Consider the following 215,903-nt stretch of genomic DNA (forward strand, 5'->3'; position numbering starts at 1 on the left):
GCGCAATGCCGTCATCGACGAGCTGCGCCGCCTGCAGGATGAAATGCCCAAGGATGCGCCGGGCGAGCTCGATGCCTTGCTCGACGTCCACCTGCTGCTTTTGCAGGACGAGGCCCTGGCCGCCGCCATCAAGCACTGGATATCCGATCGCCTCTACAACGCCGAATGGGCGCTGACCACGCAGCTGGAGGTCGTCTCGCGCCAGTTCGACGAGATGGAGGACGAATACCTGCGCGAGCGCAAGGCGGACCTCGAGCAGGTGGTCGAGCGCATCCTGCGCCATATGAAGGGCATGGCCAGCCCCGTGCCCGCACCGGCCGAGCTGTTGGCAGTCGAGGCAACGGGGGAGAGCACGCCGCCGCAGCAGCCGCTGCTGCTCGATGGCGCCACCGAGGCGCCGCTGGTTCTGGTGGCGCAGGACCTGTCGCCAGTGGACATGCTGCAGTTCAAGAGCCGGTTGTTTGCCGGCTTCATCACGGCCGTGGGTGGCCGCACTTCGCACACGGCCATCGTGGCGCGCAGCATGGACATTCCTGCCGTGGTCGGCGCCCGGGCTGCGGGGCAACTGATCCGCCAGGACGACTGGATCATCATCGACGGCAATGCAGGGGTCGTCATCGTCGATCCCTCACCCATCATCCTGGCCGAATATGGCTTTCGCCAGCGCCAGAACGAGCTCGAGCGCGAGCGCCTCTCGCGCCTGCGCCACACGCCTGCGCTGACGCTGGACGGAGAGCGTATCGAGCTGCTGGCCAACATCGAGCAGCCCGGCGACGGGCCTGCGGCCGTGCATGCGGGCGCGGTGGGCGTGGGGCTGTTCCGCACGGAATTCCTGTTCATGGGGCGTGGCGGCAACCTGCCCGGCGAGGAAGAGCAATACCGGGCCTACCGCGAAGCCGTGGATGGAATGCAGGGCATGCCCGTGACCATTCGCACGCTGGACGTGGGCGCCGACAAGCCGCTGGACAAGGCCCAGCCCAAGGACTACTACCTGAACCCCGCGCTGGGTCTGCGCGCCATCCGCTGGAGCCTGGCCGATCCGGCCATGTTCCGCACCCAGCTGCGCGCCATCCTGCGTGCTGCCGCGCATGGGCAGATCCATCTGCTGTTCCCCATGCTGGCCCACCAAAGCGAGATCGAGCAGACCCTGGCCCAGGTGAGGTTGGCGCAAAGCGAGCTTGACGCGCGCGGCGTGGCGCACGGCCCGGTCAAGCTGGGCGCCATGATCGAGGTGCCTGCGGCAGCGCTGATCGTGCGCACCTTCCTGCGCTATTTCGACTTCCTGTCCATCGGCACCAACGACCTGATCCAGTACACGCTGGCCATCGACCGCGCCGACGAGACCGTGGCCCATCTCTACGATCCCCTGCATCCCGCCGTGCTCAAGCTGGTGGCGGATGTGATCGCCGAAGGAAGGGAGCAAGGCAAGAGCGTCTGTGTCTGCGGGGAGACCGCCGGCGATGTGGCCATGACGCGCCTGCTGCTGGGCCTGGGCCTGCGCAGCTTTTCCATGCATCCGGCGCAGATCCTGGTCGTCAAGCAGGAAATCTTGCGTGCCGACACACGCAAGCTGGCCGCCTGGGCGCAGGAAGTCCTTCGTTCGGACAGCCCGGCAGCGCTGCTGAGCCCATGACTTCGGTCAAGTGAAGACGCGAGGCAAAAAAATCACAACTTCAGTTGCGATTGATTCTCATTCGATGTTATGATCCGCTCCAATGCAGCAAGAAGCTCTCTGGTGGGGAATTCGAGCTGCAAGCTTTTTCAGTTTCATCGTGGGGCGACTCGCCAGGCCTGTTCAGCCTGCAGCAAGTCGGTTTGCCAGCCAGCGGTCTGCCGGTTAGCCAGGCTTTTTTTCTACGTGGAACGGGAAAGCACGATTGCATTCAATTCAAGCAGGGCATGCACGTTGGCCCTGCTTTTTTATTGCCTTCAACTGCGTCGGCATCAGTTGTTTTCCGGCTCAGGATGGCCTCGTACGACAAAGCGCCGCGAAAACCCCAGGGGGCGCGTGACGGCGCGCGGATCGCCAAGAAATGGCAGCCGGAATCCAGGTTCCTGCAGGATTTCGACACTCCAGTCCGTATTTCCCATGAATCGAAATCGCACCAGCGATCGTTCGTCCGATGGCAGCAACGAGAAGCTGCCCGTGGAATACATGCTGCCTATCACGGCCTTGTCGAGTGCCTGCAAATTCTCGTCGAGCAGCGTGATCCGCAGCATCTCCTCCATGGGCGTGTCATCGGTGGTGAACAGAAGGTAGAGGTCGTTCCATTGAAAGGCTGCCTCGAGAATGGTGCCGTCCACCAGAAAGGGCGTTGCATTCCCGTTGAGCACCAGGCGGCTTTGCGGTACCTGCCCTGCAGGATGGGATGCGGCGGGCTGCAGTGACAACTGCCGGTCGGAGAGGATGCGCATCTGTTGTCCTGAAGTGTCACCAGAGGAATTCGACGCCTATGGCAGCCAGTGCCCCGCCGACAAATGCGCCGACCACCACGCAAGCAGGTGCCCCGGGCCCGCAGGCCAGCCCGGCCAGGGCACCACCTGCCATGCCTCCACCGATCCCGGCACCTGTGACGGCCAATTCCTTGCCGGCGGCCTCCACCTTGTTGTCTGCGTTGGCGATGGTGTAGACCGATACCGCAATGGAGAAGACCAGGAGGCCGCGTCCTGCCCGGGAGAGCGTGCGCATTCTCTGGGTGATGGCGGCATTGGACTTGCCGGCGGATTTGACGATTTCGCCATACACGGCGTTTTGCTGGGCCGCCGTGAGGCGATCGAACCGCACGTTGGGGCCGTGCAATTGCTGGGCCTTGCGGGCAATCAGCTCATTGAGCGTCTTGCCCTCGCTCTTGATGCGTTGCGCCATGGCTCTGCCCACGGGGGTGCTGCGGCCTCGGATGATCTCCATGATGACATTGCGCGCCTCCTGGGCCTGTTGTGCAGCCTGTCCCCAGGTGATGCGACCGCTCGTGGCCTGCAACTGAAGCTCGTTGGCCATGGCCTGAATCTGTCGGGCATAGGCCAGGCGTGCAGATGAGTCCAGCGAGAGATGCACCCCGGCATTGGCAACCTCTGCTTTCAGTGCCTGTATGGCGGCATCGAATGCTGCACGGTCCTTTTGCTCGTCATTGGCCATATGCACTTATCCCTTTGTCAATGGAGCGGCGCCCGAACGCCCGAAATCCGGGATTTCATGTCGTTGAGCCGCATTCCTGGGTCGTTCGGATTTTTTGAATGCAGAAAGCATTCGGAAAATCGGCATCATAAAGAGATCGGGAAATTCATCAACCGAGATGCCGGTGACACATGGCATCGATTGTTTGTTGCTGAATGTGTATTCAGGTCAAAACCGGCGCCTGAATGGCATGCCTCCAGACATGAAAAAGGGGATGGCCTGCAAAGGCCATCCCCGAAGTGCGTGAAGAAGGCCGCCCTGCAGGCAGGCGGCCATCGCCGGCTCAGACGCCGGCGGCGTGTGCCTGCTGGTCCGCGTGGTAGCTCGAGCGCACCATGGCGCCCACGGCTGCATGCGTGAAGCCCATCTTGTACGCCTCTTCCTCGAACATCTTGAAGGTGTCGGGGTGCACGTAGCGACGCACCGGCAGGTGGCTGTTGCTGGGTGCCAGGTATTGGCCGATGGTCAGCATGTCGATGTCATGCGCACGCATGTCGCGCATGACCTGCAGGATTTCCTCATCGGTCTCGCCCAGGCCGACCATGATGCCGCTCTTGGTCGGAACCTTGGGGTGCAAGGCCTTGAACTTCTTGAGCAGGTTCAGCGAGAACTGGTAGTCCGAGCCGGGACGCGCTTCCTTGTACAGGCGCGGTGCGGTCTCCAGGTTGTGGTTCATCACATCGGGAGGCGCGGCCTTGAGGATTTCCAGCGCACGGTCGTCGCGGCCACGGAAGTCGGGCACCAGGATCTCGATCTGGGTCAGCGGCGAGAGCTCGCGGATGTTCTTGATGCACTCGACGAAGTGGCCCGAGCCACCATCGCGCAGGTCGTCGCGATCCACGCTGGTGATGACCACGTATTTCAGGCGCAGCTCGGCAATCGTCTTGGCGAGGTTGAGCGGTTCGTTGGTGTCCAGCGGGTCGGGACGGCCGTGGCCCACATCGCAGAACGGGCAGCGGCGCGTGCACTTGTCTCCCATGATCATGAAGGTGGCCGTGCCCTTGCCAAAGCACTCGCCGATGTTGGGGCAGGAGGCTTCCTCGCAGACCGTGTGCAGCTTGTTGGCGCGCAGGATGTCCTTGATCTCGTAGAAGCGCGTGGTGGGGCTGCCCGCCTTGACGCGAATCCACTCGGGCTTCTTGAGTGCTTCGCCATGCTCGACCTTGATCGGGATGCGCGAAAGCTTCGCTGCCGCCTTCTGCTTGGCCAGCGGGTTGTACTCGGCTTGTGACTGCGCTTCGCGCACGACGGTGTTGGTGGTCATGGTTCTGGATTCAGGGGGCTAGGCGGCGCTGCAACTGTCGTCCCAGCACGCGCGCGGCTTCGTCCCAGGTTGTCTGAACGCCGATTGTAGAAAGGTCCACCGTTTGCAGCCCTGCGTAGCCGCAAGGGTTGATCCGGCCGTAGGGTTCCAGGTCCATGGCGGCGTTCAATGCAACGCCGTGATAGGTGCAATGCCGGCTGACCTTGATGCCCAGGGCTGCAATCTTGCCAAGCCCCGAAAAATCGGGTTGGGGCGCGGGCGAGCCGGGTGCGCGCAGTTGCGGGCGCTGGGGCAGCATGGCATGGCTGCGAGGGTCGTCGAGGCGCACGTAGATGCCGGGGGCGCCTTCCACGCGGTGGCCGGTGATGCCGAAATGCTCCAGCGTGCGGATGACCGCATCCTCGATGCGGAACACGTATTCCTTGACGAAGTAGCCCAGGCGCTGCAGGTCCAGCAAGGGATAGGCGACCACCTGGCCCGGGCCGTGGTAGGTGACCTGTCCGCCGCGGTTGGTGGCCACCACGGGAATGTCGCCAGGGCTCAGCAAGTGGTCACTTTTGCCGGCGAGGCCTTGTGTGAAATGTGCGGAGTGCTCGCATATCCACAGCTCGTCGCGCGTGCCGGCGTCGCGTTGGCTGGTGAAGGCCTGCATGGCCTGCACCGTGGCCTCGTAGTCCGTGCGGCCCAGCAGGCGCAGGTCCAATGACTGCGACTGCTGCGCGTCAAGGGTGCTCACAGCACCACTTTCACCAGCGGATGCGAGGTGAAGGCGCGGTACAGATCGTCGAGTTGTTCGCGGCTGGTCGCCGTCACCGTGACGGTGACGCCCAGGTATTTGCCGCTGCTGCTGGGGCGCAATTCAATGGTGCTGGCGTCAAAGGCAGGGTCGAAGCGTTGGGCGATCTGGGTGATCTCGTGCACCAGATGCTCGGCCTTGACGCCCATGACCTTGATGGGGAACTGCGACGGGTACTCGATCAGCGAATCCTTGCGCGGGTCCGCGCCCGGCTCGGTGGCTGGGGTGGGGGTAGGGGTGGAGGCGTCGGTCATAGGTGAATCAAGGTTAATCGCTTGGCGTTGGAGGCGATTGTGCGCTATCGTTCGCGGCCATGTCGCAGCCCGGGGCTGCCGCGTCGTCCGCCACGAGAACTCCACGCACAACAAACAAGTGGCCTGCGGCGCGAGGCTGGCGCTGTTGGCCGGCTGCCACACAGCCCGGTCGCCGCCTCCGTTTTGGGCATGCCCGTAACAACCCCTATCGTTCGGCAGGGGTTTTTACTTATAATCAGAGGCTTTGTGAAAAAGTCTTGTCTGGTCTGCGGCCTTAGAGAATTCAATGAAAAACTACGCCGCCGACACAGACGCTGACAGGGAACTTGAGGGCGAGGATTCCGACTTCAAGCCCCTGACCTCCGAGGAGGCTCAGGAGTGGCGCACGCGAAACCCGCAGATGTCTGTGTGGCGTTTCGTGGTGGTCCAGGCGGTGGTGGGCGTGCTGGTGGCACTGGTCGCATGGCTGGTGACGGGGCGCGCCGAAGTCGGATGGTCGGCTGCCTACGGTGCCTTGTCGGTGGTGTTGCCGGCAGCGCTGTTTGCGCGTGCCGTCGTACGAAAGAGGCCGGGCGGCGCTGCAGCCGCCATGGTGGGAATTTTTGGCTGGGAACTGGTGAAGCTGGTGCTGTGCATTGCCATGCTGGCGGCTGCACCCAAGCTGGTCCCGGGGCTGAGTTGGCTGGCGCTGCTGGCGGGCTTGGTAGTCGTCATGAAAACGTATTGGGTCGCGCTGATAGTGCGATCCAGTGTCCGAAAAACCGATTGATATTTGAAGAGAAGTTGACCGATGGCCGCAGACGCGCACGCACCTACTGCAAGTGAATACATCGTTCACCACCTGCAGCACCTCCAGAACATCAAGCAAAAGTCGATCATCGACTTTTCGGTCATCAACCTGGACTCGATCGTCGTCAGCGCCACGCTGGGCGTGCTGAGCCTGTTCGTGCTGTGGCTTGCCGCGCGCAAGGCCACATCGGGCGTTCCGGGGCGCTTCCAGGCGGCTGTAGAGCTGCTGGTCGAGATGGTGGACAACCAGGCCAAGGCCAACATCCACAACGCGCAAAGCCGCAAGTTCATCGCTCCCCTGGCACTGACCGTGTTCGTGTGGATCTTCATGATGAACGCCATGGACATGCTGCCGGTGGACCTGCTGCCGGTGCTGTGGCAGGGCTTCCAGGGTGACTCGCACGCCTACCTGCGCGTCGTTCCCACGGCTGACCTCTCGACCACGCTGGGCCTGTCCTCGGCCGTGCTGATCCTGTGCTTCTTCTACAGCATCAAGATCAAGGGCATGGGCGGCTGGGCCCACGAACTGGTGACTGCCCCGTTCGGCACCAGCAAGAATCCCGTGTTTGCACTGATCCTGGGTGTCGTGAACCTGGCCATGCAAATCATTGAATATGTCGCCAAGACGGTTTCGCATGGCATGCGACTGTTCGGCAACATGTACGCTGGTGAGTTGGTGTTCTGTCTGATCGCTCTGATGGGCGGTGCGGCTGCCATGTCGCTTTCCGGTGTGTTGCTCCCCTTGGGGCACATCATTGCAGGCTCTATCTGGGCGATCTTCCACATTCTGATCATCACCCTGCAGGCCTTCATTTTCATGATGCTGACGCTGATCTATCTCGGCCAGGCGCATGAAGCCCACTGACCATTTCCTTTCCCTCTCAACCTTTCTCTTTCTTTAATCTCAGGAGTCATCATGGAAAACATTCTCGGTCTCGTCGCTCTGGCTTGTGGTCTGATCGTTGGTCTGGGCGCTATCGGCGCTTCGATCGGTATCGCCCTGATGGGTGGCAAGTTCCTGGAATCGTCGGCACGTCAGCCTGAGCTGATCAACGAACTGCAAACCAAGATGTTCATCTTGGCCGGTCTGATCGACGCTGCCTTCCTGATCGGTGTGGCCATCGCTCTGCTGTTCGCTTTCGCCAACCCCTTCGTCCTGGCCTAAGCTCCGATCAACGCCCTAGATAGAAAGGTGTTGCCGTGAGTATCAACGCGACCCTGTTCGTCCAGGCCATCGTTTTCCTGATCCTGGTGCTGTTCACGATGAAGTTCGTGTGGCCCCCGATCGCGAAGGCGCTGGATGAACGAGCTCTGAAAATCGCCGATGGCCTCGCTGCTGCCGACAAGGCCAAGACCGACCTGGCCGCTGCCAACAAGCGCGTCGAGCAGGAACTGGCCCAGACGCGCAACGAAACGGCATCGCGGCTTGCGGACGCCGAACGCCGTGCCCAGGCCATCATCGAAGAAGCCAAGGCCCGTGCCTCCGAAGAAGGCAACAAGATTGTTGCTGCTGCCCGCGCCGAGGCCGAGCAGCAGACAATCCAGGCCCGTGAAGCCCTGCGCGAGCAAGTGGCTGCGCTGGCCGTCAAGGGCGCCGAGCAGATCCTGCGCAAGGAAGTGGATGCCGGCGTCCATGCCGACCTGCTGAACCGCCTGAAGACCGAGCTGTAAGGAAGAGCAAACATGGCAGAACTCGCCACCATTGCCCGTCCTTACGCAGATGCCCTGTTCAAGGTCAGCACCCAGCAGGGTGCTGACCTGTCCGGCACTGTTGCCTGGGCGGAGGAATTGGCGGCGATTGCCGCCAATCCGCAATTGCGCCAGCTGGCCGACGACCCCAAGGTGACCGACGAACAACTGTTCGACGTCATCAGCGGCGTGGCCGGCTCGGCATTGCCCGATGCCGCACGCAACTTTCTGCGCGTCATCATTGAAAACGGCCGACTGCAAGCCCTGCCAGAAGTGGCGGCCCAGTTTCGCAGCCTCGTGAACCGCGCCGGTGGCTCGTCCGACGCCGTGGTTCAAAGCGCATTCCCCATAGATGCTGCCGCACTGGCCGCACTCGGGACTTCGCTGGAGAAGCGTTTCGGCCGAAAGCTGAACCTGTCGGTGCAGCAAGATCAGTCCCTGATCGGTGGCATCCGCGTCGTGGTGGGTGATGAAGTTCTTGACACCTCCGTCAAGGCCCGCCTGGAACAAATGAAAGCGGCCCTCATTGCGTAACAACGCGACTGAGGTCTCGGCTAACCAAAGCTAAAGAAGGAAAGAGTCATGCAACTCAATCCCGCAGAAATTTCTGAACTGATCAAGAGCCGCATCGAGGGTCTGGCTGGCAGCAGCGACATCCGTAACGAAGGCACCGTGGTTTCGGTGACCGACGGTATCGTGCGCGTGCACGGCCTGTCGGACGTGATGCAAGGCGAAATGCTGGAATTCCCCGCAGGCAAGGACGGCCAGCCCTCCTTCGGCCTGGCGCTGAACCTCGAGCGCGACTCCGTCGGCGCCGTGATTCTGGGCGAGTACGAGCACATCTCCGAAGGCGACACCGTCAAGTGCACGGGCCGCATTCTGGAAGTGCCCGTCGGCCCCGAACTCATCGGCCGCGTGGTCAACGCCCTGGGTCAGCCCATCGACGGCAAGGGCCCGATCAACGCCAAGATGACGGACGTGATCGAGAAGGTTGCTCCCGGCGTGATCGCACGCCAGTCCGTGGACCAGCCCCTGCAGACCGGCATCAAGTCCATCGACTCGATGGTGCCCGTCGGCCGTGGCCAGCGCGAACTGATCATCGGCGACCGCCAGACCGGCAAGACCGCCGTGGCCATCGACGCCATCATCAACCAGAAGGGTCAGGGCGTTACCTGCATCTACGTTGCGATCGGCCAGAAGGCTTCCTCGATCAAGAACGTGGTGCGTGCCCTGGAGCAGGCCGGCGCGATGGAATACACCATCGTCGTGGCTGCCACCGCTTCCGAATCCGCTGCCATGCAGTACGTGTCGGCCTACTCGGGCTGCACGATGGGCGAGTACTTCCGCGACCGCGGCGAAGACGCGCTGATCGTCTATGACGACCTGTCCAAGCAGGCCGTGGCCTACCGCCAGGTTTCGCTGCTGCTGCGCCGTCCCCCGGGCCGCGAAGCCTTCCCCGGCGACGTGTTCTATCTCCACAGCCGCCTGCTCGAGCGCGCAGCCCGCGTGAATGCCGACTATGTCGAAGCCTTCACCAAGGGTGAAGTCAAGGGCAAGACGGGTTCGCTGACGGCTCTGCCCATCATCGAAACCCAGGCGGGTGACGTGTCGGCCTTCGTGCCCACCAACGTGATCTCGATCACGGACGGCCAGATCTTCCTGGAAACCAGCCTGTTCAACGCCGGTATCCGCCCCGCCATCAACGCCGGTATCTCGGTGTCGCGCGTCGGTGGTGCTGCACAGACCAAGCTGGTCAAGGGCCAGTCCGGCGGTATCCGTACCGACCTGGCGCAATACCGTGAGCTGGCTGCCTTCGCGCAGTTCGCCTCCGACCTGGACGAAGCCACCCGCAAGCAGCTCGACCGCGGTGCCCGCGTGACCGAACTGCTCAAGCAGGCCCAGTACAGCCCCCTGTCCACCGCCCTGATGGGCGCTTCGCTGTTCGCAGTGAACAAGGGCTACATGGACGATATCCAGGTCAAGCAAGTGCTGGCTTTCGAGTCTGGTCTGCACCAGTTCCTGAAGACCAGCCACGGCGCCCTGATCGACAAGCTGAACGCTTCCAAGGCCATGGACAAGGATTCCGAAGCCGAATTGAACGCCGCCATCGTTGCGTTCAAGAAGTCGTTCGCTTAAACCGGACGAGGAGCCATCATGGCAGCAGGTAAGGAAATTCGCGGCAAGATCAAATCGGTGGAAAACACCAAGAAGATCACCAAAGCCATGGAAATGGTGGCCGCATCCAAGATGCGCAAGGCGCAGGAACGGATGCTGGCTGCACGCCCGTACAGCGAAAAGATCCGCAACATTGCAGTCCATCTTGGCCAAGCCAACCCCGAGTACGTGCACCCGTTCATGCAAGTGAACGGTGATGCCAAGACTGCCGGCGTCATCGTTGTGACGACGGACAAGGGGTTGTGCGGCGGCATGAACACCAACGTGTTGCGTGCTGTCACGGCCAAGCTGCGGGAGCTGCAGGATCAAGGCGTGTCGGCAGAAGCGGTGGCCATTGGCAACAAGGGTCTGGGCTTTCTGAACCGTGTCGGCGCCAAGGTGGTTTCGCACGCGACGGGTCTGGGCGATACGCCCCATCTGGAAAAGCTGATCGGCCCTGTGAAGGTGCTGCTCGATGCGTACGCAGCGGGCAAGCTGAGCGCGGTGTACCTGAGCTACACCAAGTTCATCAACACCATGAAGCAGGAATCGGTGGTGGAGCAGTTGCTGCCCCTGTCGTCCGAGAGCATGCAGGCCGAGAAGACGTCTGGCCATAGCTGGGACTACATCTACGAACCCGATGCGCAGTCCGTGATCGACGAGCTGCTCGTGCGTTACGCAGAGTCCCTGGTCTACCAAGCGGTTGCAGAAAACATGGCGTCCGAGCAATCGGCGCGCATGGTGGCCATGAAGGCCGCGACCGACAACGCCGGCAACGTCATCAGCGAGTTGAAGCTCGTCTACAACAAGACGCGTCAGGCAGCCATCACGACCGAACTGTCGGAAATCGTGGCTGGCGCCGCTGCGGTGTAAACGGCTTTAACAGACAAACTAATTGGAGCAAAAAATGGCTCAAGTGCAAGGCAAGATTGTTCAATGTATTGGCGCTGTGGTGGACGTCGAGTTCCCCCGCAACGCAATGCCCAAGGTGTTCGATGCCCTGAAGCTCGACGGCTCGGCCCTGACGCTGGAAGTGCAGCAACTGCTGGGTGACGGCGTTGTGCGTACCATCGCCCTGGGCTCGTCCGACGGTCTGCGTCGTGGCCTGATGGTGTCCAACACCGGCAACCCCATCACCGTGCCCGTGGGCAAGGCGACGCTGGGTCGCATCATGGACGTGCTGGGCAACCCCATCGACGAACGCGGTCCCGTGGATCAGGCCCTGACGGCCCCCATCCACCGCAAGGCACCGGCTTATGACGAGCTGTCGCCTTCGCAGGAACTGCTGGAAACCGGCATCAAGGTGATCGACCTGATCTCTCCCTTCGCCAAGGGCGGCAAGGTGGGTCTGTTCGGTGGCGCCGGCGTGGGCAAGACCGTGAACATGATGGAACTCATCAACAACATCGCCAAGGGCCACGGTGGTCTGTCGGTGTTTGCCGGTGTGGGTGAACGTACCCGTGAAGGCAATGACTTCTATCACGAAATGTCGGACGCCGGCGTGGTCAACCAGGAGTCGCTGAACGACTCCAAGGTCGCCATGGTCTACGGCCAGATGAACGAACCCCCGGGCAACCGTCTGCGCGTGGCGCTGACCGGCCTGACCATGGCCGAAGCCTTCCGTGACGAAGGCAAGGACGTGCTGTTCTTCGTGGACAACATCTACCGCTACACGCTGGCCGGTACCGAAGTGTCCGCTCTGCTGGGCCGCATGCCTTCCGCCGTGGGCTACCAGCCCACGCTGGCCGAGGAAATGGGCCGCCTGCAAGAGCGCATCACCTCGACCAAGGTCGGTTCGATCACTTCCATCCAGGCCGTTTACGTGCCTGCCGATGACTTGACCGACCCCTCGCCTGCCACGACGTTCGCCCACTTGGACTCCACCGTGGTGCTGTCGCGTGACATCGCTTCGCTGGGTATCTACCCCGCTGTCGACCCGCTGGACTCCACCAGCCGCCAGCTGGACCCCCAGGTCGTGGGTGAAGAGCACTACAAGGTGGCCCGCGAAGTGCAGGGCACGCTGCAGCGCTACAAGGAACTGCGCGACATCATCGCCATTCTGGGCATGGACGAGCTGGCTCCCGAAGACAAGCTGACCGTGGCCCGCGCCCGCAAGATCCAGCGTTTCCTGTCGCAGCCTTTCCACGTGGCCGAAGTGTTCACTGGCGCTCCCGGCAAGTACGTGTCGCTGGCTGAAACCATCCGTGGTTTCAAGATGATCTGCGCCGGCGAGTGCGATCACCTGCCCGAGCAGGCCTTCTACATGGTTGGCACCATCGACGAAGCCTTCGAGAAGGCCAAGAAGCTGGCGGCTTGAGCCTGCGGCACCCCCTGAGCGACTGCGTCGCCTCCCCCTCTCTACCCGCTTTGCGGGGGAGGGGGACGACACCCTCGCCGAGGGGCGGCCCTTGCTCGGTGTCCCCGATCTGGGCCCTGCCGGTTCCAAGTTCCAGTCCTACCTTTTCTGAGGAGCAAAGATGAACACCATCCACGTTGATGTGGTCAGTGCCGAAGAGTCCATCTTCTCCGGTGAAGCGCGCTTTGTCGCCCTGCCCGGTGAATCCGGCGAACTGGGCATTTTTCCCCGCCACACTCCGCTGATCACGCGCATCAAGCCCGGCTCGGTGCGTATCGAGATGGCTGACGGCAGCGAAGAGTTCGTCTTCGTGGCCGGCGGCATCCTGGAAGTGCAGCCCAACTGCGTGACCGTGCTGTCCGACACCGCCATCCGCGGTGCCGACCTGGACGCCGAGAAGGCCGAGAAGGCCAAGCTCGAAGCCGAGGAAGCGCTGAAGAACGCCAAGAGCGAAGTCGATCTGGCGCGTGCCCAGTCCGAGCTGGCCGTCATGGCCGCCCAGATCGCGGCCCTGCGCAAGTTCCGCCAAAAGCGCTGAGCCCTGCCGGGACCAGCCGCAAGAAAGCCGCCCTCGGGCGGCTTTTTTCATGGTGCGCAGGCGTCTCAGTCGCCGCAGCGGGCCTGGTAGACGTAGGTCACGGCGTTGTCCTTGGGGTCGACCGTGCGCGACTTGTGCGTCACGGCCTTGGCTGGCACGGGGCACAGCGCGCGGATCTGCTGCTCGCATCGCTTGGGGTCGTCCTCGCGCAGCTTGCAGCTGAGCACATAGTCGTACTCTTGCGAGTCATCGAGGACGGGGCTTGCGCAGGCGCTCAGGGCCAGCACGGCGGCCAGCAGGCCCAGGCGGGCCAGGGTGTTCTTCATGGTGTGGATGCTCCTTGATGAAATGGCGTGACGCTATCACAGCCTCCGTGCCCGCGATAGCTCGATGAAGGGGGGCGCTCGGTCTGAGGGTCGTTTTGCCTCAGTGCCGCTGTATCACGACGGTATCGGGAAGATTGTCGCCACCTTCGTGCACAGGCTGCAACGGGTCGCGCGGGAAGTTGGTTTCCAGCAGCAGGCTCACGCGCTCGAGCGCCGCCGTCATGCCCATGGCATAGTGGCCGCCCTGGAAAGCGGCCTGCATGTCACTGATCAGCGTCTGCCACTGCTGCGCAGGCAGGGTGCGCGCCAGGGCGCGGTCGGCGACGATCTCGATGGCGTGGTCGGCCAGCAGCAGATAGATCAGGGCGCCGTTGTTGTGCTCGGTATCCCAGACGCGCAGCTTGCCGAACAGCGTGATGGCGCGCTCGCGCGGCGTGGCATCGCGCCAGATGTAGCTGGGCGGCAGGCCGGGCTCGACGCAGATACGGATCTGTCCTGTATGGCGCTGCTCGCTCATGGTGATCAGGCGCTCCAGCTCCGCCAGGGTCTCGGGTGGGAGTGCACGCCGCAGCTGCCCTTCGGCCCAATGGTGGCGCAGCAGCCGGACCAGACGCTGAACAAAGCCTGTGATTGCAGCCGCCATCTCACCAACTCCCCGAGGCGCCGCCGCCCCCAAAACTGCCGCCTCCCCCGGAGCTGAAGCCTCCGCCGCCACTGCTTCGTCCGCCGCCTCCGCCAAAACCACCGCCGTAGCCACCCCCTCCGCCCCATCCACCGCCACCCCTGCCGGAGCGGCCGCTGCCCAGCAAGGTGAACAGCAGAGCGACGATGCCTGCTCCGCCAGCCACCAGCAGACTGGCGGTCACCACATAGGCGGCAATGCCGGCGCCTGTGCCTGCCAGCACCGAGGCCAGGGGCCGGCCCAGCATCGAGCGCAGGATGGGGCCCGCGATGACCACACCGAAAAAGAAGAACAGCATCAGGTCTTCCATGTCGAAGCCACGGTCCGGGCTTTTGGAAGAAGGGGCATTGGGGGAGGGGGCCGGCAGCTGCTCGCCCGCAATGCGTGCCGCCACCTGGTCCAGCGCAGCGGCGATGCCGCCCGCATAGTCGCCCTGGCGAAAGCGCGGGGTCATCTGCTGGTCGATGATGCGAGCGGCCGCCAGGTCGGGGATGGCGCCTTCCAGCGCGCGGGCCACTTCCAGCCGCATGCGCCTGTCGTTCTTGGCAATCACCATCAACAGCCCGTCGCCCACGTCGCGGCGGCCTATCTTCCAGTCGCTGGCCACGCGCCAGGCATAGGCGGCGATGTCCTCCGGCGCCGTGGTGGCCACCATCAGCACAACGACCTGCGAGCCCGACTTCTGTTCAATGCTGCGCAGCCTGTCTTCAATGGCCCGTGCATCGTCGGGCGACAGCGTGCCCGTCTGGTCGATGAGCCGGGCCGTCAGCGGGGGGACGGGTTGCGGAGCCTGCGCCAGCGCGCTGCCTGGCAGCAACAACGCTGCCAGGAGCAGGGCGCAAAGCATGCGCCAGAGCGGCGCCAGGGATGTGGTCACGGTTTACTTGTTGCCGAAGTCCACCGTGGGCGGGCGAGAGATTTCGGCCTCGTTCTGCACGCTGAAGGTGGGCTTGGGCTCATAGCTGAAGACCTTGGCCGTCAGATTGGTCGGAAAGCTGCGCGCCAGCACGTTGTAGGACTGCACGGCCTGGATGTACTGGTTGCGCGCCACGGTGATGCGGTTCTCCGTGCCCTCCAGCGTCACGCGCAGGTCGCGGAAGCCTTGATTGGCCTGCAACTGGGGGTAGCGCTCGGCCACCACCATCAGCCGGGACAGCGCACTGGACAGCTCACCCTGCGCCTGCTGGAACTTGTTGAAAGCCTCGGGGTTGTTGACCAGCTCGGGCGTGGCCTGGATGGAGGTGGCCTTGGCGCGCGCCTCCACCACCTTGGTCAGGGTCTCCTGCTCGAAATTGGCCTCGCCCTTGACCGAGGCCACGATGTTGGGTACCAGGTCGGCACGGCGCTGGTACTGGTTGAGCACCTCGCTCCAGGCCGACTTGGTCTGTTCGTCAAGGCGCTGGAAATCGTTGTAGCCGCAGCCGGTCAGTACCAGAACGGTGGCAAGTGTGGCGATTAGACGTTTCATGAGATGACAACCTGAAAGCGACAATGGAAGACAGTATCGTGCACGATGCTGCGCATCGCTGGCGATTGTGCTGCGCACCCGGCCCGCCGCCCTGTAGGGCAAAGGCCATTCGCAGCGACTGGGACAAGGACTGCAAACGGGCTCTATGCATCAATTCAACGCGGCGCGCTGGCTGCCCGGTGGCCACGCACAGACCATCTGGCCGGCGCTGTTCGCGCACCGTCGGCCGGCCGGCCATGCGGCACCCCGGTGGCGGTGGGAGCGCTGGGATACCCCGGATGGCGACTTCATCGATGTCGCCTTCGGCAGTGCTCCCACCCTGCCTGCCGATGCGCCATGGCTGGTGCTTTTCCATGGCCTTGAAGGCTCGGCGAACAGCCACTATGCCCAGGCCATGGCCTGTGTGGCCGAACAGCGCGGCTGGCACATGGCCGTGCCGCACTTTCGCGGCTGCAGCGGCGAGGTCAACCGGGCGCCGCGCGCCTATCACTCGGGCGATGTGCAGGAGGTGGACTGGATACTGCGCCGCCTGCGCGAGCGGTCTTCTCGCCCGCTGCATGCGGTTGGTGTCTCCCTGGGCGGCAATGCGCTGGCACGCTGGGCGGGCGTGCAGGCGGACAAGGCTGCCGAGGTGGTGCAGGCCCTGGCGGCGGTGAGTGCGCCGCTGGACCTGGCCGCCGGGGGAACGGCGCTGGGGAAAGGGCTGAACCGCTGGATCTACACGCGCATGTTCCTGCGCACCCTGGTGCCCAAGGCGCTGCTCAAGTGGGCGCAGTTTCCCGGTCTCTTCGATCGTGATGCCGTGCTGCGTGCACGTGATCTGAGAGAGTTTGACGATGCGTTCACGGCGCCGGTCCACGGCTTTCGTGATGCGCAGGACTATTGGCATCGGGCGGCGGCCAAACCGCTGCTGGGCAGCATTGCCGTGCCTGCACTGCTGCTCAATGCGCTGGACGATCCCTTTGTCCCTTCGTACAGCCTGCCGGCGCCAGGCGAAGTCGGCCCGCGGGTTACGCTGTGGCATCCGCCGCACGGCGGTCATGTGGGTTTTGCACAGGGGCGTTGGCCGGGACATGTACTGGCCATGCCGCAGGCCGTCACGCAGTGGCTGGCGCACAGCGAAAAAGGATGAATGCAATGGACGATATCGTGAAGCAGGCCATGGCCAAATGGCCCCATGTGCCTGCCTGCAGCGGCTGGCTGGGGCTGGACGAGCGCGGGCGCTGGTATCTGCGCGATGAACAGGCCCAGGCCAGCGGTGCTTTCGACAGCGCAATCCCGGGAGCCAAGGGCGCGGAGGTGCGCAACGAAAAGCTGGCGGACTTCATCGCCCGCAACTACCTGGCCGAGCCCGATGGTCGATGGTTCTTCCAGAACGGTCCCCAGCGCGTGTATGTGGAGCTGGAGAATGCTCCCTGGATATGGCGGTTGCGCTGGGATGGCGAGGGCCTGCAGATGCACAGCCATACAGGAGCCGAACTGGATGCCGGGGCCATCACCGAAGCGCTGATGGACGAGACGGGGCGCCTGTACCTGGCGACGCCTTCCGGCCTGGGCCTGGTCCATACGCAGGACATGATCGATGCCGCGGCTGCGCTGGAGGCGGGCGCGTTGCCGGCCTGTGAAGAGGTGCGGGCCGAGGCGTTGCCGCAGCGCTACGGTTTCGTGCGCAGTCCTGCGCGGGCATGAAAAAACCGGCCGAAGCCGGTTGGTTCCAGAAGTCCCGCGTGTTGCTCAATTGGCGGGGGCTGCTGTGCCTTCTGCCGCGGCGCCTTCTGCGGCAGGGGCCTTGGGTTCTTCGAACTTGCCGCCCGCTGCGTTGGCCATGTAGACCACGCCGCGTGCAATTTCGGTGTCGTTGAAGTCGCCGCCACCCTGAGGGGCCATGGCGCCCTTGCCCTTGAGTGCCGAGTGCACCAGGCCTTCCAGTCCCTGTGCAAGGCGAGGGCCCCAGGCCGCAGCATCCTCGAACTTGGGTGCTCCTGCAGCGCCCGTGGCGTGGCAAGCGGCGCACTGGCCCTTGTAGACCTCTTCGCCCGCGCGCAGGGGGCGGTTGGCATCACGGATCTCCACAAGGCCGATCTTCTGCAGGCGCTGAGCCTTGGCCATTTCGGTCTGGGAAGCGCCGGCACCGGACTTGTCGGCCGAACTCACGTACTGCACGAGGCCGATGATCACGAACACCGGAACCACGAACGAGAAAAACACCGCTATCAGCAGTTGCCTGGGATTCTTGATCGGGCCCGTATGGGCTTCTTCGGTGTGGGTTGCGCTCATGAAGTCCTCTTGTGTTGTGGGGGCGTGAGTCAACAACAAATTATATCGACGGCCCTCTTGCAGACACTGCGCGCAGACCCGGGTTGACCTGGGACGCACATATGCCATGAGATGGATCAAGCAATTGGCAAATGCTTGCCGCACTGAATGACAAAGAGGCGTTCACCTTGCGGTGAACGCCTCTTTGCGGTTGGCGCGGCAGATGCGGTTATTGCTGCGTGGGAGTTCGCGTGGTTGCAGCCGCTGTCGCCGTCCTGTCGGTCCAGCCGCCGCCCAGAGCCTTGTACAGCTCGATCTGATTGAGCAGTTGCGCCAGGCGCACGCTCACGGTGGATTGCTCCAGCGCGAACAGGGTGCGCTGTGCGTCCAGCAGGTCCAGGTAGCTGGCCACGCCGTTGCTGTAGCGCAGGTCGGACAGCTTCAGGCGTGCCTGCTCGGCTTCGAGCTGGGCGCGCTGGGCCATGATCTGGTCACGCAGCGTGCCTTGGCTGTCCAGTGCGTCGGAGACTTCGCGGAAGGCGCTCTGGATGGACTTCTCGTACTGCGCAATGGCGACTTCGCGATCGACCTTGGCCGCAGCCAGATTGGCCGAATTGCGGCCCGCATCGAAGATGGGCAGCAGGGCCGAGGGCGCCAGGGTGAAACCCCAGCTGCCGCTCTTGAACAGGCCCGACAGCTCGTTGCTGGCCGTGCCGAACTGCCCGGTCAGCGTGATGCGCGGGAAGAAGGCCGCACGCGCCGCGCCGATGTTGGCATTGGCGCTGATCAGTTGCTGCTCGGCCTGGCGGATGTCGGGGCGCTGCGTGAGCAGGTCAGACGGCAGGCCGGCCGGCACTGCAGGCAGGTCGGCCGTGTCGCGCAGGCCCTGGCTGGAGCCCAGGCTGGCGACCACGTCCGCAGGCAGCGCCTGGCCCAGCAGCAGCACCAGGGCGTTCTCGTCCAGGGCACGCTGGCGCTGCTGCTGCGCCAGGGTGGCGCGCGCAGCTTCGGTCAGCGAGACGGCCTGGCGGTAGTCCAGCTCGGAGGCCACGCCCGTGTCGAAGCGCAGCTTGGTCAGCTTGATCGACTCTTCGCGGGTCTGCAGCGTGTCGCGCGAGATCTTCAGCAACTGCTCGTCGGCCAGCAGCGTGTACCAGCCGCTGGCCACGGCGGCCACCAGGCTGGTCTGCGCGGCGTGACGCGCTTCCTCGGTGGCCAGGTACTGGGCCAGGGCCGCTTCCTTCAGGCTGCCGATGCGCCCGAAGAAGTCCAGCTCCCAGGAGGTCACGGCCAGGCCGACCTGGTAGCTGTTGACGTACTTGGTGCCGGAGCCCGTGGTATTCGGGGCGCGGCTGGCGTTGACGCCTGCACCGACCGTCGGGAACTGGTCGGCGCGCGTGATCCGGTACTGCGCCTGGGCGCGCTCGATATTGAGCGCGGCCACGCGCAGGTCGCGGTTGTTGTCCAGCGCGGTGCGCACCAGTTGCTGCAGGCGTGCGTCCTGGAAGAAATCCTGCCAGGGCAGCTGTGCGGCAGCCGTTCCGCCTTCTGCCGCAGCAGTGGCGTTCGCGCGGGTGTATTGGGCCGCGACCGGAGCGGCAGGGCGCTCGTAGGTGGGGATGAGCGAGCATCCCGCCAGGAGCACGGCGGTGGCGATGGCCACCGGGGTACTGCGATTAATCATGGCTCAAGGCCTCCTTGCCGGCCGGTGTGGACGGCGGGTTGTGCGTTTTGATCTTGCCCTTGAATAGCTTGCGCACCACGACGAAGAAGGTGGGCACGAACAGCACGGCCAGCACGGTGCCGGTGATCATGCCGCCGAGCACGCCGGTGCCGATGGCACGCTGGCTGGCGGAGCTGGCGCCGGAGGCGATCACCAGAGGCACCACGCCCAGGCCGAAGGCCAGCGAGGTCATGATGATGGGCCGGAACCGCAGGTGCGCGGCTTCCAGCGCGGCCTCGATCAGGCCCTTGCCTTCGGCCTGCAGGTCCTTGGCGAACTCCACGATCAGGATGGCGTTCTTTGCCGACAGGCCGATCACCGTCACCAGTCCGATCTGGAAGTACACGTCGTTGGAATAGTTGCGCAGCAAGGTGGCAAGCACCACGCCCAGCAGACCCAGCGGCACGACCAGAATCACCGACAGCGGAATCGACCAGCTCTCGTACAGAGCGGCCAGGCACAGGAACACGGCCAGGATGGCGAAGGCGTACAGGAAGATGGCTTGCGAGCCCGCCAGCTTTTCCTCACGCGACTGGCCGGTCCACTCGAAGCCGAAGCCTTCGGGCAGCTTGGCAGCCAGCTTTTCCATCTCGTCCATGGCATCGCCCGAGCTGAAGCCCGGAGCAGCCGAGCCTTCGATGCGCACGGCCGGGTAGCCGTTGTAGCGCACCGTCTGCTGCGCGCCCTTGACCCACTTGGTGGTCGCGAACGTGGACAGCGGCACCGGATCGCCCTTGGCATTGCGCGCGTTCAGGCGCAGCAGATCGTCGGGCTGCATGCGGGCCGGAGCGTCGGCCTGCACGATCACGCGCTGCAGACGACCCTGGTTGGGGAAGTCATTGACGTAGGACGAGCCCAGTGCCGTGGACAGCGCCGCATTGATCGAGGTGAAGTCCACGCCCAGTGCGTTGGCCTTGTCGCGGTCGATCTCAATGCGCAGCTGCGGCGCGTCTTCCAGGCCGTCGGGACGCACGCCGGCCAGCACCTTGCTCTGCCCGGCCATGCCCAGCAGCATGTTGCGCGCATTGATCAGCGCATCGTGGCCGTGGCCGGCACGGTCCTGCAGGCGGAACGAGAAGCCCACGGCATTGCCCAGTTCGGGAATGGGCGGCGGGTTCACGGCGAACACGAAGGCGTCGCGTATGCCCGCCGTCATGCCCATGATGCGGCCCGTCATGGCATCCACCGTGGAGTCCGCTCCCTTGCGTTCGGACCAGTCCTTGAGCGGCACGAAGGCGAGGGCGGCGTTCTGGCCCTGGCCGGAGAAGCTGAAGCCCAGCACGCTGACCATGTTGGCCACTTCGGGCTGCGGCAGCACGGCCTCCTCGACCTGCTTCATGACTTCCAGCGTGCGCTCCTTGGCAGCGCCAGGAGGCAGTTGCACGTTGACGATGAAGTAGCCCTGGTCCTCGGTCGGCAGGAATGAGGTCGGCAGGCCACGGAACACCACCACGGCACCGGCGATCACGGCCAGGTACACGCCGATCATCAGCACCGAGCGCTTGAGCAGGCGGGCCACCCAGCCTTCATAGGACTTGGCCGAGCGTGCGAACGTGCGGTTGAACCAGCCGAAGAAGCCTTTCTTCTCGTGGTTGTGGCCGGCCTCCACGGGCTTGAGCAGGGTTGCGCACAGAGCCGGTGTCAGCGTCAGCGCCATGAAGGCCGAGAAGCTGATGGAGGCGACCATCACGATGGAGAACTGCCGGTAGATATTGCCGGTGGACCCCGCGAAGAAAGCCAGCGGTATGAACACCGCGATCAGCACCAGCGTAATGCCCACGATGGCGCCCGAGATCTGGCCCATGGCCTTGATCGCGGCCTCGCGCGGCGGCAGGCCTTCCTCGCTCATGATGCGCTCGACGTTCTCCACGACCACGATGGCGTCGTCCACCACGATGCCGATGACCAGCACCATGCCGAACATGGCCAGCACGTTGATCGAGAAGCCCACGGCCTGCATGACCGCGAAGGTGCCCAGCAGTGCAATGGGCACCACGATGGTCGGGATCAGCGTGTAGCGCCAGTTCTGCAGGAACAGGTACATCACCAGGAACACCAGCACGATGGCTTCCAGCAGCGTGTGGGCCACCTTCTCGATGGAGATGCTCACGAATTTGGAGCTGTCGTAGGGAATGGAGTAATTCACGCCCTTGGGGAAGAACTTCTTCAGTTCCTCCATGCGTGCATGCACGGCCTTGGCCGTGGCCAGCGCATTGCCGCTGGGCGTCAGCTGCACGCCGATACCCACCGCATCCTTGCCGTTCAGGCGTGCGGAGGTCGCGTAGGCCTGGCCGCCGATCTCGATGGTGGCCACGTCCTTGAGTCGCACGGTGGAGCCATCGGCATTGGCGCGCAGCACGATGTTCTCGAACTGGCTGATCGAAGACAGCTGGCCCATCACCGTCACCGTGGCGGCGATCTTCTGGCCCGTGATGTTGGGCAGGTCGCCGATGGCGCCGCTGGCCACCTGGGCGTTCTGGCTGCGGATGGCGGCTGTCACGTCCTCGGCCGAGAGCTTGTAGCCCTGCAGCTTGGCGGGATCGAACCAGATGCGCATCGCCTTTTCCGTGCCGAACAGCTGTGCCTGGCCCACGCCTGCCACACGCTGGATTTCGGGAACGATGTTGCGCGAGGCATAGTCGCCCAGGGCCACCGTGTCATAGGCCTTGGCGTCCTCGGACGACAGCATGATGAACAGCAGGAAGTTGGACGACGCCTTGTCCACGCGAACGCCCTGCTGCGTCACCGAAGCAGGCAGGCGCGGCGTGGCGCGCGAGAGGCGGTTTTGCACGTCCACCTGCGCCAGGTCCACGTTGGTGCCGGCCTCGAAGCTGATGGTGATGCTGCCCGTGCCGTCGGCCTGGGCCACAGACTCCATGTAGACCAGACCGGGCGAGCCGTTCATCTCGCGCTCGATCACGGACAGCACGCTGTCTTCGAGCACCTTCGCGGACGCGCCTGGATAGGCCGTGTTGATGACGATGGCCGGAGGAGCCACCTTGGGATATTGAGCGATCGGGAGCTTGGTCAGCGCGATACCACCGAGGACGATGATGAACAGCGCGACGACCCATGCAAAGATCGGTCTGTCGATAAAGAACTTGGCCATTGCTGAGCCCCTTGATTACTTCTTGTCTGCCTGGTCCGCAGGCTTGGCATCGGCTGCGGCTTGCGGGGCTGGCGCTGCCGTGCCGGCCGGCTTCTGGGCGCCTGCGGCCTCGGGCTGCCACGGTACGGGCTTGACCGGCGTGCCGGGTGGCAGCATCTGCAGCTTCTGGAAGCCGTCGACCATCACCTTCTCGCCCGCCTGCAGGCCTTCGCTGACCAGCCACTGGTTGTTCTGGGCCGTGGTCACCTTCACTTGGCGCTTGGTGATCTTGCCGTCGTCGCTGACCACGCTCACGGTGTCGCCGGTCTCGGTGCGCGTCACCGCCTGCTGGGGCACGGCAATGGCGTTGGACGCCTGGGCCTGCTCCATGCGCACGCGCACATACATGCCGGGCAGCAGCAATCCCTTGGGATTGGGCACCTCGGCACGCAGCGTGACCTGGCCGGTGGAGCTGTCCACGGTCAGGTCGGTGAACAGCAGCTTGCCCTTGAGTTCGTAGGCCGTGCCATCGTCCAGGCGCACCTCGACGCTGGCGGCTTCGGCGCCATCGGCCTTCTTGAGCTTGCCCTGCTCCATCGCGCGGCGCAGCCGGAAGGCTTCGCTGGACGACTGGGTGAAATTCACATAGACCGGATTGATCTGCTGGACCACGGCCAGCGGGGTCGCCTCGCCCTGGCCGACCAGCGCGCCTTCGGTCACCAGAGACTGGCCGATGCGGCCAGAAATGGGGGCGGTGACGCTGGTATAGCCAAGATTGATCTCGGCGGTCCGCACGGAGGCCTTGCCGGCCGCGACGTCAGCCTGGGCCTGCTTGTAGGCAGCCTCTGCATTGACGAAGTCCTGCTTGCTGATCGCGTTGGCGGCAACCAGCGGGCGGTAGCGTTCCAGTTGCGCCAGTGCCTGGGCCTGGTTGGCCTCGGCACGGGCCTGCGTGGCCTTGGCACTTTGCAGCGTCGCCTGGTAGGGCGCCGGATCGATGCGGTACAGCACCTGGCCGGCCTTCACGTCGCTGCCTTCCTTGAACAGGCGCTCCTGCACGATGCCGGCGCTGCGGGCCCGGATCTGGGCCACGCGGCGCGCGTCCACGCGGCCGGGCAACTCGGTCACAAGTCCCACATCGGCGGGGGTGGCCACCACCACACCTACAGGGACGGCGGGCATCTGCTGCTGTGCGGCAGCTTGTTCTTCGGGCTTTTTCCCGCAGGCGGCCATGGCCATTGCGGCGGTGACGGCCAGGGCCACGGTGGTGAGGCGCAGACTGTTGTAAGGGGACGGAGCGGCTGACACATTGCTGCGTGTGCTGGGCATGATGGGTCCTTGTGCTGAATCAAATAACGATGTTGACGTTCCGGTCAGCGCTATCCGGAACGCCCGTGTCCACGGGCAAGTCGCGGATTATACATACATACATGAATGTATAATGACCGCAGTTGCTGCAAGGCGGCGCGAAGCATGGCGTAGCGTGGCATGGCCGGGCTCAACGATGGAAGGAAATACATCTTGGCACGACGAACGAAAGAAGATGCGTTTGCAACGCGCAACAGTCTGCTGGACGCTGCGGAGCAAGTGTTCTACGAGCAGGGTGTCGCCCGGGCCTCGCTCAACGAGATTGCCCAGCGAGCCGGCGCCACGCGCGGTGCGGTCTACTGGCATTTCAAGGACAAGCTGGATCTCTTCTATGCCATGCTGGATCGCGTCACGCTCCCGCTGGAGCAGGCCGCTCAGGGCGACTGCGAAGATGACTCCGAATGCGATGCGCTGGAATATGTGCGGCGCCTGATGGCGGTGGTCTTCGGGCGCATTGCGGATGACGACAGCACGCGGCGCGTCTTCGAGATCCTGTTGCTCAAGGTGGAGTACGTGGGCGAACTCATGCCGGTGCAGGAGCGCAATCGTGCGGCACTGGACTCCTTTTCGTCCCGGCTGGAGCTGGCGCTGTGTGCCGCCGCCGAAAGCCATGCGGTCACCATGCCCATGTCGGCGCACCAGGCATCGATCGCACTGTGCGCCATGTTTGACGGGCTGCTGCAGAGCTGGCTGCTGGGGCGGGCTTTCGATCTCAAGCAAGTGGGTGCCCAGGCGGTGGATGTCTGCCTGCGCGGGCTGGGCTTCACGGTTTCGGAGGCTCCTGCCCAATGAGCGGGTGGGGCCGCGGGGCTTGTACGCGGTAGTGCAAAGTCATGCGACAATCATCGGCTTGTGCAGGGCAGCGATGCCTTGAGCGGCTGTAGCTCAGTGGATAGAGTATTGGCCTCCGAAGCCAAGGGTCGTGGGTTCGATCCCCGCCAGCCGCGCCACATTTTTCTTGGATCGCCCCGGTGGCCTGAGAAAAAAATGCACTGAATTTTTTCAGACGAAAAAAACGGTGCTAGAATTCAAATCTCTTCGGAGGGGTGCCCGAGTGGCTAAAGGGGGCAGACTGTAAATCTGTTGGCTTACGCCTACACTGGTTCGAATCCAGTCCCCTCCACCAGTAATGGTGAAGAAGAGAAGTCATCTGAAAAGGTGGCAGCGTGCAGTCAATCTGTGCGGGAGTAGTTCAATGGTAGAACCCTAGCCTTCCAAGCTAATGACGCGGGTTCGATTCCCGTCTCCCGCTCCAGTTTGCAAGCAAAGTTTTTTGAGGTTGCTTCGGCGGCTTCAAGGCCCATGTGGCTCAGTGGTAGAGCACTCCCTTGGTAAGGGAGAGGTCGGCAGTTCGATCCTGCCCATGGGCACCATTCTCTCTGGTGCGCTCGCTAGATGGGGTTGCGCCAAATCCTGTTGTAGTGATTTAGATTTTTTTCGGAGTCGGAAAAATGGCTAAAGAAAAATTCGAGCGTACCAAGCCCCACGTCAACGTGGGCACCATCGGTCACGTGGACCACGGCAAGACGACCCTGACGGCTGCCATCGCCACCGTTCTGTCCAAGAAGTTCGGCGGCGAAGCCAAGGCTTACGACCAGATCGACGCAGCACCTGAAGAAAAGGCCCGCGGCATCACGATCAACACCGCCCACGTCGAGTACGAAACGGCCAACCGCCACTACGCTCACGTTGACTGCCCCGGCCACGCCGACTACGTCAAGAACATGATCACCGGCGCTGCTCAGATGGACGGCGCTATCCTGGTGTGCTCGGCCGCTGACGGCCCGATGCCCCAGACCCGCGAGCACATCCTGCTGGCTCGTCAGGTGGGCGTGCCCTACATCATCGTGTTCCTGAACAAGTGCGACATGGTGGACGACGAAGAGCTGCTGGAGCTGGTCGAAATGGAAGTGCGCGAGCTGCTGGCCAAGTACGACTTCCCCGGCGACGACACCCCCATCATCCGCGGCTCGGCCAAGCTGGCCCTGGAAGGTGACGCAAGCGACAAGGGCGAGCCCGCCATCCTGCGTCTGGCTGAAGCCCTGGACACCTACATCCCCACGCCCGAGCGCGCTGTGGACGGTGCCTTCGCAATGCCCGTGGAAGACGTGTTCTCGATCTCCGGCCGTGGCACCGTGGTGACCGGTCGCGTTGAGCGCGGCATCATCAAGGTCGGCGAAGAAATCGAAATCGTCGGTATCCGCGACACCCAGAAGACCATCGTCACCGGCGTGGAAATGTTCCGCAAGCTGCTGGACCAAGGCCAGGCTGGCGACAACGTGGGCCTGCTGCTGCGCGGCACCAAGCGTGAAGACGTGGAACGCGGCCAAGTGCTGTGCAAGCCCGGCTCCATCAAGCCCCACACCCACTTCACGGCTGAGGTGTACGTGCTGTCCAAGGACGAAGGTGGTCGCCACACTCCGTTCTTCAACAACTACCGTCCCCAGTTCTATTTCCGCACGACCGACGTGACCGGCTCCATCGAGCTGCCCGCCGACAAGGAAATGGTGATGCCTGGCGATAACGTGTCGATCACCGTCAAGCTGATCGCCCCCATCGCCATGGAAGAAGGTCTGCGCTTCGCTATCCGCGAAGGCGGCCGTACCGTGGGCGCTGGCGTGGTTGCCAAGATCATTGCCTAATTGATTCGTAGGGGTATAGCTCAATTGGCAGAGCGTCGGTCTCCAAAACCGAAGGTTGTAGGTTCGATTCCTACTGCCCCTGCCACCTGATGGTGGAATCGCAACGAGCCCGCCCCAAAGCGGGCTTCGGTGTCTTGGCGTTGCGCAAAAAATGCGCATTAGAAATGGATTATGGCCACTACTCAGGTTGAAACGGTCAGCTCCGGAGCTGACAAAGCCAAGCTTGCCGCAGTCGCGGCTTTAGTCGTTGCTGCGATCGCAGGTTTCTATCTGCTGAGCAAGCAAGGTCCCATCGTTCAGTGGTTGGTGCTGCTGGTCGGTCTGGCTGCGGCTGCTGGCACGTTCCTTGTTTCCGAGCCCGGAAAGCGTTTCGTCAGCTTTGCGCAGGATGCCTGGCGCGAAGTCAAGAAGGTCGTCTGGCCGACGCGCAAGGAGACCATGCAGATGACCTTGTACGTCTTCGGCTTTGTGGTCATCATGGCCTTGTTCCTGTGGTTCACGGACAAGACGCTGGAGTGGGTCCTGTATGACCTGATTTTGGGCTGGAGGAAGTAATGGATGCTGTCGAAACAGGTGTGAACGACGGAGGGGCAACGCCTGCCAATCCGGATCTGCGCTGGTACATCGTCCATGCCTACTCCGGCATGGAAAAGGCCGTGGAGCGCAACATCATCGAGCGCATCGCGCGTTCGGACATGCAGTCCAAGTTCGGTCGCATCCTGGTTCCCACCGAGGAAGTGGTGGAGATGAAGAACGGCCAGCGCCGTACCACCGAACGCCGCTTGTTCCCTGGCTACGTGTTCGTCGAGATGGTCATGGACGACGATACCTGGCACCTGGTCAAGCACACCAGCAAGGTGACGGGTTTCGTGGGTGGTGCCAAGAACCGCCCCGCACCGATCTCCGAAGAGGAAGTGCGCAAGATCGTCAGCCAGATGCAGGAAGGCACGGACAAGCCGCGCCACAAGATCGAATTCATGCCCGGCGAACTGGTGCGTGTCAAGGAAGGCCCCTTCACGGACTTCAATGGCTCGGTCGAAGAGGTCAACTACGAAAAGAGCCGCCTGCGCGTCTCGGTGATGATCTTCGGTCGCTCCACGCCGGTCGAGCTTGAATTTGCCCAGGTTGAAAAAACCTGAGTTACCGCTTACAATCTCTGGCTCTGCATTTTTAGGCTCGGTGCAGGGCGTGTCAGCAAGAGTCTTTTAACCCCCGGGGAGCTGCCGGCTGCAACTATTGTTGGTTGGGCCGGCGGCGCTATACCCGCAAGGAGCATTCAATGGCGAAGAAAATCGTCGGCTTCATCAAGCTGCAAGTGCCAGCTGGTAAGGCTAATCCCTCTCCTCCGATCGGTCCTGCGCTGGGTCAGCGCGGCCTCAACATCATGGAATTCTGCAAGGCGTTCAACGCCCAGACCCAAGGTGTCGAGCCCGGCCTGCCCCTGCCCGTGGTCATCACGGCCTTTGCCGACAAGAGCTTCACCTTCATCATCAAGACGCCTCCGGCGACTGTGCTGATCAAGAAGGCCATCAAGCTGGACAAGGGCTCCTCCAACCCCCTGAAGAACAAGGTCGGCAAGATCACCCGCGCTCAGCTGGAAGAGATCGCCAACACCAAGCTGAAGGACATGAACGCTGCTGACGTCGACGCCGCCGTGCGTACGCTGGCTGGTTCGGCCCGTTCGATGGGCGTGATTGTGGAGGGCGTGTAAATGGCCAAGTTGACCAAGAAGCAAAAGGCTCTCCAGGGCAAGGTGGAGTCCACCAAGCTGTACGCTTTCGCCGACGCCGTGGCGCTGGTGAAGGAAGCCGCCACCGCCAAGTTCGATGAATCCATCGACGTGGCCGTGCAATTGGGCGTGGACGCCAAGAAGTCTGACCAAGTGGTTCGTGGCGCCGTCGTGCTGCCCCACGGCACTGGCAAGACCGCCCGCGTGGCCGTGTTCGCCCAAGGCGCCAAGGCTGAAGAAGCCAAGGCTGCTGGCGCCGACGTGGTCGGCATGGACGACCTGGCTGCCCGCGTGAAGGCTGGCGACATGCCATTCGACGTGGTCATCGCTGCCCCCGACGCCATGCGCGTCGTCGGTACGCTGGGTCAGATCCTGGGCCCGCGCGGCCTGATGCCCAACCCCAAGGTGGGTACGGTGACTCCCGATGTGGCCACGGCCGTGAAGAACGCCAAGGCTGGTCAGGTGCAATACCGCGTCGACAAGGCCGGCATCATCCACGCCACCATCGGCCGCCGCTCGTTCGACAACGAGAAGCTGCAAGGCAACCTGGCTGCGCTGATCGACGCCCTGAACAAGTCCAAGCCCGCCTCGAGCAAGGGCCTGTACCTGCGCAAGGTGGCTGTTTCGTCGACCATGGGTGTGGGCGTTCGCGTCGACACGCAAACCATCTCGGCCTGATAGCCAAGAAATCTTGAGGCGGCTTGCGGGCTGCCTCAGTGGTGGGCCGGCGCAGCGATGCGCCGGGTCATCCAAGACCGTTGGTGTGCCTTGCGGCACTTAAACCTCAGGGGCCAACGCAGATGGCGATCCCGCTGCAGATGGATGCATTTCCAAAACAGTTGGTCGCTGCAACAAGAGCGCGCATGAGGGGCCTGCCCCGAGTGTGCATTTGAAGGAGTAGACCTTGAGTCTTAATCGCAGTGAGAAAGAAGCGGTCATCAATGAAGTGACCAGCCTCGCCGCAAAAGCTCAAACGCTTGTGATCGCGGAATACCGCGGCATCACGGTCGCCGACATGACCAAACTGCGCGTTGACGCCCGCAGCAAGGGTGTGAGCCTGAGCGTGTTGAAGAACACGCTGGCCCGCCGTGCTGTGGCTGGCAGCCAGTTCGACGTTGTCGCCGACCAGATGACCGGCCCTCTGATCTATGGCTTCTCTGAAGACGCAGTGGCTGCCGCCAAGGTGGTGGCCGACTTCGCGAAAACCAACGACAAGCTGGTGATCCGCGGTGGTGCGTTTGCAGGCAAGGCCCTGGACGTGAACGGTGTGAAGCAACTGGCGAACATCCCCTCGAAGGAAGTTCTGCTGGCACAACTGTGTGGCTTGCTGATGTCGCCTATCTCGCGTACGGCCGTTGTGCTGGGCGCCCTGGCGGCAAAGAAGAGCGAAGGCTCTGCCGAAGAACCGGCAGCCGAAGCAGTCGCAGCCTGAGCGCGCGGCAGTTAACCAATATTGTTAGGAAATCAAAATGGCATTCGATAAAGACGCATTTCTGACCGCGCTCGACGGCATGACGGTCCTGGAACTCAATGACCTGGTGAAGGCCATTGAAGAGAAGTTCGGCGTGAGCGCTGCCGCCATGGCCGCTCCCGCTGCTGGTGGCGCTGCTGGCGGCGCTGCTGCTGCAGAAGAAAAGACCGAGTTCAACGTTGTGCTGACCGAAGCCGGCGCGAACAAGGTTTCCGTCATCAAGGCCGTGCGTGAAATCACCGGCCTGGGTCTGAAGGAAGCCAAGGACCTGGTCGACGGCGCTCCCAAGAACGTCAAGGAAGGCGTTGCCAAGGCTGACGCTGAAGCCGCTGTGAAGAAGCTGGTGGAAGCCGGTGCCAAGGCTGAACTGAAGTAATTCAGTCCCCTCAAGGGCTGGAGGCTCCGAAAAAGGGCCTCCAGCCTTTGGCGCTTGTGGAGAGCGTATCCATAGAGCACACTAGAAAGCGGTCTGGAGCAGCCTGTTTTCTAGTGTCTTCTGACAACCCGACAGCAGAAGATGCCTTGGTTCGGGCGATGTGCAACGCATCGCCGTCAGCCATGGTTGGTAGTGGCCAACCGCCAAGCCCGCAGGGAGCTTTCCATGTGGGGCAGTCGTCGCAGACCCAGGACTCATGTCTTTGCCCGGAGATCTCATGGCCTATTCTTACACCGAACGCAAGCGAATCCGCAAAAGCTTCGGGAGCCGCGACAGCGTGCTCGAAGTGCCTTACCTGCTGCAGATGCAAAAAGATGCATATACCGCATTCTTGCAGGCAGATGTAGCCCCCAAAAAACGCACCATCGAAGGCCTGCAAGCGGCCTTCAACTCTGCCTTCCCCATCGTCTCCCACAACGGTTTTGTGGAGATGAAGTTCGTCGAGTACAACCTCGCCAAGCCTGCTTTCGATGTGCGCGAGTGCCAGACCCGTGGTCTGACCTTCGCCTCTGCCGTGCGCGCCAAGGTTCAGCTGATCATCTATGACCGTGAGTCTTCGACCTCGCAGTCCAAGGTGGTCAAGGAAGTCAAGGAGCAAGAGGTCTACATGGGCGAAGTGCCCCTGATGACCGACAAGGGCTCGTTCATCATCAACGGTACCGAGCGCGTCATCGTCTCGCAGCTGCACCGCTCGCCTGGCGTGTTCTTCGAACACGACAAGGGCAAGACCCACAGCTCGGGCAAGCTGCTGTTCTCGGCACGCATCATTCCTTACCGCGGCTCGTGGCTGGACTTCGAGTTCGACCCCAAGGACCTGCTGTTCTTCCGCGTCGACCGTCGTCGCAAGATGCCCGTGTCCATTCTGCTGAAGGCCATCGGCCTGACGCCGGAATCGATCCTGGCCAATTTCTTCGTCAACGACAACTTCCGCCTCATGGATTCGGGCGCGCAGATGGAGTTCGTCCCCGAGCGCCTGCGCGGCGAGGTCGCGCGCTTCGACATCACCGACAAGTCGGGCAAGGTCGTGGTCGCCAAGGACAAGCGCGTCACTGCTCGCCACACGCGTGAGCTGGAGCAGTCGGGCACCAAGTTCATCAGCGTCCCCGAAGATTTCCTGATCGGCCGCGTGGTCGCCAAGAACATCGTCGATCCGGACACTGGCGAGATCATCGCCAAGGCCAACGAAGAGCTGACCGAGTCCCTGCTCAAGAAGCTGCGCAGCGCCGGCATCCAGGATCTGCAGTGCATCTACACGAACGAGCTGGACCAGGGCGCCTACATTTCGCAGACCCTGCGCACCGACGAAACCGTCGATGAGTTCGCTGCGCGCGTGGCCATCTACCGCATGATGCGCCCCGGCGAGCCGCCGACCGAGGACGCCGTGCAGGCCCTGTTCCAGCGCCTGTTCTACAACCCCGACACCTACGATCTTTCGCGCGTGGGCCGGATGAAGTTCAACGCCAAGGTCGGCCGCGATGGCGCCACCGGCCCCATGGTGCTGTCCAACGAGGACATCCTGGCCGTGGTCAAGATCCTGGTGGATCTGCGCAACGGCAAGGGCGAGGTCGATGACATCGACCACCTGGGCAACCGCCGCGTGCGTTGCGTGGGCGAACTGGCCGAGAACCAGTACCGCACGGGCCTGGCACGTATCGAGAAGGCCGTGAAGGAGCGTCTGGGTCAGGCCGAGCAAGAGCCGCTGATGCCCCATGACCTGATCAACAGCAAGCCGATTTCGGCCGCCCTGAAGGAATTCTTCGGTGCGTCGCAGCTGTCGCAGTTCATGGACCAGACCAATCCTCTGGCCGAAATCACGCACAAGCGTCGCGTCTCGGCCCTGGGCCCGGGCGGTCTGACGCGCGAGCGCGCAGGCTTCGAAGTGCGCGACGTGCACGTGACCCACTACGGCCGCGTCTGCCCTATCGAAACGCCTGAAGGCCCGAACATCGGCCTGATCAATTCGCTGGCCCTGTACGCCCGCCTGAACGAGTACGGCTTCATCGAGACGCCTTACCGTCGCGTGGCCGACGGCAAGGTCACGATGGAGATCGATTACCTGTCGGCCATCGAGGAAGGCAAGTACATCATCGCCCAGGCCAATGCCGAGCTGGATGCCGAAGGCCGCCTGATCGGCGACCTGGTGTCGGCGCGCGAAAAGGGTGATTCGACCCTGGTGTCGGCCGAGCGCGTTCAGTACATGGACGTGTCGCCCGCACAGATCGTGTCGGTGGCTGCCTCGCTGATTCCGTTCCTGGAGCACGATGACGCGAACCGCGCATTGATGGGCGCCAACATGTCGCGTCAGGCCGTGCCTGTGCTGCGTCCCGAAAAGCCCATGGTGGGCACGGGCATCGAGCGCGTGGCGGCAGTGGACTCCGGCACCGTGGTGACGGCAACCCGCGGCGGTATCGTGGACTATGTCGATGCAACGCGCATCGTGGTCCGCGTGAACGATGCGGAAGCCGTGGCCGGCGAAGTCGGCGTGGACATCTACAACCTCATCAAGTACCAGCGTTCCAACCAGAACACCAACATCCACCAGCGTCCCATCGTCAAGCGTGGCGACAAGCTGGCCAAGGGTGACGTGGTGGCCGACGGCGCATCGACCGACCTGGGCGAAATCGCCATCGGTCAGAACATGCTGATCGCCTTCATGCCCTGGAACGGCTACAACTTCGAGGATTCGATCCTGATCAACGAGCGCGTGGTGGCCGAAGACCGCTACACCTCGATCCATATCGAAGAACTCGTGGTGATGGCCCGCGACACCAAGCTCGGTGCCGAGGAAATCACGCGCGACATCCCGAACCTGTCCGAGCAGCAGCTCAACCGCCTGGACGAGTCCGGCATCATCTACGTGGGTGCGGAAGTGCAGCCCGGCGATGTGCTGGTCGGCAAGGTCACGCCCAAGGGCGAGACCACGCTGACGCCTGAAGAGAAGCTGCTGCGCGCCATCTTCGGCGAGAAGGCTTCCGACGTGAAGGACACCTCGCTGCGCGTGGACCAGGGCTCGCAAGGCACCGTGATCGACGTGCAGGTCTTCACCCGTGAAGGCATCCAGCGCGACAAGCGTGCCCAGCAGATCATCGACGATGAACTCAAGCGCTACCGCCTGGACCTGAACGACCAGCTGCGCATCGTCGAGGCCGACGCCTTCGACCGTATCGAGAAGCTGCTCAATGGCCGCGTGGCCAACGGCGGCCCGCAAAAGCTGGCCAAGGGCGCCAAGATCGACAAGGCCTACCTGGACGGCGTGGAGAAGTTCCACTGGTTCGACATCCGTCCTGCAGAGGACGAGGTCGCCACCCAGCTTGAGTCCATCAAGAACTCGCTGGAGCAGACGCGCCACAGCTTCGACCTGGCTTTCGAAGAAAAGCGCAAGAAGCTCACCCAGGGCGACGAGCTGCCCGCTGGCGTGCTCAAGATGGTCAAGGTCTACCTGGCCGTCAAGCGCCGCCTGCAGCCCGGCGACAAGATGGCCGGCCGCCACGGCAACAAGGGCGTGGTCTCCAAGATCGTTCCGGTCGAGGACATGCCCTACATGGCCGACGGCTCCACTGCCGACATCGTGCTGAACCCGCTGGGCGTGCCTTCGCGCATGAACATCGGCCAGGTGCTGGAAGTACATCTGGGCTGGGCCGGCAAGGGTCTGGGCCAGCGCATCGGCGACATGCTGCAGCAGGAAGCCCGTGCCGCCGAAATCCGTGCCTTCATGGAAGAGATCTACAACTCGCGCGGCCGCAAGGAAGACCTGGCCCAGCTCGATGACAACGAGATCGTGTCCATGGCGCAGGCGCTGACCACGGGCGTGCCGTTTGCCACGCCGGTGTTCGACGGCGCTTCCGAGCAGGAAATCCAGGACATGCTGCATCTGGCATATCCGGAAGAGCTGAAGGAGCGCAAGGGCCTGACCGAAAGCCGCACGCAGGCCTACCTGTATGACGGCCGCACCGGTGACCGCTTCGAGCGTCCGACCACCATCGGCTACATGCACTACCTGAAGCTGCACCACTTGGTCGACGACAAGATGCACGCCCGCTCCACGGGTCCGTACTCTCTGGTGACGCAGCAGCCTCTGGGCGGCAAGGCCCAGTTCGGCGGCCAGCGTTTCGGGGAAATGGAAGTGTGGGCGCTGGAAGCCTACGGCGCCGCCTATGTGCTGCAGGAAATGCTGACCGTGAAGTCCGACGACGTGGTGGGCCGTACCAAGGTGTACGAATCCATCGTCAAGGGCGAGCACGCCATCGAGGCAGGCATGCCCGAGTCGTTCAACGTGCTGGTCAAGGAAATCCGCTCCCTGGGCCTCGACATCGAGCTTGAGCGTTCTTAAATATTGAAAAGGGAAAGAGTCTTATGAAATCTCTACTCGACCTGTTCAAGCAATTCACGCCCGATGAGCATTTCGATGCCATCAAGATCGGTCTGGCTTCTCCCGAGAAGATCCGTTCCTGGTCCTTCGGCGAGGTGAAGAAGCCCGAGACCATCAACTACCGCACGTTCAAGCCCGAGCGCGATGGTCTGTTCTGCGCCAAGATCTTTGGCCCCATCAAGGACTACGAGTGCCTGTGCGGCAAGTACAAGCGCCTCAAGCACCGCGGCGTGATCTGCGAGAAGTGCGGCGTCGAAGTGACCCAGACCAAGGTGCGCCGCGAGCGCATGGGCCACATCGACCTGGCTGCGCCCTGCGCCCACATCTGGTTCCTGAAGTCGCTGCCGTCGCGTCTGGGCCTGGTGCTCGACATGACGCTGCGCGACATCGAGCGCGTGCTGTACTTCGAAGCCTACGTGGTGACCGACCCCGGCATGACCCCGCTGAAGAAGTTCAGCATCATGACCGAGGACGACTACGAGGCCAAGCGCACCGAGTACGGTGACGAGTTCGAAGCCAAGATGGGCGCCGAAGGCATCAAGGACCTGCTCGAAGGCATCGACATCGACGTCGAGACCGAGCGCCTGCGCGGCGACCTGACCGGCTCCGAAGTCAAGGTCAAGAAGAACGCCAAGCGCCTGAAGCTGCTGGAAGCGTTCAAGAAGTCCGGCATCAAGCCGGGCTGGATGGTCATGGAAGTGCTGCCCGTGCTGCCCCCGGACCTGCGTCCGCTGGTGCCGCTGGACGGCGGCCGCTTCGCAACGTCCGACCTGAACGACCTGTACCGCCGCGTCATCAACCGCAACTCGCGTCTGCGCCGCCTGCTGGAGCTGAAGGCTCCGGAAATCATCGCGCGCAACGAAAAGCGCATGCTGCAGGAAGCAGTGGACTCGCTGCTGGACAACGGCCGCCGTGGCAAGGCCATGACGGGCGCCAACAAGCGTGCCCTGAAGTCGCTGGCCGACATGATCAAGGGCAAGAGCGGCCGTTTCCGCCAGAACTTGCTGGGCAAGCGCGTGGACTACTCGGGCCGTTCCGTGATCACGGTGGGTCCGTACCTCAAGCTGCACCAGTGCGGTCTGCCCAAGCTGATGGCGCTGGAACTGTTCAAGCCCTTCATCTTCGCGCAGCTCGAGCAGCGCGGCATCGCCACCACCATCAAGGCGGCGAAGAAGGAAGTGGAATCCGGCACGCCCGTGGTGTGGGACATCCTCGAAGAGGTCATCAAGGAGCACCCGGTCATGCTGAACCGTGCTCCCACGCTGCACCGCCTGGGCATCCAGGCCTTCGAGCCCATCCTGATCGAAGGCAAGGCCATCCAGCTGCACCCGCTCGTCTGCGCGGCCTTCAACGCCGACTTCGACGGTGACCAGATGGCCGTCCACGTTCCGCTGTCGGTGGAAGCACAGATGGAAGCCCGCACGCTGATGCTGGCCTCCAACAACGTGCTGTTCCCCGCATCGGGCGAGCCCTCCATCGTTCCTTCGCAGGACGTGGTGCTGGGTCTGTACCACGCGACGCGCGAGCGCATCAACGGCAAGGGCGAGGGCATGGTCTTCGCCGACATCGGCGAAGTGCAGCGCGCGCTGGACGCCGAGCAGGTCGAGCTGGCCGCCAAGATCAGCGTTCGCCTGACCGAGTGGACGAAGAACAAGGACTCCGGCGAGTTCGAGCCTTCGACCAGCCTGGTGGAAACCACCGTGGGCCGCGCCCTGATGTCCGAGATCCTTCCCAAGGGCCTGCCGTTCAGCCACATGAACAAGGCGCTCAAGAAGAAGGAGATCTCCAAGCTCATCAATGCCTCGTTCCGCAAGTGCGGTCTGAAGGCCACGGTGGTGTTTGCCGACAAGCTGCTGCAAAACGGCTTCCGCCTGTCCACGCACGCCGGCATCTCGATCGCCATCGGCGACATGCTGGTGCCGCCGCAAAAGGCCGAGATCATCGGCCGTGCCGAAGCCGAGGTGAAGGAGATCGAACAGCAGTACGTCTCCGGTCTCGTGACCGCTGGCGAGCGCTACAACAAGGTGGTGGACATCTGGGGCAAGGCCGGCGACGAAGTCTCCAAGGTCATGATGGCCCAGCTGGCCAAGGAAAAGGTCATCGACCGCCACGGCAACGAAGTCGAGCAGGAATCGTTCAACGCCATCTACATGATGGCCGACTCCGGTGCCCGCGGCTCGGCCGCGCAGATCCGCCAGCTGGCCGGCATGCGTGGCCTGATGGCCAAGCCTGACGGCTCCATCATCGAGACGCCCATTACGGCGAACTTCCGTGAAGGCCTGAACGTTCTGCAGTACTTCATCTCCACCCACGGCGCCCGAAAGGGTCTGGCCGACACGGCGTTGAAGACGGCCAACTCCGGCTACCTGACGCGTCGTCTGGTGGACGTGACGCAGGATCTGGTGGTCAACGAGGACGATTGCGGCACGAGCAATGGCGCACTGATGCGCGCCATCGTCGAAGGCGGTGAAGTCATCGAATCGCTGCGCGACCGCGTGCTGGGCCGTACCACGGCCGAGGACGTCGTGCATCCCGAGACGCTGGCCGTGCTGCTGCCCGCAGGCACGCTGCTCAACGAAGACGTGATCGACGAGCTGGAATCGCAAGGCGTGGACGAGATCAAGGTCCGCACCGCGCTGACCTGCGAGACCCGCTACGGCCTGTGCGCCAAGTGCTACGGCCGCGACCTGGGCCGCGGCGGCCTGATCAACCTCGGCGAAGCCGTGGGTGTGATCGCCGCCCAGTCCATCGGCGAGCCCGGCACGCAGCTGACCATGCGTACCTTCCACATCGGTGGTGCCGCTTCGCGCGCTGCCATCGCCTCGAGCGTGGAAGCCAAGTCCAACGGCTCCATCAGCTTCAACAGCACGATGCGCTACGTCAGCAACACCAAGGGTGAGTTGGTCGTGATTTCGCGTTCGGGCGAAATCGTCATCAGCGACAACGGCCGCGAGCGTGAGCGCCACAAGGTGCCTTACGGTGCCGTGCTGACCGTCAGGCCCGACCAGCAGGTCAAGGCCGGTCTGATCCTGGCCAACTGGGATCCGCTGACCCGACCCATCATTACCGAGTACGCCGGCCAGGTGCGCTTCGAGAATGTGGAAGAGGGCCTGACCGTGGCCAAGCAGGTCGACGAAGTGACCGGCCTGTCCACGCTGGTGGTGATCGATCCCAAGCGCCGTGGCTCTGCCAAGGTCGTGCGTCCCCAGGTCAAGCTGATCGATGCCAACAACCAGGAAGTCAAGATCCCCGGCACCGACCACTCGGTGACGATCGGCTTCCAGGTCGGCGCGCTGATCCAGGTGCGTGACGGCCAGGACGTGGGCCCCGGCGAAGTGCTGGCCCGTATCCCTGTCGAAGGCCAGAAGACCCGCGACATTACCGGCGGTCTGCCCCGCGTGGCCGAGCTGTTCGAAGCCCGCACGCCCAAGGACAAGGGCACGCTGGCCGAGATGACCGGCACCATTTCCTTCGGCAAGGAAACCAAGGGCAAGGTGCGCATGCAGATCACCGATCTGGATGGCAAGGTCTGGGAAGAACTCGTGCCCAAGGAAAAGAACATCCTGGTGCACGAAGGCCAGGTGGTCAACAAGGGTGAGTCCATCGTCGACGGCCCGGCCGATCCGCAGGACATCCTGCGCCTGCTGGGCATCGAGGAGCTGTCGCGCTACATCGTCGATGAAGTGCAGGACGTCTACCGCCTGCAGGGTGTGAAGATCAACGACAAGCACATCGAGGTGATCGTTCGCCAGATGCTGCGCCGCGTCGTGGTCGAGAACACCGGCGACTCGACCTACATCGCTGGCGAGCAGGTCGAGCGTTCGGAGATCCTCAATACCAACGAGGCGCTGCAGCGCGAAGGCAAGATCCCTGCCACGTACTCCAACGTGCTGCTGGGTATTACCAAGGCATCGCTGTCGACCGACTCTTTCATCTCTGCCGCGTCGTTCCAGGAAACGACCCGCGTGCTCACCGAGGCTGCCATCATGGGCAAGCGCGACGAGCTGCGTGGCTTGAAGGAAAACGTCATCGTGGGTCGCCTGATCCCCGCCGGTACGGGTCTGGCATACCACCAGGCGCGCAAGGCCAAGGACGCCATGGACGACGCAGAGCGCCGCGCCATCGCCGACGCCGAAGCGGCCGAACTGGCCGGTGTGATGGCTGACGACGACGCTGGCGTGGCTGCCGTCGCCGGTGACGCTTCCGCTGACTGATAGGCGGTGTCACCCCCTGAGCGGCTGTGCCGCTTCCCCCTCTCTCGCTACGCGGGAGGGGGACGACGCCCTCGCTGCGGGGGCGGCCCTTGCTCGGCGTCCCTCTTGTTGGGACATGCTGTCTCCTAGAGCAGTGCATGGCGCAAGTGCTTGATGATGTGACGCTCCCGGCCTGCCCTGCGCAGGCGGGAGCGTTTTTCTTTGGGAATAACCAGAGTTCGGCCGGACCAGCTTCCGGCCGGGCCATTGCAGACGATGTGGTCCTTGTCTCTTGAATGGATGCTGCTGGCACTGCTGGTGTTCTGGGCCGTCGGCGCATACAACCGGCTGGCCCGGCTGCGCAGCGGCTGCGTGCAGCAGTTCGGTACGCTCGATGCATACCTGGGCCAGTGGCATGCCATGCTGCAGGCCTTCGAGGCACAGCCCAAGGGCGAAGGCCAAAGCCCCGCCCTTGTGCATGCCCAGGCCGCGCTGCACCAGACCGCCGCGCAGTTGCAGGCGGCGCTGGTCGATGCCCGTGGCCGGCCGCTGCGCGAGAGCGCGCTGGCCTCGCTGGAGCATGCCTGCTCGGCGCTGGAGGTGGCCTGGCAGGCCATGACCAAGGTCGCCGTTGACACCGGCGCCGGCGCCGCTGGCACTGGCACTGCGCCATCAGATGCCCCGTCGCCGGACCCCGATCCGCTGCAGCCCTGGCAGCAGCGCTGGACCGAGCACCAGGTGCGCAACCGCCTGGGACTGCAGCAATTCAACGCCGCGGCCGAGCGCTACAACGCCGCCATCGCGCAATATCCGGCCAGGCTGCTGGCCTGGCTGCTGGGCTTTCGCCCGGTGCGCAGCCTGCTGGTCGAACCTGCGCCCAGCAAGGTGCAGGAAAGTGGAACATGAACCAACGCACGCATTCTTCCCCGCGCCGCGCTGCGGCGCCCTCGCAGGCGCATGCCGCACCGGCCGCACCTCCTCTTTGGCAGCAGCTCGACGCCGTCGCCCAATGCCTGCAGGCCGTGCTCGAAGGCCAGTCCAGCCGCAGCGTGCTGGCGCGTGTGCCGCAGCCGCTGCGTCCCGGCGTGCAGGCCCTGCTGTTCCAGGTGCTGCGCCAGCTGGGCCGTGCCCAGGCGCTGCAAAAGCAGCTGGCCTCGCGCAACCCGCCGCCGCGCGTCAGCGCATTGCTGAACACCGCCCTGGCCCTGGCCTGGGATGAATCTCGCGCGCCATACCCGCCGTTCACCCTGGTCAACCAGGCCGTGGAAGCGGCCAAGCAGGGGCCGACCCGCGCGCAGTCCGGCTTTGTCAACGCCTGCCTGCGCCGCTTTCTGCGCGAGCGCGATGCCCTGGTCGCCGCCACCGAAGCCCAGCCGCAGGCGGTCTGGAACCATCCCGCCTGGTGGATTGCCCGCCTGCGCAAGGACCATCCCGATCACTGGCAGGCCATCCTGCAGGCCAACAACGAGCAGCCTCCGATGACGCTGCGCGTCAATCGCCAAAGGGCAGACCGCGCGCAGTACCAGGCGGCGCTGCAGGCCATGGACGTGCCATCGCTTGCCGTGGCCGACAGCGGCCTGCAACTGCAGCAGGCCTTGCCCGTGCAATCCCTGCCGGGCTTCGACCAGGGCCTGGCCTCCGTGCAGGATGCGGCGGCGCAACTGGCCGCACCGCTGCTGCTGCAAGGGCTGGAGCAGCCCGCCGGCCGAGCGTTGCGGGTACTTGATGCCTGCGCCGCCCCCGGTGGCAAGACGGCCCACCTGCTGGAATACGCAGCGCCGCAGACCCTGCAGGTCACGGCGCTGGAGATAGACGCCGAGCGCGCCGCGCGCATCGAGGACACGCTGGGAAGGCTGCAGTTGCAGGCGCAAGTGGTCGTGGCCGATGCGTCCCAGCCTGCGCAGTGGTTCGAGGCGCAATGCGGCGGCCAACTGTTCGACGCCATCTTGCTGGACGCGCCCTGCACGGCCTCGGGCATCGTGCGGCGCCAGCCCGACGTGCGCTGGCTGCGCCGCGAAAGCGATGTGCACCAGCTGGCCCAGATCCAGTCCCGGCTGCTCGACACCCTGTGGCCCCTGCTGCAGCCTGGCGGGCGCCTGCTGTACTGCACCTGCTCGGTCTTCAGGCAAGAGGGCGAGGCACAGGTTCAAGCGTTTGTTGCACGCAACAGTGAGGCGCGAACACTGCCGGCGCCGGGGCATTTAATCCCGGGCAAGGACTACAAAGCCGGCATGCTGGCTGACAATGCTTTGGGTGACCACGACGGCTTCTTCTACGCCTTGCTGCAAAAGACGCGCTGACCCCCGTCCCCGGACCAGGTCGCCAGCTTGGCTGCGCCTGCTGGCGCGGCTGGCCGGGGCACTTGTGCTGGCCGCCGTGCTGGCCGGCCTGGGCCTGCAGGCCAGGGCCGATGCGCTGACCGCCGAGATCGGATCCATGCAGCTCGAGCGCTCCGACGATGGTCTGCTGCTGTCCGCCAATCTCCAGTTCGAGTTGCCCTACCAGATCGACGACGCGCTGCGCCAGGGCATTCCCATGTACTTCGTGGCCGAGGCCCAGGTCCAGCGTGAGCGCTGGTACTGGTCCGATCAGCAACTGGCCACCGCCAGCCGCCACTACCGCCTCAGCCACCAGCCGCTGACACGCCGCTGGCGCCTGCACATCTCCAATACCCCCTTCTCCAGCGCCGGGCTGGGGCTGGCCCTGGGCCAGACCTTCGAGACCCTGGAAGATGCGCTGTCCTCCATGCGGCGCATCTCGCGCTGGAAAATCATGGACACGGCACCCACGCAGTCGGGTGTCTCGGTGCAGCTGCGCTTTCGCATCGACCTGTCCCAGCTGCCCAGGCCGCTGCAGATCGGCGCGCTGGGCCGCTCTGGCTGGAACCTGCAGCTGTCGCGCGCCCAGATGCTGGAAGACGCGCCATGAACCGGGACACCGACGCCGACGAACGCATGGCCCTGCCGGCCTCGGCCGGCCTGTCGCGCGGCACGCGCTGGGCCGTGGGCGTGGGCGCCGGTCTCATGGGGCTGGTCGGCGTGCTGCTGCTGTTCCTGCTGACCCTGGCCACCAACAACCGGCTGGACTACGAGCGCAACTACAACTGGCTGTTCGCCGCCAACGTGGTCGTGGCCGGCCTGCTGCTGGCCATCCTGGTCTGGGGCGGCATCCGCCTGGCCATACGCCTGCAGCGGGGGCGCTTCGGCAGCCGCCTGCTGCTCAAGCTGGCCGGCATCTTCACGCTGGTGGGACTGGTGCCGGGCCTGCTGATCTACATCGTCTCCTACCAGTTCGTCTCGCGCTCCATCGAGAGCTGGTTCGACGTGCAGGTCGAGGGTGCGCTGTCGGCAGGCGTGAGCCTGGCCAGTTCCACGCTGGAGACCGTGGCCAACGACATGGCCAACAACACGCGCACCGCAGGCGCCCAGCTGTCCCAGGTCTCCGATGCGGGCGCCGCGCTGATCCTGGAGCGCGTGCGCGACCAGTTGGGGGCCACCGATGTCGTGCTGTGGAGCGCCTCCGAAATCGCCGTCGTGGGTCCGGCGCCGGTGCCGCGCAGTGGCGAGCTGGCTGGCTTGCGCGCGGTTGCCAGCGCAGGCCAGTCGCGCTTCAACCTGCAGCCCGAACGCCCCAGCGCGCAAATGCTGCGCTCGCTGCGCGAGCAGCGCGCCGTGGCCAGCATCGAAGGACTGGACGACGACGGCACGGCCCAGCCGGGTGCCACAGCGCCGAATGCCCAGGTCCGCACGCTGGCCGTGGTTCCCAACCCCAGCGTGGGACTGCTGACCGAGCCGCGTTATTTGCAGGCCACCATTGCGCTGCCGCAGGCGCTGGTGACCAACGCCCTTGCCGTGCAGGCCGCCAACCGCGAATACCAGGAACGCGCGCTGGCACGCGGCGGCCTGCAGCGCATGTACATAGGCACGCTCACGCTCAGCCTGTTCCTGGCGGTCTTCGGCGCCGTGGTACTGGCCATCGTGCTGGGCAACCAGCTGGCCAGGCCGCTGCTGCTGCTGGCCCAGGGCATGCGCGACGTGGCGCGCGGCGATCTGCGGCCCAAGCCGGCGCTGCAGACGCGCGACGAGATCGGCGGGCTCACGCGCTCCTTCGCGCTCATGACCCAGCAACTGGCCGACGCCCGCGCCGAGGCCAACCGCAGCATGGGCCAGCTCGATGCCGCACGCGGCAACCTGCAGACCATCCTCGACAACCTCACATCGGGCGTCATCGTGCTGGACGCGCGGGGCGCCATCGTCCTGAGCAATCCCGGGGCCACGCGCATACTGCGCGCGCCCATGGCCGTCCATGAAGGACGGGCGCTGTCCCAGGTGCCGGGGCTGGAGCAGTTCGGCGAAGTCGTGCAGGAGCAGTTCGCGCTCTTCCTGGGCGAGCAGGGGCGCGATCGCTGGCAACTGGTGCATGAGCTGCATGCCTCCACCGATGGCGGCGTCATCCAGCACACCACCACCCTGGTCATGCGCGGTGCGGAACTGCCCGATGCGCAGCGGCTGCTGGTCTTCGACGACATCTCCGAGATCGTCTCGGCCCAGCGCGCCCAGGCCTGGGGCGAGGTGGCGCGCCGCGTGGCCCATGAGATCAAGAACCCGCTCACGCCCATCCAGCTGTCGGCCGAGCGCATGGCCATGCGGCTGACCGACAAGCTGCAGCCGGCTGACCAGGCGCTGCTGGCCAAGTCCGTCAAGACCATCGTCGATCAGGTCGGCGCCATGAAGCGCCTGGTCGATGAATTCCGCGACTACGCGCGCCTGCCTGCCGCCAATCTGCAGTCGCTGGACCTCAACGCGCTGGTGACCGACGTGCTGCAGCTGTACGGTGAAGAGAACGCCGAAGTGCGCGTGGAGTGTGTGCTGGACCCGCAATGCCCGCCGATTTCAGGCGATGGCCAGCAGCTGCGCCAGGTCATTCACAATCTTTTGCAGAATGCCCAGGACGCCACGGCCCAGCGTGCGCAGGAAAGCGGCCAGCCCCCCGGCCCCGTGACCATAGAGACGCGCTGGAACGAGTCCACGCGCCGCGTGCGCCTGAGCATCAGCGACAGCGGCACGGGCTTCGCGGCCAACATCCTTCAACGGGCCTTCGAGCCCTATGTCACGACCAAGGCGCGGGGCACCGGACTGGGCCTGGCCGTGGTCAAGAAAATCGCAGACGAGCATGGCGCCCGCATCGACCTGGGCAACAGGGACGACGGCGGGGTGATTCAAGGTGCGCAAGTGTCGCTATCATTTGCGCCTGAGCGTACAGGATAGGCCTGACGCCCCCCGCGCCTCAGCACATAGGCTTAAGACACATGGCAAACATACTGGTGGTCGACGACGAACTGGGGATCCGGGATTTGTTGTCGGAAATCCTCAACGACGAAGGTCATAGTGTGGACGTGGCCGAGAACGCCGGCCAGGCGCGCACGGCGCGCGCCTCCAACACCTACGACCTCGTGCTGCTCGACATCTGGATGCCCGACACCGATGGCGTATCGCTGCTCAAGGAATGGGCCTCGGCGGGCCAGCTGACCATGCCGGTCATCATGATGAGCGGCCACGCCACCATCGAGACGGCGGTGGAGGCCACGCGCATCGGTGCGCTGTCCTTCCTGGAAAAGCCCATCACCATGCAGAAGCTGCTCAAGGCGGTGGAGCAGGGGCTGGCGCGCAATGCCGCCAGCCAGGCGCCGGCTGCAGCACCTGCCGCAGTGGCCGAGCCTGCCGACATCGCAGCCGTCGTCACGCCTGCGGCCAGCCGTGTGCCGGTGGACAACAACGTGCCGCATGCACACCAGGGTTTCGATCTGGACCGCCCCCTGCGCGAGGCGCGCGACGGTTTCGAGAAGGCCTACTTCGAGTTCCACCTGGCGCGCGAAGGCGGCTCCATGACCCGCGTGGCCGAGAAGACCGGCCTGGAGCGCACGCACCTGTACCGCAAGCTGCGCCAGCTGGGCGTGGACCTGGGCCGCAACAAGCGCGGATAGACTTTTTGAAGGAATTTTGGCTTTTTCGTTTTTGGGTCAAAAAATCCTGCATATAATCTAGTTCTCGGCCCGGTAGCTCAGTCGGTAGAGCAGAGGATTGAAAATCCTTGTGTCGGCGGTTCGATTCCGTCCCAGGCCACCAGATACAGTGAAAAAGATTACGGACTGCTTCGCAAGAAGCAGTCCGTTTTTCTTTGTGCCTCAGGCAATGCGTGATCCTGCCTGTGCGGCGGTTGCGGCCGCCTTCAGTCGTTCGCGCCCGCAATCGTCACCAGCAGCACGCAGCCCTGGTCGCCGCGCGCGTGCACATCGTGCAGCTCGCCGGCAGGCACCAGCACCACCGAGCCGGCCACCAGCCGCAGGCTGGCCAGGCGCGTGGCAATGCCGGCCTCGCCCGCCAGGCAGTGGATGGTGGCCTCGCCGGGGACCTGATGGCTGGGCAGGGCATGGCCGGGCGGTAGCACCAGGCGCAGCAGCTGCAGCTTCGGCGTTCGGATCAGGCTGGTGCTGATGGGCATGCCGTCGCGGGCGTGCAGGGCGATGACCTCCAGTGGCTTTGCGTGTTCGAGTGCCATGCTTGGCTCCTGCTTGATGTGGGTCAGAAGGTGGTGCCGCAGCGGCCCCGCCCGCGCGCCTGAAGATGTACGCTGAATACATCTTATGCAGGCGCACGGCGGGCCGGAAGGAGTGCACATCATGGCGCAATGGATGGAGCTGGAGGAACCCCTGAGAACCCGGGAGCCGGCGCCGCAATGGACGGCATTCCTCGAATTGGGATTTCGGCCGCTGTACCTGCTGGGCTGCCTCTGGGCCGCGCTGTCGGTGGCGCTGTGGGTCCATGCTCCGCAGTGGATCGCGGGGCGCATGCCCGGCGTGTTCTGGCATGCGCACGAGATGCTGTGGGCCTTCGTGGCCACCATTGCCGTGGGCTTTCTGTTCACGGCAGGCAGCAACTGGACAGGGCGCAATCCCCTGCAGGGCCGGGCATTGGGCGCGCTGTGCCTGCTGTGGCTGGTGGCCCGCGCAGGCTTCTTGCTGCCGGGGCCGCAGGCCTTTGCGGTCGCCGCGCTGTGCGAGACGGCCTTCTTCTGCTGGGCCGCGCTGGCGCTGGGCCGTGCCATTCGGGTGGCGCGCAGCCGGCGCAACTACGGGCTGCCCCTGCTGCTGGCCGGCCTGGGCGCGGCCGATGCGCTGTACCTGTGGTCCATCTGGCAGGGCGACTACGGCGCGCTGATGCAGCGCTTCAACGCAGGCCTGCTGTGCATGGCCGTGATTGCGCTGCTGATCGCGCGGCGCGTGATCCCCTTCTTCGCCATGCGCGCCGTGTCCGGCCTGCAGATCCCCATGCACACGGCCAGCGGCCAGTGGCAACTGGGTGCGGGCGTGGTGGCCATCGCCTGCCTGCTGGCGGGCTGGTGGCCGGGCCTGGCCGCCGGCCTGGCCGTGGCGGGCGTGATCGCCCTGTGGCAGGTGCTGGCCTGGACGCCCCAGGCCGTGCGCCGCGTGCCGCTGCTGTGGATTCTCTACCTGGGCCACGCGGCGCTGGGTGCGGGCCTGCTGGTGGCCGGCGCGCATGCGGCCGGATGGGTGCTGCGCCCCGCCTGGCCCGTGCATGTGATCGGTGCGGGCAGCTTTGCCCTGCTCATCATCGGCATGTGCACACGGACGTCGATGGGCCACCTGGGCCTGCCGCTGCGCACCGACCGCAGCATGGTCGCCGCCTATGCCCTGGTCATTGCCGCTGCCGTGCTGCGCCTGGCGGCCCTGCTGCCCACGGCGCTGTCGCTGGCGGCGCTGCATGCCTCGGCCGCTGCCTGGGTATGGGCCTTTGCGCTGTACCTGTGGCGTTTCGCCCCGCTGCTGGTGCGCCCGCGTGCCGACCGGCAGGCATGATCGCAGGCCTGCCATGCGCCTGACTCTGATGACCGACTACGCGCTGCGCCTGCTCATGCATGTGGCGCGCCACCCCGGACGGCTGTGCACGATTGCCGAGATCGCCCAGGCCCATGCCATCTCCGAAGCCCATCTCATGAAGGTCACGCACCAGCTGGCGCTGCGCGGCTGGATCGTGACCGTGCGCGGCAAGGGCGGCGGCATGCGCCTGGCCCATGCGCCGGCCGACATCGGCCTGGGCGACGTGGTGCGCGGCATGGAGCCGGACCTTGCCATCGTCGAATGCTTCACGGGCACCAGCCCACCTGCCTGCACGCTTGTGCAGGACTGCCGGCTGGCCGGCGTGCTGGGCGGGGCGCTGGACAGCTTCCTGGCCCATCTGGACGGCTTCACGCTGGCCGATCTGCTGCCGGCTCCCGCATCCCTGCCGCTGCCTCTGCCGCACAGGAGGCGCGCATGAGCTACGGCCTGCTGCTGACCCTGCACCTGCTGGCTGCCATCGCCTTCGCGGGTACGGTGTTCTTTGAAGTGGTGCTGCTGGCCGGGGCGCGCCGCCACCTGCCCGCCATCGTGGCGCGCGCCACCGAGCAGGCGCTGGGCGACCGAGCGGTGGCCGTCATGCCCTGGGTGCTGCTGGTGCTGTACGGCGCGGGGCTGGGTCTGGCCTGGCAGCATCGCGCGGCACTGGCTGCAGCCTTTGCCGCTCCGCTGGCCAGCAGCTTCGGCCTGCTGCTGGCGCTCAAGATCGGGCTGGCGCTCAGCGTGTTCGGACATTTCCTGGCAGCCATGTGGTGGCGCCGGCGCGGTGTGCTGGGCGGGCGCCGCTCGCACCGCCTGCACCTGAGCGTGTTCTGCCACGTGCTGGCTATCGTGCTGCTGGCCAAGGCCATGTTCTACCTGCATTGGTAATGGACCCGCGCGGTCCCGGCCCGTGTCAACCGCGTTAAGCTCGCTGCTCGCATGGCTTGGAGCACGGGAGCGCAGAGGTGGCATCGCATTGGCAGCCGGGCTTGATCGCCCTGCACGGTAATCAGACGGAGGTGCTGGCCGATACGGTGCTGGCATGGCTGGCTGCGCACCCGCTGGACGTGCTGGAGCCGGAGGTGGTGCTGGCGCAGAGCAACGGCATGGCCGAGTGGTTCAAGATGCGCATGGCCGAGCAGCTGGGCGTGTGCGCCGCCGCGCGCGTGGAACTGCCCGCGCGCTTTGTGTGGCGCAGCTACCGCCAGGTGCTGGGCCGCCAGGCCGTGCCGCGCGAATCGCCCCTGGACAAGACGCCCATGACCTGGCGGCTCATGCGCCTGCTGCCGCAGTGCCTGCATGATCCGGCCTTCGCCCCCATTGCAGGCTTTCTGCGCCCCGGCGAGCCCGAGCGGCTGCTGCAGCTGGCCCAGCGCCTGGCCGACCTTTTTGACCAATACCAGATCTACCGCGCCGACTGGCTGGACGCCTGGGAGGCCGGGCATGACGTGCTGCCCATGCCCTTGCGCCCTGGTGTGGCGGACGCCCCGGTGCCCGAAGGCCAGCTGTGGCAGCCGCGCCTGTGGCGCGCCGTGCTGGCCGAGCTGGACGAGGACCAGCGCGGCGCCACGCGCGCGCGCCTGCAGGGCCGGGTGCTGGCCGCGCTGCAGTCCGGCGAGCCGCCGGCCGCGCCGCTGGCGCGCCGCGTGGTGGTGTTCGGCATCAGCCAGCTACCGCTGAGCCTGCTGGAGTTCCTGGCCGCCATTGCCCGCCACAGCCAGGTGCTGCTGGCCGTGCCCAATCCCTGCCGCTTCCATTGGGCCGACGCCATCGACGGGCGCGAGCTGCTGCGCATGGCGCGGCGCCGCCAGCCGCTGCGCGGCGGCCGCGACTTGGCGCAGCTGCCGCTGGAGGCCATGCATGCCCACGCCCATCCGCTGCTGGCCGCCTGGGGTCGTCAAAGCCGCGACTATGTGCGCCAGCTCGACGCCTTCGACACCACGGGTGCCGCAGCCCGGCTGCAGATGCCGCGCGTGGACCTGTTCGACGAAACCGATGCCGAGGACCTGCGCACCGCGCCGCTGCTGGCCCAGGTGCAGCAGCGCATCCGCGACCTGGTGCCGCTGGCCGAGCACCCACCGCTGGAGGTGGCGCGGGCCGACCGCTCCATCGTGTTCCACAGCGCGCACAGCGTGGTGCGCGAGCTGGAGGTTCTGCACGATCAGCTGCTGCAGATGCTGGCCCGGCCACCGGATCCCGGGCAGCCGGGGCAGGCACCGCTGGCACCGCGTGACGTCGTAGTCATGCTGCCGTCCATAGAGACCGCCGCGCCCTCGATACGCGCCGTGTTCGGCCAGTACGGCAGGCATGATCCGCGCCACATTCCCTTTGACATTGCCGACCTGGGCGCACGCGCCAGCAGCCCGCTGGCCGTGGCCCTGCAATGGCTGCTGCGCCTGCCGCAGCAGCGCTGCCGGCTCAGCGAGCTGTGCGACCTGCTGGACGTCCCAGCGATTGCCGCGCGCATGGGTCTGGCGGCCGACGACCTGCCCCAGCTCACGCGCTGGATGGCCGGGGCCGGCATCCGCTGGGGACTCAATGCGCCGCAGCGCGGCGCCCTGGGCCTGCAGGCCTGCGGCGAGCACAACAGCGCCTGGTTCGGCCTGCAGCGCATGCTGCTGGGCTATGCCAGCGGCGTGGCGCAGGACGGCCAGGCCTTCGGCGGCATCGAGCCCTATGACGAGGTGGGCGGCCTGTCGGCCGAGCTGGCCGGCGTGCTGGCCGCGCTGCTGGAGCGCATGCTGGCGTGGTGGCGCGAGGCCGAGCAGCCCGCCATGCCCGAGGCCTGGGCGCAGCGCTTTCGCGCGCTGCTGCAGGACTTCTTCAAGGCGCAGGACGATGAGGACGAGGCCATGCTGGCCGCACTGGACGCCGCCCTCACGGACTGGCAGCGCGCCTGCGAGCAGGCCGGCTATGCGCAGGCCGTGGAACTGGGCGTGGCCCAGGAGGCCTGGATGCAGGCGCTGGAGCAGCCCTCGCTGTCGCAGCGCTTTCGGGCCGGTGGCGTGACCTTTTGCACGCTGATGCCCATGCGCGCCATTCCCTTCGAGGTGGTCTGCCTGCTGGGCATGAACGATGGCGACTATCCGCGCCGCGCCACGCGCAGCGACTTCGACCTGATGGCGCTGCCCGGCCAGCAGCGCCCCGGCGACCGCGCGCGCCGCGACGATGACCGCCAGCTCATGCTCGAAGCCCTGCTGTCCGCGCGCCGCGCGCTCTACATCAGCTGGACCGGCCACCATGTGCGCGACAACAGCGAGCAGCCGCCCTCGGTCCTGGTCTCCCAGCTGCGCGACTACCTGGAGGCCGGCTGGCGCGGCGAAGGCGGCCAGCCGCTGCTGGCGCAGCGCACGCAGCAGCACCCGCTGCAGCCCTTCAGCCGCCGCTATTTCGAAGAAGGCTCGCCCTGGACCACCTATGCGCGCGAATGGCGGGCCGCGCATGCGCAGTCGGACGGCACGGACGCGTTGCCTGCGCTGCCCGCGCAGCCGCGCCCGCCCTTTGTCCCCGACGCCTCGGCGCCGCTGACGCTGGCCCGGCTCACCGATTTCCTGCGCCATCCGGCGCGCGCCTACCTGCGCCAGCGCCTGCAGGTGCGCTTCGAGCAGGAGGACAACCCGGTCGTGGACGAGGAGTTGTTCCAGCTCGACGGCCTGACCGAATACCTGCTGGTGCAGCAGTTGCAGCAGCAGGTGGCGGCCGGCCTGTCCGAGCCCGGGCAGGCGCCCCAGGCCATGGAAGACAGCGTGCGTGCGGCCGTGGCGCGCCTCACGCGCTCGGGGCGGCTGCCGCTGGCGGGGCTGGGCGAGCGCGGCGCGCGGGCGCTGCAGTCCTCGGTCACGCCTTCGCTGCGGGCCTGGCGCCAGCAACTGGATCGGTATGCCCATCCCGCGCCGCGCAGGCGGCTGCTGATCGAGGACGATGGCCTGGTGTTCGACGACTGGATCGACGGGCTGCGCCAGTCCTGCGAAACCGAAGAGTCCCCCGATGCGGACGACGCACAGTGCTGGCTGCTGCTGGATCCGCGCAACCTGCTCAATGCCAAGGGCCGGCCCCATGCCGACAAGCTCATGCCGGTCTACCTGCGCAGCCTGGTGCTGGCCGCCAGCGGCTCGCAGGCCGAGTTGCGCGTGGTGGCGCGCGACGGCCTGGTGCAGGTCCTGCCCATGAACCCTTCCGACGCGCTGGCACGGCTGCGTGCATTGATGGCCCTGTGGCGCGAAGGCCAGAACGGCCCGCTGCCCCTGCCGCTGCGCAGCGGCCTGGCCATGGCCGAAGGCTTTCCCGCTGCGGCACAGCAGGCCTATGAGGGTGGTCATCTGGTCGGCGGCGAGGGCGAGGACCCGTCCTGGGCCCGCTGCTATCCCGATTTCGAGGCCTTGGTCGCCGATGGGCGCTTCGAGGCCCTGGCCCATGCCGTCCACGCGCCGCTGCTCGACTGGGTGGCCGCGCAGGTGCAGGTCCTGCCGTACCAGGGGGATGCGCAATGAGCGCGAGCGAAATGATCGGCGCCGCGACCGGCGATGTGGACGGCGACGTGACCGGCCATGTGCTCGACGCGCAGCGCTTCCCGCTGTGGGGCAGCCGCCTGATCGAGGCCAGCGCCGGCACCGGCAAGACCTGGACCATCGCCGCGCTCTACCTGCGCCTGGTGCTGGGGCATGGCGAGGGCAGCCTGGACGGCATCAGCAGCACGGCCTTCGAGCGGCCGCTGATGCCGCCCGACATCCTCGTCATGACCTTCACGCGCGCGGCCACGCGCGAGCTGTCTGATCGCATACGCAGGCGCCTGATCGAGGCCGTGCAGTGCTTTCGTGGCGAGGCCGAACCTGCGCCCCACGACGGCTTCCTGCACGCGCTGCGCGAGGCCTACCCTGAAGGCGCGGCCCGTGAACGCGCGGCCTGGCGCCTGGCCATGGCGGCCGAATGCATGGACGACGCGGCCATCCACACCATCGACGCCTGGTGCCAGCGCATGCTGCGCGAGCATGCCTTCGACAGCGGCAACCTCTTCGACGAAACGCTGGAGCCTGACGAAAGCCAGCGACAGACCGAGGCCGCGCAGGACTACTGGCGCCAGCAGTGCTACCCGCTGTCCGACGAGCTGCTGGACGAGGCCCTGAAGATCTGGCCCCACGTCGATGCCCTGGTCGAAGACATGCGTGCCCTGCTGCGCGAGCCCCCCGTGCCCGGTGCGGGCGAGGGCAGCCTGGCCGACTGCCTGCAGCGCGCCATGGAACAGCGCCGCAGCCGCCTGCTGGCCCTGGCGGCCGGCTGGTACGACAAGGCCCAGCGCCTGCAGCGGTGGCTGGATGGACAGCTCGACGGCCATGGCGCGCTGTGGGACAAGCGCAAGCTGCAGCCCGCGCGCTACACCGGCTGGCTGGCCGCGCTGGCCGACTGGTCGCGCGCCCCGCTGGACGGTCCGCTGGCGCTGACCGAGGCCGCGCGCCACCGCCTCAGCCCCGAAGGCCTGGCCGAGGCCTTCAAGGGGTCGGCCGGCGATGTGCTCATGCCGCTGGAGCTGGCCGAGTTGCAGGCGCTGCTGGTGCAGCTGGAGCAATTGCCGCCCGTCAGCGTGGCCGTGCGCCTGCATGCGGCCGCGCGCGTGGCGCAGCGGCTGGCCCACCTCAAGCGCCAGGCCGGCAGCTTCGGCTTTGCCGACATGCTGCAGCGCCTGGACACGGCCCTGGCCGGCGACAACGGCGCCGTGCTGCGCGAGCGCATCCTGGCCCAGTACCCGGTGGCGCTAATCGATGAATTCCAGGACACCTCGCCGCTGCAGTACCGCCTGTTCGACCAGATCTACCGCACGGCGGCCAACGACCCGCACAGCGCCCTGCTGCTGATCGGCGACCCCAAGCAGTCCATCTACGGCTTTCGCGGCGCCGACATCTACAGCTACCTGCAGGCGCGCCGCGCCACCGAGGGGCGCCACTACGTGCTGGGCACCAACTACCGCTCCACCGAGGCGCTGGTGGGCGCCGTCAACCATTGGTTCGCGCAGGCCGAGCAGCGGCCGGGCGAGGGCGCCTTCATGTTCCGGCGCGGCAGCCACAACCCGCTGCCGTTCGAGCCCGTGGCCGCCCAGGGGCGCAGCGAGCAACTGCACACGCGCGACGGCGCCATGCCCGCCCTCACCGTGGCCTGGAGCGCGGGCCGTGACGAGGACACCGGCATCCCCCTGCCTTTGTCGGCCGACGAGGTGCGGCGGCGCTTTGCGGCCCATTGCGCCGAGCAGATCGTGCAGTGGCTGGCCGACCCGCAGGCCGGCTTTGTGCAGCCCGATGGCCGCCTTGTGCGCCTGCGGCCTGCCGACATCGCCGTGCTGGTGCGCACGGGCCGAGAGGCGGCCGCCGTGCGCCGCGAGCTGCAGGCGCGCGCCGTGGCCTCGGTCTACCTGTCGGACCAGGATTCGGTGTTCGCCAGCGATGAGGCCCATGACCTGCTGTACTGGCTGCGCGCCGTCGCCGCGCCGCTGGATGCCCAGGCCGTGCGCGCGGGCCTGGCCACGCGGCTCATCGGCCTGTCGCTGGACGAGCTGGCCTGGCTGGCCGCCGACGAGGAAGCCTTTGACGCGCGCAGCGAGCAGCTGCGCGAACTGCACAGCATCTGGCTGCGCCTGGGCGTGCTGGCCATGCTGCGCCAGACCCTGTACCGGCTGGACCTGCCCGCGCGCTGGCTGCAGGACCCGGCCCTGGGCGGCGAGCGGCGCCTGACCAACTACCTGCACCTGGCCGAGCTGCTGCAGACCGCCAGCGCCCAGCTGGAGGGCGAGCAGGCCCTCATCCGCTGGCTGGCCACCCAGATCGAGGCGCCGGGCAGCGGCAGCGAAGAGCAGGTGGTGCGCCTGGAAAGCGATGCCGACCTGGTCAAGATCGTCACTGTGCACAAGAGCAAGGGCCTGGAGTACCCGCTGGTCTGCCTGCCGTTCGCAGGCAGCTTCCGCCCCATGGAGCGGGCCAGGACGCCGTTCCTGACCCTGTCCGCGCAGGAGGGGGTGGAAGACGATGCCGCCCCGGCCCGCCGATTGCTGCTGGACTTCAGCGACGAAGACCTGGCCCAGGCCGACCGCGAGCGGCTGCGCGAGGACCTGCGCCTGTTCTACGTGGCGCTCACCCGCCCGCGCCATGCGCTGTGGCTGGGCTTGGCCCCGCTCAGGCGCGGCAACGGCAAGGCCTGCGTGAACGAGCAGGGCGCCGCCGGCTACCTGCTGGGCGGCACCGAGCCGCGCTCGGCCCAGGGCTGGCTTGACGGCCTGCGACAGCTGTGCGGAGAAGACCCGCACATGGCCTGGCGCGATCTGGACGCCGAGCCGCTGCAGCGCACGCGCTGGCAGCCGCCGGACGCTGCCACGCCGCTGCACGATGCCCGGCCCTACGACGCGCGCTTCGACACGCGCTGGGGCATCGGCAGCTTCTCTGCCCTGGTGCGTGCCATGGCCGCGCCCAGCCTGCCCGTGCTGCCCGTGGCCGTGCAGCGCCCGGCCGAGGATGAGCAGGCGCTGGAGCCTCCGCCATCGCCGGAACTGGCGGACATCGCCGGCCTGGCGGGCCTGCAGCCCCTGCAGAATGGACCGGCCGGCGGGCCTGCGGTCTGGCACCGCTTTCTGCGCGGCCCCGTGGTCGGCAACTTCGTGCACGACCAGCTGGAATGGCTGGGCGGCGAAGACTTTGCCCTGCCCGTGGACGGCCAGGGTGCGCTCGCTGATCGCCTGGTGCGCCGCTGCGAGCGCGCGGGCCGGGGCGAGCAGGCGCGTGACCTGCTGGCCTGGCTCACGGCCGTGGTCCACCAGCCGCTGGCGCCGCTGGATGTGACGCTGGCCACGCTGGGGCCGCAACTGTCCGAGATGGAGTTCTGGCTGCCCGCGCGCCAGCTGCCGGCCGAGCGCATCGACCAGCTGTGCCGGCGCTTCATCCTGCCGGGGCAGGAGCGGCCCGCGCTGCCCCAGCGCTCGCTGCACGGCATGCTCATGGGCTTTGCCGACCTGGTGTTCTGCCACGAGGGCCGCTACTGGGTGCTTGACTACAAGAGCAACCACCTGGGCCCGGACGGCGCCGCCTACGGCCAGGAGGCCTTGGCCCGCGCCATGCTCCACCACCGCTACGACGTGCAGGCCGCCCTCTACCTGCTGGCCCTGCACCGGCTGCTGCGCAGCCGGCTGGGCACGGCCTACGAGCCGCAGCGCCAGCTGGGCGGCGCGCTGTACTACTTTCTGCGCGGCATCGATGGCCCGGCCGGTGGCATGCATGCCATGGCGCCCGAGCTGCCCCTGCTCGATGCGCTCGATGAACTGCTCGGTCCCGGCCGCGCCAACGCGGAGGAACTGCCATGAGCCCGCGCCCCCGTTCGCGCACCATCGATACGGCCACGCTGGACCTGTTCGATGAACGGCCGGGCGGCGACTCGCTGGGCGGCAAACCGCCGGGCTCCGTGCCGCCAGACACCAATGAAGTGCTGGCCCTGCTGCGCCGCTGGGCCGACGCGGGCCTGCTGCGCCGGCTGGATGCGGCGCTGGCCTCCTTCGTCGCCGGGCAGGATGCGCAGGCCGGGCCCGCCTTGCTGGTGGCCGCCGCGCTGCTGGCGCAGATGGAGGGGCGCGGCCACAGCTGCCTGCCCCTGGCGCCGCTGGCCGGCCACCCCAACGACGTGCTGGCCTGGCCGGCCGATGCGCTGCCCGCGCAGCAGGCCCTGTGGCAGATGCTGCCTGCGCGCCTGTCCGGCTGGGTTGCGGCGCTGAGCGCCAGCCCCGTGGTGCGCGTGGTGCACGGGGAGCAGGTAGATGGACAGGATGGCAGCGAGGACCTCGGCCAGCCCCTGGTGCTGGCCGGCGCAGACGGCCCCGCGCCGCTGCTGTACCTGCGCCGCTACTGGGACTACGAACGCGCCGTGGCCGCCCACGTCATCCAGCGCACGGCGGCGCAGGCCGTGGCCGGACAGCCGCTGGACGAAGCCCAGGCCCGGCGCTGGCTGGACCGGCTGTTCCCGCCTGTGGCGGACGGTGGCCCCGTGGACTGGCAGAAGCTGGCCTGCGCGCTGGCGCTGCGCGGCCGGCTGTCGGTGATCACGGGCGGCCCCGGCACCGGCAAGACCTATACCGCCGCACGGCTGCTGGCCCTGCTGTTTGCCACGGCGCCCGACGCCGGCCAGCTGCGCGTGGCCCTGGCCGCCCCCACGGGCAAGGCGGCCGCGCGCCTGAAGCAATCGATCGACGGGGCCTTGCTGCAATTGCAGGGCAGCATGGGCGGCGAGATCGACCTGGCGGGCCTGGTGCAGCGCATGGGTGCGGCGCGCACCCTGCACTCCATGCTGGGCGCGCGGCCCGATACGCGGCACTGGGGATTCCATGCAGGGCGGCAGCTGGACGTGGACGTGCTCATCGTCGATGAGGCCTCCATGGTCCACCTGGAGATGATGGCGGCGCTGCTGGAGGCACTGCCGGCCGGCGCCCGCCTGGTGCTGCTGGGCGACAAGGACCAACTGGCTTCGGTGGAGGCGGGCGCCGTGCTGGGCGACCTGTGCCGCGATGCCCAGGCCGGGCGCTACCTGCCCGACACGCTGGACTACGCACTGCGCGTGGCCGGCCAGCGGTTGCCGCCGCAGTTCGCGGCGCCCGACGGCGATCGTGCGCCAGCGCTGGCGCAGCACACCGTCATGCTGCGCGAGAGCCGGCGCTTCGGGGGCCCCATCGGCCAGCTGGCACACGCCGTGAATGCCGGTGAGGCGGTGAAGGCCCAGGCCCTGCTCGATGCCGGCACGCAAGCCGGCGCAGGTTCCGAGCTGTGGGAACGCCATGGCGGCGGCGTGCACGCCGTGACCGAACTGGCCGTGCACGGGCGCGGCGGTCTTGCCAGCTATGCCCTCTATGCCCAGGCGCTGCAGGGCCGGCCGGATGCGGCCGGCGCCGACGAGGCAGCGCACCGCGCCTGGGTGGTCGCTGTGCTGCAGGCCTTCGAGCGCTTCCGGCTGCTGTGCGCCGTGCGCGAGGGGGACTGGGGCGTGTCCGGCCTCAACCGCGCGGTGGAGCAGGCCCTGGATGCGCAGGGCGTGATCCGCCGGGGCGGCGAATGGTATGCGGGCCGTCCCGTCATGGTCACGCGCAACGACGCGCAGCTGGGCGTGTTCAACGGCGACATCGGCATTGCGCTGCCGGGAGCGCACCAGGGGCAGCCAGGGCAACTGCTGCGCGTCTACTTCCTGCAGGGCGACGAATTGCGCTCGGTCGGCGTCAGCCGCATGGCCCATGTGGAGACCGCCTTCGCCATGACGGTGCACAAAAGCCAGGGCTCGGAGTTCGAGCACACCGCCCTGGTGCTGCCCTCGCGCGGCGGCAGCGTGCTGGGGCGCGAGCTGGTCTACACCGGCATCACGCGCGCCCGCCAGGCCTTCTCGCTGTTCTCCGAGGTGCCGGGCCTGCTGGCCTCGGCCGTTGGCAGCCCCACGCAGCGCGCCAGCGGGCTGCTGCGCTGGCTGCAGGAGTGAGTGAAGGCCCCGCGCCTCAGGCCGGGGTCTTGTCGCTGGCGTAGCGGGCCATCATCAGCGCCGTATTGGTCTTGCGGTCGGCATTGACCTGCTGCACCGTGGGCCGCTCGGCCATGCGTGCCAGGTACTCGCGCACGGGCAAGTCGGCCAGAACGTCGCGCCCGCCAACGATCTTGCTGGCCGCGCTGACCAGGGGCAGGTGGACGATGGCGCAGCAGTCGGCCAGCGTGAAGCTGTCGCCCGCCACAAAGGGGGAGAAACGCGCGAGTTTGGCGAAGGCCGCCACGTTCTTGTCGAGCTGGGCCAGCGTGCGCTCCCGGGTGGAGTCGCTGACCTGGCCGCCGAAGAAAGCCTGCGGGTAGAGGATGCGCGCCACCAGCTCCAGGTGCAGGTCCAGGTACACGCACAGCTCGCGCACCTTGGCGGCCTCGAAGGCGTCGGCCGGCAGCAGGGCCGGCGAGGGCGACAGCGTCTCCACGTACTCGACCATGGCGGCCGACTCGCACAGGCCCCGGCCGTCGTCGATGCGCAGGTAGGGCACCTTGCCCAGCGGAGAAAGCGCCATGTCGGTCTCTCCCAGCCAGTCCAGTTCCTCGTTGAAGGGCAGCTGCTTTTCCAGCAGGGCCAGCTTGACCTTGTTGTAGTAGTTGCTGGCCGCGAATCCGCACAGGGTGAGCATGGATGTCTCCTTGGGTTGTTTGTGGTGAAGGCGAGGGTGCGCGCCTGTGATGGTAGGGGCGGGTAGGGCATGGCGCGGTCCCGGAGATGACGACTGGGGCAGACCCCTAGAATGGCGCCATGCCGCTTCGCCTGCCCTCCACCTTGGCTGCCTGCGCCCGCTGGGCGCTGGGCCTGTGGCTGTGCGTGGCGCTGGCTTCGGCGTTTGCGCCGCTGGCGCGCGCCTCGGGCTGGGAGCGCCTGTGCTCGGCCGCTGGCGAATCGGTCTGGGTGCCCTCGCCAGCCGGTCAGGACGATGCCCTTGCCGGCAGCCACGGCATCGACTGCCCGCTGTGCCTGCCCCCGCTGGCGCCGCCGCCCGCCCGGTGCAGTGCGGCCCCGGCACCGCTGGTGGCAGATGCGCAGCCACGGGCGCACCCGGCCTCCGTCCACAGCGTGGCCATGCCGGCCCTGCCCCAGGCCCGCGCACCGCCCCGGTGACTCCCGGATTCACTCCCGCTTCCTTCGCTTGGCCAACCCTTTTTGCAAGGCACGAAGACCGTGCCGCAATGCATTGAAATTTCTGGAGAAACCGTGATGACACTGCGTCAATGGACCACCCCTTTCCTGATCGCCGCCTCCCTGTCCATGGGCCTGGCCCATGCCCATGCCGATGCGGCCCATGTCAAGGCCGACGCCGCCTGGGCGCGTGCCAGCGTGCCGGGCCAGCAGGCCACGGGCGCCTTCATGCGCCTGACGGCCGAGGAGCCGCTGCGCCTGGTGGGCGTGGAGTCGCCCGCCGCCGGCGTGGCCGAGGTGCATGAAATGAAGATGGAAGGCGATGTGATGCGCATGCGCGCCATCGACGGCCTGGACCTGCCCAAGGGCGTGGCCGTGGATCTGAAGCCCGGCGGCTACCACGTCATGCTGCAGCAGCTCAAGAGCCCGCTGCTCAAGGACAGTCAGGTACCCATCACCCTGGTGTTCAAGGACGCCAAGGGCGAGACCTCGCGCCTGAGCCTGCAGGTCCCCGTGCGCGCCATGGCGCCCGGCGCAGGTGCGGCATCGGCTGCGCAGGGCGGCGCGCATGGCGGACACGGCGGACATGCCGGCCACTCCCACTGAGCTTTTTGTCATCCACCGGGTTTGTGCGCAGCGGGCCGTGCATGACTTGCGATGGACTTGGCGTGTGCCTGGGTTAAGCTGAGCGCATGGCCGGTGTGCTTCACCGGCATGTTCTTCCAACCCAGTCCTAGCGAGTGCTGCCATGAGTGATGCGTCCTCCTTCGGTTTCGGCAAGTTCATCCCCGGTTTCGACTTCCTGCAGGGCCTGGCCCAGAGTGCAGGATCGGCCACCGCCCGGCCCCTGGGGCGCCTGCCCGAATGGGTGGCGCCCACGGTGAGCATCGAAGAGGTGGACAAGCGCATCACCGAACTCAAGGCCGTGCAGTTCTGGCTCGACCAGAACGGCAAGGCGCTGGCCGCCACCATCCAGGCCCTGGAAGTGCAGCGCATGACGCTGTCCACCTTGCAGGGCATGAACGTCAGCATGGGCGAGCTGGCGCAGGCCTTCCAGTTCCCTGCAGCCGCAACCGCCGCGGCCACCGCCGCGGCCAAGGGCGCCGCCAGCGCGGGGCAGGGCGACCTTTCGGACTGGCCCATGTCCTCGGCCGCCAGCCGGGCGAGCAAGAAGGAAAAGCCGCAGCCCGAGCCCGCACAGGCCGCTGCCGCGCCGCCTGCAGCCCCCGAGGCGGCCAAGGCCGCCGACAGACCCGCAGCCGCGGAGACTGCGGCGCCCAAGGACGAGTCCGCCCAGGCCGCCGCCATGGGCCAGGCCATGCAGTGGTGGGGCGCGTTGACCCAGCAATTCCAGCAGATCGCCGCCAAGGCCATGGCCGAGCCCATGGCCCCGGAGGCCGTGGCGGCCGCCCAGCGCGCCACCGGCATGGCCGGGGACCTGGCCAAGGCCACCATGGACCGCATGGCGGCACAGGCCAGCGCCTTTGCTGCGCAGGCGGGCAAGGCGGCGGCGGTCTCCCCTGCCAAGGCGCCGTCCGCAAAGCCGGCGGCCAAGGCTGCGGTGCAGGCCGAAGCCCCCAGGACCGCTGCCAAGGCTCCCGCCAAAGCGGCTGCCAGGAAAACCGCTGCAAAGGCTGGAGCCAAGGCGCCGGCCGCCAGCAAGCCGGCAGCCAAGAGCCGGCCGGCGCGTTGACCGATCGGGCCGGACCCATGGATGCGCAAGGCCCCAGCCACCCGCAAGCCGGGTGCTGGCGGGGCTAGAAAGAAGGTTGGTATGTCGTTGTTTCCTGTAGGCCATGCCAGCCATTCCGACTGGCGCGCCGCGGCCGACGCGGTGCTGCAGCAGCTGCGCTTGCAGATGGCCGGGCCCGGCCACGCGCAGCGGCCCCGTCTGGGACTGGTGTACCTGTCCCATGCGCATGCCGCCCACGCACGGCCGCTGTTGCAGCATCTGGCCAGGGCCCTGCCCCATGTGGCGGACTGGGCCGGCTGCTCGGCCGGCGGCGTTCTGGCCATGTCGCATGAGTACCTGTCAGGAACCGCGCTCGCGGTGATGCTGCTGGATGTACCGGCCGCCCACTACCGCCTGTATTCGGGCCTGGCGCCCCTGCATGCGCCTGGCGGCGAGGCCGGCTTCACCGCCCATTCGGCCCTGGTCCATGCCGCAGGCGGCCAGCCCGAGCTGGCCGAGCTGCTGTACGAGCTGTCCGAGCGCACCGAGTCCGGCCTGCTGTTCGGCGGCGTGGGCGATGACGGGGAAGATGGCGTGGAGGGCGTGCAGATCGCCTGCCGCACCGAGGATCTGCATGCGCAGCATGCGGACGCGCGCGGCATTTTTCGTGGCGGCTTTTCAGGCGTGGCCTTCGGTGCCGGCGTGCCCTGCATCACGGGCATGGCCCAGGGCTGCGTGCCGCTGGGCGAGGGGCTGGAGATCACCGAGGCGCGCGGCGCCCTGGTCACCGGGCTCAATGGCGATCCGGCCTTGCAGCGCCTGCTGCAACTGCTGGGCGTGGAGCTGGAAGGCAGCGACTGGCAGCCCGCGCTGACCACGGTCCGCACCACGCTGGCGGCCATTGCGCCGCCGGGCCGGGGCCTGGCCCACGGCGTGCTGACCGAAGAGGCCCAGGTGCTGACCCTGGTTGGCCTGGACCCGCTGCGCCAGGGCGTGGCCCTGTCATCGGCCGTGGAGGCCGGGCATTCGGTGATCTTCTGCCGCCGCCAGGCCCAGGTCGCGCGCCAGGAACTGCTGCAACTGGGCGCTGCGCTGCGCGATGCGGCGGAGCCCGAGGAGGCGGCGCCCGAAGGCGAGGCACAGCCCCGCATCCGTGGCGCCATCTACATCAGTTGCCGGGGCCGCGGCGGCGGCCTGTTCGGCGGCCCCGATGCCGAACTGCGCACCCTGCGCCACGCACTGGGCGATGTGCCATTGATCGGCTTCGTTGCCGAAGCCGAGATCATGGACGCCCGCCTGCACCGCTTCGCCGGGGTGTTGACGGTGTTCACTGCCTAGGCGTCGTACACGCCGTCCGCACCTCAGACCGCGCGCGGGCGCACCGTGCCTGCGCTGCGATCCGGGTCCATGGCTGCGGCCCCCAGGAAATCGAAATCCACGGCCGGCCGCCTGCCGCTGACCAGGTCGGCCAGCGCCATGCCGGAGCCGCAGGCATGGGTCCAGCCCAGCGTGCCGTGGCCGGTGTTCAGGAACAGGTTGGCGATGGGCGAGCGTCCGATCAGCGGCACATTGCTGGGCGTGGCGGGGCGCAGGCCGCTCCAGAACTGGGCGCGCCCGGTATCGCCGGCGCCGGGGAACAGCTGCTGCACGCGCCGCACGATGGCCTCGCAGCGCACGGGGTCCAGGTTGCGGTCGTAGCCGTTGAACTCGGCCGTGCCCGCAATGCGCAGGCGGTCGCCTTGCGCGCCCGTGTAGCGCGAGAACACCAGCTTGAACTCGTCGTCCGTGAGGCTGACCTGGTAGGCCTTGGCGGGGTCCAGCACCGGCAGGGTCACGGAGTAGCCCTTGGCCGGGTAGATGGGCAGGTGCAACCCCAGCGGCTGGGCCAGCAGCGGGCTGAACGAGCCCATGGCCAGCACATAGGCGTCGCCCTGGATGCGTTCGTAGCGGCCATCGGCATTGGTCACCTCCACATGGTCGATATGGCGGCTGGCGCCCGCGCCCGTGGTGCGCAGCGCCGTCACGTGGTGGCTCTGGCGGAACTGCACGCCCGTGGCGGCGGCGATGCGCGCCAGCTCGCGTGTGAAGAGGTTGGCGTCGCCTGATTCATCCTCGGCCGTATAGGTGGCGCCCGCTATCTGCCCGCGCACATGGGCCAGGGCCGGCTCCAGGCGCACGGCTTCGTCGGCATCGATCAGGCGGCGGTCGCAGCCCAGGGCCTGCATCTGCTCGGTGGGCTTGAGCGCGCCCTCGAACTCGCGGGCGTTCGTGTAGAAGTGCAGGATGCCCTGCATGCGCTGCTCGTACTGGATGCCGGTGTCCGACCGCAGCTGCTGCAGGGCCTCGCGGCTGTAGGTGCCCAGGCGAACGATCTGCCGGATGTTGTGGCGCGTGCGCGCGGGCGTGCAGTTGCGCAGGAAGGACAGGCCCCAGAGCCACTGGCGCATGTCGGCGCGCAGGCGGAACAGCAGGGGGGCATCCTGCCGGCCCAGCCAGCCCAGCAGCTTCAGCGGTGCGCCGGGGTTGGCCCAGGGCTCGGCATGGCTGACCGAGATCTGCCCGCCGTTGGCGAAGCTGGTTTCGGCGCCGGGCGCGGCCTGGCGGTCGATGACGGTCACTTCATGACCGAGGGATTGCAGATAGTAGGCCGACGTGGTGCCGATCAGGCCGGCTCCGAGAACGATGACGCGCATGACGATGCCCTTTCAAAGGCATGTGCCGGGTCACGCGAAAGCTGGCCGCTATGGTCTGGATAGCAGGCAGCCGGCGTCCGTCGTGACGCAGCTGCCGCTCCCCCTGTCCTTGGTACCTGAGAGATTCACCGCCGTCCATGGGAACGGGGCTTGCTCCTTCGGTGCGCCGCACATTGCGTGCGGCGGCTCTCCAGACGGCATGTTGTGTTTGCAGTACGGAACCTGAGCGTGTATGGGAGTTTGCGCCTTCGGTGAGGCTCGGCACCGTGGCGCCCGCCTGCTCTCCTGCAGGGGCGATTCTATGGGGCTTGCGCAGCCAGCTCCAGTCGTATTGGGGATACCACCAGTTACCTGTATGTGGTGTGGCTGATTCAGGGTATTCCCTAGATCGCTCAAGCGCCTCCCTCGTAGCGCTGGTACGAGTCTCCGGTTTCATGTAAAAAAACTATTGAAATAGAAAAAAACATGATTTAGCCTATCGATATGTGCAGTGGTTTGTCAGTGCTTGTTCTGGTCGATTGGACCTGCATGGGTTAACCATGGGTTGTATATATGTCTGATAGGCGACTTACCGTTGCACAGGTGCGGGTCCATGGAAACTGGTCCATCACTGAAAAAATACAAGCACGGTGAATATGGTTTGTCGAGGGAGGAATGTTTTGCGTCGCAAACCCGACTGAAGGTGTGTCCGCTCAATGGGCAGTGGAGCAGCGCGCAAGCGTTGATGGAAATCCGCCTTTTTTTGATTGACGCGCAGGATCTGCGCGAAAAATTTTGCTTCCAAACTCACCGGCTGCAAGGTGAGTTGTGGGCTCGTGATTCAAATAGAACTATTCGAGGTACGGCGATGCAAATGCGCTGGGTACAACTGATGGCCATTGCCATTGGGAAAATCATTTTCCTGTCATATCTCCTTGAGAAAACGGGGAATATCATGCATGCTCTCAATCGCCTGCCTGGTTCGGCATTTTTTCGCAAGTGGCGTGCAGCGAAGTGCCTTTTCTCTTTGCTGCTGCTTTCATGCGCGGGTATCTCATCCACGGCACTGGCGGCGACCATCGTCTTCACGGTCACCGACAACAGCGACGCTCCCAATGCCAATGCAACGACACCAACCACCTGTGTCAGCACGCTGGGGGGCACCTTTGCTGGCGCATGTACGCTGCGAGCGGCCATTCAGGCAGCCAACTACACGCTGCAAACGCTGGATCCGAGTGCCGATGTTTCCATCGTCTTTGCGCCGACACTGACCACGTCGGTACGAACCATACAGAGCGGGACATCCAAGGATGCGGCGGGAAACCTCCATCCGTATGTCGACAATCAGACGGTTTACGTGCGCTGTGCCAATACATTCTCCAGCGGAGTCCAGTCCGGCGCCGTGACGGGGGCCACCAATGCCTGTGGTCAAAGCCAGATGATCAGCGGCGGCGATACGGGCACCACCACTGGTGCCGGTGGTGCCTGGTACTGGCTCAAAGGCACCGTGCCAGCCGGCACGGGCTCGTTGACCATCGATTTCGGGGGAGTCATACAAGTCCAGAACTGGGCGGACTCCCCCTGGGAAACTTTTTATCTTGGTGGGAAGAACATCACGCTCACCAATTCGCCCAACATGACCTGTGGCGAAGCGGTATTCGTCGTTGGCTCCCCGGCGAACAATATCACCATTGATCGCGTCGGCTTGGTGAATGTGGCGCCAACCCCTGCGGGAGAGGGGACGCCGTTCAACTGCGAGCTGTACGCGGAGATTCATCAAGGCGCACAAAACGTATTCTTTACCAATAGCACGATCAATTCCGCGATATGGAATGGAAATTACGGCAATAACAAGGGCTCGGCTATTTCCGTTGCCGCAAGCAACGGTGCAGGCACAGTTTCCAACATTGTTGTCGATAATTTCACGGTAACGAATCTGCCCAACCCTATCGGGGGAATGCAGCTCGAGCAGTTCTTCCAGGTCATGTCGAACATGACCGTCAACGGATTGACGATCAAAGATTCGAATATCGCACTGAGCCCGACTGGTGGAAATGCGCCCAGGGCCGTGGTGTCGGTTGATGGAACGATCAACCTGGGCAATGGAATTGGTCTTGCCGTGACGGGTAATACCTTCTCGCTGCCTATCGCCGCCTATACCGCTTCATCGCCAATGCATGTGTCGGCACCAACGGTGAATACGGCAGCCTCAGGCACGACGCAGGTAGTGACGGTGACCGATAACAATTTCACTGGCGGCGGGGACGGGTTGAATATTAGTGGGACGGGTACGGCACCAGGGTTGATTGGCAACAACAAGATGACAAGCCAGTCGAGAAGTGCCATTCGTATCACTACGCATGATTTCTTCAAGATTTCTCAGAACACGCTGTTTTCCGTGCCTGTGGCTGCAAACTCAGGTATCAGCTTGCAGACGACGGCCAATGGACAAACCGGATGGACCCCGACCCTTGGCGTTGGCGCCAGTGACACCGCCGCCTGCACCTGGACATTCAATATCGCGGCAAATGCCAATGCGAGCGAGCCGGCACCGTATACGGTGGAAGCCTTTTGGTCGCCGACCGGCGCGGGCGCCAACGACGCACAGGTCTATCTGGGCTCAGGGACCATGGCCGGAGCCTCGGGAACGCTGACCGTTCCTTCGTATCTCAGCGGCCAGGTGCGGGTCACAGTGACGGACAGCAATTCCGGTGGGGCCCAGACCTCGCAGCTTTCAACGGCTGCAAGCGTCACCGGTTTTCCCTGTGCCCTGAAATCCGGCGTTCTGGCGACGACCAACAATCAACCTGTCGGCAGCAGCGACTTGCTGGAGGTCTACATTGTTGACGGCCAAGGCAATGCCTGGACGGGGGGCAGTGACACCGTTACCTTCGCAGCGCCGCCTGCAGGTGTCACCTTCAATGGCGGCTCCGCCGCAGTCAGCTGCACGACCAACTCCAGCGGAAAGTGCGCTTCTCCCATCAATGCCAGCAGCAGTGTCGCCGGAACATTCACGACACCCGTGACCTTGTCGTCGTCAGTCGCTGGTGCCACGTTCTCCAATCTTCCATTGGGTGGAAGTCCGGTATCTGGCGCAGTGACCTATCAGCCTTCGCCGGTTGCTTACAGCTTCACCGGGCTGCCGGCCAGCACGACCGGTTCTGAAATCGCCGCGAGTCCGCCATCGATTGCGGCCAATGGCGTCTCCACCAGCACCTTGGCCGTGCAGTTGAAGGATGCGTTAGGCAACCTTGTCACCACCTGTACCGATACGGTGGCCTTCACCCTCAATGCGGGGACGCAAGGCGTTCCTGCCGTCAGCGTCACGGGCTGCAGTGCCGGCATGTACACGGGGACGGTGACATCGCCGGTGCTGGTCGGCAGCGGCACCTTCGGGTTCACCATCAACGGGGCTGCGGCTGTTGCCACCGCAACGGTCTCTTATGCGGCCGCAACGCCGAGCACGAGTGCATCGACGATAGTCGCCACTCCGGCATCGATCGTGGCCAACGGCAGCTCCACCAGCGTGCTGCGCGTGCAACTGGTCGATGCCAGCAGCAATCCGATCAACACGTGCACGAACACGGTGGCGTTCACCCTGAACGGCGGAACGCAGGGAACGCCCAATGTGGGCGCGGCCTCGTGTACCGCCGGCATCTATACGGGCACCGTCACATCGCCCACGGCGGTCGGCAGCGGGATCTTCGGATTCACCATCAACGGCTCTGCCGCAGTTGCTACGGCTTCAGTGAGCTACACGGCGGGTCCGCCAAGTACCAGTGCCTCGACCATCGTTGCGAGTCCGACCTCGATCATTGCCAATGGCACTGCAACCAGCACATTGACGGCGCAGCTCAAGGATGCGTCAGGCAATTCGATTGCGACCTGTGCCAACACGGTGGCCTTCACGCTGAACGGTGGAACACAGGGCTCGCCCGCGGTCGGCGCGGGGGCGTGCAGCGCAGGGGTGTACACGGCCACCGTCACGGCACCTACCGCAGTCGGCAGCGGCACCTTTGGTTTCACCATCAATGGCTCGGCCGCCACGGCTACGGCTGCGGTGAACTACACGGCCGGCTCGCCCAGCAATGGCGCGAATGGAAACCTGATCAGTGCCAGTCCGCTCAGCGTTGTCGCAGACAACACGGCCACGAGTTCGATCAGCGTGACCCTGCGCGATGCCAATGGCAATCCCGCCACGGATACGGTGGCGCACACGATTGTCTTCACCAAAACGGGCGTGGGCACGACCACGCCGGCCGCACCCACGTGCACGATCGCGGCCAATGCCAATCCGGCCACCTGCTCCGTGACGGTGAAATCGGCCACGGTCGGCACCGCAAGTTTCACGGCAACGGACAACGGAACGGCCGTGAGCAATGGCAGTCCGGTATCGGTCAACTTCATTGCCGGGCCGCCCAGCAATACAGCCAGCGGCAATCTGCTCAGTGCCACGCCGCTCTCGGTGATGGCCGACGGTACGAGCACCGGCACGGTGACCGTCGCACTGCAGGACGCCAATGGCAATGCAACCGTCGATACGGTCGCCCACACCATCGGCTTTGTCCATACCGGCGCCGGCACGCCGTCGGCAACTTCCTGCACGATTGCGGCCAATGCGAATCCAGCGCGCTGCTCCATCACGGTGACATCCACCGTCGCGGGTGCGGCGAGCTTCACAGCCACGGACAACAACGGCACCACCACCCAGAGCGTGGCCAATGGCAGTCCGGCCGTGATCAACTTCACGGCCAATGCCGCCGACCCCGCCAGGTCGGGGGTGCGTACCGTCAGCAGTCCGGCCACGGCCAATGGCTCGGCGACGGATGTGCTTGAAGCGTTTGTGGGAGATGTCAACGGCAATCCGGTGGCCGGAAGCGTTGTCACGTTCTCTCCCACCGCAAACATCACCTTCAGCGGTACCTGCACCACCAATGCGGCCGGTACCTGCCAGGTCACCGCCAGGACAACCGTCGCGGGTTCCTACACTTCCGGCGCAAGCATCGCGAGCGGCGCATTGAGCGGCAGCGGCATCAGCGCCGGCGGCAATACGTACGGCGCTACGGCTGCCTATGTCTTTACGGCAGGTGCCGTCGATCCCGCCAATTCGACCATGTCGGTCGATGCGAACAACCAGGCAGCTGGCGGCGGCCAGGACGTCGTTTCCGTGGTCACCAAGGATGCGTTCGGCAATCCGGTCACCGGCGTTGCCGTGAACTTCAGCGTGACGCCTGCCGGAGCGGCACCTGCCACCGCCAGTTGCACGACTGCGGGTGCGGCGGCGACCTGCTCGGTGTCGTTCACCAGCGTGACCGCATCGACTTACTCGGCTGCCGCCACGGTGGGGGCGGTTGCCATCGGCAACAGCCCGCAATCGATGGCCTTTGTCGCCGGCAATGCCTCGGCAAGCAATTCGGGCCTGCGTGTCGTGAGCGACAACGCGGCGGCAAATGGCACGGCAACCGATGTGGTGGAAGCGTATGTGCGCGATGCCGGTGGCAACCCCAAGGGCGGCGAGGTCGTCACCTTTGCCGGTACCCCCGGCGTGAAGCTGAACGGTGGCGCGGACGGCGCGTCAGCCACTTGCACCACTGGAACAAGCGGCACAACTCTGGGCATCTGCTCGATCACTGCCACCAGCACAGCGAGTGGGACCTACAGCATTGCCACCAGCATTCCTGCCGGAACCCTGGGTGGCACGTTCACCGTGGGAGCAAACGCGTATTCGCCAAGCGCCGCACAAATTCATTTTGTAAGCGTGGTGAACCTCAGTGTCACCAAGGCCAACCCTGGCAGCTTGGCTGTGGGTACGCCCTTCAACTACACCTTTACGGTAGCGAATGCAGCGAGTGCCTTCGGTTCTGCCAGCAGCGTGACCATCAAGGATCTGGTGCCTGCAGGTATCCGCATCACGGGTGCGCCGACAGGTGCGAACGTGGCCAGTGTGGACTGCTCGCCCAAGCCCAACACCTTCCCGTTTACGGGCAATGGCAGCACTGTCCTGACGTGCACGGTGAACTTCACGACCTCGGTCGCAGCCGGTGGCAACACCAGCTTCAACCTGCCGGCTGTGCCGACGGCTGTGGGCTCGAGCACGAACACGGCTTCCTATGATCCGTCCGGTGGTACCAGTCCGGTCAATCCGACGGCAGGTTGCACGACGGACTGCGCGTCGACGCCCGCCACCCCAGTCAACCCTGGTTCGCCCACGCTGACGGTCAGCAAGGCCAACCCCGGCAGCCTGGCTGTGGGGACTGCGTTCAACTACGCCTTCACGGTAGCGAATACGGCTGGAGCGTTCGGTCCCGCCACCAGCGTGACCATCAAGGACCTAGTGCCTGCTGGCATCAGCATCACGGGCGTGCCGACCGGCGCAAACGTGGCCAGTGCGACTTGCACGCCCAACACCTTCCCGTTTGCGGGCAATGGCAGCACTGTGCTGACTTGCACGGTGAACTTCACTGCGGCAGTGGCGGCCGGTGGCAACACCAGCTTCAATCTGCCGGCTGTTCCAACGGCGGTGGGGTCGAGCACGAACACGGCCTCCTACGATCCATCGGGCGGCATCAGCCCGGTCAATCCGACGGCGGGTTGCACGACAGACTGCGCTTCCACACCGGTGACTCCAGTCACGCCTGGCACGCCAGCGCTGACGGTCACCAAGGCCAACCCTGGCAGTCTGGCCGTGGGCACGGCGTTCAACTACGCCTTCACGGTAGCGAATGCCGCCAGTGCCTTCGGTCCCGCCACCAGCGTGACCATCAAGGACCTGGTGCCGGCAGGCATCAGCATCACGGGCGTGCCGAGCGGTGCGAACGTGGCCAGTGCAACCTGCACACCCAACGCCTTCCCGTTTGCGGGTAATGGCAGCGCCGTGCTGACGTGCACGGTGAACTTCACGGCGGCAGTGGCGGCCGGTGGCAACACCAGCTTCAATCTGCCGGCTGTGCCGACGGCGGTGGGCTCGAGCACGAACACGGCTTCCTACGATCCGTCGGGTGGCATCAGCCCCGTCAATCCGACGGCAGGGTGCACGACAGACTGCGCTTCCACACCGGTGACTCCGGTGACGCCAGGCACGCCTGCGTTGACGGTCACCAAGGCCAATCCCGGCAGCCTGGCTGTGGGGACTGCGTTCAACTACGCCTTCACGGTAGCGAATGCGGCTGGAGCGTTTGGTCCCGCCACCAGCGTGACCATCAAGGACCTGGTGCCTGCGGGTATCAGCATCACGGGCGTGCCAACCGGCGCGAACGTGGCCAGTGCGACCTGCGCGCCCAACACCTTCCCGTTTGCGGGTAACGGCAGCTCCGTGCTGACGTGCACGGTTAACTTCACTGCGGCAGTGGCGGCCGGTGGGAACACCAGCTTCAACCTGCCGGCAGTGCCGACGGCGGTGGGCTCGAGCACGAACACGGCCTCCTACGATCCGTCGGGCGGCATCAGCCCTGTCAATCCGACGGCTGGTTGCACGACGGACTGTGCTTCGACTCCCACCACACCGGTCACGCCTGGTACGCCTGCGCTGACGGTCACCAAGGCCAATCCCGGCAGCCTGGCTGTGGGGACTGCGTTCAACTACGCCTTCACGGTAGCGAATGCGGCTGGAGCGTTTGGTCCCGCCACCAGCGTGACCATCAAGGACCTGGTGCCTGCGGGTATCAGCATCACGGGCGTGCCAACCGGCGCGAACGTGGCCAGTGCGACCTGCGCGCCCAACACCTTCCCTTTTGCGGGCAATGGCAGCGCCGTCCTGACGTGTACGGTGAACTTCACGACCTCGGTCGCAGCCGGTGCCAGCACCAGCTTCAACCTGCCGGCTGTGCCGACGGCTGTGGGTTCGAGCACGAACACGGCCTCCTACGATCCGTCGGGCGGCATCAGCCCTGTCAATCCGACGGCTGGTTGCACGACGGATTGCGCATCGACGCCTTCCACGCCCGTCACGCCAGGCACGCCTGCGTTGACGGTCACGAAGGCCAACCCCGGCAGCCTGGCTGTGGGGACTGCGTTCAACTACGCGTTCTCCGTGTCCAACGCCGCTGGAGCGTTTGGTCCTGCCACCAGCGTGACCATCAAGGACCTGGTGCCTGCAGGCATCAGCATCACGGGCGTGCCGACCGGTGCGAACGTGTCCAGTGCGACCTGCACGCCCAACACCTTCCCGTTTGCGGGTAACGGCAGCTCCGTGCTGACGTGTACGGTGAGCTTCGCCACACCGGTGGCAGCTGGCAGCAACAGCAGCTTCAACCTGCCAGCTGTGCCGACGGCTGTGGGTTCGAGCACCAACACGGCCTCCTACGATCCGTCGGGTGGCATCAGCCCCGTCAATCCGACGGCCGGTTGCACGACGGATTGCGCATCGACGCCTTCCACGCCGGTAACCCCTGGTACGCCTGCGCTGACGGTTACCAAGGCCAACCCCGGTAGCCTGGCCGTGGGCACGCCTTTCAACTACGCGTTCTCCGTGTCCAACGCTGCCAGTGCCTTCGGTCCCGCCACCAGCGTGACCATCAAGGACCTGGTGCCGGCAGGCATCAGCATCACGGGTGTGCCGACCGGCGCAAACGTGGCCAGCGCAACCTGCACGCCCAACACCTTCCCCTTCGTGGGCAATGGCACGGCGATCCTGTCTTGCACGGTGAGCTTCACCACGCCGGTGGCGGCTGGCAGCAACAGCAGCTTCAATCTGCCGGCTGTGCCGACGGCAGTAGGTTCGAGCACCAACACGGCCTCCTACGATCCGTCGGGTGGCATCAGCCCGGTCAATCCGACGGCCGGTTGCACGAAGGATTGCGCATCGACGCCTTCCACGCCGGTGACCCCTGGTACGCCTGCGCTGACGGTCACCAAGGCCAACCCCGGTAGCTTGGATGTGGGGACTGCGTTCAACTACGCCTTCACGGTAGCGAATGCGGCCAGTGCCTTTGGTCCCGCCACCAGCGTGACCATCAAGGACCTGGTGCCGGCAGGCATCAGCATCACGGGCGTGCCGAGCGGTGCGAACGTGGCCAGTGCGACCTGCACGCCCAACACCTTCCCGTTTGCGGGTAATGGCAGCTCCGTGCTGACTTGCACGGTGAACTTCACTGCGGCAGTGGCGGCGGGTGGGAACACCAGCTTCAACCTGCCGGCTGTTCCGACGGCGGTGGGTTCGAGCACCAACACGGCCTCCTACGATCCGTCGGGTGGAATCAGCCCGGTCAATCCGACGGCAGGGTGCACGACAGACTGCGCATCGACGCCTTCCACGCCAGTGACTCCTGGTACGCCTGCGTTGACGGTCACCAAGGCCAACCCGGGTAGCCTGGCTGTGGGGATTGCGTTCAACTACGCGTTCTCCGTGTCCAACGCTGCCAGTGCCTTCGGCCCCGCCACCAGCGTGACCATCAAGGATCTGGTGCCGGCAGGCATCAGCATCACGGGCGTGCCGACTGGTGCAAACGTGGCCAGCGCGACCTGCACGCCCAACACCTTGCCGTTTGCGGGTAACGGCAGCTCCGTGCTGACGTGCACGGTGAGCTTCACCACACCGGTGGCGGCTGGCAGCACCACCAGCTTCAATCTGCCGGCTGTTCCGACAGCGGTGGGTTCGAGCACGAACACGGCCTCCTACGATCCGTCGGGCGGAATCAGCCCGGTCAATCCGACGGCCGGTTGCACGACAGACTGCGCTTCCACGCCGGTGACTCCGGTCACGCCAGGCACGCCTGCGTTGACGGTCACCAAGGCCAACCCGGGTAGCCTGGCTGTGGGGACTGCGTTCAACTACGCCTTCACGGTAGCGAATGCGGCTGGAGCGTTTGGTCCCGCCACCAGCGTGACCATCAAGGACCTGGTGCCGGCAGGCATCAGCATCACGGGTGTGCCGACTGGTGCCAATGTGGCCAGCGCGACCTGCACGCCCAACACCTTCCCCTTCGTGGGCAATGGCACGGCGATCCTGTCTTGCACGGTGAACTTCACTGCGGCAGTGGCAGCGGGTGGCAGCACCAGCTTCAATCTGCCGGCTGTGCCGACGGCGGTGGGCTCGAGCACGAACACGGCTTCCTACGATCCGTCGGGTGGCATCAACCCGGTCAATCCGACGGCGGGTTGCACGACAGACTGCGCTTCCACACCGGTGACTCCGGTGACGCCAGGCACGCCTGCGCTGACGGTCACCAAGGCCAACCCCGGCAGCCTGGCTGTGGGGACTGCGTTCAACTACGCCTTCACGGTAGCGAATGCGGCTGGAGCCTTCGGTCCCGCCACCAGCGTGACCATCAAGGACCTGGTGCCTGCAGGCATCAGCATCACGGGCGTGCCGACCGGTGCAAACGTGGCTAGTGCGACCTGCACGCCAAACACCTTCCCGTTTGCGGGTAACGGCAGTTCCGTGCTGACGTGCACGGTGAGCTTCACCACACCGGTGGCGGCTGGCAGCAGCACCAGCTTCAATCTGCCGGCTGTGCCGACGGCGGTGGGTTCGAGCACCAACACGGCTTCCTACGATCCGTCGGGTGGAATCAGCCCGGTCAATCCGACGGCGGGTTGCACGACAGACTGCGCTTCCACACCGGTGACTCCAGTCACGCCGGGTACGCCTGCGTTGACGGTCACCAAGGCCAACCCGGGCAGCCTGGCTGTGGGCACGCCCTTCAACTACGCGTTCTCCGTGTCCAACGCTGCCAGTGCCTTCGGTCCCGCCAACAGCGTGACCATCAAGGATCTGGTGCCCGCAGGCATCAGCATCACGGGCGTGCCGACTGGTGCCAATGTGGCCAGTGCGACCTGTACCCCCAACACCTTTCCGTTTGCGGGCAATGGCACTGCGATCCTGTCTTGCACGGTGAGCTTCACCACGCCGGTGGCGGCCGGTGGCACCACCAGCTTCAATCTGCCGGCTGTGCCGACGGCGGTGGGCTCGAGCACGAACACGGCTTCCTACGATCCGTCGGGTGGCATCAACCCGGTCAATCCGACGGCAGGTTGCACTGTGAACTGTGCATCGACACCAGCAACGCCGGTCACTCCCAGCACGCAGGTGCCGGTGGCTCCAACGCTGACGGTTTCGCCGACCACGGTGGGAGGCTATCCGCAGATATCCGGCACCGGCACGCCGGGCTACACGATCACGGTGAAGGATGGCTCGACGACGCTGTGTACGGCAATCGTCGCGGCCGATCAGACGTGGAGCTGCACGCCAGGCGGCGGCTTGCCGACGCCGGGTCTGCACACGATCAGCGCGACCCAGACCAACCCCGGCAATGGCAATACCGGACCTGCCACAACGACTTCGCTCAACGTGCTCGGAACGACCTTCACGGGTCCGACAGCCACCGGGGCAGGCAACGCCACGGCGACCTTGAGCGGTGGTGGCGCGGGCTGCGGGTTCGATGTGTCGCAGTCGTCCTTCGTCGCGGCTGCGGCGGGTGCGCCTGGCCAGTTGAGCTTCCCGTACGGCAATGTGCACTTCGTGGCCCGTGGCTGTACGCCCAGCAGCTCAATCACGGTCAGCGTCAGCTGGCCGGGTCCGGTGACCGGCATGGCGTACTGGAAGTTCGGTCCAGCGTCCGCAGGGGCGGCGGACTCCTGGGATCAGCCTGCGGGTGCGGTGGTGTCGGGCAATACGACCTCGGTGGTGGTCACCGATGGCGGCCAGGGTGATGACGATCGCGCAGCCAATGGCGTGATCGTGGATCCCAGCGGTCCGGCGCGTGTGGGTGCGGCGCCGGGTGCCCGGCCGATCCCTGCGCTCGAACCGCGCATGCTCGCCATGGCCATGCTGCTGATGCTGACCGCAGGCCTGTGGAATCTGCGCCGCAGACGCGGTTGACACACGGTTGAAGAGGCGCTGAACCATCGCCTGCCGAACCTGTTTCGGCAGGCGATTTCCATTGGGTAGAGGCGCTGTATCCCGGCGGCTCCAGCCTGCACGAAACCCCAGGCCGCCTTGCGGGCCTATCGCGCGTGCAACACGCCGTAAATGAGAACAATTTAGAATTTCGCGCTGATGGGTGCCTTGCATCCCTGGGTCCCGGCCGACGCACAGGCGCCTGGCCCCTTCATTCCTGCACGCCTGCCTTCCATGCACCGTTCTGTCCTGATGTTCCGTTGCGCACCGTGATGGACCGCTGAACGCCGCCGCCTGCTCCCCATGACTTTCAAGAAAATCTGGTTCCAGTTGCACTGGTTCGTCGGCATTACGGCCGGCACGGTGCTCATCGTCATCGGGCTGTCGGGCGCGGTGTTCTCGTTCCATGAGGAAATCCTGGGATGGATGAATCCCGGCACTGCCTCCGTGCCCGCGCGCGATGCCGCGCCGCTGGCGCCGCCGCAGATTGCGCAGGCGCTGCGCGAGGCCGGCGAGCAGCGCGTGGTCCAGCGCATCACCGTCTTTGCCGAGCCCGGCCGCTCGGCCCAGGTGGCCTTCAAGCCACCGGCCGGCCAGCGCCGGGGCCAGACGGTCTTTGTCGATCCCTACACGGGCGCGCAGCTGCCCGAGCAACACGGCACGGAGTTCTTCGAATGGGTGGAGCGCCTGCACCGCTGGCTGCTGCTGCCGCGCGATGACGGCAAGCCGATCACGGGCACGCTGGCCGGCCTGCTGCTGATGCTGTCGCTGTCGGGCCTGTACCTGCGCTGGCCGCGCCGGCCGCTGTCATGGCGCACCTGGCTGACCTTCGACCCGGCGCTCAAGGGCCGCTCCTTCCTCTGGGGCCTGCACTCGGTGGCGGGCACCTGGGCCCTGGTGGCCTATGTGGTGTTCACCTGCACCGGCATGTACTGGGCCTTTGGCGTGGTGCGCAGCACGGTGGACGGCTGGGCCGGCGTGCCGCCGCGCGTGGCCGCTCCCGCGGCGCCGTCCTCGAAACCCGGTGGCGGCCGGCCTAAGCCGGCTGGCGCGCAGCAGCCCATCGACATCGCGCCTGGCTGGGCCGCCTTCGAGCGCATCGCCCATGGCTGGCAGTTCGCCCAGCTGCGCCTGCCCGAGCGCGCGGGCCAGCCCCTGCAGATCAGCTGGCTGGATGCCGATGCCGCCCATGAGCGCGCGCGCAACCAGATGGCGTTGCTGCCCGATGGCACGGTGCAGCGCGACGAGCGCTATGCCGACCTGCCCACGGGCCGCCGCGCCGTGGGTGCCATCTACCCGCTGCACATGGGCACCTATTTCGGCATGCCGGGGCGCATCTTCATGACGCTGGCCTCGCTGATCATGCCCCTGTTCGCCATCACGGGCTGGATGCTCTACCTGGACCGCCGGCGCAAGGCGCGCGCCCTGGCCAAGGAGCGCCAGGCGCTGATGGCGGACCCGCCACCGTCCGCGCCTGCAGGCCAGGACACCGTGCTGGTCGCCTTCGCCAGCCAGGCCGGCCGCGCCGAGCGCCTGGCCGTGGCCACCGTGGCCGCGTTGCGCGGCGCAGGCATGGCGGCCAGCCTGCAATCCGTGGCGGCGCTGGATGCCGAGCAACTGCGCCACCACCGGCGCGTGCTCTTCGTGGCCAGCACCTTTGGCGAAGGCGACCCGCCGGATGCCGCGCGCCGCTTTGCCCGCCTGCTGGGCGCGGCCTCGGGCTCGGCCCTGCCGCACCTGCAATACGGCCTGCTGGCGTTGGGCGATCGGCAGTACGCGGCCTTCTGCGGCTTTGGCCATGCACTGGACCACCAACTGCGCCGCCTGGGCGCACAGCCCGTGTTTCCGCTGATCGAGATGGATGGCGAGGACACCCAGGCCTGGCATGCCTGGCAGCAGGCGCTGGCAGGGCATTTCGGCGCCGTGCTGCCCGTGTGCGATGCCCTGCCTGCGTCTTCGGCGGAACCGCTTGCCGATGCCACGGCCTTTGCCGCATGGCCGCTGCAGGCGCGCAGCCTGTGCAACGCGGGCAGCCAGGGCGCAGGGCTTTATGTGCTGGACTTGGCACCGCCCGAAGGCGTGGCCCCGCTGTGGCGGGCTGGTGCGCTGGCCGAGGTGCTGCCACGCCATGGCGCAGCCACCGTGCAGACCTGGCTGGCCGCCCAGGAATGTGATGGTTCGGCCCCCGTGCAATGGCGCCAGCAGACCTGCACGCTGGCCGAGGCGCTGGCCGCCAGCGTGCTGCCGGCCCCGGGCGACATCGCCCCCGGCACCGCGCCCCAGGCCGTGGCCGATGCGCTGCGGCCCCTGCTGCCGCGCAGCTACTCGGTCGCCTCGCTGCCGCAGGACGGCCATGTGCGGCTGCTGGTGCGCCAGGCCCGCCATGACGGCGGCCTGGGCGTGGCGTCGGGCTGGCTGACGGCGCATGCGGCCCGGGGCACCTCCGTGGCCATGAGACTGGTGGAAAACCGTGCCTTCGAGCCGCGCGAAGAGGCAGGTGCCGAGCCCGACGCTCCGGCCATCTTCATCGGCAACGGCTCCGGCTATGCCGGCCTGCGCGGCCACCTGCTGGCGCGCATGCACGCAGGCCGCCACCGCAACTGGCTGCTGTTCGGCGAACGCCAGCGGGCCCATGACGGGTACTGCGAGGCCGAGGTCTCCAACTGGCTGGCTGCCGGCAAGCTGGAGCGTGCCGACTTCATCTACTCCCGCGACCAGGCCCGGCGCCGCTACGTGCAGGACGCCCTGCGCGAAGCCGCCGACCCCCTGCGCGACTGGATCGCCGACGGCGCCGTGCTCTACGTCTGCGGCAGCGCCGACGGCATGGCCGCAGGCGTCGATGCCGCACTGGCCGACATCCTGGGCGCTACCGCCGTCGAAGACCTGATCGTCGAAGGCCGTTACCGCAGGGATGTGTACTGAGGTGAAGCGCGGCGTCTCAAGGCACAGCGCATGAAACCGGCGCGGCCCAAGTCAGGGACACCGAGGAAGGGCCTACGCCGGCCGCGCCGCCCCGCACCGAGGGTGTCGTCCCCCTCCCCGCGAAGCGGGTAGAGAGGCGCCGTGCCACGGGGGGAAGGCGCGTAAGCGCCTCAGGGGGTGATGTACTTTTCCTTCCCGAGATTGAGCATCAACCGGTTCGCCCAGCCGAACAGCGCGGCCGAGTGCAGCATGTCCAGGATTTCCTGGTCCGTGAGGCCGGCATCGCGCAGCGGCTGCAGCTGGGCGGCGCCAAAGCTGCCGGGCGCGCGCGTCAGGGCCAGCGAGGACTGGATGATGGCGCGTTCGCGCGCATTGGTGCCGGCCGTGTCGGGGTCGTCGAACATCTGTGCCATGACATCGTTGCGCTTGGCCAGTTGCTCGAAGCGCTGGGCGTGGACCGATGCGCAGTACACGCAGCCGTTGGAGCGCGACACGGCCGTGGCCGCCACCTCGCGCTCGGCGCGCGACAGGCCGCCGGGCGCGTACATGATGGCGTTAAAGGCCTGCGAGCGCTCCGACAGCACGCGCGGCTGGCGGGCCAGCAGCAGGTAGAAGTCCGACGTGCGCGCCTTGGGGTGGCTCAGGTCCAGCACGGCCTGCTGCTCGGCCGTGGCCGTGGCGGGGTCGAGCACGGGCAGCCAGGACGTCCAGTCCAGCGTCTCGCTGGTGTAGCCGTTGCGGCGCAGCGGCTCGCCCGGTGGCGGCAGGTTGGCGGGGTGCACGAAGGGGGCGGCGGCGGCTTCGGCAGCCGGCGTGCTGGCCTGGCCGCCCAGCGCGACCATGGCCTGCACGCCCGCGAACAGGCGCAACTGGTAGGCGATGAAACCCACCAGCTGGGCCACCAGCACGGTGTCGTCGATGGACAGGCCGGACTCGGGCATGGCCAGCAGGGCCGCGCGGTCGCTCTCGGCCGGGTGCAGGGCCAGGGTGCGCACAAAGTGCAGGGCCGCATCCAGGCGGGCGTTGCCGGTCTGGGCGCCGGGCTGGGCCAGCACGGTGCGCAGCGCGGGCGTCAGGGCGTCGCCCAGGGACTCGGCACGCTGGCGGTATTCATCGGCCAGGGCCTGGACGCCGCTGACGCGGCATTGCTCGCTGGCCAGCACCAGACGCTCGGCGCGCGACAGGCTGTCGGCCAGGCCGTCGCCCAGCAGCAGGTCCTCGCAGGCCTGGGTGGCAATGGCCACCTTGTCGCGCTGGCGGCGCGTGGCGAAAACGGGGGACTGGTCGGTCAGGCCGGCCAGGCGGTCGATGGTGTCGTTGGCGGTGGTCATGGGTATCTCAGGTCTTGTCTGCCAGGGCCCGCACGCGGGCTTCGGGGTCGGCGGGCGTCCATTCGCCGCCGTCGAGCTCGGGCTCGGAATAGGACTGCAGCTGGGCGTAGTGGTGTTCCAGGTCCTCGCGGTAGAACAGCGAGGCCAGGCCCTGGGCCAGCTTGCGCGCGCCGTCGCTGATGGCGGGGATATCGCCCGACACCGTGCCGTGCGACAGCGCGGCCGGATAGCAAAAGCAGTGCACATGGTCCAGGCCGGGCAGGGCGCCGGGCGTCTTTTCCTGGAACTCGAACAGCGGGCCCAGGTCGGGCGAGTCCGACAGTTCCTGGTCCTCGGCACCCGCCTCGGGCACGAAGCGGTCGCTCCAGATGCGCACATGGGGCGCCAGGTCGGCGAACTCGGGGCGCTGGCGCCAGTCGATGGCAAAGCCGGTGGAGACGATCAGGAAGTCCAGCGTAAACACGCCGCGCGGCGTGCTCACGCGCAGCTTGTCGCCTGCCTGCTCCACCTTCTGCACGGCGCAGTCCAGGTTGAAGTGGGCGTTGGCGTGGCGCGAGACGCGCAGCGTGCTGCCGTGCGGCGGTGGCACCTGCTGCACGTTGATGTAGTGGCGTATGCGCCATTTCCAGGCGTCGGGCAGCAGGAACTGGCCGTGCGTGAGGCCGGGCGTGCCCGAGCCCTTGGATTTGTTGATGCGCGGCAGGTCGCTGCGGCGCACCAGCAGGTCCACGCTGGCGGCGCCGTTCTCCAGCGCGGTGGCCGCGCTGTCCATGGCCGACGAGCCCGCGCCCACCACGCCCACGTGCAGGCCGGCCAGGCGGCGGTAGTCGAGCACGTCGGAGGAATGCGCCCAGCGGCTGCGGTCCACGCCCTGCATGAAGGCGGGGATCTGCGGGCCGCCCAGGCCGTCGCGGCCCGTGGCCAGCACCACGCGGCGTGCCAGCCAGGTGCGCGAGGCGCCATCGGCCGTCACATCGACCTTGACCGTGCCGTCGGCCTGCGGGCGGATGGCCGTGACCTGGTGGCCGTTGCGCACGTCGCAGCGCATCACGCGGCGGTACCAGCGCAGGTAGTCCATCCACTGCAGGCGCGGGATCTTGTCCAGCGCGGCCCAGGCTTCGCGGCCCCATTGGGCGATGAACCAGGCGCGGAAGGTCAGCGAGGGCAGGCCCAGCGCGGGGCCGGTCAGCTCCTTGGGCGAGCGCAGGGTTTCCATGCGCGCCGTCGTGGCCCAGGGGCCTTCGAAGTCCAGCGGGGCCTTGTCCAGCAAAACGGCCGCGATGCCCAGCTGGGACAGCGCGGCCGACAGGGCCAGGCCGGCCTGGCCGGCGCCGATGACCAGGACATCGTGCACGGGCTGGCCGTCGCGGGTGGAGGGAGGAATCCAGGCCTTGGCAGGCCAGCCCAGGGCGACGAGGTCGTCGCGTAGGCGTTCTTCAAGGGCAGCCAGGCCCGCAGGGGCCGCGGCTGCCGGTTCGGTCAGGGACATAGACTCACCAGGAACTCACGAGGAAAGGCGCGCCAGCGGGGCAGGGCCTGCGGGCGCGCGCGGCATCAATCGATGCTGATTTTCGCGTCTTTGACCACCTGTGCCCACTTCAGGCGGTCGTTGTGCACGGTTTTCTTGAACTGCTCGGGCGTCTCTATGCGGATGGCGTTGCCCTGGGACTCGAAGCGCGCACGCACCTCGGGCAGCTCCAGCACCTCGCGCACGGCCTGGCCGAGCTTGGCCACGATGGCCGGGTCCGTGCCCTTGGGCGCGAAGATGCCGAACCAGATCGAGCTGTCGAAGCCCTTGGTGCCCGTCAGGCCGCTGGAGGCGATGGTGGGCACTTCCTTGATCACTTCCACGGGCTTGGCCGTGGTCACGCCCAGCAGGCGCACCTTGCCGCTCTTGTAGTGCGGCAGCACGGTCTGGACCTGGTTCATGATGCAGCAGGTCTCGCCGCGCAGCACCGAGGTGATGGCCTCGGGGCCGCCCTTGTAGGGCACGTGGACCATGTTCAGGCCCAGGCGCGCATTGAACTCGGCAAAGGCCATGTGCGTGCCCGCGCCGTTGCCCGTGGAGGCGTAGTTGTACTTGCCGGGGTTGGCCTTGATCTCGTCCACGAACTCCTTGAGGCTCCTGACGTTGATCACGTTGGGATTGATGGTCAGCACGTTGGACACATCGATCAGCGGCGCCACCGGCACGAAGTCGGTTTCCACGTCAAACGGCAGCTTCTTGTAAAGCGCCGCATTGCTGCCGTGCGTAGCCGCCGTGCCGAAGGCCAGCGTGTAGCCGTCCGGCTTGGCGCGCGCCACGATCTCGCTGGCGATGTTGCCGGCCGCACCCGACTTGTAGTCAATGATCAGGGGCTGGCCCAGGCGCTGGGACAGCGGCTCCTGCACGCCGCGCGCGATCACGTCCACGCCCGAGCCTGCCGGGAAGCCCAGGATCATGGTCACGGGCTGGTGCGGCCACGAAGCCGCCGAATCGGCTGCCACCGCTGCGGTGGAGCCGAAGACGGCCAGGGCCGCGGCGGCGGCGGGAATCCAGGAGCGGAAAAGCGAGGGGCGCATGGTGTGCAGGGAAATCCGGTGAATCAATTCCCATATTTTCCTGAGAACTTAATGAGCCACTTTTATATGCATATGTTGGTATGAAGCCAGTGTGGGCATGGCCGCAGCGCTCAGCAAAAAGCCCGCCGATGGGGCGGGCTTCATGCCGGGCGCAAGCGCCCCTCAATGGCGGTAGGGGTTGTTGGGGCGGCGGTCATGGCGGTCCGGCACGCCGTCGCGGTCACGGTCCCAGCGGCCGGGTGCGTAGCCCCAGCGGCCACCGTGCTGCGACCACACGGGCTGGCGGTACACATAGCCGGGGCGCGCCTTGACCCAGTGGCCGGCCACCCAGGCATGGCGGTGGCCCTGCGGGCGCCAGTAGCCCGGCGCCCACACATAGCCGCGGCGCGGTGCCGGAACGGCCTCGTAGCGCATGGGGGGCGGCGCGCCGAACTGCACAGAGATGGCGGCACCCGGCGCCGCGTAGGTCACGTTGGCCTGGGCCTGCGCGGTCCCGGCCCATCCGGCCAGGGCCACGGTCGCGGCGATCAGCGGTGTGCGAAGGGAAATCATGGCGGCTCCTTGTCCTTGGTTCATCGGGCTGGAGTCCCTGTGACGGGAATCCATGACTGCATGGTGCGAGTGCTGCGTCAAGCCCGGGTTGCCGCGACGCGAAGTCTTGCAATCTTGTGTATCGCCTTGGTGAAGCCTTGTTGCCAGGCGCTGCAGCGCAGGCTGCCGTCCTGCAGCCGCCGTCAGACAGTGCCTCTTCTCAGGGCCGTGAACGCCGTGAATTCCCAGCTGCGCATGGCCAGCACCAGGGTGTAGCCCTCGCGCTGGCCCGGCGGCAGGCGCTGGTCCTGCAGGTGCTGCTGGGAAAAATCATGGGCCAGCCGCTGTATGCGTTCCACGAAGCTGGGCGCCAGATGCCGGCCGATGGAGCCGTGCACCATCAGCATGCCTTCGCCCGGCTGGTCGAAGCCGCCGCCGAAATAGTCGAGCACGGCGTTCTCGCGGAAGTACTCCATCACCGGCCCGCGCGCGCGCCAGCGGAAGGTCTTGGCCAGGCGCAGCCGGTAGCGGTTGCCGGGGCGCAGCTCGATGATGCCGATGCGGTCCAGCTGGGCCAGGTAGCGGATGCCTTCGGCCTCGGTCATGCGGTAGGTGGCCACGATCTGCTCCAGCGTCCACTGGCTGAGCACGCAGATGGCCATCAGCAGCAGCTTGCGGTCGGCGACCACGGCGTTCTCCTGCTCCGGCGTCATCTCCTGCAGCAGCGGCTGGCTGTCGGCCACGCGGCGTGCCAGGTCGGCGAAGTCCAGGCTCAGCGCGCGGCAGATGGCATCGATGCGCGACAGCGGCATGTCTCCCTTGGCCAGCATGCGCTTGACGCTGGACTCGGCCATGCCCAGGGCGCGCGCCAGGTCGGCATAGGTCATCTGGGCGGCCTTGAGTTCCTTCTTGAGGGCGATGACGAGGTCGGCAGTGGTGCTCATGGGTAGCGATTATCGATACCCGAGGTGCTGGTTTGCGCGGCGGGTGCAGAAAAACGATGCTGGAAGGGCCGATGGCTCGCCACACTCCGCGCCACTTTCCACGAGGAGCAACACATGCCATCCACATTGATTTCACCGGCCGCCGCCCTGCGCGCGCTGTACTGGGGCGCCGCCTTGCTGCTGCTGGCCGCCTTGATTGGCCCTGCAGTGCCGCAGCCCCAGGACTTTCACGCGTTTGCCGACCAGCGCGCCTGGGGGCCGCTGCCCCATGCGCTGGATGTGCTCAGCAACCTGGGCTTTGCCTGGGCTGCCGTGACGGGGGCGCGCCTGCTGCTGGACCGGCGTAGCCAGGCGCTGGCGCCGGCCCTGCGCTGGCTGGCCGCGCTGTTCTTCACGGGGCTGGCGTGTTCGGCCATAGGTTCGTCCGTCTACCACTGGGCCCCCCACGATGCCACCCTGGCCGGCGACCGGCTGGGCATGTCCATGGCCTTTGCCGGCATGCTGGGACTGGCGCTGCAATCGCGCATTGCCGACCGCGTGGCCGTGCGCGCCGCGGTGGCCATGCTGGTCGCCGCCGTGGCCTCGGTGCTGGTCTGGCTGCATGGCGGCAACCTGCTGCCCTGGGCGCTGGTGCAGGGCGGCGGCATGCTGGCGGTGCTGGGCCTGGCCTGCGTGGCGCCGCGCCATGGCGCGCTGGCGCTGCGCCTGGGCATGGTGATCGCCTGGTATGGCGCGGCCAAGCTGCTGGAGTGGGGCGATGCGGCCGTCTTCGAGGCCACCGGCGGGCTGGTGTCCGGCCACAGCCTCAAGCATGTGGTGGCGGCGGCCGCCGCCCTGCCCGTGATCACCGCGCTGCGTGCGGCCGGCACGGCGCGCATGGCCAGTACGGGCACAATGTGCGCCGATGCGTGCGGCCACGGCGGCGCCACCAACCGTTGAGGGAAGACAAGATGTTCCAGCAAGAGACCGGCAGCCCGTCTGCCCCCACCGCAACGGCCGGCGCCGTGCCATCGGCCGCGCACGAGCACCCCAACCAGTTCGCCCTGCTGGGCCAGCGGCGCTTTGCGCCGTTCTTCTGGACGCAGTTTTCCGGGGCGGCCAACGACAACCTGTTCAAGTTCGCGCTCACCGTGATGGTGACCTACCAGCTCAGCGTCTCCTGGCTGCCTTCGGCCATGGCGGGGCTGGTGATCGGGGCGCTGTTCATCCTGCCGTTCCTGCTGTTCTCGGCCACCTCGGGCCAGCTGACGGACAAGTGGGACAAGACGCGCATGTTCCGCCTGGTCAAGAACCTGGAGATCGCCATCATGGCGCTGGCCGCCTGGGGCTTCATCCAGGCCAATGTGCCCTTGCTGCTGGGCTGCGTCTTCCTGATGGGCCTGCACTCCACGCTGTTCGGCCCCGTGAAGTTCGCCTACCTGCCCCAGGTGCTCAGCGAGCGCGAGCTGACGGGCGGCAACGGCATGGTGGAGATGGGCACCTTCGTGGCCATCTTGCTGGGCAACGTGGCCGGCGGCCTGCTGGTGGCCGTGCCCGAGGTCGGCCATCTGCAGGTGGCCGTGGCTTGCCTGGCGCTGGCGGTGATCGGGCGGATCTTTGCGCAGTTCATCCCCAATGCGCCGGCCACCGATCCGCACCTGGTCATCAACTGGAACCCCTTCACCGAGACCTGGCGCAACCTGCAGCTGGCCCGAGAGCAGCCCGCCGTGTTCCGCTCGCTGCTGGGCATCAGCTGGATGTGGTTCTTCGGCGCCGTGTTCCTGGCCCAGTTCCCCAGCTTTGCCAAGGAGGTGCTCCATGGCGACGAGCATGTGGCCTCGCTGCTGCTGGTGGTGTTTTCCGTGGGCATCGGCACGGGCTCGCTGCTGTGCGAGGTGTTCAGCCGCCGCCATGTGGAGATCGGCCTGGTGCCGCTGGGCGCCATCGGCATGAGCGTGTTCGCCGTGGACCTGTTCTTTGCCTCGCGCGCACTGCCGGCCTCCGAGCTGATGGGCGTGGGTGCCTTCTTTGCCCAGCCCGCGCACTGGCGCGTGATGGCCGACCTGGGCATGCTGGCCCTGTCGGCCGGCATCTACAGCGTGCCCATGTACGCGCTGATCCAGATGCGCAGCCAGCCCACGCACCGCGCGCGGATCATCGCAGCCAACAACATCCTCAACGCGCTGTTCATGATCGCCTCCAGCGTGCTGGCCGGCGCGCTGCTGGCCGCAGGTTTCAGCATTCCCCAGGTTTTCCTGATCACGGGCATTGCCAATGCCGTGGTGGCTGCCTACATCTTCTTGCTGGTGCCCGAGTACCTGCTGCGCTTCGTGGCCTGGGTGGTCTCGCGCTTCGTGTACCGCTTCAAGGTGCAGGGCGACGAGCACATCCCGGCCACCGGCGCGGCCATCCTGGCCTGCAACCATGTGAGCTTTGTCGATGCCGTGCTGCTCATGGCTGCCAGCCCCCGGCCCATCTACTTCCTGATGGACCACCGCATCTTCCGCGTGCCCCTGCTGGGCTGGCTGTTCCGCCTGGCCAAGGCCATCCCCGTCGCGCCCCAGAAGGAAGATCCCGCCACCTACGAGGCTGCGTTCGAGCGCGCCGCCCAGGTGCTGCGCGAGGGCGACCTGCTGGCCATCTTCCCCGAGGGCGGCATCACGCGCGACGGGCAGCTGCAGGAGTTCCGTGGCGGCATCATGAAGATCGTCGAGCGCGCCCAGGCCGATGGCCTGCAGGTGCCCGTGGTCCCCATGGCGCTGACCAATCTCTGGGGCTCGTACTTCAGCCGCATCGAGCAGGGCGGCGCCATGGTGCGGCCCTTCCGCCGTGGCCTGTTCAACCGCGTGGGCCTGAACGTGGGCCAGCCCATGGCCCATTCCGAGGTGCAGCCCGCGCTGCTGCGCGAGCGCGTGCAGCGGCTGCTGGCGGCTTAAGAGGGGTTCTGTTCCTCCACCGTGAAGCTCAGGCCGGCATTGGCCTTGAGCCTGGCGATGAGCGCGTTGCCCATGGCAGGCGCCGTGGTCCAGATGCCGCCGGGCGTGTCCGGGGCGTCCTGCAGCAGGCAGACGGCGGCCTCGGTGATCATCTTGGACGTGGAGCCGTAGCCCGGATCGCGGTCGCCCTTGACGCCCACGCGCAGGCTGTGGCCGGCCGTATCGGTGCCGATGAACAGCACGTCGTAGAAGCCCGATTCGCGCTCTTCGCGCGATGGCCCCTCGCCAGGCTTGGGGCCGTCGTCCGCGCCCAGCGACTTGTCGGCCGCCACGGCGTTGGCCAGGGCCTCGCCCTTTTCGCCCGCGCCTGTGACCATCATCTCGTCGTAGACAAAGTCGGCGCCATAGGCATGGCCCAGCAGAAAGTTGGAGCGGTGCACGTTGCGCGTGTTGATGGCCGCCATCACGAAGGGCGCCACCCACAGGCCCAGCACCTGGTCCACCATGGGCTTGCTGCCCGAGGGCTGGCGCGGGCCCTCGAAACCCGGCGTGAGCGAGAACGGATTGCGCAGCAGATCCAGCACGCCCGGCTGGGCGGCGGCCGCCGCCATGGTGGCCTTGAGGCTGGCCGCCGTGCCGCCCGAGAAGGTGCCCTTCATCTTGCGTACCCGGCCCCGCACGCGCTGGGCGGGCTGGCCGAAGCGGGCCTGCATCTCTCGCTGCAGCATGAACACGCCCAGGTCGAAGGGAATGGAATCGAAGCCGCAGGAGAACACGATGCGCGCGCCGCTGGCCCGGGCTGCGGCCTCGTGGGCATCGATCATCTGGCGCATCCACGCTGGCTCGCCGCACAGGTCCACATAGTCCACGCCGGCGCGGGCGCAGGCGGCCACTAGTTCGTTGCCGTAGAGCTGGTAGGGGCCCACCGTGGTCAGCACCAGGCGGGCCTGCTCCATCAGCGCCTGCAGGCTTGCGGGATTGCCGGTGTCGGTCACCACCAGCGGGGTATCGGCGGGCGCGCCCAGCTCGTCGCGCACGGCCGCGAGCTTGGCGGCATTGCGCCCGCCCATGGCCCAGCGCAGGCCGCTGCCTGCGGGGTAGCGCCTGAGCAGGTACTCCACCACCAGCCGGCCCGTGAAGCCGGTGGCGCCGTGGACGACGAGGTCAAAGGGTTTGGTCATGGGAGATCTCCATCAATCAGCGTGGCGAACGTGCGATTGCCCGCTGCACTGCAGCCGGGGTGGGCGCATTGTCTGTGGCGCGCCGCAGGGTTCCTGTCGCCCAGGTGCCGTGCCCGATGTCCTGTGTGCTGGTGTCACATGCAGGAACTTTTTGGGGTGTAAACAACAGTCAAAAACTTGAAAAGTACCGTTTGAAGATACTCGATGGCCTGTGTCTGGCCACTGTTACGGTTGAATGCAGACACGCAAGTTACGTCTGGGCACCATGCGTCCCGTGTTCAACCAATGCCCTTGAGGGGCACCTCGGCAAATGTCCTCTTCTCCCATCGTCGTTCAGCGTGATACCCGGGCCTGGCAACTGCAGGTGTGGGTGTCGTTCGGCATTGCGGTCTCGCTGTGCGCCATCGGCCTGGCATGGCTGCCCGGCGAGCAGCTGGAGCAGGCCTTCATGGTGATGGGCTATGTGTTCTGCCTCTCGGCCGCCTTCGTGCTGGCCAAGTTCGTGCGGGACAACGAGGGCGGCCGCAGCGGCGCAGGCGACACGCCCATGTGGAAGCTGGTGGTCTGGGGCGGCTTTGCCGTGTCCATGGCGCTGACCGGCTGGGGGCTGGTGAGCATGGACATCAACGTGACCTACAAGGCCTTCCTGGGCGTGAGCTGGCTCTATCTCATCACCACCGCCTTCACGCTGGCCAAGATGCTGCGTGACCGCCACGAGGCCGACCTGGCGCAGGCCCGCATGCATGGCCGCCGCGAGGCCGCGCAACCGGCCGACGCCGAGTGATGCCCACCCCTTCCCCGCATTTCCAGGAGTCCAAGCAATGATGGTCAACCAATCCGTTTTCACGCGCCTGCCGCGTGCCCTGCTGGCCGCTGGTGCGCTGTGCGCAGCCCTGGCCATGGCGCCTGCCCATGCGCAAAGCGAGGCCTCGGTGGCGCTGTCCATGCTGCCCGTGGCCTCCGTGGTGGGCACGGCTTCGGTGGCTTCGGCGGCCGCTGGCGCCGTGGTGGCCGTGCCTGCCGCTTTGTCGGTGGGCGGCGCGGTGCTGACAGTGAAGGCAGTGCAGGCCTCGGCCACGGGCACGGTCTACCTGCTGGAGCGTGCCTCCGACGGCGCCCAGGCCAGCGTGGAAGTGGTGGGGCGAGGCGCCTCCGCCTCGGCTTACGCCGTGGGCACGGTGCTGACCTGCAGCGTGATCGGCACGGGCGTCATCATCTCGGCGGCCGGCAAGGTGCTGGCCTTCATCCCCAACGAGATGGGCAAGGCCCTGCTGCACAACGAACGCCTGTGATGCCCGCCATGAAACCGCCGCTTTCTCCTTCCCCTGCAGCCCGTGCCGCCTGCCTGGGTCTGCTGCTGGCCGCCGCGCTGGGCACGGCCCATGCAGGGCGCAGCTGCGAGGACAAGCCCCTCACGCCCCAGTCCCTGCAAAAGGGCCTGGACCTGGCCCAGCGCACATCCCAGGCGCTGGATGCCGAGTACGCGAAGAACGGCACCCGTGTCGTGCTGCTGGCGCGCGTGGGCCAGGACCTGAGCAAGTACGACCTGCACTACTCGCACTACGGCTGGGCCTACAGGACCCCCGAAGGCCCCTGGCGCGTGGCGCACAAGCTCAACGAATGCGGCACGGCCGGCGGCCATGTCTACCGCCAGGGCCTGGGCGAGTTCTTCCTGGACGACCTGTGGCGCTACGAGGCCGGCGTTCAGGTGCCCACGCCCGCCGTGCAGCAGGCGCTGTGGACCTTTCTGACCCAGCCCCAGACCGTGCTGCGCCTGCAGCACGAGCCCTACAGCATGGTCAGCTACGCCTGGGGGCAGCGCTACCAGCAGTCCAACCAGTGGGCCACCGAAACCCTGGCCGCCGCCATGGAGCCGGCCACGGTGCAGCGGCGCCAGCAGGCCCAGGCCTGGCTGCAGTTCAAGGGCTACGAGCCGGGTGTGCTGGTCATCCGCGCGCTGTCGCGGCTGGGCGGGCGCGTGACGGCCGCCAACATCGCCTTCGACGACCATCCCAACGACAAGCGCTATGCCAGCCGCATAGAGACCGTGACCGTGGAATCGGTGACGCAGTGGCTGCAGCGCAGCCAGCTGGCGGGTCCGGTGCGCGTGCTGCCCTGAGTCGGACCGGCTCTTCCTCCGCCTGCGGTCTTCCTCGGCCGCAGGCCACTGAAACAGGAGTTTCCCCATGAGCAAGGCCCTGCGTCTGCCCGAGAAATGGTTCCGCCGAGGCCTGTGGCTGGTGGCGGTGGTGTTCGCGTCCTTCCTCATCGGCCTGGGCGGCCTGGTGGTGGGCGACCTGCCCCAGGTCGAGTCGCCGCGCACGGTGGAGGACTTCATCGCGCCCGAGGCGGCCGAGCCCGTGAAGGCCGAGATCAAGGCCGCCGATGCCGACCACGACAAGGCGGAAACGGCGCTGGAGAACGCACGGCTCAAGTACCAGGCCGCGCAGTCGCGCTACCGCTCGGCGCGCGAGACCTTCGACAACTGGGTGGCCACGCGCCGTGCCACCGCCCGGCCCGAGCAGGACAGCGAACTGCTGTCGCGCACCCAGGTGCTCGATGCCATCAAGCAGGAAGAGAACACCGCCCGCGCCTCCGTGGAGCGGCTGCAGGATACGAGCCTGCGGGCGCGGCAGCGCCTGGACGTGGCCAACCGCCAATGGGACGATCTGCGCGACGGGGCCATGGAGGCCTGGCGCAAGGAGATGCGCGCCGTCGAGCTGCGTGTCTTTCTCTACCGCCTGGCGCTGACCCTGCCGCTGCTGCTGGCGGCCGGCTGGCTGTTCGCCAAACAGCGCAAGAGCACCTGGTGGCCCTTCGTCTGGGGATTCATCTTCTTTGCGCTGTTCGCTTTCTTCGTTGAACTTGTGCCGTACCTGCCCGACTACGGCGGCTACGTGCGCTATGTGGTCGGTATCGTGGTGACGGTGCTGCTGGGGCGCGCGGCCATCCTGGGCCTGAACCGCTATCTTGAAAGGCAAAAGCAGCAGGAATCGCTGCCGGAGACGCAGCGGCGCCAGGAACTGGGCTACGACGTGGCCCTGGCCCGCCTGGCCAAGGGCGTGTGCCCGGGCTGCGAGCGCCCCGTGGATCTGAAGGACGGCGCCATCGACTTCTGTCCCCACTGCGGCATCGGCCTGTTCGACCGCTGCGGCAGCTGCAACACCCGCAAGAGCGCCTTTGTACGCTTTTGCCACAGCTGCGGCGCCCAGGCCGATGGCCACAGCAGAAAGGCGGGTGCGGTGCTGCCCCGGGCGCAGGAGCCCGGGCCGGCGCCAGGCTGAGCCGGCCTGGCCGTCAGGGGCTCCAAGCCCCTTGAAGCTGCACGGGGTTGTGGTACACCATGGCTTGCGCGCTCGGCCGGGGCGCAGATGTCTTCAGCGAGGATGCCATGTCACGCCAGCTGCCGTATCCCCCACAACACACGCCAGCGCAACCCGCCCACCCACCGGCCGGCGGGTCCGCCCATGTCCTTCCCCTTGCGGCCTGGGCCGTGGGGGCTGCCCTTCTGGCAGGTCATGTGCTGGCGGGCCCTTCTTCATGGAAAGCATGGGCGGCCTACGCCGCGCTGTCGGCATTGGCCGGCATGGCCTGGATCTGGCGCTGCCATGCAGCCGGCTTGCCGCTGACCCGGACGCTGCGCGGCCATGGCTGGATACAGGCCACGATGGCCTTGCTGCTGGCGGCATGGCAGCCGACCCTGGCCTGGGCTTGTGCCCTGCTGTGGCTGGCGGCCGTCGCCTGGCTGCCCTGGGATGGCGAGCGCGAGCAGGCGCTGCATCTGCCCACGGGCCAGGTGGTGGTGCTGTGCGCCATGCTGGCCATGCTCTGCGCCGTGGTGGTGGCCAGGCCCATGCCGCAGATGGCGCCGGGCCCGGTCGCCGTGCGCATCCTGTGGCTGGCCAGCGTGCTGCTGCCGCTGGCCGTGCATGCGCTGGCGCTGTGGCAGGCGCTGAGCCGCATGCAGCGCCAGTACACCGAGGAGCTGGCGCAGCTGTCGAGCTATTGCGGCCAACTGGCCGACGATGTGCAGCAGTTGCAAAAACGCGTGGGCTCGCTGCAATTGCCCACGGGGCGCGACACACTCACCGGCGTGGCCAATTACGCGCGTTTGATGGATGTGGTCGATGGCCTGCGCGAACGCCATGCCCGCAAGCCCGAGCCGTTTTGCGTGGTGCTGCTGGAGCTGGACCCGTGGGTGGAGCGCGTGGGTGTTCACCAGGCCTACAAGGGCCCCTCGCTGCAGGACCGCGTGCTGCTCATGCTCAGCGGCCTGCTGGTCACGCATCTGCGCACCGTGGACGGCATAGGCCGCTACCGCGACGACACCTTCATGCTGGTGATGCCCGATACCGCCTCGGTCCAGGCCGTCTGGGCCCTGCAGCGCGTGCGCGAGGGTGTGCGCCAGCAGCGCTGGAGCGAAACGCCCATCCCCGATCCCGACAAGGACCCGCTGACCCTGACCCTGGCCGTGGCGGAGTTCCAGGCGGGCGAGACCTCGGAGCGGCTGGTGCAGCGGGCCGAGGCAGCCCTGTTGCATGGCCGCGCCTGCGGGCGCAACCAGATCGTGGTGGCTGAGGATGTGCGGCCGCCGCGCGCGTCCTAGACGCACAGCCTGCGATAGGGCCTGTTCATCCCCTGCGGGGGAGCGCGCTCCTCGGGATTTCCCGGATGCGGTCACAATGGGCGCCCATCGGGGCCGCCGGCCCGCCGCGCTTCATTGCATGCCCGTGCTTTCCTCCATTTCCCGGAATCTTCCCGACCGCCTCCTTTGGGGGCCGAAGCCGGCGTCACCGCTGGTGGACGAGGCGCTGCACCTGGAGCGCTGGAAACGCCGCACCTGGCAGCTGCACATCTCCGTGCTGCTCAGCCATCTCTATGCGCTGCTGCTGTTCCTGGGCCATGCATGGGCCGGCTACGCGCCCTGGCCCGTGGTGCTGGGCTATGGACTGTGGGTGGCGGCCGGCATGGGCTTCATCACCTGGGCCTATGCCAGCGACTGGTGCCACAAGCTGCGCGATCCGGGCATGTTCCTCACGCACCAACTGGTGTCCATCATCGGCGTGCTGGGCATGGTCATGGCGGCACCCGCCCTGGCGTTCCAGTCGATGGTGATGCTGATCGCCTTCAGCGCCGACGGTTTTCTCGCGCGCAGCCGCACCAGCTTCTGGCTGACGTGGATAGGCACCCTCGTTGCCGTGGCCGCCATCATCTGCTGGCGGGGTCCGCTGATGCGCATGACCACGGACACGGCTGCGGGCCAGCTGCTGGCCTTCGGCGTGGTGCTGGGGGCCGTGGTGCGCTGCAGCGTGCAGGCGACCTTCTTTCGCAGCATGCAGTACCGGCTGGGCATCGCCAATGACAAGCTGGCCGCTGCGCTGGCGCAGATCGAGGCCTTGCTGCGCCATGACGACCTGACCGGCGTCAGCAATCGGCGCGGCGTGATGGAGCGGCTGCACGAAGTGCGCACCGCAGCCCAGGAGCGTGGCGAGGTGCTGTGCGTCGCGTTGCTGGACATAGACCACTTCAAGCGCATCAACGACAGCTTTGGCCATGAAGGCGGCGACCGCGTGTTGCGCGCTTTCGGCGCGCTGCTGAAGTCGCAGCTGCGCAGTACAGATGGCGTGGGCCGCTATGGCGGCGAGGAATTCCTGCTGGTGTTGCCGGACACCGGCCTTGCCCAGGCCGGCGAATTGCTGGAGCGCCTGCGCCTGCGCATTGCCGAGGCTCCGTGGACGCACACCCTGGGCGATGGCGCCCGCGTCACCTGCACGCTGGGCGCGGCGCAGTACCGCACGGGCGAATCGGTGGAGGCCACCATCGCGCGCGCCGATGCGGCGCTGTACCGAGGCAAGGCCCAGGGCCGCAACTGCACGGTGCTGGAGCCGCAACAGGCCCCGCAGGCCTTGAGCGGCGCACCGGCTCCCCGGACTGATGCCGGAATGCCTGACCGCTTGTGAGTGCAGCTCACGACGAGTGACAGAAAACATCGTTATTCATGCGCACCGATCGTCCATAGCATCGGCATCCATGCTCGGAATGGACAAGGGTGCAAATATGAACCAATGGTTCGCTGAAATCGCCGGCAACGGGCCCGAGGGCGCTGGCATCGTGGTGTCTGCGCAAGGCTGGGATAGGCATCTGCAGTCCGGCCCCCGCCAGTTGCAGGCCGGCCCGCTCCGCGCCGAACTGGCCGACGGCGGCCTGCGCAATGTCCGCTATGGCGGCGTCGACATCCTGCGCTCCATGGCCTTTGTGGCGCGCGACGGACAGGGTGACCGCTGTGTGCATGGCGCGGGCGAACTGAGCCTGCGCGAGCGGGCCGGCCGCTTCGAGGCCTTCTACGAAACGGTGGTGGACTGCGAGGAGCTGAGCCTGGCCTGGCGCGTGCGCATCGTGGGTTCGGCGCGCGGACTGAGCTTCACGTGCTGGGCGCGTGCCCAGGGGGATGTCGACGGCGGCCTGCAGCGGGGCCTGCGCGCCGGGCGGGCGGGCCTGGAGCTGGTGTATCCGCTCAAGGTCCTGGCTGGCCGGCCCGTGCATGTCCAGCATGTCGATGGCAGCGCCGAAACCACCGTGCTGCCCGAGCCCGATGCGCTGCAGCGCCTGTCGCAGCTGTCTGGCATCGCCCATGAGCCCGCACCGGGCCTGCAGGTGGATTGCCGCCTGGAAGGCGCCGAGTTCGAGATGCTGGGCCAGCGCTGTGGCGGCAAGGCTTTTTTCCGGCTGCAGCCGCGCGCGTTGTCTCCTTCGCCCTCCTACCCGTTGACCCGGGGCCGGACCCTGGTGCAGATGGCCGGCCTCTCGTTTGTCTCGCCCGGCGCCCTGCAGTAGCACCGCAAGCAGCGCCTGGCCGGGCCTGGCCGGGTCAGCCTGTGCCTTGCAGGCGGGCGGCCTGCACGGTGGCCTCCAGCAGCTTTCTCTCCCTTTGCAGGTGGGCGGTGAACTGGGCTTGCTCCATGACCATGGGCTTGAAGCCGGCCTCGGCCAGCTTGCGCACCAGTTCCGGCTCGGCCAGCACGGCGGCGGTCTCCCGGGCCAGGCGCTCTGCAATGCGGGCATCGGTGCGGGCTGGCAGCAGCAGGCCTTGCCAGGCTTCGACATCGAACGCCTGCCAGACCGCCGTGTCCGACAGGCTGGGTGTCTGCGGCAAGGTGGCGGCCCGCTGGCGCGATGTCACCCCCAGGCCGCGCAGCTTGCCCTCGCGCACGAAGGATTGGACCAGGGCCACGGGCAGCACGGCCAGGTCGATCTGCCCGCCTGCCAGCTCGGTCAGCGCCTGCGGGCCGGATTTGTAGGGCACATGCGTCCATGACAGGCCGGCCTGCTGCTGGAGCATTTCGGCCGTCAGGTGCAGGCTGGTGCCCACGCCGTCGGTGCCCACGGTCAGCCGGCCCGGTTGCTGGCGTGACAGCTGCACCAGCTCGGCCGCCGTGGCGGCCGGCAGGTCGGGGCGGCCTGCCAGCACGAAGGCCGAAGAGGCCACGGGCGCCACGGGCAGCAGCTCCCTGAGGCCGTCATAGCGAAAGCGTTCTGGCGAGACCAGCGGCGCGATCAGCACGCAGCTGGCCACGCCAAACAGCACGGTGTGCCCGTCGGGCCGGGCCTTGATGACACGCTGGGTGGCGATGGTGCCCGAGGCGCCCACCGTGTTCTCTATGACCACGGGCTGGTGCAGCCGCTCGGCCAGCCTCGGCATGACCAGGCGTGCGGCCACGTCCACGCTGCCGCCTGGCGAAAAGGGCACCACCACGGTCAGCGGCTGGCTGGGCCAGGCGTCGGCCCCAGCCGTGGAGGCGCGGGCTGCCGGCGAAAGCCAGGGCGCGCCCAGCATCCAGGCCGCCAGTTGCCTGCGGTTGAGGCTCATGCCAGCCTCCCGGCAGCGCCCAGCCAGGGCAGCTGGTCCGCGTGGTAGCGCCAGGTCTGGAACACGCTGTTGAGTCTGCCGGGGCCGGTGCGGCGCGCTGCGGCATCGGGATACTCGGCGAACCAGGGCAGGATGTATTCCCAGACCACTTCCCCCGCAGGCGTGACCTCGAAGAGCCGGCCCGTGGCCGATTCGGTGATGTGGGTGTTGCCGTTCCACAGGCGCTGGGCATTGCCCATGAAGGCGGTGTAGAAGGCGTTGACCATCTCGTCCTGGTAGCTCCAGACCACGCGGTGGTCGACCGGATCGATCTCCACCACGCGCGAGAAGGCCACGTGGGCGCCTTCGCGGAAGTTGCCGTTGTCGAAGGCCAGGATGTGGCCGTTGGCCAGCGCCACGGGCGCATGCTGGTGCGAGACCACGGAAGGCGGAATGTGCAGCGTCACCGCGCCGCTGGCCTTGTCCACGGCGATGATGCCGGAGGTGGTGCGCAGGCTCATGAGCACGCTGCCGTCGGCCCTCACGCCCAGGCCATTGACCAGCGGCCAGTGGTATCGGCCAAAGCCCGGGTGGATGGGGAAATCCTCGGGCTCCAGGTGCTCCCAGGCCTTCCACTCCCAGACCAGGCGGCCGCTGCGGTCCACCTCGCGGATCACGTCGCCGTACATCACCTCGCCGGTTCCGTGCGCGGTGCCGCCGGGCACGCGTTCGGCAAAGCCCGCAGGCACGGGCGCGCAGGCGGCATAGAGCAGGTGGCCGTTGGGCAGCCATTGCGCGTCATGGTGGTGGTCCGGGTCCTCGTGGCGCCAGACGATCTCGCCCTGCGGCGTGACCTCGTAGAAATCGCCGCCGTGCCACATGGACCACGGCGCATAGCGGTCGGGCGAGCGGGGATGGTTGCCGTTGTAGCCCAGGTTGCCGTTGGGCAGGATCACGGCATGGCGGCCCGCGCGCACGGGCAGCTTCCATTCATGGGCCACGCGGCCTTCGATGTCCACCAGGTAGACATGGCCGTCGGCCGTCTGCGGCGCGATCAGGGTGTAGCCGCCGGCCGAGAGGGCGGGGTCGTGGGCGATGAGTCCGACGCCGCGGCGGCGCTGGGTGACTTGGTCTACGGTGCTTGCCATGGGCTGCTTTCAAAGGAGGGCGGGGAATGAGCGCCACTGTAGGCAGTCGCAAGCGTCAGGAATAGCTGTTTGTTTTGGATGAGGTGTCAGATAAAAATTTACACTCCGCGCCATGCCCGCAATCTCCCAGGCCTTTCGCTGTTTTGACGAGGTGGCGCGCCGTGGCTCGGTGCGCAAGGCCGCCGTCACGCTGCACCTGACGGCGGCCGCCGTGAACCAGCAAATCCTCAATCTGGAGGCCCAGGTCGGCGTGCCGCTGTTCGACCGCCTGCCGCGCGGCATGCAGCTGACAACGGCCGGGGAGCTGATGCTGGCGGCCGTGCGGCGCAGCCAGCGTGACTTCGACAACGCGCTGGCCCAGGTGGAGGACCTGCGCGCCCTGCGCCGGGGCCATGTGCGCGTGGGCGTGTCCCATGCCACGGCCGAGTACCTGCTGCCGCTGGTGATCTCCAGCCTGCATGCACGCTATCCGGGCATCACCTTCAGCGTGCGCTCGGGCACGGGCGAGGAGCTGCTGCGCGGCGTTGCGCAGGGAGAGATCGATGTGGCCTATTGCCTGCGCCGCCCGCCGCCGCCCGGCGTGCAGGAGGTGCGGGCCTGGCCCCAGCCGCTGGGCGCGGTAATGGCCCCCGGTCATCCGCTGGCCACCGAGCCGCGCCTGCTGCGCCTGCGCGATTGCGTGGCCTATCCGCTGATCCTGATGGCGCCGGGCATGGAGCTGCGCAGCATGCTGGAGCAGATGGACAGCGCAGCCCTGCACCAGCAGCGGCCGCTGGTGGAGACCAGCTCCGTGCCCATGGTGCGGCGCCTGGTGGCCGGCAGCACGGCCCTGGGATTCCTGGTGCCCGACAACGTGGCCGAGGATGTGGCGGCCGGCCGCCTGCTCTGGCGGCCCCTGCACGATGCAGGAGCACAGCTGCCAAGCTGTCTGTACCAGCGCATCGGCTACACCAGGGCGGCAGCCATGCGCCTGTTTCTGGACGAGCTGGAGCGCGTGGCCGACGAGATGCGCGCCGGCTTCGAGACCGGCGTGTCCTGGTCGCTCAAGGATATGGCGACCTGAGTGATCTGAGCGACTCGAGTAATCGGCTGAGGGGCGTCAGACGCCCCGGGCGCGCTCGGCCTTGAAGCGTGCGCGCATTTCAGTGAAGTTGCCCGCCTCCAGCGCATTGCGCACTTCCTGCATCAGGTTCAGGTAGTAGTGCAGGTTGTGGATGGTGGTGAGCATGGGGCCCAGCATCTCGCCGCAGCGGTCCAGATGGTGCAGGTAGGCGCGCGAGAAGCCGTCGCGTCCGCCTTGCTCCCAGCTCACGCCGCTGGCGCCGGCGCAGGCGTGGCAGGTGCAGCTGGGGTCCAGCGGCTGGTGGTCGGTCTTGTGGCGGGCATTGCGGATCTTCAGGTCGCCATAGCGCGTGAAGATGGTGCCGTTGCGCGCATTGCGCGTGGGCATGACGCAGTCGAACATGTCCACGCCGTCGGCCACGCCCTGCACCAGGTCCTCGGGCGTGCCCACGCCCATCAGGTAGCGCGGCTTGTGGGCCGGCAGGCGGTGCGGCGTGTGGGCCATGATGGCCAGCATCTCGTCCTTGGGCTCGCCCACCGAGACGCCGCCCACGGCGTAGCCGGGGAAGTCCATCTCGACCAGGGCCTGCAGCGATTCCTCGCGCAGGTTCTCGTACATGCCGCCCTGCACGATGCCGAACAGCGCGTTGGGGTTGCCCAGGCGCTGGAATTCGTCGCTGGAGCGCTTGGCCCAGCGGCGGCTCATCTCCATGCTCTTGCGTGCCTCGGCCTCGGTGGTCTTGTGGCCGTTGGTCTCGTAGGGCGTGCATTCGTCCAGCTGCATGACGATGTCCGAGTTCAGGATCGTCTGGATCTGCATGCTGACTTCGGGCGACATGAACAGCTTGTCGCCATTGACCGGGCTGGCGAAGTGCACGCCTTCCTCGGTGATCTTGCGCATGGCGCCCAGGCTCCAGACCTGAAAGCCCCCCGAGTCGGTGAGGATGGGCTTGTCCCACTTCTCGAAGCCGTGCAGGCCGCCGAAGCTCTGCATGATGTCCAGCCCTGGGCGCATCCACAGGTGGAAGGTGTTGCCCAGGATGATCTGCGCGCCCATCTCCTGCAGGCTGCGCGGCATCACGCCCTTGACGGTGCCATAGGTGCCCACGGGCATGAAGATGGGTGTCTGCACCACGCCGTGGTTGAGCGTGAGCTGGCCGCGGCGCGCGTGGCTGGAGGGATCGGTCTTGAGCAGGTCGAATTGCAGCATAGCCCTCCATTGTCCCAGATGGCCGCATGCGCGTGTCGGACGCGCCGCGACTGTCCCCGGAGCCCGTCCGGCTTAGCCGGCCCGCGTCTACACTGGGATGGTTGCGATTCGCCAGCTACAAAAAAGGAGGTCTGCATGCTGAAGATCATGATTGCCGTCGACGGGTCCGAGCCCTCGCTGGATGCCGTGCACCACGCCATCTCCCTGGTGCGCCAGGGCCTTCAGGCGCATTTCGTGCTGGCCCATGTGCAGCAGGAGGCCTCGCTGTTCGAGCTGGCCACGCAGGACTCGGACATGATCGCCGCCGCCAGCGTGGACGCCGGTATGCACCTGGTGGCGCCGGCCGTGGCCCTGGTGCGGGCTGCCGGCATTTCCTACGAGGTGGAGATCGGCCTGGGCGAGCCCGCCGCCGCGCTGGCCGACATTGCCGAGAGCACGGGCTGCGAGCAGATCATCATCGGCGCGCTGGGCCAGGGCGGCCTGCGGCGCGTGCTGATCGGCTCGGTCTCGCGCGAGGTGGCGCGCAACAGCCGGCTGCCGGTGACCATCGTCAAGCATGCCGAGCCGCGCGATGAAGATGAGGAGCAGGACCTGAGTCCCGAGTGAGGCCGCGCCGGGCAGGCGCGCGGGCCTTCAGGCAGCCCGCCGCTGCTGGCCCTGATGGCTCTGGTGCCGGCCTGCATGGGCGCCGTAAGCTCCGTAGGCGCCGTGGGCACCATGAGCGTGCGAATGCGCGTGGGGCTGCAGCTTGCCGTGCGGCAGGCTGGCCAGGCGCTGGAACATGCGGCGGCAGTAGCCGCGTATGCCCAGGCATTTGTTGATCTCATCCACCGGCAGGGGCCCGGAGACCACGACGATGCTGTCGGCCTGGTCCCAGTCGCCGGCCGCGCGCAGCCGCCTGCGCGTGCACAGCGCCCAGGCATGGATGCGCGTGGGCGAGCCATGCTCATGGACCTGGCCCGTGACCAGGTCGAAGGCAATGGCCACCAGCTCGGTCCTGAGCCGGCAGCGGCGCTCGCCCGTGATGGCACTGGGCGTCTCGCGCATGTCGTACAGGCAGTAACTGCCGGCCTTGAGCTGGTATTGCAAATCCATGGCGGACCTCCGCGGTTCGTTCTGGGGCGGGTTCCGGGCCTGCCTGCAAAGGCCCGGGGCATCGGCGCATTCTGACGCATGGCCCCGGCCGCTGGCAATGCAGCCAGCGGGGCGGGGCTTCCCCGCGAAGGGCAAGCGGCAAAGCGTGCCCGCGAGGGCCGGCCTTCTAGAAGTCCAGAAGGCTGAAGCCCACGCTGAGCACGGTGCGCTTGTAGTTGTAATCGATCAGGCTGTCACCGTATCCGCTGAAAAGCTGGACATGCAGGCGCAAATTGCTCTTGCCACCGTTCCATCCTTCGCCTAGGGTGCGCAGCCATTCGACGCGGCCGGAGCCGCGGCCCTGGCCCAGCGAGCCGCGCGCAGTGAAGCCCAGATAGTTCTGCGCATTGACGTTCCAGCCCAGTTTCACCTCGCCCCGGCCTATGTAGTCCTGGATGCGCGGGTTGTCGTCGTGCTCGGCGCTTTCGCGGATGCGCTGCCAGGCTTTGGCGTGCAGCTGCCAGCGGTTGTCCAGCTCGAAGCCGGTCATCAGATACCAGCGGTTCCAGCTGCGCGACAGCGGATCGCTCTGGCCGTTGGACTGGTGCACCAAGCCCACGCCGCTGTAGCGCCAGCGCCAGCCGAAGGGCAGCCGGGCATCGGTGGGGTAGACGTAGAAGATCTCGGGCTCGTGGTCCGTGTTGCGGAAGGGCCGCGAGATGGCGGGGCTGAACAGCTGCCAGTACGACTGCTGGGTGTAGCCGACCCACAGCGAGTCCTTGCCCGCCGAGGTGCTGCCGGTCAGCAGGCCCTGGGCGACCTTGGTGCGCACGGACAGCTGCACGCGCATTTCCTCGGTCTTGTAGGGCTGCGACTGCGCAGGGTCCTTGCCGGGCGTGGTGGGCTGCCGGTTGACATGGTCGGCCGTCACCACGGACACGGACATGGGCCGATAGCCGCGGAAGCTGAAGGTACCGCAGTCGCTGCCCGGTTCCAGCTCGTAGTAGCGCGACAGCTCGCTGTAGCGCGGGTCGCGGCAGCCGCCGTTGGTGGGGGTGGTGGGCAGCGCCAGGCCCTGGCCGCTGTCGGCCGTCACCACGGGGGCGGGCGTGGGCAGGGCGCCAGGATCGGCTGCGGCGCTGGCGGCCGGAGCACTCCAGCCGGTGGCCGGCGGCGCGGTCAGCGGTTGCTGCTGCTGTGCCCAGGTGTCGAAGCAGGCCAGGCGAGACTGGTTGTCCGTGGTGGCGGCGCACTGGCGCCAGGCGTCCTCGGACAGGGGGCGGGGCGCGGTCTGCGCCTGGGCGCCGAGCCAGGGCGTGGCGCCCAGGCCCATGGCCAGGGCCCACTGCAGGGGTGTCGGCGTGCGGCTTGGGCGCTTGCGGCGATCCAGGTGTGGAGGATTCGTCATGGCAGGGGTCCGGTGATGGAAGGAGCGAAGAGTAAGGGGTAATGAGTGAAGAGGCAGCAGGGGGCTCGTGTGCAGGCTCGGGGGCCGGTCAGGGCGTGAGCTTGCGCAGCACGAAGGGCCGGGGCGCGGCATCCTCGCCTTCGAGGTAGTTGCCGCGGATCTCGCGGGCGCAGCTGCCTTCGACGACATCGCCCAGCCAGGTGGCGGTGATGCGCTTGCCGTCGGCGCTTTCTTCCAGCGTGATGTGGTCATCGGCCACGTCGCCGACCATGGGCCGGGTGTCTGCGCCGCGCGCGATCGTGCCCTTGACGTTGCCCTTCCACTGGGGGTGCGGCCCCAGCTGCAGGCGCACGGGCTGGGCCTGGCCTTCGACCGTGCCGGTCCATTCGCCCTGCAGCTGGCTGTCCTTCATTTCCTCGCCCTCGGGGCATGAGAGAGGGGGCTGTGCGGAGGCTGTGCGGGCGGCCTTGGGTGCGGCCTTGGCCTGGGCGGTGGACTGTGGGGTGGCCTGGGCAGTGGGCTGCAAGGCGGTGCTGGAGCAGGCGGCGGTCACGGCCACCAGCGCCAGGCTGAGAACGGGGCGGTAAAAACGCATGCGGTGTCTTTCGGGGAATCAGGAGTCGGCGGGCGTGGACTGCTGTGCCTTGAGCGCGAACTCGGCGCGCAGCTGGCGCAGCTTCTCGCGCGGGTCTTCGCGCGAGGTGGCGGCGTCCAGGCCCATTTCCTTGATGAAGCGGCTGGGCAGGGTGGAGACCATCTCGCGGCCCTTCTTGCGGCGCTTGGTCCAGCTCACGGCCAGCGATCGCCGGGCGCGCGTGATGCCCACGTACATGAGGCGGCGCTCTTCCTGCAGGCGCTGGGCCGTCTCGTCGCTGACCTTTTGCTGGCGGCCATCGTCGTCGTCGAGCTTGAAGGGCAGCATGCCCTCGGTCACGCCGACCAGCATCACATGCGGCCACTCCAGGCCCTTGGAGGCGTGCAGCGTGGACAGGATGACCATGTCCTGCTCCTTCTCGCGCTCGCTGATGGTGGACAGCAGGGCGATGTTGCGCGCCACCTCCAGCAGGCTCTTGACCTCGGTGTGCGTGGTCGTGCCCGCCGCATCCTCGATCTGGCCGCCGGCGCGCTGGGCCATCCAGTCGCAGAACTCCAGCACGTTGCTCCATCGCGCGGCGGCCACCGATTCGCTGTCCTCGCTGTCGTAGAGGTACTGCTCGTAGCCGATCTCCTTGAGCCAGTCGAGCATGAAGCCGCGCGACTGCTCGGCGCCCAGCGTGTGGCGGGCGCGGTATTCGAGGTCGTTGATGTAGCGGCCGAACTCCAGCAGGCTGTCATGCGCCTTCTTGGGCAGGGCCGCTTCCAGCATGTGCGCGAACAGGGCGCCGAACATGCTGAGCTTGTGCTGCGAGGAAAACTCGCCCAGCTTGCCCAGCGTGGTGTGGCCTATGCCGCGCTTGGGCGTGCCGATGGCGCGCAGGAAGGCGGGGTCGTCGTCGTTGTTGATCCACAGCCGGAACCAGGCGCACAGGTCCTTGATCTCGGCGCGGTCGAAGAAGCTGGTGCCGCCCGAGACCTTGTAGGGAATGTTGGCCTTGCGCAAGGCCTTCTCGAAGGGCTTGGCCTGGTGGTTGGCGCGGTAGAGGATGGCGAAATCCTTCCAGTCCGGCGGCGGGTTGCTGGCCGCGCGCAGGCTCTGGATGCGGGCCACGGCGCGCTCGGCCTCGTGCTCCTCGGTGTCGCAGTCCACGATGCGCACGGGCTCGCCTTCGCCCAGCTCCGAGAACAGCGTCTTCGGATAGAGCTTGGGGTTGGGCTGGATCACGTTGTTGGCCGCACGCAGGATGGCCGAGGTGGAGCGGTAGTTCTGCTCCAGCTTGATCACCTTGAGCTGCGGGAACTCCACCGGCAGCTTCTTGAGGTTGTCCAGCGTGGCGCCGCGCCAGCCGTAGATGCTCTGGTCGTCGTCGCCCACGGCCGTGAAGTGGGCCCGGCTGCCCACCAGCAGCTTGAGCAGCTCGTACTGCGTGGCGTTGGTGTCCTGGTATTCGTCCACCAGCACATGGCCCAGCAGGCGCTGCCATTTCTCGCGCACCTCGGCGTGGTTCTTGAGCAGGCGCATGGGCATGCCGATCAGGTCGTCGAAGTCCACGCTCTGGTAGGCGGTCAGGCGCTCTTCGTAGCGCTGCATGATCAGCGCCGTGCTGCGTTCGTTGTCGTCCTGGGCCATGGCCAGGGCCTTGCGGCTGTCCCAGCCGGCGTTCTTCCAGTTGCTGATGGTCCATTGCCACTGGCGCGCCGTGGCCAGGTCGGTGGTGCCGCCCGAGCAGTCCTTGAGGATGCCCGTCACGTCGTCGGCATCCAGGATGCTGAACTGGGGCTTGAGGCCCAGCACATGGCCGTCCTCGCGCACCATGCGCACGCCCAGGGCGTGGAAGGTGCAGACCAGCACATCCTTGGCCTGTCGGCCGATGAGGCCGGCCGCGCGCTCGCGCATTTCGGCCGCTGCCTTGTTGGTGAAGGTGATGGCTGCGATGCGCCGTGGCGCCATGCCCGTCTCGATCAGGCGTCCGATCTTGTGCGTGATCACGCGTGTCTTGCCCGAGCCCGCGCCGGCCAGGACCAGGCAGGGGCCTTCGGTGTAGTGGACGGCCTGGAGCTGGGCCAGATTGAGTCCTGCGGACATGGGTGCGTTGCGCGGGGAAAGGCGTGAAAGTGAGGGAAGCGGGAGCATACCGCTTCGGGGGGCGGGGCCGTCCGGGCAGGTGTAAGCACCCTTGGAATTCGGCGACAAATCTCGCGACCCGCGGGGAGCTGTCTGTGGCTGTACAGCCACCGATAGAAAAGTTCACATTGATGGGTGTGATTGTTGAGCGAAAACTATCGAAAATATCAGCGCTCGCCTATATTTGCTCCAGGCGACCTCGATCTGTTCATTTCCCGCTGCTATCCGGGGAGGCGTTGAAGTTGGCTCGCACTACCGATGAGATTGGCCTGGCTGCCGAGCTGTGGTCGCCGCTGCTCAAGCAGCGTTTTGAGACATTGTTTGCCGTGGCGTCCCGCAAGTCGCTGCGCGGCTGGCGGCAGGTGCCCCTGGTCAGCGCCCAGGTGCTGGTGGTGGACGGCAGCCTGCCCGTGCCCGAGGCGGCCGGATGGCTGCCTTGCGTGGTCTATGTGGGCGGTGTGCCCCAGGGGCAGCACCTGGAACGCACGCCCCAGCGCCTGGCCACCTATCTGGATCTGGATTTCACGCTCTCCGACCTGATCGACATGCTGGACCGGGCCGCCGTCTTTCTCATGGACTGGACGGTGCGCCAGCAGGTGGCGTCCTCGCAGACCCTGGTGCGCGCCCTGGATGACCTTCGGCAGCAGGCTGAGGGCTGCCGCTATCAATTCCGGCTCAAGGCATGGGTGGCGCTGCCCGCGCCCTGGAACAGTGCCGAATCCCTGCGGGCCCTGGCCATGCTGTGCCGTGGCCCGATGGATGTGGCCACACTGTGCGAGCACAGCGGCATGGAGCCTGCCGCCGTGGCCGAACTGCTGCGCCACCCCCGGCTGCGCGGCACGCTCGATTGCAGCCTGAGGCCGGCCCGTGCGGACGATCCAACGCCGCTGGGCGGCCACCGCGCGCAGGCGCACGGGGCTGCCACTGTCGTGGCGCCAGGCCTGTCGCGCCAGTGGGTGCAGCGGCTGACCGGCTGGATACGCCGCGGAGGGCAGGCATGAGCATGTGGATGAGCGACCAGCCCGGTGCGGGACTGGTGCGGGTGAGCCTGATCGGCCCCATGGGCATCGGCAAGACCACGGCGCTGCGCAGCCTGTGCGGAGCGCTGATGGCCGCAACGGATGTGCCCAATCTCGACCGGGCCGCCCATTCCAAGGAGTTCACCACCGTGGGCGCGGAGTTCGGCGAGATCGATCTGGGCGAGGGAATGCGGCTGCAGCTGGTGGGCAGCCCGGGCCAGGACCGCTTCGACTTCGTGCGCCGCTGGGTGCTCAATGCTTCGGTGGGCGTGCTGCTGATGGTGGATGTGGGCGATGCCTCGGCGCCGGACTATGCCGCGCAGCTCCTGTCCGAGATCGCCACCCTGGAGGTCGAACCCCAGGTGCTGCTGCTCAGTTGCCGTGACGCCAGCGAACAACAGCAGGAGGCGTTCAGCACCGCCTTGGCCGATCGAGGTCGCGGTATAGTGCCTGTCATCCAGGCGGACCCCCGTGACCGGCAGCAGTTGCTGGATGCGCTGGGGGTGCTCGTTTCCTTGCTTTCCTTGCAAAGTCAGGCATGAAGACACCAACGCATCCCCAGATTTCCTCCACCGTGATCGAAGCTGGCCAAGTTGCACTCAATCGCGTGGTGGCGCCTCTCGAGGGCGTGCATATCGCCTTGCTGTGCACGCCCGATGGTTTCGAGATCACGGCCCTGCGGGTCAAGAGCGAGCTGCCGACGGAGCGCCTGTCTGCCATGGCGGGCTCGCTGATGGCCATGGCAAAGGCCGTGGCCGCCGAGATAGGCCACAAGTCCTGCCACCGCCTGACCTTCGAGACCGAACTGGGTACCGTCCTTTTCCAGGCCGTGGGCGGCAGCCACCCGGCCATCCTGTGCATGGTGGTCGATCAAAGCGCCCTGCTGGGACGTGCGCTGTGGGCCGCGGGCGAAGTGGCCGGCGATCTGTCCCGTCTCTGACCCCCGTATCCGATTCAAGAGTTTTCTCCCCCGAGGAGCGGGCGCGATGAGTCCATCGCATCGCCTGCCCTTGCTATTTGAAAGAGGTGGCATATGGCTTCGATACATGATTCTCTGAACGGCCTGCTGGGCATCGATGGCGCCCTGTGCGCAGCCCTGGTGGACAGCACCAGCGGCATGCTGATGGGCAGCGCGGGCTCCGGCCTCGACATGGAGCTGGCCGCCGCCGGCAACACGGAGGTGGTGCGCGCCAAGCTCAAGACCATGCGCATGCTCAAGCTGGACGATGCCATCGACGACATCCTGATCACCCTGACCCACCAGTACCACGTCATCCGGCCCGTGGCCGCCCATGAAGGCGTGTTCTTCTACCTGGTGCTGGACAAGAGCCGCTCCAACCTGGCGCTGGCCCGCCGCAAGGTGCAGGAGATCGAAAAGGACCTGGCACTCTGAGAGCGCCCGCGCTCTTGCCGCCAGACCTGCCGGAGACGGATTCCGGCAGGTTTTTTTTCGCCCGCCGTCACCGGTGCGCCACGGGCGCGCAGCGTACGCGCCGGCTTGCTGCCAGAATCGCCGCGTGCTGTCCGTCCTGCTGATCACCTTCCCCTTCTTCGCTCTCGTGGCCTGCGGCTTCGCAGCCACCTGGCGTGGCGTGCTGCCGCAGGCGGCGATACCGGGGCTCAACGCCTTCGTGCTGTATTTCGCGCTGCCCTGCATGCTGTTTCGCTTTGGCGCGCAGACGCCGATCGCGCAACTGCTGGATGTGGGCGTCTCCGTGGTCTACCTGCTGTGCGCGCTGCTGATGGTGGGCGCCACCGTGGCGCTCACGCTGCGGCGCGTGGGCTGGAACGATGCGGCCTTCGGCGCGCTGGTGGCCGCCTTCCCCAATACCGGCTTCATGGGCGTGCCCATGCTGGTGGCGCTGCTGGGTGAGCGTGCGGCGGGCCCGGTCATCGTCACCATGGCCATCGACATGGTGGTGACCACCTCGCTGTGCATTGCGCTGTCGCGCCTCGGAATGCCGGGCGGGCACGGTGTGACGGTGGCATTGCGCCGCGCGCTGGCGGGCATGGCCTCCAACCCCATGCCCTGGTCCATCGTGCTGGGCGCAGTGGCGTCGGCGGCGGGCTGGACGCTGCCCGGCCCCATCGACCGCACCGTGGCCATGCTGGCGGGCGCGGCCTCGCCCGTGGCGCTGTTCACCATAGGCGCCGTGCTGGCGCGCTCGCAGATGAACAGCCATGAGCGCGTGGCCGCGCGCGACTACGTGCCCATCGCGCTGGCCAAGCTGCTGGTCCATCCGCTGCTGGTCTGGGCCGTGGCCCGCGCGGCCATGGCGCTGGGCCTGCCGCTGGGTGAGGAGGCCTTCGTGGCCCTGGTGCTGCTGGCCGCACTGCCCAGCGCCAGCAATGTCTCGCTGCTGACCGAGCGCTTCGGTGCGCATGGCGGGCGGGTGGCCCGCATCATCCTGGTGTCCACGGTGCTGGCCTTCCTGAGTTTCTCGGGTGCCGTGGCGTTGATGACCTGAGCAGGTCCGAGCGGCAGGCCTGGGCAGGCCCGGTCAGTCCAGGCCTGTCGGCAGGCTGGCGCTCTCTACAATCGCGCCCATGTTTTTTCACCACCTCGACGGGATTGCATGAAACCCTCCCCCTCTGCCCCGGCCGGCGCCCCCACGGGCGCGGGCCTGCTCTGGATGGTGACGCTGGCCTGCCTGCTCTGGGCCCTGGTGTCCTGGCTGGCCAATGGCAACCTGGACGGCTACCACGACATGCTGGAGAACTATGCCTGGTCCCAGCCGCTGCAGCTGGGCACGCACAAGCACCCGCCGTTCTTCGCCTGGGTGGTCGGCCTGTGGTTCATGGTGTTTCCGCAGAACGACGCCTTCTACCGCCTGCTGTCCTATGCCAATGTGGGCGTGGGCCTGTGGGGTGTCTATGTGCTGGGCCGGCGCCTGGGGCTGGCGCGCCTGGCGCCGCTGGGGGCGCTGCTGCTGCTGTGGTGCTTCCCGTATACGACGCTGGCCGGCAAGTTCAACGCCAACAGCCAGCTGCTGTCCCTGTGGCCCTGGGCGGCGGCCCTGCTGCTGGCCAGCTGGCAGGAAAAGGGTGTGCGGGGCCTGACCTTCAGCGTGGCCCTGGGCGTGGTCTCGGCCGCCTGCATGCTCAGCAAGTACTACAGCGGCGTGTTCCTGGCCGGCTTTCTGCTGCCCATCCTCCTGGTTCGCGAAGGTCGCCAGTGGCTGCTCACTCCCAGGCCCTATGTGGCGCTGGCAGCCTTTGGCCTGGCGCTGGCGCCGCATGTGGCCTGGATTGCCCACCACCAGTGGGTGACGCTGGGCTATGCCATGGACCAGGGCGGCGGGCAGGTGGTGTGGAGCTATGTGCTGCGCTTTGCGCTGGCGCCCATCTTCTACTGGCTGCCGGCCTGGCTGGCCGTGTGCCTGATGTATGGCTTCATGCAGGCCCGCCAGCAAGGCGGTGGCTGGCTGCGCTGGAGCGCGCGCTTTCTGCGCCGCAGCTGGGCCTGGCAGGGGCGGGGCGACACCTTGTTCTGGCTGGCCCTCATGCCCTGGCTGACGACGCTGGGCTTTGGCGCCACAGGCGTGGTGGAGCTGTCCACGCCCTGGGCCATTCCCATCGGCTATGCCTTCGTGCTGCTGTGGCTGCGCAACCTGGACGCCGAGGCGCCTGCCGCGACGCAGGCCGCCCTGGCCGCGCTGCGCCGCGCCTGGTGGCCGAGCCTGGCCGTGGTGCTGGTGATTGGCGTGGCCGCGGGTTGGGGCAATGCGCGCAAGAGCAGTTCCGACTACTACCGGCCCGCGGCCGATGCGGCCCAGGCCATCGTGCTGTCCTGGAACCAGCGCCACCCGGAGCAGCCGCTGCAGTGGGTGGGCGGCGACTGGGCGGAAAACGCCATGCTGTCTTTCTATGCCCAGCCGCATCTGCGCACCATTCCCGGCCTGCCCGACAGCGAATATGCGCGCGTGCTGGCGCTGCCGGACTGGCGCCAGCAGCCCGGGCTGCTGCTGTGCCCGCGCGGCCCGGTGGCCAGCGAGCCCGGCCCAACCGCGAAATCGCGCGATTGCGAGCGGCAGGCGCAGGCCTGGCTGGCGAAGCTGGGCCTGCCGCAGGAGCCGCGTGTGCTCACGCTGCAACGCTCGGGCTGGCGTTTTCCTGTGCCCACACCTTATGCGTATGCGGTTTTTGATGTGTTGCCGCGCGCGGGCAGCCAGCCCGCTGACAATGCTGGCCTATGACCGAATTGCATGCTGACATTGCTCCGGCCGCTCCCAAGGGAATGCTGCCGCGTGCGCCGCTGCGGCTGAGCTGCGTGGTGCCGGCCCACAATGAAGAGGGGAACCTGGAGGCGTTCCTGCGCGCCCTGGACGCGACCGTGCGCACGCTGACGCCCGACTACGAGCTGATCGTCGTCAACGATGGCAGCCGCGACGCCACGCACGAGATCGCGCTGCGCATGGCGCAGGAGCTGCCCGTGCGCTACCTGGCGCTGTCTCGCAACTTCGGCAAGGAGGCGGCCCTGTCGGCCGGCATAGACCATGCGCGCGGCAATGCCGTGGTGCTGATCGACGCCGACTTCCAGCATCCGCTGCAGATGTTGCCCCAGATGTGCGAGCTGTGGCAGTCCGGCTACGACATGGTCTATGGCGTGATCGCCGACCGGGGCGCCGAAAGCGGCGCCAAGCGGGTGGGCACCAACCTGTTCTACCGGCTCATGAATGCCGGCAACCTGGTGAAGATCCCGCCCAATGCCGGCGACTTCCGCTGGCTGGACCGCTGCGTGGCCGACGCGCTCAAGGCCCTGCCCGAGAGCCACCGGTTCATGAAGGGCCTGTACGCCTGGGTGGGCTTCAAGGCGGCGGCACTGCCGTTCGTGCCGGCCGACCGCACGGCCGGGGCGTCCAGCTTCAATTTCCGGCGCCTGGGCTCGCTGGCCCTGCTGGGGCTGACCTCGTTCACCACCTTGCCGCTGCGCGTGTGGAGCATCGTGGGCGGGATGATCTCGCTGGCGGCCCTGCTCTACGGGCTGTGGATCACCATGGAGACGCTGATCTTCGGCAACCCGCTGGACGGCTGGCCCACGCTGGCGGCCAGCATCATGCTGTTCTCGGGCGTGCAGCTGATGTCCATCGGCATCCTGGGCGAGTACATCGGCCGGATCTATGACGAGGTCAAGCGCCGCCCCACCTACCTGCTGGCGCGCGACGAGGACCGCAGCCCGCTGGCGCCGCGGGAGTAGCCATGCACGATGTGATCGCGCAGCTGCGCCGCCTGCCGCAGGCGCTGCAGTTCGTGCTGGTGGGCGGCTGCGCGGCCGCCACGCACCTGGCCGTGGTCGCCCTGCTGGTGCAGCTGGCGGGCATGGCGCCGCTGCATGCGAATGTGCTGGCCTTTCTCGTGGCCTTCGTGGTCAGCTACAACGGCCATGCGCTGTTCACCTTCGTGCAGACCCAGGCGCGTGGCCGGGCCGTGGTGGCCAAATACTTCGCCGTGGCCTGCGTCTCCTTCGTGGCCGATGAGCTGCTGTACTGGGCGGCCCTGCATTGGCTGCACTGGCACTATTTCTGGAGCCTGGCCCTGGTGCTGGTGCTGGTGGCGGTGGGCACCTTCGTCCTGGCCAAGTTCTGGGCCTTTGCGGCCCCCGGCCGCAAGGAATCCTCATGAACACCGTACCTGCCAGAAACAACGGGGAGAAGGCCTCGGCCAGAACCGTCGTCCTGTGCGCCGACGACTATGCGCTGCACCCCCTGGTCGACGAGGCCGTGGAGCAGCTCACGCTGCAGGGCCGGCTGTCGGCCACCAGCTGCATGACCACCTCGCCGTACTGGAGGCAGGCGGCCAGGCGCCTGCCCGCGCTGCGCCCGCGCCTGTCGCTGGGCCTGCACTTCAACCTGACCGAAGGCCATGGCCTGCAGCCCTCCTCCGGCATAGGGGCGGTGATTGCGCGCGCCTACGCAGGACGGCTGGGCAGCGCCGCCATGCGCGACGCCTGGCGCCGCCAGCTCGACGCCTTCGAGGACGCGCTGGGCATGGCCCCCGACTTCATCGACGGCCACCAGCACGTGCACCAGCTCCCCGGCGTGCGCGCCGCGCTGGTGCAGGAATTGCGCCAGCGCTATGGCGACAACGCCGACGACCTGCCCTGGGTCCGCTCCACCACCCCGGCCGGCCAGCTCTGGCGCGACCCCAAGGCCGCCATCATCGCCCTGCTCGGCGGCTGGACCACCACCCGCCGCCTGCGCCGCCAGGGCGTGCCGCTCAACCACGGCTTCGGCGGCGTCTACGCCTTCGACCAGCCCACGCCCGAAGGCTATGGCCGCCACATGGCCCAATGGCTGGCCCAGCTGCAGCCCGGCAGCCTCATGATGTGCCACCCCGCCACCGCCCCCGTCCAGGGCGACGCCATAGGCGCCCAGCGCGCCGTCGAATACGCCTACCTGCGCTCCGACGCCTTCGCCCAGGCCCTCGAACAAGCGCACTGCCACATCGCCCAAGGTCCCCTCACCCCGCTGTTCACAACGAACTAAGAAGCAGCAATAGAAAAGGCCCGGCCAAAAATGGACCGGGCCATGTGGGCGCAGCGCAAAAAACCGACGAGGCCCAAAGCAAGGGACAGCAAGCAAGGGCCGCCCCGCAGCGAGGCTGTCGTCCCCCTCCCCCGCGAAGCGGGTAGAGAGGCGCCGTGCCACGGGGGGAAGGCGCGCCAGCGCCTCAGGGGGTGCCTATCAATATTCCCAGAAGATGCGCTGCAGCTGCTTCGTGTCCTGCGTCTTGGTCAGGGCCACGGCGGCCAGCAGGCGGGCCTTCTGCGGGTTCAGGTCATGGGCGACGACCCAGTCGTACTTGTCGTCGGGCTGCTCGGCGTTGCGCAGCACGAAGCCGGCCGGCACGCGCGAGCTGCGCACCACGATCACGCCCTTTTGGCGCAGTTCATTGAGCTTGGGCACGATGCGGTCGGCCACCGAGCCGTTGCCCGTGCCGGCGTGCACGATGGCCTTGACGCCGGCCTTGCCCAGCGCGTCGATGGCCGTGGCGGGCACGTTGCCGTAGCCATAGACGATGTCCACGGCGGGCAGGTCGGTGATCTGCTCGATGTTGAACTCGCTGCCCCTGGTGTGGCGCTTGACGGGGGCGCGGAACCAGTAGGTCTTGCCCTCGACCACCATGCCCAGCGGGCCCCACTGGCTGGAGAAGGCATTGGTCTTGATGTTGGTGAGCTTGGCCACATCGCGCGCGGAGTCGATGTTGTCGTTCATGCTGACCAGCACGCCCTTGCCCGCCGAGTCCTTGGAGGCGGCCGTGGCCACGGCGCCCAGCAGGTTCAGCGCGCCGTCGGCCGAGATGGCCGTGCCGGGGCGCATGGAGCCGACCATGACGATGGGCTTGTCGGTAGGCACCACCAGGTTCAGGAAGTAGCCGGTCTCCTCCAGCGTGTCCGTGCCGTGGGTGACGACGATGCCGTCCACGCCGGGCTGCTTGGCCAGCTCGTTGACGCGGCGTGCCAGCGTCAGCAGTTCCTTGTTGGTGAAGCTTTCGGAGGCGATCTGGAACACCTGCTCGCCAGAGACGTTGGCGATGTTGCTCAGCTCGGGCAGGCCGGCCAGCAGCTTGTCCACGGGGACCTTGGCGGCCGTGTAGGTGGCGCTGTTGACGGCGCTGGCGCCCGCGCCGGCAATGGTGCCGCCCGTGGCCAGGACGACCACGTTGGGCTTGCCGGCCTGTGCGGCGGGAGCGGGTGCAGGGGCGGTCGCCGTGGCGGGCGCTGCGGCTGCGGGGGCCTGGCTGGCGCCGGGCTGGGACGCGCAGCCTGCCAGCGCAAGCGCGACGGCCATCAAGGTCATACGGAAGGGGGTGAACGGCATGTATCGCTCCTGGAAAGGCATTGAATGATCCAGCCTTGTGGGCTGAATGCGGCACGATGCAATAAACATGCCCCGCCTGCATCAGCGCAAATCCCGATGGGAGCCGTGCGGCGGATGCGCTAAAAGCGCTTCCGAAAAAGTAGCGGTGAATGCTTTGTGGGATTGCGCCCAAGGCCTGAAAGGCTTGAGGTTTTTTGGGGCCGTTCCAGAGGCTGTGCCACGTTCAGATGGCCAGCGGGTCCACGTCCACCAGCCAGCGCACCAGGGCGCGGTGCTCGGGCTGTGCCCTGATCCAGTGCAGATGCGCCTGCCAGGCCCAGAGAAAGCGCAGCAGGGCGGGCCGCTGGGCCGACTCGATCAGCATCTGCGCCCGCTCCACATTGGCCACGCGCTGGACGGACATGGGAATGGGCGGGTAGAGAAACACATCGTCCACATGGGGCAGGCCGGCCTGGCGCGCGGCTTGGGCGGCGGCGGCCAGAAAGGCCTGGGCGGCCTCCTGGCTGCGCGCATCGGCCCGCACGATGGCCTGGAAGGCAAACGGCGGCATGCCCGCATCGCGCCGCTCGCGCAGCTGGCGCGCCGCAAAGGCAGGGTAGTCGTGCGAGCGCAGCGCGGTGTAGACGGGATGGGACGGGTCGTGCGTCTGTATCCACATCTCCGGATGGCTGCCCTGGGCGGCCACGTAGTGCGCGTCGCGCCCTGCGCGGCCTGCGGCCTGCATCAGCAGGCTGAACAGGCGTTCGGGCGCGCGGTAGTCGCTGGAAAACAGCGCACTGTCGGGCTGCACGGCGGCCACCAGGGTGATGCGCCGGAAGTCATGGCCCTTGGCCACCATCTGGGTGCCGACCAGCACATCGATGTCGCCGGCATGCACCTGGGCCAACTGCTCCTCCAGCGCGCCCTTGGCGCGCGTGGTGTCGGCGTCTATGCGCGCCACGCGGGCGGGCTCGCGGTCGGGGCGCTGCACATTGCGCAGCAGGCGGGCCAGTTCTTCCTCCAGCTGCTCCGTGCCCTTGCCCAGCGGCAGGATGTCGGGATTGCCGCAGCCGGGGCAGGCCATGGGCACGCGCTGGGTGTAGCCGCAGTGGTGGCAGCGCAGCGTGCGGTCGGCCTTGTGGAAGACCTGGTGGGCACTGCAGTGCGGGCAGTCGCTTTTCCAGCCGCAGTCGGCGCAGAACAGCACGGGCGCGAAGCCGCGGCGGTTGAGCAGCACCAGGCTTTGCTCGCCGCGCTGCACACGCTCGGTGATGGCATCGATCAGCGGCGGCGAGAACACGGCCTTGCGCGGCTGCTGGCCCATGTCCACCAGGCGCACGCGCGGCAGGGCGGCCGCGCCGATGCGGCTGGGCATGTGCAGGCGCAGGTAGCGGCCGCCCTGCGGCTCGTCGGCATTGGGCGGGCGGCTGGCGTGCCAGCTCTCCAGCGAGGGCGTGGCGCTGCCCAGGATGACCTTGGCGCCGGTATCGCGCCCGCGCCAGATGGCCAGGTCGCGCGCCGAGTAGCGCGCGCCTTCCTGCTGCTTGTAGCTGGCGTCGTGCTCCTCGTCCACCACGATCAGCGACAGCCCCGGCAGGCTGGCGAACACCGACATGCGCGTGCCCAGCACGATGCGCGCCGTGCCCGTGTGTGCCGCCAGCCAGCTCTTGAGCCGCTGCGGGTTGGTCATGCCGCTGTGCATGCTGACCACGCAGGCCGCGCCGTACTGCGGCGCAAAGCGCGCCAGGAAGCGCTGCTCCAGCTGGGGCGTGAGATTGATCTCGGGCACCATCACCAGCACCTGGGCGCCGGGGTCGGCATCCAGCGCGGCCTGGGTGGTCCTCAGGTAGACCTCGGTCTTGCCGCTGCCCGTGCTGCCGTAGAGCAGGAAGGGGCCGGGGTGGGCGGCGATCTGCGTGAAGACGTCGGCCTGCTCGGCGCTGAGGACGATGGGGGGAATGTCTGCGGCGGCCGGGGCCGGTGCGAGCGCTGATGCAGGCGCAGCGCCAGGCGCCGGTTGCGCCTGTTCCGCCTTTGCAGCCTTGGCCGCTCTCTTCGCCGCGGCCTTGGTCGGCCTGAGCCGGCGCGCCAGTTGCTCGGCCGTCATGTCGCGCAGCTGCGGCGGCAGGGCCGTCACGGCGATCTCGCCCACGCTGCGCTGGTAGTAGTAGGCGGCGAAGGCCACCAGCCGCCGCCAGGCCGCCGGCAGCGGCGCGATGCCCTCCAGCACGGCGCAGATGGCGCGCAGCTCCACGCCTTCGGGCACGGCGGGCGGCTGGGCCGGCGCGTCCCAGACCACGCCCAGCAGTTCCCGGCGTCCCAGCGGCACGCGCACCAGGGTGCCCGGCTCCAGCGGCTGCTCGCAGGTGTAGCTCAGCAGATCACCCACGGCGCTGTGCGCCGGCGTCTGGACGGCGACATGGACGGTGTGGGCGGGGAGGGACATGCGAATGCGGGGAAAGCGGGGCCTGAAAACGCGGGCGCCGCACGGCAGGGCCTGCGGCAACCAAGCCGCCAAGCATAAGCCTTTGGCGCTGCCCGGGGCCTGGGTGCGGCGTTCTACACCAGACGCCCCGGCCGGTGACTGCGGGTTTCTGGGTATATCGTCAATTTCTGTGGATAACTTTGTGGGGATTATTCGGATCTATGGCCATCCCCCCATTTGTCTGACCTTTCCGAGTGGTGCATTCTGAAAACGGTGCTATCAAAAAAAATCTTCAAAAACAACGGCTTATATCGATATGTCGCCCGCGTGCAGGCGCGGGTGACAACTGTGAGTCCTAAGACCTCGCTCAGATTTTTCTGTGCATAAGATGGTCTGTGGCCATCTTGTGCAGCAAGCGCCGGCCGGGCGCGCGGACTGTGGACAGCGCGGCCCAGCCGGGCCGGTGGCTGTCACGGCAGGGGGCCGGCGCTGCGCTGGCATCCGGCCTTGCGGGTGATGAGGAGCAGGGCGGGCGCTCAGCGCTGGCGCATGGCGCGCGAATGGCCGTGGACGGCCTCGACCAGGGCGGCCACATGCTCGGGCGGCGTGAACTGGCTGATGCCGTGGCCCAGGTTGAAGATGTGCGTGGGGCCCGTGGTGGTCCTGTCGGTGTGCGGGGCGCCGAAGCTGTCGAGCACGGCGCGCGCCTGCTCGGCCACGCGCTCGGGCGGCGCGAACAGCACATTGGGGTCGATGTTGCCCTGCAGCGCCTTGCCGGGTCCGCCCACCTCGCCGCCGACGATGGCGCGGGCGCGGGCCAGGTTGGCCGTCCAGTCCAGGCCCAGCACCTCGCAGTCCAGGTCCTTCATGTCGGGCAGCCAGATGCCGCCGCCCTTGGTGAAGACGATGCGCGGCACGTCCTGCCCATCGACGCCCGTGCGCTTGAGTCCGGCCAGCACGCGCTTCGTGTAGGCCAGGCTGAATTCCTGGAAGGCGCCATCGGCCAGCACGCCGCCCCAGCTGTCGAACACCATCACGGCTTGGGCGCCTGCATCGATCTGGGCGTTGAGGTAGGCGGCCACGCTGTCGGCGTTGATGGCCAGGATGCGGTGCATCAGGTCGGGGCGCGCATACATCAGGCTCTTGACCAGGCGGTAGTCGTCGCTGCCCTTGCCCTCGACCATGTAGCAGGCCAGGGTCCAGGGACTGCCCGAGAAGCCGATCAGCGGCACGCGGCCATCGAGCGCGCGGCGGATGCTGGTCACGGCGTCGAACACATAGCGCAGCTTGTCCATGTCGGGCACGGCCAGCTCGGCCACGGCGGCCTCGTCGCGCACCACCTTGGCAAAGCGCGGGCCTTCGCCTTCGGCAAAGGACAGGCCCAGGCCCATGGCGTCGGGCACGGTCAGGATGTCGGAGAACAGGATGGCCGCGTCCAGCGGGAAGCGCTCCAGAGGCTGCAGCGTGACCTCGGTGGCGTAGTCCACGTTGGTGGCCAGGCCCATGAAGCTGCCTGCCCGGGCGCGCGTGGCCTTGTATTCGGGAAGGTAGCGGCCCGCCTGGCGCATCAGCCACAGCGGCGTGTAGTCGGTGGCCTGGCGCCGGCAGGCGCGCAGGAAGGTGTCGTTGGTCAGGGGGGCGAAGCTCATGGTGGGCGATTGTCGCCGAGTCGGCTTCGCCAGGTTGCCGCGATGCCCGAGCAGCGCAGGGCGTCTTGCCCCGGGTTAACCCTGGTCAATATCGGCGGCAACGGGCTTTTTGAGGCCGCTACATTGTGCGGCGTGCGTTCCGCACGGGAATCCGTCCATGCAAGGAGAGAGTTTGCGATGCAGCGAAGAACCCTGACCCAGATCCTGGCCCTGGCACCGGCCTCGGCCGTTTGGGCTGCCAGCGGGCTGGCTGGAAGTGCCACGGCGGCCGAGCCGCTGTTTCCGGGCAAGGCGCCGCTGCGCATCGTCGTGGGCTACCCGCCCGGTGGCGCCACCGACCGCGTGGCGCGCATCGTGGCCGACAAGCTGCAGGCGCGCGTGGGCTCGCCCGTGGTGGTGGAGAACAAGCCCGGCGCGGGCGGCCGCCTGTCGGCCCAGTATGTGAAGAACGCGCCGGCCTCCCAGCCTGCGCTGCTGCTGGCCAATCCGGCCGTGATGCTGGTGGCGCCCCTGGTGTTCCCCGACTCGGGCTACGACCCCGACAAGGACTTCCGCCCGGTCAGCGAGGTCAACCGCTATGAATTCGGCGTGGCCGTGGCCAGTGCCGTGCCCGTCAGGCAGCTGTCGCACCTGCTGGCCTGGCTGCGTGCCAATCCGCAGCAGGCCAACGTGGGCGTGCCGGCCACGGGCAGCCTGCCGCACTTCTTCTCGCTGATGCTGGGCGAGGCCGCCAAGGTCCGGACCGAAACCGTGGGCTACAAGGGCTCGGCCCCGCTGCTGACCGACCTGGTGGGCGGCCAGGTACCGCTGGCCATCGACACCTTCGACGTGCTGCTGCCCCAGCACGAGGCCGGCAAGATCCGCGTGCTGGCCGTGTCGGGCGAGCGCCGCAGCACCATGGCGCCGGACATCCCCACGCTCAAGGAATCGAGCCTGAACCTGTCGGGCATGGGCTGGAACACCTTGTTCGCGCCCCAGAGCATGGCGCCCGACATTGCCGAGCGCCTGTCGCGCATGGTGCAGGAGATCATGAAGGAGCCCGACACGCGCCAGAAATTCGAGGCCAGCCGGCTGACCCCGGTCTCCAGCAGCAGCGCGCAGACGGCCGAGATGCTCAAGGCCTACCGCGCCCAGTGGACGCCGGTGGTGCAGCGCTCGGGTTTCAAGCCCTGAACCTTCGACAAATCGGCCCGTGAGGGCCTTTTTTCATGGGGCCTAGGGTTTCCTCGGTGCCTGGGCGCTTGTGGTGGAAAGGGTCTGGCGACTAACATTTACCGACCATTCGGTAAATTATGTTTGATCTGCCGCATAAAGACGGCAGACAGGCCACGGAGACTTCCATGCCCCCATCGCTGGTTCTGGTTGAGCAGCACGACGCCGTCCGCACCCTGGTGCTCAATCGCCCCGACGCGCTCAACAGCTTCAACGCGCAGCTGCACGAGCAGCTGCTTTCGGCCCTGGAACAGGCTGCCGGCGATGCCTCGGTGCGCTGCGTGGTGCTCACGGGCGCGGGGCGCGGCTTTTGCGCGGGCCAGGATCTGTCCGACCCCGAGGCCGCGCCCGACCAGAACCTGGGCGACCTGATCGAGCGCCGCTACCAGCCGCTGTGCCTGCGTCTCAAGTCCATGCCCGTGCCCGTGGTGGCCGCCGTCAACGGCGTGGCTGCCGGCGCGGGCGCCAATATCGCGCTGGCCTGCGACCTGGTGCTGGCCGCACGCTCGGCCAGCTTCATCCAGGCCTTTGCCAAGATCGGCCTGGTGCCCGACTGCGGCGGCACCTGGCTGCTGCCGCGCCTGGTGGGCCGTGCGCGCGCCCTGGGCCTTGCGCTGCTGGGCGACAAGCTGCCTGCGGCCGAGGCCGAACGCATCGGCCTGATCTGGCGCTGCGTGGAAGATGCCGATTTGCGCAGCGAGGCTCAGGCCCTGGCGCAGCGCCTGGCCGCCATGCCGGTGCGGGCCCTGGCGCGCACGCGGGAGGCCATGGACTCGGCCCAGCTGCTGGACTACGAACATGCGCTCACGCGCGAGGCGCGCCAGCAGGGCCAGCTGGGCGCAGCCCACGACTACCAGGAGGGCGTGGCCGCCTTTCTGGGCAAGCGGGCTGCCGTGTTCTCGGACCGCTGAGGAGCCCGCCATGCAAGACAACCACACCCCGGGCGAGGCCGCCCAGCGACTGGCCGAGCAGGTGCGCGACGGCATGCTGGCGCGCGACCGCGCCGCGCAAGGACTGGGCCTGCGCATCACCGAGATCGCGCCCGGCACGGCGCGCATGGAGATGGCCGTGCGCGACGACATGCTCAATGGCTTCGACATCTGCCACGGCGGCTTCATCACGGCGCTGGCCGACACGGCCTTTGCCTATGCCTGCAATGCGCGCAACGAGATGACGGTGGCCTCGGGCCTGAGCGTGGACTTCGTCGCGCCCGGCCGGCCCGGCGACGTGCTCACGGCCCAGGCCCGCGAAGTCTCGCGCGCAGGCCGCACGGGCGTCTATGACGTGCAGGTCACCAACCAGCGCCAGGAAGTGATCGCGCTGTTCCGTGGCCGCTCGCACAGCTTCAAGGGCCGGCCCACCGTGCCCGGCCTGAACCAGCCCGTCTGAAAAGACCCAGCCATGCCTGTCCAGCGCCCCGCCCCCGGCGAACTCGATCCCATCGAAACCGCCAGCCGCGACGAGATCGCCTCGCTGCAGCTGCTGCGCCTGCGCTGGTCGCTGCAGCATGCCTACGACCATGTGCCGCACTACCGCCGCGCCTTCGATGAAAAGGGCGTGCACCCTTCCGACCTGCGCACGCTGTCCGACCTGGCCCGCTTTCCCTTCACCACCAAGAAGGACCTGCGCGAGAACTATCCGTTCGGCATGTTCGCCGTGCCGCGCCAGAAGGTGGCGCGCGTGCATGCCTCCTCGGGCACCACGGGCAAGCCCACGGTCGTGGGCTACACGCTGAATGACATCGACAACTGGGCGAACCTGGTGGCGCGCTCCATCCGCGCGGCGGGCGGGCGGCCCGGCGACATGGTGCATGTGGCCTACGGCTACGGCCTGTTCACGGGCGGCCTGGGCGCGCACTACGGTGCCGAGCGCGCGGGCTGCACCGTGGTGCCCATGTCGGGCGGGCAGACCGAAAAGCAGGTGCAGCTGATCCAGGATTTCCGGCCCGACATCATCATGGTCACGCCCAGCTACATGCAGGTGATCGTGGAGGAGATGCAGCGCCAGGGGATGGACCCGCGCGAGAGCTCGCTCAAGATCGGCATCTTCGGCGCCGAGCCCTGGACCGAGGCCATGCGCCGCGAGATCGAGGGCAAGGCGGGGCTGGATGCCGTTGACATCTACGGCCTGTCCGAAGTCATGGGCCCGGGCGTGGCCAGCGAATGCGTGGAGAGCAAGGACGGGCCGGTGATCTGGGAAGACCATTTCTATCCCGAGATCATCGACCCCGACACGGGCGAGGTGCTGCCCGACGGCAGCGAGGGCGAGCTGGTCTTCACGTCGCTGTCCAAGGAAGCCATGCCCATCATTCGCTACCGCACGCGGGACCTGACGCGGCTGCTGGCGCCGACCTCGCGCAGCTTCCGGCGCATGGGCAAGATCGTGGGGCGCAGCGACGACATGCTCATCATCCGCGGCGTGAACCTGTTTCCCACGCAGATCGAGGAGATCGTGCTGCAGAACGCCCAGCTGTCGGGCCAGTACCAGCTGGTGGTCACGCGCGAGGGCAACCTGGACCGGCTGGCCGTGCGCTGCGAGATGCAGCCGGGCACGCAGGGCGACACCGAGGCGCTGGCCCTGTGGGTGCAGCAGCGCATCAAGACCCTGGTCGGCGTGAGCGCCGAGGTCGAGGTGCTGCGGCCCGATTCCATAGAGCGCACCCTGGTGGGCAAGGCCCGCCGCGTGATCGACCACCGCAGCCGCTGAGCACGCACAGGAGTCCCATGGCCCGAGGCCGATCTTCCGGATACGACGACCAGCGCGAACTGATCCTGGGCCATGCCGCCGCGCTGTTCGCGCGCAGCGGCTACCCCGGCACTTCGATGAACGAGGTGGCCCAGGCCTGCGGCCTGTCCAAGCCCACCATCTACCACTACTTCCGCGACAAGTACGCGCTGCTGGTGGACATCACCGACGGCCACATGACGCGGCTGCAGGCCCTGGTGGACGAGGTGCAGGCCATGGGCCTGCCGCCCGAGCCACGGCTGCGCATGCTGATCGAGCGCTTCGTGCAGGAGTACGCCCATGCCCGGCATGCCCACCGCGTGCTGACCGAGGACGTGCGCTTCCTGCAGGACGAGGACCGCCAGCGCGTGGTGGGCAAGGAGCGCGCCGTGGTCGAGGCCTTTGCCCAGGCGGTGGCCCAGCTGCGGCCGGACGCCGACGGCGCGGGCCTGTCCAAGGCGCTGGCCATGCTGCTGTTCGGGATGATGAACTGGATGTTCACCTGGCTGCGGCCCGACGGAACGCTGGACCACGAGGCCATGGCCCCTGTGGTGGCCGACCTGTTCCTCGGAGGCTTGCCTGCCGTGCAGACCCCAGGCAAACCCGTGCATCAAACCGCTGGCAAAAAAATAGTTACCACGGTAAATTGTGGCGCCTGACGGCACCGCGCCCCATCCAACACAAAGGAGACAGACATGAAGCGCATGACAAAACTGGGCCTGCTGGCCGCAACCCTGGCCACGGTCTGGGGCTCGGCCCTGGCCGACATCAACGTGGGCGTGGTGGTCTCGGCCACCGGGCCGGCCGCGTCGCTGGGCATTCCCGAAAAGAACACGGTGGCGCTGATGCCGCGCACGGTGGCGGGCCAGAAGGTCAACTACATCATCCTGGACGACGCCTCCGACACCACGGCGGCCGTGGCCAACACGCGCAAGCTGATCAGCGAGAGCAAGGTCGACGTGATCCTGGGCTCCAGCATCACGCCCAACTCCCTGGCCATGGTGGACGTGGTCTCCGAGGCCAAGACGCCCATGATTACGCTGGCCGCCTCGGCCAAGATCGTCGAGCCCGTGGATGCCAAGAAGTTCTGGGTCTTCAAGACGCCCCAGCACGACGCCATGATGGCCGCCGCCATCGGCGAGCACATGGCCAAGGCCGGCATCAAGACCGTGGGCTACATCGGCTTCAACGACGCCTATGGAGAAAGCTGGCTGCAGGAATTCCGCAAGGTGGCCGAGGCCAAGGGCCTCAAGCTCACCGCCACCGAGGCCTATTCGCGCAGCGATACCTCGGTCACGGGCCAGACGCTCAAGCTCATGGCGGCCAAGCCCGATGCGGTGCTGATCGCCGGCTCGGGCACGCCGGCCGCGCTGCCGCAGAAGTCGCTCAAGGAGCGCGGCTACCAGGGCAAGATCTACCAGACCCACGGCGTGGCCAATGCCGACTTCCTGCGCGTGGGCGGCAAGGATGTGGAAGGCACGCTGCTGCCCGCCGGCCCCGTGCTGGTGGCTCACCAGCTGCCCGACAGCAACCCGGTCAAGAAGTCCGCCGTCTCCTATGTGGAGGCCTACGAGGCCGCCAACGGCAAGGGCACGGCTTCGACCTTTGGCGCGCATTCCTGGGATGCGGGCCGCGTGCTCGAAGCGGCGATTCCCGCCGCGCTCAAGAAGGCCCAGCCCGGCACGGCCGAGTTCCGCGCCGCGCTGCGCGATGCGCTGGAGCAGACCAAGGACGTGGCCGGCGCCCACGGCATCTTCAACATGACGCCCACCGACCACCTGGGCCTGGACCAGCGCGCGGCCGTCATGGTCAAGATCGAGAACGGTACCTGGAAGTACCAGCCCTGAACCTGCAGGTCTGAGGCCGCAGCGGCTGCCGCGCCTGGTGGCGGCCGCTGTGGCGCTTGGCCGCGTCTGCTCGAAAGTCGATCATGGATCTGCAAATCGCCCTGCTGCTGGGGCAGGACGGCATCGTCAACGGCGCCGTCTACGGCCTGATGGCGCTGGCCCTGGTGCTGGTGTTCTCGGTCACCCGCATCATCTTCATCCCGCAGGGGGAGTTCGTCGCCTTCGGCGCGCTCACCCTGGCCATGATGCAGGCCGGACGCGTGCCCACCACGCTGTGGCTGCTGCTGGCCCTGGCCGCCGCCGTGCTGGTGGTGGACCTGCTGCGCTGGCGCGCGGGCAGCCAGGTGAGCTGGCCCGCCACCTTCCTGTGGTGCCTGGCGCTGCCGGCCATTGCCGTGGCCCTGGCCTGGGGGCTGCGCCCGTCCTCGCTGATGCTGCAGGCGCTGGCCACCCTGGTGCTGATCACGCCCATGGGGCCGCTGCTGTACCGCCTGGCCTACCGGCCGCTGGCCCATGCCTCGGTGCTGATGCTGCTCATCGTCTCGGTGGCCATGCACGGCGTGCTGGTCGGCCTGGGGCTGCTGTTCTTCGGTGCCGAAGGCTCGCGCACCCCCGCGTTTTCCGAGGCGCAGCTGCGCCTGGGCGACATCACGATCTCGGGCCAGTCCCTGGTGGTGGTGGGCGTGACCCTGGTGCTGGTGGCCCTGCTGTTCGTGTTCTTCGAGCGCTCCATGATCGGCAAGGCGCTGCGCGCCACGGCCATCAACCGCGTGGGTGCACGCCTCATGGGCATTCCCACGGCCATGGCCGGCGACGTGAGCTTTGCGCTGGCCGCGCTGATCGGCGCCATCTCGGGCCTGCTGATCGCGCCGCTGACCACGGTGTACTACGACACCGGCTTTCTGATCGGCCTCAAGGGCTTCGTGGCCGCCATCGTGGGCGGGCTGGCCAGCTACCCGCTGGCCCTGGCCGGCGCGCTGCTGGTCGGGCTGCTGGAGGCCTTCTCGTCGTTCTGGGCCAGTGCCTACAAGGAGGTGCTGGTGTTCACGCTGATCATCCCGGTGCTGTGGTGGCGATCGCGCAATAGCCACCATGTGGAGGAAGAAGAATGAGCGCCCCCGTTTCCTCGCAGGCCGCGGCGCCTGCCAAGGCCGCCTCGGGCGGCATCAGCACGCGCGTGCTCACGGTGGCCGCCATTGCGCTGCTGGCCGCGTCCTGGGGCTTCCTGCCCGATTTCACCGTCGTCATCCTCAGCTACATCGGCCTGTTCGCCATGGTGGCGGCAGGCCTGGTGATGCTGACCGGCGTGGGCGGCATGACCTCGTTCGGCCAGGCGGCCTTCGTGGGCATCGGCGCCTATGCCACGGCCTGGGTCTGCACGGCGCCGGCCTCGGTGGCGGCGCTGGGCGGGCTGGTGGGCGCGGCGGGCCTGCCCTGGGTGGGCCTGGCGCTGGGCCTGCTCATCACCTTCGTCGTGGCCTGGCTGCTGGGCGCGGTCACGGTCAAGCTGCAGGGCCACTACCTGCCGCTGTGCACCATCGCCTGGGGGCTGAGCCTGTACTACCTGTTCGGCAACATGGAATTCCTGGGCGGGCAGACCGGCATCACGGGCATTGCGCCGCTGGTGATCGGTGGCGTCTCGCTGGCCTCGCCGCGCGCCATGGGCGTGGTGATCTGGGCCGTGCTGCTGGTGGCGCTGTGGCTGCTGCACAACCTGCTGGACTCGCGCGAGGGCCGGGCCATCCGCGCGCTGCGCGGCGGCCGTGTCATGGCCGAGTCCATGGGCATCGACACGGCGCACTACCGCGTCAAGCTCTTCGTGTTGGCGGCCCTGCTGGCCACGCTCTCGGGCTGGCTCTACGCCCACATGCAGCGCTTCGTGAGCCCGGCGCCCTTCAACCTGAACGTGGGCATCGAGTACCTGTTCATGGCCGTGGTCGGCGGCGCCGGCCACCTGTGGGGCGCGGTGCTGGGCGCCACGCTGATCACGCTGATCAAGCAAAAGCTGCAGGACATATTGCCGGCCCTGCTGGGCACCAGCGGCAACTTCGAGGTCATCGTCTTCGGCCTGCTGATGGTGCTGGTGTTGCAGCGCTTTGCAGAAGGCCTGTGGCCCACGCTGCAGGCGCTCACGGCGCGCTGGGTGCGCCGACCCGTGTCTGATCTGAAGCTGGCGGACGCTGCGCCGCTGGCGCAGCGCGCGCTGCCCGCGGCGGGCCAGGTGCTGCTGGCGGCCGAGCATGTGACCAAGCGCTTCGGCGGCCTGGTGGCCAACAACGATGTGGCCATGACGCTCAAGGCCGGCGAGGTGCATGCGCTGATCGGCCCCAACGGCGCGGGCAAGAGCACCTTCTTCAACATGATCTCGGGCGTGGACTCGCCCACCGAGGGCCAGGTGCGCTTCATGGACCAGGCCATGAACGATGCGCCCTCGCGCCGCTTCGCCGCCCTGGGCCTGGGCCGCACCTTCCAGCATGTGCGCCTGCTGGGCCAGCGCAGCGTGCTGGAGAACGTGGCCGTGGGTGCGCACCGGCGTGCGCACCGGGGCTGGCTGGCCTCCATGCTGCGCCTGGACCGGGCCGAGGAGGCCTCGGTGCTGGCCGAGGCGCGCCGCCAGATCGAGCGCTGCGGCCTGGGCGCCTTCGCCGATGTGCCGGCCGCCTCGCTGGCCCTGGGCCAGCAGCGCATCGTGGAGATCGCACGCGCCCTGGCCGGACAGCCTGCGGCCCTGCTGCTGGACGAGCCGGCAGCCGGCCTGCGCCACCTGGAAAAACAGGCCCTGGCCGACCTGCTGCGCCAGCTGCGCGCCGAGGGGCTGGGCATTCTCGTCGTGGAGCACGACATGGAGTTCGTCATGAATCTTGCGGACCGCATCACGGTGCTGGAGTTCGGCACCGTGATCGCCGAAGGCACGCCGGCCCAGATCCAGGTCAACCAGCGCGTGCTGGACGCCTACCTGGGCGGCGGCGACGACGACGAGGCAACCGGAGAGACGGCATGAGCGACACCCTTTTGCAGCTCAAGGGCCTGAGCGTGTCCTACGGTCCCGTGGAGGCCGTGCACCAGGTGGATCTGGATGTGCGCAGCGGCGAGATCGTCACCGTCATCGGCCCCAACGGCGCGGGCAAGACCACGCTGCTGTCGGCCGCCATGGGCCTGCTGCCCTCGCGCGGCGAGATCCATCTGGACGGCAAGCGCATCGCACGCCCCGGCGTCGAGGTCATGGTGGCCAACGGCGTGGCCCTGGTGCCCGAAAAGCGCGAGCTGTTCGGCGAGATGTCGGTGGAGGACAACCTGCTGCTGGGCGGCTTCTCGCGCTGGCGCCGGGGCCTGCGCGACCAGGCGCAGCGCATGGACGAGGTCTTCGCCATCTTTCCGCGCCTGAGGGAGCGGCGCCCGCAGATGGCCTCCACCCTGTCGGGCGGCGAGCGCCAGATGCTGGCCATCGGCCGCGCGCTGATGGCACGCCCGCGCCTGCTGCTGCTGGACGAGCCCTCGCTGGGCCTGGCGCCGCTGATCGTGCGCGAGGTGCTGCAGGTCGTGGCCGGCCTGCGCGACCACGGCGTCTCGGTGCTGCTGGTCGAGCAGAACGCGCGCGCCGCCCTCAAGGTGGCCGACCGTGCCTACGTGCTGGAGATGGGCGCCGTGGCGCTCAGCGGCGCGGCCAGGGAGCTGCTGCACGACCGGCGCATCATCGATACCTATCTGGGGATGGGGCGCAGTGCGGAGGCGGTGGCCGCATAAGTGAGTGGAGTGAGCGCTGTTGTCTGGTTCTGGTGACTGTGGTTGTGGTCGTGACATACAGGCATGCCGCCAAGTCATCCAATTCAATCCACCGCCAGCATCAGCGCTTCATCTCATCCAGATAATCCTGCCTTGCCTTGTTGATGCTTTGGGCGACGCTGTTGCCTGGATAGTCTTTGATGTATCCCGAAATATAAAACAAGTATCTTTTGCGGGCGATGGGGTCTATGTGGTTCAAGAATTTTTCGTCCCGAAATGCGGACTGCAGCGCCAGCATTTCCCTGGGGTCAGCCATCCTTGTTTGAATGAGATTTTCAAGCGTTTTATGAAAAATCGCTTCGTCAGGAGCATACGCCTTGAGGGATTTCAGCCAATCCTCATATCTGAAGACATCTGAAAATCCCAGTTCATGGATACCACCACCCAATTCCGGTTTGGCGCCGTTTACCATGTCGAAAATGGCATTCCTCTCGGCAGCGGAGATGCTGTTGGGCAGTTCAAGGTTGCTGCCTAGATTGCCCAGCAGTACATCACGGCCATATTTATTTCCTGATTCCAGAACTTCCTTGATGATACTTGCAGGGGCATCCGCCGAGATTGAAAGCATATGGGCCAATTCGCCGTAATACTCGTTTGCGGTCAGGGTTTTATCGTCGAAGGAATTTTTCAGACGAGCACGAGTGTCAGGGAAATTTCCCTCCCTGGAGTAGCTGAAAACTGCTTGTTTCTTTTTTTCGAGAAGTTCCTCCATGCTGATCGATGCAGTGCCTTGCGCCGTTGAGGATGGCGCCCTGTGTTCGCTTGCCAGCATACCCGTCTGCGGATTGATGGGCTCCGATGAGTTGGTATCTAGGTAGACATATAAGCCTATTGCCGAGGCAGTGGTGATCAAGACTGCCACTAATATGATCATATTATTGTTCGAAGACATATCTACCAATTTCTTTGTTGAAGGTTTGCATGCACATTGGCCGGAGCAATGATTCTGTTCCACGCGATTTGATAGCTCGTTTGTCATCGCAATACGCTGCCTGAAATTTCCTTGCCATGCCGGGAGATTTTTCCAGAGATTGGGCTTTTGAGATGATTTTCCCTTGCGATTTATACTTTGCAATCCCGAATTGCTCTTGAAAAATTCTAAGAAAACGCAGAATTTGAAGTGAGAAGGGTGTTTTAATTTTTCTCTGTTATTTTCTGGGAAAGGTGTATTGGAAGTTTTTTGGGGGATGTATGGAATACGGCTGAATCTGAAAATGAGGACGCAGCCTATAAGAATATTCTGATATTTCACAGGATTTGCTCGGATAAATCCGTGAGTGGCGTTATGAACGCTGCCTTGGCAAGAGCACCGCCACAGGTAGGCAAATGCACGCCCTGGTTGACAGGGAGGTGTGTGAAAAGGAGGGTTGTCGCCCGTTATCTGATGGGGACGGATTTCCGGAGCCTGGGCGAGAGGGCGAGTTGTGCAAGTCGTCAATGCCACGCGCTGGTGTATGCGCTCGGCCGTCTAATTTGGAAATGGTCCATGGGCTGAACCCTAGGCACATCTGTCAATCCATGGCAAGACCGAAACAGGTTGCGGTTCCCAAAGGCGCACCGGAGACGCCATTCGACCTGAGATCCAGGTAGAGGACCGCTGCCTATGACCATGAACGCCATGCGCTGGTGATCCGAAGGCTTGGGAACCAGGGGCGGGCCGGGCGGTCCTGCGCCCGCAAGCTTGGAAAGGTAAAGGCTTGCCAGGTAGAGCCGTCTGGGAGGTGTGGTGGATTTGCTGAACGGGGCTTTGCCACTGTGGATGTCTTGCCTGGAGCGCACGGGAATTCCCAGCAAGGCGGCATCTGTCCCCTGGATTTGCTGGAAGTGCCGACCATCGGCGCAAGGGCCTGCTGAGGTCGGGCACTTTCATGGAGTCATCGCCGCTCGGGGCGGCGAGGGCTCGCTCAGTCCAGCTTGATGTTGTTGGTCGCGATCACCCGGCCCCACTTGCCGCGCTCGGCGCGCACGAACTGGCCCATCTGCTCGGCGCTGCCGGGCATGGGCTCCACGCCCATGGCGGCCAGGCGTGCCTTGGTGCGGGTGTCGGCCAGGGCCTGCTGCAGCGACTGGCTGAACTTCTTGACCACCTCGGCCGAGCTGCCCGTGGGCACGACGATGCCCTGCCAGGCATAGCCCTCGAAACCTTTCAGACCCTGCTCCTGCAGCGTGGCGACCTGGGGCAGCACGTCCACGCGCGCAGGGCTGGCCACGCCGATGGCCTTGAGCTTTTTCTCGCTCAGGAAGGGAATGATGGTGGCGCTGTCGGCCCACATGGCGGGAATCTGGCCGCCGACCACGTCCTGCACGGCAGGGGCCGCTCCGCGGTAGGGCACATGGGTCATGTTGGTGAGGCCCGCCTGCTCCCGGAACAGCTCGCCCACCAGGTGGTGGGGGCTGCCCAGGCCGGCCGAGCCCCAGCTCACGCCGGTCTTTTGCTGTTTGGCCCAGGCCAGGAATTCGGCGAGGTTGGTGGCGGGCACCTCGTTGTTGACCACCAGCAGCATGGGAAAGCGCACCAGCATGCCCACGGGCTTGAAGTCGCGCTCGGCGTTGTAGTTGAGCTTGCTGAACAGGAAGGGGTTGGCCGCCAGCGTGGCGAAGTCGGCCGTGAACATGAGGTTGCCGTGGTCGCGCGAGCGGGCGCTGTACTCGGCCGCGATGTTGGTGCCTGCGCCGGGCTTGTTGTTGATGACGATGACCCGCTCCAGGTTGCGGCCCATGGCCTCGGCGATGACGCGGGCGACCACGTCCGAGCCGCCGCCGGCCGCATAGCCGACGACCCATTCCAGGGGCTTGTCCTGTGCCAGGGCGGCAGGCCCTGCGGCCAGGGCCAGGCCCGAGCAGGCCAGTGCGGCCAGAAACTGCTTGCGTTGCATCCTTGTCTCCATGTTGTATGCGGCGCCCTTGTGAGATGTCCAAGGTGTGAGGCGGGCGCCTTTGTGGGGATGGCAGGCCGCCGCGCGGGCGGCGGCGCGCGGCTTCAGGCGGCCGCGTGCACCGGGGCGACCGGTGTCACGGCGCCGCGCTCGGCGGGGTCCGCGCCGGCAGGGGCAAGTCCTGCGCTGGCGCGGGCCAGTTCGAGCGCATGCAGCAAGGTGCCCTGGTGGCCGATGTGGTTGGCTAGCAGCAGCACGAGGCGGGCATTGAGGGCATGGCTTTGCGCGGTGTCGAGCCCCTGGTGGGTGGCGATCAGGGCTTCGTAGAAATCGTCGCAGGCCTGCAGGTTGGGGTGGGTGGACAGCAGCATGGCGGTCTCCTGTGGATGGGGCGTAAGAGGTTCAGGCCGTGGCGGCGGCGCCGCAGGCTCTTTGGAGAGCGGCGCGCACGCCGGCCTCGTCGGGGCGGCGCCAGCGCGCGCAGACATGCTGGTCGGGCCGCAGCAGGTAGCTGGTGCCGGGGCGCGCATCCAGGCGTCTGGCCGCCAGGCCGCGCGCATCGATGAGGTCGGCGTCTGGTGCATGGGCCTCGCCCTCTGTCGCGATGGACAGGTTGAGCACGCCGGGCAGCGCCTGCGCCCAGGCCGGCGTGGGGCCGAAGTGCAGCAGCGTGAAGTCCGGGCCCAGGGCGCGCAGCAGCCAGGCCGTGCCGTCCACGCCGGGCCGGCGCATGGGCGCATCGGCCAGCACGGCGCCGGGCAATTGGGTGCCGTCGAAGGTGTCGGTGTCGGGCGTGTTGAGCGCCGAGCCATGCAGCGTGGCCGGCACGGACAGCCGCCCGCTGTTGACGATGCGGCGCGCGAATTCATGGTCGCGTGCCAGGTCGAGCACGGCGTCGCGGAACAGGCGGCTGATCTCGCTCTTGGGCGTGATGAAGTCGGTGGCGCGCGTGGAGTTGCGGATGTTCTCGTCGGCCGCGTATTCGCGCTCGGCGCCATAGGTGGCGATCAGCGATGCATCGGCCTGGCCGCGCAGCACGCGGTCCAGCTTCCAGGCCAGGTTCTCGGCATCCTGCACGCCGCTGTTGGCGCCGCGTGCGCCAAACGGCGAGACGCCGTGGGCGCTGTCGCCCGCAAAGACCACGCGGCCATGGACGAAGCGGTCCATGCGCAGGCAGGCGAAGGTGTAGACGCTGGCCCATTCCAGCTCGAAGGGCGCGTCCTTGCCCAGCAGGGCGCGGATGCGGGGAATGATGTTCTCGGGCTTTTTCTCTTCCTCGGGATCGGCGTCCCAGCCCAGCTGGAAGTCGATGCGCCAGACATCGTCGGGCTGGCGGTGCAGCAGCACGCTCTGGCCCGGGTGGAAGGGCGGGTCGAACCAGAACCAGCGCTCGGTGGGGAATTCGGCATGCATCTTCACGTCGGCGATCAGGAAGCGGTCGCGGAAGATGCGGCCATGGCTTTCCTGGCCCAGCAGGCCGCGCAGCGGCGAGCGCGAGCCGTCGCAGGCCAGGACCCATTGCGCATCGATGCGGTAGCTGCCGTCGGGCGTCTCCACGGTCAGCAGGGCGCCCTCGGCCTGCGGTTCGAGTGCCGTGACCTTGCTGTGCCAGCGTAGGTCGATCAGCGGCAGCTGCAGGGCTCGCTCGACCAGGTAGGCCTCGGCGTAGTACTGCTGCAGGTTGATGAAGGCCGGGCGCTCGTGGCCGTCCTCGGGCAGCAGGTCGAAGCGGTACAGCGGCTGGTCCTTGAAGAAGACCTTGCCCAGGTTCCAGGACACGCCCTTGTCCACCATCGCCTGGCCCACGCCCAGGCGGTCCCAGATCTCCAGCGTGCGCTTGGAAAAGCAGATGGCGCGCGAGCCCGTGGACAGCCGGCAGTCGTTGTCCAGCAGCACCACGCGCTGGCCGCGCTGGGCCAGGTCGATGGCCAGCGACAGGCCTACGGGGCCGGCGCCGACGATGACCACGGGATGCCGGGCGGGCGTGTCCGCACCGGCGTCCTGGTCGGCATGGCGCTCGTAGGGGATGTGGATGGCCTGTATGTCTGCGCCGCTGCCGCGCAGCGCTTGCAAGGAGATGGCGGGGTGGGACATGGGGTTCGTCCTCTGTCGTGGGCGTATGAGAGAGAAAAGGCGCAGCCATCCCCGCCGGCATCAGGGAATGCCGGTGCGCGGGCGGGTGCGATGGGCAGGCGTGCCGGTGCTCAGGACCGGCACGCCGCCGTGGTTCAGCCTTCGAGCGCTTCCCACATCTGGCGGTCGCGCTCGGCGGTCCAGATGCGCGGGTCGGCATGGCCCGAGGCCTCGTCGTAGGCGCGGGTCACATCGAAGGGCATGCAGTGGTTGAAGATCACCCACTGGCCGTACTTGGGCTGCAGCTTGGCGAAGGCGGCCTCGTAGACCTTGCGCAGGTCCTGCTGGGCGTCGGCGCCGGCCTTGACCTCGGTCCACAGGTCGCTGATGAAGTCGCGCGTGCCGGCCAGGCCGGCCTGCACCTCGGCCGGCGTCTGCAGCGCGGCGCCCCGGCCGGGCACCAGCTTTTCGGGCTGCAGGGCGGCGATGGCGTCCAGCGTGTGCGGCCAGTCCTGGAAGTAGGCATCGCCCGCATAGGGCGTGGCGCCGAACTCCACCAGGTCGCCGCTGAACAGCACCTTGTCCTGGGGCAGCCAGACCACGGTGTCGCCCTTGGTGTGGCCGCGGCCCAGCTGCAGGATCTGCACTTCCAGCTTGCCCAGCCACAGCGTCATCTTGCCGGTGAAGGTCAGGGTGGGCCAGGTCATGCCGTCGGGCACGCTTTCCACGTTCTGGAACAGGCGCGGGAAGCGGCCGATCTCGCTGGCCTTGTCCTGCTCGCCGCGCTCCACGATCAGGTCATAGGTGTCCTGGCTGGCAATGATGTGCTCGGCGCCTTCCGCGAAGAAGGCCGAGGCGCCCAGCACGCGCACCGCGTGGTAGTGCGACAGCGTGACGTACTTGATGGGCTTGTCGGTGATCTCGCGGATGCGGCGGATCACGTCCTGCGCCATGACGGGCGTGGCCTGGGTGTCGATCACCATCACGGCGTCGTCGCCAATGATGATGCCGGTGTTGGGGTCGCCCTCGGCCGTGTAGGCGTAGGCGTGCTCGGAGAGCTTGTCGAAGCTGACCTGCTTGATTTCGAGGTCGGCGGCGGAGGCAAAGGTCTTGGTGGTCATGGGCATCCTGCTTTTGAAATGGACAAACGCATTTGTTTTTATCGAATGCCTGAATGCTAGGGAAAAATTCAACATTGAACAATTCGTTTGGCATAGTGAAAAACCCTCGGAGCCGCAAACTCCGGGTTCCAGCCTTCACAATGCCTGCCATGTCCGATGCCGCCTCTTCCCCGAACAGCCCCGTCTTCCTTCCTGACAGCAGCGATGACGAGCCCGCGCGCGGCCCGCGCGGCATCCAGAGCGTGGAAGTCGGCGGCCAGTTGCTCAAGGCACTGGCACGCACGGGCCGGCGCATGGCGCTCAAGGATCTGGCGCGCGAGGCCGAGATGACGGCGGCCAAGGCCCACCCCTACCTGGTGAGCTTTTGCAAACTGGGCCTGATGGAGCAGGACCGCGCCAGCGGCCACTACGGCCTGGGGCCGCTGGCCATACAGATGGGGCTGATCAGCCTGCAGCAGGCCGATCCCGTGCGCCTGGCGATCGCCGAGCTGCCCGCGCTGGCGCAGGAGGTGGGCAGCACGGTGTCGATTGCCATGTGGAGCGGCCAGGGGCCGACCATCATCCGCGTGGAAGAGGGGCCCACCCATGTCTATGTGGCCATGCGCCACGGCACGCCCGCATCGCTGCGCCACACGGCCACGGGCAAGATCTTTGCGGCCTTTGGCGAGCCCGGGCGCATTGCGCCCCTGCTGGACGCGGAAGGCCACAGCCTGGAGGAGCCCGCCTTTGCAAAGGAGCTGGCCGTCATCCGCGCCAGCCGCCTGAGCCGGGTCGAGAACCAGCTGCTGTCAGGCGTGAGCGCGCTGGCCGTGCCGGTGTTCGACGGCTTTGGTCAGCTGGTGCTGGCCATTGCCGCCATCGGCCCCTCGGCCACGCTGGACCTGGACCCCCAGGGCCGGCCGGCCCGGCTGCTGCAGGCCCAGGCGCGCAGCCTGTCCCAACGCCTGGGAGCGCCGGCCCAGGCCTGAGCCCGTCGCTTGCGGCGGCTCAGTTGGTGAGCAGCAGCTGATCCCGGGCAGGCGCACGCCCTTCCAGCGTGAAGCCGGCCACCGTGCGCGACAGGTGGTGGGCCTGTTCGTTGAGCACGGACGATGCGGCGGTGGACTCCTCCACCAGCGCGGCGTTCTGCTGCGTGGCGCGGTCCATGTCGGCCACGGCCTGGTTGATCTGGCCGATGCCCACGCTCTGCTCGGTCATGGCGCCGTTGATCTCGACAATGATCTGGGAGACGCGCTGGATGCCGTCCACGATCTCGCCCATGGTCTGGCCGGCCGCGCGCACGCGCTCCGTGCCCATGGCCACGCTGGCGCCGGAGGCGTCGATCAGGGTCTTGATCTCCTTGGCGGCCGCCGCGCTGCGGTGGGCCAGGCTGCGCACCTCCGAGGCCACCACGGCAAAGCCCCGGCCCTGCTCACCGGCGCGGGCGGCCTCGACGGCGGCATTGAGCGCCAGGATGTTGGTCTGGAAGGCGATGGCGTCGATGACGCCGATGATCTCGCCGATCTTGGACGAGGCCCGGGAGATGTCGTCCATGGTGCTCACGGCGCTGCCCACCACGTCGCCACCCTTGGTGGCCGAGCTGCTGGCCGACTGGGCCAGGCGCGTGGCCATGGCGGCCGCCTCGGCCGACTGGCGCACATTGGCCGTCAGCTGCGACAGCGAGGCCGAGGTCTCCTGCAGGCTGCTGGCCGAGGATTCGGTGCGGTTGGACAGGTCCAGGTTGCCCAGCTTGATCTCGTCGGTGGCGGTCTTCATGGACTCCACGCCGTTGCGCACATCCTTGAGCACGGTGCCGATCTGCTCGACGAAGCCGTTGAAGGACGAGGCGATCTGCGCCACTTCGTCATTGCCCGACACCGGCAGGCGCTGCGTCAGGTCGCCGCCGCCCGAGCCGATCTTGTCCATGGCGTCGCGCACCTGGGACAGGCGTCGGAAGGACTGGGCCGTCAGCGCCGCCGCCACGGCCGTGGCCAGGCAGGCCAGCAGCACGATGGCGATGGCCAGCGTCTTGAGCACGCTTTGCAGGCCGGTCGTGGCCTCGGCCTTGTCCAGCGCGACCACCAGCAGCCAGTCCGTGCCCTGCACCGGGCGGGCCTTGAGCAGCTTGGCGCTGCCGCCCAGGTTCACTTCCAGCGGCGCCGTGGCGCTGGCAAGCGCAGTCAGCGCGGCCGGCGTCAGCAGCTCGGAGATGTCGGAGGTGGGCTTGAGCAGCAGCTTGGCATCGGCATGCGCCAGCACCTGGCCGTCACGGCTGACCACGAAGCCCAGGCTGCCGGGCGTGGGGCGGATGGCGGAGACCACCTCGCGCACGCCCTCCAGCGGCACGGCGCCGCTGATCACGCCCTGCAGCGCGCCGCCGCGCAGCATGGGCGCCACGAAGGCCACATAGGGCACGCCCGTGGTGGAGTCGCCATAGGGCTTGGTCAGGGCCAGCTTGCCGGCCTGTACGGCGCTCTTGTACCAGGGGCGGGCCGTGGGGTCGTAGTCGGGCGGAGTGCTGGTGGTGGACTTGTAGGTCTTGTCTTCCCAGCCCACCGTGGTGATGGGAAAGCCGCTGGCCTGGCCCATGTGGGCGGCAAAGCCCTGCGGGTCGCCGTGCTCGATCACGGCGGCGGCGGCGCTGACGGCGCGTGCCTTGGAGGCCACCCACTGGTCGATGGCCATGGTGTTGCCGGCGGTGATGGCGTCCAGGTCCTGTTCAATGGTCTGGAAAGTGCTGCCGCGAACGATGTGGTACGTGGCAGCCCCCGTGATGGCAAGGGCGCCGACCACGGTGGCTGTGCTGATGGCAAGGATCTTGGAGCGAAGGGTCTGGAGCATGGCGCGGCAAGGGAAGACTGAGGACTCCGCAAGCCGCAATGGCCGGGCATGCGGCCCTGTCATTAACGCACAATTTGTTTCATTTTTGACGACATGCCAACCCTGTGGTGGCGTGCACCAACTTGCGCGCAGCACCTGTCATAGAGGCATTTGCTGCAGTGCACCATTGCAGTGCGGTGTGACATGTTGCTGTAACGCAACCGTCGCGGGACTTTCATGGCCGCTTTCCACAATGGCGGCACGCAGGCAAACCGAGTGGCACAGGCAGGTCACCGACTGCGTCCAACATGACGAGGAAGGCGGGCATATGGACGTTCTGGACACCCTTCGCAACGCGGCGATCGACGTCGCCAAGCCCCCGCTTTCCGCGCTTCTCCAGCCACCCCAGGCCGCGGACAAACCGCTGCGGCTGGATGTGCGCTGGGCCCGCCATCTCGACGAGGTGCGCCAGGTGCAGCGCCTGCGCCACGCGGTGTTCGCCGCCGAGATGGGCGCCGTGCTGCAGACGCCGCTGGCCGGGCACGACATCGACGCCTTCGACGATTTCTGCGAGCACCTCATGGTCTGCGATGCCGACAAGGGCGTGGTCATCGGCACCTACCGCCTGCTCACTCCCACCCAGGCGCTGCGCGCCGGGGGCCTGTACTCCGACCAGGAATTCGACCTGGGCCCGCTCGCCGCCTGGCGCCCGCGCATGGTGGAGCTGGGCCGCAGCTGCGTGCACGCATCGCACCGCCAGGGCGGCGTGATCCTGGCGCTGTGGGGCGCGCTGGCCGAATTCATGCAGCGCAACCGGCTCGACGCCATGGTCGGCTGCGCCAGCATCCCCATGCAGTACCCGGGGCTGGCCCATGGCGAGGGCCCGGCGCGCGTCTGGCAGCAACTGCGCCAGACCCATCTGGCCGAGCCCGAGCTGCAGGTGCGTCCCCGCGTGGCCCTGCCCGAGGAGTTGGCATCCGTCAGCACCAGCGGCATGAGCGTGGAGCCGCCTGCGCTGATCCAGGGCTACCTGCGCACGGGGGCCAAGGTGCTGGGCGCGCCGGCCTGGGACAGCGACTTCAACACGGCCGACCTGCCCATCATGATGCGCATGCAGGACCTGCCTTCGCGCTACCTGCGCCTGTTCACGCGGCGCGGCTGAGGCCGTCGCAGCGTTTTGGGGAAATTGGGAATTTTCGGAAAGAGAGGGCGGAGCCGGCTTCTTGTGCAATGGGCCGGACCGTGATGTGCATCACAGGGCTGTCACAAAGACCGTGCATGATGCTGGATGTGGGCTGAAGCAGACACCCGGACGGAGGCAGGTAACCTGCACCGGACTGACCGGGCCTTGGTCCACGCCAATTGCAGGCCGCAGCCTCTTCGGGGCTGCGGCCTTTTTCATGGGCAATTCCTGAGTTACCGGGCAGTGGGCGGGGCATCGGCCAGAAGGCGCTGGTATTCGATCTTCACGCAGCGGTCCTGCACGGTCCACAGGCCCGCAGCGCGGGCCAGTTCCAGGGCCTTGTCGTTGACCACGCCCAATTGCAGCCACAGGCAGCGCGCGCCGACGGCAACGGCCTCGGCGGCCAGCGGCGGGATGTCCTCGCTCTTTCGGAAGCAATCGACCATGTCGATGCGCAGGCCCTGTGCGTCCAGCGCGGCCGCAGCGTCGGCCAGGCTGGCATGGACGGGCTCGCCCAGGATGCTTCCGCCTTCGCGTGCCACCACGGGGTTCACGGGAACGATGCGGTAGCCGTGGCGCTGCATGTACTGCGAGGCCTGGTGGCTGGGCCGCTCGGGCTGCGGCGACAGGCCGACCACGGCCAGGGTGCGGCACTGCACGAGGATGTCGCGCAGGCGGGAGTCTGTTGCTGTATCGCTCATGCGCCGCAGTGTACGCAGCGCCTGCCGTTCAGGCGGGCAGGGCTGTCGCGTCCGCAGCATGGCGCCGGCGCAGCACCATCCCCCAGCCCAGCCCCAGCACGGCGGCCGTGGCCGAGGCCAACAGCACGCCCAGCTTGGCGGCATTGAGCAGGGCCTCGCTGTCAAAGGCCAGCGTGGCGATGAAGATGGCCATGGTGAAGCCAATGCCTGCCAGCAGGCCTGCCAGCAGCGTGTCGCCCCAGCCCATGCCCGGCGGCAGCGCGCACAGCCGCAGGCGCACGGCCAGCCAGCAGCTGAGCAGCACGCCCAGCGGCTTGCCCAGCACCAGGGCCAGGGCCACGCCCCACATCACGGCCGAGGTGCCCGCCGCATCGATGCCAGCGGTGCCCGCCCCCTGCAGCGGCACGCCGGCATTGGCCAGCGCAAACAACGGCATCACGCCAAAGGCCACCCAGGGATGCAGGTCCGCCTGCACGCGCTCCACGGGCGCGGCGCTTTCGCGGCCGGCCAGCGCATGCACGGGCGTCACCAGGCCCAGCACCACGCCGGCCAGCGTCGGATGGGCGCCGGTCTGCCAGATGCCCCACCAGAGCACGGCGCCCGGCAGCACATAAGCCCAGGCGCGGCGCACGCCCAGCGACTGCAGCAGGAACACGCCGGCCAGGCCGGCGGCGGCCACCAGCAGCTGGCTCCATTGCAGCCCGCCCGAATAGAACAGCGCAATGATGAGCACGGCCACCAGGTCGTCGATGATGGCCAGCGCCAGCAGGAACACGCGCAGCGCGGGCGGCAGGCCCCGGCCCAGCAGGGCCAGCACGCCCATGGCAAAGGCGATGTCGGTGGCCGTGGGCACGGCCCAGCCATTGCGCAGCGGCGGCGCGGCGTTGAAGGCCAGGAAGATCAGGGCCGGCGCCACAACGCCGCCCAGCGCGGCCATCACGGGCAGCAGCGCCTGGCGCGGCCGGGCCAGTGCGCCGGAATGCATCTCGCGGCGTATCTCCATGCCGACCACGAGAAAGAACACGCTCATCAGCGCATCATTGACCCAGAAATGCAGGGGTTGCGACAGCTGCCACGGGCCCAGGCCCAGGCTCAGCGGGGTGTGCCACAGCGCCTCGTAGGAGCCGGCCCAGCCGGAGTTCGCCCAGACCAGGGCGGCGGCCGCTGCCAGCAGCAGCACGATGCCGCCCGCAGCCTCGGCATGGGACCAGCGGGACAGGAAGGCGCCGACGCGATCGGCGAAAGACAGGAAAAGGGGCGTGCGCGGGCCGGACGGCCGCGGGGTCGTGTAGGTGTTCATGTGCAAAGCAGCAAAGGGGCCTTGCGGCCCCGGTGCGCAGGCGGCCCGACCTGCGCTATCAACACCTGTCCTGCCGCCCCATGCGGTCTGGACACCCAGCCGCCATTATAAAAGAAGCCCCCACGCCCCCTTTGCTGCGCAAGGTCCGCTGCCCCCCGAGGGGGCCGCTTTTTGCCTTGGGGCGGCCCGGCGGCAAAAAATCGGCGGCCGGGACTCTTGCGCAAGACCCTGCGGATTCAGGGCCTGGGCGGCTCATTGCGCGAGACGCATTCGGCCAGCAGCCCCAGCGAGGACAGCGCAATCATGAAGACCAGGAACACATAGGCCGCCGTAGCCACGCCCAGGCTCATGCTGAAGCCCCATTGCAGCACCGAGCAGGCCATGCCGGTCTGCGGATACATGGCCGTGCATTGCGATGCGGCCGGCATGTGCACGTACCAGGTGATGGCCACCAGCATGGCGCCCGCCACCATGGCGGCGTTGGCCCAGGGATGGGTCTGCGGGTGGTAGAGCGCATAGATCAGTGCCACGGGAACGGCCAGGCCCCAGGCGAACATCATCAGCCAGCTGAACACCGGCGAGACCGCCAGGATGGATTGCAGCCACTCCATCTTGGGCAACCCGTTGACGAAGCCCAGCAGATCCCACACAAAGGGCAGGACGATCCCCGCCACAGCCAGGCTGGCCAGTCCCAGCGCCAGCAGCAATCCCTTGCCGCGTGAACGATGGTGCACCCCCGAAGGGTGCGAATGGGTGATCAGTGCATGCATGGCCCACCTCCTGTGTCGTGCAGGGCGGGCAGTTGCCGCGCGGGCGGGTCCGGAGTCGGGCGGCAGCCGCGGCGCCTAGCGTTCGGATTGCGGTATTCCCCGGATGGATCCAGTCTAGGACGGCGTGCACTGCAACAGATGTAGGTCTTGCACCTACCCAAAATCGGGGTTTGTCCCAGGAGGGGGTGCCGTCAAAGCGCGGCCAGCGCCCCCAGCACCTCGCCCTTGGACAGCAGTTCGCTGAGCACCACCGGCGGCTTGCCCGGCGCATGCAGCACATAGACGGGCACGCCGCTGCGGCCCAGCTGCTGCAGCGCGGCGGTGATGGCCGGGTCGCGCCGCGTCCAGTCGGCGCGCAGCAGGGTCACGCCGTGCCTGTCGAAGGCGGCCAGCACCTCCTCATGGTTGAGCGTGGTGCGCTTGTTGACCTGGCAGGTCACGCACCAGGCGGCCGTGTAGTCCACGAACACGGGCTTGCCCGCAGCCTGCAGCTCGGCCACGCGGGCGGCCGACCAGGGCTGCCAGCGCTGGCCTGCAGCGGACGCCATGCCCGTGCCCTCCGCCTGGGCAGGTGTGGCGATCAGCGGTGCGGTGGTGGCCAGCAGCGCGCCCCCCAGCACCACGGCCAGCGTGGCCAGCACGGCGCGGGTGCGGCCCTTGAGCGTCAGCGTCCAGACCAGGGCGCTGAAGGCCAGCAGCAGGGCCAGCAGCGCAGTGGCGGCGTCTATGCCGCTCTGGTGCCCCAGCACCCAGACCAGCCAGACCACGGTGGCGAACATGGGAAAGGCCATGGCACGGCGGAAAGTGTCCATCCAGGCGCCAGGGCGTGGCAGCCAGCGCACTACGGCGGGAACGAAGCTGGCCAGCAGATAGGGCAGGGCCATGCCCAGGCCCAGGGCGGCGAACACCGTCAGCGCCTGCAGGGCCGGCATGTCGATGGCAAAGCCCAGCGAGGCGCCCATGAACGGCGCCGTGCAGGGCGAGGCAATGGCCACGGCCAGCACGCCGGACAGAAAGGCATCGGCCACCGGGTGGCGCGCATGCGCCGCAGCCCAACGCCCGGGCAGCATGGAGCCGAACTCGAACAGGCCGGCCAGGTTCAGGCCCAGCAGCGTGAACAGGGCTGCCAGCAGGGCCACGATGGCCGGCGACTGCAGCTGAAACCCCCAGCCCAGCTGCTCGCCTGCCGCGCGCAGCGCCAGCAGCAGCCCGCCCAGGGCCAGGAAGGACAGGACCACCCCCGCCGTATAGGCCAGCCCGCCCAGGCGCTGGGCGCGGCGGTCCTGTCCATGGCGTGCAAAGCCCAGGATCTTGATGGCCAGCACCGGGAAGACGCAGGGCATGAGGTTGAGGATCAGTCCACCCACCAGGCCACCGAGCAAGGCCATCCACAGGCTGGCGGCGCTGGCAGCAGGCGCAGCGGCCTGGTTGGCAGCCAGGGCCGCAGCCAGTGCGGGCGAGACGCTGGCCATGGCGGCAGCCGTCCAGCGGCCCTCGACCGGGGCCTCGGCGCGCCAGGCCACGGGCTGGTCCTGCTCCAGCGCTGCGGCGCGCTCGGCGGGCGGCAGGGCCAGGACCACGGGCAGCTTGGCCGGAGTGTCGCCGCGCATGTCGGACAGCGGCAGTTCGGCCACCCAGGCTGTGCCGTCCCAATGCTGCTGCCAGTCCTTGCCCAGTTCGGCCGCGTGGTGGAAGGTGTCGGAAGATTCGGGATAGAAGTCCAGCGTGCGGCCCTGCAGGGATTCAGGCAGCCCCTCGATGCGCAGCTGCACGCGCTCGTCGGGCGTCCTGCCTTCTGCTGCTGGCTGGCTGGCCGGCACCACCTTGGCCTGGGCCGGCGCGGACAGTGCCTGGGGCTTGAGCGCCCAGGCCTGGGTGAAGGCCTGACCCTGGCCTGCCGTGCTGCCCTGCACGGGCAGCTGCAGCTGGAAATCGCCTTCCTCGGGAATGCACTCCACGCGGCAGACCAGCCAGTTCGCGTGCAGGCGCAGGTCCAGCATGCCGGACGAGGGCGGCTTGAAGTCGGCGGCCACCTGCACGGGCACGGGCAGCAGCACCTGGCCCTCATAGCCGTAGTTGAGCAGCGGGCCCACGCGCAGCGCCTCGGGCACGGGCCACTGGATCTCGCCCGCCGTCAGGCCCGCAGGCAGCTGCCAGTTCAGCTCGGTGGCCAGGCCGGAGTCACCGGCGTTCTTCCAGTAGGTATGCCATTCGGGCTGGTGGGTGATCAGCAGGCCCAGCCACAGTGTCTGGCCAGGCTGTACGCCTTCGGTCGCCTGGGCCACGAGTTCGGCGCGCACGCGCGGCGTGTCCACGGTCGCTGCCGCCCCGCTGCCGGTTTTCAGGCGGATCTGCGCGCCGGCCTGGAAGGCCAGCAGGCTGGAGGCGGCCAGAAGGAAGGCAAGAAGCCAGAAGGCGAGGCGCTGGGGTGCGGTGTGGCGAGGAGGCGTTTGGAGTGGCATGGCGGACTATGGGAGCCCGGGGCGGGATCTTTGGTTCCCCTGGCTACAGGCGGCGATGGTAGCGGCCATGCGCCATGGAATCCTCTGTGCGTTGTTGCAAGACGATTGGCAAAAGATATCGTTGCATAGGCGCTTGGTATTGGACAGGCGATAGGTCCGTTGCCCATCATGGGCCGGCCACCCATCCGGGATAGAGCAACACAAGGAGACAAGCCATGCAGGAGACATCTCGCCGCCAATTCCTGGCCGCCGGCGCGGCAGCGGCCGCCGCCTGGGGGCTGCCGCAGCACGCGCGCGCGGCCGCTGCCTATCCCGACAAGTCCGTGCGCGTGATCGTGCCCTTTCCCGCCGGTGGCACCACCGACGTGGTGGCGCGGCTGGCCATGCAAAAGCTCGGGGAGCTGACCGGCCAGTCCTTCGTGGTGGACAACAAGGGCGGTGCCAATGGCGTCATCGGCACGGAACTGGCCGCCCGCGCCACGCCCGACGGCTACACCCTGCTGATGAACACGGCCGGCGCGCAGACCCTGAGCCCGGTGCTCTACAAGACCAGCTACGAGGCGCTGGCCAGCTTCGAGCCCATCAGCCATCTGTGCGACGTGGGCTTCGTCCTCATTGCGCGCAAGGACCTGCCCGTGAACAGCCTGCAGGAGCTGGTTGACATGGCCAAACAGGGCAAGCCGCTGAGCGTGTCCTCGGGCAGCAGCATGATTTCGCTGATCACCGAGCAGTTCAAGAAGGTGATTGGCGCGCCGGGCATCGTCAACGCCCAGTACAAGGGCACGGCGCCGCAGATGCAGGCCGTGGTGGCGGGCGAGGTGGATTTCTCGTTCGACTCCTTCACCTCGGTGGAGATGATCCGCACGGGCAAGGTCAAGGCCCTTGCCGTGCTGCTGCCCCAGCGCGCCGAAGTCTTTCCCCAGGTGCCCACCATCAAGGAGGCCGGCGTGGACGGCATGGGCTTCAGCTCCTGGTCGGGCCTGCTCGCGCCCAAGGGCACTCCCCGCGACATCGTGGCCCAGCTCGCGCAGCAGATGGACAAGGTCATGCAGATGCCCGACGTGCTGGCCAAGCTGCGCAGCTACAGCTATGTGCCGCGCCGGGGCACGCCCGAGGAGTTCGCGCGGCTGATCGAATCCGACAACGAGCGCTGGAAGCGCATCGTCAGGGAATCCAACTTCAAGGTCGAATGAGACGCGGGGCGGGGGCTAAGATCATGGCCATGCCAAGCTCCCCGCCTCCACACACGTCCCTCGGTACCTGGCCATCGCGCTGGTGGGCCGAAGTATCGGCGCGCGATTTCGCGCTGGCCCAGGCGGGGCTTGCCGCGGAAACCGTGGCGGTGCTGCCCGTGGCCGCCGTGGAGCAGCATGGGCCGCACCTGCCGCTGTCTGTCGATGCCCGCCTGCTGCAGGGCGTGATCGATGCGGCCCTGCCGCTGCTGCCGCCCGAGCTGCCCGCGCTGTTCCTTCCCCCGCAGAACATCGGCTTCAGCGTGGAGCACCAATCGTTTGCCGGCACGCTGACGCTGTCGCCCGCCACGGTGATCGCACTGTGGACCGAGCTGGGCGCTTGCGTGGCACGCGCCGGCGTGCGCCGGCTGCTGCTGCTCAACGGCCATGGCGGCCAGGTCAGCGTGATGGACATCGTGGCGCGCGAGCTGCGCATGCGCCACGGCCTGCTGGTCTACAGCAGCAGCTGGTTCGGCCTGGTGGACGATGCGGCCAATGCGCAGTTCAGCGCGCATGAGCACCGCTTCGGCATCCATGGCGGCGAGGTGGAGACGTCGATGATGCTGCACCTGGCGCCGGAGACCGTGCGCATGGAGCATGCGCGGGACTTTCATTCCACTTCGGAGGATCGGGCGCAGCGGCATGCCTTGCTGGGCAATGGGCGAAGCGCCAAGATGGGCTGGGCCATCGAGGACTACAACGTTTGCGGGGCGGTGGGGAATGCTGCGGGGGCTACGGCCGAGCGGGGGGCTTTGATGGTGGAGGCTTCGGCTCGGGGGCTGGTGCGGTTGTTGTCCGAGATGGTTGCGCTGCCTGCGGATACTGTGGGAAGGGCGCCGGAGCCTCTTTAGTTTTGGGCCTTTTTTGGACCCTGCCGGGTGGTGGTTTTTCGAGGCCGGGTCTCGGCCCGGCGGCCGACTGTCCGCGACCCCTTCGCTGCGCTGCGGGGCCACCTGCGCTGACATACGGGGAGTTGTTGCGGGCCTTCGCTGCGCTCGGCCCTTTTTACTGTTTCGGGATCTTGGCCTGGACGATCACGTCGCCCCAGCGTTTGATTTCCGATTGCAGCAATTGCGCGGTCTGCTCGGGCGTACTGGATTGGGCCTGGACGTTCATTTCGCGCAGTTTCTGCGTGACTTCGGGGGAGTTCACGGCGGCGGCGATTTCCTTGTTCAGGCGGGCGATGATTTCCGGAGGGGTCTTGGCGGGGGCGGCCAGGGCGTTCCAGGAAGAGGCGACGAAGCCCTTGACGCCTGACTCCTGGGCCGTGGGCACGCCGGGCAGCAGGGCCGAGCGCTTGTCGCCGGTGATGGCCAGCATGTTGACGGCCTTGGAGTTGATCTGGCCCATGATGGGCGTGAGGATTTCCACGGCCGCGTCGATCTGCCTGCCCCGCAGGGCCGTGACCACGGCGGGAGTGCCGTTGAAGGGCACGATCTGGGCGTCGATGCCGGCCGTGGTCTTGAACAGTTCGGCCGCCAGGTGCTGGGTGCTGCCGATGGCGATGCTGCCGATGTTGAGCTTGCCGGGGTGGGCCTTGGCCCAGGCCACCAGCTCGCCCAGGTTCCTGAAGCGCGAGTCGCTGGCGGTGAGCACGCCGATGTCGAAGTAGCCCAGGGTGGAAATCGGCGTGAAGTCCTTGACCATGTCGAAGGGCAGTTGGTTGAACAGCCCCACGGTGACGGCGCTGCCGTTGGACATGAGGAACAGCGTGTGTCCATCAGGTGCGGACTTGGCCACGGTGTCGCCTGCGACGATGCCGCCCGCGCTGGGCTTGTTGTCGATGATGACGGGCTGGCCCAGCTGCGAGGCCAGCTTTTGCGCAACGACGCGCGAGGTGACGTCGGCCACGCCGCCTGCGCCAAAGGGCACGACGATGCGGATGGGCTTGTTCGACAGGGGCTGTGCCTGGCTGGTGATGGCGGCCAGCAGCAGGGCCGCGCAGGTCAGGGCGCTGCGCGTGAAGCGGCGTTTGTTCATGGGTCTTTTGTCTCCTGGCCGGCCAGTGTGGCGCAAAAGCGCAGGCCGGCCCAGATCGCCCGTGTTCTGGCTGCTATGCCCTGGCGCAATAGCCGTGTGGCAGCCTGGCCGGGGCTGGATCAGGCGTGCGTGATCCAGCTGCGGTGCTCGTCCGTGTCCAGGTGGTTGAGCGTGTTGAAGGTCTGCAGCATCAGGCGCTTGGGGCTGGTGGTGAACTCGGTCACGGCGCTGTTGCGGATGCGCATGTTCAGCGCAATGGTGACCTCCGGCGAGGTGCCCAGCACATGGCCCACGGCGGTGGAGATGGGGCCGCCGCTGCTGACCAGCAGCACGTTTTCGTCGGCATGTTCGTGCCGCACGCGCTCCAGCACCTGGCGCACGCCGCCGGAGAAGTCGTCCCAGCTGGGCATGCCCTTGGGGCTGATGGTGCCGGCCATCCACTGGGCCAGGGCATCGCACAGCAGGCGGAAGTGGTGGCGGTACAGCTCGGGTGTGTCGGGCTTGGGCAGGGGCGCCGGATGGATGGCCTGCAGCAGCGCGCCGCTGTCGTATTCATCGAGGCCTGCAAGCGCCTGGGTGCGGTGCTGCTCGGCAGGCAGGCTGCCCAGGCCTTCGGCGATGCCGGCCAGCGTCTGCGCATGGCGGCGCAGCGTGCCCGTGTAGACCGCGTCGAAGCGCAGGCCGCGCTCTCGCCAGTAGGCACCCAACCTTTGCGATTGCGCCTGGCCGCGTTCGCTGAGCTGGTCGTAGTCTTCGGCACCAAACGAGGCCTGGCCATGGCGCACAAGATAGAGGGTTCCCATGGCGCGGATTGTGGCCAGCGCTGGCGCCGGCGTTTGTCCTGCGGGCGACTGGCTGCCGCCTTGGCGACAGATTCCAGCAGCCCGGCAGGCCCTACAACAGCACCTGGCCGCTCACGCACTCCACCACATGGCCGCCTATCCACAGCGCGCCCTGGGCGTCCTCGCTGACATGCACGCGGCCGTCGCGGCCCACGCAGCAGCCCTGGCTGGCGATGTAGGGCGCGCGCAGCAGGCCTTCGCCGCGCAGCCATAGGGCCAGGCTGGCGTTGAGGCTGCCGGTGACGGGGTCTTCGGTGACGCCGACGGGGCTGGCGAAGCCGCGCACTTCCAGGCTGGGGGCGGCATCCGCATCGGCCCCGGCCGGGCGCTGGCCCGTGGCAAAGGCGCGTGCCTCGCGGCTGCTGCGGCCGATCAGTGCCGGTGCATCTTGCGCGCTTTCGTACAAAGCGCAGGCGCCCACCTTGGTGTTCAGCGCCTTGAGCCTTGCATGGTCGGGCTCCAGCGCCAGCACCTGGTCGGGATGCTCGAAGAGCACGCCCATCCAGCGCGGGCCGTTGTCCAGCCAGGCGGCGCGCAGGATCTGGCCGGGCTCCGCGCCCAGCGCGGCAGCCACCTCGGCCAGCAGGCCCGGCTCCACGGCGCCGATGTCGGTGGCCGGTGCCTGGAAGGCCAGGCGTCCGTCCTGGCGCGCAATCGAGATCAGCCCCTTGGCGCATTCCTGCACGATGCGCCCCGCCTGCTGCGGCACGCCGCCCTGCGCCAGCCAGGCGTGGCAGCTGCCCAGCGTGGGATGGCCGGCAAAGGGCAGCTCGCCGCCCGGCGTGAAGATGCGCACGCGGTAGTCGGCGCCTGCGGCGCGGCCGGCCTCGGTGGGCGGCAGCACGAAGGTGGTCTCCGACAGATTGGTCCAGGCCGCGAAGGATTGCATCTGCGTATCGGTCAACCCGGTGGCGTCGAGCACGACGGCTAGCGGATTGCCCAGGTAGGGCCGTGCCGTGAACACGTCCACGGTCATGAAGGGGCGCTGGCGGGGAGCGGCGGTGGAGGTCATGGCAAGGGGCAGGGTTGCGATGGGCAATGCAGGATGAAGAAAGCCGGCGCAAAGCCGGCTTTCAGGGAACAGCCGGGGCTGTGCGTATCAGGCCGACAGCTGCGAGCGGATGGCGTCGGCCAGGGCGGCGATGCCCTTGTCGATCTGCTCGGCCGACACCGTCACGTACGACAGGCGCAGCGTGTTGGCCTGGGGCTCGTCCGCGTAGAACGGCGCGCCGGGCACGAAGGCCGTGCCGCGTTCCACGGCGGCGGGCAGCAGCTTTTGCGCATCCATGCCCTTGGGCAGGCGAACCCACAGGAACATGCCGCCCACGGGACGGGTCCACTGCACGTCCAGGCCGGCCATTTCGCGTTCCAGCGCGGCCAGCATGGCGTCGCGCTGGCGCTTGTACATGGCGCGGATGGTGGGCACATGGCGGTCCAGGAAGCCGTCCTTGATGACCTCGGAGACCACGCGCTGGTTGAAGCCGGGCGTGTGCAGGTCGGCCGCCTGCTTGGCCTGCAGCAGCTTGTTGTAGACGGACTTGGGCGCCACCAGGAAGCCGATGCGCAGGCCCGGGGCCAGCACCTTGGAAAACGAGCCCAGGTAGATCACGCCTTCGGGGTTGCGCGCGGCTAGCGGCAGGGCAGGGGGCTGCTCGAACCACAGGTCGCCATAGGGGTTGTCCTCGATCAGCGGGATGTCGAGTTCACGCGCCTTGTCCACCAGGGCCTGGCGGCGTGCCTCGGCCATGGTGCGGCCGGTGGGGTTCTGGAAGTTGGGCAGCACGTAGGCCAGGCGGGCCTTGTCGGCGCCGGTGCCGGCCTTGGCGGCGAAGTCCTCGACGAGGATGCCGTCGTCATCGCTGTCCACGCCCACGGGAATCGGTTCCTGCGGCGCAAAGGCCTGCAGCGCGCCCAGGTAGGTGGGCTTTTCGACCAGCATGCGGCTGCCGCGGTCCAGGAAGACCTTGCCGATCAGGTCCAGCGCCTGCTGCGAGCCCGTGGTGATCAGCACCTGGTCGGGGTCCACTTCCCAGGGCAGGAAGTCGGCCACGGCCTGGCGCAGGGGCGCGAAGCCTTCGCTGGTGGCGTATTGCAGGGCCGCTGCGCCATCGCGCTGCATCACGGTCTGGCAGGCCTGGGTGAACGCGTCCAGCGGGAAGGCCAGCGGCGAGGGCAGGCCGCCCGCCATGCTGATGATGCCGGGACGGTCGGTGAGCTTGAGGATTTCGCGGATGGCGGAGGGGTTCATCTTGGCAGCACGGTCTGCCAGCGTCCAGGTCGTCATAAAAAAAGCAGTTCCAGGTCTTTGCGGTGCCCGCCATGCGGGCGGGCTGGTATGGGTTGCCATGCCGTCGTGGGGCACGGGCCGGCCGCATGTGAAGAGCGCAGTGCGGATGGTGCTTTCGCTCTTGCGCCGGCAATGAGGGTATTTTGTCGCGGCCGTGAAGGGTCTGCGCATCCTCCCTTCAATAGCTGGGCAGGCCAGTACGGCCTTTGCCTGGGTGTGGATGGCGGACCCTCATGCGGCCACCATCCACATCGCCGTCAGCGCCAGCATGGCCGCCATGGCACGGTTGAACCACAGCAGCCTGCGTCCCTGGGCCAGCCAGTGGCGCAGCAGTGCGCCCACGCAGGCATACAGCAGATTGCTGGAGAAGGCATAGGCGGCCATGACGGGCAGCACCACGGACAGGCGCTCGCTCAGGTCGTCGTGCCCCGCCAGCCAGCCGGCCACGATGGCCAGGGCCAGCAGCCAGGCCTTGATGTTCACGAATTGCAATCCCACGCCCTGCCAGAAACCCACCTGCAGCTGCTGCTGCGATTGCAGTGACGCCATCTGTGCGCTGCGGCTCAGGCGCCAGGCCATCCACAGCAGGTAGCCGATGCCGGCGGCCTTGACCAGCCACAGCAGCAGCGGTGCCGCCACGATCGCCGCACCCACGCCGGCCGTGCTCAGCACCAGCAGCAAGCACCAGCCCACGGGCACGGCCAGGACGAAGCGCAGCGCCGGGCGCAGGCCGTGGTTGGCGGCCAGGGCCGTGGACAGCGTGGTGTTGGGGCCGGGGCTGAAGCTCATGGAAGCGGCGAGCAGCAGCAAGGCGGTGAGTTCGGACGGTGGCATGAGGCGGTGGCCCCGGAGGTCTCCATACAGGCGGCAAGGGGCTGTTGGGGAGGAGGGCACGGCAGGCCTGCTCCGCAGCACGAATGCCTGCAATATAGGTGCAAGACCTGTACAGTACCAATACAGTTGAACCCTCAATTGCATGTTCTGTATCGGCGCCCATCCCGATACAGTGACGTTTTGGTGACTCCCTCATGCCCGTTCCCCTTTCGCGGCTGGCGCCGCAGACCCTGAGTACCCAGCTGGCCGAACGCCTGGGAGAGCGCATCCGCATGCGCCTGCTGCCGGCGGGCGCACGCCTGCCCTCGGTGCGCGAATGCGCGCGCCAGCAGGGCGTGAGCACGCACACGGTGGTGGCCGCCTATGACCTGCTGCAGGCCCAGGGCCTGGTCGAGGCGCGGCCGCAAAGCGGCTTTTTCGTGCGCGATTTTGTGCAGGACGCACCGCTGCTGCAGTCCGAACAGGCCCGCGCCGCGCCTGCGGACGAGGCCACCGGCGCGCCCAAGGGCACGCGCATCAATGCCTCCATGCTGGTGCGCGGCATGTTCCACCAGAGCGTGGGCGGCAGGCCCCAGCCCGGCGCGGGCGTGCTGCCGGCCCAATGGCTGGAGGCAGGCTTTCTGGCCGCTGCCATGCGCAAGGCCTGCTCGGGAAAATCCCTGCACGACTCCTGCGTGGGCTATGGCGACCCGCTGGGCGACATCAGCCTGCGCGAGGCGCTGTCGCGGCGCCTGGCGCGCCTGGGCATTGCGGCGGCGCCGCAGCACATCATCACCACCATGGGCGCAACGCATGGGCTGGACGTGGTCAGCCGGGCCCTGCTGCAGCCGGGCGATCCGGTGATGGTGGAGGAGCCCGGCTGGGCCGTGGAGTTCGCGCGCCTGGCATCGCTGGGCATGCGCGTGCTGCCCGTGCCGCGCGGCCCCGACGGGCCGGACCTGGCCGTGATGCAGCGGTACTGCGAAAGCTGTGCGCCCAAGCTCTACGTCAGCGTGAGCGTGCTGCACAACCCCACCGGGTACAGCCTGTCGCCGGCCAGCGCCCACGAGGTGCTGCAGCTGGCGCGGCGATTCGGCTTCTACGTGGTGGAGGACGATACCTATGGCGAGATCGCGCCCGACCACGCCGCACGCATGACCGTGCTGGACCGCCTGGGCCACAGCATCTACGTGAGCGGCTTCGCCAAGCTGCTGGCGCCCAACTGGCGCGTGGGCTATCTGGCGCCGCCGCCTGCGCTGGTGGAGCGCCTGGTGGACACCAAGCTGCTGTCCACGCTGACCACCCCCGCACTGACGGAACGCGCCCTGGCCCACTGCATGGACCAGGGCCAGCTGCGCCGCCATGCCGAGCGCCTGCGCCAGCACCTGGCCCAGGCCCGCATGCGCAGCGTGGCACTGGCCCAGCAGGCCGGAGCCCGCTTCGCGGCCGAGCCGGCCGGCATGTTCGGCTGGGTGGACACCGGCGTGGACACCGAAACCCTGGCCCAGCGCCTGCTGGACGCCGGCTACTTCATCGCCCCCGGCTCCATGTTCCACGCCGGCCGCCAGCCCAGCACCTGCATGCGCATCAACTTCGCCACCACGCAGGAACCCGCCTTCTGGCGCATCTTCGAACGCGAAGTCCAAGCCATGCGCGGCAGCGCATAGAAAAGGGAATGGGAGAGAGGAGAGGGGGAGGGGGCGGAAGGCGGGGAAGGCTGTATCGACCCGCAAACATAGATCAGACCAGCAGCGCAAAAAACCGACGAGGCCCAAAGCGAGGGACACCGAGCAAGGGCCGCCCCGCCGCGAGGGTGTCGTCCCCCTCCCCCGCGAAGCGGGTAGAGAGCGGGAAGGCGCGTCAGCGCCTCAGGGGGTGCCCCCAGTCAATGCGCCCGCATCTTCGTACGCAGGCGCGCAATCGCCTGGCTGTGCAGCTGGCACACACGCGATTCGGTCACGCCCAGCACGGCGGCGATTTCCTTGAGGTTCATGTCGTGCTCGTAGTACATGCCCATGATGTACTGCTCGCGCTCGGGCAGGGCCTTGATGGCTTCGACCAGGGCCACGCGCAGGCGGTGGTCGCGCAGCAGCGCAAAGGGGTCGGCGCCGCTGTCGGCCACGTGGCGTTCGAGGAAGTCCTCGCCCTCGTCGCCGCCTGACATGTCTTCCAGGTAGACCAGCTGCGTGCCGCGCACCTTGCCCAGCAGCGACTGGTAGTCGTCCAGGTCCATGCCCAGCTCGTCGGCGATCTCGGACTCCAGCGGGGTGCGTCCCAGGCGCTGCTCCAGGCGGTGCAGCGCGTGCTCTATGTCCTTCTGGCTCTTGCGCGAGCTGCGGCTCATCCAGTCGCCCTCGCGCAGTTCATCGAGCATGGCGCCGCGGATGCGCTGGCTGGCGAAGGTCTCGAATTGCACGCCCTGCTCGCTCTCGAAGCGGGACAGGGCTTCGGCCAGGCCGATCATTCCGACCTGTATCAGATCATCAAGCTCCACATTGGGAGGCAGCTTGGCGATCATGTGCAGCGCGATCCGGCGTACCAGGGGTACGTGCCGACGGATCAGTGCATCGCGGTCGAGTTGGCCTTTGGCGGTGTACATGGCAGTCAGTGGCTCCAGGCATGGGATGCAGGCAGCGGTGCGTAGCCGGCGGCCAGGTCCTGGCCGCCATGCGGCAGTACGCTGCCCGCATGGTTGAGCAACTGCAGCGCCAGGCGCTGCAGGTCCGGTGCATGGTGCAGGCGCACGGGCAGCAGCCCGGGCGCGTGGCCCAGATGGCGCTGTGCGCAGCGCAGCAGCGCGTCGATCTGTGACTGGCGCCGTTGCGCATCCTCGGCCTGGCTGCGGGCACCGGTCTGTCCGCGGCGCCAATCGTAGCTGGTCACATCCACGGGGTCAGCGCCGGGCAGCAGCGGCGCCAGCAGGCAGCGCAGGCCGGCATGCACGGCCAGCTGCTTGAGCTGGCGGTAGCAGCCCAGCACGCGGGGGCCGTGTTCGGGCAGCACCATCAGCGGGTGCACGGCCTGGCCGGGCAGATTGCGGGCCAGCGTGTCGGCATCGGCATACAGCATGACGATGGCATAGCCGCGCACATGGCGCTGCAGCCATTGCATGGGCGTCATGCCGGCTTGCCGTGCCTGCAGGGGCAGCAGCTCCAGGCCCTGGCGGGCAGGCAGCACAGCCACCGAGCTGTGGCGGGGGTCGGGGTGCAGGCCGGTACGGGCCTGCCAGGCGCTTTGCTGCAGCAGCTGGGCCAGGCCAGGCGCGTCGGCCGCCTCGCCCTGGCTGGCATCGAGCACAAGGACGGGCATGCCCAGGCGCTGCAGGCTGGCGCAGACCGGCCACAGCAGGGATTGCTCGGACTGGCCTTCAGGGTCGGCCGCCGTGTCGCGCAGCATGGCCAGCACCCGCAGGCTGGACGGTGCTGCGGCGCCGGGCTGGCCGTGCAGGCCCAGGCCCTGGTGCAGTTGGGGGAAGGTCTCAAGCATGGCTGACCTCGCTGTCCATGGTGCTGGGGCTGGACGGGGTGAAGAAGAAGTCCAGGTCCAATGCCTTGGGATCGAAGGCCGAGCGGGTGGAGGCGCGCATGGAGGCGGAGACCAGCTGCTGCGCATCGGCGCGCTCCCAGTCTTCGGGCACGCGCTGGCCGTTGGTCACGCCGCGCAGCTGCATCTGGTGGCGGATCAGTGTGTCCACCGACGGGCCCAGCTTCACGGCCTCGTCCACCTTGGTGAGGATGGCCTGGCTGGAGCCGCGTGCCTTGAAGGCCTGCATCACATCGTCCAGCGCATCGCCCTGGCCGGCCGCGTTCACGGCCAGCAGCTTTTGCACGCCGGGCAGGTCCAGCAGGTCCAGGATTTCGTCCTTGCGCGGATCGCGCGGGGCCACGCCCGTGGTGTCGATCAGCACCAGCTGCTTGTTGGCCAGCAGGCCCAGCAGGTCCTGCAGCGCGGCGCGGTCATGGGCCAGGTGGGCGACCATGCCCAGCATGCGGCCGTAGGAGCGCAGCTGGTCGTGGGCGCCGACGCGGTAGGTGTCCAGGGTGATCAGGCCGACGCTGGAGGCGCCGTACTTGGCCGCGCACAGGGCCGCCAGCTTGGCCGTGGTCGTGGTCTTGCCCACGCCGGTGGAGCCCACCAGGGCGAAGACGCCGCCTTGCTCGTACAGCGGCTCCTGGCCGGCGTCGGTGCGCAGATTGCGTTCCAGCACCTGCATCAGCCAGCGCACGGCGTCGCCGGCGGACAGGTCCTGGGGCATGTGCTCGACCAGGGCGCGGGCCAGCACGGGGGAGTAGCCCGCGCGGATCAGCTTGTGCGTGAGATTGGCGTGGATGGGGTTCTGGCGCGTCTGGCCCAGCCAGGTCAGGGTGTTGAAGCGCTCTTCGATCAGGTCGCGCACGGACTGCAGCTCATCGCGCAGCGCCTGGGAGGCCATGGCTGGAGCGGGTTCGCTGCGCAGGGGCTCGCGCAGCGGCGCCTCGGCGCTGGCGCGCAGCGGATTGTGGCGGGCTACGGAAGGCGCGGGCTGTGCCTTGAACGGCTGCTGTGCGGCCATGGGCGCGGCGGCCGGCGCTTCGCGCAGGGCGTCGCCCAGGCTGCGGCGCTGGGCAAAGCTGGGCAGGGGCTCGTCGACGCCGGCCTCGTGGCGGCGGCGCAGCATGCGTTCGCGCACGTAGTCCTGGAAGGACAGGGTGCTCATGGCCAGTTGCTCGGTGTCTTCCTGCACGCTCTGGCGCAGGCCGGCAGGCTCGGCACCATCTGCCGACAGCGAGGCTGCCAGCGAAGCCGCCTGGGAGGGCGCCGGCGAAGCCTGCTGTGCCGTGCGCGGCTGGGTATGTGCCTGGATCAGCTGGGCCTGCAGCTGGGGACGCAGGCCCGTGGTCTCCTCGGCCGAGCGGCGCTCGATGGCCTGCTGCAGCGGCGTGCTGCTGGCGGCGGCCTTGCTGTGCTCCAGCGTGTCCTCGGCCGTGGCCATGACCTCGACGCCGTCGGGCGTGCTGCGGTTGGACAGGATCAGGGTGCCCGCTCCGAAAGCCATGCGCGCCTTGGCCAGGGCCTCGCGGGAGGTAGGGGCGTAGAAGCGTTTGATGTTCATGCGGATGCACCTTTAAGAATCGAGCCGATGCGGATGGTGTGCGTCTCGGGGATCTCGCTGTGGGCGAGAACCTGCAGACGCGGCGCCACGCGGCGCACCAGGCGGGCAATGGAGTTGCGGATGGAATCGGGGACCAGCAGGCAGGCAGGCAGGCCCAGCTCTTCTTGCTGGTTGGCCATGTCGGCCGCCTTCTGGGTGAGGATCTCGGCCACGCCGGGATCCAGTGAGGGGGCGCCGGGGTTGGACAGGGCCTGCACCAGCAGGCGCTCGAGTCCGGGCTCGATGGCGATGACGTTCAGCTCGCGGGTCGGGCCGTAGATCTGCTGGACGATGGACGGCGACAGCGCAATGCGCACGCGGCGGGCCAGCTCGACGGGGTCCTGGGTGGTCGAGGAGTGCTCGGCCAGCGTCTCGATGATGGTGCGGATGTCGCGGACGTGCACCGAGTCCTCCAGCAGCAGCTGGAGCACTTTCTGGAACGTCGTGATGGACACCATTTTCGGAATGACTTCTTCGATCAACTTGGGAGCCAGCTTGGCCACATGCTCCACCAACTGCTGCGTCTCGGTACGGCTGATCAGCTTGGCGGCATGCACTTGCATCAAGTGTGACAAATGGGTGGCCATCACGGTTTCCGAATCAACCACGGTAAAGCCTGCCATTTGTGCCGCTTCCTTCTGGCGTTCGTCGATCCAGTGGGCGGGCAGGCCGAAGGCCGGGTCCGTGGTCTGGGTGCCGATCAGCGGGGTGCTGATGCCGCCCGGATTGATGGCCAGGAACATGCCGGGGAAGGCCTCGCCCTCGCCCACCATCACGCCGCGCAGGGTGATGCGGTAGGCGCTGGGCTTGAGCTCCAGGTTGTCGCGCACATGCACGGCCGGGGGCAGAAAGCCCACTTCCTGTGCGAACTTGCGGCGCACGCCCTTGATGCGGGTCAGCAGGTCGCCCTGGCGGCCCTTGTCCACCAGGGTGATCAGGCGGTAGCCCAGCTCCAGGCCCAGCAGGTCCACGGGCTGCAGGTCGTCCCAGGTGGCTTCGCCGTCGCTGGGCGCGGCCACGGGGGCGGGGGCCTGGGTTTGCTGGGCGGCGCGTTCCTGCTGGCGGCGCGAGAGCATCCAGGCCAGCCAGCCCAGCAGTGCGCCCGTGCTCAGGAACACGACGTGGGGCATGCCCGGAATGACACCCAGCAGGCCCAGCACGCCGGCCGTGATGCCCAGCACCTTGGGCGACATGAACAGCTGCTGCGCGATCTGCTGGCCCATGTCGGTTTCCTTGCCCACGCGCGAGATCACCATGGCCGCGGCCACCGAGATCAGCAGGCCGGGGATCTGCGCGACCAGCGCATCGCCCACGGCCAGCAGGATGTAGCTGTCGGCGGCCTGGCCGGCCGACAGGCCGTGCTGGATCATGCCGATGGCGAAGCCGCCGATGATGTTGATCACCAGGATCAGGATGCCGGCGACCGCGTCGCCGCGCACGAACTTGCTGGCACCGTCCATGGAGCCGAAGAAGTTGGCTTCCTCCTGCACCTCGGCGCGGCGGCGCTTGGCTTCCTTTTCGTCGATCAGGCCGGCGTTCAGGTCGGCATCCACGGCCATCTGCTTGCCGGGCATGGCGTCCAGGGTGAAGCGGGCCGAGACTTCGGCGATACGCTCGGCACCCTTGGTGATCACCACGAAGTTGATCACCACCAGGATGGCGAACACGATCAGGCCGACCGCGAAGTTGCCGCCGATCAGGAAGTGGCCGAAGGCCTCGATCACCGCACCGGCCGCTCCGGGGCCGGTGTGGCCTTCCAGCAGCACCACGCGGGTGGAGGCCACGTTCAGCGACAGGCGCATCAGCGTGGTCAGCAGCAGCACCGAGGGGAAGGCCGCAAAGTCCAGCGGCCGGATCATGTAGGCCGCCACCATCATCACCATCAGCGCCACGGCAATGTTCAGCGTGAAGAACGTGTCCAGCAGCCACGGCGGAATCGGCAGCACCATCAGCGCCAGGATGGCCACCACCAGCAGCGGCGCCATCAGGCCCTGGGCGAACCTGGTGTTCTCGCCCGACCACATCGATTGCAGGGATTGGAGCGGATTCGTCGTCATGGAGCAGTACCTTCAGTGGTCGCGGCGGCGGGCGCGCGGCGGCCCTGGTGCGGATCGAGTTCGGCGGGCACGGCGGGTTCGCCGAGATCGCCAGGCATGGGGCCTTCGCCGCGCAGTGCGGCCTTCAGGCGGTAGACATAGGCCAGGACCTGGGCCACGGCCGTGTACAGCGCGGCGGGAATGGCCTGGTCCAGGTCGGCGTGCGCGTACAGGGCGCGCGCCAGCATCGGGGATTCGAGCACCGGTATCTTGTGGGCGCCCGCGACCTCGCGGATCTTCAGGGCCACCAGGTCCGTGCCCTTGGAGATGACCTGCGGGGCGGCCATGGTCTTTTCGTCGTAGCGCAGCGCCACGGCATAGTGCGTGGGGTTGGTGACCACGAAGTCGGCGCGCGGCACGGCGTTGACGCTGGCACGGTCGGCGATCTCGCGCTGCTTCTGGCGGATCTTGCTCTTGATCTGCGGGTTGCCGTCGGACTCCTTGTGCTCCTGCTTGACTTCCTCGTGGCTCATCTTCAGGCGCGACTTGAACAGGTAGGCCTGCAGCGGCACGTCGATCACGGCCATCAGGAACACCACCAGCAGCAGCAGGGCCACGCCGCTGGCCAGCCACTGCCCGGTCATGGTCAGCGCCATGGCCGAAGGCTGGGAGGAGATGGCGGCGATCTCGGCGATGTGGCTGCTCAGGAACTTCCAGGCCACGAAGGAGAGGATGGCCGTCATCGCCACCATCTTGGCCACGGTCACCATCTGCTGCTTGGAAAACAGATTGGTCAGGCCCGACAGCGGGTTGAGGCGGTTGAACTGCGGCTGTATGGGCTTGAGGCTCAGGATCCAGCCGCCGGCCAGCATGCCCGACAGCACGGCCGCGGCCGTGGTCACGGCGGCAACGCCCAGGGAAATCTTCAGGCCCAGGCTGCCCATGGACAGCATGCGCTCCATCATCAGGGCCGGGGTCTTGGCCGTGTGCGCGTCGAACGCCAGTTGCTGGGCCAGCGCCATGCGCAGGTGCTGGATCAGGGGCTCGGCGCCCATCAGCATCATCAGCGCGCCCGTGCCCAGGATGGCCAGGTGGGACAGGTCCCGGGAGCGCGCACCCTGGCCGTCAGAACGCGTTTTCTGCAGTTTGCGTTCGGTGGCTGGCAGGTTTTTGTCTTGGCTGGAGTCCATGGCGCAATGACGGAAGGATTTGCGTCATTGTCGGAACAAGCCGGATGGGCGAAGCCCCGATAAGCAGGGCTCAAGCGGCGCTTATGCGCTGTCTGGGGTGTGGCGCGGCAGGCAGCGGCACGCCGGCAAACCCTTGCCCCGCAGCGGGAAGGGTTGCCGTGCAAATGCAAATGCAAATGCAAATGCGCATGGCGCCTCGGGGTGTGTCAGAACCCCAGGCTGGCCAGCAGATCGTCCACCTGGGACTGTGAAGTCACCACATCGGGTGTCTTCTCGGGATCGACCACGGGGCCGGCCAGGTGCTCCTTGGGCTTTTCCAGCGGCTCCAGCGCCGTCTGCTGCGGGTTGGGCGAGGTCTGGATGAGTAGCTGCACCAGCTGGTCCTCCAGGTCGGCAGCCAGCGACACCACGCGGGCGATGACCTGGCCCGTGAGATCGTGGAAGTCCTGGGACATCATGATCTCGGTGAGGTGCTCATCGGCCTGCTGCGTGTCCTGCTCGACCTCTTCGAGGAAGTTCATCACCCGGCCCTTGGCCACGGCCGCCACGGGATCCTCGACCAGCTGCGCGCGCATGGCGCGCACGCGCTCGGCCAGCCGGTCCTGCTGGCTCTTGGCCAGCTCGACACGGTTGAGGACCTTCTCGGCGGCCTCTCCGGTCAGCCGCGCAATGTAGGAAAGGCGGCTTTGCGCATCCGGCAGCTCTCCCATGCTGCCGCGCAATCGGTCCGCATAGCCCAGCTCGTTGAGCGAGTCATGCAGCTGGCGCGTGAGAACGCCTACCTTGTAGTGGACGCTGTCGGGGACATCCGGGTTGCTCATGGCGCGCGCCCTACAGGCCCAGCTTTTTGAGGATCAGGTTGACTTTCTCTTCCAGCGTGGCCTTGGTGAAGGGCTTGACGATGTAGCCTGCCGCACCGCCCTGGGCCGCTGCCACGATGTCCTCCTTGCGGGCCTCGGCCGTCACCATCAGCACGGGAAGGTGCTTGAGTTTGTCGTCCTGCTTGATTTCGGTGAGCAGCTGGAAGCCGTTCATGTTCGGCATGTTGATGTCCGTCACCACGAAATCGAACTTGCTGTTGCGCAGCTTGTGCAGTGCCACGACGCCGTCTTCGGCTTCATCGGCTTCGGGAAAGCCGCTCTCCTTGAGCAGATTGCGCACGATGCGCCGCATGGTGGAGAAGTCGTCAACGATCAAAAAACGCAGGGCATTAGCCACGTGAGGCCCTTTCGGTCGGTAGGTGCTCGGTACTGGTAAGAATCCGCCGCGATGGTAACAATATGAAACCTTCTTGGCGCAATGTGGGAATTTTCCTGCTTTTCGGCAGCATCGGGCTCAAACCTTAATTTGTTACACGATCAGGTGACGCGGGCGCCGAAGGGGCGGCTGCGGCTGCGGGCGCGGCGGCAGCGGGCTGCGCGGCAGTCTCGCCGGCCGTGGCTTCGGCTGTGGCTGCATTCGCGGTGCCGCCGCTGCCGCCGGCCAATGACGGCGGCAAAGCGTTGCGCGTCACGGGCCCACGGTGGCCCAGCAGGCGCTTTTCGGCCTCCTGCGTGAGCACGGTGATGGTGATGCGCCGGTTCTGGGGCGCGCGCGGATCGTCGGGCAGCAGCAGGTCGCTGCTGGCCAGGCCCGTGATGCGTGCCAGCTGGTTCAGGGGCATGCCGGCGGCCACCAGCTCGCGGCGCGAGGCGTTGGCGCGGTCGGCCGACAGCTCCCAGTTGCTGTAGCCGCGGTCGGCATTGCCGTAAGGGGCCGCGTCGGTGTGGCCGGACAGGCTGATGCGGTTTTCCGCGCCTGCCAGCGCCGCGCCCACCTCGCGCAGGATGTCGCGCATATACGGTTTGACCAGGGCGCTGCCGCTGTCGAACATGGGGCGGTTTTGCTCGTCCACGATCTGGATCTGCAGGCCGTCGGGCGTCACGTCGGTGCGGATCTGCGAACGGAATTCGTTCAGGCGCGCATTGCTGGTAATCATCGCGTCCACCTTGGCCTTGAGCGCCTTGATGCGGTTGGAGTCCACCTGGGCCTGATCGGCGCGGCCCGAATCGACGCTGGTGCGCCGGTTGGAGCTGTCGGCCGCCTCGGAGCGCCGTACCTGGCCGTGCACCTTGGCCAGGTCGTTGCCGCCGCCGGGAATCACGCTGGAGCTGTTGCCTGCACCGTCGCCGCCGGCCATCGCCACCTTCAGCGGCGAGGAAAAATACGCCGCGATGCCCTGCAGCTCGCCCTTGGCCGTGGAGCCCAGCAGCCACATCAGCAGGAAGAAGGCCATCATCGCGGTCACGAAGTCGGCATAGGCGATCTTCCAGGCGCCGCCGTGGGGCGCATGCGCAGTCTTCTTGACGCGCTTGATGATGATCGGCTGTAACTTTTTCTCTGCCATGGCTTGACGCTGCTGGGTGCAGGATTACTTCTTGCCCTTGACGTGGGTTTCCAGTTCCAGGAAACCGGGGCGTTCGGTAGAGAACAGCACCTTGCGGCCGAACTCGATGGCGGTGGCGGGGTTGTAGCCCTGCATGCTGGCCAGCAAGGTGGTCTTGATGCACTCCAGTTCCTTGGCGGCGTCCTGGGCGCGCTGCTCCACCAGGCCGGCCATGGGCTCCACCAGCGCATAGGCCAGCAAGATGCCCAGGAAGGTACCGACCAGGGCCGAGGCGATCATGCCGCCCAGCACCGAAGGAGGCTGGCCCACCGAGCCCATGGTGTTCACCACGCCCAGCACGGCCGCAATGATCCCGAAGGCAGGCAGGGCGCCGGCCAGGCGGGTCAGTGCGTTGACGGGGGCATGGGCCTCGGCGTGGTGGGCCTCGATCTCGCTGTCCATCAGCGACTCGATCTCGTGGGAATTGAGATTGCCCGACACCATCATGCGCAGATAGTCGGTCAGGAACTCCACCACATGGTGGTCCGCCAGCAGCTCGGGATACTTGGTGAAGATGGGCGACTCGTTGGGTGCCTCCACATCGCCTTCGATGGACATCAGGCCTTCCTTGCGGGCCTTTTGCAGAATCTCGTACAGCAGGGCCATCAGCTCCATGAAGCGGGCCTTGGTGTAGCGCGAACTCTTCATCACGCCAGGGATGGCCTTGGCCGTGGCCTTGAGCACCTTGGGCTGGTTGCACACGATGAAGGCGCCGATGGCGCCGCCGCCAATGGTGATCATTTCAAAAGGCAGTGCCTTGAGAATGACCTGGACGTTGCCCCCGTGCAGCACATAGGTGCCGAAGATGCAACCGAAGGCGACGATGTATCCGATGATGACAAGCATGGGAGTGGATTCTGTCAGAGGTGTCCCGATGGAAAAGTCGGAACTGGCTTGGAAATGCGCGCTTGTTTTGACACTGGGCCGTGGCGGGGTGGCGGCCATCGACGAACCCATGGCTTGTCAAGCTATCGGCCGCAGGCATCCATACTTGAGAGCCCTGAGATGAAGGTGTAAACGCGCCGCTGCGCGCCAAAAGCCTGAAAAGGCCGGCAAATCGGTGCCTGTTTGAATCTTGCAAGGCGGGCGCTTAACGGTGGATCGCGCGGCGCGCATGCGAGGATAGTCGGCACAGTTTTATTCTTTGTGTCACCGCGCGCACAAGCGTGCCGACCGCGGGCCGGCCTGATACTTCCTCTGCTCCACCGCCATGCCATCTTCACCCCTTGCCAACGCTTTTGCAGCCCCTGCGCAGCCGCCCAGCATCGACAGCGAGCTGACCCGCATCCGCGCCATGGTCGATCGCGCGCAGTTCCTCGAAGCCCTGTCGGAGCTGGCGCAGCTGGTGGCCCGGGAGCCGCGCAACTCCAAGGTCTGGCTGCACATCGGCTTTGTCTACGTGCGCATGAGCATCTGGCCCCAGGCCATGGACGCCTTGCAGATGGCGCTGGAGATCGAGCCGCGCATGCCCAACGCCCAGCGCCTGCTGGCCCTGGCCCTATTCAGCACGGGCCGCAGGCAGGAGGCCTGCGACCTGATCGACGACGCCTGCCGCCACGCCAAGAACGAGAACACGCACTGGATGACGCGGGCCTACATCCACTCGCACACCAGCAGCGACCCGCTCAAATCCCTGGAAGTGGCGCGCGACTGGGGCCGGCGCTTCGCCGACCCGCTGACCCGCAACGCCAAGCCCTTCCCCCCGCGCGATCGCAACCCGCGCAAGAAGCTCAAGGTCGGCTATGTCACGGCCGACTTCCGCCAGCACTCGGTGGCCTTCTTCATGCGGCCCGTGCTGGAGCACCACAACCCGGACAACGTCGAGATCCACGTCTACTCCAGCGGCCGCCCCGACGCGATGACCGCAAAGCTGCGCGCCCTGGTGCCGCACTGGCACGATGTGGTCGAGCAGACCGACGACCAGCTCTACGAACAGATCCGCGCCGACGGCATCGATGTGCTGGTGGACCTGTCCGGCTTCACCCTGGGCCACCGCCTGGAAGTCTTCGCCCGCCGCGCCGCGCCCGTGCAGGTGACCTGGCTGGGCTATATGCATACGCTGGGGATGAAGGCCATGGATTACCGGTTGGTGGATGGCGGTATTGCACCGCCCAGCCATGCGCCGTATTACTCTGAAAACCTGTTCCAACTGCACTACATGGCTAGCTACGCACCGCCAGAGGATTCACCGTTGTGCGAAGAGCCTCCCATGCTGCGCAATGGTCATCCGACCCTCATCTCGCTGAACAATTCAGCCAAGCTGACCGATGAAATGCTTGCGGTTTGGGCCAGTATTCTTCATGCGCGTCAGGACGCACACCTGATCATCATGGTGAAAGAGCAGGACGCCGATGCGGCTCAAGCCCATATGCAGCCGCGTGTACAACTGGCAGGCATGCCCCTAGATCGGGTCAGCGTTCTGCATCAACAGCCGTTGGAAAGGTTTATGGAGTTGGGACATATCGCAGATATCGCACTGGACACCTCTCCTATATCTGGTGGCACAACCACATTGCATGCTTTGTGGATGGGGTTGCCGATCGTGGCCTTGGACGGTGAGCGCGGCGGAGATGTATCCACCGCGCGGACGTTGCAGACCTTGGGATTCAACGACGAAGTCTCGCTTGATATAGATGGTTATGTCAGTACCGCACTGCGATTGATGAATAGCCCTGATCTTTTGGCCGAGCGACGCCAAAAGGTACGGGCATGCATGCTCGATTGTGTGCTGATGGACTATCGGAACCGTACAGCCGAGCTTGAGCGGGCATATCGATTCATGTGGCTTAACTGGTTGCGTGGTGACCAAAAAACGCTGAGTGTCGGAGAAGAGTTGGAGCCCCTGTTGGCCGCTGCCTGTGCAAAGGCGGCGGCATGAATCACGCCTTGTCTTCTGAGCTGCCGGACTGGGTGCCGTTGCTTGTGCCTGATATGCCTGCCCCACAGGCGTTGCAATACTGGCTTGAACGCATGCACTCTGCTCGGCAGTACTCCAATTTCGGTCCATTGGTTAAAGAGTTAGAGAGCACTTTTGCCAATGTCTTTGATATTCCACAGGAGCAACTGACAACTGTTTCCAATGCCACTCAGGGGCTGGAGCTGGTCTTGCAAGCACTGGATTTATCCCAAGGATCCCGAGTGCTGCTACCGGCTTTCACATTTGTGGCCAGCGCTACCGCCGTTGTGCGTTCCGGCAATGTGCCTGTGCTTGCCGACGTAGACGCGATGCATTGGATGCTGACACCGGAAATCGCACGATCCGTTTGTGCAACGACCCGCATAGATGCTGTTATGCCGGTTGCGACCTTCGGAACACCGCATGACATGAGGGCTTGGCATCAGTTCGAGTTGGAAACCGGTATTCCTGTAGTCATCGACGCTGCTGCCGCTTACGGTAGCCAATGGCTGGACGGCGGGGAGGGAACACTGGTATTCAGCATGCATACAACCAAGAGCCTGCCTGCCGGCGAGGGTGGACTCATTGTTTCATCGCGCCCACAACTGAGCGCGAAAGTGCGTCAGCTTTCAAACTTTGGCATCAACTTGGATCCTCACGCTAAATTGCCCGTGGGTGCACTGGCTGGCATGGGAACGAATGCCAAGATGAGCGAATATCACGCAGCTATTGCTTTGGCTTCTTTGAAGACATGGGATGACCATGCAAAAGAAAGGCAGCGGTTGCATGCTGAGTTGCTTGAGGAGTTGAATTGCGCGAGCGGATACCGTCTGCTGTTTCAAGCTCAGGGCAATGGAGGTCCCAGAGTGGCGCCTACCTTGATGTCTGTGCAATTGCCCGATGAGTCTGCCCGTCAGCGTCTGGAACAAACTTGTGAAAAAGGTAGGATCGTCACACGCCGTTGGTATCAACCGCTACTCCAAGATATGCCTGCACTGCGAAATCATTGCCATGTGCTCGAGGCTCCAAATGCCAAGGCGTTGGGCAGAACTCTGTTGGGACTTCCTTTTTTTCTGGGGATGACACTGCAGCAACGTAGCACCATCAGGGATGCAGTGGCGCAAACGTTTGCTACAAGTTAATTTGATTTGAAAAATCGAGGCTTGGCTCAATTCCTCGCCTGGAGCTATCCGATCTTCCTGGTGAAATGGTCGCCTATCGTGGAGCGAGAACCAAAGATTGCGAGACTACGGTCCAGCTCATGATCAAAGTTATTTATGAGGTTGTTCCACCACTGCTTATCTGGAATGGCATTATTGTCGTACTCCATGCTGAAAAGCGAGATGTATTTAAGTGAGAAGGTCTCAAGTTCTGGCTCCAAAGGAATCAACTTCGCTCTCATGAAATTGAGAGAGTCTTCCAATGTGGAGTTTGGGATTCCCAGAATTGCTGCATAGCTTGACCAAACGTAATTCTCATTTGAGAGTCGGACGAATTGGGAGTAATGCATATCCGGAGATACATGCAAGCTCGGATCGTCGCTTGGGCGATTGTCTTCAGGAATGCTCCAGAGAGCCAGCATGTCCTCCGAGCGAGAGACCATGAATGCCTCTGATATTTGAAATGGCATATTCCTCATGGTCCAGCCCATATGGAATCCAATCTTGCCTGCTTGGTAATTTCCCTGAATTCCGAAGGACGCGCTTATATATCGTCTAACATCGCCGAGAATGATATTTCCACTTCTGACTCGAATGGAATATCTAAATCCTTTGCGGTGTATTATTTCTGCGCCAGCTTTGGCGGTCCGAATCATATAGTTTCGCCGCAAAGGCCCGGGGGTTTTTGGTGCATCGACTTCTATAATGTCATCTACCCATCTGGCGCAACGGCCCAATATCTCTGGTGACTGACCAGTGTCAGTCACCAGACAGTGGTAGTCATTGGGGTATCTATAGCGCTGATAGGCAAGGGCTAACTCTGTAAACGGGAGAATTGGTCCTTGGGTAAAAAAGCCTATATCCGAGAAACGCTGCTTGGGAGGGGGTGGGTAATCGATATTTTTCTGCAGATATCCCAATTCCTGAAGAATATCGTGACTACGGGTCCCATATTCAAGTGCTTGTATGCTTTTGAATTTTCCAAGGCTATTGATTTGGTGTGTGATCTCTACGCATGATCCGGAGAAGATGAGGATGAATATTTTTTCCGGATCTTCATTGGCTAGAGCATCAGGTGATCTGACTTCGATGCCGTTAATTATCTTGCCCTGATTTTCTAAGTAGGGGCAAATAGTGTAGGATACATCGATACCTACCAACTGATAGAAGTTCTTAAAAAACTGGCCGGCGCCCCAACCGATAAATTTTATTCCTTTTAGATCAAGAGAGGGATATCTGATAGATATCCGCGATAGCCCGCCGTGAATAATTGCCATGATGAATTTTATAGAGATTCTGTGCAAAGGGCATCAAGTAGAATTTGAACTGACTTGCCAGATAGTTCGACCCGTGCCTTAGGATTGAGGGTTTCCTTGGAATTGAAATTATCGGAAACCATGTTGATGGTCAAAGCCTGCCTCTTGCGAAGCATGGCAAGCAGATATAGATAATAGGTCTCCATATCCACGCCAAGTACACCGGCGTCCCGGTAGGCATGCCACCAATTGGTTCTGTCATCGTAGAAATTATCGGAAGCGAAGAAGGATCCTACGTGTACTTTGTGAGGATAACCTTTTGCCGTGTGCATTACTTTTTCTAGTAGGTCATAACTACAGCAGGAAGATAAGTGAGCTCCATCCGCACGGTTTTTGCCCAGTTGGCTGTCGCTTGATGCGGTTAGTGGAATGACCAGATCGCCAAGCTGTACATGATCCTGGAAACTACCGCAGGTGCCGATACGGATGATGCGCTGCACGCCATAAATATCGAAAAGCTCTGTTGCATAAATTCCCAAGCTGGGTTGGCCCATGCCGGATGCCTGAACGGAAATACGCTGATTTTTGTAATAACCAGTAAATCCGAGGCAGTTGCGAATGCTATTGACCTGCTCTGCTTTTTTGAGGAAATTTTCTGCAATAAATGCCGCTCTCAGAGGATCGCCGGGCATTAGCACCGTTTCTGCGTAGGCGCCGGGCTGGGCTTCAATGTGGGGCGTCATGGAGTAATTCCTTGATCATCCGATATTTTGATTTGTTGACATGATTGGCGACATCGAATCCCTCAAGAAGAGAAAGCTTGCTTTCGAACTTCGCAAGAATGTTGAAATCTGCCTGGAGTAGTTCAATTTCAATGAGTTTAATTACACTTTCTCGAACTGTGAAGCTGTAAAGTACAACAACTGCCTCGTTGGAAGTGAATATATGACAATCTTTATGAATCTTGAAATCAAACTGGGATGATAAAAGATTCAATAATGTGAGTACCGATTGCGTCTTGGCTTCGTGTGCGAGAGGAATAGTCAGCTCAAAGCGATTCAGGGAATTTGCATTCGAATCCTTGACGGTGATATCGGATGGGAATGTTGCGCCTGAAGGCTGTTCTCTATAACGAATGAACTCGATCTTTTTGTTTTCCGGAGTGAAGTAGTAGTCGGAAGAATTGACGCATTCATAGGAGAAATCAGAGTTTTCAGAAAAAAGTTTTATGAATTCTTGCTCGCTAACTTCATTTGCAAGATATTTTTTCTCAATTTCTGTGTCAGGGGAAATTCCGGTTTTTGAGATGTATTTGTTGTAATTTTCCCAAGTTCCTATATCAATATAGTTGTTGCCGTGGGACTTGTTGAATCCATATATATTTAGGATGTCTCCAATCTCTTTTGTTTTGCTGAAGACGTCCTCTTCGTGGAATTTTCGAAGATTGCGTCCGTCAAATTTTATGATTCCCCAGAATCTTTCTGAGTTGTTTTCAGTTTTCGCGGATTTTACCTCAAAGCGATTTCCGCATAATGTCAATCTATCAACTCTGGTGCTATTGGATGTTGTGAAAAGTCCTGCGCAAATGCCGGAGTTTCCGAGCATCTCCATAAATGGATTTCCATCAAAGATACTGTCTGGAAGGCCGAAAAGACATTGATCTTTGTCGTTGATGTTGGAATTCAGATAAAAATCCCGGAGAATCTGAGCGAATCCAAGTTCCTTTTGCTCTATGTGGACGAATTTTTGGGCGTCCGAATAAAATTCGGAAACATCTTGCTTGGTATTTTTTCCATGGATAAAGAAAATCTTTTCTGCTCCAGCGAAAAGCATTTTTTGAACCAAATGATTGGATACAGGATTGTAGAACCCGTAGTTCTTCTGGGGGAGCATTTCTTTGGAGAACGGCAGCCCAAGTCTTGTGCCTTGCCCTCCAATTGGGATGAGTCCGTAAATCATAGAATCCCTTAAGTGATGTGTGGGTGAAGAGAGGCGTCACCTACCATATGTGTAAATCGGTGAAGAATAGCGGGGGTCAAAAAAAGTCTTTGCCCGTATATCCTTGTTGTAGTGCTGTGGCCAGCCTAATTCACAGCCTTGTCCGATCTCTATGCGTGGGGCAACAACTGCCCCATTTCGCAAAATGCAGAACCCGCCGATCTGAGCTGCATCGCCAATCACCGCAGCGCCTTCTATCCAGCAGGAGTTGCGGATTTGGACGCCTGCACCAACCCGAGAGCCTGGAAGCAGGACACTGTTGTAGCCTATTCGACTGCCCAGACCAACGACAGCGTTATCGCCGATAAAAGTATTGGGCCCCACTTGAACATTGCCCGCCACGGCCGCTCTGGGGCTGATGAAGCTTGCCAGTTTGATGCGGTGATTCATGACCGCCTGCATCAGCTCGGCTCTCTTGAAATTACCAAATCTTTCGTCAATCGCGACAAAAGCAGTGCCATCATTTTCTGGAAGATCTTTAAGTGATTCCAGATCAAATCTGTATTGAGAGTCCTGAGGTATGATTATTCTCTTGATAAGCAGCTCAGGATGCGCTCGACTCCAGGCATCGTGGGCAATATCAAGGAAGGAGCTATCGAGGCCAATAATCCATTTACAGTTCATGACTGTCTTCCATTAGGGTGGTGTACCAGCGCTCAATCTGTTGATTGGTTGATTCATAAGCACCTTGAGTTGGCACCGGGGCATCCATGTGCAGCGTCGATTGCAGTTGCTCAAGAATGTCGTAGTCCTCTGTCAGGATGCGCTGACCAGCATGCATTGCGGCCAGTAAAACCTGAGCAGAGGTCGCATAAGCATTCTTTTTCCGAGCGGTGAAGTAGTAAACCTCCACATCCGTGCGATCAGGCGCTATTGGTGTGTGGTTTTCGATCGTGAAGGTGTGACCACCATCTCCACTGGCGATATGGGTGTTGGGATAGGCAAGCCAGTTGAAATATGCATCGTCTGTGCGTGGGTCTGCTTTCGATCGTGTCGAGGCGTGCCAACGGTCTACATTTCCATGCCATTCAAAGCGTGAAAGCTTCTCGATTATCCCTTCTGGCTTGCCGCCCAAACTAAAGCCACGCATTTCTTGGCGTAGCCCTTCGGGACTGGTGTCCGATAGTGGCTGCTCGGACTCTTTCGCGGCAGTCGAATCCACATCGATTGCGAAACTCACAACCGGGGCTAGGCTACGAGGGTGGACGTATGCGACATGGTTGGCATCGCGCAAATTCTCATAAGGCAACTTCCAGTTGAAATTGCAATTCCATGTGGTGACCATGACTTCGTTGTCATAGGAATTTGAACTGCTTTCCAGTGATTCTATAAAATCGGCTGAGAACTGCTCTTCCAATGGGTAGGGCTGCGGATCCAGGTTGACAAATATGAGATTACCGACGATGCGTAAAGCGAACTCGCGCAATTTCAGGGACTGCTTTTGCGCTTCATCGAACTGATAGATTGCATCACAGTGTGGAATATTGCTGACTTGTCCCGTCGCATTGTATTTCCACGCATGGTACGGGCAGATCAGCGGGCGGCAGCCGATGGCATCCTTCTGCAGGGCAGCACTACGATGCAGGCAAACATTCTCGAATGCATGAAGTTCCCCATGAAAATTTTGGATGACTATAGGTAGGCCTGCAATCTTTCGTGTGATGTACGAGTTGTTCTTGGGCAGCAAAGTCTTGAGTCCGGCAAATTGCCATGTTTTTCGAAAGATTCTTTGCTGCTCCTGGGAAAATACTTCGGAGCACAGGTAATACCTTGGGTGCATACGGGAACGCATCAGCTCAATTCTCAGGCAATATGGAATGAAAGATGACTTTGGCGGGATTGCCAAAGACCGTCGAACCGGCCGGGACGTCCTTGACAACCACAGCTCCTGCACCGACGGTGGCGCCCTCGCCGATTTGTATTCCAGGGAGAATGGTCGCGTGCGGATTGACTACGGCTCTTGCGCCTATACATGTCCCGCCACCAATAAAAACCATGGCACCAATCTGGGCGTAGTCGCCAATATGAGCGTCATGCCCAACCACGGTCATGGTGTGAATGTTTGCGAAGTCGCCAATCCATACATCGGGACTGATCTGAACTCGGCTGCAGAGGATGCAGCCCTTTCCAATGCGAATCCTTGGATTCAGGAAAGCTCCGGTAAGCAAGGGAATGAACTCCGCACCTCGCGTGAGCAGGGGCTGGGAATAATCATGCCTTGCGGCTGGAGCGCCTATGGCGCATACAAAGGCATCTTCTGGGGCTGGCACATAGTCCAGCGGGTTGCCAAGAATGGGGGTGTCACATCCGGTATCGCCCAGCAATCCCGGGCGGCTGTCCAGAAAACCTTTGATTGTCCAGTCTTTGCCATTGGCGGGGTCATCCTGCATTTGTGCAAGGACTTCGCGCCCCCATCCCCCCGCACCAATGATCAGTATCTTGTGTATCAAAGAATCGCTCCTCCATCCATGACCAGGCTGGTTCCGGTGACCCAGCGGCTGGCGTCAGAAAGCAGGTACACCGCCGCATTGGCGACATCCTCTGGAGTACCGAGGCCTAGGGGGTGTCGGATTTTCTGGGCTTCAAGCTGGTCGGCTCCCCACATCGGCGTGACCACGGCCGAAGGGGATATGCCGTTGACCCTGATCTTGCGCTTGGCCTGCTCCAGTGCCAGACAGCGAATGATGCCCGTCAGGCCAGCCTTCATTGCCGAGTAGGGGCCTACACCGCGAGTGCCGATGTGTGCAGCCGTGGAGAGCAGAAAAATGATGGACCCGCTCGGTTCGAGCGCTCCTGTCTGGAGCAGGCGCTGGGTCAACATGACAGGCGCGAGAAAGTTGATGGCATACATGTCTGTCATCGCTTGCTCACTGAGCTGCCGGATTGGGCAGTGCTTTTGCTGTCCCGCGCAATGCACCAAACCATTGACTGATGAAGCAATGGTCGCCAGGCGCTCGCGGTCTACCGAAGAGGTCAGATCTGCCGACATCTGTACATGGTCGGCCCCCTTCTTCAACCGGGTGTAAGTCTCTTCGAGTCTCTTTGCGTCGCGTCCCGTGATGATGAGGCGAGCTCCGCGCTGGGCACAAGTGATTGCAGTCTGCCGTCCAAGGCCGGAAGACGCACCAGTGACAAGAATCGTCTTGCCTTTGAGAGTGAACGGATCGTGCACTGGGGCGTTCATGCGTAAATGTCCATGGGAATGGTCAGACCACCGTCAACGATGAAATAGTTGCGCGTCAACCAGCGGCTTGCGTCCGAGAGGTAGAACACCGCCGCATAGGCGACATCTTCTGGCTCGCCCAGTCCGAGAGGTGCCAGCTCAAGCAGGCTGCCCATGTTGGCGCCGCCCTGACTCAATCCATCGAGCAAGGGCGTGCGGACATAGCCGGGTGCAATGCAGTTGGCTCGTATGCCTTGCTTGGCCACTTCCTGCCCCAGAGTGCGGACGGCTCCCAGCAATGCGGCCTTGCTTGCCGCGTAGGCAGCGCTGGCCATGGGGCCGATGTGCGACGCGACCGATGTGACGAAGACGATGGAGCCCTGAGGGGAAATGCGCTTTTTGGCGAGCAACCCTTTGGTCAGCAGAATCGGTGCGAACGTATTGCTGGCAAAAATTTCGTCCAGGTGCGTCTCGTTGACCATGCGAAACGGCACGAGCTTGGAAATTCCTGCCGCGTGCACTACGCCGTTGAGTACGCCTGCCGCCGTGACCAAGCTGTCCAAATCTGCCGCATTGGAAAGGTCGGCAACGATGGATTGATGTCCATCGCCCTGCAGGGCCTCGTAGGTGGAGGCCAGCCGGTCGGGGTTCCGGCCGGTGATGACCAGTTCAGCGCCTTGCTCGGCGCAGGAAATGGCAATCTGCCTGCCTATGCCGGAAGAAGCGCCGGTGACGAGAATTCGCTTGCCCGCCAGCGAGAAGGGATCGGGGGTACTCATTGCTCGACCATTGCTGGAAAGCGGGCGCTTTCTATGTCCACGATGGCCGTTCCCCAGGAAAGACCAATGCCGAAGCCGCACAGCAGCAGTCTGGCCCGGGCTCCGTCCAGCTGTTCGTGCAGGCGGGCAGTCACGGTGACCGGAAGCGAGGCGCCGCTTGTGTTGCCGAAATCGTGCAAAGTGGAAGGCACCTTTTCTGCAGGCAGTCCCAGCTTCTTGCGGATGGTCTCGTTGATCATCCGATTGGCCTGGTGAAAGATGAAATGGTCGATGCTGTCCTTGGATGTCCCGGTGTGCTCCAGCAGCTTTTCGACCGATGGCGGGATGCGCTGGGTGGAGAAGCTCAATACGGCAGGGCCATCGAGGATCAGGTCCATGGGAGAGCGCAGCACGCCATGCTGATCGCGTGTTGCCATGAGGTGCTCCACGCCAAAGGGCTCACGATGCCCGCCTGCCGGCAGCATGATGGCGCGGTAACCGCTTCCGTCGCTATTGAGGTCGAATTGCATGGGTGCTGCGCCGGGCGAGAACTCCAAGGCGGTGGCAGTACCTGCGTCAGAGAACAGAGGGTCCTTGACACTGCCGGACTTGTCTCCAACCAGCACCAAGCCCTTTTTGATGCCTCCAGCCGAGATCATGCTGCCCAGCAGATGCAGGCCGAATGGATAGCCTGAACAACCCAGGTTGACGTCGAAGGCGATGGTTGTATGAGGCAAGCCCAGACGGTCCTGCATGATGATGGCCGTGGCCGGAACGAGGTAATCCGGCGACTGGGTGACGACGATCAGCGCATCAATCTCTTCGCGCTGCCACTGCAGCTCTTCGAGCAGTTTTTCGGCGGCAGCCAAGGCAAGGTCGGAAAAGCATTGCCATTCAGAGCACAGGCGCCGGGTCTGGATACCGATGTTGCGCACCAACCTTTCCCGCTCCGAGCGTTGCGAAGGTGGGCAGTCCTCCAGATTGGACACCACCCGCTTGGGAACGCAACTGGCCATGCCCGCGAAGCGGACGTTGTGCAGAGTGGACAGCGCCATGGTGGTTATCCCAGCAGCTTGTAGAGATCAGCGATCGACGAGCAGTTCTTGAGGTCGTCGCCCGTGATGGTCTTGCCGTAGTCCACGTCGAACATGACGATCACGCCCAGCGCCGCCAGAGAGTCCCACTCGGGCAGGCTCTTGAGCTCGGTCTCGGGCGTCACTTCCACGGCTTCCTGGAAGTCCACGGCGGTCAGAAAGCTTTCGATGAATTGGTCAATGGAGGGCATGGGATGGGTTCCTGAAAAATAGGCTGGGCGCCTGCCTATGAGGGCAAACGCTTCGATGAATTTTCGCAGAGCCCTCCTGCGCCGGAAGGTTGGAACTGTAGGTAAAAGCGGGGCCTGTTCCGATGCTGCGAGAGGCGATTGTGTCCGTGCGAAGCCGGGGATGATGGCATACAGCCACGTGGCGTGCTTCCTGTTTTGTAGCAGCTGGTGACCGTTCCGTCTGGCAAAGGTGGAAGAAATGCGGTTTGCGCCCGCTTATCCGGGGGCCGTGCCTGCCGGCTTGCCTGCACGATGGCGGTATTTGTGCGGGTGTCGGCCTGGGCGCCGGGCCTGTGGTGGGGCGCTTGCCCGCAACCTTGATGACCAAGATGAATACGAACGAGCATTTGCAGCAGGCCCGCCAGTTGCACGACCAGTGGCAGTTCGAGCAGGCCCGCCAGGCTTACGAGAAGGTTCTGGAGCAGGAGCCTGCCCATGCCGAAGCCCTGCACGGCATGGCCCAGCTGCTGGGTCTGCACCAGCTGCGCAGTGCTGAGGCACTGCCCTATCTGGAGGCAGCCATCGGCGTGCGGCCTGCGGATTTTGGCTACTGGCGCCTGTACATCCACATGCTGATCCGCGAGGGGCTGCTGGACATGGCCATCTCGCTGATCGACGTGGCACGGGCCAACGGCATGCAGGAGATTGCGCTGGAACAGCTGGAAAAGGATGTGGCCCTGGTGCAGGGCGCGCAGGCCGCGGCTTTTTTGGAGGAGCAGGCCGCGCGTTGGCCGCTGGGACCGGCCGAGCCCGAGATGGCACCTGCTGCCGGCGATGGCCGAGGTCGGGTGCCCGAGGCGCAGCTGCGGCTGCTGGGGCAGCTGTTTGCCCAGCGCGAGCATGCCGAGGTCAGCCAGCTGGCGGGTTCGCTGGTGCGCCAGTATCCCAAGAGCGGCTTGGTCTGGAAGCTCAAGGCGGCAGCCGATCATGCGAACGGCCGCATCGAGGCCGCCCTGCAGGCCGCTAGCCAGGCGGCCAGCCTGCTGCCGCGCGATGCCGAGGTGCAGTTCAACCTGGGCGGCATCTGCCTGCAGGCAGGCCACGCAGCCGAGGCCGAGCGTGCGATGCGTGCGGCGTTGGCGCTGCGGCCGCATTGGACGCAGGCTTTCTCGCATCTGGGCGATGCGCTTTGTGCTCAGGACCGTACCGAGGACAGCCTGCCTTGCTATGTGAACGCGCTGCTGCTGGATCCAGACGACGCTGATAGTTTGTCGCGCCTGACGGCAGCACTACTGTGCACGGGCAGGCTCCAGGAATGCGCTCAATTTCTGGTGCTACTGATGAAGCAGCGGCCTCAGGACTTACGGCTTTGCCTAGCCAGCGCGCAGGTATTGAGCCAAGCAGGTTGGATGCTCCAAGCGGAAACAGCCTACCGGATGGCGCTCCAGATCGCGCCGGATAGCCTGGACTTGCTGCTCAAGCTGGGCCTGTTGCTCTGCGAAGGAGGACGGCTGGCGGAAGCAGAAACGTGCCTACTTAAGGCGCTACAGCTGCAGCCGGGCAATGTGGTGCTGTATTGCGAAACCGCCTTCACATTGTTTGCGCAAAAGAAATGGGACGAGGCTCTGGAAATGCTCACTCGGGCGTTGCAGATCGACGCCGACAATGCCCGTGCGCATACCCTGCGTTGTCAGGTACTGCTTGAGATGCGCGATTTGCCGGCGCTCGATTTGGCATTGCGGGAAGGGCTGGAGCGTTTGCCCGGCGATCGTCAGCTGATGTTTCAAAGGGCCGCCTACTTGGAGCGCAGTGGTGATGCGTCGCACCACATGCAGCAACTTGACGAACTGGCGCAGCTGCATCCGGACTACGAGCCGGCCTATAGCGCGAGGTTGTTCGCGATGATCCACTCGCCAAGTTCCTCGGCGGTTTCGGTGGGGCGTGCTAACCGTGAGTATGGGGCCCTTATGAGCCAGATCTACTCCGGTATGCAACGCGTGGAGTTCACCAATGTTAGGGATCCTGGCAAGGTATTGCGGGTAGGCTTTGTGTCCGGCGATCTGCGCAGACATGCGGCAGCCAAGTTCTTCCTGCCCGTGATGCGCGAGTTGTCAAAGCATGGCGGCATGGTCCACATCGCCTATTGCAACAACGAGATCCACGACGAGATTACCAAGGAGTTCCAAGGGCTATTCCAACTGTGGCGCGGCGTCCGCGATATGGATGTGCAGGCTCTGGCCGCCTTGGTACAGGCCGACGGCATTGACATACTGATTGATCTCAGTGGCCACACGCGGGGCCATCGACTGGACTTGTTCGCTGTACGTCCGGCACCTGTGCAGCTGACTTGGATAGGCAACCCAGGCAGCACTGGCTTGGAAACCATGGACTACATCGTACTTAGCGACTTAGTACTGGATCATGGCCTAGTCAAGACGCAGGTCACCGAACAGATAATGCGCCTGCCTTTGGCCTATGTTTTTGACGGCGGCATTCACCAGGAAGCCGTGGCGCCTCTGCCGGCCCTGCGCAATGGCCACCTGACGTTTGGCTCTTTCAACCGCCTGTCCAAGATCAACCGCAATGTGGTTGCAGTCTGGGGCGAGGTGCTGCGTGCCCTGCCCACGGCGCGGCTGAAGATTGCGGCCTGCCCTCGCTCCGGTCCTCCCCAGCACCTGCGCAACTGGCTGGCCGAGGAGGGCGTGGCCGCGCAGCGCGTCGATTTTGTGGAGCAGATGGGGTTCGAGCACTATCTGCAGGCCCACCATGACATAGACATCTGCCTGGATACCTTGCCTTTTACGGGCGGAGTGGTCACCAACCACGCACTGTGGATGGGCGTGCCCACGCTGACGCTGATGGGGGAACTGCTGGCGGGGCGGCAGTCGGCCGAAGTGATGGCTCGTGTCGGCCTGGACCAGGGCTTTGCAGCACGGGACCTGGCGCAACTGCTAGACCAGGCTGCGTACTGGCAGGCACATTTGCCGCAGCTGCAGCAGATACGCCAGGGGCTGCGCGCACGCCTGCAGGACCTGGAGCCGCAACAGGCGGATATCGTGGCGCGCTCGGTGGCGATGGGGATGCGCCAGGCCTGGGCCCGCTGGTGCCAGGGACAGGAGCCTGTGGATCTGCGTGTCTCCTATGAGGATCTGGGTCTGGCCGCTCCTGTGGCCCCCGTTTTGTAACAGCGAACCATGCACCGCGCGGATGGCCATGCCGCGCAGTGCAAAAAATCTTGTGAAGTCCCCCTAAAGTTCGCCGGGGCAGCTCCGAAAACCAACTCAGCAGAGGGACAAAAAGTCCTGAGCCCACCAAAAGCCGCGTAATTCGATGTGAAAGCGGCCGATGGTCGGATTGGGCCGCCGCCGCCCGCCTTGCGATAAGCGAGGGCACCGTGGCGGCGACGTAACTGACTTTACTAGGAGTTGTCACCATGGCCATGTCTATCAACACCAACGTGCAATCGCTGAACGCCCAGCGCAACCTGGCTACTTCGCAAAGCTCGCTGTCCACCACCATGCAGCGCCTGTCCTCCGGCCTGCGCGTCAACAGCGCCAAGGATGACGCAGCCGGCCTGGCCATCGCAGAACGCATGAACGCCCAGGTCCGCGGCATGAACGTGGCAGTGCGCAACGCCAACGACGGCGTGTCGATGGCCCAGACCGCTGAAGGCGCCCTGTCCAAGGTGACCGACGCTCTGCAGCGTATGCGTGAACTGGCTGTGCAGGCCCGTAACGGTACCAACGGCGCCAAGGACCAGGTTTCGCTGAACAAGGAATTCGTCGAGCTGGGCAAGGAAATCGACCGCGTGATCAAGGGCGCTGATTTCAACGGCAAGAAGATTCTGAGCACCGACGCCACCACGGACGGCTTCACATTCCAAGTCGGTGCTAATACCTCGGCCCAGGACACGATTAAGGTGACCACGACCAATCTGGGCACTGATACCGACATCGCAGCCATCACAGGCGCTTCTATTGGCAACACGGCAGCCGCAGCGCTGGATGCAACCGCTTTGGCGACCGTGATCGGCAACCTGGATACGGCCCTGGATAAGGTCAACTCCGAGCGCGCCGTGCTGGGGGCCACCCAGAACCGCTTCGAGGCCGTGGTCTCGAATCTGCAAGTGGCTTCCGAGAACACCGCTTCGGCCCGCAGCCGCATCATGGATGCCGACTTCGCTTCGGAAACCGCCAACCTGAGCCGCTCGCAGATCCTGCAGCAGGCCGGTACAGCGATGGTGGCTCAGGCCAACCAACTGCCCCAGGGCGTTCTGGCCCTGCTGCGCTGATAGTGCGAGTCCGGCGGCCTTTCCAAGCAAGAGGCGGCCGGAATTCTCCAGGCCCCAGGCATCTGCCTGGGGTTTTTTTATGGGCGAAAGGGCTGGCCAAGAGGGTGTTCGAAGGGTGAATTGGCGTCCGATCATGGGCTTTATCGGCGCTTTGGCGCAAGGGCTTTTCCGCACAATCATTGGCATCAGATAGGCAGAGCTGGAAGTCCTGGCGTGCTTTCTGGCGTTCTGGCGGCTTGGGGTCGTCGAACGGTTGGCCATTGTTCATGCCTAACGAGGAGCTGCCCCATGGCATCCATCATCAACACCAATCTTGTTTCGCTTAACGCCCAGCGCAATCTCAACACGTCCCAGTCGTCGCTGAGCACCACCATGCAGCGCCTGTCTTCGGGCCTGCGTGTCAACAGTGCAAAGGACGACGCGGCAGGCTTGGCCATTGCCGAGCGCATGAACGCCCAGGTGCGAGGCATGAATGTGGCCATGCGAAATGCCAACGACGGCATCTCCATGGCGCAGACGGCGGAAGGCGCGCTAGGTAAGATCGGCGACAGTCTGCAACGCATGCGCGAACTTGCGGTTCAAGCTGCCAACGACACCAACGGTTCGACGGACCGTGGATCGTTGAACAAAGAGTTTCAGCAGCTGGCGCAGGAAATTGCACGCATAGTTGGAAGTACAAGCTTCAATGGTCGCCAACTGTTAAATAGTGCGGATGCGACAGTTTTTCAGGTGGGCGCTAACACTGGCGCTGACAATCAGATCACGATTTCTGCTGTGAATCTGTCAGTTGCTGCGCCTGGTGGATTGGGCGTTACTGCAGGAACACCCCCAACGCTGAGTGGCGCCTTGGGCTCCTTGCTTGGTGCAAGCAGCTCCGCCGCTGACGCACGCCTGTCGATGGCTGCCATCGACACAGCATTGGATGAAGTCAACAACACGCGTGCCACTTTCGGTGCTGCGCAGAATCGTTTCGAGGCCGTAATTTCCAACCTGCAGGTTGCCTCGGAAAACACAGCGGCTGCACGATCGCGCATCATGGATGCCGACTTCGCTGCCGAAACCGCCAACCTGAGCCGCACACAGATCCTGCAGCAGGCCGGCACAGCCATGGTGGCCCAGGCCAACCAGCTGCCCCAGTCGGTGCTCAAGCTGATCCAGTAAGAGGGAGCCTGCGGGGCTTTTGAGCCTGGCTGCGCAGGGCGTAGCCAAAAAAAGCCTCAGGTTCGGGAGAAACCGGTCGATAAGATACCGGGGAATGCCTTCGGGCATTTGGTGTGCGTGTTCGCAAGGACGCGTTCTGCGCTGTGGCGCGGAGGTGTTCTGCACTTAGAAAGGGATGGTCATGGCCACCTTGAGCTCAGCTGGCATCAGCGGCAGCGGCCTGGACGAGACGATGATCGCCAAACTGGTGGCCCTGCAAAGGCAGTCACTGGTTCCGCTTCAGCAAAAAGCGTCTGTTCTGGATTCCAAGATATCCACGTTCGGGCAGATCAAGTCCCTGATGTCCACGCTTCAGGACGCGGCCACTTCGCTGGCCGATGCCGATACATGGCGCCTGACCAATGCCACCACGACCAATACGGCCGTGACTGCCACGGTGACGGACGCCAATGCTCTGCCCGGATCTTCGGTGATCTCGGTGACGGATCTGGCGCGCAGCCAGTCTGTTGCGACCGCTGTCATGCCGGCGTCCACCCAGTTCGGGGCTGGCAAGCTCACCATCACCATGGGCAGCTGGGACAAGACTGGCGACCAGTTCAGCAATCCCGGCACTCCCGTGGAGATCGATATCGCGGCCGGTGCCAAGCTGGAAGACGTGGTCCAGGCCATCAATAGCAAGGGAACGGGCGTGGTGGCGTCGGTGCTCAAGGATGCCCAGGGTGAACGCCTGGTGCTGCGCTCGCGTGCCACGGGTGCCGATGCCGGCTTCACGGTCGGTGCCAGTGGCGATGCCAGCCTGTCGGCCCTGGCCTTCAACGGCAAGGCAACCACGAGCTCCGTGGCGCAGTACGCCCAGAATGCCGAGATCAATGTCAATGGCATTACGGTGCAGTCGACCACCAACGAGTTCAAGCAGACCGTGCCTGGCCTGAACATCACCGTGAACCAGGTGACGGCGGCCGCCACCCCGGTGACGGTGACGGTGTCCTCGGACACTGAGGGCATGAAGAAGAAGATCCAGGCCTTCATGGATGCCTACAACGCGCTCAATGACGCGTTGGCCAGCTCGACCAAGTACGACGCCGAAAGCAAGGCTGCCGGCGTGCTGCAGGGCGACTCCACCACGGTGGGCATGACCAACAGCCTGCGCAGCGTGGTCTCGGGTACGGTTGCTGGCGCAGCGGACACGCTCAAGCGCCTGTCGGACATGGGCATTCAGATCCAGAAGGGCGGCAAGCTCGCCTACGGTACGACAGCCAGCGACAAGACCAAGCTGGACGCAGCGCTGAAGGACCCCGAGTCCATGAGCAAGATGTTTGCCGCCGTGGGAACGGACGGGCAGCCTGATACGCAGGGCCTGGCCGCGCGCATGAAGGATTTCACGCGCAAGGCGCTGGAATTCGATGGCACCTTCGACACCAAGAGCAAGAGCCTGCAGGAACTCAAGAAGAGCAACGGCAAGTCCCAGGACCGGATCAATGACCAGGCCGATTCGCTGGAAAAGCGCCTGCGTGAGCAGTACGCTTCGCTGGACAAGAAGATGAGCGGCTATTCGGCGCTGAGTGCCTACATGAACCAGCAGGTTTCCCAGTGGAATAAATAGACAGGAGCCATGCGGAGCGGCGGTCCTGTTTTCTGTAACCAATGCCCGGTGCCTCTAAATTTTCGGGCATTGCAGCCGAAGAACAAGACATCAAGGAAACGAACATGTACACATCGCTCAACCGTCGTGCTGCAAGTGCCTACGCCCAGGTCGGCGTCCAGTCCTCCGTGGACGGCGCATCGCCCCATCAACTGATCCAGCTGCTGTTCGACGCGCTTGAGAAAGCGCTGAACGCGGCCAAGGGAGCCTTGCAGCGTGGCGACATCGGCGAGAAAGGTGTGCAGATCGGCAAGGCCGTGCGCATTCTGGAGGAAGGCCTGAAGGCCTCCGTCAATCCCGATGAAGGCGGCGAGCTGGCCCAGAACCTGATTTCCGTCTACGACTACAGCATCACCCAGCTGACGCTGGCCAATCTGCGCAACGACGCAGCGCTGCTGCAAAGCGCGCAGGACGTGTTGGCTCCGATTGCCAATGGTTGGCGTGATATCGCCAACACGCCAGCCGTTGCCGGGACCTAGAAATGGAGTTGACATTGATTGACTTTTACCGGGCCATAGAAGACAGCAGCGCCAAGATGCTGCAGGCCGCACAGAACAAGGATTGGGAGGGAGTGACGCGCTACGAAGGCACCTGTGCCGTGCTGATCGAGCAGCTGCGGCTCAAGTCCCATGACGAGCCGCTGGCGCCTGAGCAACGCAAGGAGAAGGCCCGCATCATGCAGCGCATCCTGCGCAACGATGCCCAGATCCGCACGCTGGCCGAGCCCTGGCTGGCACAGTTCGAGCACATGTTCGACGGTCAGCCCCACGCCATGCATTGAGCCATGGCCTGACGGCGGCAGCTGCATCTGCAGCTTCCTGCCGGACATGAAAAAACCGCCTGAGATCCAGGCGGTTTTTTCATGGGTGGAATCTGCGGATGGCAGCGGCTGCAGATCAGGCCGCAGGTTCGGCCGCTGCGGGTCGCCGTATATCGATCAGGCCGCCGGCGCGGGCTGCACCTGCAGTTCGCTGAGCATGCGCAGCAGGTTGCGGTTGACGTCCTCGATCTCGAAGTCGTTGTCTTCGCGCAGCTGGCGAATCGGTGCGGGATCGTCGGATTCCAGCGCAATGGCCATCATCAGGGCCGGCGCGTAGGGGCCGGTGCGCGTCACGGCCGCGTCGAAGACGCGTTCGGACAGCGGTACGCGGCGCAGCACGGTGGGCAGGGGCTCGCCCAGCAATTGGTCCAGCTGCGAGAACAGGCCCAGCAGATAGACCTCGCGCTGCAGGTCGTGGCTGATGCCGGCTTCGATCAGGCGTTCGGTCAGGCTGGCGCGCAGCCGGATGGCGGTGCGCACGGGTATCAGGCTGGGCTCGGTGCAGGCGTGGGGCAGCTGGTCCGACAGCCAGCGCTGCAGCGTGCCGTAGCCCAGCATCACCAGGCCGCGGCGCAGCGAGTCCACATTGCCCCGCAGGCCCAGGGCCGCGGAGTTGGTGTAGAGCATGAAGCGATAGGCCAGGATGGGGTCCTCGCCCAGGATCTGCTCGAAGGCTTCCAGCGATTGCTCGGCATCGACGGCACGCATCAGCGCAAGCACGGTGTCGCGGCTGGGCAGGGCGGGGTGATGGCGCTGGGCATGCAATGCATCGGCCACGGGCCAGCCGGCGATGGCGCCCGCATGGAAGCTGTCCAGGCACAGATCGGCCAGAGCCAGGCTTTCCAGCCCTTCATACATCTGGCCGCCCAGCAGCTGCAGGGGGGGCAGGGTGGGGGCGGGCCTGGCGGCCTGCTTGAGGGCCTGGAGCTTGGTCGGCGCTTCGGCGGCCTGCGCGGCCTGCTGCAGCGCAAGCACGGTCTGATTGGGCATGCCCGAGGCGCCTTCGGGCGGCAGGTGCAGCAGGCTGCTGGCAAACCAGTGGGCGGCCTGGGCGTCGGGCACGTCGGACAGCGGGCCGCGCCAGACCAGCATCAGGCCGCGCGCATGGGCCTGGCGCACCAGGTCATAGATGGCGGAGTCCTGCAGCCAGTCGCCGCGCACCTCGATCCAGGGGCTTCCCTTGGAGGCGTTCTCCAGCAGGTCGCACAGCACCTGGCGGGATTGGGGCGACAGCAGCACCGGCGGCGACTGCGTGCCCCAGGTCTCGCGCAGTATGCGCAGCAGGTGGGCCACGTCGGCCTGGACGCCGGGCTCCTCGTGAAGATAAAGCTGCACGCCCGCCAGACGGCGGGCCTGGTTCCAGAGCGGCCTATAGCCGAGGGTCAGAGAGCTCAGGACGGACTGGACCATGGATGCATGCGCGGGCGGTTATCAGTTGATGAAGTTGAACAGTGACAGTTTCTGGATCGAGGCGTAGGACTGCAAGGCCGCCTGCATGCCCACCTTCTGCATGTCCACATCGGAGAGGGCCTTGATCATATCGATGTCTTCGGCCCGCGAGCGCGCTGCTTCCTGCTGGTCCGCCTGGTTCTTCATGTCGTCTTCGAGGCGGTCGGCGCGGTTGAGCTGGTCGCCGGCGAAGCTGCGCATGGCCTGGACGCGGCTCATGCCGGCGTCGAGTTCGTTGAGGCCGCGGCCCAGCGCCTGCTGCATGGCGCCGGCATCGGTGGCGCCGTTCTTCACGCCCGCGATCACGTTGTCCAGCACGCTGAACAGGTCGGTGCGCTGGCTGGGGCCCAGCGTGAAGCTGTCGCCCGTGGCCAGGTTGCCCGAGATCTTCATCGACATGCCGCCCACGGTGATGGTGTCTCCGGCCGTGTAGGGAACGGCCGGGCCGGTCGTGCCACCGGAGGTGACGGTGTAGCTCAGGGCGCCCGTCGTGGCGTCCTTGGTGAAATTCAGGGTGTAGCTGGCGCCCGTGATGGCGCTGGGGTCCGACACCGTGCCCAGGTCGGCATAGGCCGAGCTGCCCGTGGGCGACTGGCGCGTCACGGCGAACACGCCGTTGCCCGTGGGCACGTTCATCCAGGTCGCAAAGCCGTCCAGCGCCAGCGGCAGGCCGTTTTCGCTGCCCGTGGCCTGGCCCGGTTGCAGCTGGGAATTGGTGCCGGGGTTGCCGTTGGTGAGAGGGTCTTCCTTGCTGCCCAGTCCGCGGAAGATGGGCAGGCCGTTGGAGTCCTTGGCATTGGCGTAGCTCAGCACCTGGTTGCGTATGCTTTCGAGCTGCTGCACCAGCGCATCGCGCGCCTTCTGGTCATAGGAGCCATTGCCGGACTGCAGGATCAGGTCGCGGAAGTCCTTGAGCGCGTCGTGGGCGGTGCCCAGCTTGGATTCGCCCTGGGCCATCACATCGCGCTGCAGGCCCAGCACACGCTGGTCGTTTTCCGAGCGGGAGATGCGCGTGAGCGCGCGCTCGGCCTGGGCGGCGGCCACGGGGTCGTCGCTGGCGCGCACCACGCGCTTGCCGGAAGTGGTCTTTTCCATCAGGTCCACCAGACTCGTATTGCGCGAGTTCAGGTTGTTGATGGTGCTTTCGTACATGTTGGCCGTGCCAATGCGGGAGATGCTCATGGTGGAATGCTCCTGTCCTGTGATCAGCGGCCCACGGTCTGCAGAACGCTGTCGAAAATGCTTTGCGCGACCTGCAGCATCTTGGCCGAGGCCTGGTAGGACTGCTGGTACTGCAGCAGCTTGGCGGCCTCTTCGTCGAGGTTCACGCCCGAGACGGCCGTGCGGTCCGCTTCCAGGTTCTTGGCGATGGTCTCGGACAGCTTGGCCGCGTACTGCGCGCTCTGTGTGCGGGTGCCCACCTGGGCCATGGCGGTGGAAAAGCCGTCGCTCAGCGTGGTCGATCCATCGAAGAGCTTGCTGTCGCGCAGCGCCAGGAAGGAGCTGGCATTGCCGGCATCGCGCTGGTAGGCCGTGCCGTATTGCGGATCGGTGGCCTTGCCCAGCGTGACCTTGTCGCTGTTGGTTCCGTTGATGGCGGGCGTGCCGGTGATCTTGACCTGCAGGCCCGGCGCCAGCTGGATGGCCTGGCCGGAGGTGTACAGGCCCGTGGCCGGGATGCCGCCTGCCGGTGCCGGGGTGATGGTGTACTCCAGCTGTCCGGCAGCGTTCTTGCTGAACGACACCTCGGCGCCGGCAAAGGTCGACAGGTCGAAGCCCGCGCTGACCTGGATGCCGCCCATCTGCAGCGTGGCGTCGCCCAGGGACTTGATGCTGGCGGCCACAGGGTTGGCCACGGCCAGGTCGTTGGGCGAGTGCACGGCGGCCTGGATGTCGTGGGCGCCTGCCGCCATGGGGCGGAACAGGATGGAGTTGCCCTGCACGCCTTCGGCCTTGAGGTCGAAGCGCAGGCCGTCGATCTCCTTGGAGCTCAGGTCGGCCATGTCGGTGAAGTCCGTGACCTTGCCGTCGGACAGGCGGATGACCTTGCCCGCTGGGGCCGTGCTGCCGAAGACGACCTGGTAGTCGGAGGCCTTGAGCTGGCTGGCATCGACCACCGTGGTTGTCGGCGTGGTGGCACCTGTCCACTGGGCGCCCGTGGTCGAGCCGTTGCTGACCATGGACAGCTTGAACAGATTGCTGCCGCTTTGTCCCGACAGCGTCAGGCCGAGGTTGTTTTGCTGGTTCAGCGTGTCGCCGATGGCCAGTGCCATGCGGCCCAGCAGGTTGCGGCCCTCGGTCAGGTCGCTGCCCTGGAACTGCAGCAGGCCGGCGATCTCGCCGCCACCCAGCATGGAGGGCGTCAGCTCCACGCTCTGGCCGCCGGGCTGCTGGAAGTACAGGGCCATCTTGCCGCTGCCCGGAAACTCCGTGGCTTCCTTGAGCGTGAGCTGGGCCGAACTGGAGCCCAGCACCAGCGGCTGGCTGCCGCCCACGAACAGGCTGATGGTGCCGTCGTCCGCGGGGATCTGGCTGGTCTGCACATACTTGTTGATATTGCGCACCAGCTGGTCGCGCTGGTCCAGCAGGTCGTTGGGCGTCTGGCCCGAGGCGATGGAGCGGCTGATCTGCGCATTGAGCGTGGCCACCTGGCCAGCCAGGCTGTTGACCACGGTCACATCGTTGCCCATCTGCTGCTTGGCGCTGTAGTCCAGCTCGTCGAGCTGGGCCGATGCCGAGCGAAAGCGCGCCGCCAGCTCGTTCATGCGCGTGAGCGCCACCTGGCGTGCCGACGGGTCGGTGGGCGCGCCGGCCACATCGCCGAACGAATTCATCATGTCCGTGATGGCCGCGCCCAGGCCGGTCTTGCCGCCGCTGAACACTTCCTGCATCTGCGCCAGCGAGGTGGCGCGCGCCGAATCGGCCGCCGACACGGCGCTGGCCGTGGCCGCCTGGCGGTTCAGCAACTCGTTGAAGTTGCGCAGGATGGTGTTCACATCCACGCCATTGCCGATGTAGCCGCTGCCCATGTTCTGGCCCGGCGAGGTCTGGAAGGCCACGCTCTGGCGCGAGTAGCCGGCCGTGTTGACGTTGGCGATGTTGTGGCCGGTGGTCTGCAGGGCGATCTGATTCGCCATCAGGGCGCGGGATCCGACGTTCAAAAGGCTCATGGCGTGTTCTCGGTTTAGGCTTGTGCGCGTGCCGCGCTCTGCACGGCGCTCTGGATGGCGCGGCTGAGCTTGCTGGCGTATTCGGGATCGGTGGCGTAGCCGGCTTTCTGCAGCTCGGTCGCATAGGCCAGGGCCGAGTCGGTCTTGCCCATGGCTTTCTCGTAGCGCGGATTGCTGGTGATCAGCCGCGCATAGTCGCGGAAGGACTCCTCGTAGGAGCCGTAGGCGCGGAACTTGGCCGTGACCTTGCGCGCCACGCCGTCGATGTATTCGGTGGTCGTGACCTCGGCGACCTTGCCCGTCCAGCCCTTGCCGGCCTTGATGCCGAAGAGGTTGTGGGCATTGCTGCCATCGGCGTTCTTGATCTCGCTCTTGCCCCAGCCGGTCTCGTGGCCGGCCTGGCCCAGCATGAAGGCGGCCGGAATGCCGCTTTCCTGCGCCACGCGCGCCGCGGCGTCGCCATGGTGGGCCACGAAGTTGTCGCGGCCCTTGGGCGCGGGTGCGTAGGCGTTGACGGACTGGGCCGCACTGCTGCGGCTGCCGCTCCAGGCGCCGATGGCAGCGGTGCCGCCGGCGGCGCCATTGGCATTGGTGGCCGTGCTGCGCCAGGCGATGCGGCTCATGCTCAGCGTGGAGGGCACGGAGATCTCGGCATCCTCGGCGGCTTCCGAGCCCATGGTGCGGGCCAGCTGGCGCGTGATGGCATCCGACAGTCCGCCGGGCTGGCCCGACATGGCCACCGACAGCTGCTGGTCCAGCATGTCGGTGCTGAGGTTGCCCTGTGCGCTGTCGAGCAGGCCGGACTTCATGGTCGCCTCGCGCATGCTCTTGATCATCTCGCGCATGAACAGCGATTCCAGCTGTTTGGCGGTTTCCTTCGCGGCCTGCGGGCTGTTCTCGCCGGCCGCGAACTTGAGTGCGTTGAGGGACCGGGCGTCGGCCGCCAGCGCATTGCTGGCCGCAGTCTGCGATCCATTGGGAAGTGCGATGCTCATATCACCTCCAGTTCGGCGTTGAGAGCGCCTGCGGCCTTGATGGCCTGCAGGATGGCCAGCAGGTCCTGGGGCGTGGCGCCCAGCGTGTTGAGTGCGCGCACCACGTCGGTGAGCTGCGGGGAGCCGGGCATGTTGATGATGTTGCCGGGCTCCTGCTTGATCTGGATGTCGGACTTCTGGGCCACCACGGTCTGGCCCTGCGAGAAGGCGCCGGGCTGGCTGATCACCGGCGTGGTGCTGATGGTGATGGCCAGGTTGCCGTGGGCGATGGCGCAGGGGCCCAGGGTCACGGCCTGGTTGAGCACGATGGAGCCCGTGCGTGCGTTGATCACGACCTTGGCCGAGGGCTTGGAGGTCTCGATCGGCATCTCCTGGATCTCGGCAATCATGCGCACGCGCGATCCCGGGTCCTGGGGCGCGGATACGCGCACGGTGCGCCCGTCCAGCGCCTGCGCCACGCCCTGGCCCATGCGCTGGTTGATGGCGCGCACCACCTTGTCGGCGGTCTGGAAATCGGTGGCGTTCAGGCCCAGCGTGATGCTGTCGCCTTCGTTGATCGGGGTGGGAACTGCGCGTTCGACCTGGGCGCCCTGCGGCACGCGGCCCGCGCTCAGGTGGTTGATCTGTACCTTGGAGCCGCCGGCCGAGGCGCCAGCGCCGCCGACCACGAGGTTGCCCTGGGCCAGCGCGTAGATCTCGCCGTCGGCACCGCGCAGCGGCGTGGTCACCAGGGTGCCGCCCTTGAGCGACTTGGCATTGCCCACGGAGGAGACGACCACGTCGATGGTCTGGCCTGGCTGGGCAAAGGCCGGCAGCTCGGCGGTGACGATCACGGCCGCCACGTTCTTGAGCTGCAGCTGGCCCGCGTTGCCTGTGGCGGGCAGCGAGATGCCCATCTGCTCCAGGTAGTTGGCCAGGGCCTGCTTGGTGTAGGGCATCTGGGTGGTCTGGTCGCCCGTGCCGTCGAGGCCGACCACCAGACCGTAGCCGGTCAACTGGTTGCTGCGCACGCCCTGGATGGCAGCGACCTCCTTGATGCGTGTTGCATGCGCCGGCAGGGTCAGCATGCTGGCGCCGAGGGCGGCTGCAACCCAGAAGGGGCGCTGCGCTTGGCGCAATGTCAGGAGCATGGACAGTACTTTCATGCTGTCCATTCTCCGGAGAATCAGAACGGCATAACGTTCAAAAAGAACCGGGACAACCAGCCAATTGACTGCGCTTCCCCGGCCTGCCCGCGGCTGCGCGATTCCACGCGCACATTGGCCACCTGGGTCGAGGCGACCAGGCTGCCGGGCTGCATGGTGCGCGGATCCACCGTGCCCGTGAAGCGCAGCACATCCACGTTGTGGTTCACGCCGATCTGCTTTTCTCCGGCGATCACCAGATGGCCGTTGGGCAGCACATCGACCACCGTCGTGCTGATGGCGCCCGTGAACGTGTTGTCGCTGGACGTCGAGCCCGAGCCCGTGTAGTCGTTGTTGTTGTTGAAGCCGATGTTGGAGCGGTCCTTGAGATTGGCCAGCGCATTGCCCGAAAACAGCGGCAGCGCCGAAATCCCGGCCGTGGTCTTGTTGGACCGCTTGAGGCCCGAATCCGACTTCTGGCTGGCCGTCACACGCTCCACGATCTGCACCGTCACCAGGTCCCCCACCAGGCGCGCACGCCGGTTCTCGAAACCGGGCCGGTAGCTGGCCGCGTTGAACAGGCTGCCCGTGGGGCTGCCCGCCACCGGGGCGGGCTGCGGCAGCACCGGCGGCGCCGTGGACGGCATGTCCACCGGCGGCGGGTCATTGAGCGTCGTGCAGCCCGACAGGACTGCCGCCAGCGCCAGGCACGTGCCCGTCGCGGAAAGGGAGAAGGTTCGTTGGGTCATGGCGATGTTCCCGGTGTTTCAGTGATCCATGCTTCGCATGAACCTGGCGAGCCATAGGCATGTGGCGCGACCCCGGAGACCGGCGCGGCCCAGGTCAGGGACGCCGAGCAAGGGCCGCCCCGCAGCGAGGGCGTCGTCCCCCTCCCTCGCGAAGCGAGTAGAGAGGGGGAAGCGGCGAAGCCGCTCAGGGGGAGAGATCAATTACAACTGCGCCAGCTTGGCCAGCATCTGGTCCGACGTCTGGATGGCCTTGGAATTCATTTCATAGGCGCGCTGGGTCTGGATCATGGTCACCAGCTCCTGCACCACGTTCACGTTCGAGCCTTCCAGGTAGCCCTGCTTGATCATGCCCATGCCGTTGACACCGGGCTGGCCCTGCTGGGGCTGGCCCGAGGAAGCGGTTTCCGTGAACAGGTTCTGGCCGCGCGGCTCCAGGCCGGCCGGATTGATGAACTGGCTCATCGCGATGTTGCCCACCTGCTGGGGCGCAGCCTGGCCGGCCATGGTCACGCTGACCACGCCCTCGGGGCTGATAGACACCTTGGTCGCGCCCTGGGGAATGGTGACGCCGTTGGCGATGGGCATGCCGCTGGCAGTCACCAACTGGCCCTGGGCATCGACCTGGAAGGAGCCGTCGCGGGTATAGGCCGTGGTGCCGTCGGGCATGTTGACCTGGAAGAAGCCGTTGCCGTCGATGGCCACGTCCAGCGCATTGTTGGACTGCTGCAGGGCGCCCTGCAGGAAATTGCGCGAGGTGGCCACCGTGCGCACGCCCAGGCCCAGGTGCAGGCCCGTGGGCAGCTGGTTCTGCTCGGTGGTCTGGGCGCCCGACTGGCGCAGGTTCTGGTAGATCAGATCCTCGAACACCGCGCTGGCGCGCTTGTAGCCCGTGGTCGAGACGTTGGCCAGGTTGTGGGAGATCACATCCAGCTGGGTCTGCTGGGCTTCCATGCCGGTCTTGGAGATGAACAGCGAATTGATCATGGCGTTTTCCTTTTCAGTGCTTTCAGCCGTTCATGCTCAAGAGTTGGCTGGCCGTCTTGTCATTGGTTTCTGCGGTCTGCAGCAGGCGCATCTGGGTCTCGAACTGGCGGGCGGCGGCAATCATGCCGACCATGGTCTCCACCGAATTCACGTTCGAGCCTTCGATGGCGCCCGACAGCAGGCGGGCGTTCTCGTCGTTGGGCAGCGGCTCGCCGTTGCCCGTGCGGAACAGGCCGTCGTTGCCGCGCACCAGCGCAGCGTCCTCGGCCGGCGTGGCCAGCTTGACGCGGCCCACGGCCACGGGCAGCTGGTTGCCGGTCTTGGCGGTCAGCGTGCCGTCGGAGCCCAGGGAAATCGTGGACTCGGGCGGAATGTCGATGGGGCCGCCGCCGTCCGACAGCACGGCCTGGCCGTTGCTGTTGACCAGCTGGCCCTCGGGGGAAACCTCGAACACGCCGTTGCGTGTGTAGGCTTCCTGGCCGTCCAGGCCCTGGACGGCGAACCAGGCGCGGCCCATGGCCATGGCGTCCAGTGCGCGGCCCGTGCGCTGGGTGGGGCCGGGCGTGTCCACGTAGCCGGAGGTCGCCTCCAGCGCGAACACGCGCGTGCCCGCGCCGCTGCCCTGCAGGGGCACGGAGCGGAAGGTGGACATTTCGGCCCGAAAGCCATTGGTGCCGGCATTGGCCAGGTTGTGGGCCAGCACGGACTGACGCTGCGCCGCTGCGTTGGCGCCCGTCATGGAGGTGTAGATGATGCGGTCCATGCCGGCTCTCCTGACTCAGTTCTTGGCTATCAGCGCAGGTTCACCAGGGTCGAGAAGACCTGGTCCTGGGTCTTGATGGTCTGGGCATTGGCCTGGTAGGCGCGCTGCGCGGTCATCATGTTCACCAGCTCGGCGGTCAGGTCCACGTTGGAGTCCTCCAGCGCGCCCGAACGCAGCGAGCCGAAGGTGCCGGACTGGGCCGTGCCGTTGAGCGCCGGGCCCGAATCCGAGGTTTCCACCCACTTGTTGTCACCCACGGCGCCCAGGCCCTGGGTGTTGGTGAAGGCGGCCAGGGCCAGCTGGCCCTCGGTGCGCGTCACGCCGTTGGAGTAGGTGGCCACGATGGCGCCATCGTTGCCGATGTTGATGCCGGTGAGCGCGCCCGAGGTGTAGCCGTCCTGCTTGAGGCTGCTGACCGCGAACTTGGTGCCGAACTGGGTCACGCTGGAGAAGTCCAGCGTCACGCCGGCCGTGCCGTTGATGGTGCCGGGCGTGGGCGCGTTGGGGTTGCTGCTCTTGATCTGCGCCGTCACGGGGCTGCCGCTGGTGATCTTGCCGGAGGCATCGAACACCAGGGTGGTCAGCAAGGTGGCGACCTTGGGCGGCGATGCCGTGGGGTCGTCCAGGCCGTCGTAGACCTTCCAGGTGTTGGACGCCGCGTCCTTCTCGAAGTACATCTGCACCGGCGTGGGCACGCCCTGGCTGTCATAGACGTTGATCGAGGTGCCATAGGTGGCGCGTGGCGTGGCGGCAACGGGAGGCGTGGCTGTGGGGTTGCCTGCCGCGGGCGTGGCGCGCGCATCGAGGTTCAGCTCCACATTGATCTTGGTCGTGGTCTTGGCCGCAATCGGCTGGCCCGACGGGAAGACCATGGGCACGGGCTGGCCGCCGGCCAGCACCTTGCCCGTGGTGGCGTCCACGGGGTAGCCCATGACGTTGTCGCCCTGCACGGTCTTGAGGTTGCCCTGCTTGTCCAGGCCGAAGCTGCCGGCGCGCGTATAGGCCGTGCTGCCATCGGGCTGGCGCACCACGAAGAAGCCGTTGCCGTTGATGGCCACGTCCAGGTTGTTGCCCGTGGTCGTGATCGGGCCCTGGCGGAACTGCTGGGTCACGGCGGCCACGTTGACACCGATGCCGCTGGTCTGGCCGCTGGCCGAGCCGACGGCGCTGGCCACGGCCTCGGCGAACTCGGCGCGCGAGGACTTGAAGCCCGTGGTGTTGGCGTTGGCGATGTTGTGGCCGATCACGTCCAGGTTCTTGCTGGCGGCGTTCAGACCCGAGAGGCCTTGTTGGAATCCCATGGTGTGCTCCTGCGATGGTTTGGGGTGTTTGGTGCGGTGTTCAGTACACGGCCTTGACGGAGGTGTAGGCGACGTTGGTGCCGTCGTCCAGCTCCAGCGTCAGCTTGCCGTCGGTGGTGCCCGTGGCAAGCACCGCGTGGGGCGACAGCGTGGTCGAGGCCACGGCCTTGTCGGCATTCGTGGCCTGCACCGTGTAGCGCAGCTGGCTGGCATCGCCCGTGTACTTGCTGCCGTCCCAGGTGAAGTAGTTGCGGCCCGCGGTGCCGCTGCCCAGCTCGACGGTGTCCACCAGCTCGCCGCCGGCCGTGGTGATCTGCACCTTGACATCGGCGGCCGGGCCTTCGAGGTCGAAGGCCGCCGTATAGGACTTTTCCTTGCCCACGCCCAGGGTGTTGCCCTCGGTCAGCACGGTGCGGCCGATCATCTGCGTGCCCTGCAGCACCTGCATGGCCGTGAACTGGCCGGCCATGCTTTCCATGGTCTTGTTCAACTGCTGGATGCCGGTGACGGTGTTGATCTGCGCCATCTGCGAGGTCATCTGCGCGTTGTCCATCGGATTCATGGGATCCTGGTTGTTCAACTGCGCGACCAGCAGCTTCAGGAAACGGTCCTGCGCTGCTGCGGGGTCGGTGTTCGAATTGCTCGTGGTGTTCTTGTTGTTGAGGTCGGCCGTGCTGGCGACGCTGCCTGCGCCATAGATCATGGGAGTGGCTCCTGGAATGTGGTGCGGACGGGGCTCACTGGCCCATCTGCAGGGTTTTGAGCAGCAGCGACTTGGTCGTGTTCATGACCTCGACGTTGTTCTGGTAGGAGCGCGAGGCCGAGATCATGTTGACCATCTCGTCCACGGCGCTGACGTTGGAATGCGTCACATAGCCTTCGGCATCGGCCAGCGGGTGCTGGGGATCGTGGATGCGGCGGCCCGGCGTGTTGTCCTGGCTGATGGCGCTGACGCGCACGCCCGAGGAGCCTTCCTCGCCCATGGGCACGGTCTGGAAGACCACCTGGCGCGCCTGGTAGGCCTTGCCGTCGGGGCCGGCCACGGCATCGACGTTGGCCAGGTTCGAGGCCACGACGTTCAGGCGCTGGGACTGGGCGCTGACGGCACTGCCGGAGATGCTGAAGATGGAGAACATGGACATGGGAAAGCTCCTGTGGTCTGTGGCGCCGGCTTACTGGCCCTGGATGGCCGACAGCATGGTCTTGGCCTGGCCGTTCAGAAAGCGCAGCGTGGCTTCGTAGCGCACGGCGTTGTCGACGAAGTTGGCGCGTTCGCGGTCCAGGTCCACGGTGTTGTTGTCCATGTTGGTCTGGGCCTGCACCGAGTAGCCGAGATGGCTTTGCGCGCTCTGCCCCGAGGCGGCGGCAGGCAGCGGAATGTGGCCGCCCTGGCTGACGCTGGCCAGCGTCATGGGCGAGGGGCCGGAGGTGACGGCCGTCAGCGCCTCGCGGAAATTGAAGTCGCGTGCCACATAGCCCGGGGTGTCGGCATTGGCGATGTTGCTGGCGATTGCACGCTGGCGCTCGGCGCGCAGCACCAGCGCCTTGCTCTGGAAATCCAGTCGTTCAGTCATCTTGTCGAGCATGTCGGCCTCGCCCTCTGGGATTTGCGGTGATCGGTTGACGAAATGGCGGCAGCCCACGGACTGCGGCATGCGTCGATTATGGAAATCGGGCCCGAACGCTAAAGCGCAAAGAAAGCGCGTTTGCCTGCGCAGTTCGGCGCTTCGGAAAACGGCGCCCGCCCTATATTTGCTGGCATCGCTCCATGTATCCCGCCCATCCTGACGGGGTGCCGGAGCAAGTCAGGAGCCCCAGCCATGTCGAACTTCAGCACCGCCCATCCGCCTTCCGCCGCCCGAGCCTTCGCCCGCGCCGCCGCATGCGCTGCGCTCGCCGCTGGAGCATCGCTGGCAGGCAGCGCGTTCGCGCAGAACGCGCCCGATGGCGCGGCCCAGCTCAGCCAGATCGGCCAGCGCTTTGCCGACGAGGCCCTGCAGCAGGGCATGGCCGGTGCGGGCGCCCTGCCCCTGCGCATGGAAGTGCAGATGGGCCAGCTCGATCCCCGCCTGCGCCTGGCCGCCTGCGCCAAGGTCGAACCCTATTTGCCCGCAGGCTCGCGCCTGTGGGGCCGTACCCGCCTGGGCCTGCGCTGCCTGCAGGGCGCCGTGGCCTGGAATGTGTTCCTGCCCATCACGGTCAAGGCCTGGGGGCCTGCCTGGGTGCTGCAAAATGGCGTGCCTTCGGGCCGCCCGCTGTCGGCCGGCGACGCCGTCCAGGCCGAGGTGGACTGGGCCGAGGATTCGGCCGCCGTCTACGCCAACCAGCAGGACTGGGTGGGCCTGGTGGCTTCCCGCCCACTGGCCGCAGGCCAGGCACTGCGCCAGAACATGCTGCGCACGCCGGCGCTGTTCGCGGTGGGTGCCGAAGTGCGTGTTCTGGTCAATGGTGGTGGTTTTTCCGTCACATCGTCGGGCAAGGCCATGTCTGCCGCCGGCGAAGGCCAGACCGTGCGGGTTCGCATGGATAATGGCCGGCTCATCTCCGGGGTGGTGAATCCCGAGGGCGTGGTGCTGGTGCAGTAAAAAAACCTCAAGTTTTGTTCCAGGCAGTCGAAAGCTAGGCACAGCGCCTTACGCCGCCAGGGCGATTGGAGAATCAAGATGAAGATAGGTCAAAAACCGGAACTGCCCGCCGCTGCCTCCCAGGCCGCCGCCAAGCAGCCCAAGACAGCCAGCGCCATTGCCAGCGAGGAATCCTCCGCACAGGCCCAGCCTGCCAAGGCGGCCGGTGTTCCCGTGTCGTTCTCGAACTCGGCCCGCGCACTGGACCAAACTGGTCGTGCCACCGCCGACTTCGATGCCAACCGCGTCAAGGAAATCCGCGAAGCCATTGCCAACGGCACCTTCCGCGTGAACGCCGACGCCGTGGCCGACAAGCTGCTGGCCAACTCCGAGGAATTCCTCTCGCACTCGCGCGTCTGAGCGCGGGTTCGGTTCTTTCTCGGTTTTTTCCTTCCGGCGCGAGCACGCGCTTTCTTTTTTCAGCAAGGCCTGTCCCATGACTCTCAGCGAGATGCTCGATTCCCTGGACGCGGTGGTCCGGATGGTGTCCGCCTCGCTGCAATCGAAGGATGCGGTCGCGCTGGAGCAGTCCAGTACCCGGCTGCGCGATGCCATGGTGGCGTTTTCCGAACTGGCCCGCCGCTTCAGCGCGGCCGACTGGACGCAGGAGCTGCGCGAGCGCGCCCAGGCACTGGGCGAGCAGATGGCCATGCAGCGCGACCAGCTGGCGCGCATGGCGGTGGTGGCCCAGCACCAGGCGGCGGCGCTGATTCCCCAGGCTTCGGACCAGGCCACGTATGGACGTGACCTGTATGGAAACCCTCACGCCGGACCGGGCAAGGCGCGCATCTACCACTCGGCCAGCTGAAGCAGCCTCCTTCTTCCTTTTTTCCTGTCCTGATCAACCCTCCGGCATGCGTGCCCGAGGGGTTTGTCTTTTCCGGGGTGGCGTCGGCGTGACGCGCCTGCCGGCCGGTGCAGGCAGGGCTGCGCATCGGAAGGCGACCCTCCATGCGCGGGAGGAGGTCACGCTTGCTGAAAAAGACGGGCTGCTTTGGGCCGTGCGGTGACGGGCGGCCAGGAATGGGGAGGGTGGGCAAAGGCCCGGTTCGGCGAAAGCGGAACAACGCCTTGAAGAAGGCCGGATCCTGCGCGTGCCGGAAAGACGCAGCCATGCGATGGTGCGCGCAAATGCTGTTCGGTCTGCGGTCTGCGGTTTGGGTGGGCAAAGAGGGTCCGGCCGGGGCCGGACGTCCTCAGACCTGCATGTTCATCACGTCGGTATAGGCCTGCACGAGCCGGTTGCGCACCTGCATCGTGGCCTGGAAGCCGATCTGTGCCTTTTGCATGGCGATCATGGTTTCTTCGAGGCTGACGGCCGGGTTCTCCAGCTGCACTTCACGCTGCAGCTGGCTGGAGTGGTTCTGGGCTGAACTGACGGACTGCAGCGCGCCTTGAAGGGCCTGGCTGAAGCCGCCAGCCGCCACTTTGGTCGATGCGTCGCCTGCGCCCACGCCTTTGGGGAGCTGGGTGCCGTACAGGGGAGAGGTGGTACTGGGGATGCGAAGGTCCATGACACATTCCATCGGAGTTAGCAAGATGACGAGATCGTAGGTCGGCAGGGTTTTCGCATCCGGGCAAATAGAAGGTCAAACGGCGCGCTTATCGGGCGAATGTGAAGCGGCGGACTTCGAATAATCGACAGCACGCTAGGGTCCTGTGTGTGCAGGGCTCGAACACCTGGAACCAAGATGTCTGCTGTCGCTGAAATCCCTGTCCCCCAAGCCACTCCCGTCCCCCAGCCTGCCCTGCAGCAGCGCTGGACGGCCATGGACCGTGGCCAGCGCCTGCGTTGGGGCGCGATCGCCGTGCTGCTGGTTGTCGCCGTGGGGGCGGCGGCCATGTTCTACCGCCAGCCGGACTACAAGGTGCTGTTCTCCAATCTGAGCGACAAGGATGGTGGCGCCATCGTCGCCCAGCTGTCGCAGATGAACGTGCCATACCGCTACACGGAAGGCGGCGGCGCCATCCTCATCCCGTCCGACCGCGTGCACGATGTGCGCCTGAAGCTGGCCACCCAGGGCCTGCCCAAGGGTTCGGTGACGGGCTTCGAGCTGATGGAAAACAGCAAGTTCGGCATCACCCAGTTCCAGGAACGCCTGAATTTCCAGCGCGGCCTCGAAGGCGAGCTGACGCGCTCCATCCAGGCCCTGGCCGCCGTGCAAAGCGCACGCGTGCATCTGGCCCTGCCCAATCAGAACGGCTTTTTCCGCGAGCAGCAAAAGCCTTCGGCCTCGGTGCTGCTGAGCCTGTACCCCGGCCGCGTGCTGGACCGCACGCAGATCGCGGGCATCGTGCACCTGGTGGCCTCCAGCGTGCCCGAGATGGCGCCCACGGCCGTGAGCATCCTGGACGATTCGGGCAAGCTGCTGTCGCAGTCGCCCGACGGCAACGCCAACGCCGTGGACATGCAGCAGCTGAACTACACCCAGCAGATCGAGCAGCAGTACGTGCGCCGCATCCTGGATATCCTGGAGCCTGTGGTCGGCAAGAACAATGTGAAGGCCCAGGTCTCGGCCGAGATGGATTTCAGCCAGACCGAATCGACCTCGGAGCAGCACCGCCCCAACCAGTCCTCCGACGCGGGCGTGGTGCGCAGCCAGCAGGTGGTGGAGAGCACGGGCGAGCAAAAGCCGCCCCAGCCCACCGGCATCCCCGGCGCCACCAGCAACCAGCCGCCCCAGAACGCGTCCGCGCCGGTCAATGGCGCCAATCCCGCACCCCAGGCGGCCGATGGACAGAACGCCGTGCGCTCTGCCAGCAAGCGCGAGTCCATCACCAACTACGAAGTGGACAAGACCGTGCGCCACACACGCGGCAGCACGGGCAGCATCAAGCGCCTGACGGCCGCCGTGGTCATCAATGCGCCCCTGGTGGCGGCCGCTGCGCCGAATGCAGCCGGTGGTGCCACCGATGCCGCCACCGTTGCCGCCGCAGCGCGCGGCCTGACGGCGGCGCAGCAGGCGCAACTGCTGACCCTGGTGCGCGAGACCGTGGGCTACAGCGCCGAGCGCGGTGACTCGGTCAACCTGGTCAGCACACCCTTTGTGCAGGACGAAGCGCCGGCCGAGGTGCCGCTGTGGCGCCAGCCCGAAGTGCTGGACATGGCCCGCAGCCTGGGCGTGCCCATCGGCCTGGCCCTGTTCGGCGCCATCTTGCTGCTGGGCCTGGTGCGACCCATGCTCAAGGGCCGCAAGACGGCGGCCGTGGGCGGTCAGCTCAATGCCATCGAGGGCGAGCAGCTGGACCGTCCGGCGCTGGCCGGACCCGCTGTCGATCTGTCTCCCACACAGGAGCAGGTGCGCCTGGAGCAGGCGCGCCAACTGGCCAAGCAGAACCCGATCGCGGTGGCCAACATCGTCAAGACCTGGATCAACGGCGAGGCCACCTGAGCCTGCCAAACACGGATTGCTGAGATATGGACGAACGAGGCCTGAACGACGCCGCCATCTTGCTGGTCTCCCTGGGCGAGGAGGAAGCGGCCGAGGTGTTCAAGCACCTCACACCCAAGGAAGTGCAAAAGCTCGGCGAGACCATTGCGCACATGCGCGGCGTCTCGCGCGAGAAGGTGGACTTCGTCATCAACCGCTTTGCCGATGACGCGGCCGCGCAAAGCCTGCTGGTGGACGACGCCAGCGGCTATGTGCGCTCGGTGCTCAAGCGCGCCCTGGGCGACGACAAGGCCGCGCTGCTGATCGACCGCATCCTGCAGGGCGGCGATGTCTCCGGCATCGAAAGCCTGAAGTGGATGGACCCGCTGTCGGTGGCCGAACTGCTGCGCGGCGAGCATCCGCAGATCGTGGCCGCCATCCTGGTTCACCTGGAGCACGAGCAGGCTGCTGCCGTGCTGATGCAGCTGCCCGAACGCTTTCGCAGCGAAGTCATGCTGCGCGTGGCCACGCTGGAAGGCATTCAGCCGACCGCGCTCAAGGACCTCAACGAGGTGCTGTTCCAGGTGCTGGCCGGTGGCGACAAGATCCGCAAGACCTCGCTGGGCGGCGTCAAGACGGCGGCCGAGATGATCAACAACCTCGGCGGCAATGCCGACGTGGCCGTGCTGGACACCATCCGCAACTACGACCCGGACCTGGCCCAGAAGATCATGGACAAGATGTTCGTGTTCGACGACCTGGTCAAACTGGACGACCGCTCGGTGCAGCTGGTGCTGCGCGAAGTGGTGTCCGAGACGCTGATCATCGCGCTCAAGGGCGGTTCGATGGAAGTGCGCGACAAGATCCTGGCCAATATGTCCATGCGTGCGGCCGAGTCGCTGCGCGAGGACCTGGAAGGCCGCGGCCCGATGCGCCTGTCCGAAGTGGAAGCGCAGCAAAAGGAAATCCTGAAGGTGGTGCGCCGTCTGGCCGAAGAAGGCCAGATCACCATCGGCAGCGGCGCGGAGGACAGCTATGTCTAGTGGGATGAACTCGCGCTTCATTCCCTCCGAGGAGATTGACGAGCGCCAGGTGGTGCAGTGGCGCTTTGGTGCCGTGGACCACATGGGCGGCCTGCAAAGCCTGCCCGGCCTGCCGAACATTCAGGGCGCCCCCGATGCACACGCTGCACCCGGTGGCGCCGGCATGGCGCGCACACCCGCCTCCTCGTCCGGCTTCCACAGCCTGTCGCTGCCCGGGCGCTCCGATGCGCCCCGGCTGGACGCCGATTCCATGGTGCTGGATGTCGACGCCGACACGCCAGGCACGGCGGCATCCACCCCCGCCGTGGACGAGGAGCGGCTGCATGAATTGCTGGAGCAGGCACGCGCCGAAGGCCATGCCGAGGGCCTGGAGCAAGGCCGCCAGGAAGCCCGGCAGCAGTGGCAGCAGCACATGGATGACTATGTCTCCGGCACGGGCCGAGAGACGGCGCAGCGCGTGGACGCGCTGCTGTCCGGCCTGGACGCCGGCTTCAAGCAGCTGCAGGCGGATGCGGCGCAGGAATTGCTGAACCTGGCCTGCGACATCGCGCGCCAGGTGGTCCGCCAGGAGCTGCGCAGCCAGCCCCAGGCCCTGCTGCCCGTGGTGCGCGAGGCGCTGGACATGCTGGCCTCCGACGGCCGCGCCGCCACCGTGCGCCTGAACCCTGCCGACTTCGCCGTGCTGGACGAGGCGCTGCGCGCCGAGCATGGCGCCCAGTCCAAGGTGCAGTGGATCAGCGACGCTGGCGTGGCCCAGGGCGATGTGCGCGTGGAATCGGGCGGCGCCCAGGTCGATGCCGGCATGGACAAGCGCTGGCGCCGCGCCGTGGCCGCGCTGGGCCTGGTCTCCACCTGGTATGACGGAGAACGCGATGCCGGTTGATGCCTCCCTGGCCGATGCAGGCAAGCCCTGGCAGCAGCTGCTGTCCAATGCCCGCGCCCGCCTGCACAGCGACATTCCGCTGGAAACCCACGGCACGCTCACGCGCCTGACCGGCCTGGTGCTGGAGGCCACGGGCCTGCAGGTGCCGGTGGGCTCGCAATGCTGGATACGCCAGGCAGGCCAGGACCCGGTGCTGGCCGAAGTCGTCGGCTTTGCCGGCGAGCGTGCGTTCCTGATGCCTGCGGGCGACATCCAGGGGCTGTCCAGCGGCGCCATCGTGACGCCGGCCGAACCCTTTGTCGCCCCGCTGCGCTTTGGCGACGGTCCCGAAGAGCCCGTGTCCATGGCGGCCGGCGTGCTGCGCCTGCCCATCGGCAGCGGCCTGCTGGGCCGTGTCGTGGATTCGCAGGGGCAGCCGCTGGACCATGGCGGGCCGCTGGCCGACGTCACGGCCGATCTGCTGGACCGCAACCCCATCAACGCCATGGACCGCGACCCGGTGCGCGAGACGCTGGACACCGGCGTGCGCTCGCTCAACGCCCTGCTCACCGTGGGCCGGGGCCAGCGGCTGGGCCTGTTCGCAGGCTCGGGCGTGGGCAAGTCCGTGCTGCTGGGCATGATGGCGCGCTACACCCAGGCGGACGTGATCGTCGTCGGCCTGATCGGTGAACGCGGCCGGGAGGTCAAGGAGTTCGTCGAGGACATCCTCGGCGCACAGGACCGCAGCCGCGCCGTGGTGGTGGCCGCGCCGGCCGATGCGCCGCCGCTGCTGCGCATGCAGGGTGCCGCCTACGCCACGGCCATTGCCGAGCATTTCCGCGACAAGGGCCAGCATGTGCTGCTGCTCATGGATTCGCTGACGCGCTATGCCATGGCCCAGCGCGAGATCGCGCTGGCCATTGGCGAGCCACCGGCCACCAAGGGCTATCCGCCGTCGTGCTTTGCCAAGCTGCCGGCACTGGTCGAGCGCAGCGGCAACGGCCTCAACGGCGTGGGATCGATCACGGCCTTCTACACCGTGCTGTCCGAAGGCGACGACCAGCAGGACCCGATCGCCGATGCGGCACGCGCCATTCTGGACGGCCACGTCGTGCTGTCGCGGGCGCTGGCCGAGTCGGGCCACTACCCGGCCATCGACATCGAGCAATCGGCCTCGCGCGTGATGCACAACGTGGTCTCGCACGAGCACTTCGAGCTGGCGCGGCGCTTTCGCGCTGTCTATTCGCGCTACCAGAAGGGCCGGGACCTGGTCCAGGTCGGCGCCTACATGGCGGGCTCGGACCCGCAGATGGACGAGGCGATACGGCTGCAGCCGGCCATGGCGGCCTTTCTGCAGCAAAGCATGTTCGAGTCGGCTTCCATGGACGAGAGCATCTCGGGCATGGCCGCCGCGCTCGGTGGTCAGTGATGCGGTGACGCGGCACTGAGATAACGCAACAGCGAACACAGGGAGGAAAACCCGGTATGTCGTCCTTGAATGCCTTGATGGTGGCCATCGATGCCGCGTCGCGCAAGCGTGACGAGGCGCGCCAGGCGGTGCAGGAGCGTCAGCGCTCGCAGCAGGCGGCGCAGGCGCAGATGGACCAGCTGCAGCACTACGTGCAGGAAATGCAGGCACGCTGGGGCGTGCAGCAGAACCAGTCCGTGCAGCCCGAAGTCATGTTCCACCAATACCAGTTCATGGACCGCCTGCAGCACGCCATCGGCCTGCAGACACGGGTGCTGGCCGACCTGGCCATCCGCCTGGAGGCCGCGCAAAAGGCCTTGATGGCCTGCGAGCTGCGGGTCAGCAGCCTGCGCAAGGTGGTCGAGGTGCGCCGCCGCGACCTGGCGCTGGGCCAGATGCGCCGCGAGCAAAAGGAAACCGACGAACGTGCGGCCATCCAGTTTTTCCGCCGCAGCTTCGGGCTGACATTCCAGGAGGCTTGACGCATGTCCACCAACCAGATCGAACAGCGCGCCGACGCGCGCAGCGCCATGCAGCGCACCATGGAGGGCGTGCGTTCCGCGCGCGCGGCGCAGCCGCCGTCCAATGAGCAGGCCGCAGGCTTTTCCTCGCTGCTGGCCGCCATGGATGGCATTGGCGGACTGCCGGACCTGGGCCAGGTCCTCGGCGATGAGGGGGCCGGCGCACTGGCCAACCTCAAGGGAGCAATTCAGGGCAGCCTGAAGGATCCGGCTGACCTGTCCGGCCTGGCGCAGGGGCTGCTGCAGACGCAATTGCCGCTGCAGCCCCAGGCGGAGACGGCCGATATGGCCACTTCCGCGCAGGCCGATGCCATGCTGCTGGCCGCCAACGGCCAGGCGCCCTGGCTCAGCCTGGTCGGGCAGACCGCCCACCTCGATGGCAAGGGCGACCGCGACATGCTGCAGGGCGTGGCGGGCGACTGGTTGTCTGGCCGGGGCAGTGCCGCCATGCTGGCCTTGCGCCAGGAGCAGGGCGTGGTGGCGCATGCCGCCTTCATGGCGCCGCAACCTGCAGCGGGCGATGCCGCAGGCGCGGCGCTGGCCGCGAACGCCAACACGGCGGCGCTGGCTGGCGCAGTGGATGCCGCTGCAGCCGGCACGCCCGCCGATACCGCTGCGCGCCAGGGCGCCCAGGCACAGACACAGGCGGCCGATGTGCTGGCCGCCGTGCAGTCCGATACGGCGCTGACGGCCGCCGCAGCGCGCACGGCATCTGCAGCCCAGGCCACGCATGAGCACACACCCCAGGCGCTGGCGCCCGGCGTGCGGCAGGACGCGGCCCTGGCGTCGGGCATTGCGCTCAACGGCATGGCGGCGGTGCGGCCCGCGGAATGGCGCGGCCTGTTCGAGCGGGCCCGCGAAGGTGGCACCGGCTCCGCAGAGTCTGCCGCCAACGGATTGCATGGGGTTGCAGCCGCCGTGGGCGCGGCCCACGCCGGCCAGTCCCTGGGACAGCAGGCCGCCGGACACAATGGCGCAGCCTTGGCCCAGCCCGATGCCCAGGCACAGCCGGGCAACTCCACCGAGCGCGAGCAGCAGGTGTCCGAGCAGGTGGCCTTCTGGGTGCACAACAAGAGCCAGAACGCCTCGCTGTCTGTCGAGCATGAGGGCAAGGCCATCCAGGTGCAGGTCAGCCTGCAGGGCAACGAGGCCCATGTGCGCTTTGGCGCCAGCGAATCCCAGGCGCGCGAATGGCTGGGCAACGGTGCCGACCAGCTGCGCGAGCTGCTGCAGGCCCAGGGCCTGCAACTGGCCGGCGTCAGCGTGGACGCGGGTGGCCAGTCCGGCAATGGCGAGGCGGGGGGCCGCCAGGGCGCGGATGCCCAGGCGCGCCAGGGCCGCGTGAGCGCCATGGTCGATGCCGCCGGCGTCACGGGCGGCAATGGTGCCGCACAGGCTGGTGGCCGCGCGGCGGCAGGCGGGGTGGATCTGTTCGTCTGATTCTTCCTGCGCTTCTTGCGGGGCGGCGCATGCGCCGTTTTCCGGGTTTTCAGAACAGGCCGGGTGGCGACAAGCTGCCCGGCCTGTGGCGTTTGGGGGCCATCAAGCCAGCGAGAAACCGGGGTTTCATGCGCTTATTCAGGCCATGGCCCGAGGTCCAATCGCCGAATAATTCCTGCCATGGGCCTGCTGCGTCATGGCGCCGCGCATGATGCGCGAGCGCGTGGCGGTCCCGCTCACCCAGAGGAATTCCAGTGTCTGCCACACCCAATGCCGCCAACAATGCAGCTCCCGCCCCGGCCAAGGGCAAGAAGCTGATCGTGCTGATCGTCATCATCGCCGTCCTGGCCATAGGCGCGGCCGCTGCCTTCATCCTGCTGTCCAAGCGGCACAGCAATGCCGATGAGGAGGAGGGCGGCTCCAGCAAGGCGGCCGTCACGGTTCCCACCTTCCTGCCGCTGGACAGCCTGGTGGTCAATCTGTCCGACCCGGGCGGCGACCGCTTCGTGCAGATCGGCATCACGCTGGAGCTGGCCGACGAGAAGACGGCCACTACGGTCAAGCAGTACCTGCCCAGCATCCGCAACGGCATCCTGATGCTGGTGTCCCAGCGCACGGCCGAGGAGTTGCTGGAGCGCGACGGCAAGGAACGCCTGGCTGCCGACGTGCTCAACGAAGTGTCCGCACCGCTGGGCTACGGCAACCAGGCCAAGGCCAAGAAGCGCAGCCGCGACGAGGATGCAGAGGACGAAGATGGCGAGCGCCGCCGCTCCCCTGGCAAGAACCCCGTGCGCCGCGTGCTGTTCTCCAGCTTCATCATCCAGTAACCGGGGAGGCAAGGCGCCATGAGCGATTCGTTTCTCTCCCAGGAAGAAGTCGATGCCCTTTTGGAGGGCGTGACCGGCGAGAGCCAGAAATCCACGACCGAGGAGGTCGAGGCGGGCATCATCCGCCAGTACGACATCTCCAGCCAGGAGCGCATCGTGCGCGGGCGCATGCCGACGATGGAGATCGTCAACGAGCGCTTTGCCCGCAACTTCCGCATCGGCCTGTTCAACTTCATCCGCCGCAGCCCCGAGGTGTCGGTGGGCACGGTGTCGGTGCAGCGCTACAGCGCCTTCCTGCGCGAGCTGGTGGTGCCCACCAACTTCAACATCGTCGCCATCCGCCCGCTGCGCGGCAGCGGCCTGGTGGTCTGCGATCCCTCGCTGGTGTTCGGCGTCATCGACACGCTGTACGGCGGCACGGGCCGGCTGCAGACGCGCATCGAAGGGCGGGATTTCTCGCACACCGAGCAGCGCGTGATCAACCGCCTGGTCAACGTGATCTGCGAGGAATACAAGAAGGCCTGGCACGGCATCTATCCGCTGGAGCTGGGCTACCAGCGCTCGGAGATGCAGCCGCAGTTCGCCAACATTGCCACCCCCAGCGAAATCGTCGTGTCCACGGCCTTCCAGCTGGAGATCGGTGACATCTCGGGCTCCATCCACATCTGCATGCCCTATGCGACGCTGGAGCCCATCCGTGATGTCCTGTACTCCTCCACGCAGGGCGACTCCATTGAAGTGGACCGCCGCTGGGTCAAGGTGCTCAAGCGCGAAATCCAGGCCGCCGAGGTGACCCTGGTGGCCGAACTGGCGCGCGCCGACGCCACGGTGGAGCAGCTGCTGGCCATGCGCCCCGGCGATTTCATCGAACTCGACCGCGAGCCGCTGATCCGCGCCTCCATCGGCGGCGTTCCGATTTTCGAGTGCCAGTACGGCACTCACAACGACAAGTATGCAATCCGTGTCGAGCACTGCCTGCGCGGTGCCGATGCTGGCTGGATGGGAGAAAACAATGGCAACTGAAGACACGCAAAAGCCCGCTGGCGACGATCCGTTCTCGGGATGGGCAGAGGCATTGGACGAGCAGCGCGAGCGCGACGCCAAGCTGGAGGCGGAACAGGGCGGCCCGCTGACGGGCGAGCCCGTGCGCCCCTACGCCGGTGGCGGCGACGTGCCGGTCAACGACATCAACATGGTGCTGGACATCCCGGTGCAGCTGTCGGTGGAACTGGGCCGCACCAAGGTGCCGATCAAGTACATCCTGCAGCTGGCCCAGGGCTCGGTGGTCGAACTCGACGCACTGGCCGGCGAGCCCATGGACGTGCTGGTCAACGGCTACCTGATCGCCCAGGGCGAGGTGGTGGTGGTCAACGACAAGTTCGGTATCCGCCTGACCGACGTGGTCACGCCGTCCGAGCGCCTGCGCCGGGTCAGCCGTGGCTGAGAGCGCCGGCATGGGCCCGCTGTGGCCGACCCTGCTCACGGTCGTGGCCCTGGTCACGGCCATGGCTGCTCTGCCCTGGCTGCTGCGCCGCTTTCAGCAGCGCACGGCTGCGCTGCGTGGCGCAGCCGGCCTGCAGTCGCGGGTGCTGGGCGCCGTGGGCGTGGGCCCGCAGCAGCGGGTGGTGACGGTGGAAGTGGGCGAGGGCGCGCAGACCGTGCGGCTGGTGCTGGGCGTCACGGCGCAAAGCATCCAGTGCCTGCATGTGCTGCAGGCCCCGGCCCCTGCTGATTTTTCGGCTGCGATGGCGCAAGCGCGCAGCCTGCCTGCGGACGGTGCGAATGTCTGAATATTCCTGCAAGCGCCCGGCGCGCACGCTGAGCCAGGCCGCCGGCGCCGCAGCGCTGGCGCTGTGCTGCGCCACGCCCCTGGCCTCCTGGGCGCAGGGCGCGCCCGCCAGCCTGCCGCTGGTCATCGGCCAGGGCAGCGGTGGCACCAGTTTTTCGGTGCCCATCCAGACCCTGCTGTTCTTCACGGCGCTGTCGTTCCTGCCGGCCATCCTTTTGATGATGACGGGCTTCACCCGCATCGTCATCGTGCTGTCGCTGATGCGCCAGGCGCTGGGCACGCAGTCGGCGCCGCCCAACCAGGTGATCATCGGCCTGTCGCTGTTCCTGACGCTGTTCGTCATGGGACCCACCCTGGACCGCGTGTACCAGGAGGCCTATGTGCCCTACACCACGAATGCCGCGACCTTCGAGCAGGCCATTGAAAAGGCCGAGGCGCCCATGCGCGACTTCATGCTCAAGCAGACGCGCCAGTCGGACTTTGCGCTGTTCGCGCGCCTGGCCAAGCTCGAAGCCGGCGTCACCGCAGAGACCGCGCCGCTGCGCGTGCTGGTGCCGGCCTTCGTGACCAGCGAGCTGAAGACGGCGTTCCAGATCGGCTTCATGATCTTCATCCCCTTCCTGGTCATCGACATGGTCGTGTCCTCGATCCTGATGTCGCTGGGCATGATGATGCTGTCGCCCGTGCTGGTGGCCCTGCCGTTCAAGCTCATGCTCTTCGTGCTGGCCGATGGCTGGAACCTGCTCATCGGATCGCTGGCGGCCAGCTTCGCCGTCTAGTCCCGTTTTATTGGAAATCCTTCCATGACCTCCCAATACGTGCTCACCTTCGGCCGCGAGGCACTGACCTTGCTGCTCATGATCTCCATGCCCGTGCTGGGCGTGGTGCTGGCCGTGGGCCTGGCCGTCAGTGTCTTCCAGGCGGTGACCCAGGTGCATGAGGCCACGCTGGCCTTCGTGCCCAAGCTCATCTCCGCCGTGCTGGTGTTTGCCATTGCCGGTCCGTGGATGCTGAGCACGCTGGTGGATTTCATCCGCCGCACCATAGAGACCATTCCGCAGGCGGTGGGCTGAGCCCTTCGCCGCGCGCAGGAAACGCCGCCGTGATCACCTTCAGCGAAGCCCAACTGGTGGCCTGGCTGTCGCCAGTTCTTTGGCCGTTTCTGCGCGTGCTGGCCATGTTTTCCGTGGCTCCCGTGTTCTCGCAGCGCGTCATTCCCATGCGGCTGAAGATCGGCCTGGCCTTCCTGGTCGCGGTGTGCGCGCAGCCCGTGCTGGGCGATCAGCCCGTGATCGGCATCAACTCGCCGCAGGCGCTGGGGACGCTGATACAGCAGGTCGGCGTGGGACTGGCCGTGGGCTTTGCCGTGCGCCTGGTGTTTGCCGCCGTGGAGGTGGCGGGCGAGGTGGTCGGCCTGCAGATGGGCCTGAACTTCGCCAGCTTCTTCGATCCCACGACCAATGCCCAGCTCAGCGCCGTGGCGCGCTTCATGGTCCAGATTTCCACGCTGCTGTTCATCGTCATCAACGGACACCTGCTGGTGCTGATGGCCGTGCTCAAGAGTTACGAGGCGTTTCCTGTGGACGGCAGCTTCCTGCAGGCCATCAACCAGATGCGGCTGCACGAGATGGGGGCGGCGGTCTTTGCCAGCGCCTTCTGGATCGCCCTGCCCATGGTCGCCATGCTGCTGTTCGTGAACCTGGTGCTGGGCATCATTTCGCGCGTGGCACCGCAGATGAACATCTATGCCGTGGGCTTCCCGGTCACGCTCACCGTGGGCCTGACGGGATTGATGGCCACGCTGCCGCTGCTCGAGCAGCCCCTGGTCGCCTTGCTGCAGCGCGGCATCGCGGTGTTTGGCACCTCAATGTAAGCAGTTGTGAAAAACAACAGATTTTCCGCTCTGCCGGCCGCAAAAGCCTCAGATCAGCTGGTTGTGGATGGCGTAGGCCGTGAGTTCGGCGTTGCTGCTCATCTGCAGTTTTTCCAGCACGCGCGCCCGGTAGACGCTGACGGTCTTGGGGCTGAGCATCAGCTCGGTGGCAATGTCGGTCAGCCGCTGCCCGGCCGCGATCTTGATCAGCGTCTGCAGCTCGCGCTCGGACAGGCTTTCATGCGGCACCTGGGGTGCGGGCTGGGCCAGGCTGTCGGCCAGCATCTGGGCCACTTCGGACGTCAGGTACTTGCGGCCCGTGGCCACCGTGCGCACGGCCTCGATCAGCAGCATCGGATCGCCCGCCTTGTTGGCATATCCCTGGGCGCCCGCCTTGAGGCAGCGCAGCGCGTACTGGTCCTCGGGGTACATGGAGACCATGAGCACCTTGATCAGCGGATGGGTCTCGCGCACGCTGGCCAGGGCCTCCAGGCCGCTGCGGCCGGGCATGTTGATGTCCAGCAGCAGCACGTCGCAGGCGGCGGTGCGCAGCTGCTCACGCAGCTCGGCATAGCTGCCTGCTTCTGCGGTGACGCTGATGTCCACTGCCTCGGCCAGGGTGTCGCGGATGCCCCGGCGCAGCACCGCATGGTCGTCGCACAGCACCACGTGGATCAAAGTCGGCCTCCTGGAAAAAGGGTCACGCCGCCATGGCGTTCAGCATTCATTGCCCGGGATATTAGGGCAAGCGCCGCCATCGTCCAGCGGAATGGAGACGATGACCGAGGTTCCGCGTCCGGCTTGACTGCTGACATCCAGCCAGCCCCGAACGGTGCGCGCGCGCTCGCCCAGACCGCGCAGGCCGAAGGATTCGGGCTTGTCGCGGGCGCCGTCGGCCAGGCCCACGCCGTCGTCCGTCACCTCCAGCGTGAGAAAACCTTCGCGGTCGGAGAGATCGATGTCCACATGGCGCGCCTGGGCATATTTGCCGACGTTGGTCAGCGCCTCCTGGGCCGTGCGGTAGGCCACGACCTGGATGTCGGGCGCGATGTCCATGCTTTCGCGGCTGCTGCGCACACGGGTGGGCACGCCCGTGCGGCGCTCGAAATTCTCGGCCAGCCACTGGACGGCGGCCACCAGTCCCTGGTCCAGCACGGGCGGGCGCAGGTTCATCATGATGCGCTGGCTGGCGCCCAGCGCGTGCTCCAGCATCTCCAGCGCAGCCAGCGCATGCTCGCGCAGCCCGCCCTCGGGCGCATTGCGCGCGATCCAGGCCACGTCGAACTTCACCGAGGTCAGCGAGCCGCCGATGTCATCGTGGATCTCGCGGGCGATGCTGGCGCGCTCGCGCTCGGTGGAGGTCTGCAGGTGCTCGGTCAGGTCGGCCAGGCGCCGCTCGGACGCCGCCAGCTCGGCCGCCGCGCGCCGGCGTGCCAGGCGGGCCTCGTGCACTTCCAGCGCATGCGAGACCACATGGGGCAGGCGCGTGATGTGGTCCTTGAGCAGATAGTCGCTGATGCCCTCGCGCATCACATCCACGGCGGCCGACTCGCCGATGGCGCCGGACAGCAGCACGAAGGGCGGATGCCCGGGCTGGCGGCGAACCAGCTCCCAGGCATCCAGCGCCGTGAAGCCGGGCAGGTGGTAGTCGGCCAGGATGAGGTCGAATGCCTGGTTGTGCAGCGCAGCTGCGGCATCATCGAGCGTGTCGACCACGACAATCTCGCAGACCAGCCCGCCGCGCAGCAGGCTCAGCCGCGCCAGCGCCTGGTCGGCGGCGGAATCCTCGATGTGCAGTATGCGCAAGGGCTTGTGCGGTGGTCTGGCATCCCCGGGGGCGCTATCATGAGATACATTTTGGAACATAAATGCAAATGGTCGTGTACACCAAGGGATGCGCGGCATTCCCGTGAACGATTGACAAGGGTTGGCCGTGCTGCAAGGCACGGCGCACGTTGGGCTGAAACGCTGGTGGTGGAGTAACAATGCAGTCAATGCACAAGCCTTCGGGCGAGCCTGCCGTCCCCATGCCCGTCATGGTGGCCGCAGACCTGCAGGATGCCTTGCTGGTGGCGATGCGCGATCTGCAGCGCCTGGAAGGCCTTCTCAATCACGCAACGCAGAACCTGCTGGACCGTTTCGACGAGACCCACGGCCAGCTGGCCGGCGAGGCGCTAGCCGCCTTGCCCCAGCTCGATGCCGCCCGGTCCACGTTGAGGCTGGCGGTGACCGAGTTGCAGTTTCACGACATGTCCTCCCAACTGATCGCCCATATTACGAAGATTTTGCAAGGCTGCGCGTTCCAGTTGGCCGCAGCCACCATGGGTGTGGACGAGGGAGAGGACGATTCCCTGGGCCTGCCGGCGATACCCGACCGGCCCAATCCCGTCACGCAAAGCGAGATGGATGCTGGCTCGGTCGAACTGTTCTGACCGCTGACCATGCACCCATCCACCTTTTATTGCCCGTCTGTTGGAGCTATACATGCGATCGATTCTGGCTGTTGATGATTCCCCCTCGATGCGAAAGATGGTGGCGTTCACCCTCGCAGGAGCGGGATTTCGCGTCGTGGAGGCCGTGGACGGCGTGGATGCGCTCGAAAAGGCCCAGCTCGAACAAGTCGATCTGGTGCTGGCCGACCAGAACATGCCGCGCCTCGATGGCATCGGCCTGACGCGCAAGCTGCGCGAAAACCCGAAGTTCCAGAACACGCCCATTCTCATTCTCACCACCGAATCCAGCGACCAGATGAAGCAGGCCGGACGCGCTGCGGGCGCCACGGGCTGGCTGGTCAAGCCCTTCGATCCGAACCGTTTGATCGAAGTCATTCAGAAAGTAATGCGTTGAGCCGATAAGTACGGGCAACAGGAAACAGCAGGACCAAAGATGGCGGATCTACACCAGGATGGGGCAGGAGCGGGCGCAGACTTCGACCTGAGCCAGTTCTATCAAATCTTCTTCGAAGAAGCGGCCGAGAACCTCGACCAGATGGAGCAGATGCTGCTGAATCTGGATCTGTCGGCGGCCAACGACGAGGAGCTCAACGGCATTTTCCGTTGCGCGCACTCGATCAAGGGCGGCGCGGCCACCTTCGGCTTTGCCGATGTGACCGAGCTGACGCACCGCATGGAGTCGCTGCTCGACCGGCTGCGCCGGCACGAGATCACACCGATTCCGGAAATGGTCGACGTGCTGCTGGAGTCGGCCGATGCCAGCCGCAGCCTGCTGGCACGCCACCAGGCCGGCAACGAGGGCGAGGCCCTGTCCACCACGGATCTGGTGGCGCGCATCGAGATGCTGGCAGAAGGCCGCAGTGCCGTGCCTGCAACAGCCGCCCCGGCCGCTGCACCGGCACCGGCGCCTGCTCCCGTGGCAGCGCCGGTCGAGGCGCCCGCGCCTGCCGCGCCCGTATCGGGCGGCGCCGTCGGAACGGCACCCGCCAGTGGCGGCCGTTCGCTGCACATCCTGATCGGTCCGCTGGAGCGTCTGGAGATGGCCGAGGCCATCAAGGAACTGTTCCGCGACATTCCCGGCCTGGGCCGCATCGAGGACCTGGCCTGCGATCAGCCGCAAAGCCGCCTCTTTGCCGTGCAGACCTCGTCCACCGACGACGACCTGCTCGATCTGTTCGCCTTCCACGTGGCCAAGGAGCAGGTTCGCATCACGGCAGCCGATGAGGCGGCCGGGGCCGCTCCTGCAACCGAAGCGGTGCAGGTGGCCGAAGCCCCCGTCGCCGAAGAGCATGCCGCGCACGATCCCGACGCCGCCCTGGCCTCGGTCGCCATTCCGCCCGCCGAAGAGGCCTACGGCTTCTTCAACGGTGCACCCGGCATGCCCCAGGCCGACGGCGCGCTGGCCATCCAGCCGGCCGGTGCCGCGGCCAAGCCTGCTGCCAAGACGGCTGCCCAGGCGCAGCAGGCGCAGATGGAGTCGACCAGCATCCGTGTGTCGGTGGCCAAGGTCGATCAGCTCATCAACCTGGTGGGCGAGCTGGTCATCACCCAGGCCATGCTGGCGCAAAACAGCCACGGGCTGGATGCATCGGCCTACCAGCAACTGCTGGCAGGCCTGGCCGATCTGGACCGCAATACGCGCGATCTGCAGGAATCGGTGATGTCCATCCGCATGATTCCCATGTCCACCGTGTTCAGCCGCTTCCCGCGCATGCTGCGCGACCTGGCCGGCAAGCTGGGCAAGAAGATCGACCTGATCACGCTGGGCGAAGCCACCGAACTGGACAAGGGCCTGGTCGAGAAGATCACCGACCCGCTGACCCATCTGGTGCGCAACAGCGTGGACCACGGCATCGAAATGCCCGAGGAGCGCCTGGCCGCTGGCAAGTCCGAGCATGGCACGCTGACGCTGGCAGCCTCCCATCAGGGCGGCTCCATCGTCATCGAGGTGCGCGACGACGGCCGCGGCATGAACCGCGAGAAGATTCTCAAGAAGGCCCGCGAGCGCGGCATGGATGTCTCGGACAGCATGCCCGATCAGGATGTCTGGCAGCTGATCTTCGCGCCGGGCTTCTCCACGGCCGATGTGGTGACCGACGTGTCCGGGCGCGGCGTGGGCATGGACGTGGTCAAGCGCAACATCGCGGCGCTGGGCGGCTCGGTGGAGATCGAGTCCAACCAGGGCAAGGGCATGCGCGTGGCCGTTCGCCTGCCGCTGACCCTGGCCATCATGGACGGCATGTCGGTGGGCGTCAGCGACGAGGTCTACATCCTGCCGCTGTCCTCGGTGGTCGAGTCCTTCCTGGTCAAGGAAGAGGACGTCAACACCGTGGCCAACGGCACGCAACTGGTCAAGGTGCGCGACGAGTACATGCCCGTGTTCGCGCTGGAAAAGACCTTCCGTGTGCCGCGCAGCGACACCAGCCAGTCCAGCAACATCATGGTGGTGGTCGAGTCCGACGGCAGCCGCGTGGCCCTGCTGGTCGACGAGCTGCTGGGCCAGCACCAGGTGGTGGTCAAGAACCTGGAATCGAACTATCGCAAGGTGCCCAACGTTTCGGGCGCCACCATCCTGGGCGATGGCACGGTGGCGCTGATTCTGGACACGGGTGCGCTGGTGCGCCGCGCGCGCCACTGAATGGGACAGGGATACCTGACGACAAACGACGGAGCCGCAGGCAGAGCCTGCGCGCCGCCAAAAACCATGGCTTTCGCCACCACGGCGCGGGCCCGACAGTTGAGGAGCTGAGCAATGAGCGTGATCGCTAAGACTGCAGGCGTCGCCACCGGCGCGCGCGAGTACCTGACCTTCCGCCTGGACCAGGAGGAATACGGCATCGACATTCTGAAGGTGCAGGAAATCCGCGGCTACGAGCCGCCCACGCGCATCGCCAATGCGCCGGAGTTCATCAAGGGCGTGGTGAATCTGCGCGGCACCATCGTGCCCATCGTGGACATGCGCCTGAAGTTCAACTGCTCCCAGGTCGAATACAACAGCTTCACCGTCGTCATCATCCTGAACCTGCGCAACCGCGTGGTGGGCATCGTGGTGGACTCGGTCAGCGACGTGATGGAGCTGGCTCCCGAAGCCGTGCGCCCCGCGCCGGACATCGAAAGCGCCATCGACAGCGGCTGCATCCTGGGCCTGGGTTCGGTGGGCGAGCGCATGCTCATCCTGCTGGACATCGAAAAGCTCATGAACAACGTGGATATGGGCCTGGTCGCTTCGGCCGACTGAGACCCGTTCTTGCACTGAGCGCCCTCATGCGATCCGGTTCTTCCAATGCGGCACTGGCCGCGCGCCCCGTCGCTGACGACGGGGCAGCCAACGGGCCCCTGGCCCAGGGGCGCGAATTCGAATGGTCGTCGCGGGACTTCGCCCGCGTGCAGGCGCTGATCTACCAGCGTGCCGGCATCAGCCTGCACGATGGCAAGCACGCCATGGTCTACAGCCGCCTGTCGCGGCGCCTGCGCGAGACGGGCTACGACAGCTTTGCTACCTACCTGGACTGGCTGGAGTCCCAGTCCGATGGCGTGGAGTGGCAGGAGTTCGTGAACGCGCTGACCACCAATCTCACCGCGTTCTTTCGCGAGCAGCACCATTTCGAGATCTTTGCCCAGCATCTGCGCAGCAAGCCGGCCGGCACGGCCTGGAAGGTCTGGTGCAACGCGGCCTCGACCGGGGAAGAGCCTTACTCCATCGTCATGACGGCCCTGGAAGTGCTGGGCGCCACGCCCAGCTTCCAGTTGCAGGCCAGCGACATCGACTCGCGTGTGCTGGACACGGCGTCGGCCGGTGTCTATCGCGCCGAAAGCATCAAGGGCATGAGCGCCGAGCGCCTGCACCGCTTCTTCCTGCGGGGCAAGGCCGGCAATGCGGGCCTGGTGCGCGTCAAGCCCGAGCTGCGCCGCCTGGTGGAGTTTCTCAACGTCAATCTGATCCGTGACGATTGGCCGTTCCGCGATCCCTTCGACGTGGTCTTCTGCCGCAACGTGATGATCTACTTCGATGCGGCCACGCAGCGCCGCGTGCTGGAGCGCATCCACCGCGTCATGAAGCCCGGGGGCCTGCTGTTCGTCGGACATGCCGAGAACTTCAGCGACTCGCGCGATCTGTTCACGCTCAAGGGGAAGACGGTCTATGAGCGCCGCTGACGCAGGTCCTGCCGCACACAAGGGGGTCTTCCCATGATCGGAGACCGCTCCGCCTTCGCTCCGCCCCCGCCGCCTTCGGAGCGCCGCCGCACGCCGCGCATCAACAGCTATACCGCTGCGGACTACCCGGCGCCGGGCGACCCGGTGCCGCGCTCCTCGCTGGAGCAGCTCAAGCGCCAGCAGCGCTACCCCGGCGAGGCGTCGTTCTTCTACTACGACCCGCATTTCCAGCACAACGCCGTCAAGGTGCTGCCGGGCGAATACTTCGTCTCCAACGAGGACGTGATCCTGGTCACCGTGCTGGGCTCGTGCATCTCGGCCTGCATCTGGGACCGCACCATGCGCGTGGGCGGCATGAACCATTTCATGCTGCCCGACGGCGACTCCGCTGATGCGTCGGGCCGCTACGGCTCGTACGCCATGGAATTGCTGATCAACGAAATGCTCAAGCTCGGCGCACGGCGCGAGTCTTTGCAGGCCAAGATCTTCGGCGGCGGGCAGGTGATGCACAACTTCACCACCATGAACGTGGGCGAACGCAATACCGCCTTCGTCACGCAGTACCTGCAGACCGAACGCATCCCCATCGTCTCGGAGGATGTGCTGGACATCTACCCGCGCAAGGTGGTGTTCTTCCCCGCCAGCGGCAAGGCCATGGTCAAGCGCCTGGCACATGCCCATCCGGAGGAGCTGGTACAGCAGGAATTCACGCGCGGCAATGCAGCCGTCGTGGCACGCAATACGGCAGGCGGCTCGGTCGACCTGTTTTGAGGAAGGTTCAAAGGAATGGACAGGAAAATCAGGGTGATCGTGGTGGACGACTCTGCGCTGGTGCGCAGTCTGCTGTCCGAGATCATCAATCGCCAGCACGACATGGAATGCATCGGCTCGGCCAACGATCCGCTGATCGCACGCGAGATGATCCGCGAGATGAATCCCGACGTGATCACGCTCGATGTGGAAATGCCCCGCATGGATGGCATCGACTTCCTGGGCCGGCTCATGCGGCTGCGCCCCATGCCGGTGGTCATGATCTCCACGCTGACCGAGCGCGGCGCCGAGGTCACCATGCGCGCGCTGGAGCTGGGCGCCATCGACTTCGTGGCCAAGCCGCGCGTGGGCGTGTCCAACGGCCTGCAGGAGCTGGCCGCGCAGATCGTGGACAAGATCCGCGTTGCTGCCGTGGCCCAGGTCCGGCGCCTGCCGGTCGCTCCGCGCAGTGCGGCTCCCGCCACCGGCAGCGCGGTGGCGCCGGTCTCCGCCTCGGCTGGCATGAGCGCGCCGCGCCAGGCTGCACCGGCGTCGCTGCTGGGGCGGCTGTCCACGGAAAAGCTGATTGCCATCGGTGCCTCCACCGGCGGCACGGAGGCCATCCGTGAAGTGCTCACCCATCTGCCGGCCGACTGCCCGGCCATCGTCATCACCCAGCACATGCCGCCGGGCTTCACCACCAGCTTCGCGGCCCGACTCAACAGCCTGTGCCAGATGACCGTGAAGGAAGCACAGCAGGGCGAGCGGCTGCTGCCCGGCCACGCCTACATCGCACCGGGCGGCAAGCATTTCTCCGTGCAGCGCAGCGGTGCCAACTATGTCGCCGTGGTGGATGACAGCCCGCCCGTGAATCGCCACAAGCCTTCGGTCGAGGTGCTTTTCAAGTCGGTGGCGGCCTGTGCGGGCCGCAACGCCTACGGCATCATGCTCACCGGCATGGGTGCCGATGGCGCGGTCGCCATGCGTGAAATGCGCGATGCGGGCAGCTACAACTTCGTGCAGGACGAAGCCAGCTGCATCGTCTTCGGCATGCCGCGCGAGGCCATCGCCCATGGTGCGGCCGACGAGGTGCTGCCCCTCAACCAGATCGCCTCCGCCTTGCTGGGCAAGCTGCGCATAGGTTCGGACCAGGTTCACCACCGCATTTGAGTGCAACGGCCGGTCCTGGCGGCACCCATGAAAAAAGAGCGCCATGCGCTCTTTTTTTTTCGTCCGAAGAAAGCTCACTCCGACAGTGCGCTCCAGCGCTCCAGCGCCTCCATCAGCTGCTCATCGATCTCGCCATCGCGCTGATGCAACTGAACGGCGCGGGAATTGTCGCTGGCATACAGCGAACCATCGGCCAAGGCTTCCCGAATGGACTTCTGCTCTGCCTCCAGCGCTGCAATGCTTTCGGGCAACTGATCGAGCTCACGCTGCTCCTTGTAGCTGAGCTTGCGCTTGGGCTTGCCGTCGCTGCGTGCCGCAACGGGCTTGGCCTCTTCCTTGGATGGCTTGGGCTGCGCGGCCTCAGCCAGATCGCGGCTGCGGCGGGACTGATCCAGCCAGTCCTGCACGCCGCCTTCATATTCGCGCCATTGGCCCGGGCCTTCCCAGGCGATGGTGCTGGTGACCACGTTGTCCAGGAAACTGCGGTCATGGCTGACCAGAAAAACGGTGCCGTCGTAGTTCTGCAGCAGGTCTTCCAGCATTTCCAGCGTCTCGATATCGAGATCGTTGGTCGGCTCGTCCAGCACCAGCACATTCGCGGGCCGGGCAAACAGCCGGGCCAGCAGCAGGCGGTTGCGCTCCCCGCCAGACAGCGAGCGAACGGGGGAATGGGCGCGCGCCGGAGAGAACAGGAAATCCGACAGATAGCTCTTCACGTGCTTCTTCTGGCTGCCGATCTCGATCCACTCGCTGCCGGGGCTGATGAAGTCCTCCAGCGTGGCATCCATGTCGATCTGGTGACGCATCTGGTCGAAGTACGCCACCTGCAGATTCGCCCCCAGCCGCACCTGGCCGCTGTCAGGTGCCAGTTCGCCCAGAATCATCTTGAGCAGCGTCGTCTTGCCTGCGCCGTTGGGTCCGATCAGGCCCACCTTGTCTCCGCGCAAAATGGTGGCGGTGAAGTGGGAGACGATGTTCTTGTCGCCAAAGGACTTGGCCACATCCGTCAACTCGGCCACGATCTTGCCCTGATAGCCGTCGCCTCGACCCGACGCAATGTCCATCTTCACGCCACCCAGCACCTCGCGGCGGGCAGCGCGGTTGGCCCGCAACTGCTCAAGCCGGCCGATGCGGCTCTGGCTGCGCGTGCGGCGGGCTTCCACGCCCTTGCGGATCCAGACCTCTTCCTGGGCCAGCAGCTTGTCGGCCTTGGCATTGATCACGGCCTCCTGGGCCAGCTGATCCTCCTTGGTCTGCTGGTACTGGACGAAATTGCCGGGATACGAGCGCAGCGTTCCACGATCCAGCTCCACGATGCGCGTGGAAACCCGGTCCAGGAAGGATCGATCGTGCGTAATGGTCACCACGCTGCCCTTGAAGTTCAGCAGCAACTCTTCCAGCCACTCGATGGCGTCAAGATCCAGGTGGTTGGTCGGCTCATCCAGCAGCAGTACATCGGGTCTCGCCACCAGGGCCTGGGCCAGTGCCACGCGCTTCTTCATCCCGCCGGACAGGGTGCCCACCACGGCTTCGGGATCGAGGTGCAGCCGCTGCAGAGTCTCCTCCACGCGCTGCTC

At 66.1% G+C, this 215,903-nt stretch carries 185 protein-coding genes, 6 tRNA genes, 1 pseudogene and 1 riboswitch (2 of these 193 only partly in view); of the genes and pseudogenes, 110 read left to right on the forward strand and 82 right to left on the reverse strand.

What is annotated here, in order from left to right; genetic code table 11:
• Positions 1 to 1,633, forward strand: partial view of a phosphoenolpyruvate--protein phosphotransferase gene (gene ptsP, locus G4D77_RS18585; protein ID WP_154833246.1) — the 3' portion only. Its footprint begins 146 nt before the window's first position; only the last 1,633 of its 1,779 coding nucleotides appear in the window; its start codon lies off the left edge, out of view; its stop codon occupies positions 1,631 to 1,633.
• Between the two features lie 311 nt (positions 1,634 to 1,944).
• On the opposite strand, the gene G4D77_RS18590 is transcribed toward ptsP, so the two are convergent.
• The 5 genes from G4D77_RS18590 to G4D77_RS18610 form a co-directional block, all read right to left on the reverse strand.
• On the reverse strand, positions 1,945 to 2,415 hold the full coding sequence (locus G4D77_RS18590; RefSeq protein WP_154833248.1) for a hypothetical protein: 471 nt from the start codon (positions 2,413 to 2,415) through the stop codon (positions 1,945 to 1,947).
• A 16-nt stretch (positions 2,416 to 2,431) separates the two neighbouring features.
• Positions 2,432 to 3,142 (reverse strand): hypothetical protein, encoded by a 711-nt coding sequence (locus tag G4D77_RS18595; RefSeq protein ID WP_034368188.1) that lies wholly within the window; start codon positions 3,140 to 3,142, stop codon positions 2,432 to 2,434.
• Between the two features lie 316 nt (positions 3,143 to 3,458).
• Positions 3,459 to 4,439: a lipoyl synthase gene (lipA, locus tag G4D77_RS18600; protein ID WP_013800257.1), complete on the reverse strand. Its 981-nt coding sequence runs from the start codon at positions 4,437 to 4,439 to the stop codon at positions 3,459 to 3,461.
• Between the two features lie 10 nt (positions 4,440 to 4,449).
• Positions 4,450 to 5,175: a lipoyl(octanoyl) transferase LipB gene (gene lipB, locus G4D77_RS18605; RefSeq protein ID WP_016453561.1), complete on the reverse strand. Its 726-nt coding sequence runs from the start codon at positions 5,173 to 5,175 to the stop codon at positions 4,450 to 4,452.
• Entirely contained in the window at positions 5,172 to 5,489 is a 318-nt protein-coding gene (locus G4D77_RS18610; protein ID WP_016448499.1) for a YbeD family protein, read from the reverse strand. The genes lipB and G4D77_RS18610 overlap by 4 nt, the downstream gene beginning before the upstream one ends.
• A 286-nt stretch (positions 5,490 to 5,775) precedes the next feature.
• Between G4D77_RS18610 and G4D77_RS18615 the strand changes: the two genes are divergently transcribed.
• The 9 genes from G4D77_RS18615 to G4D77_RS18655 all read left to right on the forward strand — a co-directional run bounded on the left by G4D77_RS18615 (position 5,776) and on the right by G4D77_RS18655 (position 13,015).
• Positions 5,776 to 6,258, forward strand: a complete 483-nt coding sequence (locus G4D77_RS18615; protein WP_016448498.1) for an ATP synthase subunit I — start codon at positions 5,776 to 5,778, stop codon at positions 6,256 to 6,258.
• Positions 6,259 to 6,279: 21 nt separating this feature from the next.
• Positions 6,280 to 7,143, forward strand: coding sequence for a F0F1 ATP synthase subunit A (atpB, locus tag G4D77_RS18620; RefSeq protein WP_016448497.1), 864 nt, complete (start codon positions 6,280 to 6,282; stop codon positions 7,141 to 7,143).
• A 51-nt stretch (positions 7,144 to 7,194) separates the two neighbouring features.
• Positions 7,195 to 7,443 carry a F0F1 ATP synthase subunit C gene (gene atpE, locus G4D77_RS18625; RefSeq protein ID WP_011803767.1) on the forward strand — a complete coding sequence of 83 codons (249 nt, stop codon included), beginning with the start codon at positions 7,195 to 7,197 and terminating at the stop codon, positions 7,441 to 7,443.
• Positions 7,444 to 7,478: 35 nt separating this feature from the next.
• A complete protein-coding gene (locus tag G4D77_RS18630; RefSeq protein ID WP_016448496.1) occupies positions 7,479 to 7,949 on the forward strand; it encodes a F0F1 ATP synthase subunit B in 471 nt (156 codons plus the stop codon).
• 12 nt (positions 7,950 to 7,961) lie between these two features.
• The gene (locus G4D77_RS18635) at positions 7,962 to 8,501 is read left to right on the forward strand and encodes a F0F1 ATP synthase subunit delta (protein ID WP_154833250.1); all 540 of its coding nucleotides are present in this window, start codon (positions 7,962 to 7,964) and stop codon (positions 8,499 to 8,501) included.
• Positions 8,502 to 8,549: 48 nt separating this feature from the next.
• On the forward strand, positions 8,550 to 10,103 hold the full coding sequence (gene atpA / locus G4D77_RS18640) for a F0F1 ATP synthase subunit alpha (RefSeq protein WP_016448495.1): 1,554 nt from the start codon (positions 8,550 to 8,552) through the stop codon (positions 10,101 to 10,103).
• An 18-nt stretch (positions 10,104 to 10,121) separates the two neighbouring features.
• On the forward strand, positions 10,122 to 10,994 hold the full coding sequence (atpG, locus tag G4D77_RS18645) for a F0F1 ATP synthase subunit gamma (RefSeq protein WP_012202356.1): 873 nt from the start codon (positions 10,122 to 10,124) through the stop codon (positions 10,992 to 10,994).
• Between the two features lie 34 nt (positions 10,995 to 11,028).
• Entirely contained in the window at positions 11,029 to 12,438 is a 1,410-nt protein-coding gene (atpD, locus tag G4D77_RS18650; protein WP_012202357.1) for a F0F1 ATP synthase subunit beta, read from the forward strand.
• A 160-nt stretch (positions 12,439 to 12,598) separates the two neighbouring features.
• The gene (locus G4D77_RS18655; RefSeq protein ID WP_012202358.1) at positions 12,599 to 13,015 is read left to right on the forward strand and encodes a F0F1 ATP synthase subunit epsilon; all 417 of its coding nucleotides are present in this window, start codon (positions 12,599 to 12,601) and stop codon (positions 13,013 to 13,015) included.
• Between the two features lie 65 nt (positions 13,016 to 13,080).
• Here the strand turns inward: G4D77_RS18655 and G4D77_RS18660 are convergent, their stop codons facing one another.
• From G4D77_RS18660 to G4D77_RS18675, 4 genes are all read right to left on the reverse strand, one after another.
• Positions 13,081 to 13,341 carry a hypothetical protein gene (locus tag G4D77_RS18660; RefSeq protein ID WP_016448494.1) on the reverse strand — a complete coding sequence of 87 codons (261 nt, stop codon included), beginning with the start codon at positions 13,339 to 13,341 and terminating at the stop codon, positions 13,081 to 13,083.
• A gap of 100 nt (positions 13,342 to 13,441) precedes the next feature.
• Entirely contained in the window at positions 13,442 to 13,984 is a 543-nt protein-coding gene (locus G4D77_RS18665; RefSeq protein ID WP_016448493.1) for a TPM domain-containing protein, read from the reverse strand.
• Position 13,985: 1 nt separating this feature from the next.
• Entirely contained in the window at positions 13,986 to 14,870 is an 885-nt protein-coding gene (locus G4D77_RS18670; protein ID WP_154836309.1) for a TPM domain-containing protein, read from the reverse strand.
• Positions 14,871 to 14,903: 33 nt separating this feature from the next.
• Entirely contained in the window at positions 14,904 to 15,491 is a 588-nt protein-coding gene (locus G4D77_RS18675) for a LemA family protein (protein ID WP_016448491.1), read from the reverse strand.
• Positions 15,492 to 15,636: 145 nt separating this feature from the next.
• Between G4D77_RS18675 and G4D77_RS18680 the strand changes: the two genes are divergently transcribed.
• Together G4D77_RS18680 and G4D77_RS18685 are read left to right on the forward strand one after the other, a co-directional pair.
• Positions 15,637 to 16,623: a YheT family hydrolase gene (locus G4D77_RS18680; RefSeq protein ID WP_046987758.1), complete on the forward strand. Its 987-nt coding sequence runs from the start codon at positions 15,637 to 15,639 to the stop codon at positions 16,621 to 16,623.
• 5 nt (positions 16,624 to 16,628) lie between these two features.
• A complete protein-coding gene (locus tag G4D77_RS18685) occupies positions 16,629 to 17,180 on the forward strand; it encodes a DUF2946 family protein (RefSeq protein WP_016453557.1) in 552 nt (183 codons plus the stop codon).
• Positions 17,181 to 17,231: 51 nt separating this feature from the next.
• Here the strand turns inward: G4D77_RS18685 and G4D77_RS18690 are convergent.
• The 4 genes and pseudogenes from G4D77_RS18690 to G4D77_RS18705 form a co-directional block, all read right to left on the reverse strand.
• Positions 17,232 to 17,768: pseudogene (locus tag G4D77_RS18690) on the reverse strand (c-type cytochrome); the annotation flags it as partial.
• A 208-nt stretch (positions 17,769 to 17,976) separates the two neighbouring features.
• Positions 17,977 to 19,431 (reverse strand): efflux transporter outer membrane subunit, encoded by a 1,455-nt coding sequence (locus tag G4D77_RS18695; RefSeq protein ID WP_154833254.1) that lies wholly within the window; start codon positions 19,429 to 19,431, stop codon positions 17,977 to 17,979.
• Positions 19,424 to 22,579, reverse strand: coding sequence for an efflux RND transporter permease subunit (locus tag G4D77_RS18700; protein WP_016448486.1), 3,156 nt, complete (start codon positions 22,577 to 22,579; stop codon positions 19,424 to 19,426). The genes G4D77_RS18695 and G4D77_RS18700 overlap by 8 nt, the downstream gene beginning before the upstream one ends.
• Positions 22,580 to 22,594: 15 nt before the next feature.
• The gene (locus G4D77_RS18705) at positions 22,595 to 23,887 is read right to left on the reverse strand and encodes an efflux RND transporter periplasmic adaptor subunit (protein ID WP_016448485.1); all 1,293 of its coding nucleotides are present in this window, start codon (positions 23,885 to 23,887) and stop codon (positions 22,595 to 22,597) included.
• Positions 23,888 to 24,079: 192 nt separating this feature from the next.
• Between G4D77_RS18705 and G4D77_RS18710 the strand changes: the two genes are divergently transcribed.
• From G4D77_RS18710 to G4D77_RS18810, 21 genes are all read left to right on the forward strand, one after another.
• Entirely contained in the window at positions 24,080 to 24,718 is a 639-nt protein-coding gene (locus tag G4D77_RS18710; RefSeq protein ID WP_026061988.1) for a TetR family transcriptional regulator, read from the forward strand.
• Positions 24,719 to 24,800: 82 nt separating this feature from the next.
• Positions 24,801 to 24,876: transfer RNA gene (locus tag G4D77_RS18715), tRNA-Arg, on the forward strand.
• Positions 24,877 to 24,966: 90 nt separating this feature from the next.
• A tRNA-Tyr gene (locus tag G4D77_RS18720) sits at positions 24,967 to 25,052 on the forward strand.
• 55 nt (positions 25,053 to 25,107) lie between these two features.
• Positions 25,108 to 25,181 (forward strand) — tRNA-Gly (locus G4D77_RS18725).
• A gap of 43 nt (positions 25,182 to 25,224) precedes the next feature.
• Positions 25,225 to 25,299: transfer RNA gene (locus G4D77_RS18730), tRNA-Thr, on the forward strand.
• Between the two features lie 78 nt (positions 25,300 to 25,377).
• Entirely contained in the window at positions 25,378 to 26,568 is a 1,191-nt protein-coding gene (gene tuf, locus G4D77_RS18735; protein WP_016448514.1) for an elongation factor Tu, read from the forward strand.
• 9 nt (positions 26,569 to 26,577) lie between these two features.
• A tRNA-Trp gene (locus G4D77_RS18740) sits at positions 26,578 to 26,653 on the forward strand.
• 86 nt (positions 26,654 to 26,739) lie between these two features.
• Positions 26,740 to 27,123 carry a preprotein translocase subunit SecE gene (gene secE / locus G4D77_RS18745; protein ID WP_012202436.1) on the forward strand — a complete coding sequence of 128 codons (384 nt, stop codon included), beginning with the start codon at positions 26,740 to 26,742 and terminating at the stop codon, positions 27,121 to 27,123.
• Complete coding sequence (gene nusG, locus G4D77_RS18750; protein WP_016450388.1) at positions 27,123 to 27,707, forward strand: transcription termination/antitermination protein NusG; 585 nt, start codon at positions 27,123 to 27,125, stop codon at positions 27,705 to 27,707. Before secE ends, nusG begins: the two co-directional genes overlap by 1 nt.
• Positions 27,708 to 27,847: 140 nt before the next feature.
• Positions 27,848 to 28,279 carry a 50S ribosomal protein L11 gene (gene rplK, locus G4D77_RS18755; protein ID WP_012202438.1) on the forward strand — a complete coding sequence of 144 codons (432 nt, stop codon included), beginning with the start codon at positions 27,848 to 27,850 and terminating at the stop codon, positions 28,277 to 28,279.
• Positions 28,280 to 28,975: a 50S ribosomal protein L1 gene (gene rplA, locus G4D77_RS18760; protein ID WP_016450389.1), complete on the forward strand. Its 696-nt coding sequence runs from the start codon at positions 28,280 to 28,282 to the stop codon at positions 28,973 to 28,975.
• Between the two features lie 226 nt (positions 28,976 to 29,201).
• Positions 29,202 to 29,729, forward strand: a complete 528-nt coding sequence (gene rplJ, locus G4D77_RS18765; RefSeq protein ID WP_016450390.1) for a 50S ribosomal protein L10 — start codon at positions 29,202 to 29,204, stop codon at positions 29,727 to 29,729.
• A 37-nt stretch (positions 29,730 to 29,766) separates the two neighbouring features.
• Positions 29,767 to 30,144 carry a 50S ribosomal protein L7/L12 gene (rplL, locus tag G4D77_RS18770; protein ID WP_012202441.1) on the forward strand — a complete coding sequence of 126 codons (378 nt, stop codon included), beginning with the start codon at positions 29,767 to 29,769 and terminating at the stop codon, positions 30,142 to 30,144.
• A gap of 277 nt (positions 30,145 to 30,421) precedes the next feature.
• On the forward strand, positions 30,422 to 34,534 hold the full coding sequence (gene rpoB, locus G4D77_RS18775; protein WP_016450391.1) for a DNA-directed RNA polymerase subunit beta: 4,113 nt from the start codon (positions 30,422 to 30,424) through the stop codon (positions 34,532 to 34,534).
• Between the two features lie 23 nt (positions 34,535 to 34,557).
• Positions 34,558 to 38,787: a DNA-directed RNA polymerase subunit beta' gene (gene rpoC, locus G4D77_RS18780; protein ID WP_016450392.1), complete on the forward strand. Its 4,230-nt coding sequence runs from the start codon at positions 34,558 to 34,560 to the stop codon at positions 38,785 to 38,787.
• A 255-nt stretch (positions 38,788 to 39,042) separates the two neighbouring features.
• Entirely contained in the window at positions 39,043 to 39,672 is a 630-nt protein-coding gene (locus G4D77_RS18785) for a LemA family protein (RefSeq protein WP_047326982.1), read from the forward strand.
• Positions 39,669 to 41,066, forward strand: a complete 1,398-nt coding sequence (gene rsmB, locus G4D77_RS18790) for a 16S rRNA (cytosine(967)-C(5))-methyltransferase RsmB (protein ID WP_047219498.1) — start codon at positions 39,669 to 39,671, stop codon at positions 41,064 to 41,066. The genes G4D77_RS18785 and rsmB overlap by 4 nt, the downstream gene beginning before the upstream one ends.
• Positions 41,011 to 41,694 carry a DUF4390 domain-containing protein gene (locus G4D77_RS18795; protein ID WP_016450395.1) on the forward strand — a complete coding sequence of 228 codons (684 nt, stop codon included), beginning with the start codon at positions 41,011 to 41,013 and terminating at the stop codon, positions 41,692 to 41,694. The genes rsmB and G4D77_RS18795 overlap by 56 nt, the downstream gene beginning before the upstream one ends.
• Positions 41,691 to 44,033, forward strand: coding sequence for a sensor histidine kinase (locus G4D77_RS18800; protein ID WP_016450396.1), 2,343 nt, complete (start codon positions 41,691 to 41,693; stop codon positions 44,031 to 44,033). Before G4D77_RS18795 ends, G4D77_RS18800 begins: the two co-directional genes overlap by 4 nt.
• Before the next feature lie 41 nt (positions 44,034 to 44,074).
• A complete protein-coding gene (locus tag G4D77_RS18805) occupies positions 44,075 to 44,749 on the forward strand; it encodes a response regulator (protein ID WP_016450397.1) in 675 nt (224 codons plus the stop codon).
• 66 nt (positions 44,750 to 44,815) lie between these two features.
• Positions 44,816 to 44,891, forward strand: a tRNA-Phe gene (locus G4D77_RS18810).
• Between the two features lie 103 nt (positions 44,892 to 44,994).
• On the opposite strand, the gene G4D77_RS18815 is transcribed toward G4D77_RS18810, so the two are convergent.
• On the reverse strand, positions 44,995 to 45,324 hold the full coding sequence (locus G4D77_RS18815) for a cupin domain-containing protein (RefSeq protein WP_012202449.1): 330 nt from the start codon (positions 45,322 to 45,324) through the stop codon (positions 44,995 to 44,997).
• Positions 45,325 to 45,445: 121 nt separating this feature from the next.
• Here G4D77_RS18815 and G4D77_RS18820 point away from each other — a divergent pair, with 121 nt between their 5' ends.
• The 6 genes from G4D77_RS18820 to recD all read left to right on the forward strand — a co-directional run bounded on the left by G4D77_RS18820 (position 45,446) and on the right by recD (position 57,145).
• Positions 45,446 to 46,642, forward strand: a complete 1,197-nt coding sequence (locus tag G4D77_RS18820) for an NnrS family protein (protein ID WP_154833258.1) — start codon at positions 45,446 to 45,448, stop codon at positions 46,640 to 46,642.
• 13 nt (positions 46,643 to 46,655) lie between these two features.
• Positions 46,656 to 47,102: an RrF2 family transcriptional regulator gene (locus tag G4D77_RS18825; RefSeq protein ID WP_154833260.1), complete on the forward strand. Its 447-nt coding sequence runs from the start codon at positions 46,656 to 46,658 to the stop codon at positions 47,100 to 47,102.
• On the forward strand, positions 47,099 to 47,551 hold the full coding sequence (locus G4D77_RS18830) for a CopD family copper resistance protein (RefSeq protein ID WP_016450400.1): 453 nt from the start codon (positions 47,099 to 47,101) through the stop codon (positions 47,549 to 47,551). Before G4D77_RS18825 ends, G4D77_RS18830 begins: the two co-directional genes overlap by 4 nt.
• 77 nt (positions 47,552 to 47,628) lie before the next feature.
• Entirely contained in the window at positions 47,629 to 51,153 is a 3,525-nt protein-coding gene (gene recC, locus G4D77_RS18835) for an exodeoxyribonuclease V subunit gamma (protein WP_154833262.1), read from the forward strand.
• Positions 51,150 to 54,998, forward strand: coding sequence for an exodeoxyribonuclease V subunit beta (gene recB / locus G4D77_RS18840; protein ID WP_154833264.1), 3,849 nt, complete (start codon positions 51,150 to 51,152; stop codon positions 54,996 to 54,998). The genes recC and recB overlap by 4 nt, the downstream gene beginning before the upstream one ends.
• Positions 54,995 to 57,145: an exodeoxyribonuclease V subunit alpha gene (gene recD / locus G4D77_RS18845; protein WP_154833266.1), complete on the forward strand. Its 2,151-nt coding sequence runs from the start codon at positions 54,995 to 54,997 to the stop codon at positions 57,143 to 57,145. The genes recB and recD overlap by 4 nt, the downstream gene beginning before the upstream one ends.
• Positions 57,146 to 57,161: 16 nt before the next feature.
• On the opposite strand, the gene G4D77_RS18850 is transcribed toward recD, so the two are convergent.
• Positions 57,162 to 57,824 (reverse strand): glutathione S-transferase family protein, encoded by a 663-nt coding sequence (locus G4D77_RS18850; RefSeq protein WP_154833269.1) that lies wholly within the window; start codon positions 57,822 to 57,824, stop codon positions 57,162 to 57,164.
• Positions 57,825 to 57,943: 119 nt separating this feature from the next.
• On the opposite strand from G4D77_RS18850, the gene G4D77_RS18855 reads away from it, so the two are divergent.
• The 4 genes from G4D77_RS18855 (at position 57,944) to G4D77_RS18870 (ending at position 61,331) form a co-directional block, all read left to right on the forward strand.
• Positions 57,944 to 58,303, forward strand: a complete 360-nt coding sequence (locus G4D77_RS18855) for a hypothetical protein (protein WP_016450405.1) — start codon at positions 57,944 to 57,946, stop codon at positions 58,301 to 58,303.
• Positions 58,304 to 58,399: 96 nt separating this feature from the next.
• Positions 58,400 to 58,927: a copper chaperone PCu(A)C gene (locus G4D77_RS18860; protein WP_016450406.1), complete on the forward strand. Its 528-nt coding sequence runs from the start codon at positions 58,400 to 58,402 to the stop codon at positions 58,925 to 58,927.
• 142 nt (positions 58,928 to 59,069) lie between these two features.
• Positions 59,070 to 60,014 carry a PhaM family polyhydroxyalkanoate granule multifunctional regulatory protein gene (locus tag G4D77_RS18865; RefSeq protein ID WP_016453543.1) on the forward strand — a complete coding sequence of 315 codons (945 nt, stop codon included), beginning with the start codon at positions 59,070 to 59,072 and terminating at the stop codon, positions 60,012 to 60,014.
• Between the two features lie 81 nt (positions 60,015 to 60,095).
• Positions 60,096 to 61,331 carry an FIST signal transduction protein gene (locus G4D77_RS18870; protein ID WP_154833271.1) on the forward strand — a complete coding sequence of 412 codons (1,236 nt, stop codon included), beginning with the start codon at positions 60,096 to 60,098 and terminating at the stop codon, positions 61,329 to 61,331.
• Between the two features lie 23 nt (positions 61,332 to 61,354).
• On the opposite strand, the gene G4D77_RS18875 is transcribed toward G4D77_RS18870, so the two are convergent.
• Positions 61,355 to 62,686 (reverse strand): D-amino acid dehydrogenase, encoded by a 1,332-nt coding sequence (locus G4D77_RS18875; RefSeq protein WP_154833273.1) that lies wholly within the window; start codon positions 62,684 to 62,686, stop codon positions 61,355 to 61,357.
• A gap of 93 nt (positions 62,687 to 62,779) precedes the next feature.
• Positions 62,780 to 62,890: riboswitch (glycine riboswitch) on the reverse strand.
• 388 nt (positions 62,891 to 63,278) lie between these two features.
• On the opposite strand from G4D77_RS18875, the gene G4D77_RS18880 reads away from it, so the two are divergent.
• Together G4D77_RS18880 and G4D77_RS18885 are read left to right on the forward strand one after the other, a co-directional pair.
• Positions 63,279 to 74,483: an invasin domain 3-containing protein gene (locus G4D77_RS18880; RefSeq protein WP_250134229.1), complete on the forward strand. Its 11,205-nt coding sequence runs from the start codon at positions 63,279 to 63,281 to the stop codon at positions 74,481 to 74,483.
• A 321-nt stretch (positions 74,484 to 74,804) separates the two neighbouring features.
• A complete protein-coding gene (locus G4D77_RS18885) occupies positions 74,805 to 77,423 on the forward strand; it encodes a PepSY domain-containing protein (RefSeq protein ID WP_154833276.1) in 2,619 nt (872 codons plus the stop codon).
• 170 nt (positions 77,424 to 77,593) lie between these two features.
• Here G4D77_RS18885 and G4D77_RS18890 read toward each other — a convergent pair whose 3' ends face one another.
• The 5 genes from G4D77_RS18890 to G4D77_RS18910 form a co-directional block, all read right to left on the reverse strand.
• Complete coding sequence (locus G4D77_RS18890) at positions 77,594 to 78,754, reverse strand: CMD domain-containing protein (RefSeq protein ID WP_016454492.1); 1,161 nt, start codon at positions 78,752 to 78,754, stop codon at positions 77,594 to 77,596.
• Between the two features lie 7 nt (positions 78,755 to 78,761).
• Positions 78,762 to 80,243, reverse strand: coding sequence for a SidA/IucD/PvdA family monooxygenase (locus G4D77_RS18895; protein ID WP_154833278.1), 1,482 nt, complete (start codon positions 80,241 to 80,243; stop codon positions 78,762 to 78,764).
• Positions 80,244 to 80,308: 65 nt separating this feature from the next.
• Positions 80,309 to 81,316 (reverse strand): Bug family tripartite tricarboxylate transporter substrate binding protein, encoded by a 1,008-nt coding sequence (locus G4D77_RS18900; RefSeq protein WP_154833280.1) that lies wholly within the window; start codon positions 81,314 to 81,316, stop codon positions 80,309 to 80,311.
• A 162-nt stretch (positions 81,317 to 81,478) separates the two neighbouring features.
• On the reverse strand, positions 81,479 to 81,868 hold the full coding sequence (locus tag G4D77_RS18905; protein ID WP_016450353.1) for a YXWGXW repeat-containing protein: 390 nt from the start codon (positions 81,866 to 81,868) through the stop codon (positions 81,479 to 81,481).
• Positions 81,869 to 82,050: 182 nt separating this feature from the next.
• The gene (locus G4D77_RS18910) at positions 82,051 to 82,791 is read right to left on the reverse strand and encodes a helix-turn-helix domain-containing protein (protein WP_012202467.1); all 741 of its coding nucleotides are present in this window, start codon (positions 82,789 to 82,791) and stop codon (positions 82,051 to 82,053) included.
• 114 nt (positions 82,792 to 82,905) lie between these two features.
• On the opposite strand from G4D77_RS18910, the gene G4D77_RS18915 reads away from it, so the two are divergent.
• A complete protein-coding gene (locus tag G4D77_RS18915) occupies positions 82,906 to 83,730 on the forward strand; it encodes a hypothetical protein (RefSeq protein ID WP_026062680.1) in 825 nt (274 codons plus the stop codon).
• A gap of 11 nt (positions 83,731 to 83,741) precedes the next feature.
• Positions 83,742 to 85,706 (forward strand): MFS transporter, encoded by a 1,965-nt coding sequence (locus G4D77_RS18920; RefSeq protein WP_016454495.1) that lies wholly within the window; start codon positions 83,742 to 83,744, stop codon positions 85,704 to 85,706.
• Here the strand turns inward: G4D77_RS18920 and G4D77_RS18925 are convergent.
• Positions 85,703 to 86,887: a saccharopine dehydrogenase family protein gene (locus G4D77_RS18925; RefSeq protein ID WP_154833281.1), complete on the reverse strand. Its 1,185-nt coding sequence runs from the start codon at positions 86,885 to 86,887 to the stop codon at positions 85,703 to 85,705. The two genes, G4D77_RS18920 and G4D77_RS18925, sit on opposite strands and share 4 nt — an antisense overlap.
• 310 nt (positions 86,888 to 87,197) lie before the next feature.
• Between G4D77_RS18925 and G4D77_RS18930 the strand changes: the two genes are divergently transcribed.
• From G4D77_RS18930 to G4D77_RS18960, 7 genes are all read left to right on the forward strand, one after another.
• On the forward strand, positions 87,198 to 87,671 hold the full coding sequence (locus G4D77_RS18930; RefSeq protein WP_012202471.1) for a YiaA/YiaB family inner membrane protein: 474 nt from the start codon (positions 87,198 to 87,200) through the stop codon (positions 87,669 to 87,671).
• Between the two features lie 37 nt (positions 87,672 to 87,708).
• Entirely contained in the window at positions 87,709 to 88,179 is a 471-nt protein-coding gene (locus G4D77_RS18935) for a hypothetical protein (RefSeq protein ID WP_016450357.1), read from the forward strand.
• A gap of 8 nt (positions 88,180 to 88,187) precedes the next feature.
• Entirely contained in the window at positions 88,188 to 89,006 is an 819-nt protein-coding gene (locus tag G4D77_RS18940; protein ID WP_026062678.1) for a DUF2145 domain-containing protein, read from the forward strand.
• A 67-nt stretch (positions 89,007 to 89,073) separates the two neighbouring features.
• Positions 89,074 to 90,171, forward strand: a complete 1,098-nt coding sequence (locus G4D77_RS18945; protein ID WP_154833283.1) for a zinc ribbon domain-containing protein — start codon at positions 89,074 to 89,076, stop codon at positions 90,169 to 90,171.
• 209 nt (positions 90,172 to 90,380) lie between these two features.
• Positions 90,381 to 91,493 (forward strand): GGDEF domain-containing protein, encoded by a 1,113-nt coding sequence (locus G4D77_RS18950; RefSeq protein ID WP_223275270.1) that lies wholly within the window; start codon positions 90,381 to 90,383, stop codon positions 91,491 to 91,493.
• Positions 91,494 to 91,686: 193 nt separating this feature from the next.
• The gene (locus G4D77_RS18955) at positions 91,687 to 92,847 is read left to right on the forward strand and encodes a GGDEF domain-containing protein (protein WP_227740886.1); all 1,161 of its coding nucleotides are present in this window, start codon (positions 91,687 to 91,689) and stop codon (positions 92,845 to 92,847) included.
• Positions 92,848 to 92,944: 97 nt separating this feature from the next.
• Positions 92,945 to 93,721, forward strand: coding sequence for a D-apionate lactonase family protein (locus G4D77_RS18960; protein WP_017406527.1), 777 nt, complete (start codon positions 92,945 to 92,947; stop codon positions 93,719 to 93,721).
• Positions 93,722 to 93,755: 34 nt separating this feature from the next.
• On the opposite strand, the gene G4D77_RS18965 is transcribed toward G4D77_RS18960, so the two are convergent.
• Together G4D77_RS18965 and G4D77_RS18970 are read right to left on the reverse strand one after the other, a co-directional pair.
• Positions 93,756 to 94,754, reverse strand: coding sequence for a Bug family tripartite tricarboxylate transporter substrate binding protein (locus tag G4D77_RS18965; RefSeq protein ID WP_016454503.1), 999 nt, complete (start codon positions 94,752 to 94,754; stop codon positions 93,756 to 93,758).
• Positions 94,751 to 95,881 (reverse strand): aryl-sulfate sulfotransferase, encoded by a 1,131-nt coding sequence (locus G4D77_RS18970; protein WP_154833285.1) that lies wholly within the window; start codon positions 95,879 to 95,881, stop codon positions 94,751 to 94,753. The genes G4D77_RS18965 and G4D77_RS18970 overlap by 4 nt, the downstream gene beginning before the upstream one ends.
• A 112-nt stretch (positions 95,882 to 95,993) precedes the next feature.
• Between G4D77_RS18970 and G4D77_RS18975 the strand changes: the two genes are divergently transcribed.
• A complete protein-coding gene (locus G4D77_RS18975; protein ID WP_016450365.1) occupies positions 95,994 to 96,944 on the forward strand; it encodes a LysR family transcriptional regulator in 951 nt (316 codons plus the stop codon).
• Positions 96,945 to 96,980: 36 nt separating this feature from the next.
• On the opposite strand, the gene tgt is transcribed toward G4D77_RS18975, so the two are convergent.
• A complete protein-coding gene (gene tgt / locus G4D77_RS18980; RefSeq protein WP_016450366.1) occupies positions 96,981 to 98,153 on the reverse strand; it encodes a tRNA guanosine(34) transglycosylase Tgt in 1,173 nt (390 codons plus the stop codon).
• A 135-nt stretch (positions 98,154 to 98,288) separates the two neighbouring features.
• Between tgt and G4D77_RS18985 the strand changes: the two genes are divergently transcribed.
• Entirely contained in the window at positions 98,289 to 98,759 is a 471-nt protein-coding gene (locus G4D77_RS18985) for a universal stress protein (RefSeq protein ID WP_016450367.1), read from the forward strand.
• 27 nt (positions 98,760 to 98,786) lie between these two features.
• Here the strand turns inward: G4D77_RS18985 and G4D77_RS18990 are convergent, their stop codons facing one another.
• From G4D77_RS18990 to G4D77_RS19005, 4 genes are all read right to left on the reverse strand, one after another.
• The gene (locus G4D77_RS18990; RefSeq protein WP_026062676.1) at positions 98,787 to 99,248 is read right to left on the reverse strand and encodes a hypothetical protein; all 462 of its coding nucleotides are present in this window, start codon (positions 99,246 to 99,248) and stop codon (positions 98,787 to 98,789) included.
• 166 nt (positions 99,249 to 99,414) lie between these two features.
• Positions 99,415 to 100,635: a phospholipase A gene (locus G4D77_RS18995; RefSeq protein WP_016450369.1), complete on the reverse strand. Its 1,221-nt coding sequence runs from the start codon at positions 100,633 to 100,635 to the stop codon at positions 99,415 to 99,417.
• A gap of 88 nt (positions 100,636 to 100,723) precedes the next feature.
• Positions 100,724 to 101,230, reverse strand: a complete 507-nt coding sequence (locus tag G4D77_RS19000) for a hypothetical protein (RefSeq protein ID WP_154833289.1) — start codon at positions 101,228 to 101,230, stop codon at positions 100,724 to 100,726.
• 18 nt (positions 101,231 to 101,248) lie between these two features.
• A complete protein-coding gene (locus tag G4D77_RS19005) occupies positions 101,249 to 103,318 on the reverse strand; it encodes an ATP-dependent helicase (RefSeq protein WP_016450371.1) in 2,070 nt (689 codons plus the stop codon).
• Positions 103,319 to 103,599: 281 nt separating this feature from the next.
• On the opposite strand from G4D77_RS19005, the gene G4D77_RS19010 reads away from it, so the two are divergent.
• From G4D77_RS19010 to G4D77_RS19050, 9 genes are all read left to right on the forward strand, one after another.
• On the forward strand, positions 103,600 to 104,358 hold the full coding sequence (locus G4D77_RS19010) for a hypothetical protein (RefSeq protein ID WP_026062675.1): 759 nt from the start codon (positions 103,600 to 103,602) through the stop codon (positions 104,356 to 104,358).
• The gene (locus G4D77_RS19015) at positions 104,355 to 104,918 is read left to right on the forward strand and encodes a GTP-binding protein (RefSeq protein ID WP_016450373.1); all 564 of its coding nucleotides are present in this window, start codon (positions 104,355 to 104,357) and stop codon (positions 104,916 to 104,918) included. Before G4D77_RS19010 ends, G4D77_RS19015 begins: the two co-directional genes overlap by 4 nt.
• Entirely contained in the window at positions 104,915 to 105,316 is a 402-nt protein-coding gene (locus G4D77_RS19020; protein WP_016450374.1) for a roadblock/LC7 domain-containing protein, read from the forward strand. The genes G4D77_RS19015 and G4D77_RS19020 overlap by 4 nt, the downstream gene beginning before the upstream one ends.
• A gap of 93 nt (positions 105,317 to 105,409) precedes the next feature.
• Positions 105,410 to 105,769, forward strand: a complete 360-nt coding sequence (locus G4D77_RS19025; protein ID WP_016450375.1) for a hypothetical protein — start codon at positions 105,410 to 105,412, stop codon at positions 105,767 to 105,769.
• A gap of 124 nt (positions 105,770 to 105,893) precedes the next feature.
• Positions 105,894 to 106,844: an AEC family transporter gene (locus G4D77_RS19030; RefSeq protein WP_016450376.1), complete on the forward strand. Its 951-nt coding sequence runs from the start codon at positions 105,894 to 105,896 to the stop codon at positions 106,842 to 106,844.
• 108 nt (positions 106,845 to 106,952) lie between these two features.
• The gene (locus G4D77_RS19035; RefSeq protein WP_213757721.1) at positions 106,953 to 108,572 is read left to right on the forward strand and encodes a glycosyltransferase family 39 protein; all 1,620 of its coding nucleotides are present in this window, start codon (positions 106,953 to 106,955) and stop codon (positions 108,570 to 108,572) included.
• On the forward strand, positions 108,569 to 109,573 hold the full coding sequence (locus G4D77_RS19040) for a glycosyltransferase family 2 protein (protein ID WP_016454509.1): 1,005 nt from the start codon (positions 108,569 to 108,571) through the stop codon (positions 109,571 to 109,573). Before G4D77_RS19035 ends, G4D77_RS19040 begins: the two co-directional genes overlap by 4 nt.
• Before the next feature lie 2 nt (positions 109,574 to 109,575).
• Positions 109,576 to 109,998 carry a GtrA family protein gene (locus G4D77_RS19045; RefSeq protein WP_213757722.1) on the forward strand — a complete coding sequence of 141 codons (423 nt, stop codon included), beginning with the start codon at positions 109,576 to 109,578 and terminating at the stop codon, positions 109,996 to 109,998.
• Entirely contained in the window at positions 109,995 to 110,861 is an 867-nt protein-coding gene (locus tag G4D77_RS19050) for a ChbG/HpnK family deacetylase (protein WP_154833297.1), read from the forward strand. The genes G4D77_RS19045 and G4D77_RS19050 overlap by 4 nt, the downstream gene beginning before the upstream one ends.
• 198 nt (positions 110,862 to 111,059) lie before the next feature.
• Here G4D77_RS19050 and G4D77_RS19055 read toward each other — a convergent pair whose 3' ends face one another.
• From G4D77_RS19055 to hemE, 3 genes are all read right to left on the reverse strand, one after another.
• Positions 111,060 to 112,196 (reverse strand): asparaginase, encoded by a 1,137-nt coding sequence (locus G4D77_RS19055; protein WP_016450381.1) that lies wholly within the window; start codon positions 112,194 to 112,196, stop codon positions 111,060 to 111,062.
• A gap of 223 nt (positions 112,197 to 112,419) precedes the next feature.
• Positions 112,420 to 114,621 carry a replication restart helicase PriA gene (gene priA / locus G4D77_RS19060; protein ID WP_126313021.1) on the reverse strand — a complete coding sequence of 734 codons (2,202 nt, stop codon included), beginning with the start codon at positions 114,619 to 114,621 and terminating at the stop codon, positions 112,420 to 112,422.
• A gap of 515 nt (positions 114,622 to 115,136) precedes the next feature.
• Positions 115,137 to 116,249 (reverse strand): uroporphyrinogen decarboxylase, encoded by a 1,113-nt coding sequence (gene hemE, locus G4D77_RS19065; protein WP_016450383.1) that lies wholly within the window; start codon positions 116,247 to 116,249, stop codon positions 115,137 to 115,139.
• A 177-nt stretch (positions 116,250 to 116,426) separates the two neighbouring features.
• Between hemE and G4D77_RS19070 the strand changes: the two genes are divergently transcribed.
• The 9 genes from G4D77_RS19070 to G4D77_RS19110 all read left to right on the forward strand — a co-directional run bounded on the left by G4D77_RS19070 (position 116,427) and on the right by G4D77_RS19110 (position 125,776).
• A complete protein-coding gene (locus G4D77_RS19070) occupies positions 116,427 to 117,422 on the forward strand; it encodes a tripartite tricarboxylate transporter substrate-binding protein (protein WP_154833299.1) in 996 nt (331 codons plus the stop codon).
• Positions 117,423 to 117,589: 167 nt separating this feature from the next.
• A complete protein-coding gene (locus G4D77_RS19075; protein WP_013800319.1) occupies positions 117,590 to 118,372 on the forward strand; it encodes an enoyl-CoA hydratase-related protein in 783 nt (260 codons plus the stop codon).
• A 10-nt stretch (positions 118,373 to 118,382) separates the two neighbouring features.
• Positions 118,383 to 118,850, forward strand: coding sequence for a hydroxyphenylacetyl-CoA thioesterase PaaI (gene paaI, locus G4D77_RS19080; RefSeq protein ID WP_016450385.1), 468 nt, complete (start codon positions 118,383 to 118,385; stop codon positions 118,848 to 118,850).
• Positions 118,851 to 118,862: 12 nt separating this feature from the next.
• Complete coding sequence (gene paaK, locus G4D77_RS19085) at positions 118,863 to 120,167, forward strand: phenylacetate--CoA ligase PaaK (RefSeq protein WP_154833301.1); 1,305 nt, start codon at positions 118,863 to 118,865, stop codon at positions 120,165 to 120,167.
• Between the two features lie 17 nt (positions 120,168 to 120,184).
• Complete coding sequence (locus tag G4D77_RS19090) at positions 120,185 to 120,844, forward strand: TetR/AcrR family transcriptional regulator (RefSeq protein WP_016449263.1); 660 nt, start codon at positions 120,185 to 120,187, stop codon at positions 120,842 to 120,844.
• A gap of 36 nt (positions 120,845 to 120,880) precedes the next feature.
• Positions 120,881 to 122,032, forward strand: coding sequence for an ABC transporter substrate-binding protein (locus G4D77_RS19095; RefSeq protein ID WP_016454722.1), 1,152 nt, complete (start codon positions 120,881 to 120,883; stop codon positions 122,030 to 122,032).
• 83 nt (positions 122,033 to 122,115) lie between these two features.
• Positions 122,116 to 123,144: a branched-chain amino acid ABC transporter permease gene (locus G4D77_RS19100; protein WP_012202505.1), complete on the forward strand. Its 1,029-nt coding sequence runs from the start codon at positions 122,116 to 122,118 to the stop codon at positions 123,142 to 123,144.
• On the forward strand, positions 123,141 to 125,033 hold the full coding sequence (locus tag G4D77_RS19105) for a branched-chain amino acid ABC transporter ATP-binding protein/permease (RefSeq protein ID WP_126313025.1): 1,893 nt from the start codon (positions 123,141 to 123,143) through the stop codon (positions 125,031 to 125,033). Before G4D77_RS19100 ends, G4D77_RS19105 begins: the two co-directional genes overlap by 4 nt.
• Positions 125,030 to 125,776 (forward strand): ABC transporter ATP-binding protein, encoded by a 747-nt coding sequence (locus tag G4D77_RS19110; protein ID WP_099751709.1) that lies wholly within the window; start codon positions 125,030 to 125,032, stop codon positions 125,774 to 125,776. Before G4D77_RS19105 ends, G4D77_RS19110 begins: the two co-directional genes overlap by 4 nt.
• Before the next feature lie 100 nt (positions 125,777 to 125,876).
• Here G4D77_RS19110 and G4D77_RS30900 read toward each other — a convergent pair whose 3' ends face one another.
• The 5 genes from G4D77_RS30900 to G4D77_RS19135 form a co-directional block, all read right to left on the reverse strand.
• Positions 125,877 to 127,067, reverse strand: a complete 1,191-nt coding sequence (locus G4D77_RS30900) for a hypothetical protein (RefSeq protein ID WP_227740887.1) — start codon at positions 127,065 to 127,067, stop codon at positions 125,877 to 125,879.
• A 652-nt stretch (positions 127,068 to 127,719) separates the two neighbouring features.
• Positions 127,720 to 128,691, reverse strand: coding sequence for a Bug family tripartite tricarboxylate transporter substrate binding protein (locus G4D77_RS19120; protein ID WP_154833303.1), 972 nt, complete (start codon positions 128,689 to 128,691; stop codon positions 127,720 to 127,722).
• Between the two features lie 104 nt (positions 128,692 to 128,795).
• Entirely contained in the window at positions 128,796 to 129,062 is a 267-nt protein-coding gene (locus tag G4D77_RS19125) for a DUF2783 domain-containing protein (RefSeq protein ID WP_013800326.1), read from the reverse strand.
• A gap of 31 nt (positions 129,063 to 129,093) precedes the next feature.
• Positions 129,094 to 130,785, reverse strand: coding sequence for an FAD-dependent oxidoreductase (locus G4D77_RS19130; RefSeq protein ID WP_034368449.1), 1,692 nt, complete (start codon positions 130,783 to 130,785; stop codon positions 129,094 to 129,096).
• A 134-nt stretch (positions 130,786 to 130,919) separates the two neighbouring features.
• Positions 130,920 to 131,885 (reverse strand): MBL fold metallo-hydrolase, encoded by a 966-nt coding sequence (locus tag G4D77_RS19135; RefSeq protein WP_043790848.1) that lies wholly within the window; start codon positions 131,883 to 131,885, stop codon positions 130,920 to 130,922.
• Between the two features lie 149 nt (positions 131,886 to 132,034).
• Between G4D77_RS19135 and G4D77_RS19140 the strand changes: the two genes are divergently transcribed.
• Complete coding sequence (locus G4D77_RS19140; RefSeq protein ID WP_376753368.1) at positions 132,035 to 132,853, forward strand: IclR family transcriptional regulator; 819 nt, start codon at positions 132,035 to 132,037, stop codon at positions 132,851 to 132,853.
• Positions 132,854 to 132,872: 19 nt separating this feature from the next.
• Here G4D77_RS19140 and G4D77_RS19145 read toward each other — a convergent pair whose 3' ends face one another.
• Positions 132,873 to 134,705 carry a methyl-accepting chemotaxis protein gene (locus G4D77_RS19145; protein ID WP_043790849.1) on the reverse strand — a complete coding sequence of 611 codons (1,833 nt, stop codon included), beginning with the start codon at positions 134,703 to 134,705 and terminating at the stop codon, positions 132,873 to 132,875.
• 307 nt (positions 134,706 to 135,012) lie between these two features.
• On the opposite strand from G4D77_RS19145, the gene G4D77_RS19150 reads away from it, so the two are divergent.
• Positions 135,013 to 135,846, forward strand: a complete 834-nt coding sequence (locus G4D77_RS19150) for a GNAT family N-acetyltransferase (protein WP_016454717.1) — start codon at positions 135,013 to 135,015, stop codon at positions 135,844 to 135,846.
• A gap of 254 nt (positions 135,847 to 136,100) precedes the next feature.
• Here G4D77_RS19150 and G4D77_RS19155 read toward each other — a convergent pair whose 3' ends face one another.
• The 4 genes from G4D77_RS19155 to G4D77_RS19170 all read right to left on the reverse strand — a co-directional run bounded on the left by G4D77_RS19155 (position 136,101) and on the right by G4D77_RS19170 (position 141,100).
• Positions 136,101 to 136,568 (reverse strand): CoA-binding protein, encoded by a 468-nt coding sequence (locus tag G4D77_RS19155; protein WP_016449274.1) that lies wholly within the window; start codon positions 136,566 to 136,568, stop codon positions 136,101 to 136,103.
• Between the two features lie 28 nt (positions 136,569 to 136,596).
• Entirely contained in the window at positions 136,597 to 137,868 is a 1,272-nt protein-coding gene (gene nhaA, locus G4D77_RS19160) for a Na+/H+ antiporter NhaA (RefSeq protein ID WP_074923347.1), read from the reverse strand.
• A 236-nt stretch (positions 137,869 to 138,104) separates the two neighbouring features.
• A complete protein-coding gene (locus G4D77_RS19165; protein WP_016449276.1) occupies positions 138,105 to 138,638 on the reverse strand; it encodes a hypothetical protein in 534 nt (177 codons plus the stop codon).
• A gap of 191 nt (positions 138,639 to 138,829) precedes the next feature.
• Positions 138,830 to 141,100: a protein-disulfide reductase DsbD family protein gene (locus G4D77_RS19170; protein WP_154833307.1), complete on the reverse strand. Its 2,271-nt coding sequence runs from the start codon at positions 141,098 to 141,100 to the stop codon at positions 138,830 to 138,832.
• Between the two features lie 215 nt (positions 141,101 to 141,315).
• Between G4D77_RS19170 and G4D77_RS19175 the strand changes: the two genes are divergently transcribed.
• Both G4D77_RS19175 and G4D77_RS19180 read left to right on the forward strand, forming a co-directional pair.
• A complete protein-coding gene (locus G4D77_RS19175; protein WP_016449278.1) occupies positions 141,316 to 142,293 on the forward strand; it encodes a Bug family tripartite tricarboxylate transporter substrate binding protein in 978 nt (325 codons plus the stop codon).
• Between the two features lie 29 nt (positions 142,294 to 142,322).
• Positions 142,323 to 143,183, forward strand: a complete 861-nt coding sequence (locus tag G4D77_RS19180; RefSeq protein WP_154833309.1) for a creatininase family protein — start codon at positions 142,323 to 142,325, stop codon at positions 143,181 to 143,183.
• Positions 143,184 to 143,337: 154 nt separating this feature from the next.
• On the opposite strand, the gene G4D77_RS19185 is transcribed toward G4D77_RS19180, so the two are convergent.
• The 5 genes from G4D77_RS19185 to G4D77_RS19205 form a co-directional block, all read right to left on the reverse strand.
• Positions 143,338 to 144,312 carry a Bug family tripartite tricarboxylate transporter substrate binding protein gene (locus G4D77_RS19185; RefSeq protein WP_154833311.1) on the reverse strand — a complete coding sequence of 325 codons (975 nt, stop codon included), beginning with the start codon at positions 144,310 to 144,312 and terminating at the stop codon, positions 143,338 to 143,340.
• 119 nt (positions 144,313 to 144,431) lie between these two features.
• Complete coding sequence (locus tag G4D77_RS19190) at positions 144,432 to 145,115, reverse strand: histidine phosphatase family protein (protein WP_016449281.1); 684 nt, start codon at positions 145,113 to 145,115, stop codon at positions 144,432 to 144,434.
• A 91-nt stretch (positions 145,116 to 145,206) separates the two neighbouring features.
• Positions 145,207 to 146,166 carry a PhzF family phenazine biosynthesis protein gene (locus G4D77_RS19195; RefSeq protein ID WP_046987043.1) on the reverse strand — a complete coding sequence of 320 codons (960 nt, stop codon included), beginning with the start codon at positions 146,164 to 146,166 and terminating at the stop codon, positions 145,207 to 145,209.
• Between the two features lie 87 nt (positions 146,167 to 146,253).
• Complete coding sequence (locus G4D77_RS19200; protein WP_016454353.1) at positions 146,254 to 147,438, reverse strand: aminotransferase-like domain-containing protein; 1,185 nt, start codon at positions 147,436 to 147,438, stop codon at positions 146,254 to 146,256.
• Between the two features lie 234 nt (positions 147,439 to 147,672).
• Positions 147,673 to 148,275: a LysE family translocator gene (locus tag G4D77_RS19205; RefSeq protein ID WP_016449284.1), complete on the reverse strand. Its 603-nt coding sequence runs from the start codon at positions 148,273 to 148,275 to the stop codon at positions 147,673 to 147,675.
• Between the two features lie 194 nt (positions 148,276 to 148,469).
• Between G4D77_RS19205 and G4D77_RS19210 the strand changes: the two genes are divergently transcribed.
• Positions 148,470 to 149,921: an aminotransferase-like domain-containing protein gene (locus tag G4D77_RS19210; RefSeq protein ID WP_016449285.1), complete on the forward strand. Its 1,452-nt coding sequence runs from the start codon at positions 148,470 to 148,472 to the stop codon at positions 149,919 to 149,921.
• A gap of 218 nt (positions 149,922 to 150,139) precedes the next feature.
• Here the strand turns inward: G4D77_RS19210 and G4D77_RS19215 are convergent, their stop codons facing one another.
• The 9 genes from G4D77_RS19215 to motA form a co-directional block, all read right to left on the reverse strand.
• Complete coding sequence (locus tag G4D77_RS19215; protein ID WP_012202528.1) at positions 150,140 to 150,853, reverse strand: RNA polymerase sigma factor FliA; 714 nt, start codon at positions 150,851 to 150,853, stop codon at positions 150,140 to 150,142.
• 5 nt (positions 150,854 to 150,858) lie between these two features.
• Positions 150,859 to 151,740, reverse strand: a complete 882-nt coding sequence (locus tag G4D77_RS19220; protein WP_016449286.1) for a hypothetical protein — start codon at positions 151,738 to 151,740, stop codon at positions 150,859 to 150,861.
• A complete protein-coding gene (flhF, locus tag G4D77_RS19225) occupies positions 151,733 to 153,346 on the reverse strand; it encodes a flagellar biosynthesis GTPase FlhF (protein ID WP_016449287.1) in 1,614 nt (537 codons plus the stop codon). Before flhF ends, G4D77_RS19220 begins: the two co-directional genes overlap by 8 nt.
• Positions 153,343 to 155,442: a flagellar biosynthesis protein FlhA gene (gene flhA / locus G4D77_RS19230; protein WP_016454350.1), complete on the reverse strand. Its 2,100-nt coding sequence runs from the start codon at positions 155,440 to 155,442 to the stop codon at positions 153,343 to 153,345. The genes flhF and flhA overlap by 4 nt, the downstream gene beginning before the upstream one ends.
• Positions 155,439 to 156,611: an EscU/YscU/HrcU family type III secretion system export apparatus switch protein gene (locus G4D77_RS19235; protein ID WP_016449289.1), complete on the reverse strand. Its 1,173-nt coding sequence runs from the start codon at positions 156,609 to 156,611 to the stop codon at positions 155,439 to 155,441. The genes flhA and G4D77_RS19235 overlap by 4 nt, the downstream gene beginning before the upstream one ends.
• Positions 156,612 to 156,817: 206 nt before the next feature.
• Positions 156,818 to 157,432, reverse strand: a complete 615-nt coding sequence (locus tag G4D77_RS19240; protein WP_016449290.1) for a protein phosphatase CheZ — start codon at positions 157,430 to 157,432, stop codon at positions 156,818 to 156,820.
• 10 nt (positions 157,433 to 157,442) lie between these two features.
• A complete protein-coding gene (gene cheY, locus G4D77_RS19245) occupies positions 157,443 to 157,829 on the reverse strand; it encodes a chemotaxis response regulator CheY (RefSeq protein ID WP_012202534.1) in 387 nt (128 codons plus the stop codon).
• 124 nt (positions 157,830 to 157,953) lie between these two features.
• Positions 157,954 to 158,997 carry a flagellar motor protein MotB gene (gene motB / locus G4D77_RS19250; RefSeq protein WP_016449291.1) on the reverse strand — a complete coding sequence of 348 codons (1,044 nt, stop codon included), beginning with the start codon at positions 158,995 to 158,997 and terminating at the stop codon, positions 157,954 to 157,956.
• Between the two features lie 24 nt (positions 158,998 to 159,021).
• Positions 159,022 to 159,882: a flagellar motor stator protein MotA gene (motA, locus tag G4D77_RS19255; RefSeq protein WP_016449292.1), complete on the reverse strand. Its 861-nt coding sequence runs from the start codon at positions 159,880 to 159,882 to the stop codon at positions 159,022 to 159,024.
• A gap of 364 nt (positions 159,883 to 160,246) precedes the next feature.
• Here motA and G4D77_RS19260 point away from each other — a divergent pair, with 364 nt between their 5' ends.
• Together G4D77_RS19260 and G4D77_RS19265 are read left to right on the forward strand one after the other, a co-directional pair.
• A complete protein-coding gene (locus tag G4D77_RS19260; RefSeq protein WP_154833313.1) occupies positions 160,247 to 161,914 on the forward strand; it encodes an O-linked N-acetylglucosamine transferase, SPINDLY family protein in 1,668 nt (555 codons plus the stop codon).
• A complete protein-coding gene (locus G4D77_RS19265) occupies positions 161,911 to 163,074 on the forward strand; it encodes a DegT/DnrJ/EryC1/StrS family aminotransferase (RefSeq protein WP_016454348.1) in 1,164 nt (387 codons plus the stop codon). The genes G4D77_RS19260 and G4D77_RS19265 overlap by 4 nt, the downstream gene beginning before the upstream one ends.
• 44 nt (positions 163,075 to 163,118) lie before the next feature.
• Here G4D77_RS19265 and G4D77_RS19270 read toward each other — a convergent pair whose 3' ends face one another.
• From G4D77_RS19270 to G4D77_RS19315, 10 genes are read right to left on the reverse strand one after another with little or no spacing between them, the layout of a single operon-like run.
• Positions 163,119 to 164,369 (reverse strand): hypothetical protein, encoded by a 1,251-nt coding sequence (locus G4D77_RS19270; RefSeq protein WP_016454347.1) that lies wholly within the window; start codon positions 164,367 to 164,369, stop codon positions 163,119 to 163,121.
• Between the two features lie 8 nt (positions 164,370 to 164,377).
• Positions 164,378 to 165,091: a purine-nucleoside phosphorylase gene (gene deoD, locus G4D77_RS19275; protein WP_016454346.1), complete on the reverse strand. Its 714-nt coding sequence runs from the start codon at positions 165,089 to 165,091 to the stop codon at positions 164,378 to 164,380.
• Entirely contained in the window at positions 165,075 to 166,307 is a 1,233-nt protein-coding gene (locus G4D77_RS19280; protein ID WP_016454345.1) for a hypothetical protein, read from the reverse strand. The genes deoD and G4D77_RS19280 overlap by 17 nt, the downstream gene beginning before the upstream one ends.
• Before the next feature lie 36 nt (positions 166,308 to 166,343).
• Positions 166,344 to 166,970, reverse strand: a complete 627-nt coding sequence (locus tag G4D77_RS19285) for an LbetaH domain-containing protein (RefSeq protein ID WP_151019347.1) — start codon at positions 166,968 to 166,970, stop codon at positions 166,344 to 166,346.
• A complete protein-coding gene (locus G4D77_RS19290; RefSeq protein ID WP_016454343.1) occupies positions 166,960 to 168,138 on the reverse strand; it encodes an aromatic ring-hydroxylating oxygenase subunit alpha in 1,179 nt (392 codons plus the stop codon). The genes G4D77_RS19285 and G4D77_RS19290 overlap by 11 nt, the downstream gene beginning before the upstream one ends.
• Before the next feature lie 4 nt (positions 168,139 to 168,142).
• Positions 168,143 to 168,796 (reverse strand): acetyltransferase, encoded by a 654-nt coding sequence (locus tag G4D77_RS19295; RefSeq protein ID WP_016454342.1) that lies wholly within the window; start codon positions 168,794 to 168,796, stop codon positions 168,143 to 168,145.
• The gene (locus tag G4D77_RS19300) at positions 168,793 to 169,530 is read right to left on the reverse strand and encodes an SDR family NAD(P)-dependent oxidoreductase (protein WP_016454341.1); all 738 of its coding nucleotides are present in this window, start codon (positions 169,528 to 169,530) and stop codon (positions 168,793 to 168,795) included. Before G4D77_RS19300 ends, G4D77_RS19295 begins: the two co-directional genes overlap by 4 nt.
• Complete coding sequence (locus G4D77_RS19305; RefSeq protein ID WP_016454340.1) at positions 169,527 to 170,288, reverse strand: SDR family NAD(P)-dependent oxidoreductase; 762 nt, start codon at positions 170,286 to 170,288, stop codon at positions 169,527 to 169,529. Before G4D77_RS19305 ends, G4D77_RS19300 begins: the two co-directional genes overlap by 4 nt.
• Complete coding sequence (locus G4D77_RS19310) at positions 170,285 to 171,322, reverse strand: ketoacyl-ACP synthase III (protein ID WP_016454339.1); 1,038 nt, start codon at positions 171,320 to 171,322, stop codon at positions 170,285 to 170,287. The genes G4D77_RS19305 and G4D77_RS19310 overlap by 4 nt, the downstream gene beginning before the upstream one ends.
• A 5-nt stretch (positions 171,323 to 171,327) precedes the next feature.
• Positions 171,328 to 171,552: an acyl carrier protein gene (locus G4D77_RS19315; RefSeq protein WP_016454338.1), complete on the reverse strand. Its 225-nt coding sequence runs from the start codon at positions 171,550 to 171,552 to the stop codon at positions 171,328 to 171,330.
• Positions 171,553 to 171,911: 359 nt separating this feature from the next.
• Here G4D77_RS19315 and G4D77_RS19320 point away from each other — a divergent pair, with 359 nt between their 5' ends.
• The 6 genes from G4D77_RS19320 to G4D77_RS19345 all read left to right on the forward strand — a co-directional run bounded on the left by G4D77_RS19320 (position 171,912) and on the right by G4D77_RS19345 (position 179,406).
• Positions 171,912 to 174,716, forward strand: a complete 2,805-nt coding sequence (locus tag G4D77_RS19320) for a tetratricopeptide repeat protein (protein WP_016454337.1) — start codon at positions 171,912 to 171,914, stop codon at positions 174,714 to 174,716.
• Between the two features lie 248 nt (positions 174,717 to 174,964).
• Positions 174,965 to 175,822 (forward strand): flagellin N-terminal helical domain-containing protein, encoded by an 858-nt coding sequence (locus tag G4D77_RS19325; RefSeq protein ID WP_016454336.1) that lies wholly within the window; start codon positions 174,965 to 174,967, stop codon positions 175,820 to 175,822.
• Between the two features lie 288 nt (positions 175,823 to 176,110).
• Complete coding sequence (locus tag G4D77_RS19330) at positions 176,111 to 176,983, forward strand: flagellin domain-containing protein (protein ID WP_016454335.1); 873 nt, start codon at positions 176,111 to 176,113, stop codon at positions 176,981 to 176,983.
• Positions 176,984 to 177,164: 181 nt separating this feature from the next.
• The gene (gene fliD, locus G4D77_RS19335; RefSeq protein ID WP_016454334.1) at positions 177,165 to 178,586 is read left to right on the forward strand and encodes a flagellar filament capping protein FliD; all 1,422 of its coding nucleotides are present in this window, start codon (positions 177,165 to 177,167) and stop codon (positions 178,584 to 178,586) included.
• A 104-nt stretch (positions 178,587 to 178,690) separates the two neighbouring features.
• Positions 178,691 to 179,104, forward strand: a complete 414-nt coding sequence (fliS, locus tag G4D77_RS19340) for a flagellar export chaperone FliS (RefSeq protein WP_016454333.1) — start codon at positions 178,691 to 178,693, stop codon at positions 179,102 to 179,104.
• A gap of 2 nt (positions 179,105 to 179,106) precedes the next feature.
• Entirely contained in the window at positions 179,107 to 179,406 is a 300-nt protein-coding gene (locus G4D77_RS19345) for a flagellar protein FliT (RefSeq protein ID WP_016449305.1), read from the forward strand.
• A 156-nt stretch (positions 179,407 to 179,562) separates the two neighbouring features.
• Here G4D77_RS19345 and G4D77_RS19350 read toward each other — a convergent pair whose 3' ends face one another.
• From G4D77_RS19350 to flgB, 12 genes are all read right to left on the reverse strand, one after another.
• Complete coding sequence (locus G4D77_RS19350; RefSeq protein WP_016449306.1) at positions 179,563 to 180,855, reverse strand: HDOD domain-containing protein; 1,293 nt, start codon at positions 180,853 to 180,855, stop codon at positions 179,563 to 179,565.
• 21 nt (positions 180,856 to 180,876) lie between these two features.
• Positions 180,877 to 182,076, reverse strand: a complete 1,200-nt coding sequence (flgL, locus tag G4D77_RS19355; protein WP_016454332.1) for a flagellar hook-associated protein FlgL — start codon at positions 182,074 to 182,076, stop codon at positions 180,877 to 180,879.
• 23 nt (positions 182,077 to 182,099) lie between these two features.
• Complete coding sequence (gene flgK / locus G4D77_RS19360; protein ID WP_034366512.1) at positions 182,100 to 184,064, reverse strand: flagellar hook-associated protein FlgK; 1,965 nt, start codon at positions 184,062 to 184,064, stop codon at positions 182,100 to 182,102.
• Positions 184,065 to 184,078: 14 nt separating this feature from the next.
• The gene (flgJ, locus tag G4D77_RS19365) at positions 184,079 to 185,059 is read right to left on the reverse strand and encodes a flagellar assembly peptidoglycan hydrolase FlgJ (RefSeq protein WP_016449309.1); all 981 of its coding nucleotides are present in this window, start codon (positions 185,057 to 185,059) and stop codon (positions 184,079 to 184,081) included.
• Entirely contained in the window at positions 185,056 to 186,204 is a 1,149-nt protein-coding gene (locus tag G4D77_RS19370) for a flagellar basal body P-ring protein FlgI (RefSeq protein WP_016449310.1), read from the reverse strand. The genes flgJ and G4D77_RS19370 overlap by 4 nt, the downstream gene beginning before the upstream one ends.
• A 20-nt stretch (positions 186,205 to 186,224) precedes the next feature.
• On the reverse strand, positions 186,225 to 186,932 hold the full coding sequence (locus G4D77_RS19375; protein WP_012202559.1) for a flagellar basal body L-ring protein FlgH: 708 nt from the start codon (positions 186,930 to 186,932) through the stop codon (positions 186,225 to 186,227).
• Positions 186,933 to 187,133: 201 nt separating this feature from the next.
• Positions 187,134 to 187,916, reverse strand: a complete 783-nt coding sequence (gene flgG / locus G4D77_RS19380) for a flagellar basal-body rod protein FlgG (protein ID WP_012202560.1) — start codon at positions 187,914 to 187,916, stop codon at positions 187,134 to 187,136.
• A 22-nt stretch (positions 187,917 to 187,938) separates the two neighbouring features.
• Positions 187,939 to 188,679, reverse strand: coding sequence for a flagellar basal body rod protein FlgF (locus G4D77_RS19385; protein WP_016449311.1), 741 nt, complete (start codon positions 188,677 to 188,679; stop codon positions 187,939 to 187,941).
• Positions 188,680 to 188,708: 29 nt separating this feature from the next.
• Entirely contained in the window at positions 188,709 to 189,980 is a 1,272-nt protein-coding gene (gene flgE / locus G4D77_RS19390) for a flagellar hook protein FlgE (protein WP_017403966.1), read from the reverse strand.
• A 40-nt stretch (positions 189,981 to 190,020) separates the two neighbouring features.
• Positions 190,021 to 190,683, reverse strand: coding sequence for a flagellar hook assembly protein FlgD (locus G4D77_RS19395; RefSeq protein WP_043790864.1), 663 nt, complete (start codon positions 190,681 to 190,683; stop codon positions 190,021 to 190,023).
• Positions 190,684 to 190,717: 34 nt separating this feature from the next.
• Positions 190,718 to 191,122: a flagellar basal body rod protein FlgC gene (gene flgC, locus G4D77_RS19400; protein ID WP_016449314.1), complete on the reverse strand. Its 405-nt coding sequence runs from the start codon at positions 191,120 to 191,122 to the stop codon at positions 190,718 to 190,720.
• Positions 191,123 to 191,152: 30 nt separating this feature from the next.
• The gene (gene flgB, locus G4D77_RS19405; protein WP_013800365.1) at positions 191,153 to 191,566 is read right to left on the reverse strand and encodes a flagellar basal body rod protein FlgB; all 414 of its coding nucleotides are present in this window, start codon (positions 191,564 to 191,566) and stop codon (positions 191,153 to 191,155) included.
• 234 nt (positions 191,567 to 191,800) lie between these two features.
• On the opposite strand from flgB, the gene flgA reads away from it, so the two are divergent.
• The 3 genes from flgA (at position 191,801) to G4D77_RS19420 (ending at position 193,412) form a co-directional block, all read left to right on the forward strand.
• Positions 191,801 to 192,565: a flagellar basal body P-ring formation chaperone FlgA gene (gene flgA, locus G4D77_RS19410; protein WP_154833317.1), complete on the forward strand. Its 765-nt coding sequence runs from the start codon at positions 191,801 to 191,803 to the stop codon at positions 192,563 to 192,565.
• A 78-nt stretch (positions 192,566 to 192,643) separates the two neighbouring features.
• Positions 192,644 to 192,964, forward strand: a complete 321-nt coding sequence (flgM, locus tag G4D77_RS19415; protein ID WP_016449316.1) for a flagellar biosynthesis anti-sigma factor FlgM — start codon at positions 192,644 to 192,646, stop codon at positions 192,962 to 192,964.
• Between the two features lie 76 nt (positions 192,965 to 193,040).
• A complete protein-coding gene (locus G4D77_RS19420; protein WP_154833319.1) occupies positions 193,041 to 193,412 on the forward strand; it encodes a hypothetical protein in 372 nt (123 codons plus the stop codon).
• A gap of 388 nt (positions 193,413 to 193,800) precedes the next feature.
• On the opposite strand, the gene fliE is transcribed toward G4D77_RS19420, so the two are convergent.
• Positions 193,801 to 194,118, reverse strand: coding sequence for a flagellar hook-basal body complex protein FliE (gene fliE, locus G4D77_RS19425; RefSeq protein ID WP_016449318.1), 318 nt, complete (start codon positions 194,116 to 194,118; stop codon positions 193,801 to 193,803).
• Between the two features lie 177 nt (positions 194,119 to 194,295).
• Here fliE and fliF point away from each other — a divergent pair, with 177 nt between their 5' ends.
• The 13 genes from fliF (at position 194,296) to fliR (ending at position 205,798) form a co-directional block, all read left to right on the forward strand.
• Positions 194,296 to 195,996, forward strand: coding sequence for a flagellar basal-body MS-ring/collar protein FliF (fliF, locus tag G4D77_RS19430; RefSeq protein WP_026062017.1), 1,701 nt, complete (start codon positions 194,296 to 194,298; stop codon positions 195,994 to 195,996).
• 26 nt (positions 195,997 to 196,022) lie between these two features.
• Positions 196,023 to 197,018 carry a flagellar motor switch protein FliG gene (gene fliG / locus G4D77_RS19435; protein ID WP_012202571.1) on the forward strand — a complete coding sequence of 332 codons (996 nt, stop codon included), beginning with the start codon at positions 196,023 to 196,025 and terminating at the stop codon, positions 197,016 to 197,018.
• The gene (locus G4D77_RS19440; protein WP_154833321.1) at positions 197,011 to 197,901 is read left to right on the forward strand and encodes a FliH/SctL family protein; all 891 of its coding nucleotides are present in this window, start codon (positions 197,011 to 197,013) and stop codon (positions 197,899 to 197,901) included. The genes fliG and G4D77_RS19440 overlap by 8 nt, the downstream gene beginning before the upstream one ends.
• Positions 197,891 to 199,309 carry a flagellar protein export ATPase FliI gene (fliI, locus tag G4D77_RS19445; RefSeq protein WP_154833323.1) on the forward strand — a complete coding sequence of 473 codons (1,419 nt, stop codon included), beginning with the start codon at positions 197,891 to 197,893 and terminating at the stop codon, positions 199,307 to 199,309. Before G4D77_RS19440 ends, fliI begins: the two co-directional genes overlap by 11 nt.
• 56 nt (positions 199,310 to 199,365) lie before the next feature.
• Positions 199,366 to 199,830 (forward strand): flagellar export protein FliJ, encoded by a 465-nt coding sequence (gene fliJ, locus G4D77_RS19450; protein ID WP_016449322.1) that lies wholly within the window; start codon positions 199,366 to 199,368, stop codon positions 199,828 to 199,830.
• Between the two features lie 3 nt (positions 199,831 to 199,833).
• The gene (locus G4D77_RS19455) at positions 199,834 to 201,309 is read left to right on the forward strand and encodes a flagellar hook-length control protein FliK (RefSeq protein ID WP_016454328.1); all 1,476 of its coding nucleotides are present in this window, start codon (positions 199,834 to 199,836) and stop codon (positions 201,307 to 201,309) included.
• A gap of 254 nt (positions 201,310 to 201,563) precedes the next feature.
• A complete protein-coding gene (locus G4D77_RS19460) occupies positions 201,564 to 202,136 on the forward strand; it encodes a flagellar basal body-associated FliL family protein (protein ID WP_016449324.1) in 573 nt (190 codons plus the stop codon).
• A gap of 18 nt (positions 202,137 to 202,154) precedes the next feature.
• Positions 202,155 to 203,159 (forward strand): flagellar motor switch protein FliM, encoded by a 1,005-nt coding sequence (fliM, locus tag G4D77_RS19465; RefSeq protein WP_016449325.1) that lies wholly within the window; start codon positions 202,155 to 202,157, stop codon positions 203,157 to 203,159.
• Positions 203,149 to 203,580 carry a flagellar motor switch protein FliN gene (gene fliN, locus G4D77_RS19470; RefSeq protein ID WP_016449326.1) on the forward strand — a complete coding sequence of 144 codons (432 nt, stop codon included), beginning with the start codon at positions 203,149 to 203,151 and terminating at the stop codon, positions 203,578 to 203,580. The genes fliM and fliN overlap by 11 nt, the downstream gene beginning before the upstream one ends.
• 10 nt (positions 203,581 to 203,590) lie before the next feature.
• On the forward strand, positions 203,591 to 203,926 hold the full coding sequence (locus G4D77_RS19475) for a FliO/MopB family protein (protein ID WP_012202579.1): 336 nt from the start codon (positions 203,591 to 203,593) through the stop codon (positions 203,924 to 203,926).
• On the forward strand, positions 203,919 to 204,704 hold the full coding sequence (fliP, locus tag G4D77_RS19480) for a flagellar type III secretion system pore protein FliP (RefSeq protein WP_016449327.1): 786 nt from the start codon (positions 203,919 to 203,921) through the stop codon (positions 204,702 to 204,704). Before G4D77_RS19475 ends, fliP begins: the two co-directional genes overlap by 8 nt.
• Positions 204,705 to 204,728: 24 nt before the next feature.
• A complete protein-coding gene (gene fliQ, locus G4D77_RS19485; RefSeq protein WP_012202581.1) occupies positions 204,729 to 204,998 on the forward strand; it encodes a flagellar biosynthesis protein FliQ in 270 nt (89 codons plus the stop codon).
• A gap of 29 nt (positions 204,999 to 205,027) precedes the next feature.
• Complete coding sequence (gene fliR / locus G4D77_RS19490) at positions 205,028 to 205,798, forward strand: flagellar biosynthetic protein FliR (protein WP_012202582.1); 771 nt, start codon at positions 205,028 to 205,030, stop codon at positions 205,796 to 205,798.
• A gap of 48 nt (positions 205,799 to 205,846) precedes the next feature.
• On the opposite strand, the gene G4D77_RS19495 is transcribed toward fliR, so the two are convergent.
• Complete coding sequence (locus G4D77_RS19495) at positions 205,847 to 206,476, reverse strand: response regulator (RefSeq protein ID WP_016449328.1); 630 nt, start codon at positions 206,474 to 206,476, stop codon at positions 205,847 to 205,849.
• Positions 206,477 to 206,515: 39 nt separating this feature from the next.
• The gene (locus tag G4D77_RS19500) at positions 206,516 to 207,664 is read right to left on the reverse strand and encodes a hybrid sensor histidine kinase/response regulator (RefSeq protein WP_016449329.1); all 1,149 of its coding nucleotides are present in this window, start codon (positions 207,662 to 207,664) and stop codon (positions 206,516 to 206,518) included.
• 119 nt (positions 207,665 to 207,783) lie between these two features.
• Between G4D77_RS19500 and G4D77_RS19505 the strand changes: the two genes are divergently transcribed.
• From G4D77_RS19505 to G4D77_RS19535, 7 genes are all read left to right on the forward strand, one after another.
• Positions 207,784 to 208,230: a hypothetical protein gene (locus G4D77_RS19505; protein WP_016449330.1), complete on the forward strand. Its 447-nt coding sequence runs from the start codon at positions 207,784 to 207,786 to the stop codon at positions 208,228 to 208,230.
• 52 nt (positions 208,231 to 208,282) lie between these two features.
• Positions 208,283 to 208,645, forward strand: coding sequence for a response regulator (locus G4D77_RS19510; protein WP_016449331.1), 363 nt, complete (start codon positions 208,283 to 208,285; stop codon positions 208,643 to 208,645).
• 39 nt (positions 208,646 to 208,684) lie between these two features.
• Complete coding sequence (locus G4D77_RS19515) at positions 208,685 to 210,889, forward strand: chemotaxis protein CheW (protein WP_047327038.1); 2,205 nt, start codon at positions 208,685 to 208,687, stop codon at positions 210,887 to 210,889.
• Between the two features lie 114 nt (positions 210,890 to 211,003).
• Positions 211,004 to 211,489 carry a chemotaxis protein CheW gene (locus G4D77_RS19520; protein WP_016449333.1) on the forward strand — a complete coding sequence of 162 codons (486 nt, stop codon included), beginning with the start codon at positions 211,004 to 211,006 and terminating at the stop codon, positions 211,487 to 211,489.
• 26 nt (positions 211,490 to 211,515) lie between these two features.
• Positions 211,516 to 212,406: a CheR family methyltransferase gene (locus G4D77_RS19525; RefSeq protein WP_016449334.1), complete on the forward strand. Its 891-nt coding sequence runs from the start codon at positions 211,516 to 211,518 to the stop codon at positions 212,404 to 212,406.
• Between the two features lie 33 nt (positions 212,407 to 212,439).
• Positions 212,440 to 213,177: a chemoreceptor glutamine deamidase CheD gene (gene cheD / locus G4D77_RS19530; RefSeq protein WP_016449335.1), complete on the forward strand. Its 738-nt coding sequence runs from the start codon at positions 212,440 to 212,442 to the stop codon at positions 213,175 to 213,177.
• 15 nt (positions 213,178 to 213,192) lie between these two features.
• Entirely contained in the window at positions 213,193 to 214,326 is a 1,134-nt protein-coding gene (locus G4D77_RS19535; protein ID WP_034366524.1) for a protein-glutamate methylesterase/protein-glutamine glutaminase, read from the forward strand.
• 74 nt (positions 214,327 to 214,400) lie between these two features.
• Here the strand turns inward: G4D77_RS19535 and G4D77_RS19540 are convergent, their stop codons facing one another.
• A protein-coding gene (locus G4D77_RS19540; RefSeq protein WP_016449337.1) for an ATP-binding cassette domain-containing protein crosses the window boundary here: on the reverse strand, positions 214,401 to 215,903 show its 3' portion. Its footprint extends 375 nt past the window's final position; the window shows 1,503 of its 1,878 coding nt (coding positions 376–1,878); the start codon falls outside the window, past its right edge; the stop codon is at positions 214,401 to 214,403.

The sequence above is a fragment of the Delftia sp. WY8 genome, from assembly GCF_018437695.1.
GTDB classification, from domain to species: domain Bacteria; phylum Pseudomonadota; class Gammaproteobacteria; order Burkholderiales; family Burkholderiaceae_C; genus Comamonas; species Comamonas tsuruhatensis.

What these genes read in the sequence shown, in the direction of transcription:
- G4D77_RS18590 (WP_154833248.1), bottom strand. Translation starts at nt 2,415, where the DNA reads ATGCGCATCCTCTCCGACCGGCAGTTGTCACTGCAGCCCGCCGCATCC.
- lipA (WP_013800257.1), bottom strand. Translation starts at nt 4,439, where the DNA reads ATGACCACCAACACCGTCGTGCGCGAAGCGCAGTCACAAGCCGAGTAC.
- G4D77_RS18610 (WP_016448499.1), bottom strand. Translation starts at nt 5,489, where the DNA reads ATGACCGACGCCTCCACCCCTACCCCCACCCCAGCCACCGAGCCGGGC.
- G4D77_RS18615 (WP_016448498.1), top strand. Translation starts at nt 5,776, where the DNA reads ATGAAAAACTACGCCGCCGACACAGACGCTGACAGGGAACTTGAGGGC.
- atpB (WP_016448497.1), top strand. Translation starts at nt 6,280, where the DNA reads ATGGCCGCAGACGCGCACGCACCTACTGCAAGTGAATACATCGTTCAC.
- atpE (WP_011803767.1), top strand. Translation starts at nt 7,195, where the DNA reads ATGGAAAACATTCTCGGTCTCGTCGCTCTGGCTTGTGGTCTGATCGTT.
- G4D77_RS18635 (WP_154833250.1), top strand. Translation starts at nt 7,962, where the DNA reads ATGGCAGAACTCGCCACCATTGCCCGTCCTTACGCAGATGCCCTGTTC.
- atpA (WP_016448495.1), top strand. Translation starts at nt 8,550, where the DNA reads ATGCAACTCAATCCCGCAGAAATTTCTGAACTGATCAAGAGCCGCATC.
- atpG (WP_012202356.1), top strand. Translation starts at nt 10,122, where the DNA reads ATGGCAGCAGGTAAGGAAATTCGCGGCAAGATCAAATCGGTGGAAAAC.
- atpD (WP_012202357.1), top strand. Translation starts at nt 11,029, where the DNA reads ATGGCTCAAGTGCAAGGCAAGATTGTTCAATGTATTGGCGCTGTGGTG.
- G4D77_RS18655 (WP_012202358.1), top strand. Translation starts at nt 12,599, where the DNA reads ATGAACACCATCCACGTTGATGTGGTCAGTGCCGAAGAGTCCATCTTC.
- G4D77_RS18660 (WP_016448494.1), bottom strand. Translation starts at nt 13,341, where the DNA reads ATGAAGAACACCCTGGCCCGCCTGGGCCTGCTGGCCGCCGTGCTGGCC.
- G4D77_RS18665 (WP_016448493.1), bottom strand. Translation starts at nt 13,984, where the DNA reads ATGGCGGCTGCAATCACAGGCTTTGTTCAGCGTCTGGTCCGGCTGCTG.
- G4D77_RS18670 (WP_154836309.1), bottom strand. Translation starts at nt 14,870, where the DNA reads ATGCTTTGCGCCCTGCTCCTGGCAGCGTTGTTGCTGCCAGGCAGCGCG.
- G4D77_RS18675 (WP_016448491.1), bottom strand. Translation starts at nt 15,491, where the DNA reads ATGAAACGTCTAATCGCCACACTTGCCACCGTTCTGGTACTGACCGGC.
- G4D77_RS18680 (WP_046987758.1), top strand. Translation starts at nt 15,637, where the DNA reads ATGCATCAATTCAACGCGGCGCGCTGGCTGCCCGGTGGCCACGCACAG.
- G4D77_RS18685 (WP_016453557.1), top strand. Translation starts at nt 16,629, where the DNA reads ATGGACGATATCGTGAAGCAGGCCATGGCCAAATGGCCCCATGTGCCT.
- G4D77_RS18695 (WP_154833254.1), bottom strand. Translation starts at nt 19,431, where the DNA reads ATGATTAATCGCAGTACCCCGGTGGCCATCGCCACCGCCGTGCTCCTG.
- G4D77_RS18700 (WP_016448486.1), bottom strand. Translation starts at nt 22,579, where the DNA reads ATGGCCAAGTTCTTTATCGACAGACCGATCTTTGCATGGGTCGTCGCG.
- G4D77_RS18705 (WP_016448485.1), bottom strand. Translation starts at nt 23,887, where the DNA reads ATGCCCAGCACACGCAGCAATGTGTCAGCCGCTCCGTCCCCTTACAAC.
- tuf (WP_016448514.1), top strand. Translation starts at nt 25,378, where the DNA reads ATGGCTAAAGAAAAATTCGAGCGTACCAAGCCCCACGTCAACGTGGGC.
- secE (WP_012202436.1), top strand. Translation starts at nt 26,740, where the DNA reads ATGGCCACTACTCAGGTTGAAACGGTCAGCTCCGGAGCTGACAAAGCC.
- nusG (WP_016450388.1), top strand. Translation starts at nt 27,123, where the DNA reads ATGGATGCTGTCGAAACAGGTGTGAACGACGGAGGGGCAACGCCTGCC.
- rplK (WP_012202438.1), top strand. Translation starts at nt 27,848, where the DNA reads ATGGCGAAGAAAATCGTCGGCTTCATCAAGCTGCAAGTGCCAGCTGGT.
- rplA (WP_016450389.1), top strand. Translation starts at nt 28,280, where the DNA reads ATGGCCAAGTTGACCAAGAAGCAAAAGGCTCTCCAGGGCAAGGTGGAG.
- rplL (WP_012202441.1), top strand. Translation starts at nt 29,767, where the DNA reads ATGGCATTCGATAAAGACGCATTTCTGACCGCGCTCGACGGCATGACG.
- rpoB (WP_016450391.1), top strand. Translation starts at nt 30,422, where the DNA reads ATGGCCTATTCTTACACCGAACGCAAGCGAATCCGCAAAAGCTTCGGG.
- rpoC (WP_016450392.1), top strand. Translation starts at nt 34,558, where the DNA reads ATGAAATCTCTACTCGACCTGTTCAAGCAATTCACGCCCGATGAGCAT.
- G4D77_RS18785 (WP_047326982.1), top strand. Translation starts at nt 39,043, where the DNA reads ATGTGGTCCTTGTCTCTTGAATGGATGCTGCTGGCACTGCTGGTGTTC.
- rsmB (WP_047219498.1), top strand. Translation starts at nt 39,669, where the DNA reads ATGAACCAACGCACGCATTCTTCCCCGCGCCGCGCTGCGGCGCCCTCG.
- G4D77_RS18795 (WP_016450395.1), top strand. Translation starts at nt 41,011, where the DNA reads ATGCTTTGGGTGACCACGACGGCTTCTTCTACGCCTTGCTGCAAAAGA.
- G4D77_RS18800 (WP_016450396.1), top strand. Translation starts at nt 41,691, where the DNA reads ATGAACCGGGACACCGACGCCGACGAACGCATGGCCCTGCCGGCCTCG.
- G4D77_RS18805 (WP_016450397.1), top strand. Translation starts at nt 44,075, where the DNA reads ATGGCAAACATACTGGTGGTCGACGACGAACTGGGGATCCGGGATTTG.
- G4D77_RS18815 (WP_012202449.1), bottom strand. Translation starts at nt 45,324, where the DNA reads ATGGCACTCGAACACGCAAAGCCACTGGAGGTCATCGCCCTGCACGCC.
- G4D77_RS18820 (WP_154833258.1), top strand. Translation starts at nt 45,446, where the DNA reads ATGGCGCAATGGATGGAGCTGGAGGAACCCCTGAGAACCCGGGAGCCG.
- G4D77_RS18825 (WP_154833260.1), top strand. Translation starts at nt 46,656, where the DNA reads ATGCGCCTGACTCTGATGACCGACTACGCGCTGCGCCTGCTCATGCAT.
- G4D77_RS18830 (WP_016450400.1), top strand. Translation starts at nt 47,099, where the DNA reads ATGAGCTACGGCCTGCTGCTGACCCTGCACCTGCTGGCTGCCATCGCC.
- recB (WP_154833264.1), top strand. Translation starts at nt 51,150, where the DNA reads ATGAGCGCGAGCGAAATGATCGGCGCCGCGACCGGCGATGTGGACGGC.
- recD (WP_154833266.1), top strand. Translation starts at nt 54,995, where the DNA reads ATGAGCCCGCGCCCCCGTTCGCGCACCATCGATACGGCCACGCTGGAC.
- G4D77_RS18850 (WP_154833269.1), bottom strand. Translation starts at nt 57,824, where the DNA reads ATGCTCACCCTGTGCGGATTCGCGGCCAGCAACTACTACAACAAGGTC.
- G4D77_RS18855 (WP_016450405.1), top strand. Translation starts at nt 57,944, where the DNA reads ATGCCGCTTCGCCTGCCCTCCACCTTGGCTGCCTGCGCCCGCTGGGCG.
- G4D77_RS18860 (WP_016450406.1), top strand. Translation starts at nt 58,400, where the DNA reads ATGACACTGCGTCAATGGACCACCCCTTTCCTGATCGCCGCCTCCCTG.
- G4D77_RS18865 (WP_016453543.1), top strand. Translation starts at nt 59,070, where the DNA reads ATGAGTGATGCGTCCTCCTTCGGTTTCGGCAAGTTCATCCCCGGTTTC.
- G4D77_RS18870 (WP_154833271.1), top strand. Translation starts at nt 60,096, where the DNA reads ATGTCGTTGTTTCCTGTAGGCCATGCCAGCCATTCCGACTGGCGCGCC.
- G4D77_RS18875 (WP_154833273.1), bottom strand. Translation starts at nt 62,686, where the DNA reads ATGCGCGTCATCGTTCTCGGAGCCGGCCTGATCGGCACCACGTCGGCC.
- G4D77_RS18880 (WP_250134229.1), top strand. Translation starts at nt 63,279, where the DNA reads ATGGAAACTGGTCCATCACTGAAAAAATACAAGCACGGTGAATATGGT.
- G4D77_RS18885 (WP_154833276.1), top strand. Translation starts at nt 74,805, where the DNA reads ATGACTTTCAAGAAAATCTGGTTCCAGTTGCACTGGTTCGTCGGCATT.
- G4D77_RS18890 (WP_016454492.1), bottom strand. Translation starts at nt 78,754, where the DNA reads ATGACCACCGCCAACGACACCATCGACCGCCTGGCCGGCCTGACCGAC.
- G4D77_RS18895 (WP_154833278.1), bottom strand. Translation starts at nt 80,243, where the DNA reads ATGTCCCTGACCGAACCGGCAGCCGCGGCCCCTGCGGGCCTGGCTGCC.
- G4D77_RS18900 (WP_154833280.1), bottom strand. Translation starts at nt 81,316, where the DNA reads ATGCGCCCCTCGCTTTTCCGCTCCTGGATTCCCGCCGCCGCCGCGGCC.
- G4D77_RS18905 (WP_016450353.1), bottom strand. Translation starts at nt 81,868, where the DNA reads ATGATTTCCCTTCGCACACCGCTGATCGCCGCGACCGTGGCCCTGGCC.
- G4D77_RS18910 (WP_012202467.1), bottom strand. Translation starts at nt 82,791, where the DNA reads ATGAGCACCACTGCCGACCTCGTCATCGCCCTCAAGAAGGAACTCAAG.
- G4D77_RS18915 (WP_026062680.1), top strand. Translation starts at nt 82,906, where the DNA reads ATGCCATCCACATTGATTTCACCGGCCGCCGCCCTGCGCGCGCTGTAC.
- G4D77_RS18920 (WP_016454495.1), top strand. Translation starts at nt 83,742, where the DNA reads ATGTTCCAGCAAGAGACCGGCAGCCCGTCTGCCCCCACCGCAACGGCC.
- G4D77_RS18925 (WP_154833281.1), bottom strand. Translation starts at nt 86,887, where the DNA reads ATGACCAAACCCTTTGACCTCGTCGTCCACGGCGCCACCGGCTTCACG.
- G4D77_RS18930 (WP_012202471.1), top strand. Translation starts at nt 87,198, where the DNA reads ATGTCCTCTTCTCCCATCGTCGTTCAGCGTGATACCCGGGCCTGGCAA.
- G4D77_RS18935 (WP_016450357.1), top strand. Translation starts at nt 87,709, where the DNA reads ATGATGGTCAACCAATCCGTTTTCACGCGCCTGCCGCGTGCCCTGCTG.
- G4D77_RS18940 (WP_026062678.1), top strand. Translation starts at nt 88,188, where the DNA reads ATGAAACCGCCGCTTTCTCCTTCCCCTGCAGCCCGTGCCGCCTGCCTG.
- G4D77_RS18945 (WP_154833283.1), top strand. Translation starts at nt 89,074, where the DNA reads ATGAGCAAGGCCCTGCGTCTGCCCGAGAAATGGTTCCGCCGAGGCCTG.
- G4D77_RS18960 (WP_017406527.1), top strand. Translation starts at nt 92,945, where the DNA reads ATGAACCAATGGTTCGCTGAAATCGCCGGCAACGGGCCCGAGGGCGCT.
- G4D77_RS18965 (WP_016454503.1), bottom strand. Translation starts at nt 94,754, where the DNA reads ATGAGCCTCAACCGCAGGCAACTGGCGGCCTGGATGCTGGGCGCGCCC.
- G4D77_RS18970 (WP_154833285.1), bottom strand. Translation starts at nt 95,881, where the DNA reads ATGGCAAGCACCGTAGACCAAGTCACCCAGCGCCGCCGCGGCGTCGGA.
- G4D77_RS18975 (WP_016450365.1), top strand. Translation starts at nt 95,994, where the DNA reads ATGCCCGCAATCTCCCAGGCCTTTCGCTGTTTTGACGAGGTGGCGCGC.
- tgt (WP_016450366.1), bottom strand. Translation starts at nt 98,153, where the DNA reads ATGCTGCAATTCGACCTGCTCAAGACCGATCCCTCCAGCCACGCGCGC.
- G4D77_RS18985 (WP_016450367.1), top strand. Translation starts at nt 98,289, where the DNA reads ATGCTGAAGATCATGATTGCCGTCGACGGGTCCGAGCCCTCGCTGGAT.
- G4D77_RS18990 (WP_026062676.1), bottom strand. Translation starts at nt 99,248, where the DNA reads ATGGATTTGCAATACCAGCTCAAGGCCGGCAGTTACTGCCTGTACGAC.
- G4D77_RS18995 (WP_016450369.1), bottom strand. Translation starts at nt 100,635, where the DNA reads ATGACGAATCCTCCACACCTGGATCGCCGCAAGCGCCCAAGCCGCACG.
- G4D77_RS19000 (WP_154833289.1), bottom strand. Translation starts at nt 101,230, where the DNA reads ATGCGTTTTTACCGCCCCGTTCTCAGCCTGGCGCTGGTGGCCGTGACC.
- G4D77_RS19005 (WP_016450371.1), bottom strand. Translation starts at nt 103,318, where the DNA reads ATGTCCGCAGGACTCAATCTGGCCCAGCTCCAGGCCGTCCACTACACC.
- G4D77_RS19015 (WP_016450373.1), top strand. Translation starts at nt 104,355, where the DNA reads ATGAGCATGTGGATGAGCGACCAGCCCGGTGCGGGACTGGTGCGGGTG.
- G4D77_RS19020 (WP_016450374.1), top strand. Translation starts at nt 104,915, where the DNA reads ATGAAGACACCAACGCATCCCCAGATTTCCTCCACCGTGATCGAAGCT.
- G4D77_RS19025 (WP_016450375.1), top strand. Translation starts at nt 105,410, where the DNA reads ATGGCTTCGATACATGATTCTCTGAACGGCCTGCTGGGCATCGATGGC.
- G4D77_RS19035 (WP_213757721.1), top strand. Translation starts at nt 106,953, where the DNA reads ATGAAACCCTCCCCCTCTGCCCCGGCCGGCGCCCCCACGGGCGCGGGC.
- G4D77_RS19040 (WP_016454509.1), top strand. Translation starts at nt 108,569, where the DNA reads ATGACCGAATTGCATGCTGACATTGCTCCGGCCGCTCCCAAGGGAATG.
- G4D77_RS19045 (WP_213757722.1), top strand. Translation starts at nt 109,576, where the DNA reads ATGCACGATGTGATCGCGCAGCTGCGCCGCCTGCCGCAGGCGCTGCAG.
- G4D77_RS19050 (WP_154833297.1), top strand. Translation starts at nt 109,995, where the DNA reads ATGAACACCGTACCTGCCAGAAACAACGGGGAGAAGGCCTCGGCCAGA.
- G4D77_RS19055 (WP_016450381.1), bottom strand. Translation starts at nt 112,196, where the DNA reads ATGCCGTTCACCCCCTTCCGTATGACCTTGATGGCCGTCGCGCTTGCG.
- priA (WP_126313021.1), bottom strand. Translation starts at nt 114,621, where the DNA reads ATGTCCCTCCCCGCCCACACCGTCCATGTCGCCGTCCAGACGCCGGCG.
- hemE (WP_016450383.1), bottom strand. Translation starts at nt 116,249, where the DNA reads ATGAGCTTCGCCCCCCTGACCAACGACACCTTCCTGCGCGCCTGCCGG.
- G4D77_RS19070 (WP_154833299.1), top strand. Translation starts at nt 116,427, where the DNA reads ATGCAGCGAAGAACCCTGACCCAGATCCTGGCCCTGGCACCGGCCTCG.
- G4D77_RS19075 (WP_013800319.1), top strand. Translation starts at nt 117,590, where the DNA reads ATGCCCCCATCGCTGGTTCTGGTTGAGCAGCACGACGCCGTCCGCACC.
- paaI (WP_016450385.1), top strand. Translation starts at nt 118,383, where the DNA reads ATGCAAGACAACCACACCCCGGGCGAGGCCGCCCAGCGACTGGCCGAG.
- paaK (WP_154833301.1), top strand. Translation starts at nt 118,863, where the DNA reads ATGCCTGTCCAGCGCCCCGCCCCCGGCGAACTCGATCCCATCGAAACC.
- G4D77_RS19090 (WP_016449263.1), top strand. Translation starts at nt 120,185, where the DNA reads ATGGCCCGAGGCCGATCTTCCGGATACGACGACCAGCGCGAACTGATC.
- G4D77_RS19095 (WP_016454722.1), top strand. Translation starts at nt 120,881, where the DNA reads ATGAAGCGCATGACAAAACTGGGCCTGCTGGCCGCAACCCTGGCCACG.
- G4D77_RS19100 (WP_012202505.1), top strand. Translation starts at nt 122,116, where the DNA reads ATGGATCTGCAAATCGCCCTGCTGCTGGGGCAGGACGGCATCGTCAAC.
- G4D77_RS19105 (WP_126313025.1), top strand. Translation starts at nt 123,141, where the DNA reads ATGAGCGCCCCCGTTTCCTCGCAGGCCGCGGCGCCTGCCAAGGCCGCC.
- G4D77_RS19110 (WP_099751709.1), top strand. Translation starts at nt 125,030, where the DNA reads ATGAGCGACACCCTTTTGCAGCTCAAGGGCCTGAGCGTGTCCTACGGT.
- G4D77_RS19120 (WP_154833303.1), bottom strand. Translation starts at nt 128,691, where the DNA reads ATGCAACGCAAGCAGTTTCTGGCCGCACTGGCCTGCTCGGGCCTGGCC.
- G4D77_RS19125 (WP_013800326.1), bottom strand. Translation starts at nt 129,062, where the DNA reads ATGCTGCTGTCCACCCACCCCAACCTGCAGGCCTGCGACGATTTCTAC.
- G4D77_RS19130 (WP_034368449.1), bottom strand. Translation starts at nt 130,785, where the DNA reads ATGTCCCACCCCGCCATCTCCTTGCAAGCGCTGCGCGGCAGCGGCGCA.
- G4D77_RS19135 (WP_043790848.1), bottom strand. Translation starts at nt 131,885, where the DNA reads ATGACCACCAAGACCTTTGCCTCCGCCGCCGACCTCGAAATCAAGCAG.
- G4D77_RS19140 (WP_376753368.1), top strand. Translation starts at nt 132,035, where the DNA reads ATGTCCGATGCCGCCTCTTCCCCGAACAGCCCCGTCTTCCTTCCTGAC.
- G4D77_RS19145 (WP_043790849.1), bottom strand. Translation starts at nt 134,705, where the DNA reads ATGCTCCAGACCCTTCGCTCCAAGATCCTTGCCATCAGCACAGCCACC.
- G4D77_RS19150 (WP_016454717.1), top strand. Translation starts at nt 135,013, where the DNA reads ATGGACGTTCTGGACACCCTTCGCAACGCGGCGATCGACGTCGCCAAG.
- G4D77_RS19155 (WP_016449274.1), bottom strand. Translation starts at nt 136,568, where the DNA reads ATGAGCGATACAGCAACAGACTCCCGCCTGCGCGACATCCTCGTGCAG.
- nhaA (WP_074923347.1), bottom strand. Translation starts at nt 137,868, where the DNA reads ATGAACACCTACACGACCCCGCGGCCGTCCGGCCCGCGCACGCCCCTT.
- G4D77_RS19165 (WP_016449276.1), bottom strand. Translation starts at nt 138,638, where the DNA reads ATGCATGCACTGATCACCCATTCGCACCCTTCGGGGGTGCACCATCGT.
- G4D77_RS19170 (WP_154833307.1), bottom strand. Translation starts at nt 141,100, where the DNA reads ATGCCACTCCAAACGCCTCCTCGCCACACCGCACCCCAGCGCCTCGCC.
- G4D77_RS19175 (WP_016449278.1), top strand. Translation starts at nt 141,316, where the DNA reads ATGCAGGAGACATCTCGCCGCCAATTCCTGGCCGCCGGCGCGGCAGCG.
- G4D77_RS19180 (WP_154833309.1), top strand. Translation starts at nt 142,323, where the DNA reads ATGCCAAGCTCCCCGCCTCCACACACGTCCCTCGGTACCTGGCCATCG.
- G4D77_RS19185 (WP_154833311.1), bottom strand. Translation starts at nt 144,312, where the DNA reads ATGAACAAACGCCGCTTCACGCGCAGCGCCCTGACCTGCGCGGCCCTG.
- G4D77_RS19190 (WP_016449281.1), bottom strand. Translation starts at nt 145,115, where the DNA reads ATGGGAACCCTCTATCTTGTGCGCCATGGCCAGGCCTCGTTTGGTGCC.
- G4D77_RS19195 (WP_046987043.1), bottom strand. Translation starts at nt 146,166, where the DNA reads ATGACCTCCACCGCCGCTCCCCGCCAGCGCCCCTTCATGACCGTGGAC.
- G4D77_RS19200 (WP_016454353.1), bottom strand. Translation starts at nt 147,438, where the DNA reads ATGACGACCTGGACGCTGGCAGACCGTGCTGCCAAGATGAACCCCTCC.
- G4D77_RS19205 (WP_016449284.1), bottom strand. Translation starts at nt 148,275, where the DNA reads ATGCCACCGTCCGAACTCACCGCCTTGCTGCTGCTCGCCGCTTCCATG.
- G4D77_RS19210 (WP_016449285.1), top strand. Translation starts at nt 148,470, where the DNA reads ATGCCCGTTCCCCTTTCGCGGCTGGCGCCGCAGACCCTGAGTACCCAG.
- G4D77_RS19215 (WP_012202528.1), bottom strand. Translation starts at nt 150,853, where the DNA reads ATGTACACCGCCAAAGGCCAACTCGACCGCGATGCACTGATCCGTCGG.
- G4D77_RS19220 (WP_016449286.1), bottom strand. Translation starts at nt 151,740, where the DNA reads ATGCTTGAGACCTTCCCCCAACTGCACCAGGGCCTGGGCCTGCACGGC.
- flhF (WP_016449287.1), bottom strand. Translation starts at nt 153,346, where the DNA reads ATGAACATCAAACGCTTCTACGCCCCTACCTCCCGCGAGGCCCTGGCC.
- flhA (WP_016454350.1), bottom strand. Translation starts at nt 155,442, where the DNA reads ATGACGACGAATCCGCTCCAATCCCTGCAATCGATGTGGTCGGGCGAG.
- G4D77_RS19235 (WP_016449289.1), bottom strand. Translation starts at nt 156,611, where the DNA reads ATGGACTCCAGCCAAGACAAAAACCTGCCAGCCACCGAACGCAAACTG.
- G4D77_RS19240 (WP_016449290.1), bottom strand. Translation starts at nt 157,432, where the DNA reads ATGAGCAACCCGGATGTCCCCGACAGCGTCCACTACAAGGTAGGCGTT.
- motB (WP_016449291.1), bottom strand. Translation starts at nt 158,997, where the DNA reads ATGGCAGAGAAAAAGTTACAGCCGATCATCATCAAGCGCGTCAAGAAG.
- motA (WP_016449292.1), bottom strand. Translation starts at nt 159,882, where the DNA reads ATGCTTGTCATCATCGGATACATCGTCGCCTTCGGTTGCATCTTCGGC.
- G4D77_RS19260 (WP_154833313.1), top strand. Translation starts at nt 160,247, where the DNA reads ATGCCATCTTCACCCCTTGCCAACGCTTTTGCAGCCCCTGCGCAGCCG.
- G4D77_RS19265 (WP_016454348.1), top strand. Translation starts at nt 161,911, where the DNA reads ATGAATCACGCCTTGTCTTCTGAGCTGCCGGACTGGGTGCCGTTGCTT.
- G4D77_RS19270 (WP_016454347.1), bottom strand. Translation starts at nt 164,369, where the DNA reads ATGGCAATTATTCACGGCGGGCTATCGCGGATATCTATCAGATATCCC.
- deoD (WP_016454346.1), bottom strand. Translation starts at nt 165,091, where the DNA reads ATGACGCCCCACATTGAAGCCCAGCCCGGCGCCTACGCAGAAACGGTG.
- G4D77_RS19280 (WP_016454345.1), bottom strand. Translation starts at nt 166,307, where the DNA reads ATGATTTACGGACTCATCCCAATTGGAGGGCAAGGCACAAGACTTGGG.
- G4D77_RS19285 (WP_151019347.1), bottom strand. Translation starts at nt 166,970, where the DNA reads ATGAACTGTAAATGGATTATTGGCCTCGATAGCTCCTTCCTTGATATT.
- G4D77_RS19290 (WP_016454343.1), bottom strand. Translation starts at nt 168,138, where the DNA reads ATGCGTTCCCGTATGCACCCAAGGTATTACCTGTGCTCCGAAGTATTT.
- G4D77_RS19300 (WP_016454341.1), bottom strand. Translation starts at nt 169,530, where the DNA reads ATGAACGCCCCAGTGCACGATCCGTTCACTCTCAAAGGCAAGACGATT.
- G4D77_RS19305 (WP_016454340.1), bottom strand. Translation starts at nt 170,288, where the DNA reads ATGAGTACCCCCGATCCCTTCTCGCTGGCGGGCAAGCGAATTCTCGTC.
- G4D77_RS19310 (WP_016454339.1), bottom strand. Translation starts at nt 171,322, where the DNA reads ATGGCGCTGTCCACTCTGCACAACGTCCGCTTCGCGGGCATGGCCAGT.
- G4D77_RS19315 (WP_016454338.1), bottom strand. Translation starts at nt 171,552, where the DNA reads ATGCCCTCCATTGACCAATTCATCGAAAGCTTTCTGACCGCCGTGGAC.
- G4D77_RS19320 (WP_016454337.1), top strand. Translation starts at nt 171,912, where the DNA reads ATGACCAAGATGAATACGAACGAGCATTTGCAGCAGGCCCGCCAGTTG.
- G4D77_RS19325 (WP_016454336.1), top strand. Translation starts at nt 174,965, where the DNA reads ATGGCCATGTCTATCAACACCAACGTGCAATCGCTGAACGCCCAGCGC.
- G4D77_RS19330 (WP_016454335.1), top strand. Translation starts at nt 176,111, where the DNA reads ATGGCATCCATCATCAACACCAATCTTGTTTCGCTTAACGCCCAGCGC.
- fliD (WP_016454334.1), top strand. Translation starts at nt 177,165, where the DNA reads ATGGCCACCTTGAGCTCAGCTGGCATCAGCGGCAGCGGCCTGGACGAG.
- fliS (WP_016454333.1), top strand. Translation starts at nt 178,691, where the DNA reads ATGTACACATCGCTCAACCGTCGTGCTGCAAGTGCCTACGCCCAGGTC.
- G4D77_RS19345 (WP_016449305.1), top strand. Translation starts at nt 179,107, where the DNA reads ATGGAGTTGACATTGATTGACTTTTACCGGGCCATAGAAGACAGCAGC.
- G4D77_RS19350 (WP_016449306.1), bottom strand. Translation starts at nt 180,855, where the DNA reads ATGGTCCAGTCCGTCCTGAGCTCTCTGACCCTCGGCTATAGGCCGCTC.
- flgL (WP_016454332.1), bottom strand. Translation starts at nt 182,076, where the DNA reads ATGAGCATCTCCCGCATTGGCACGGCCAACATGTACGAAAGCACCATC.
- flgK (WP_034366512.1), bottom strand. Translation starts at nt 184,064, where the DNA reads ATGAGCCTTTTGAACGTCGGATCCCGCGCCCTGATGGCGAATCAGATC.
- flgJ (WP_016449309.1), bottom strand. Translation starts at nt 185,059, where the DNA reads ATGAGCATCGCACTTCCCAATGGATCGCAGACTGCGGCCAGCAATGCG.
- G4D77_RS19370 (WP_016449310.1), bottom strand. Translation starts at nt 186,204, where the DNA reads ATGAAAGTACTGTCCATGCTCCTGACATTGCGCCAAGCGCAGCGCCCC.
- G4D77_RS19375 (WP_012202559.1), bottom strand. Translation starts at nt 186,932, where the DNA reads ATGACCCAACGAACCTTCTCCCTTTCCGCGACGGGCACGTGCCTGGCG.
- flgG (WP_012202560.1), bottom strand. Translation starts at nt 187,916, where the DNA reads ATGATCAATTCGCTGTTCATCTCCAAGACCGGCATGGAAGCCCAGCAG.
- G4D77_RS19385 (WP_016449311.1), bottom strand. Translation starts at nt 188,679, where the DNA reads ATGGACCGCATCATCTACACCTCCATGACGGGCGCCAACGCAGCGGCG.
- flgE (WP_017403966.1), bottom strand. Translation starts at nt 189,980, where the DNA reads ATGGGATTCCAACAAGGCCTCTCGGGTCTGAACGCCGCCAGCAAGAAC.
- G4D77_RS19395 (WP_043790864.1), bottom strand. Translation starts at nt 190,683, where the DNA reads ATGATCTATGGCGCAGGCAGCGTCGCCAGCACGGCCGACCTCAACAAC.
- flgC (WP_016449314.1), bottom strand. Translation starts at nt 191,122, where the DNA reads ATGTCCATGTTCTCCATCTTCAGCATCTCCGGCAGTGCCGTCAGCGCC.
- flgB (WP_013800365.1), bottom strand. Translation starts at nt 191,566, where the DNA reads ATGCTCGACAAGATGACTGAACGACTGGATTTCCAGAGCAAGGCGCTG.
- flgA (WP_154833317.1), top strand. Translation starts at nt 191,801, where the DNA reads ATGTCGAACTTCAGCACCGCCCATCCGCCTTCCGCCGCCCGAGCCTTC.
- flgM (WP_016449316.1), top strand. Translation starts at nt 192,644, where the DNA reads ATGAAGATAGGTCAAAAACCGGAACTGCCCGCCGCTGCCTCCCAGGCC.
- G4D77_RS19420 (WP_154833319.1), top strand. Translation starts at nt 193,041, where the DNA reads ATGACTCTCAGCGAGATGCTCGATTCCCTGGACGCGGTGGTCCGGATG.
- fliE (WP_016449318.1), bottom strand. Translation starts at nt 194,118, where the DNA reads ATGGACCTTCGCATCCCCAGTACCACCTCTCCCCTGTACGGCACCCAG.
- fliF (WP_026062017.1), top strand. Translation starts at nt 194,296, where the DNA reads ATGTCTGCTGTCGCTGAAATCCCTGTCCCCCAAGCCACTCCCGTCCCC.
- fliG (WP_012202571.1), top strand. Translation starts at nt 196,023, where the DNA reads ATGGACGAACGAGGCCTGAACGACGCCGCCATCTTGCTGGTCTCCCTG.
- G4D77_RS19440 (WP_154833321.1), top strand. Translation starts at nt 197,011, where the DNA reads ATGTCTAGTGGGATGAACTCGCGCTTCATTCCCTCCGAGGAGATTGAC.
- fliI (WP_154833323.1), top strand. Translation starts at nt 197,891, where the DNA reads ATGCCGGTTGATGCCTCCCTGGCCGATGCAGGCAAGCCCTGGCAGCAG.
- fliJ (WP_016449322.1), top strand. Translation starts at nt 199,366, where the DNA reads ATGTCGTCCTTGAATGCCTTGATGGTGGCCATCGATGCCGCGTCGCGC.
- G4D77_RS19455 (WP_016454328.1), top strand. Translation starts at nt 199,834, where the DNA reads ATGTCCACCAACCAGATCGAACAGCGCGCCGACGCGCGCAGCGCCATG.
- fliM (WP_016449325.1), top strand. Translation starts at nt 202,155, where the DNA reads ATGAGCGATTCGTTTCTCTCCCAGGAAGAAGTCGATGCCCTTTTGGAG.
- fliN (WP_016449326.1), top strand. Translation starts at nt 203,149, where the DNA reads ATGGCAACTGAAGACACGCAAAAGCCCGCTGGCGACGATCCGTTCTCG.
- G4D77_RS19475 (WP_012202579.1), top strand. Translation starts at nt 203,591, where the DNA reads ATGGGCCCGCTGTGGCCGACCCTGCTCACGGTCGTGGCCCTGGTCACG.
- fliP (WP_016449327.1), top strand. Translation starts at nt 203,919, where the DNA reads ATGTCTGAATATTCCTGCAAGCGCCCGGCGCGCACGCTGAGCCAGGCC.
- fliQ (WP_012202581.1), top strand. Translation starts at nt 204,729, where the DNA reads ATGACCTCCCAATACGTGCTCACCTTCGGCCGCGAGGCACTGACCTTG.
- G4D77_RS19500 (WP_016449329.1), bottom strand. Translation starts at nt 207,664, where the DNA reads ATGTTCCAAAATGTATCTCATGATAGCGCCCCCGGGGATGCCAGACCA.
- G4D77_RS19505 (WP_016449330.1), top strand. Translation starts at nt 207,784, where the DNA reads ATGCAGTCAATGCACAAGCCTTCGGGCGAGCCTGCCGTCCCCATGCCC.
- G4D77_RS19510 (WP_016449331.1), top strand. Translation starts at nt 208,283, where the DNA reads ATGCGATCGATTCTGGCTGTTGATGATTCCCCCTCGATGCGAAAGATG.
- G4D77_RS19515 (WP_047327038.1), top strand. Translation starts at nt 208,685, where the DNA reads ATGGCGGATCTACACCAGGATGGGGCAGGAGCGGGCGCAGACTTCGAC.
- G4D77_RS19520 (WP_016449333.1), top strand. Translation starts at nt 211,004, where the DNA reads ATGAGCGTGATCGCTAAGACTGCAGGCGTCGCCACCGGCGCGCGCGAG.
- G4D77_RS19525 (WP_016449334.1), top strand. Translation starts at nt 211,516, where the DNA reads ATGCGATCCGGTTCTTCCAATGCGGCACTGGCCGCGCGCCCCGTCGCT.
- cheD (WP_016449335.1), top strand. Translation starts at nt 212,440, where the DNA reads ATGATCGGAGACCGCTCCGCCTTCGCTCCGCCCCCGCCGCCTTCGGAG.
- G4D77_RS19535 (WP_034366524.1), top strand. Translation starts at nt 213,193, where the DNA reads ATGGACAGGAAAATCAGGGTGATCGTGGTGGACGACTCTGCGCTGGTG.